This window comes from Stenotrophomonas sp. 107298_Sma (assembly GCF_056480345.1).
In genome coordinates this window covers 1338901-1569586 of record NZ_CM151094.1, presented here as the reverse complement: position 1 = coordinate 1569586, position 230686 = coordinate 1338901, and the positions used below count along the sequence as shown (strand labels likewise).

At 66.7% G+C, this 230686-nt stretch carries 200 protein-coding genes, 3 tRNA genes and 1 pseudogene (2 of these 204 running past the window's edge); 116 read left to right on the top strand and 88 right to left on the bottom strand.

The genetic code is table 11. The features are described 5' to 3' along the window. Window positions 1–235 carry the 5' portion of an MFS transporter gene (locus ACZK2G_RS07315; RefSeq protein ID WP_478475074.1) on the bottom strand. The gene continues 1067 nt to the left of window position 1, outside the view, so the window shows 235 of its 1302 coding nt (coding positions 1–235); the start codon lies at window positions 233–235; its stop codon lies beyond the left edge, outside the window. A 147-nt stretch (window positions 236–382) separates the two neighbouring features. On the opposite strand from ACZK2G_RS07315, the gene ACZK2G_RS07310 reads away from it, so the two are divergent. Continuing rightward, complete coding sequence (locus tag ACZK2G_RS07310) at window positions 383–1027, top strand: hypothetical protein (protein WP_295379796.1); 645 nt, start codon at window positions 383–385, stop codon at window positions 1025–1027. Between the two features lie 43 nt (window positions 1028–1070). Here the strand turns inward: ACZK2G_RS07310 and ACZK2G_RS07305 are convergent, their stop codons facing one another. After that, window positions 1071–2567, bottom strand: a complete 1497-nt coding sequence (locus ACZK2G_RS07305) for an aldehyde dehydrogenase (RefSeq protein WP_478475071.1) — start codon at window positions 2565–2567, stop codon at window positions 1071–1073. Between the two features lie 104 nt (window positions 2568–2671). On the opposite strand from ACZK2G_RS07305, the gene aptA reads away from it, so the two are divergent. The 7 genes from aptA to ACZK2G_RS07270 all read left to right on the top strand — a co-directional run bounded on the left by aptA (window position 2672) and on the right by ACZK2G_RS07270 (window position 11241). Continuing rightward, window positions 2672–4024, top strand: coding sequence for an omega-aminotransferase AptA (gene aptA / locus ACZK2G_RS07300; RefSeq protein ID WP_136638793.1), 1353 nt, complete (start codon window positions 2672–2674; stop codon window positions 4022–4024). Between the two features lie 63 nt (window positions 4025–4087). After that, a complete protein-coding gene (locus ACZK2G_RS07295; protein WP_478475069.1) occupies window positions 4088–4966 on the top strand; it encodes a ParB N-terminal domain-containing protein in 879 nt (292 codons plus the stop codon). 118 nt (window positions 4967–5084) lie between these two features. After that, the gene (locus ACZK2G_RS07290; protein WP_136638794.1) at window positions 5085–6371 is read left to right on the top strand and encodes a DUF445 domain-containing protein; all 1287 of its coding nucleotides are present in this window, start codon (window positions 5085–5087) and stop codon (window positions 6369–6371) included. A gap of 292 nt (window positions 6372–6663) precedes the next feature. Next, window positions 6664–8862, top strand: coding sequence for a TonB-dependent siderophore receptor (locus ACZK2G_RS07285; RefSeq protein WP_478475066.1), 2199 nt, complete (start codon window positions 6664–6666; stop codon window positions 8860–8862). A 107-nt stretch (window positions 8863–8969) separates the two neighbouring features. After that, window positions 8970–9284 carry a DUF3649 domain-containing protein gene (locus ACZK2G_RS07280; protein WP_295381634.1) on the top strand — a complete coding sequence of 105 codons (315 nt, stop codon included), beginning with the start codon at window positions 8970–8972 and terminating at the stop codon, window positions 9282–9284. Then, complete coding sequence (locus ACZK2G_RS07275; RefSeq protein WP_478475064.1) at window positions 9281–10915, top strand: PepSY-associated TM helix domain-containing protein; 1635 nt, start codon at window positions 9281–9283, stop codon at window positions 10913–10915. The genes ACZK2G_RS07280 and ACZK2G_RS07275 overlap by 4 nt, the downstream gene beginning before the upstream one ends. Next, window positions 10912–11241 (top strand): DUF3325 domain-containing protein, encoded by a 330-nt coding sequence (locus ACZK2G_RS07270; RefSeq protein WP_046984949.1) that lies wholly within the window; start codon window positions 10912–10914, stop codon window positions 11239–11241. Before ACZK2G_RS07275 ends, ACZK2G_RS07270 begins: the two co-directional genes overlap by 4 nt. A 61-nt stretch (window positions 11242–11302) precedes the next feature. Here the strand turns inward: ACZK2G_RS07270 and rlmKL are convergent, their stop codons facing one another. Together rlmKL and ACZK2G_RS07260 are read right to left on the bottom strand one after the other, a co-directional pair. Next, window positions 11303–13441, bottom strand: a complete 2139-nt coding sequence (gene rlmKL / locus ACZK2G_RS07265) for a bifunctional 23S rRNA (guanine(2069)-N(7))-methyltransferase RlmK/23S rRNA (guanine(2445)-N(2))-methyltransferase RlmL (RefSeq protein WP_046984948.1) — start codon at window positions 13439–13441, stop codon at window positions 11303–11305. 144 nt (window positions 13442–13585) lie between these two features. Next, entirely contained in the window at window positions 13586–14113 is a 528-nt protein-coding gene (locus ACZK2G_RS07260) for a hypothetical protein (protein ID WP_478475061.1), read from the bottom strand. A 72-nt stretch (window positions 14114–14185) separates the two neighbouring features. Here ACZK2G_RS07260 and ACZK2G_RS07255 point away from each other — a divergent pair, with 72 nt between their 5' ends. After that, window positions 14186–14752, top strand: coding sequence for an N-acetylmuramoyl-L-alanine amidase (locus ACZK2G_RS07255; protein ID WP_253077618.1), 567 nt, complete (start codon window positions 14186–14188; stop codon window positions 14750–14752). Window positions 14753–15078: 326 nt separating this feature from the next. Here ACZK2G_RS07255 and ACZK2G_RS07250 read toward each other — a convergent pair whose 3' ends face one another. The 3 genes from ACZK2G_RS07250 to ACZK2G_RS07240 form a co-directional block, all read right to left on the bottom strand. After that, the gene (locus tag ACZK2G_RS07250; RefSeq protein WP_253077619.1) at window positions 15079–15981 is read right to left on the bottom strand and encodes a sulfurtransferase; all 903 of its coding nucleotides are present in this window, start codon (window positions 15979–15981) and stop codon (window positions 15079–15081) included. Continuing rightward, window positions 15978–16781: a CoA pyrophosphatase gene (locus ACZK2G_RS07245; protein ID WP_478475058.1), complete on the bottom strand. Its 804-nt coding sequence runs from the start codon at window positions 16779–16781 to the stop codon at window positions 15978–15980. The genes ACZK2G_RS07250 and ACZK2G_RS07245 overlap by 4 nt, the downstream gene beginning before the upstream one ends. Window positions 16782–17026: 245 nt before the next feature. Then, entirely contained in the window at window positions 17027–17728 is a 702-nt protein-coding gene (locus ACZK2G_RS07240) for an FKBP-type peptidyl-prolyl cis-trans isomerase (RefSeq protein ID WP_004151465.1), read from the bottom strand. A 167-nt stretch (window positions 17729–17895) separates the two neighbouring features. On the opposite strand from ACZK2G_RS07240, the gene ACZK2G_RS07235 reads away from it, so the two are divergent. From ACZK2G_RS07235 to nth, 3 genes are read left to right on the top strand one after another with little or no spacing between them, the layout of a single operon-like run. Continuing rightward, window positions 17896–18678 (top strand): enoyl-CoA hydratase/isomerase family protein, encoded by a 783-nt coding sequence (locus tag ACZK2G_RS07235; protein WP_478475056.1) that lies wholly within the window; start codon window positions 17896–17898, stop codon window positions 18676–18678. Between the two features lie 4 nt (window positions 18679–18682). After that, on the top strand, window positions 18683–19036 hold the full coding sequence (locus ACZK2G_RS07230; RefSeq protein ID WP_136638636.1) for a hypothetical protein: 354 nt from the start codon (window positions 18683–18685) through the stop codon (window positions 19034–19036). Beyond that, window positions 19036–19725: an endonuclease III gene (gene nth, locus ACZK2G_RS07225; RefSeq protein WP_478475053.1), complete on the top strand. Its 690-nt coding sequence runs from the start codon at window positions 19036–19038 to the stop codon at window positions 19723–19725. Before ACZK2G_RS07230 ends, nth begins: the two co-directional genes overlap by 1 nt. Before the next feature lie 80 nt (window positions 19726–19805). On the opposite strand, the gene ACZK2G_RS07220 is transcribed toward nth, so the two are convergent. Continuing rightward, window positions 19806–21038 (bottom strand): porin, encoded by a 1233-nt coding sequence (locus ACZK2G_RS07220; RefSeq protein ID WP_004151438.1) that lies wholly within the window; start codon window positions 21036–21038, stop codon window positions 19806–19808. 552 nt (window positions 21039–21590) lie between these two features. Here ACZK2G_RS07220 and pstS (ACZK2G_RS07215) point away from each other — a divergent pair. From pstS (ACZK2G_RS07215) to rnt, 11 genes are all read left to right on the top strand, one after another. Further along, window positions 21591–22607 carry a phosphate ABC transporter substrate-binding protein PstS gene (gene pstS, locus ACZK2G_RS07215; RefSeq protein ID WP_136638637.1) on the top strand — a complete coding sequence of 339 codons (1017 nt, stop codon included), beginning with the start codon at window positions 21591–21593 and terminating at the stop codon, window positions 22605–22607. A gap of 323 nt (window positions 22608–22930) precedes the next feature. Continuing rightward, window positions 22931–24019 carry a phosphate ABC transporter substrate-binding protein PstS gene (gene pstS, locus ACZK2G_RS07210; protein WP_065722382.1) on the top strand — a complete coding sequence of 363 codons (1089 nt, stop codon included), beginning with the start codon at window positions 22931–22933 and terminating at the stop codon, window positions 24017–24019. 82 nt (window positions 24020–24101) lie between these two features. Then, entirely contained in the window at window positions 24102–25070 is a 969-nt protein-coding gene (pstC, locus tag ACZK2G_RS07205; RefSeq protein WP_012510550.1) for a phosphate ABC transporter permease subunit PstC, read from the top strand. Continuing rightward, the gene (gene pstA, locus ACZK2G_RS07200; RefSeq protein WP_004151398.1) at window positions 25070–25933 is read left to right on the top strand and encodes a phosphate ABC transporter permease PstA; all 864 of its coding nucleotides are present in this window, start codon (window positions 25070–25072) and stop codon (window positions 25931–25933) included. Before pstC ends, pstA begins: the two co-directional genes overlap by 1 nt. A gap of 19 nt (window positions 25934–25952) precedes the next feature. Then, window positions 25953–26783, top strand: coding sequence for a phosphate ABC transporter ATP-binding protein PstB (gene pstB, locus ACZK2G_RS07195; protein WP_005408788.1), 831 nt, complete (start codon window positions 25953–25955; stop codon window positions 26781–26783). A gap of 70 nt (window positions 26784–26853) precedes the next feature. Beyond that, window positions 26854–27567 (top strand): phosphate signaling complex protein PhoU, encoded by a 714-nt coding sequence (phoU, locus tag ACZK2G_RS07190; protein WP_136638638.1) that lies wholly within the window; start codon window positions 26854–26856, stop codon window positions 27565–27567. Between the two features lie 258 nt (window positions 27568–27825). Continuing rightward, window positions 27826–28185, top strand: coding sequence for an HvfA family oxazolone/thioamide-modified RiPP metallophore (locus tag ACZK2G_RS07185; protein WP_136638639.1), 360 nt, complete (start codon window positions 27826–27828; stop codon window positions 28183–28185). Further along, a complete protein-coding gene (locus tag ACZK2G_RS07180) occupies window positions 28172–29047 on the top strand; it encodes an HvfB family MNIO-type RiPP peptide maturase (protein WP_136638640.1) in 876 nt (291 codons plus the stop codon). The genes ACZK2G_RS07185 and ACZK2G_RS07180 overlap by 14 nt, the downstream gene beginning before the upstream one ends. Continuing rightward, window positions 29040–29795 (top strand): HvfC family RiPP maturation protein, encoded by a 756-nt coding sequence (locus tag ACZK2G_RS07175; protein ID WP_136638641.1) that lies wholly within the window; start codon window positions 29040–29042, stop codon window positions 29793–29795. Before ACZK2G_RS07180 ends, ACZK2G_RS07175 begins: the two co-directional genes overlap by 8 nt. A gap of 22 nt (window positions 29796–29817) precedes the next feature. Further along, window positions 29818–30339, top strand: a complete 522-nt coding sequence (locus ACZK2G_RS07170; protein ID WP_478475049.1) for an HvfX family Cu-binding RiPP maturation protein — start codon at window positions 29818–29820, stop codon at window positions 30337–30339. A 169-nt stretch (window positions 30340–30508) separates the two neighbouring features. Further along, entirely contained in the window at window positions 30509–31159 is a 651-nt protein-coding gene (gene rnt / locus ACZK2G_RS07165; protein WP_004151343.1) for a ribonuclease T, read from the top strand. A 285-nt stretch (window positions 31160–31444) separates the two neighbouring features. Here the strand turns inward: rnt and ACZK2G_RS07160 are convergent, their stop codons facing one another. From ACZK2G_RS07160 to ACZK2G_RS07150, 3 genes are all read right to left on the bottom strand, one after another. Continuing rightward, window positions 31445–34471, bottom strand: a complete 3027-nt coding sequence (locus tag ACZK2G_RS07160) for a two-component regulator propeller domain-containing protein (RefSeq protein WP_046983108.1) — start codon at window positions 34469–34471, stop codon at window positions 31445–31447. Window positions 34472–34648: 177 nt separating this feature from the next. Beyond that, window positions 34649–36058: an ATP-binding protein gene (locus ACZK2G_RS07155; RefSeq protein WP_046983109.1), complete on the bottom strand. Its 1410-nt coding sequence runs from the start codon at window positions 36056–36058 to the stop codon at window positions 34649–34651. 6 nt (window positions 36059–36064) lie between these two features. Continuing rightward, window positions 36065–36793, bottom strand: coding sequence for a response regulator (locus ACZK2G_RS07150; protein ID WP_004151313.1), 729 nt, complete (start codon window positions 36791–36793; stop codon window positions 36065–36067). A gap of 204 nt (window positions 36794–36997) precedes the next feature. On the opposite strand from ACZK2G_RS07150, the gene ACZK2G_RS07145 reads away from it, so the two are divergent. Genes ACZK2G_RS07145 through ACZK2G_RS07135 form a run of 3 tightly spaced genes read left to right on the top strand, consistent with a single transcriptional unit; the run spans window position 36998 to window position 41630 of the window. Beyond that, window positions 36998–38239 (top strand): efflux RND transporter periplasmic adaptor subunit, encoded by a 1242-nt coding sequence (locus ACZK2G_RS07145; protein WP_478475046.1) that lies wholly within the window; start codon window positions 36998–37000, stop codon window positions 38237–38239. Continuing rightward, window positions 38236–40194 (top strand): MacB family efflux pump subunit, encoded by a 1959-nt coding sequence (locus tag ACZK2G_RS07140; RefSeq protein WP_136638645.1) that lies wholly within the window; start codon window positions 38236–38238, stop codon window positions 40192–40194. The genes ACZK2G_RS07145 and ACZK2G_RS07140 overlap by 4 nt, the downstream gene beginning before the upstream one ends. Continuing rightward, complete coding sequence (locus ACZK2G_RS07135; protein ID WP_046983112.1) at window positions 40191–41630, top strand: TolC family protein; 1440 nt, start codon at window positions 40191–40193, stop codon at window positions 41628–41630. The genes ACZK2G_RS07140 and ACZK2G_RS07135 overlap by 4 nt, the downstream gene beginning before the upstream one ends. A gap of 158 nt (window positions 41631–41788) precedes the next feature. On the opposite strand, the gene rlmB is transcribed toward ACZK2G_RS07135, so the two are convergent. From rlmB to rnr, 3 genes are all read right to left on the bottom strand, one after another. Next, complete coding sequence (gene rlmB, locus ACZK2G_RS07130) at window positions 41789–42532, bottom strand: 23S rRNA (guanosine(2251)-2'-O)-methyltransferase RlmB (RefSeq protein ID WP_012510538.1); 744 nt, start codon at window positions 42530–42532, stop codon at window positions 41789–41791. Window positions 42533–42626: 94 nt separating this feature from the next. Continuing rightward, window positions 42627–43121 carry a GFA family protein gene (locus ACZK2G_RS07125; protein ID WP_046983113.1) on the bottom strand — a complete coding sequence of 165 codons (495 nt, stop codon included), beginning with the start codon at window positions 43119–43121 and terminating at the stop codon, window positions 42627–42629. An 83-nt stretch (window positions 43122–43204) separates the two neighbouring features. After that, complete coding sequence (gene rnr / locus ACZK2G_RS07120) at window positions 43205–45664, bottom strand: ribonuclease R (RefSeq protein WP_046983114.1); 2460 nt, start codon at window positions 45662–45664, stop codon at window positions 43205–43207. Window positions 45665–45792: 128 nt separating this feature from the next. Between rnr and ACZK2G_RS07115 the strand changes: the two genes are divergently transcribed. After that, window positions 45793–45877 (top strand) — tRNA-Leu (locus tag ACZK2G_RS07115). 182 nt (window positions 45878–46059) lie between these two features. Then, window positions 46060–46146 (top strand) — tRNA-Leu (locus tag ACZK2G_RS07110). A 130-nt stretch (window positions 46147–46276) separates the two neighbouring features. Here ACZK2G_RS07110 and ACZK2G_RS07105 read toward each other — a convergent pair. Continuing rightward, window positions 46277–47023 (bottom strand): sulfite exporter TauE/SafE family protein, encoded by a 747-nt coding sequence (locus tag ACZK2G_RS07105; RefSeq protein WP_065722395.1) that lies wholly within the window; start codon window positions 47021–47023, stop codon window positions 46277–46279. Window positions 47024–47122: 99 nt separating this feature from the next. On the opposite strand from ACZK2G_RS07105, the gene ACZK2G_RS07100 reads away from it, so the two are divergent. From ACZK2G_RS07100 to ACZK2G_RS07090, 3 genes are all read left to right on the top strand, one after another. Beyond that, complete coding sequence (locus ACZK2G_RS07100) at window positions 47123–48022, top strand: LysR family transcriptional regulator (protein WP_478475042.1); 900 nt, start codon at window positions 47123–47125, stop codon at window positions 48020–48022. A 50-nt stretch (window positions 48023–48072) separates the two neighbouring features. Then, window positions 48073–48159 (top strand) — tRNA-Leu (locus tag ACZK2G_RS07095). A 329-nt stretch (window positions 48160–48488) separates the two neighbouring features. Beyond that, window positions 48489–48767, top strand: coding sequence for a hypothetical protein (locus ACZK2G_RS07090; RefSeq protein ID WP_032969379.1), 279 nt, complete (start codon window positions 48489–48491; stop codon window positions 48765–48767). A gap of 132 nt (window positions 48768–48899) precedes the next feature. Here ACZK2G_RS07090 and emrB read toward each other — a convergent pair whose 3' ends face one another. Genes emrB through emrR form a run of 4 tightly spaced genes read right to left on the bottom strand, consistent with a single transcriptional unit; the run spans window position 48900 to window position 53623 of the window. Beyond that, a complete protein-coding gene (gene emrB / locus ACZK2G_RS07085) occupies window positions 48900–50489 on the bottom strand; it encodes a multidrug efflux MFS transporter permease subunit EmrB (RefSeq protein WP_046983117.1) in 1590 nt (529 codons plus the stop codon). Between the two features lie 7 nt (window positions 50490–50496). Next, window positions 50497–51675, bottom strand: a complete 1179-nt coding sequence (emrA, locus tag ACZK2G_RS07080) for a multidrug efflux MFS transporter periplasmic adaptor subunit EmrA (RefSeq protein ID WP_046983118.1) — start codon at window positions 51673–51675, stop codon at window positions 50497–50499. Between the two features lie 11 nt (window positions 51676–51686). Further along, window positions 51687–53183 (bottom strand): multidrug efflux transporter outer membrane subunit EmrC, encoded by a 1497-nt coding sequence (gene emrC, locus ACZK2G_RS07075; protein ID WP_046983119.1) that lies wholly within the window; start codon window positions 53181–53183, stop codon window positions 51687–51689. Further along, window positions 53180–53623, bottom strand: coding sequence for a multidrug efflux system transcriptional regulator EmrR (gene emrR / locus ACZK2G_RS07070; RefSeq protein ID WP_025877626.1), 444 nt, complete (start codon window positions 53621–53623; stop codon window positions 53180–53182). The genes emrC and emrR overlap by 4 nt, the downstream gene beginning before the upstream one ends. 172 nt (window positions 53624–53795) lie before the next feature. Between emrR and ACZK2G_RS07065 the strand changes: the two genes are divergently transcribed. Beyond that, the gene (locus ACZK2G_RS07065; RefSeq protein WP_478475037.1) at window positions 53796–54677 is read left to right on the top strand and encodes a helix-turn-helix domain-containing protein; all 882 of its coding nucleotides are present in this window, start codon (window positions 53796–53798) and stop codon (window positions 54675–54677) included. A 60-nt stretch (window positions 54678–54737) separates the two neighbouring features. Beyond that, on the top strand, window positions 54738–56981 hold the full coding sequence (gene parC / locus ACZK2G_RS07060) for a DNA topoisomerase IV subunit A (RefSeq protein ID WP_046983121.1): 2244 nt from the start codon (window positions 54738–54740) through the stop codon (window positions 56979–56981). Window positions 56982–57320: 339 nt separating this feature from the next. On the opposite strand, the gene bfr is transcribed toward parC, so the two are convergent. Continuing rightward, window positions 57321–57809 (bottom strand): bacterioferritin, encoded by a 489-nt coding sequence (gene bfr, locus ACZK2G_RS07055; RefSeq protein WP_004151115.1) that lies wholly within the window; start codon window positions 57807–57809, stop codon window positions 57321–57323. 123 nt (window positions 57810–57932) lie between these two features. Here bfr and ACZK2G_RS07050 point away from each other — a divergent pair, with 123 nt between their 5' ends. Continuing rightward, window positions 57933–60260 carry a penicillin acylase family protein gene (locus ACZK2G_RS07050; RefSeq protein ID WP_478475035.1) on the top strand — a complete coding sequence of 776 codons (2328 nt, stop codon included), beginning with the start codon at window positions 57933–57935 and terminating at the stop codon, window positions 60258–60260. 57 nt (window positions 60261–60317) lie between these two features. Here ACZK2G_RS07050 and asnB read toward each other — a convergent pair whose 3' ends face one another. After that, window positions 60318–62009: an asparagine synthase B gene (gene asnB, locus ACZK2G_RS07045; RefSeq protein WP_136638653.1), complete on the bottom strand. Its 1692-nt coding sequence runs from the start codon at window positions 62007–62009 to the stop codon at window positions 60318–60320. A 354-nt stretch (window positions 62010–62363) separates the two neighbouring features. Here asnB and ACZK2G_RS07040 point away from each other — a divergent pair, with 354 nt between their 5' ends. Beyond that, window positions 62364–63242, top strand: coding sequence for a tetratricopeptide repeat protein (locus ACZK2G_RS07040; RefSeq protein WP_046983125.1), 879 nt, complete (start codon window positions 62364–62366; stop codon window positions 63240–63242). Between the two features lie 142 nt (window positions 63243–63384). Here ACZK2G_RS07040 and dapE read toward each other — a convergent pair whose 3' ends face one another. The 6 genes from dapE to map (ACZK2G_RS07010) are packed head-to-tail and all read right to left on the bottom strand — an operon-like array spanning window position 63385 to window position 70260. Then, the gene (gene dapE, locus ACZK2G_RS07035; RefSeq protein WP_046983126.1) at window positions 63385–64512 is read right to left on the bottom strand and encodes a succinyl-diaminopimelate desuccinylase; all 1128 of its coding nucleotides are present in this window, start codon (window positions 64510–64512) and stop codon (window positions 63385–63387) included. Continuing rightward, complete coding sequence (locus ACZK2G_RS07030; RefSeq protein WP_136638654.1) at window positions 64509–64880, bottom strand: arsenate reductase; 372 nt, start codon at window positions 64878–64880, stop codon at window positions 64509–64511. The genes dapE and ACZK2G_RS07030 overlap by 4 nt, the downstream gene beginning before the upstream one ends. 31 nt (window positions 64881–64911) lie before the next feature. Then, window positions 64912–65778 carry a hypothetical protein gene (locus ACZK2G_RS07025; protein WP_478475032.1) on the bottom strand — a complete coding sequence of 289 codons (867 nt, stop codon included), beginning with the start codon at window positions 65776–65778 and terminating at the stop codon, window positions 64912–64914. A 2-nt stretch (window positions 65779–65780) separates the two neighbouring features. After that, window positions 65781–66845, bottom strand: a complete 1065-nt coding sequence (dapD, locus tag ACZK2G_RS07020; protein ID WP_253077639.1) for a 2,3,4,5-tetrahydropyridine-2,6-dicarboxylate N-succinyltransferase — start codon at window positions 66843–66845, stop codon at window positions 65781–65783. Next, window positions 66845–69454 carry a [protein-PII] uridylyltransferase gene (locus ACZK2G_RS07015; protein WP_478475564.1) on the bottom strand — a complete coding sequence of 870 codons (2610 nt, stop codon included), beginning with the start codon at window positions 69452–69454 and terminating at the stop codon, window positions 66845–66847. Before ACZK2G_RS07015 ends, dapD begins: the two co-directional genes overlap by 1 nt. A gap of 20 nt (window positions 69455–69474) precedes the next feature. Then, window positions 69475–70260, bottom strand: a complete 786-nt coding sequence (map, locus tag ACZK2G_RS07010; RefSeq protein WP_032969368.1) for a type I methionyl aminopeptidase — start codon at window positions 70258–70260, stop codon at window positions 69475–69477. Window positions 70261–70490: 230 nt separating this feature from the next. Between map (ACZK2G_RS07010) and ACZK2G_RS07005 the strand changes: the two genes are divergently transcribed. From ACZK2G_RS07005 to ACZK2G_RS06890, 24 genes are all read left to right on the top strand, one after another. Beyond that, the gene (locus ACZK2G_RS07005) at window positions 70491–71021 is read left to right on the top strand and encodes a Csu type fimbrial protein (RefSeq protein ID WP_046983131.1); all 531 of its coding nucleotides are present in this window, start codon (window positions 70491–70493) and stop codon (window positions 71019–71021) included. Beyond that, window positions 71021–71770, top strand: a complete 750-nt coding sequence (locus tag ACZK2G_RS07000; protein ID WP_478475030.1) for a fimbrial biogenesis chaperone — start codon at window positions 71021–71023, stop codon at window positions 71768–71770. The genes ACZK2G_RS07005 and ACZK2G_RS07000 overlap by 1 nt, the downstream gene beginning before the upstream one ends. 7 nt (window positions 71771–71777) lie before the next feature. Next, window positions 71778–74156 (top strand): fimbria/pilus outer membrane usher protein, encoded by a 2379-nt coding sequence (locus tag ACZK2G_RS06995; RefSeq protein ID WP_136638657.1) that lies wholly within the window; start codon window positions 71778–71780, stop codon window positions 74154–74156. After that, on the top strand, window positions 74153–75190 hold the full coding sequence (locus ACZK2G_RS06990) for a Csu type fimbrial protein (protein ID WP_295381695.1): 1038 nt from the start codon (window positions 74153–74155) through the stop codon (window positions 75188–75190). The genes ACZK2G_RS06995 and ACZK2G_RS06990 overlap by 4 nt, the downstream gene beginning before the upstream one ends. 260 nt (window positions 75191–75450) lie before the next feature. Beyond that, the gene (locus tag ACZK2G_RS06985) at window positions 75451–75666 is read left to right on the top strand and encodes a hypothetical protein (RefSeq protein WP_046983134.1); all 216 of its coding nucleotides are present in this window, start codon (window positions 75451–75453) and stop codon (window positions 75664–75666) included. Continuing rightward, on the top strand, window positions 75666–76364 hold the full coding sequence (locus tag ACZK2G_RS06980) for a fimbrial biogenesis chaperone (RefSeq protein WP_478475027.1): 699 nt from the start codon (window positions 75666–75668) through the stop codon (window positions 76362–76364). Before ACZK2G_RS06985 ends, ACZK2G_RS06980 begins: the two co-directional genes overlap by 1 nt. A gap of 220 nt (window positions 76365–76584) precedes the next feature. Further along, on the top strand, window positions 76585–77388 hold the full coding sequence (rpsB, locus tag ACZK2G_RS06975; RefSeq protein WP_012510514.1) for a 30S ribosomal protein S2: 804 nt from the start codon (window positions 76585–76587) through the stop codon (window positions 77386–77388). A gap of 125 nt (window positions 77389–77513) precedes the next feature. After that, window positions 77514–78389: a translation elongation factor Ts gene (gene tsf, locus ACZK2G_RS06970; RefSeq protein ID WP_046983136.1), complete on the top strand. Its 876-nt coding sequence runs from the start codon at window positions 77514–77516 to the stop codon at window positions 78387–78389. 281 nt (window positions 78390–78670) lie between these two features. After that, on the top strand, window positions 78671–80209 hold the full coding sequence (locus tag ACZK2G_RS06965) for a GGDEF domain-containing protein (protein WP_046983137.1): 1539 nt from the start codon (window positions 78671–78673) through the stop codon (window positions 80207–80209). A 120-nt stretch (window positions 80210–80329) separates the two neighbouring features. Next, window positions 80330–81058, top strand: coding sequence for a UMP kinase (gene pyrH / locus ACZK2G_RS06960; RefSeq protein ID WP_005408745.1), 729 nt, complete (start codon window positions 80330–80332; stop codon window positions 81056–81058). A 96-nt stretch (window positions 81059–81154) separates the two neighbouring features. Next, a complete protein-coding gene (gene frr, locus ACZK2G_RS06955; RefSeq protein WP_004151064.1) occupies window positions 81155–81709 on the top strand; it encodes a ribosome recycling factor in 555 nt (184 codons plus the stop codon). Window positions 81710–81714: 5 nt separating this feature from the next. Beyond that, window positions 81715–82482 carry a polyprenyl diphosphate synthase gene (gene uppS, locus ACZK2G_RS06950; RefSeq protein WP_046983138.1) on the top strand — a complete coding sequence of 256 codons (768 nt, stop codon included), beginning with the start codon at window positions 81715–81717 and terminating at the stop codon, window positions 82480–82482. Further along, complete coding sequence (locus tag ACZK2G_RS06945) at window positions 82479–83315, top strand: phosphatidate cytidylyltransferase (protein WP_046983139.1); 837 nt, start codon at window positions 82479–82481, stop codon at window positions 83313–83315. Before uppS ends, ACZK2G_RS06945 begins: the two co-directional genes overlap by 4 nt. 2 nt (window positions 83316–83317) lie before the next feature. Then, entirely contained in the window at window positions 83318–84508 is a 1191-nt protein-coding gene (locus ACZK2G_RS06940) for a 1-deoxy-D-xylulose-5-phosphate reductoisomerase (protein WP_046983140.1), read from the top strand. Window positions 84509–84563: 55 nt separating this feature from the next. Next, on the top strand, window positions 84564–85922 hold the full coding sequence (gene rseP / locus ACZK2G_RS06935) for an RIP metalloprotease RseP (protein WP_046983141.1): 1359 nt from the start codon (window positions 84564–84566) through the stop codon (window positions 85920–85922). A gap of 74 nt (window positions 85923–85996) precedes the next feature. After that, window positions 85997–88360 (top strand): outer membrane protein assembly factor BamA, encoded by a 2364-nt coding sequence (gene bamA / locus ACZK2G_RS06930; protein WP_046983142.1) that lies wholly within the window; start codon window positions 85997–85999, stop codon window positions 88358–88360. Between the two features lie 378 nt (window positions 88361–88738). Next, complete coding sequence (gene lpxD, locus ACZK2G_RS06925; RefSeq protein WP_478475024.1) at window positions 88739–89761, top strand: UDP-3-O-(3-hydroxymyristoyl)glucosamine N-acyltransferase; 1023 nt, start codon at window positions 88739–88741, stop codon at window positions 89759–89761. Beyond that, window positions 89758–90216, top strand: a complete 459-nt coding sequence (fabZ, locus tag ACZK2G_RS06920) for a 3-hydroxyacyl-ACP dehydratase FabZ (protein WP_004150978.1) — start codon at window positions 89758–89760, stop codon at window positions 90214–90216. The genes lpxD and fabZ overlap by 4 nt, the downstream gene beginning before the upstream one ends. 16 nt (window positions 90217–90232) lie before the next feature. Then, on the top strand, window positions 90233–91024 hold the full coding sequence (gene lpxA / locus ACZK2G_RS06915; RefSeq protein WP_012510508.1) for an acyl-ACP--UDP-N-acetylglucosamine O-acyltransferase: 792 nt from the start codon (window positions 90233–90235) through the stop codon (window positions 91022–91024). Then, window positions 91021–92280, top strand: coding sequence for a lipid-A-disaccharide synthase (gene lpxB / locus ACZK2G_RS06910; protein ID WP_046983144.1), 1260 nt, complete (start codon window positions 91021–91023; stop codon window positions 92278–92280). The genes lpxA and lpxB overlap by 4 nt, the downstream gene beginning before the upstream one ends. Then, window positions 92277–92951 (top strand): ribonuclease HII, encoded by a 675-nt coding sequence (locus ACZK2G_RS06905; RefSeq protein ID WP_046983145.1) that lies wholly within the window; start codon window positions 92277–92279, stop codon window positions 92949–92951. Before lpxB ends, ACZK2G_RS06905 begins: the two co-directional genes overlap by 4 nt. Window positions 92952–93211: 260 nt before the next feature. Next, the gene (gene dnaE / locus ACZK2G_RS06900; protein ID WP_046983146.1) at window positions 93212–96802 is read left to right on the top strand and encodes a DNA polymerase III subunit alpha; all 3591 of its coding nucleotides are present in this window, start codon (window positions 93212–93214) and stop codon (window positions 96800–96802) included. Between the two features lie 65 nt (window positions 96803–96867). Beyond that, complete coding sequence (locus ACZK2G_RS06895; RefSeq protein ID WP_046983147.1) at window positions 96868–97737, top strand: hypothetical protein; 870 nt, start codon at window positions 96868–96870, stop codon at window positions 97735–97737. Between the two features lie 113 nt (window positions 97738–97850). Next, complete coding sequence (locus ACZK2G_RS06890) at window positions 97851–98810, top strand: acetyl-CoA carboxylase carboxyltransferase subunit alpha (protein ID WP_012510504.1); 960 nt, start codon at window positions 97851–97853, stop codon at window positions 98808–98810. Window positions 98811–99293: 483 nt separating this feature from the next. Here the strand turns inward: ACZK2G_RS06890 and ACZK2G_RS06885 are convergent, their stop codons facing one another. Then, complete coding sequence (locus ACZK2G_RS06885; protein WP_049426663.1) at window positions 99294–99749, bottom strand: CopD family protein; 456 nt, start codon at window positions 99747–99749, stop codon at window positions 99294–99296. A 147-nt stretch (window positions 99750–99896) separates the two neighbouring features. Here ACZK2G_RS06885 and ACZK2G_RS06880 point away from each other — a divergent pair, with 147 nt between their 5' ends. Continuing rightward, on the top strand, window positions 99897–100487 hold the full coding sequence (locus tag ACZK2G_RS06880) for a class I SAM-dependent DNA methyltransferase (protein ID WP_046983149.1): 591 nt from the start codon (window positions 99897–99899) through the stop codon (window positions 100485–100487). Between the two features lie 93 nt (window positions 100488–100580). Beyond that, window positions 100581–101888 carry a polyhydroxyalkanoate depolymerase gene (locus tag ACZK2G_RS06875; protein ID WP_046983150.1) on the top strand — a complete coding sequence of 436 codons (1308 nt, stop codon included), beginning with the start codon at window positions 100581–100583 and terminating at the stop codon, window positions 101886–101888. Window positions 101889–101994: 106 nt separating this feature from the next. Here the strand turns inward: ACZK2G_RS06875 and ACZK2G_RS06870 are convergent, their stop codons facing one another. From ACZK2G_RS06870 to ACZK2G_RS06860, 3 genes are all read right to left on the bottom strand, one after another. Further along, window positions 101995–102984: a sensor domain-containing protein gene (locus tag ACZK2G_RS06870; protein WP_046983151.1), complete on the bottom strand. Its 990-nt coding sequence runs from the start codon at window positions 102982–102984 to the stop codon at window positions 101995–101997. Next, window positions 102981–103346, bottom strand: a complete 366-nt coding sequence (locus tag ACZK2G_RS06865; RefSeq protein WP_004150914.1) for a PadR family transcriptional regulator — start codon at window positions 103344–103346, stop codon at window positions 102981–102983. Before ACZK2G_RS06865 ends, ACZK2G_RS06870 begins: the two co-directional genes overlap by 4 nt. 92 nt (window positions 103347–103438) lie before the next feature. After that, entirely contained in the window at window positions 103439–104923 is a 1485-nt protein-coding gene (locus ACZK2G_RS06860) for a HEAT repeat domain-containing protein (RefSeq protein ID WP_478475020.1), read from the bottom strand. Between the two features lie 125 nt (window positions 104924–105048). Here ACZK2G_RS06860 and ACZK2G_RS06855 point away from each other — a divergent pair, with 125 nt between their 5' ends. Continuing rightward, entirely contained in the window at window positions 105049–105951 is a 903-nt protein-coding gene (locus tag ACZK2G_RS06855) for a peptidylprolyl isomerase (protein ID WP_046983153.1), read from the top strand. Window positions 105952–106514: 563 nt separating this feature from the next. Here the strand turns inward: ACZK2G_RS06855 and ACZK2G_RS06850 are convergent. Further along, window positions 106515–107387, bottom strand: coding sequence for a DMT family transporter (locus ACZK2G_RS06850; protein WP_428709188.1), 873 nt, complete (start codon window positions 107385–107387; stop codon window positions 106515–106517). Between the two features lie 116 nt (window positions 107388–107503). Between ACZK2G_RS06850 and ACZK2G_RS06845 the strand changes: the two genes are divergently transcribed. After that, window positions 107504–108448, top strand: coding sequence for a LysR substrate-binding domain-containing protein (locus ACZK2G_RS06845; RefSeq protein ID WP_004150868.1), 945 nt, complete (start codon window positions 107504–107506; stop codon window positions 108446–108448). A 69-nt stretch (window positions 108449–108517) separates the two neighbouring features. Beyond that, entirely contained in the window at window positions 108518–108811 is a 294-nt protein-coding gene (locus ACZK2G_RS06840; RefSeq protein WP_046983155.1) for a hypothetical protein, read from the top strand. Between the two features lie 112 nt (window positions 108812–108923). Here ACZK2G_RS06840 and ACZK2G_RS06835 read toward each other — a convergent pair whose 3' ends face one another. Then, window positions 108924–109691: a DUF4349 domain-containing protein gene (locus ACZK2G_RS06835; RefSeq protein ID WP_426355766.1), complete on the bottom strand. Its 768-nt coding sequence runs from the start codon at window positions 109689–109691 to the stop codon at window positions 108924–108926. Window positions 109692–109723: 32 nt separating this feature from the next. Then, window positions 109724–110080, bottom strand: coding sequence for a GFA family protein (locus ACZK2G_RS06830; protein WP_046983156.1), 357 nt, complete (start codon window positions 110078–110080; stop codon window positions 109724–109726). Between the two features lie 113 nt (window positions 110081–110193). Here ACZK2G_RS06830 and ACZK2G_RS06825 point away from each other — a divergent pair, with 113 nt between their 5' ends. Beyond that, complete coding sequence (locus ACZK2G_RS06825; protein WP_478475017.1) at window positions 110194–112002, top strand: DUF885 domain-containing protein; 1809 nt, start codon at window positions 110194–110196, stop codon at window positions 112000–112002. Between the two features lie 144 nt (window positions 112003–112146). Continuing rightward, window positions 112147–113142, top strand: a complete 996-nt coding sequence (locus ACZK2G_RS06820; protein ID WP_478475016.1) for a polysaccharide lyase — start codon at window positions 112147–112149, stop codon at window positions 113140–113142. A gap of 9 nt (window positions 113143–113151) precedes the next feature. Here the strand turns inward: ACZK2G_RS06820 and agp are convergent, their stop codons facing one another. The 3 genes from agp to ACZK2G_RS06805 all read right to left on the bottom strand — a co-directional run bounded on the left by agp (window position 113152) and on the right by ACZK2G_RS06805 (window position 117869). Beyond that, on the bottom strand, window positions 113152–114345 hold the full coding sequence (agp, locus tag ACZK2G_RS06815; protein ID WP_478475014.1) for a bifunctional glucose-1-phosphatase/inositol phosphatase: 1194 nt from the start codon (window positions 114343–114345) through the stop codon (window positions 113152–113154). Beyond that, window positions 114342–116174, bottom strand: a complete 1833-nt coding sequence (smrA, locus tag ACZK2G_RS06810) for a multidrug efflux ABC transporter SmrA (protein WP_478475012.1) — start codon at window positions 116172–116174, stop codon at window positions 114342–114344. Before smrA ends, agp begins: the two co-directional genes overlap by 4 nt. A gap of 132 nt (window positions 116175–116306) precedes the next feature. Further along, window positions 116307–117869 (bottom strand): serine hydrolase, encoded by a 1563-nt coding sequence (locus ACZK2G_RS06805; protein WP_478475011.1) that lies wholly within the window; start codon window positions 117867–117869, stop codon window positions 116307–116309. A gap of 110 nt (window positions 117870–117979) precedes the next feature. Between ACZK2G_RS06805 and ACZK2G_RS06800 the strand changes: the two genes are divergently transcribed. Genes ACZK2G_RS06800 through ACZK2G_RS06790 form a run of 3 tightly spaced genes read left to right on the top strand, consistent with a single transcriptional unit; the run spans window position 117980 to window position 120228 of the window. After that, complete coding sequence (locus tag ACZK2G_RS06800; protein WP_478475010.1) at window positions 117980–118423, top strand: VOC family protein; 444 nt, start codon at window positions 117980–117982, stop codon at window positions 118421–118423. Further along, window positions 118423–119235 (top strand): DUF72 domain-containing protein, encoded by an 813-nt coding sequence (locus tag ACZK2G_RS06795; RefSeq protein WP_478475009.1) that lies wholly within the window; start codon window positions 118423–118425, stop codon window positions 119233–119235. The genes ACZK2G_RS06800 and ACZK2G_RS06795 overlap by 1 nt, the downstream gene beginning before the upstream one ends. Window positions 119236–119280: 45 nt before the next feature. Beyond that, on the top strand, window positions 119281–120228 hold the full coding sequence (locus ACZK2G_RS06790) for a DMT family transporter (RefSeq protein WP_046983164.1): 948 nt from the start codon (window positions 119281–119283) through the stop codon (window positions 120226–120228). Between the two features lie 30 nt (window positions 120229–120258). On the opposite strand, the gene ACZK2G_RS06785 is transcribed toward ACZK2G_RS06790, so the two are convergent. The 6 genes from ACZK2G_RS06785 to ACZK2G_RS06760 form a co-directional block, all read right to left on the bottom strand. Next, window positions 120259–121419 (bottom strand): AAA family ATPase, encoded by a 1161-nt coding sequence (locus ACZK2G_RS06785; RefSeq protein ID WP_478475008.1) that lies wholly within the window; start codon window positions 121417–121419, stop codon window positions 120259–120261. Between the two features lie 121 nt (window positions 121420–121540). Further along, the gene (locus tag ACZK2G_RS06780; RefSeq protein ID WP_478475007.1) at window positions 121541–122611 is read right to left on the bottom strand and encodes a GGDEF domain-containing protein; all 1071 of its coding nucleotides are present in this window, start codon (window positions 122609–122611) and stop codon (window positions 121541–121543) included. 144 nt (window positions 122612–122755) lie between these two features. Beyond that, on the bottom strand, window positions 122756–123478 hold the full coding sequence (locus ACZK2G_RS06775; protein ID WP_012510490.1) for a pseudouridine synthase: 723 nt from the start codon (window positions 123476–123478) through the stop codon (window positions 122756–122758). 34 nt (window positions 123479–123512) lie between these two features. Then, window positions 123513–125177 carry a sensor domain-containing diguanylate cyclase gene (locus ACZK2G_RS06770; RefSeq protein WP_478475005.1) on the bottom strand — a complete coding sequence of 555 codons (1665 nt, stop codon included), beginning with the start codon at window positions 125175–125177 and terminating at the stop codon, window positions 123513–123515. Between the two features lie 109 nt (window positions 125178–125286). Further along, window positions 125287–127710, bottom strand: a complete 2424-nt coding sequence (locus ACZK2G_RS06765) for a putative bifunctional diguanylate cyclase/phosphodiesterase (RefSeq protein WP_478475004.1) — start codon at window positions 127708–127710, stop codon at window positions 125287–125289. 227 nt (window positions 127711–127937) lie between these two features. Then, window positions 127938–129875 (bottom strand): DEAD/DEAH box helicase, encoded by a 1938-nt coding sequence (locus tag ACZK2G_RS06760; RefSeq protein ID WP_046983170.1) that lies wholly within the window; start codon window positions 129873–129875, stop codon window positions 127938–127940. A 265-nt stretch (window positions 129876–130140) separates the two neighbouring features. On the opposite strand from ACZK2G_RS06760, the gene ACZK2G_RS06755 reads away from it, so the two are divergent. Then, window positions 130141–130362 carry an RNA-binding S4 domain-containing protein gene (locus ACZK2G_RS06755; RefSeq protein ID WP_004150681.1) on the top strand — a complete coding sequence of 74 codons (222 nt, stop codon included), beginning with the start codon at window positions 130141–130143 and terminating at the stop codon, window positions 130360–130362. A gap of 11 nt (window positions 130363–130373) precedes the next feature. Here ACZK2G_RS06755 and ubiM read toward each other — a convergent pair whose 3' ends face one another. From ubiM to ACZK2G_RS06735, 4 genes are all read right to left on the bottom strand, one after another. After that, window positions 130374–131552: a 5-demethoxyubiquinol-8 5-hydroxylase UbiM gene (gene ubiM, locus ACZK2G_RS06750; protein ID WP_046983171.1), complete on the bottom strand. Its 1179-nt coding sequence runs from the start codon at window positions 131550–131552 to the stop codon at window positions 130374–130376. 80 nt (window positions 131553–131632) lie between these two features. Continuing rightward, window positions 131633–132022, bottom strand: coding sequence for an MAPEG family protein (locus ACZK2G_RS06745; RefSeq protein WP_032128357.1), 390 nt, complete (start codon window positions 132020–132022; stop codon window positions 131633–131635). 11 nt (window positions 132023–132033) lie between these two features. Continuing rightward, window positions 132034–132579 (bottom strand): DUF4019 domain-containing protein, encoded by a 546-nt coding sequence (locus tag ACZK2G_RS06740; RefSeq protein ID WP_046983173.1) that lies wholly within the window; start codon window positions 132577–132579, stop codon window positions 132034–132036. Window positions 132580–132637: 58 nt separating this feature from the next. Continuing rightward, on the bottom strand, window positions 132638–133801 hold the full coding sequence (locus ACZK2G_RS06735; protein ID WP_478475001.1) for a COG3904 family protein: 1164 nt from the start codon (window positions 133799–133801) through the stop codon (window positions 132638–132640). 348 nt (window positions 133802–134149) lie between these two features. On the opposite strand from ACZK2G_RS06735, the gene ACZK2G_RS06730 reads away from it, so the two are divergent. From ACZK2G_RS06730 to ACZK2G_RS06720, 3 genes are all read left to right on the top strand, one after another. After that, window positions 134150–135628: a DNA-3-methyladenine glycosylase 2 gene (locus ACZK2G_RS06730; protein WP_136640096.1), complete on the top strand. Its 1479-nt coding sequence runs from the start codon at window positions 134150–134152 to the stop codon at window positions 135626–135628. Next, window positions 135625–136116, top strand: a complete 492-nt coding sequence (locus ACZK2G_RS06725; protein WP_012510484.1) for a methylated-DNA--[protein]-cysteine S-methyltransferase — start codon at window positions 135625–135627, stop codon at window positions 136114–136116. The genes ACZK2G_RS06730 and ACZK2G_RS06725 overlap by 4 nt, the downstream gene beginning before the upstream one ends. Window positions 136117–136524: 408 nt before the next feature. Further along, window positions 136525–137784, top strand: a complete 1260-nt coding sequence (locus ACZK2G_RS06720) for an alkaline phosphatase family protein (RefSeq protein WP_426353950.1) — start codon at window positions 136525–136527, stop codon at window positions 137782–137784. A 112-nt stretch (window positions 137785–137896) separates the two neighbouring features. On the opposite strand, the gene ACZK2G_RS06715 is transcribed toward ACZK2G_RS06720, so the two are convergent. Then, window positions 137897–138076, bottom strand: coding sequence for a 30S ribosomal protein THX (locus tag ACZK2G_RS06715; protein WP_004150462.1), 180 nt, complete (start codon window positions 138074–138076; stop codon window positions 137897–137899). A 110-nt stretch (window positions 138077–138186) separates the two neighbouring features. After that, entirely contained in the window at window positions 138187–138600 is a 414-nt protein-coding gene (locus ACZK2G_RS06710) for a MerC domain-containing protein (RefSeq protein WP_008264835.1), read from the bottom strand. A gap of 135 nt (window positions 138601–138735) precedes the next feature. Here ACZK2G_RS06710 and ACZK2G_RS06705 point away from each other — a divergent pair, with 135 nt between their 5' ends. From ACZK2G_RS06705 to ACZK2G_RS06690, 4 genes are all read left to right on the top strand, one after another. Next, complete coding sequence (locus ACZK2G_RS06705) at window positions 138736–140940, top strand: TonB-dependent receptor (protein ID WP_478474999.1); 2205 nt, start codon at window positions 138736–138738, stop codon at window positions 140938–140940. A gap of 199 nt (window positions 140941–141139) precedes the next feature. Next, a complete protein-coding gene (locus tag ACZK2G_RS06700) occupies window positions 141140–141706 on the top strand; it encodes a TetR/AcrR family transcriptional regulator (RefSeq protein ID WP_010483118.1) in 567 nt (188 codons plus the stop codon). Beyond that, complete coding sequence (locus tag ACZK2G_RS06695) at window positions 141706–143379, top strand: MFS transporter (protein ID WP_136640073.1); 1674 nt, start codon at window positions 141706–141708, stop codon at window positions 143377–143379. The genes ACZK2G_RS06700 and ACZK2G_RS06695 overlap by 1 nt, the downstream gene beginning before the upstream one ends. A 10-nt stretch (window positions 143380–143389) precedes the next feature. Continuing rightward, the gene (locus tag ACZK2G_RS06690) at window positions 143390–144550 is read left to right on the top strand and encodes an HlyD family secretion protein (RefSeq protein ID WP_478474998.1); all 1161 of its coding nucleotides are present in this window, start codon (window positions 143390–143392) and stop codon (window positions 144548–144550) included. A gap of 94 nt (window positions 144551–144644) precedes the next feature. On the opposite strand, the gene ACZK2G_RS06685 is transcribed toward ACZK2G_RS06690, so the two are convergent. The 7 genes and pseudogenes from ACZK2G_RS06685 to creB form a co-directional block, all read right to left on the bottom strand. After that, window positions 144645–145136 (bottom strand): Fur family transcriptional regulator, encoded by a 492-nt coding sequence (locus ACZK2G_RS06685; RefSeq protein WP_004150412.1) that lies wholly within the window; start codon window positions 145134–145136, stop codon window positions 144645–144647. A 34-nt stretch (window positions 145137–145170) separates the two neighbouring features. Beyond that, on the bottom strand, window positions 145171–146574 hold the full coding sequence (gltX, locus tag ACZK2G_RS06680) for a glutamate--tRNA ligase (RefSeq protein ID WP_046987667.1): 1404 nt from the start codon (window positions 146572–146574) through the stop codon (window positions 145171–145173). Window positions 146575–146731: 157 nt separating this feature from the next. Further along, window positions 146732–148315: a M28 family metallopeptidase gene (locus ACZK2G_RS06675; RefSeq protein ID WP_136640020.1), complete on the bottom strand. Its 1584-nt coding sequence runs from the start codon at window positions 148313–148315 to the stop codon at window positions 146732–146734. Window positions 148316–148499: 184 nt separating this feature from the next. Next, window positions 148500–148910, bottom strand: a complete 411-nt coding sequence (locus ACZK2G_RS06670) for a hypothetical protein (protein WP_004150406.1) — start codon at window positions 148908–148910, stop codon at window positions 148500–148502. A gap of 10 nt (window positions 148911–148920) precedes the next feature. Beyond that, a pseudogene (gene creD, locus ACZK2G_RS06665) lies at window positions 148921–150241 on the bottom strand (cell envelope integrity protein CreD). 81 nt (window positions 150242–150322) lie between these two features. After that, window positions 150323–151783 (bottom strand): two-component system sensor histidine kinase CreC, encoded by a 1461-nt coding sequence (gene creC, locus ACZK2G_RS06660; protein ID WP_046987670.1) that lies wholly within the window; start codon window positions 151781–151783, stop codon window positions 150323–150325. A gap of 2 nt (window positions 151784–151785) precedes the next feature. Then, window positions 151786–152514 (bottom strand): two-component system response regulator CreB, encoded by a 729-nt coding sequence (gene creB, locus ACZK2G_RS06655; RefSeq protein ID WP_295382006.1) that lies wholly within the window; start codon window positions 152512–152514, stop codon window positions 151786–151788. Window positions 152515–152549: 35 nt separating this feature from the next. Between creB and ACZK2G_RS06650 the strand changes: the two genes are divergently transcribed. From ACZK2G_RS06650 to ACZK2G_RS06635, 4 genes are all read left to right on the top strand, one after another. After that, on the top strand, window positions 152550–153407 hold the full coding sequence (locus tag ACZK2G_RS06650; protein WP_046987671.1) for a 23S rRNA (adenine(2030)-N(6))-methyltransferase RlmJ: 858 nt from the start codon (window positions 152550–152552) through the stop codon (window positions 153405–153407). Between the two features lie 95 nt (window positions 153408–153502). Further along, window positions 153503–154048, top strand: a complete 546-nt coding sequence (locus ACZK2G_RS06645) for a GNAT family N-acetyltransferase (protein WP_046987672.1) — start codon at window positions 153503–153505, stop codon at window positions 154046–154048. A gap of 148 nt (window positions 154049–154196) precedes the next feature. Further along, window positions 154197–157661: a transcription-repair coupling factor gene (mfd, locus tag ACZK2G_RS06640; RefSeq protein WP_478474997.1), complete on the top strand. Its 3465-nt coding sequence runs from the start codon at window positions 154197–154199 to the stop codon at window positions 157659–157661. Window positions 157662–157707: 46 nt separating this feature from the next. Further along, window positions 157708–158325, top strand: coding sequence for an HD-GYP domain-containing protein (locus tag ACZK2G_RS06635; protein ID WP_046983231.1), 618 nt, complete (start codon window positions 157708–157710; stop codon window positions 158323–158325). Window positions 158326–158416: 91 nt separating this feature from the next. Here ACZK2G_RS06635 and ACZK2G_RS06630 read toward each other — a convergent pair whose 3' ends face one another. Both ACZK2G_RS06630 and gpmA read right to left on the bottom strand, forming a co-directional pair. After that, window positions 158417–160510 carry a M13 family metallopeptidase gene (locus ACZK2G_RS06630; RefSeq protein ID WP_478474996.1) on the bottom strand — a complete coding sequence of 698 codons (2094 nt, stop codon included), beginning with the start codon at window positions 160508–160510 and terminating at the stop codon, window positions 158417–158419. Window positions 160511–160719: 209 nt separating this feature from the next. Further along, window positions 160720–161469, bottom strand: a complete 750-nt coding sequence (gene gpmA, locus ACZK2G_RS06625; RefSeq protein ID WP_136638296.1) for a 2,3-diphosphoglycerate-dependent phosphoglycerate mutase — start codon at window positions 161467–161469, stop codon at window positions 160720–160722. Between the two features lie 94 nt (window positions 161470–161563). Between gpmA and nfi the strand changes: the two genes are divergently transcribed. Beyond that, window positions 161564–162238 (top strand): deoxyribonuclease V, encoded by a 675-nt coding sequence (gene nfi, locus ACZK2G_RS06620; RefSeq protein WP_136638297.1) that lies wholly within the window; start codon window positions 161564–161566, stop codon window positions 162236–162238. A 38-nt stretch (window positions 162239–162276) separates the two neighbouring features. Here nfi and ACZK2G_RS06615 read toward each other — a convergent pair whose 3' ends face one another. Both ACZK2G_RS06615 and ACZK2G_RS06610 read right to left on the bottom strand, forming a co-directional pair. Continuing rightward, complete coding sequence (locus ACZK2G_RS06615) at window positions 162277–163257, bottom strand: cation diffusion facilitator family transporter (RefSeq protein ID WP_478474994.1); 981 nt, start codon at window positions 163255–163257, stop codon at window positions 162277–162279. A gap of 218 nt (window positions 163258–163475) precedes the next feature. Then, window positions 163476–165725 (bottom strand): TonB-dependent siderophore receptor, encoded by a 2250-nt coding sequence (locus ACZK2G_RS06610; protein WP_136638299.1) that lies wholly within the window; start codon window positions 165723–165725, stop codon window positions 163476–163478. Window positions 165726–166010: 285 nt separating this feature from the next. Here ACZK2G_RS06610 and ACZK2G_RS06605 point away from each other — a divergent pair, with 285 nt between their 5' ends. Beyond that, on the top strand, window positions 166011–167426 hold the full coding sequence (locus tag ACZK2G_RS06605; RefSeq protein ID WP_253077679.1) for a GGDEF domain-containing protein: 1416 nt from the start codon (window positions 166011–166013) through the stop codon (window positions 167424–167426). 24 nt (window positions 167427–167450) lie between these two features. Here ACZK2G_RS06605 and ACZK2G_RS06600 read toward each other — a convergent pair whose 3' ends face one another. Beyond that, complete coding sequence (locus ACZK2G_RS06600; RefSeq protein WP_136638301.1) at window positions 167451–168635, bottom strand: MFS transporter; 1185 nt, start codon at window positions 168633–168635, stop codon at window positions 167451–167453. Window positions 168636–168712: 77 nt separating this feature from the next. Between ACZK2G_RS06600 and ACZK2G_RS06595 the strand changes: the two genes are divergently transcribed. The 18 genes from ACZK2G_RS06595 to ACZK2G_RS06510 all read left to right on the top strand — a co-directional run bounded on the left by ACZK2G_RS06595 (window position 168713) and on the right by ACZK2G_RS06510 (window position 185682). Continuing rightward, window positions 168713–169162 (top strand): winged helix-turn-helix transcriptional regulator, encoded by a 450-nt coding sequence (locus ACZK2G_RS06595; RefSeq protein ID WP_136638302.1) that lies wholly within the window; start codon window positions 168713–168715, stop codon window positions 169160–169162. Between the two features lie 73 nt (window positions 169163–169235). After that, window positions 169236–170363, top strand: a complete 1128-nt coding sequence (locus tag ACZK2G_RS06590; protein WP_136638303.1) for a metallophosphoesterase — start codon at window positions 169236–169238, stop codon at window positions 170361–170363. Between the two features lie 132 nt (window positions 170364–170495). Next, entirely contained in the window at window positions 170496–171179 is a 684-nt protein-coding gene (locus ACZK2G_RS06585) for a response regulator (RefSeq protein WP_004150098.1), read from the top strand. Next, on the top strand, window positions 171176–172555 hold the full coding sequence (locus ACZK2G_RS06580) for a sensor histidine kinase (protein ID WP_046983241.1): 1380 nt from the start codon (window positions 171176–171178) through the stop codon (window positions 172553–172555). Before ACZK2G_RS06585 ends, ACZK2G_RS06580 begins: the two co-directional genes overlap by 4 nt. A gap of 80 nt (window positions 172556–172635) precedes the next feature. Then, window positions 172636–173472 (top strand): alpha/beta hydrolase, encoded by an 837-nt coding sequence (locus ACZK2G_RS06575; RefSeq protein ID WP_046983242.1) that lies wholly within the window; start codon window positions 172636–172638, stop codon window positions 173470–173472. 1 nt (window position 173473) lies between these two features. Continuing rightward, window positions 173474–173833, top strand: a complete 360-nt coding sequence (locus ACZK2G_RS06570) for an EamA family transporter (RefSeq protein ID WP_012510464.1) — start codon at window positions 173474–173476, stop codon at window positions 173831–173833. After that, complete coding sequence (locus tag ACZK2G_RS06565; RefSeq protein ID WP_041864489.1) at window positions 173830–174228, top strand: DMT family transporter; 399 nt, start codon at window positions 173830–173832, stop codon at window positions 174226–174228. Before ACZK2G_RS06570 ends, ACZK2G_RS06565 begins: the two co-directional genes overlap by 4 nt. Window positions 174229–174238: 10 nt before the next feature. Beyond that, window positions 174239–175441 (top strand): DegT/DnrJ/EryC1/StrS family aminotransferase, encoded by a 1203-nt coding sequence (locus ACZK2G_RS06560; protein ID WP_046983243.1) that lies wholly within the window; start codon window positions 174239–174241, stop codon window positions 175439–175441. A gap of 174 nt (window positions 175442–175615) precedes the next feature. Then, window positions 175616–176332 carry an MtnX-like HAD-IB family phosphatase gene (locus ACZK2G_RS06555; protein ID WP_478474992.1) on the top strand — a complete coding sequence of 239 codons (717 nt, stop codon included), beginning with the start codon at window positions 175616–175618 and terminating at the stop codon, window positions 176330–176332. A 64-nt stretch (window positions 176333–176396) separates the two neighbouring features. Beyond that, window positions 176397–177797 (top strand): aspartate aminotransferase family protein, encoded by a 1401-nt coding sequence (locus ACZK2G_RS06550; protein ID WP_046983245.1) that lies wholly within the window; start codon window positions 176397–176399, stop codon window positions 177795–177797. Between the two features lie 29 nt (window positions 177798–177826). Continuing rightward, a complete protein-coding gene (locus tag ACZK2G_RS06545) occupies window positions 177827–178891 on the top strand; it encodes a GNAT family N-acetyltransferase (protein WP_088481105.1) in 1065 nt (354 codons plus the stop codon). 3 nt (window positions 178892–178894) lie between these two features. Continuing rightward, the gene (locus tag ACZK2G_RS06540) at window positions 178895–179779 is read left to right on the top strand and encodes a hypothetical protein (protein WP_046983247.1); all 885 of its coding nucleotides are present in this window, start codon (window positions 178895–178897) and stop codon (window positions 179777–179779) included. Window positions 179780–179990: 211 nt separating this feature from the next. Continuing rightward, on the top strand, window positions 179991–180350 hold the full coding sequence (locus ACZK2G_RS06535) for a bleomycin resistance protein (RefSeq protein ID WP_046983248.1): 360 nt from the start codon (window positions 179991–179993) through the stop codon (window positions 180348–180350). A gap of 68 nt (window positions 180351–180418) precedes the next feature. Then, on the top strand, window positions 180419–180631 hold the full coding sequence (locus ACZK2G_RS06530; RefSeq protein WP_478474990.1) for a ParD-like family protein: 213 nt from the start codon (window positions 180419–180421) through the stop codon (window positions 180629–180631). Between the two features lie 10 nt (window positions 180632–180641). Continuing rightward, entirely contained in the window at window positions 180642–181433 is a 792-nt protein-coding gene (map, locus tag ACZK2G_RS06525) for a type I methionyl aminopeptidase (RefSeq protein WP_478475563.1), read from the top strand. A gap of 91 nt (window positions 181434–181524) precedes the next feature. Beyond that, the gene (locus tag ACZK2G_RS06520) at window positions 181525–181908 is read left to right on the top strand and encodes a BlaI/MecI/CopY family transcriptional regulator (protein ID WP_046983251.1); all 384 of its coding nucleotides are present in this window, start codon (window positions 181525–181527) and stop codon (window positions 181906–181908) included. Next, the gene (locus ACZK2G_RS06515) at window positions 181905–183374 is read left to right on the top strand and encodes a peptidoglycan DD-metalloendopeptidase family protein (protein ID WP_478474988.1); all 1470 of its coding nucleotides are present in this window, start codon (window positions 181905–181907) and stop codon (window positions 183372–183374) included. The genes ACZK2G_RS06520 and ACZK2G_RS06515 overlap by 4 nt, the downstream gene beginning before the upstream one ends. Before the next feature lie 253 nt (window positions 183375–183627). Then, window positions 183628–185682, top strand: coding sequence for a TonB-dependent receptor plug domain-containing protein (locus ACZK2G_RS06510; protein ID WP_478474987.1), 2055 nt, complete (start codon window positions 183628–183630; stop codon window positions 185680–185682). Window positions 185683–185778: 96 nt separating this feature from the next. On the opposite strand, the gene ACZK2G_RS06505 is transcribed toward ACZK2G_RS06510, so the two are convergent. Next, window positions 185779–186399, bottom strand: a complete 621-nt coding sequence (locus tag ACZK2G_RS06505; protein WP_478474986.1) for a LysE/ArgO family amino acid transporter — start codon at window positions 186397–186399, stop codon at window positions 185779–185781. 107 nt (window positions 186400–186506) lie between these two features. On the opposite strand from ACZK2G_RS06505, the gene ACZK2G_RS06500 reads away from it, so the two are divergent. From ACZK2G_RS06500 to ACZK2G_RS06480, 5 genes are all read left to right on the top strand, one after another. Then, the gene (locus tag ACZK2G_RS06500) at window positions 186507–187400 is read left to right on the top strand and encodes a LysR family transcriptional regulator ArgP (protein WP_046983255.1); all 894 of its coding nucleotides are present in this window, start codon (window positions 186507–186509) and stop codon (window positions 187398–187400) included. A 78-nt stretch (window positions 187401–187478) separates the two neighbouring features. Beyond that, window positions 187479–188879, top strand: coding sequence for a TolC family protein (locus tag ACZK2G_RS06495; RefSeq protein ID WP_253077689.1), 1401 nt, complete (start codon window positions 187479–187481; stop codon window positions 188877–188879). Next, window positions 188872–189885 carry an HlyD family secretion protein gene (locus ACZK2G_RS06490; protein ID WP_136638316.1) on the top strand — a complete coding sequence of 338 codons (1014 nt, stop codon included), beginning with the start codon at window positions 188872–188874 and terminating at the stop codon, window positions 189883–189885. Before ACZK2G_RS06495 ends, ACZK2G_RS06490 begins: the two co-directional genes overlap by 8 nt. Next, window positions 189870–191057 (top strand): ABC transporter permease, encoded by a 1188-nt coding sequence (locus tag ACZK2G_RS06485; protein ID WP_478474985.1) that lies wholly within the window; start codon window positions 189870–189872, stop codon window positions 191055–191057. The genes ACZK2G_RS06490 and ACZK2G_RS06485 overlap by 16 nt, the downstream gene beginning before the upstream one ends. Further along, window positions 191054–192181, top strand: coding sequence for an ABC transporter permease (locus ACZK2G_RS06480; RefSeq protein ID WP_478474983.1), 1128 nt, complete (start codon window positions 191054–191056; stop codon window positions 192179–192181). The genes ACZK2G_RS06485 and ACZK2G_RS06480 overlap by 4 nt, the downstream gene beginning before the upstream one ends. 118 nt (window positions 192182–192299) lie before the next feature. Here ACZK2G_RS06480 and ACZK2G_RS06475 read toward each other — a convergent pair whose 3' ends face one another. Together ACZK2G_RS06475 and ACZK2G_RS06470 are read right to left on the bottom strand one after the other, a co-directional pair. Next, the gene (locus tag ACZK2G_RS06475; protein WP_032127541.1) at window positions 192300–192668 is read right to left on the bottom strand and encodes a glycine zipper 2TM domain-containing protein; all 369 of its coding nucleotides are present in this window, start codon (window positions 192666–192668) and stop codon (window positions 192300–192302) included. A 167-nt stretch (window positions 192669–192835) separates the two neighbouring features. Beyond that, window positions 192836–195058 (bottom strand): methyl-accepting chemotaxis protein, encoded by a 2223-nt coding sequence (locus tag ACZK2G_RS06470; protein WP_046983260.1) that lies wholly within the window; start codon window positions 195056–195058, stop codon window positions 192836–192838. A gap of 313 nt (window positions 195059–195371) precedes the next feature. Between ACZK2G_RS06470 and ACZK2G_RS06465 the strand changes: the two genes are divergently transcribed. Then, window positions 195372–195764 (top strand): barstar family protein, encoded by a 393-nt coding sequence (locus tag ACZK2G_RS06465; protein ID WP_478474982.1) that lies wholly within the window; start codon window positions 195372–195374, stop codon window positions 195762–195764. 27 nt (window positions 195765–195791) lie between these two features. On the opposite strand, the gene ACZK2G_RS06460 is transcribed toward ACZK2G_RS06465, so the two are convergent. After that, window positions 195792–196784 (bottom strand): glycosyltransferase family protein, encoded by a 993-nt coding sequence (locus tag ACZK2G_RS06460; protein ID WP_253077694.1) that lies wholly within the window; start codon window positions 196782–196784, stop codon window positions 195792–195794. Next, complete coding sequence (locus ACZK2G_RS06455) at window positions 196784–198061, bottom strand: O-antigen ligase family protein (protein ID WP_478474980.1); 1278 nt, start codon at window positions 198059–198061, stop codon at window positions 196784–196786. The genes ACZK2G_RS06460 and ACZK2G_RS06455 overlap by 1 nt, the downstream gene beginning before the upstream one ends. Window positions 198062–198411: 350 nt before the next feature. Here ACZK2G_RS06455 and mutS point away from each other — a divergent pair, with 350 nt between their 5' ends. The 3 genes from mutS (at window position 198412) to ACZK2G_RS06440 (ending at window position 203513) form a co-directional block, all read left to right on the top strand. Next, a complete protein-coding gene (gene mutS / locus ACZK2G_RS06450) occupies window positions 198412–200967 on the top strand; it encodes a DNA mismatch repair protein MutS (RefSeq protein WP_337302036.1) in 2556 nt (851 codons plus the stop codon). Between the two features lie 194 nt (window positions 200968–201161). Then, window positions 201162–202805: a catalase gene (locus ACZK2G_RS06445; RefSeq protein ID WP_447780995.1), complete on the top strand. Its 1644-nt coding sequence runs from the start codon at window positions 201162–201164 to the stop codon at window positions 202803–202805. A gap of 108 nt (window positions 202806–202913) precedes the next feature. Further along, on the top strand, window positions 202914–203513 hold the full coding sequence (locus ACZK2G_RS06440) for a DUF937 domain-containing protein (protein WP_046983266.1): 600 nt from the start codon (window positions 202914–202916) through the stop codon (window positions 203511–203513). 72 nt (window positions 203514–203585) lie between these two features. On the opposite strand, the gene ACZK2G_RS06435 is transcribed toward ACZK2G_RS06440, so the two are convergent. From ACZK2G_RS06435 to ACZK2G_RS06425, 3 genes are all read right to left on the bottom strand, one after another. After that, window positions 203586–204773 carry a glycoside hydrolase family 5 protein gene (locus tag ACZK2G_RS06435; protein ID WP_478474977.1) on the bottom strand — a complete coding sequence of 396 codons (1188 nt, stop codon included), beginning with the start codon at window positions 204771–204773 and terminating at the stop codon, window positions 203586–203588. A 113-nt stretch (window positions 204774–204886) separates the two neighbouring features. After that, complete coding sequence (locus ACZK2G_RS06430) at window positions 204887–205294, bottom strand: RNA-binding S4 domain-containing protein (RefSeq protein ID WP_004149153.1); 408 nt, start codon at window positions 205292–205294, stop codon at window positions 204887–204889. 9 nt (window positions 205295–205303) lie between these two features. Further along, on the bottom strand, window positions 205304–205543 hold the full coding sequence (locus tag ACZK2G_RS06425; protein ID WP_012510442.1) for a hypothetical protein: 240 nt from the start codon (window positions 205541–205543) through the stop codon (window positions 205304–205306). 62 nt (window positions 205544–205605) lie between these two features. Here ACZK2G_RS06425 and ACZK2G_RS06420 point away from each other — a divergent pair, with 62 nt between their 5' ends. Continuing rightward, a complete protein-coding gene (locus ACZK2G_RS06420) occupies window positions 205606–207078 on the top strand; it encodes an MATE family efflux transporter (RefSeq protein ID WP_046983268.1) in 1473 nt (490 codons plus the stop codon). Window positions 207079–207175: 97 nt separating this feature from the next. On the opposite strand, the gene ACZK2G_RS06415 is transcribed toward ACZK2G_RS06420, so the two are convergent. From ACZK2G_RS06415 to ffh, 10 genes are all read right to left on the bottom strand, one after another. Next, window positions 207176–207583: a DUF1801 domain-containing protein gene (locus ACZK2G_RS06415; RefSeq protein WP_478474975.1), complete on the bottom strand. Its 408-nt coding sequence runs from the start codon at window positions 207581–207583 to the stop codon at window positions 207176–207178. Window positions 207584–207621: 38 nt separating this feature from the next. Continuing rightward, a complete protein-coding gene (locus tag ACZK2G_RS06410) occupies window positions 207622–208056 on the bottom strand; it encodes a DUF1801 domain-containing protein (RefSeq protein WP_136638324.1) in 435 nt (144 codons plus the stop codon). A gap of 79 nt (window positions 208057–208135) precedes the next feature. Further along, the gene (locus ACZK2G_RS06405; RefSeq protein ID WP_295377599.1) at window positions 208136–208516 is read right to left on the bottom strand and encodes a DUF6404 family protein; all 381 of its coding nucleotides are present in this window, start codon (window positions 208514–208516) and stop codon (window positions 208136–208138) included. Window positions 208517–208598: 82 nt separating this feature from the next. Continuing rightward, entirely contained in the window at window positions 208599–209000 is a 402-nt protein-coding gene (gene rplS, locus ACZK2G_RS06400) for a 50S ribosomal protein L19 (RefSeq protein WP_004149090.1), read from the bottom strand. A gap of 154 nt (window positions 209001–209154) precedes the next feature. Further along, window positions 209155–209913 carry a tRNA (guanosine(37)-N1)-methyltransferase TrmD gene (gene trmD / locus ACZK2G_RS06395; protein ID WP_046983271.1) on the bottom strand — a complete coding sequence of 253 codons (759 nt, stop codon included), beginning with the start codon at window positions 209911–209913 and terminating at the stop codon, window positions 209155–209157. An 8-nt stretch (window positions 209914–209921) separates the two neighbouring features. After that, window positions 209922–210434: a ribosome maturation factor RimM gene (gene rimM / locus ACZK2G_RS06390; protein ID WP_046983272.1), complete on the bottom strand. Its 513-nt coding sequence runs from the start codon at window positions 210432–210434 to the stop codon at window positions 209922–209924. A gap of 44 nt (window positions 210435–210478) precedes the next feature. Further along, on the bottom strand, window positions 210479–210739 hold the full coding sequence (rpsP, locus tag ACZK2G_RS06385) for a 30S ribosomal protein S16 (protein WP_004149033.1): 261 nt from the start codon (window positions 210737–210739) through the stop codon (window positions 210479–210481). 102 nt (window positions 210740–210841) lie between these two features. Continuing rightward, window positions 210842–211654 (bottom strand): aminotransferase class IV family protein, encoded by an 813-nt coding sequence (locus ACZK2G_RS06380; protein ID WP_046983273.1) that lies wholly within the window; start codon window positions 211652–211654, stop codon window positions 210842–210844. Next, window positions 211651–212727, bottom strand: a complete 1077-nt coding sequence (locus ACZK2G_RS06375) for an NAD(P)H-dependent flavin oxidoreductase (protein WP_046983274.1) — start codon at window positions 212725–212727, stop codon at window positions 211651–211653. The genes ACZK2G_RS06380 and ACZK2G_RS06375 overlap by 4 nt, the downstream gene beginning before the upstream one ends. Window positions 212728–212870: 143 nt before the next feature. Next, window positions 212871–214247 carry a signal recognition particle protein gene (gene ffh, locus ACZK2G_RS06370; RefSeq protein ID WP_004149025.1) on the bottom strand — a complete coding sequence of 459 codons (1377 nt, stop codon included), beginning with the start codon at window positions 214245–214247 and terminating at the stop codon, window positions 212871–212873. A 122-nt stretch (window positions 214248–214369) separates the two neighbouring features. Here ffh and ACZK2G_RS06365 point away from each other — a divergent pair, with 122 nt between their 5' ends. Then, window positions 214370–215164, top strand: a complete 795-nt coding sequence (locus tag ACZK2G_RS06365) for a cytochrome C assembly family protein (RefSeq protein ID WP_295377582.1) — start codon at window positions 214370–214372, stop codon at window positions 215162–215164. 71 nt (window positions 215165–215235) lie between these two features. On the opposite strand, the gene ACZK2G_RS06360 is transcribed toward ACZK2G_RS06365, so the two are convergent. From ACZK2G_RS06360 to radA, 4 genes are all read right to left on the bottom strand, one after another. Then, complete coding sequence (locus tag ACZK2G_RS06360; RefSeq protein WP_136638329.1) at window positions 215236–215700, bottom strand: YqhG/Tai3 family protein; 465 nt, start codon at window positions 215698–215700, stop codon at window positions 215236–215238. A 92-nt stretch (window positions 215701–215792) separates the two neighbouring features. Continuing rightward, window positions 215793–218099, bottom strand: coding sequence for a hypothetical protein (locus ACZK2G_RS06355; protein ID WP_478474971.1), 2307 nt, complete (start codon window positions 218097–218099; stop codon window positions 215793–215795). Between the two features lie 48 nt (window positions 218100–218147). Then, window positions 218148–220004, bottom strand: coding sequence for an ATP-binding protein (locus ACZK2G_RS06350; RefSeq protein WP_046983277.1), 1857 nt, complete (start codon window positions 220002–220004; stop codon window positions 218148–218150). Window positions 220005–220157: 153 nt separating this feature from the next. Then, complete coding sequence (radA, locus tag ACZK2G_RS06345; protein WP_046983278.1) at window positions 220158–221534, bottom strand: DNA repair protein RadA; 1377 nt, start codon at window positions 221532–221534, stop codon at window positions 220158–220160. 149 nt (window positions 221535–221683) lie between these two features. Between radA and ACZK2G_RS06340 the strand changes: the two genes are divergently transcribed. Continuing rightward, window positions 221684–223741: a putative bifunctional diguanylate cyclase/phosphodiesterase gene (locus tag ACZK2G_RS06340; protein WP_295377574.1), complete on the top strand. Its 2058-nt coding sequence runs from the start codon at window positions 221684–221686 to the stop codon at window positions 223739–223741. Window positions 223742–223950: 209 nt separating this feature from the next. On the opposite strand, the gene cyoD is transcribed toward ACZK2G_RS06340, so the two are convergent. The 4 genes from cyoD to cyoA are packed head-to-tail and all read right to left on the bottom strand — an operon-like array spanning window position 223951 to window position 227967. Beyond that, window positions 223951–224292 carry a cytochrome o ubiquinol oxidase subunit IV gene (cyoD, locus tag ACZK2G_RS06335; protein ID WP_004148769.1) on the bottom strand — a complete coding sequence of 114 codons (342 nt, stop codon included), beginning with the start codon at window positions 224290–224292 and terminating at the stop codon, window positions 223951–223953. Then, window positions 224292–224930 carry a cytochrome o ubiquinol oxidase subunit III gene (gene cyoC / locus ACZK2G_RS06330; protein ID WP_012510428.1) on the bottom strand — a complete coding sequence of 213 codons (639 nt, stop codon included), beginning with the start codon at window positions 224928–224930 and terminating at the stop codon, window positions 224292–224294. The genes cyoD and cyoC overlap by 1 nt, the downstream gene beginning before the upstream one ends. Further along, window positions 224927–226924 (bottom strand): cytochrome o ubiquinol oxidase subunit I, encoded by a 1998-nt coding sequence (gene cyoB, locus ACZK2G_RS06325; protein ID WP_012510427.1) that lies wholly within the window; start codon window positions 226922–226924, stop codon window positions 224927–224929. Before cyoB ends, cyoC begins: the two co-directional genes overlap by 4 nt. 2 nt (window positions 226925–226926) lie before the next feature. Next, window positions 226927–227967: a ubiquinol oxidase subunit II gene (cyoA, locus tag ACZK2G_RS06320; protein ID WP_046983282.1), complete on the bottom strand. Its 1041-nt coding sequence runs from the start codon at window positions 227965–227967 to the stop codon at window positions 226927–226929. 352 nt (window positions 227968–228319) lie between these two features. Between cyoA and ACZK2G_RS06315 the strand changes: the two genes are divergently transcribed. From ACZK2G_RS06315 to ACZK2G_RS06305, 3 genes are all read left to right on the top strand, one after another. Further along, window positions 228320–228952 carry a GyrI-like domain-containing protein gene (locus tag ACZK2G_RS06315; RefSeq protein ID WP_478474967.1) on the top strand — a complete coding sequence of 211 codons (633 nt, stop codon included), beginning with the start codon at window positions 228320–228322 and terminating at the stop codon, window positions 228950–228952. 13 nt (window positions 228953–228965) lie between these two features. Then, on the top strand, window positions 228966–229301 hold the full coding sequence (locus tag ACZK2G_RS06310) for a hypothetical protein (protein ID WP_478474965.1): 336 nt from the start codon (window positions 228966–228968) through the stop codon (window positions 229299–229301). Between the two features lie 654 nt (window positions 229302–229955). Continuing rightward, window positions 229956–230147: a hypothetical protein gene (locus ACZK2G_RS06305; RefSeq protein WP_478474963.1), complete on the top strand. Its 192-nt coding sequence runs from the start codon at window positions 229956–229958 to the stop codon at window positions 230145–230147. A 306-nt stretch (window positions 230148–230453) separates the two neighbouring features. Here the strand turns inward: ACZK2G_RS06305 and ACZK2G_RS06300 are convergent, their stop codons facing one another. Further along, on the bottom strand, window positions 230454–230686 hold the 3' portion of the coding sequence (locus tag ACZK2G_RS06300; protein ID WP_478474961.1) for a hypothetical protein. 307 nt of this gene lie beyond the right edge of the window; the window shows 233 of its 540 coding nt (coding positions 308–540); its start codon lies beyond the right edge, outside the window; its stop codon occupies window positions 230454–230456.

Here is a 230686-nt window from a genome sequence, read left to right as displayed (position 1 = left end):
CGAACACCGCCGAGCCCACTGGGCGCGCGATGAACGCGACCGCGAAGGTCGCCAGTGATTGCAGCAGCGCCGCCTGATCACTGCTGTCCGGGAAGAACAGGTGCGGAAACACCAGCACCGCGGCGGTGGCGTAGATGTAGAAATCGAAGAATTCGATGGTGGTGCCGATCAGGCTGGCCAGCAGGACACGGCGGGGGGAATTCACGGGCGGTGCGGCAGCGGTGATCGTCGACATCGGCAACACGGGTAACGGCGGATCGCCCGATTCTGCCACGGGCCGGTGGCCGCACGGGGCGATGGTTTCAGCCGACACCGATGCCAACGGAATTTTTCGGGCCGCCCGCTAGGCTGCGCCACCGGTCCCTGCATGGATGCTTTGCCGATGACTGCAGTCGCACTGTCGTGGTCCGATTCGCCGAAGCTGCCGCGCATGGCGGCATGGCTGGTGGTGCTGCTGGTGCATGGGTTGATGGCAGTGTGGCTGCTGGGCAGTGGCAGGATGACGCTGCGCAGCGACGAAGGCGCCAGGATGACGTTGTACTGGCTGCCACCGAAGCAGCCCGTGCCTGCGCAGCAACCGCACCCGGCGCAGCCCACCGCAGAGGCAGCGCGCCCGGCCGCATCGACAGCGCCACGCCCGCCCCCGGCGGCACCTAACGATGCCAGCACACCCGCGTTCGAGGAATCGCCTGCAATGGCGCCACTGATGCTGGACCTGCCTGCGGGCAGCATCAATGGCGGCGACGGCATCAGCGCAGCGGGCGTGGCGCCGCGCCTGATCGGTCGGCGCGGGGTCCATCCCGCGTTCGCGCCGCGCCGCAATTACTTCCGGATCCGTCGGCAGATGACCCCCGAGCAGATCGTGCATGGCGTGGCACAGCTGCTGGGTTTGTGGCCACCGGGGTACATCGTCGACCCGTGCGAGCTGGGCAAGCAGGACATGGACTATTTCCAGAACGCCGTCGAAGAAGCCGACCGCGACGTGCTGCGTGCGGCAGTGCTGCAGGTGAGCGCCCGCTGCCGGTAGCTCGGCAGCTGTATGCTTTATGTAGAGCCGAGCAGCCGCGTCGTTACAACTGGATCCAGGTAGCCTTGATCTCGCTGTACTTGTCGAACGCATGCAGAGACTTGTCACGGCCGTTGCCGGACTGCTTGTAGCCGCCGAAAGGTGCGGTCATGTCCCCGCCGTCCCAGCCATTCACCCATACACTACCGGCGCGCAGCTGGCGCGCGACCCGATGGGCGCGACCCAGGTCACGCGTCCACAGTCCGGCGGCCAGGCCGTAGCGGCTGTCATTGGCCACGCGCACCGCTTCGGCCTCGTCCTCGAAACCGAGCACGGCCAACACCGGCCCGAACACTTCCTCGCGTGCCAATGCCTGCTCCGGCCGCACCTGGTCGAACACGGTGGGCTGCACGTAGCAACCACCCGCCTCGACCTCGGCACGATGGCCTCCCAGCAACAGCCGGGCACCCTCGCCTTCGGCCCGCGCGATGTCGGCCAGCACCTTGTCCACGTGCGCGGCATCGACCAGCGCGCCCATCGGTGCATCGGGCTCCAGTGGATGACGCGGCTGCATGTGCTGGCCATAAGCGATCACCTGGTGCACGAAATCCTCGCGGATCGAGCGTTGCACCAACAGCCGCGAACCGGCGGTACAGACTTCGCCCTGGTTGAAGAAGATGCCCTGCGCCACGCCCTTCGCCGCTGCATCGAGGTCGGGCGCGTCGGCGAACACCAAGTGCGGGCTCTTGCCGCCGCATTCCAGCCAGACCCGCTTGAGATTGGACCGGCCTGAGTACTCCAGCAGCTTGGCGCCAGTGGCAGTGGAGCCGGTGAACGCCAGCACGTCCACGTCCATGTGCAGGGCCAGCGGTTCGCCGACGCGCGCACCCTGGCCCGGCAGCACGTTCAGCACACCCTCGGGCAGGCCCGCTTCGGCGGCCAGCGCCGCCAGCCGCAGCGCACTCAGCGGCGACCGCTCGGAAGGCTTGAGCACGACCGAGTTGCCCATCGCCAGTGCCGGCGCGATCTTCCAGCAGGCCATCAGCAGCGGGAAATTCCACGGCACGATGGCGGCCACCACGCCGGCAGCCTCGCGCGTGACCAGGCCCAGCTCGTGCGGGCCGGTGGGCGCGATTTCGCCATACAGCTTGTCCACGGCTTCGGCGGTCCAGGTCAGGCAGCGCACCACGCCGGGCAAGTCGATACGGCGGGCGTCACGCACCGGCTTGCCCATGTCCAGGGTTTCCAGCAGGGCCAGTTCATCGGCGTGCGTTTCCACCAATGCCGCCAGCGCCAGCAGCACACGCTTGCGATGCGCCGGGCTCGCCTGCGACCAGTGGCCCACATCGAAGCTGCGCCGCGCGGCGAGTACCGCGCGTTCGACATCCTGCGCGTCGCAGTCGGCGACCGCGCCCAGCACGCGACCGTCGATCGGGCTGATGCAGTCGAAGCGGGCGCCGCTGGCGGCATCGACATAGCGGCCGTCGATGAAGGCCTGGCCCGGCATCGACAGCTGGAGGACCAGCGCCTGCCAATGGCTGCGGTCGGGGAAATCGGCCATGGGAAGCTCCAACATTCAACGAGCCTTGGTTATACCGGGGCCGCCGCGACTCCGCCGTGACGCAGCTGCGCTACATTCATCGCATCGGACCCGATGGAGCTGGCATGAAGCGTCCCGAAAGCGACCTGCACGACCTGGCCACCCAGCGCCCCGAGTCACTGGACGCGTACTGGATGCCGTTCACCGCCAACCGCCAGTACAAGGCCGCACCGCGCATGCTGGTACGGGCCGAAGGCATGCACTACGAGGACGTCGACGGCCGCCAGGTCCTCGACGGCACCGCCGGCCTGTGGTGCTGCAATGCCGGCCACGCGCGGCCGCACATCGTCAACGCCATCGTCGAGCAGGCGCGTACCCTGGATTACTCGCCCGCGTTCCAGATGGGGTCGCCGCCGGCATTCGCGCTGGCACAGCGGCTGGCGGCATTGGCGCCGCCTCCGCTCAACCATGTGTTCTTCACCAGTTCCGGCTCCGAGGCGGTGGATACCGCGATGAAGATCGTGCTGGCCTACCACCGCCAGCGCGGCGAGGGCCAGCGCACCCGTTTCATCAGCCGCGAGAAGGCTTACCACGGGGTGGGCTTCGGCGGCATGGCGCTGGGTGGGCTGCCCAACAACCGCAAAGCGTTCGGCCTGCAGCTGGGTGGTGTGGACTACCTGCGGCACACCCTGGACCTGCCGCGCAATGCGTTCAGCAAGGGCCTGCCGCGCCAGGGCGCGGAGCTGGCCGACGACCTGGAACGGCTGATCGCCCTGCACGATGCCTCGACCATCGCGGCGGTGTTCGTTGAACCCATCGCCGGATCTGCCGGGGTGATCCTGCCCGCGCCGGGCTACCTGCAGCGCCTGCGCGAGCTCTGCGACCACCACGGCATCCTGCTGGTGTTCGACGAGGTCATCACCGGTTTCGGCCGGGTCGGCATGCCCTTCGCCGCGCAGCGCTTCGGGGTCACTCCGGACCTGCTGACCTTCGCCAAGGCGGTCAGCAACGGCGCGGTGCCACTGGGCGGCGTGCTGGTCAGCGATGCCGTGCATGCGGCCCTGATGCAGGCGCCGCCGCAGGCCATCGAGCTGTTCCATGGCTACACCAACTCTGGCCATCCACTGGCCTGCGCGGCGGCGCTGGCCACGCTGGACGTCTACGCGGAAGAACGCCTGTTCGAGCGTGCCATCGAGCTGGGCGAGTACTGGCAGGAGCGGCTGCATGCCCTGCAGGGCCTGCCCAACGTGATCGATATCCGCAACTTCGGGCTGGTCGGTGCGGTCGAACTGGCGCCGCGCCGGGATGCGCCGGGCAGCCGCGGCTACGAGGTGTTCCGGCGCTGCTTCCACGACGGCCGGCTGCTGGTGCGCTGTACCGGCGACATCATTGCGCTGTCGCCGCCGCTGATCGTGGACAAGGCGCAGATCGACCAGATCACCGGCACCCTGGGCGAGATGATCCGGGCCACCGCCTGAGCCCGGGCCGGCGGCGTCGAGCGGGTACAATGGTCGGTTCCGCTCCTGCTCGTTGCCGTGCCCATGGATATCGTCGTCAAAGAAGAACTCAAGGCCTACATCGACCCGCTGACCGCGGACGAACATGACGCGCTGGAGCGCAGCATCCTGGCCGAGGGCTGCCGCGATGCGCTGGTGCTGTGGGGTGATGTGCTGGTCGATGGCCACAACCGTTTCGGCATCTGCCAGAAGCATGGCCTGCCCTTCAATACCGTGCAGAACACCCGCTTCCAGAGCATGGAAGACGTGCACCTGTGGATGATCGAGCAGCACCTGGGCCGCCGGAGCGTGTCCGACTTCCAGCGCGGCGTGCTGGCGCTGCGCAAGCGCGACATCCTGGCCGCCCGCAAGCACGTCGAGCAGGCCCAGCTGCAGCGCGAGAGCGACGGCACCGCCGAGGCGGTCGAGGAGACCGGTGAGGACAGCCCGCCGTGGGAACCGGCGCCGAAGATCAGCCGTGCCGAGTTGGCGCGCGAGGCCAAGCTGAGCACCAGCCAGGTCGGCATGATCGAACGCATCCACGCCCAGGCCGCGGCCGAGGTAGTGGAAGCGGTGAAGGCCGGCGTGATCTCGATCAGCGCCGCCGCTGCCGTGGCGGACCTGCCCGAAGACGAACAGCGCGCCGCTGCCGCTGGTGGCAAGGACGAGCTGAAGCAGGCCGCCAAGCGCGTGCGCGAGTCCAAGCGCAAGCCGCGCGCACCGAAGCCGGAAGCAGCCGAGATGGACTTCGAGGAAGCGGACGAGGAGCAGATCACCAGCCGCGACGCCGAGGTGCTGTCGGCACTGGAGCAGCTTGGCGAGGATGCCCCGGCGCTGCGCCGCCGCGTGGTCGCGCTGACCCGCGAGAACGACACCCTCCGCGCGCAGCTGGCCGCGCTGCGCAAGCAGCTCGAAGCGCTCTGAAGCAACGGGTAGTGCCCGCCGCTGGCCGGCAACCCCATGAACGTACCGGGTGCGTTGCGGATGCCGGCCAGCGGCCGGCACTACCAGATGCTCATGCCGTGCCGGTTAGACTTCCGCCATGACGCCTGCCAACGATCCGCGCCGCGCACAGCTGCGGCGCCTGAAAGCCCTCGCGCTGGGCCTGCTGCTGTTGATGCTGGCCGGTTTCGCGGTCAGCCACTGGCAGGGCGAGCGCGGCATCTGGGCGTGGGTTTCGGCCTTCTGCGAAGCAGCAGCCGTAGGCGCACTGGCCGACTGGTTCGCGGTCGTTGCCCTGTTCCGGCGGCCGATGGGCCTGCCGATCCCGCATACGGCAATCATCCCGCGCAGCAAGGAACGCATCGGCGACAGCCTCGCCCTGTTCGTGCGCGACCAGTTCCTGGAGCCGCAGGTGCTGCTGGCCAAGCTGCAGGTGTTCGATCCGGCCAGCCGCCTCGGCAGTTGGCTGGCCGATCCGGCGCGCTCGCGGATGCTGGCCGACATGGCCCGCGGCTGGGCGCTGCAGGCGCTGGACTTCTTCGACGAAGCCGCCGTGCGCCGGCAGCTCCATGCGTTCGTGGTGCAGCAGCTGCGGCAGTGGAATGCCGCCTCAACCGCCGGTGAGCTGCTGGCCCTGCTGACCGCCGATGGCCGCCACCAGCGCGTGCTGGACGAGGGCCTGCAGCGCCTGGGCCGCTGGCTGGAGCAGCCGGAAGTGAAGGAGCGCGCCTCGCAGCTGATCGTGCGCTACATCCAGCGCGAATGGCCGACATTGTCGAGCACGGTGAACTGGGTCAAGCCGATCGACGAGATCGGCGACAGCCTGGCCGAGCGACTGGCGCGTGCGGTGCTGGAAGAACTGCAGCAGGTGCTGGCCGAGCCGCAGCATCCGTTGCGCCAGGACTACGAGAGCTGGCTGCAGAACTACGTGCAGCGCCTGCGCGAGGACCCGGCCCTGGCCGAACGCGTCGAACAGCTCAAGCAGGAAATGATCGATCACCCGGCCCTGCAGGACTACGTGCAGGGTCTGTGGGCGCGCATCCACGCCAGCCTGCGCAGCGACCTGCAGCGCGAAGACTCGGCGCTGGTCGGCCACCTGCAGCGCAGCCTCGCCTCGCTGGGCAGCAGCCTGCAGGCCGACCCGGCCCTGCGCGAGGCGCTCAACCAGCATCTGCTGGAGGGCGCACAGCGCCTCACCGGCCGCCTGCGCGAAGGCGTGACCGCGCACATCGCGCAGACCGTGAAGAGCTGGGACGAGCGGCATCTGGTCGAACAGCTGGAACTGAGCGTGGGCCGCGACCTGCAGTTCATCCGCTTCAACGGCACCCTGGTGGGCGGCCTGATCGGCCTGCTGCTGCACGCAGCGACGGTGGTGTTCAGGTTCTAGGCGCCCGTGCGGTAGTCGATCCCCGCCCTGCGCAAAGGCCGGAATTCATCACGCTTGATTAACGAAATGCGAATGCCTATCATTTGCCGATCGGTTGTACGCTTAGCCAAGCGGGGCACGGAAGCACGCACCCACCCGCCCCTTCGCCCGTGTACATCCCCCGACTACCGGGTCGCCCGCACTACACGGGTGGCGCACCGTCGATGGGACTCGCTGGGCGACGTGCGCGGAGCGCACGGCTGCTGCGTCTGCGCATTCCATCGCTTGTTTCGTCCTGCATGGAATCGCACCGATGGCAATGCCGCTGAACCACCCTCGTCCCACTCTGCTGGCCCTGGCCGTGACCGCACTGATGATCGCCCCGCTGGCCCACGCCGACGGCACTGCCGATCCTTCCGCGCGCACGCTGGATACCGTGAAGGTGACCGCCGATGGCGAGATTCCCAACAGCTATACGGTGAAGGGTGCGCGCAGTGCGACCAAGCTCGACCTGTCACTGCGCGAGACGCCGCAGTCGGTGACGGTCATCACCCGCCAGCGCCTGGATGACATGGGCCTGTTCTCGTTGTCGGACGTGATGGGCCAGGTCACCGGCGTCAGCGTATCGGTCACCGACAGCGAGCGCATCAACTATGTCTCGCGTGGCTACACCATCGAAAACTTCCAGGTCGATGGCATGCTCAATACGTTCGGTGGCTCGGTCAAGACCAACACCGACAACGTCATCTACGAGCGTATCGAAGTGATCCGCGGTGCCACCGGCCTGACCACCGGCGCCGGCGATCCATCCGGCACCATCAGCATGATCCGCAAGCGACCGACCGACACCTTCCAGATGGGTGCCAACCTGACCCTCGGCCGCTGGAGCAACCGGCGCCTGGAAGCCGACCTCGGCGGCCCCGTCGCCTGGGACGGCCGCATTCGTGCACGCATCGTGGCCGCCAAGCAGCAGAGTGATTCGTTCCGCGATGTCTACGCACTGGACAAGGACGTCTTCTACGGCATTGTCCAGGCCGACCTGAGCGACAGCACACTGTTCGAAGTGGGCTATGAACACCAGTCACCCCGCACCACCGGCGTGACCTGGGGTGTAGTGCCCTATTGGGGGGAAGACGGAACGCCGGCCAAACTGCCGCGCTCGACCAACCTGTCCGCATCGTGGAGCAGCTGGCCGATCGTGGAGAAAACCACCTTCGCGCGGCTGGAACAGCAACTGGGCAACGGCTGGTCGGTGAAGGGCAACGTCAGCCATGCGGTGCGCGATACCGACGGCAGCGTCTGGTACGGTGCGGCCGGCAATCCGCGCGCGGACGGCACCGGCATAACGGCGTACATCTCGCACTTCAACCAGCACAGCACGATGGACGTGTTCGACGTCAACGTGGACGGGCCGTTCAAGCTGTTCGGTCGCGAGCATGAGCTTGTGTTCGGCCTGGGCCAATCGGTTCGCAAGGGCGAATCGGAAGCAATGGATTTCAACTACGACACGGCCTATGCGAAGGTGCCTGACTGGCGGCACTGGACCGGCAACGTCCCGGTACTGCCGGTCACCCGTCTCGGCCACTTGTCATCACAGGATGAGCTGCGCCAGCGCGCCGCCTATCTCGCCGCGCGCCTGCGACTTGCCGATCCGCTGCTGGCCGTAGTCGGCGCACGCTACGGCAGCTGGGAAACCCGTAAGTGGGACTATTCCTACGACGCCACCGGCAACCGCACTGGCACCAGGCGCGGCGGCTACAAGCCCGACGATACGCTCACCCCATATGCCGGCCTGATCTACGACTTCAACTCGATTTTCAGCGCCTACGTCAGCTACACCGATATCTTCAAGCCGCAGAGCAACCGCGACCGCAACGGCAACTACCTGGAGCCGATAGTCGGCAACATGTACGAAGCTGGCGTCAAAGCCGAGTTCTTCGGCGGCCTGCTCAATGCCTCCGCCGCCGTATTCGAGGGCAAGCAGGACAACGTCGCCGAGGAGGATGATTCGGTACCGGTCAACTCGCTGCCCGGCGGTGAGCAGGCCTACCGCTCCACCGGCAAGGGCAACAAGGTCAAGGGCTGGGAAATCGAAACCCAGGGCAGTATCGGCGAGCAGTGGAACGTCTCGGCAGGCTTCGCCCACACCGTCATCCGCAACAAGGATGGCGTGCTGCAGCGGACCACGACCCCGCAGGATACCTTCCGCCTCAACACCAGCTGGCGCCCCGGTGGCATCGATGGCCGCTTCTGGCTGGGTGGCGGTGTGACCTGGCAGAGCCGCATCTGGAACACCAGCACCAAGGCGGATCGCAGCAAGGCCAACATCACCCAGGACGCCTTCTATCTGCTGAACCTGGCCGGCGGCTATCGCTTCAGCGAGAACTTCAGCGCGCAGTTGAACATCAACAACCTGCTGGACAAGAAGTACTTCAACAACGTCGGTTTCTACAACGGCGTGTACTGGGGCGAGCCACGCAATGTCACCGTGACACTGCGCTGGAAGCTCTGACCCTCGATGGATGGCACCGGTTCTGCGACCGGTGCCCGGCCACGGATGGCCAACCCCGACGCGCTGCGGTGCGCCGGTTCCTTTTCACTGAAACCTGCAGGAATGCCGTGGACCGCTCGCCCGCAACCGCCAGCCCCCGCACCTTCTTCTCCAGCCCGCGCTGGGGCGTGCTGTCACGCTCGCTGGCGGCGATCTTCGGCGGCTACGCGCTGGCCGCGGTGACCAGCGTGTTCTGCGCGGTGGTCCTGCCCGGCGCACGTGGCCAGACCGTGCTGACCGGCATGCTGCTGGCCATTCTGGTGGCCGCCTGTGCGGCGCTGTGGGCGTTCGCCACCCGCAGCGCGCTGCGTGCGTGGGTCGGCATCCTCGCCCCCACCCTGCTGATGGCAGCCATCGCGCGCATGCTGGGGGCCTGGGCATGAAGAATGGATTCCGCCAGTCGATGGCCTGGCTGCACACCTGGACCGGCCTGCTGGTCGGCTGGTTGCTCCTGCTGATCTTCATGGCCGGCACGGCCAGTTACTACCGCGAGGAAATCAGCCGCTGGATGCGTCCTGAGCTGCCCTCCAGCAACGTCAGCATCGACGTCGCCGCGCAGCGTGCCGTGGATTACCTGCAGGCCAATGCCGCGCAGGCCGAGAACTGGTTCGTAACGTTGCCGCAGCCGCGCAACCCCGCCATGCAGATGTTCTGGCGGCTGCCGCCGGAGCTGGCCGACCCCAGCCGTGGCCGTCGCGGTGGCTTCGGCGACGCAACACTGGACCCGAACACCGGGCAGGCACTGAAGGCCCGCGAGACCCGAGGCGGTGATTTCTTCTACCGCCTGCATTTCGACCTGCACTACATCCCGGTGCTGTGGGCGCGCTACCTGGTCGGCTTCTGCGCGATGTTCATGCTGGTGGCAATCATCACCGGCGTCATCACCCACAAGAAAATCTTCAAGGACTTCTTCACCTTCCGCAAGGACAAGGGCCTGCGGTCCTGGCTCGATTTCCACAACGTCAGCGCGGTGATGGCCCTGCCCTACCACGCGATGATCACCTACACCGGCATCGTCACCCTGATGATCATGTACCTGCCGTGGGGGGTGAAAGTCGCCTACCCACAGGACGAGGACAAGTTCTTCAGCGAAGCCTTCGGCGGCATGCCGGAGGTGACTGCACCTGCCGAAGGCCACGCCACGCCGCTGCCGATCGCGCAGCTGCTGGACAGCGCGCGTGCACACTGGCACGGCGTGGAAGTGGCCGGTTTCACTGTGTCCAATCCGGGCGCCGCCAATGCGGTGATCGACATCCGCCAGCGTGACGGCAAGCGCCTGTCCACCGACACCCCGGCCGTGCGCTACGACATGGTCAACGGCACGCTGCTGGAAGAGACGCCGCCGTCCGGCGGCGCCACCGCTACCCGTGGTGTGCTGTACGGCCTGCATCTGGCGCGCTTCGCCGACTGGGGCCTGCGTGCGCTGTTCTTCCTGTCCGGCCTGGTCGGCTGCCTGATGGTCGCCAGCGGCGTGGTGCTGTGGGCGGTGAAGGAACGACCCAAGCACGCCAAGAGTGGCCGCATCGGCTTCGGCCTGCGCCTGGTCGACGCGTTGAACATCGGCACCGTCGCCGGCCTGCCGATCGCGTTCGCCGCGTACTTCTGGGGCAATCGCCTGCTGCCGCTGGACATCGCCGAACGCTCCACTGCCGAGGCCAACACGTTCTTCTATGCCTGGGGTGCGGCATTGCTGGCCGCCTTCATCTGGCCCAAGCGGATGATGTGGGCATGGCAGCTGTACCTGGGCGCGGCCGCGTTCGCGCTGGTGCCGGTGGTCAATGCACTGACCACGCATGCGCACCTGGGCAACACCCTGCGCAACGGCGACTGGGTGCTGGCCGGCTTTGACCTGTCGATGATCGCCTTCGGTGCGATGCTGGCGTTGTGCGGTTGGCGCATGCAGCGCTGGACGCCGCCGCTGTCTGCGGCCGAGAAGAAGAAGCGTGCCGCGGCGGCGGCGGCCAAGGCCCCGGTGGACGCTGCGGAAACCGCCGAAGCGGAGGCCAGTGCATGATGCTGCTCACATTGACCCTGTCGTTCTCTGCGTTCACCGCGTTGTCGCTGGCGATGGAGAAACACCAGCATGACCTGCATGGCAAGGCCGCGGCCGCGCCGGCACGTCGCACGCAATGGCGGGTGCTGGGTTGGGTGCTACTGACGGTAGCGTTTGCACTGTGCGTGGTCGACCACGGCTGGGCAATGGGCCCGGTACTGTGGCTGGGGGTGATGACCGTGGGCGGCGTGGTGTTGTCGTTCGGGTTGTATCCGTACCGGCCGAAGTGGATCGCACCACTGGCCCTGGCACTGCCCGTGATCGGGCTGCTGGTGGCGTTGGTGTAGCAGAGCCCCCGGGGCCGGATCCCTTGCGCGCAGCGCAGGGGATCCGACCCCGGGCGTCGGCTTACCCCAACCGCTTCAGTTCCCACGCGCGGTGGATGCGCGCGTTGCGCTCGAAATCCGGGCCGATGGTGCGCGCGGTGATCTCGCGGCACTGGGCGAATTCGGCGATGGCGTTCTCTTCCAGCTTGAAGCGGCGGAAGTTGTTGGAGAAATACAGCACGCCACCCGGCGCCAGTCGCGCCACTGCTGCGCGCAGCAGTTTCAGCTGCTCGCGCTGCACGTCGAAGTCGTCGGCACGCGCGGAGTTGGAGAACGTCGGCGGGTCACAGAAGATCACGTCGTACTGCCCGCGGTCACCTTCCAGCCATGCCATCGCATCGGCCTGCACCAACAGGTGCTGGTTGCCGCCCTGCCCGTTCAACGCCAGGTTGTCGTAGCACCACTGCAGGTAAGTCGCCGACAGATCGACGCTGGTGGTGCTGGCCGCGCCGGCCACGGCGGCCTGCACGCTGGCCACGCCGGTGTAGCAGAACAGGTTGAGGAAACGCTTGCCACGCGCCTGCTCGGCCATCATTCGGCGCAGCGGGCGATGATCGAGGAACAGGCCGGTATCAAGGTAGTCGAACAGGTTCACCTGCAGCAGCGCATTGTTCTCGCGCACCACGATGAATTCATCACGCTGTTCGAAACGGCCGTACTTGCTGCCGCCCTTGCCGCGCTCGCGCGACTTCATCGACACCTGCTCCGGCGGCACGCCGAACACTTCCCGTGCAGCGGCCAGCAGTTCGTTGCGGCGACGACGCACGTCGTTCTCTGGAATCGCGGCCGGCGCGGCATATTCCTGCACGTGCAGGAAGGTGCGGCGCTGACCACCGTCTTCTTCGTAGACATCGATGGCCGCCGCATATTCGGGCAGGTCGGCATCGTAGGCACGGAAGCAGGTGATGTCCTCTCGGGCGCGCCAGCTCTTGAACTTCTTCAGGTTCTTGCGCAGGCGGTTGGCCACCATCTGCGCGCCTTCGCTCAGCTCACGCGGCTGAGCCGGGTCGCGTCCGGGCACGGCGATCGGGTCGCAGATGATCAGCGCGCATTCCAGCGCACCGTTGAACATCTGGTACTTCTTGCCCGCACGCAGGCCAGTGGCGAAGGCCAGCTCGTCGTTGCCGCACAGCAGGCTCGCACGCCACTGCGGCACCGCCTTCTGCAGCGCGTTGCCCAGCGCACGGTACAACGCCGGATCGGCGGCCAGGCGCTCGTCGTACGGCGGATTGCAGACTACCGCGCCAATTTCCTGCTCCGGCGCAGCCAGGTCGGCTACGTCTGCGCGAGTGAAACGGATGGCGTGGGCGACGCCGGCAACTTCAGCGTTCTCGCGCGCCGCCTGGATCGCGGTCGGGTCGATGTCGCTACCGTGGATGACCGGCTTCAGCGCGGCCAGGCCAGCTGCTTCGCGGTCACGTGCCTCGCTCTGGATGGTCTTCCAGGCGGCCTTGTCGAAGCCCAGCCAGCGGCTCGGCGGCAGGCTGCCGTGGCGCATCAGGCCGGGCGCAACGTCGGCGGCCATCAGCGCACCTTCGATCAGCAGCGTGCCGCTGCCGCACATCGGGTCCAGCAGGCCACCACCGGCGGCGTGCAGGCGCGGCCACTGCGCACGCAGCAGCAGCGCGGCAGCCAGGTTTTCCTTCAGCGGCGCTTCGTGGGCGGCACCTCGCCAGCCACGGCGGTGCAGCGAGCCGCCGCCGAGGTCGATCGACAGCGAGGCACGGCCCTTGCGCAGTGACAGGTTCACGCGCACGTCCGGCAGGTCGGTGTTGACCGAAGGGCGCTCGAGGCCTTCGTCACGCATGCGGTCGACAATGGCGTCCTTGATCCGCTGCGCAGCGAAGCGCGCATGGGTGATCTTGTCGCCGGACACGTGCGCATCCACCGCCAGGGTCATTTCCGGCTTGATGTGCTCGTGCCACGGCAGGGCGCGCACACCGTCGTACAGGGCCTGCTCGTCCGGGCACTCGAACGCGTCGATCGGCCACAGCACACGACTGGCCAGGCGCGACCACATCACGATCCGCAGCGCCTGCTCCAGTTCGCCCTCGGCGTTGACGCCGGCAATGGTAGCAGTGGCCTTTTCCAGGCCCAGGGCCGACAGCTCATCGGCAAGCAGGTATTCCAGGCCCTTGGCGCAGGAGACAAAAAATTTCACGGGATCGGTTCACAGGTGGTCAGGCACGGCAGGAAGCCGGGCCATTCAAGAGGGAGGGCCGTGGACACGGCCGGCAGGCCCGCGCCGGGGGCGGCGGGGCTGCCATTGTAGTCAATGCGGGCGGGCGCGCCGTGCGCCCGGGCTTCACAGCTGGCGCAACAGGCGCTCAAAGGCCTGCGCAGAGGCCTCCACATGCCGTTCCAGGCGGTGGCCGTCGTCGACCAGCAGCAGCTGCGCCGAACGCGCCTGGGCCCAGGCAATCACGCCTGCGGCCGGCACCACCTCGTCATGCCAGGCCTGCACCACCGTGGTCGGCACCGGCGCGGCGTCCAGCGCCGGCATCGGACCCATGGTGGTCGGCGGCACCATCAGGAACAGGCCGGCCACCGGCACCTGCAACGAGGCGATGGCGGAGATATAGGCGCCCAGGCTGGAGCCGGCCAGCACCACCGGGCCCTGCTGGGCGGCGATGGCGGTGCGTTCGACCAGGCGGCGCAGGCGGGTCGGCACGTCGCCCACAAGGCTGACCTCGCTCATCGCGTCCAGGTCGGTGTAGTCCGGGCGCTCATGGGTCCAGCCCAGGCGCTGCGCCACGTCGGCCAGCGCGGTGACCTTGGTCGCCTCCGGGCCGCTCTCGAAACCGTGGGACAGGATGCAATGGCCGCGGCTCATGCGCGCGCTCCAGGCGAGCGGGCCAACGAGGAAAGGAAAGGCAGGTTCATGCCGCAATGCTAGCATCGCCAGATGCCCAACCCGCTCCTGCCCGGCCTGCAGCTGCAGCCCCTGCCCTACCAAGACCGCCTGCCGCTGCGCGACCCGGCCACGCTGGAGATGGTGGTGATCCACTGCACCGAGCTGCCCGATCTGGCGATGGCCCGCGAGTACGGCGAGCGCGTGCTGTACGACAGCGGCGCCGGCAACAGCGGTCACTTCTACATCGACCGCGATGGCAGCGTGGTGCAGTACGTGGCACCGGAACGCGTGGCCCACCACGTGCGCGGCATGAACGCACACACGCTGGGCATCGAGCTGGTCAATACCGGCCGCTACCCGCACTGGTTCGACAGCCGCCAGCAGGCGATGGACGAGGCCTACACCGAGGCGCAGCTGCAGGCGCTGGAGCAGCTGCTGCTGGCGCTGGTAGCGCGCTTTCCGTCGCTGCGGCGGATTGCCGGGCACGACCAGCTGGACCTGGAGCAGGTGCCGGCCAGCGATGACCCGGCGCTGATGGTGGCGCGCAAGCGCGACCCGGGGCCGTTGTTCCCGTGGGCACGGATTCTGGCGAAGGTGCCGCTGCAGGGGTTGGAGTAAGCAGCAGGGCTGCGCCCTGCACCTGCAGAGGCAACGTCAACGTCAACGTCAACTTCAAACGCTGGCATTGCGTGGGATGGCGAGGTGGGTCCGGTTGCGAGGGACGCCGTAAACCCGTCCATGGGGGCTTGGCGGCGGCATCCATGCCGCGGACACCCTCGCAACCGGACCCACTCCGCCTTCGACAGATCTCCGCGATCTGCCGGATACCCGGGGTCGGATCCCGTTGCTACGCAACGGGCTCTGACCCCAATCTGCATTCGATGGGGTCGGTCGATGGGGGCACAGCCGTTTCCCGCTGGGAAACTGATCCGACCCCGCGCGGCTCAGGCGCCGGTCGCGACCGGGCGGCTGCTGTCGCTCACCCAGCCGCTCCAGGAATCGGCATAGATGCGTGCGCCGGACAGACCGGCCGCTTCCATCGCCAGCAACAGGTGGCAGGCGGTCACGCCGGAGCCGCACATCAGCACCACCTGCTGCGGATCGCGGTTACCAATCACGCCCTGCAGTTCGGCACGCAGTTCCTGTGCATCGCGCAGGTGGCCGTCGACTACGTTCAGCGCAAACGGACGGTTGACCGCACCGGGCACATGGCCGGCGACCGGATCCAGCGGCTCCACTTCACCACGGAAGCGTTCGCCCGCGCGTGCGTCGACCAGCCAACCCGGCGCATGCTTCAAACGGGCGGTGATTTCGTCGGCATTGGCGATCTGAGCGGTGTCGAAACGGCCCGGGTAAGCCGGCAGCGCCGTTACTTCGCCCTGGCCGGTTGCCAACGCATGACCTGCGGCCTGCCAGGCGGCGATGCCACCGTCGAGCACGGCCACCTTGTCGTGCCCGATCAGGCGCAGCAGCCACCACAGACGCGAAGCGGCCATGCTGCCGTCGCTGCCGTCGTAGACCACCACCTGTGTATCGGGACCGATACCCCATCGACCCAGCGTCGCGGCAAAGGCATCGCTGTCCGGCAACGGATGGCGGCCGTGGCCGACGCGCCCCAGATCGGACAGATCGCGGTTGAGATCGGCATACACCGCGCCCGGAACATGCCCCGCAAGGTACTGGCCGCTGCCGGCCTGCGGATCGGCCAGCGAGGAACGCGCATCGACCACGCGCACTGCCGTGCTGGCGGTGGCACGCGCGTCGACCACGCGTACGTCCTCGCCCAGGGCAGCGGCCAGGGTGGCGACATCGACCAGGGTGGTCCACGGCGGATCGATCGGCTTCATTGCACTTGCTCCAGGCGGCGACGCAGGTTGTACAGGATGGCCGCGGTCGCCCCCCAGATACGCTGGCCCGGCCAGCCGTATTCGAGGACGTGGCGGACGCGGCCGCGATGATTGATTTCGACCTGGCGCAGGTTGTCGGCGGCCATCAGGTAGTCCAGCGGCACCTCGAACACCTCGGCCACTTCGCTGGGTTGCGGCACCGGCACGAAATCCGGATCGACCACCGCCACCACCGGGGTGACCCGGTAGCCGGTGATGGTCACGAACGGATCGAGATAGCCCAATGCCTGCACCTGGCCAGGTGCCAACGCGATCTCTTCCTGGCTCTCGCGCAGTGCGGCCGCCAGTGCGTCGCGGTCATCGGGTTCGGTACGACCACCGGGGAATCCAACCTGGCCACCATGCGTGCGCAGGGTTTCGGTGCGGCGGGTGAGGATCACCTGTGCACCGTTGGCGCGCGGCACGATACCGGCCAGCACCGCCGCTTCCACTGGCGGTCCCGGCAGCAGCAGGTCGATCAGTTCGCTGCGGTTCCAGCCATCGCCCGCGGGGGGATCGGCCAGCGGATGCAGCGCGCGCATCAGACGGTGATGGTCGGCCAGTGAGCCGCGCAGGGATTGCTGGAGTTGTTCGCGCAATGGCTGCACGCGATGCAGGATGCGACTGCGTTCGTCGTTGCTCATCGACGACCACCGTGCGATTTCATCGAGATGGCGCCCGCAGCCGGTGCACTGCCGGTCTGGATCCAGCTTGCACACGCCGATGCAGGGACTTGCGACAACACGCGCCGTTTCTTCCATTGTTTGCACCCGGCAACAGTAGCGCGATTAGGCTGGATTTGCGCGGGGTGAAGATGCGGCGCTCGGCACGCTGGCTGCGAGGTGGAGCGTGAACGGTAGAGTCGACTGTCAGTCGACTATCGCGCGTAGCGCGGGGATTTCCCCAGGCTGGCCGCAGAGCAGTCAACTGACAGTCGACTCTGCGACCGCGCGCAAACAAAAACGCGCCGGTGGGATCACCGGCGCGTTGATGTTGACGCTGTTTCTTACTTGACGCTGACCAGCTTGATCTCGAACTGCACAGCCACGTTCGGCGGGAACGGGGTGCGCGGGTCGGCACCGTAGGCCTGGTCCGGCGGCAGGGTGACTTCCCACTTCGAGCCTGCCGGCATCTGCAGCAGGGTCTCGCGCATGGCCTTCATTTCGACTTCGCTGACCTTGATCGACGGGATCTGCTGGGCCGGGCGGGCTTCGGTCGGGCGCTGGCCGTACGGGAACGGACCGGCCACTTCCAGCTGCACGGTGCTGGCCTGGGTCGGCTTGGCACCCTTGCCGGCTTCGACCACGCGGTACTGGACGCCGCTCGGCAGGGACTGCACGCCGGCCTTGGCCTTGTTCGCCGCGATGAACTGGTCGCTCTTGGTCTTGTTTTCGGCAGCAGCCTTTTCGTACTCGGCCTTGGCAGCCTGGGCACGGCCCTGCTCGCGCTTCTGGAACGCTTCAACGGCCGGCTTCAGCTGCTCGGCGGTGATGGCCGGCTGCTTCTTGGCGTAGGCGTCCTGCAGGCCCTTCACCACCGAGTTGATGTCCAGCTGCTCACCGCGACCGGTCAGCTCCGCCAGGTTGTTGCCGTAGTCGTAACCGAAGTAATAACTCAGCTTGCCCTTCTCGGACGCGATGTCCTGGGCGAAGGCATTGCCCGTCAGGGCCAGGGCCGCGACGGCGACCGCGATAGAACGCAACTTCATCAAACAGTTCTCCAGGGGTGGTAACTCAGGGACGTTCTGCGCCGCCCTGAGGCGACGGGTTAGGATAACGGGCGCAACGTGTAACCGCTACTCACGATGCAGGCTATGACCCGTCTGCGTTTGCAGAGTTCAATATCACTATTTTTTAACGTTTCTGGAGTTTCCCCGTGGCAGATGCCCTGATCGCTGTCGCCGACGACGGCGCCATCCGCACCGTGACCGTCCAGCGCCCGGACAAGCTCAACGCCCTGAACGCCGCGACCCTGCAGTCCCTGGCCGAGGCGTTCAGCGCGGCCGCCGCCGACCCGGAGGTGCGCGTGGTGGTGCTGACCGGTGCCGGCCCTAAGGCCTTCGTGGCGGGCGCCGACATCGCCGAAATGAACACACTCAGTGCGGTTCAGGGACGTGATTTCTCGCTGCTGGGCCAGGCGCTGATGCGCCAGATCGAACGCATGCCCAAGCCGGTCATCGCCCGTGTGAACGGCTTTGCGCTGGGCGGCGGGCTGGAACTGGCGATGGCCTGCCACCTGCGCATCGCCGCCGATAGCGCCAAGGTCGGCCAACCGGAAATCAACCTTGGCCTGATTCCCGGCTTTGGTGGCAGCCAGCGCCTGCTGCGCCTGTGCGGCCACGCCGCCACCCTGGAACTGTGCCTGCTGGGTGCTCCGATCAACGCGGCGCGTGCGCTGGAACTGGGCATCGTCAACGAGGTGGTCCCCGCCGCCGAACTGGACAATCGCGTGCAGGACGTCGCCCGCCAGTTGGCGCGCTCGGCGCCGCTGGCCCTGCGCGGCCTGCTTGATGCCGTGCACGTGGGTGGCGAATGCAGCCTGGAAGCGGGGCTGGAGTACGAAAGCGCGCAGTTCGGCCTGCTGTTCGCCACCGAGGACATGCGCGAAGGAACCAGCGCGTTCCTGCAGCGCCGCCCGCCGGCCTTCCAGAACCGCTGACGCCATGGCATCCCGACCCAACCCCGCGCAACTGTTCGCCCGGGTCCAGGCAGACGATCTCGATGGCGCCCTGCAGGCCGGCCTGATGGACTATGTGGCCCGTACCGGCGACGAACAGCTGGTACCCGGCCACCCGGAGCTTCCACAACGCCTGCACCAGGCCCAGCAGCAGCTGCAGAACGCCTGGGCCGCACGCGAACGCTACCGCACCCGTGCCGTGCGTCTGGCGCGGCGTGAGGCCGAACGCGACGCAAGGCGCACGCCCGCCGCAGCACCGGATATGAAGCCCGCACTGCCCGCCGCAGCGGCCGCGATTCTCGCCCGGGCCAAGGCCCGCGCCACCGGCAAGGAACAGTAATGGCCGCGAAGAAGACCGCGCGCGCACCTGCGCGCCGTGGCAGCATGATGCCGCGCGCCGACGTGGTGGAAATGTTCACCCGGCTGCGCGAACTCAATCCGCACCCGAAGACCGAGCTGGAATACAGCTCGCCGTTCGAACTGCTGGTGGCGGTCGCGCTGTCGGCGCAGGCCACCGACGTGGGCGTCAACAAGGCCACGCGCCGCCTGTTCCCGGTGGCCAATACCCCGGCAAAGATCCTCGCACTTGGCGAGGACGGACTGAAGCAGTACATCGCCACCATCGGTCTGTTCAATGCCAAGGCAAAGAACGTGATCGCCACCTGCGCGATCCTGCTGGAGAAGCACGGCGGTGAAGTTCCGCGCGATCGCGATGAACTGGAAGCGCTGCCGGGCGTGGGCCGCAAGACCGCCAACGTGGTGCTCAACACTGCGTTCGGTGAGCCGGTGATGGCGGTGGACACGCATATATTCCGCGTCTCCAACCGCACCGGCCTGGCACCAGGCAGGAATGTGCGCGAAGTGGAAGACAAACTGGTGAAGGCCATTCCGGCCGAGTTCCTGCTCGACGCGCATCACTGGCTGATCCTGCACGGACGTTATGTATGCAAGGCGCGCAAGCCGGATTGCCCGGGCTGCGTGATCGCCGACCTGTGCCGGTTCAAGGAAAAGACCACGGCCGAGGCGTGACCGCGTTCGTGGTGTGACAGAACAAAGACGGCGGGCACAAGGCCCGCCGTCTTCGTTTGCAGACAAGGTGCTTCAGGTGATCAGAACGACAGGTCGCCCCAGACGCCGAATTCCTTGGTCTTGTCGTTCTTCTTGTCGCCGGCGTTGGCCAGGTGCGTGTACTTGTACACAGTCGACAGCTTGAGGTTCTTCATGACCGGGAACTCGACACCGACGTTCCAGTACTTGTCGCTCAGGGTCGGGTCCAGGGTCTTGCTGACGTCGGTGTCATCGTAACGACCGAACACGTTGATGCCGCCGTCGGTGACGCGCACGCTGCCCCACACCGACCAGCCGCTGGTCTTGTCGGTAGCAACGGTCATCACGTTGTTGAGGTTCTTGGCCTGGAAGTACTCGCCACCGACGCGGAAGTCGCTGCTGGCGTAGGCGACCATCGCATTGGCGCGGGTATAGGTGTTCTCGGCGCTCTGGATGTCGGTTTCCTTGCCCAGCTTGCCGCTGTAGCCACCGACGGCAACCACGAAGTTCTCGTTCGGGGTATAGGCCGCGCGACCTTCCACGTCCATGCCCTTGCTGCGGGTCGGGTTCTTGTAGCCGGCGCCGGACACGACCGAGACCGCGTAGTTGAAGTTGTTGCCCAGGTTGCCGAAGCCATGCAGGCCCCAGTCGGACGAGTTGCCGTACTTCAGGCGATCGGTCAGGGTGTTCTCGACATAACGCATGCCGTAGAACTTCTCGACGTACGGGATCCACGGCATGTCGGCGGCACCGACGCGCAGGTTGAAGGCCGGGTCGAAGCTGCCCTGCACGTAGGCCTTCTTGACGAACAGTTCGGTGTTGCCGATGGCCGAGCTGTACTGGAAGTCGGTGGTCAGGTTGGCCGACCAGATGTCGTTGAACTTGTGGTCGACGGTCAGGTAGAAGCGCTTGACGTCCAGACCGGTGCCGCTTGCGGCGGTGTCCTTGCCGTTGCTGGTCTTGTCGATGTTGGTCAGGTCGAAGAACATGCGACCGCCGATCTTGTTGTCATTGACCAGCTTGGCCAGCTTGTCGACGCTGGTCTGGGTCTTCTGTGCACCTTCCAGAGCCTGGGCCTGGGTGATGTTCACTTCGGACTGCGCATCGGACTGTGCCTGCAGCGCCTGCGAATCGTTCTGCAACTGCTGGACCTGGGCCTGCAGGGCAGCGATCTGCGCCTGCAGCTGCTGCAGCTGTGCCTGGGATACGCCCGTGCTGGCGGGAGCTGCGAAGGCGTCGGCGGAAACCAGACCGAGGCTTGCAACGACCGCGGCGGCGAGCAAATGGGAACGCATTTTGGATTTCTCCAGAGGGTTGGAATGGCTTGGGCAGAACGCCACGCCGGCAGGCCGGTCAAGCGTTTTGCGAACATTCCGTTAAAACCATGACAGCCGAATGACAACCTGAGCACCAACCACAGATTTCTTCGTGCGGTCATGCGCACGACTCATTTGCCGCCACATCCTTGTCGAACCCTTGCGGCATATGGCGTCACGTATCAGCGTTCATGCGCGGACCTGTCGCTGCGGGACCTTCACCGGCACCGCTGGTTTCGCGTGGATGACGCAGCATCACTGCGGAATGCCATGCCGCGACGGCATTGACGACCACTCCGGACAGGCCATCAGCGACATATAGAGCGTGATCGCAACCGGGCCACGCCCGTCTCCGGCGCATCGGTCATCACGTTGCCAGCGGTACGCAGAACCTTCACACCCCTGCTGTGCGGGCGCCGGACAACGCTGTAACGGTTGCGTCATACAACGGTCCCTGCGCTGTCATCGAACCGTTATGGAATGTGCGCCGGGCGGGTAACCCCGCATCCCAATCAACCCAGGAGCCACCCCGTGATCCACGCCTTCAAGTCGCGCGTTGCCGTTGCCGTCTTCGCAGCGTCGTCCGTGTTCGCCGCCAACGCCGCTGAAATCACCGGTGCGGGCGCCTCGTTCATCTACCCGGTGATGTCGAAGTGGTCGGCCGACTACAACGCCGCCACCAGCAACAAGGTCAACTACCAGTCGATCGGCTCCGGTGGTGGTATCGCCCAGATCAAGGCCAAGACCGTTGATTTCGGCTCCTCCGACGCCCCGCTGAAGCCGGAAGAACTGGCCGCTGCGGGCCTGGCCCAGTTCCCGTCGGTGATCGGCGGCGTGGTGCCGGTGGTCAACGTTGCCGGCATCGCTCCGGGCGCGCTGAAGCTGGACGGCACCGTGCTGGCAAACATCTTCCTGGGCAAGATCAAGACCTGGAACGACCCGGCCATCGCTGCGCTGAACCCGGGCGTGACCCTGCCGAGCGCCAAGATCACCGTCGTGCACCGTTCGGATGGTTCGGGCACCACCTTCAACTTCGTCAACTACCTGTCCAAGGTCAGCCCGGAGTGGAAGACCTCGGTCGGTGAAGGCACCTCGGTCCAGTGGCCGGCCGGCATCGGTGGCAAGGGCAACGAAGGCGTTGCTGCCTACGTGAAGCAGATCAAGGGGGGCATCGGCTATGTCGAACTGTCCTACGCACTGCAGAACAAGCTGTCGTACACCGCCATGAAGAACGCTGCCGGCAAGTTCGTGCAGCCGAGCGACGCCTCGTTCGCCGCCGCCGCTGCCAGCGCCGACTGGGCCAGCGCCAAGGACTTCTACCTGGTGATGACCAACGCGCCAGGCGCCGAGTCCTGGCCGATCACCGCCACCAACTTCATCCTGGTGCACAAGAAGCCGAAGAACCCTGCCAACGGCAAGGCCACCCAGGAGTTCTTCCGCTGGGTCTACAAGAGCGGCGACGCCCAGGCCCGCCAGCTGGACTACGTGCCGCTGCCGGACAGCCTGGTGCGCCAGATCGAGACCTACTGGACGCAGAACCTGAAGTAAGCGCGTTCCCCCGCAGGAATGGGATCGGCGGGCCCTCTCTCCCCCGCCGATCCCACCCGGGCGCGAGATCCTCGAGATCTCGCGCTCTTCTTGTTTTTTGGGGTTGGTCGTGAAAGGCGCTGCGCTGTCGCTGGTCCGTAGTTGAGTCGGTGCGCAGATCCGGGGTCTCCGGGCCCCTGCCGGGTCGGAGCCAGCCCTGTGAAACCCTTGTCGGAACGTGATCGAGGACACCTCTGTCATGGTCGTAATACGGTTGTAACAAAAACATCATTTCATAGCCGCATCCGCCGACGCCGTCGGCTCTACCCCGCTATGGAGTGACCATGAAACTGCACTCGGCCGGCCTCGCCGCCCTTTCCCTGGCCATCGCCCTGGGCCTGTCGGCCTGCGGTGGCGACAAGCAGGCCGCGCAGCAGCCAGCTGCCGACGGTGCCGCCGCCCCGGCCGCTGCCGGTGCCAAGGTGACCGCCGAAGTGTCCGGTGCCGGCGCTTCCTTCATCTTCCCGCTGGTTTCCAAGTGGTCGGCTGACTACAACGCCAGCACCGGTGCCAAGATCAACTATCAGTCGATCGGCTCCGGTGGCGGCATCGCCCAGATCAAGGCCGGCACGGTCGACTTCGGTTCCTCCGACAAGCCGCTGAGCAGCGAAGAGCTGGCCCAGGCCGGCCTGGCGCAGTTCCCGTCCGCCATCGGCGGCGTGGTCCCGGTGGTCAATATCGAAGGCCTGGAAGGCGGCAAGCTGCGCCTGAGCGGCGCCCTGCTGGCCGACATCTTCCTGGGCAAGGTCAAGACCTGGAACGACCCGGCCATCGTCGCCGCCAACCCGGGCGTGAAGCTGCCGGACGGCAAGATCACCCTGGTCCACCGTTCGGACGGTTCGGGCACCACCTTCAACTTCTCCAACTACCTGTCCAAGGTCAGCCCGGAGTGGAAGACCAAGGTCGGCGAAGGCACCTCGGTGCAGTGGCCGGACGGCGTCGGTGGCAAGGGCAATGAAGGCGTCGCCTCGTACGTGAAGCAGATCAAGGGTTCGATCGGCTACGTCGAACTGGCCTACGCGCTGCAGAACGGCATGCCGTACACCGCCATGCAGAACGCCGCCGGCAACTGGGTCGAGCCGAGCGCGGAAACCTTCGCCGCTGCGGCCGCCAGCGCCGACTGGGCCAGCGCCAAGGACTTCAACCTGGTCATCACCAACGCCCCGGGCGAGCAGGCGTGGCCGATCACCGCCACCAACTTCATGCTGATGCAGAAGCAGCCGAAGGATGCCAAGCGCAACCAGGACACCCTGGCCTTCTTCAAGTGGGCCTTCGAGAACGGCCAGGCCCAGGCCAACGAGCTGCACTACGTGCCGCTGCCGGCCGACCTGGTCAAGCAGATCGAGGCCTACTGGGCGACCGACCTGAAGTGATGGACATGACGGTGCCCGCCCTGCGCGGGCACCGCCTCTGCCACGCCGTGCCGCCCCGCCCCTTCCTGGCCCCGCCGTCCCCATGAATGCCATCGCCCAGCCTGTAGCCGCCCCGTCCACGCGTGATGCGCGTGATGCCCGCAACGACAAACTGTTCCGATGGGTGCTGGTCGGCACCGTCATCTTCGTCCTCATCGCCCTGGCCTGCGCCGCGCTGTCGATGCTGTGGGGCGGCCGCCATGCCCTGCAGATGCAGGGCCTGAGCTTCTTCTTCTCCGCCGACTGGAATCCGGTCGAAAACAAGTTCGGTGCCCTCGCACCGATCTACGGCACCCTGGTCACCGCCGCCATCGCGATGGTCATCGCCGTGCCGGTCAGCTTCGGCATCGCCTTCTTCCTCACCGAAGTCGCGCCGCGCTGGCTGCGTGGCCCGGTCGGTACCGCCATCGAACTGCTGGCCGGTATTCCCTCGATCATCTACGGCATGTGGGGCCTGTTCGTGCTGGTGCCGGTGATGACCGAGTACGTCACTCCGTTCCTCAACGAGACCCTGGGCGAATGGCCGATCATCGGTCCCATGTTCCAGGGCCCGCCGCTGGGCATCGGCATGCTCACCGCCGGTTTCGTGCTGGCCATCATGGTCATTCCGTTCATCTCCTCGGTGATGCGCGAAGTGTTCCTGACCGTGCCGACCCGCCTGAAGGAATCGGCCTATGCGCTGGGTTCCACCAAGTGGGAAGTGAGCTGGGACATCGTGCTGCCCTACACCCGCTCGGCGGTGATCGGCGGCATCTTCCTCGGCCTCGGCCGTGCCCTGGGCGAGACCATGGCGGTGGCCTTCGTGATCGGCAACAGCGTGCGCCTGTCGCCGTCGCTGCTGGAACCGGGCACCACCATCGCCGCGCTGATCGCCAATGATTTCGGCGAAGCCACTGAAACCTACCGCTCGGCCCTGCTGCTGCTCGGCTTCGTCCTCTTCATCGTCACCTTCGTGGTGCTGGCCATCGCCCGCCTGATGCTGATGCGCCTGTCCCGCAAGGAGGGCAACTGATGTCCAGCACCGCTGATTCGCTGTACCTGCGCCGCCGCATCGGCAATGTCATCGCCATTGCCGCGTCCTGCGCCACCGCCCTGTTCGGCCTGTTCTTCCTGGGCTGGATCCTGTTCACCCTGGCCTCCAAGGGCCTGGCCGGCATCAACCTGGATCTGTTCACCAAGATGACGCCACCGCCGATGCAGGAAGGCGGTCTCGCCAACGCCTTCTTCGGCAGCGCGGTGATGTGTGCGCTGGCAATCGGCATCGGCACCCCGCTGGGCGTGCTGGCTGGCACCTGGCTGGCCGAATACGGCAACGCCCGCAAGGCCGGCACCGTGGTCCGCTTCGTCAACGACATCCTGCTGTCGGCGCCGTCGATCGTACTCGGCCTGTTCGTCTACACGCTGTACGTGATGCAGACCGGCGGCAACTTCTCGGCATTCGCCGGTGCGCTGTCGCTGGCCTTCATCGTGCTGCCGGTGGTGGTGCGCACCACCGACGAGATGCTGCGCCTGGTGCCCTCGCAGATGCGTGAAGCGGCGCTGTCGCTGGGTATCCCGCAGTGGAAGGTGATCGTGCAGGTGCTGTACCGCAGTGCCTCGGCCGGCATCATCACCGGCATCCTGCTGGCACTCGCCCGCATCTCCGGCGAGACCGCACCGCTGCTGTTCACTGCCTTCGGCAACCAGTACTGGAACAACAACATCTTCCAGCCGATGGCCTCGGTGCCGGTGGTGATGAACCAGTTCGCCGGCAGCCCGTATGAATCCTGGCAGGTGCTGGCCTGGGCCGGTGCCCTGGTGCTGACTGTCTTCGTGTTGCTGGTCAGCCTTGCCGCCCGCGGCATCCTGCTGCGCAACCGTATCTCCCATGACTGACCTTTCCGTGGATAACGCCATGAACGACCTTTCCAACGCCGTGCCGATGCAGCGCATCGCCGTGCCGTCCTCGCACGAGAGCCTGCACACGCCGTCGCCGGTGAAGCTGGCTGCGCGTGGACTGGACTTCTACTACGACAAGTTCCATGCCCTGAAGGGCATCAACCTGGAGATTCCGGAAAAGCGCGTGACCGCGCTGATCGGTCCCTCCGGCTGCGGCAAGTCGACCCTGCTGCGCATCTTCAACCGCATCTACGCGCTGTACCCGAAGCTGGAAGCGCGTGGTGAAGTGCTGCTGGACGGCGAAAACATCCTGTCGCCGAAGTACCCGATGAACCGCCTGCGCAGCAAGGTGGGCATGGTGTTCCAGAAGCCGGTGCCGTTCCCGATGACCATCTTCGAGAACGTGGCCTACGGCATCCGCCACCACGAGAAACTGAGCAAGGCCGACATGGCCGACCGCGTCGAGCAGGCGCTGCGCCAGGGCGCGCTGTGGGACGAAGTGAAGGACAAGCTGGGGCAGAGCGCACTGGGCCTGTCCGGTGGCCAGCAGCAGCGTCTGTGCATCGCCCGTGCGGTGGCCCTGCGCCCGTCGGTGCTGCTGCTGGACGAGCCGACCTCGGCGCTGGACCCGATCTCCACCAGCCGCATCGAGCAGCTGGTGGAAGAACTCAAGCACGAGTACACCATCGTCATCGTCACCCACAACATGCAGCAGGCCGCGCGCGTGTCCGACTACACGGCCTTCATGTACCTGGGCGACCTGATCGAGCACGACCGCACCGAAGTGATCTTCTCGCAGCCGTCGCAGCGGCAGACCGAGGATTACATCACCGGTCGCTTCGGCTGAAACGTCAGTCGAGCATGGCTCGACTCTACAGACAACGTCAGTCGAGCAAGGCTCGACTCTACAGAGTGGAATGAACATGAATCTTCCCAACGACCACATCGTCAAGAGCTACGACGAAGAGCAGCAGCGCCTGGTGGCCGAAATCGTGCGCATGGGCGAGATGGCCGTCGCCCAGCTGGAAGCGGCGATGGACGTGATCGAGAAGCGCGACGAGAACGCTGCCCATCGCATCATCGCCAACGACGAAGCGATCGATGCCCTGGAGCAGCAGATCAGCCACGATGTGATGCGCCTGGCGCTGCGTGGCCCGATGGCGCGCGACCTGCGCGAGATCCTCGCCGGCCTGCGCATTCCGGCCGACATCGAGCGCATCGGTGACTACGCTGCCAACGTCGCCAAGCGCTCGATCGCGCTGGGCAAGGTGCCGCCGCTGCCGCAGATCCAGGGCCTGCGTGCGCTGGGCCGCCTGGCCGCGCAGCAGGTCCGCCGTGCCATTGCCGCCTACCGCGACAATGACGCCGACGCCGCGCTGGAACTGCGCGAGGACGACGCCCGCCTGGACGCGCAGTACACCGCGCTGTTCCGCGAGCTGCTGACCTACATGATGGAAGACCCGCGCAACATCACCCCGTGCACCCATCTGTTGTTCATGGCCAAGAACCTGGAGCGCGTGGGCGACCATGCCACCAACATCGCCGAGAACGTGTGGTTCCTGGTGCATGGCGAGCAGCCGCTGCCGCCGCGTGAAAAGCGCGACGAGACGTCCAGCACCGGCCAGATCTGATACTGCACTGCAACACCGGAGTTGACTCCAAGGTGGCCGCTGTCCTGCTGACAGCGGCCTTTTTGTTTTGGGCGTTCCGGCGGTTCATCCCAGCATGGCGTGGCCTACCGGGCCGCTGGTCTCCCCTTCTGTAACAAACCTCACGAAAATTTGAGTTCTTGGCGAGGATTCGTTGAGTAGGATCGCTGCACCATCGCTTCCACCGGCATCCCTGCCGGCTACCCGGGCATCCGCCCACACCACCCAGGAGCACCACCGATGAGCAGTTCCAACAAGACCCTGTCCCTGCTGACTGCTACCGCCCTGGCCGCTGGCCTGGGCATGACCGCCAGCGCCTCGGCGCTGAGCATGAGTGACCTGGCCCAGGGCTATCTGGTCGCTGGCCAGGCCGCCAAGGCCACCACCGATGCCAAGGCAGCGGACACCAAGATGGCCGCTGATGCGACCAAGCACGCCGAAGGCAAATGTGGTGCCGACGGCAAGAGCGCTGAAGGCAAGTGCGGCGCCGACAAGGGCAAGGCCGCTACCGGCGCTGCCGCGGGTGCCAAGACCAAGGCCGGCGACAAGAAGTCGGCCGAAGGCAAGTGCGGCGAAGGCAAGTGCGGTGCCAAGCACTGACGTCCGCGCCAGCGTCGTCCACCCGCGGTCGCCGCTTCGTGCGGCGGCCGCCGGGTTGGGCCTGCGCCGGGCGCTGCTGCAGGATCTGCGCGATGCGCCGGCCGGTGACTTCGACTTCCTCGAATGTGCGCCGGAGAACTGGATCCATGTCGGCGGCCCGGCCGGTGATGCACTGGCCGAATTGGCACAGCGCCATCCTCTGAGCTGCCATGGCCTGTCATTGTCACTGGGCGGCAGCGCGCCGCTGGATACGCAGCTGCTGGAGCAGGTCGGCCAGTTCCTCGACACGCACCGCGTGCCGCTGTACAGCGAACACCTGAGCTATTGCAGCGACGACGGCCACCTCTACGACCTGCTGCCGATTCCCTTCACCGACGAAGCCGTGCGCCATACCGCGGCACGCATCGCGTGCGTGCAGGACATTCTCGGCCGCCGCATCGCGGTGGAGAACGTCTCCTACTACCTGGCACCGGAACCGGCGATGGACGAACTTGCCTTCACCAACGCGGTACTTGCCGAAGCCGACTGCGACCTGCTGCTGGACGTCAACAACGTCTACGTCAACGCCTGCAACCACGGCTATGACGCCGACACCTTCATCGCCGGACTGCCCGCGCAGCGCATCGTCTGCCTGCACGTGGCGGGGCACCTGGACGAAGCCCCGGACCTGAAGATCGATACCCATGGCAGTGCTGTGATCGACCCGGTCTGGGATTTGCTGGCGCGTACCTATGCACGCATCGGCGCGCGCCCGACCCTGCTCGAACGCGATTTCAACTTCCCGCCCTATGCAGAACTGCAGGCTGAGCTGCAGACCATCCGCCGCCTGCAGGCCACGCACGCCGAGAAAGCGCATGGCTGATGCTCCCGACAGTCTGCGCGCACAACAGCACGCGTTCACCGCGCACCTGCGTGATCCGCAGGCGGTGGCCGCACCGGCCGGGCTGGAACCCCGGCGGGTGGCGGTATACCAGCGGCTGCTGTCCAACAACCTGCTCGGCCTGTTGAGCAACGGCTTCCCGGTCTGCGTGCGCCTGCTCGGAGAACCGGCCTGGAGTGCGCTGGTCCGCCAGTACTTCGCCACCCATCGCTGCCAGACGCCGCTGTTCACCGAACTGGCCGCCGAATTCGTGCAGTGGCTGCAGGCGCAGCCACAACTGCCGCACCCGGCGTTGGCCGAACTTGCTCATTACGAGTGGGTGGAGACCGCGCTGTACCAGCTGCAGGCCGAGCCGCTGCCGGCACCCGGCAACTTCGATCCGCTGAAGGTACCGCTGCAGCGCTCACCACTGGCCTGGCCGCTGCTGTACCAGTGGCCGGTGCATCGACTCGGTGCAGAGGATGCACCAACGCAGCCGCCGGCCGAACCGACCGGCCTGCTGGTGCGCCGCGAAGCTGACGGTGAAGTTCGGTTCGCCGCACTCAGTCCACTGGCGGTGTACCTGCTGTCCAGCATCGGCGAACAACCTGGCCTCGATGGACATGCCTATCTGCAGCAACTGGCAAGTGCGCATGGTCTGGCCGAAGACGTACTGGCCGGACCCGGAGCCGCATTGCTGCAGCAGTTCCTGCAGGCCGGCGTGATCGGCCCGCTCACAGCTCCTCCCTGACGCCCCTCCCACGGAGACCCTGATGAACCTTCCGACCCTGGCCGCCGCGCGCGGCCAGCTGGACCGTCTCGCCCCCTGGCTGGCCCCGCTCGGCCTGCGCCTGCTGCTGGCCTGGGAATACTTCGAATCCGGCCGCGAGAAACTGCACGGCCAGAACTGGTTCGCCGACCTGCAGGACGCCTTCCCGTTCCCGTTCGACCAGCTGCCGGCCGCGCTGAACTGGCAGCTGGCGACCTGGTCCGAACTGATCGGCGCGGCCTGCCTGCTGTTCGGGTTCGGCACCCGTTTCGCTGCCGCCAGCCTGCTGGTGCTGACCGTGGTGGCCACCTATGCGGTGCACTGGCCGATGGAATGGAACTCGCTGGCCGACCTCGCCATGGGCTATGCGATCAGCGACCAGGGCTTCGGCAACTTCAAGCTGCCGGTGCTGTTCATGGCCATGCTGCTGCCGCTGATCTTCACCGGTGCCGGCAGGCTGAGCGTGGATGCGTGGTTGGCGCGGTGGTCTCCCTCGGCCACGACGGCGCGGCCCGCAGTCCGGTAATCGCCAACCCTCGTCGGCGCACCGTGCGCCAACCAAGGTTGGCACCTACCGGGATCCCGAGCGTGTGGTGCACCGGTAGGTGTCGACCTGGGGCGACACACCCCCACCCAGGCATCCCGTGCACCACGGGCCAGCCGGGCGCTCAGGGTCGCTCTGCTAGAATTCACGCATGACTGACCCCACCCCCGCACCTGCCGCCGCTCCCGATTCCGCAGTCCCCCAGGCGCAGCGCGCGATGTCACAACGCTTCCGCGGCTTCCTGCCGGTGGTGGTGGACGTGGAAACCGGCGGCTTCGACAGCCAGCGCAACGCGCTGCTGGAAATCGCCGCCGTGCCGATCGAGATGGACGAGAACGGCCTGCTCTACCCGGGCCAGACCGCCAGTGCCCACGTGGTGCCGGCCGAGGGCCTGGAGATCGATCCGAAGTCGCTGGAAGTGACCGGCATCATCCTCGACCACCCGTTCCGGCTGGCGAAGGAAGAGAAGGCGGCACTGGACCACATCTTCACCCCGGTACGCGCGGCCATGAAGAAATACGGTTGCCAGCGCGCGATCCTGGTCGGCCACAACGCGCATTTCGACCTCGGCTTCGTCAATGCCGCCGTGGCGCGCACCGGCCACAAGCGCAATCCGTTCCATCCGTTCAGCGTGTTCGATACGGTGACGCTGGCCGGTATTGCCTACGGGCAGACGGTGCTGGCACGTGCGGCCAATGCCGCCGGATTGGGCTGGGATGCGAACGAGGCGCACAGCGCGGTGTACGACACCGAGCAGACGGCGCGGCTGTTCTGCACGATCGCCAACGCCTGGCCGCGGTGAAGCAGCCAACGGCGGAGCCCCTCGTGGCGAATCGGCATTGCGGGTGAGGCCGGGCAGGATGGATTCGCGGGGGACGCCGTAAACCCATCCTTGGGGGCTTAGCCGCGCCATCCATGGCGCGGATACCCCCGCGAACCCACCCTGCCCGGCCTTTGACAGTTTCCCGGGCGCCACGGGAAGATCAGAAAAGCGGGAGCAACAGCGGGTCGCTGCGCTCGATGGGTGCCGACTGTTGGCACGGCAATGCCAGTAGATCCACGCCATGCGTGGATGCTTTGCATTGGATCAACCGATGCTCGTGCGATCCCGGCCGTCACTCTTCGCACGGTACAACGCGCGGTCGGCGCGCTGGTACAGCAGCGCCGGGGTGCGGTCGTCGGCATCCAGCTCCACCAGGCCTGCGCTGAAGGTCACGCGCAGGCCGTCCACGCCAGCCCAGTCGGAATGGTCGTGGAACAGGCCGCGCAGGCGTGCGCACAGCTGTGCGGCTTCTTCCAGGCGGGTGTCGTTGAGCAGCAGCGCGAATTCTTCGCCGCCGGTTCGCGCCGGCAGGTCCGAGTCACGGCAGGCGGCGGCGATCACCGTTGCCACCTGCACCAGCACCGCATCGCCGATGCTGTGGCTGTGGCGGTCGTTGACGTCCTTGAAGTGGTCGATGTCGAGCACCACCAGGCACAGCGGATGGCCACTGCGCTGCGAGCGGGCGAAATCGCGCGCCAGGGTTTCATCAAAGGCACGACGGTTGGCCAGGCCGGTCAGCGCGTCTTCGCGCGCCTGGCGCTCGAAGGCCTCGGCCTGCCGCGCCAACCGTTCGGCCAATTCGGTCTTTTCCTGGTTCAGCGCCTGCAGGTGCACGGTCTTGGCCTGCAGGTCGAAAGTGGCCTCGTCCACACGCCGCGCCAGGCGCAGGTTGCTGGCCTTCAGCTGCTGCAGCAGCAACCGGTACAACGCCACCAGCGCGGCCAGCAGCAGCAGGCCTCCCAGCGCCTGCACGCTGCGTCGCTGCCACCAGAACGGCTCCACGGTGAAGCTCCACACTGCTTCCTGCTGCGCCCAGCTGCCGCCTGGATGCGCCGCCGCAACGTGCAGGGTGTAATCACCCGGCGGCAGGCCAACGAATTCGACACTGCGCTGCGGGCCGCGCTCGACCCAGCCGGCATCCAGTCCGTCCAGCCGGGTGCGGTAGCGGATGCGATCGGACATGAGGTAGCTCAGGCCGACATAGCTCACCGCCAGCCGGCGCCCGCCGGGGATGTAGTTGCGCTCGGGGCCTTCCCAGTGCACCGGCGCGCCATCCACCTGCACGCTTTCGATCGCTGCCGGTGGCGAGGGGCGTTCGCGGAAACGCTGCAGGCGCTGCGGATCCACCGTACTCAGGCCACCAGCGGTGACCACCCAGAACGTGCCGTCCTGGCGCAGGATCGCCGATGGGCTGGAGCTGCCGTTGGCCTGCGCGTTGGCCATGCCATCGATCTCGTTGTAGCGCTCCACCACCACCCGCGGCGCGCGCCCGTCGGCAACCGCATTGAGCGTGGCCATGTCGGTGCGCAGCACGCCGCGGTTGCTGCTGATCCAGACGTTGCCCAGGCGGTCCGGCACCAGCTGGAACACCGCGTCCACCGGCATGCCCTGCTCCAGCCCGACCCGCGCCAGCGTTCCGTGCTGCCAGCGGTACAGGCCGCGGTCGCTGCTGATCCACATCGCATCGCCCAGCTGGTGGAAACCGAACACGCTGCGGCCACCGCCCAACGGTGCAAGGTCGATCGACTGCACGCGATCGCCGCGCAGCACGCGGATGCCTTCGATGGTGCCGATCCACAGATTGCCCTGGTGGTCATGCTCGAGCGCGGTGATCAGGCCGCTGGGCATGCCCGGCACGCTCGATACCTGCACGCGGTCGCCGTCGATGCGTACCACCCCCTTCTGCGTGCCGGCCCAGACCACGCCCTGCGGGTCGACGCTGATCGCACGGATGTTGCCGCCAGGCATGCCGTCGGCCGCTGCGTAGGTGTGGCGCAGGCGACCATCGCGGCCCAGCCGGTAGACGCCATCGCCGAAGGTGCCGACCCACAGGTCACCGTCCGGGCCCTGCGCCAGGCTCAATACCGACGGTGCCTTGCCACCGCGGTTGTGCAGCGGCACCGCGCGAAAGCGACCGTCCGCCGCCTGCAGGTCCAGGCCGCTGGCACTGCCCACCCACAGCTGGCGGTCGCGATCCTCGAACACAGTGCGCACGTAGTCGCCACTGAGCCCGTCGCGCTCGGTGTAGCTGCTGAACAGCGTTTCGCGCAGGCGGTACAAGCCGCCGTTGGCACCCACCCAGATGCTGCCCTCGGCATCCTCGCGCAGGCTGACCACGCGTCCGCCCGGCAGGTTCAGGCCAGCCGGCAACCGCTCCAGGCCATGTGAGGAGATGCGCAGCAGCCCCTGGTTCTCGGTGCCCAGCCACAGGTCGCCATGGCGGTCCTGCAGCATCGAGGTCAGATGCAACTGGCCCGGCAGGCGATGCACCAGCACCAGTTGATCGTCCTCCACGCGGTACAGGCGCTCGCCGGCGACGATCCACAACGCGCCGTCCGGCGCCCGGTATGGCCATGACAGGCCACTGCCCGCGCCCAGTCCCCAGGCCGCCGGCGCACGCTTGAGCACACCATCGTTGTCGCGCAGCACCAGCCCGTCGAGTGTGCCGATCCAGACCCGGTCCTGTGCGTCGACCACCAGCTTGGTGAAGCTCATCGCCAACGGCAGGTCAGCCGCCGGCGCCTGATAGACAATGCCCTTGTCCGCGGCCAGGTAGCCGATGCCCTTGCCCTCGTACAGCAGCCACAGCCGCCCCTGGCTGTCCATCTGCATGGACTGGATCAGCACCTGCGGGGTACCGGCCTGATGCTCCCAGACCCGCCACTGGCCGTCGCTGCCGCGATGGCTGACGTTGCCGCGTGAATCACTGATCCACAATCCGCCCTGGCGGTCGACCAGCAGCGCGCCGATGCCGTTGTCGCGCAGTCCCGGTCGGGTACTGCGGTCGAACACGGTGAAATCCAGGCCGTTGTAACGCACCAGGCCTTCCCAGGTGGCAAACCACAGGTGGCCTTCAGGGGTCTGCGCGATGTCCCGGAGCGAGTTGTGAGGCAAGCCGTTGCGCGAGGTCCATACATCGATGGCGTAGTCGCGCAGCGGCGGTGCGCCCTCCTGCGCCACCGCCGGCAGGGACAGCATCAGCAGCAGACACAGCAGGCCCTGCCGCAATGCCCGACCGAATCCCGTGCCACAGCGCTCCACCCAGCGCTCGTTGTCCCCCTGTCCGCCCATCAGCGCAGCGGCGGTGGCCAGGTGCGGCTGCCAGGCCTGGCAGCGTGCGGGAACGGCCGGGCAACGCGGTACGGCATGCCGGCGGGTACGGGCTGGCTCATTGAAGAGGAACTGGGGAAGTACGCAGATGATAGGCGAAACCCCGCCCCCGGCGTCACCGCTCGGGGACGGCGATAGTCAGCCGCCGCGCCCCGGTGGCGTCACCTGCGCGCTGGCCGGCCACTGCACCACCGCTTCCAGCCCACCTTCGGCACGGTTGCGCAGCCACAGGCGAGCACCATCCTTTTCGGCCAAGGCGCGGGCGATGGTCAGGCCCAGCCCGGCACCGCCGGTCTCGCGCGAACGCGAGGTCTCCACCCGCACGAAGGGGTCGAATACCGCCTCCAGCTGATCTTCGGCCAGGCCGGGGCCATCATCGGCCACCACCACGGTGATGGCGCCACCACTGCGCTCGACCCGTACCCGCACCCGGTAGGCATACATCACCGCGTTGTCCACCAGGTTGGAGAACAAGCGGTGCATGGCCAGCGGACGCAGCATCAGCACCGCCCCGCTGCCGCCTTCGAAGACCACATCGCCACCGCCCTCGGCCGTGTCTTCGACGATGCTTTCCAGCAGCGAATCCAGGTCCAGCGCGGCGCGCTGCTCGGCACTCTCAGCGCTGCGGGCCAGCTCCAGGCCTTCGCGCACCAGTGCCTGCATCGCTGCCAGATCGCCAATCAGGCGTTCGCGCAGGGTCTCGTCGCTGACGTTCTCCAGGCGCAGGCGCAGCCGGGTCAGAGGCGTCTGCAGGTCATGGGTGATCGCCGCCAGCATCTGCGTGCGTTCGGCCAGGTGCCGCTGCAGGCGGTGCTGCATGGCATTGAAGGCCTCGGCAGCGCGCTGCACTTCACGCGGACCGCGCAGGGGCAGCGGATCGCGCTGCAGGTCGTCGCCAAGATCTTCGGCCGCCGCCGCCAGTTCCTGCAGCGGTGCGCTGGCCATGCGCGCGACGATGTACGCCAGTACGGCAATCGCCAGCACCAGCAGGGTCAGGAACCACGGGTCGACGGCGAGAATGCCGTTGTGCGCCACCGCCGGCGAATCCAGCGCCAGCTTCAGCAGCGTGCCGTCGTTGAGGGTCACGTCCACCGCGCGGCACTTGGGCGGGATGAACGCCGGATCACGCTCGCGCGGACGCTTGCGGTGCCCGGGCGGTGGTGGCGGCAACAGGTCCTGCAGCTTGGGAATGCAGGAGCGGAACGAGGCGAAGTGCACGTGTGCACGCGACACCGGGCCCGGCCGGTCATCCAGCACTTCCATCAACGCGGTATCGGCCCGCCCCAGGCGTGCACCCGGTTGCAGCGCACGCACGCTCGGCCCGCCAATCTCGAGCAGGCGCTCGCGCAGTTCGGGGTTGCCATCGAGCAGGTTGACGTAGCCCTGCAGGCGATCGGCGATGCGGTTCAGGTTCTGCCGCTCGAATTCCTGCTGGCGCTTGGAGGTGGCCAGCATGGTCGCGCCGATCGCGGCCACGCTCATGCCCAGCAGCAGGATCACGAACAAGCGCCCGACCATCGAGGACATGAAGTGGCGCAGGCGCTTCATCGCGGCTTATTCCAGGTTGACGGCCGAGGCCAGCACGTAGCCTTCGTTGCGCACGGTCTTGATCAGCCCGTCCGGGCCGCCGTCGTCACCGAGCTTGTTGCGCAGGCGGCTGACCTGCAGGTCGATCGCACGGTCCTGCGCCTCGTAGTTGCGGCCACTGCTGAGCGCGACCAGCTGCTCGCGCGACAGCACCTTGTTGGCATGCGCGATGAACACCCGCAGCAGGCGGAATTCGGCGCCGGACAGCACCACCACGCGGTCATCCGGGTCCACCAGGTGACGATGTTCCAGGTCGAACACCCAGCGCGAGAAGCGCGCGCGGCGCACCGCCAGCGGCTCAAGGTTGGCCGGCAGCGCCTCGGTCCGGCGCAGCACGTTGCGGATCCGCGCCAGCAGCTCGCGTGGTTCGAACGGCTTGGCCAGGTAGTCGTCGGCGCCCATTTCCAGGCCCAGCACGCGATCGATCGGCTCGGCGCGTGCGGTCAGCATGATCACCGGCGTGTTCGAACGCGCGCGCAGGTCGCGGCACAGGGTCAGGCCATCTTCGCGGGGCAGGTTGAGGTCGAGCACGATCAGGTCCACATGCTCACGGTCCAGCAGCTGCCGCATGGCGGTGCCATCGGCCGCGGTGCTCACCTGGTAGCCGGCACGGCCGAGCTGCTCGGCCAGCAGGGTGCGGATGTCGTTGTCGTCGTCGACGATCAGCAGTCGATGCATCGGGTTTTCAGTCTCCATGTCGCGATCATCCCGTGTCGGCAGCTGAACCGCATCCGGGGCAATGCGTACCAGTGTATCCAGCCATGGGCGGGATACCTGTGGTTACGCGTATTCACCGACAGTGTTACATAGAGACATACCCTGAGGATTGAGCCGTCCATCGCCCGGTCTTCACAATGCCCCCCAACGCCGCCACCGCGGCCCCGAGAGTGAAGCCACGACGTGACGTTCCGCCTGTTGCCTGCGACCCGCCGGGGTCGCCTGATACTGATCGCCCTGCTCGCCCTGATCGTCGCCGTGGCCGCCTGGCGGCTGCTGCGCAAGCCCGCCGCCCCGGCGGTCGCCGCCACCCCGGTCAGCCGTGGTGACATCGAGCAGACGGTGGAGGCCACCGGCGTGATCGACGCCTACAAGCTGGTCAGCGTCGGTGCGCAGGCGTCGGGCCAGATCAAATCGCTGAAGGTGCAGCTGGGCGATACCGTGAAGGAAGGCGACCTGATCGCCGAGATCGACGCCACCACCCAGCAGAACCAGGTGCTCAATGCGCAGGCCTCGCTGGACCAGGTCACCGCCCAGCGCGCCGTGCAGCAGGCCACCCTGCGCCAGGCCGAACTGGAATTCGCGCGCCAGCAGCAGATGCTGGCCGCCGAGGCCACCTCGCGCCAGGAATACGATGCCGCCGAAGCACAGCTGAAGACCGCACGTGCCCAGCTGCAGTCCTACGAGGCACAGATCAAGGGCCGCGAGACCGAGCTGGGCACCGCCCGCGCCAACCTGGCCTACACCCGCATCACTGCGCCGATGGATGGCACCGTGGTGGCGGTGGTGGCCGAGGAAGGCCGCACCGTGAACGCCAACCAGACCGCACCGACCATCGTCATGCTGGCGCGGCTGGACGTGGTCACCGTCAATGCCGAAATCTCCGAAGCCGACGTGGTCAAGATCAAGGCCGGCATGCCGGTGTACTTCACCACGCTGGGCGATCCGGACCGCAAGTACCACGCCACGCTGCGCCAGATCAATCCGGCGCCGGCCTCGATCGCCAACGAGAGTTCGTCCAGTTCCAGCAGCTCGTCCAGTTCCAGTTCCAGCAGCGCGGTCTACTACAACGCACTGTTCGACGTGGAGAATCCGGATGGCACCCTGCGCATCGACATGACTGCGCAGGTCTCGGTGCTGTTGAAGCAGGCCAAGGGCGTACTGATGGTGCCGGCGGTTGCACTGGGGCCGAAGCGTCGTGGCGACGAGCGCATGGTGCGGGTGCTGGATGGCAACGGCCAGCCGCAGCCGCGCAAGGTCACCGTCGGCATCAACAACGGCGCCTCGGCCGAGATCCTGTCCGGATTGAAGGAAGGCGAGCGCGTGGTGGTCGGCGAAGCCGGGGCGGCCGGTGCCAGCGCCAGCGGTGGCAACCGCGGCGGCATGCAGATGCGGGGCGGCGGCCCGGGCATGGGGCGCCGATGAGCACGATGGCGCCGCTGCTGCGCCTGCGCGACCTGCGACGCGAATTCCCGGCCGGCGACGATGTGATCGCCGTGCTGCGTGACGTCAATCTCGACATCCACGCCGGTGAGATGGTGGCCATTGTCGGCCAATCCGGCTCGGGCAAGTCGACGCTGATGAACATCCTCGGCTGCCTCGACCGCCCCACTCGTGGCAGCTACCAGGTGGCCGGCCGCGAAACCGGGAAGATGGAACCGGACGAGCTGGCCGAACTGCGCCGCGAGCATTTCGGCTTCATCTTCCAGCGCTATCACCTGCTGGGCGACCTCGATGCGCGTGGCAACGTGGAGGTTCCGGCTGTGTATGCCGGCAGCCCCGGCCCGGTGCGCAACGCGCGTGCCGAGCAGCTGCTGCAGCGGTTGGGCCTGAGTGACCGCATGCATCACAAGCCGGGCCAGCTGTCCGGTGGCCAGCAGCAGCGCGTGTCGATCGCGCGCGCCCTGATGAACGGCGGCGAGGTGATCCTGGCCGACGAACCGACCGGTGCGCTCGACACGAAATCGGGCGAGGAAGTGATGGCGATCCTCGGCGAGCTGCACGCCGAAGGCCACACCATCATCATCGTCACCCATGACATGAGCGTGGCCGAGCACGCGCAGCGCATCATCGAGATCCGCGACGGCGAGATCATTGCCGACCGCGCCAACCCGAACGCGCCGACCTACCGGGCGCAGCGCGAGGCCAGCACCGGCGTGGCCCGCGGCAACAGCTGGCGCGCCGCCCGCGACCGCTTCACCGAAGCGTTCCGCATGGCGCTGCTGGCGATGAACGCACACCGCCTGCGCACTTTCCTGACCATGCTCGGCATCATCATCGGCATCGCCTCGGTGGTCTCGGTGGTGGCGCTGGGCAACGGTTCGCAGCAGCAGATCCTGCAGAACATCAGTGCGCTGGGTACCAATACCATCGACGTCTACCCCGGCCGCGGGTTCGGCGACATGCGCTCGGCCCGCGTGCAGACGCTCAAGGCCAGTGATGCCGATGCGCTGGCCCGGCAGAGCTACGTCGACAGCTCCACGCCCAGCGTATCGACCTCGGTCACCGCGCGCTACCGCAACCAGTCCTCCACCGCCCAGGTCAGCGGCGTTGGCGAGCAGTTCTTCCGGGTCAAGGGTGTGACCCTGCTCAGTGGCAGCTTCTTCGACAGCGACGCGGTGAAGGGCCTCGGCCAGGTCGCAGTGATCGACGAGAACACCCAGACCCAGTTCTTCCCCGATGTCGACCCGATCGGCCAGGTGATCCTGCTCGGTAACGTGCCGGCGCGCGTGGTCGGCGTGGCCAAGCGCCAGAGCTTCGGGTTCGGCGGCAGCACCAGCCTGAGCGTGTGGCTGCCCTACACCACGGTGATGTCGCGCATGCTCGGCCAGAGCCACGTGTCCAGCATCACCGTGCGCGTGGACGACGCCACGCCGATGGATGCGGCGCAGGAAGCGATCACCCGCCTGTTGACGATGCGCCATGGCACCGAGGACTTCTTCCTCAGCAACAGCGCCGAGATCCGCCAGACCATCGAGCAGACCACGCGCACGATGACCCTGCTGATCGGCGCCATCGCTGCCATCGCGCTGCTGGTGGGCGGCATCGGCGTGATGAACATCATGCTGGTGTCGGTGACCGAACGTACCCGCGAGATCGGCGTGCGCATGGCCGTCGGTGCACGGCAGAGTGATATCCGCCAGCAGTTCCTGATTGAAGCGGTGCTGGTGTGCCTGCTCGGTGGCCTGCTCGGTATCGGCCTGGCCCTGCTGCTGGGCTCGATGATCGGCCGTTTCGCCAGCGACTTCCAGGTGCTGTTCTCCACCGCCTCGATCGTGGCCGCGTTCGCCTGCTCGACCCTGATCGGCGTGGCGTTCGGCTTCCTGCCCGCGCGCAATGCCGCGCAGCTCGACCCGGTGGAGGCCCTGGCCCGCGAATGAAGATGATGACCCCACTTCCCTTCCCTGCTCCCTCGCGCCTGCTGCTGGCGGGCGCCGTACTGCTCGCCCTGTCCGGCTGCGCATCGATGGGCCGCTATCCGGTGGCAGACCCCAGCGTGGCGGCTGCCTATGGGCGTGGCGATGCCAGCCTCAACGCACCGGCCGATGAGCCACGCAGCAGCCTGGATACCCCCGGCCGCGACATCCGCCAGGACACCTGGTGGACCGGCTTCGGCGATGAGCGCCTGGACCGCCTGGTGGCACAGGCGCTGGCCGCCAACAGCGACCTGGCCGCTGCCGGTCTGGCCGTCCAGCGTTCGCGCCTGCAGGCCGGCCTGGCCAGCAACGCGCTGTGGCCGCAGCCCTCGTCCTCGGGCGTAAGCGGCAGCGCCAGCCGCGCCACCGACCAGACAGACGACTGGCGCCGCAGTTATTCCACCGGCGTGTCGCTGGGCTGGGAGGTCGACCTGTGGGGCCGCCTGCGCACCCAGCGCGACATTGCCCGCTGGGAAGCCGAGGCCAGTGAGGAAGACCGCCAGAACACCGCGCTGCTGGTAATCGGCGACAGCATCACCCAGTACTGGACGCTGGCCTATCTCAACCAGTCGATCGCCACCGGCCAGGCCAACCTGGAGCGGCTGGAGCGTACCCGGGAACTGGTGCAGGCACGCTTCGACGCCGGTGCGGTGTCGCGCCTGGAAGTGCGCCAGGCGCTGCAGAACCTGCAGTCGCAGCGGGCCTCGCAGAGCGCACTGGAACAGCAGCGTGTGGAAGTGCGCAATGCGCTGACGGTCCTGCTGGACGGCACGCCGTGGCCGCAGCAGGACGAACCGCAGGACCTGCTCGGCGCTCGCAGCCCAAGCATTGCCGAGGGCCTGCCGACCGACCTGCTTGGCCGCCGTCCCGACCTGCGCGCGGCCGAACTGCGGCTGCGCAACAGCCTGAAGACCATCAAGGTCACTGCCACCCAGTACTACCCGGCGCTGAGCCTCACTGGCAGCCTTGGCTCCAGTGCGACCTCGCTGGGTGACGTGCTGCGCAACCCGGTGGCCACCCTGGGCGCCGGCCTGTCGCTGCCGTTCCTCAACCTGCAGCGCGCACAGCTGGATACCGATATCGCCGGCACCACGTACCAGATTGCTGCAACCAATTTCCGCAAGACGCTGTACACCGCGCTCTCTGAAGTGGACAACGCACTCTCGGCACGCGAGCAGCTGGTCCGCCAGGTCGCCGCCTCGCAGGCCTCGTACGACGAAGCGGTGGAAGTTGAACGCGCGCAGGAAGTGCGCTACCGCGTGGGCGCCACCGACCTGCGCACCTGGCTGGAAGCACAGCAGACCCGGCGCGACGCCGAGCTGTCGCTGGCGCGTGTGCGCCAGGGCCAGCTGAACAACGACGTGACGTTGTTCAAGGCACTGGGCGGCAGCGCGGGGTAAGGCGGCGGGAGCGCCAACCAAGGTTGGCGACTACCGGTAGGTGTCGACCTTGGTCGACACGGCCGATCCACGCATGCGTGAATCGGATCGCCGGTAGCGCCGGGCCATGCCCGGCGAAGCAATCCGCCGGGCATGGCCCGGCGCTACCGGAAAGCCGATCAACCGCGCTGGCGCACGGCCTCGAACAGGCTGACGCCGGCGGCGACGGAAACGTTCAGGCTCTCGATCTCGCCCGGCATCGGGATCTTGACCAGGCCATCGCAGTTCTCGCGGGTCAGGCGGCGCAGGCCGTCGGCTTCGCCGCCCAACACCAGGGCGATATTGCCCTTCAGGTCCAGCTGGTACAACGAGGCGGTGGCTTCACCGGCCAGGCCGTAGATCCACACACCCTGCTTCTGCAGGTCCTTCAGGCAGCGCGACAGGTTGGTCACCGCCACCACCGGAATGAGGTCGGCGGCACCGGCCGAGGTCTTGCGCACCGTGGCATTCACCGAGGCCGACTTGTCCTTGGGAATGATCACCGCGGTGGCGCCGGCCGCGGCAGCCGAACGCAGGCACGCGCCGAGATTGTGCGGGTCCTGCACCTCGTCCAGCACCAGCAGCAGGGCCTTGCCTTCGGCGGCCGTGACCAGGCCTTCCAGCTCGTTCTCACTGTAGGTGCGGGCCGCGGCATAGCGTGCGGCCACGCCCTGGTGGCGTACCGAACCGCCCACGCCGTCCAGCGCCTGGCTGTTGACCTTGCGCACGTCGATGCCCTTGCGGCGGGCGTTTTCCTCGATCTCGGTCAGCCGCGGGTTCTTTGCACCGGCCTCGACCAGCACTTCGCGGACGTTCTCGGCGTCGTTCTCGATGGAGGAGGCGACGGCGTTGACGCCGACGATCCACTGGCTGTTCTTGCTCATGCGGGGGCCGAACCGGATAGGGGGTGGCTATGGTAGAGCATCGGCGCCGACCGCGCTGCGCGCTCGCCGGGCACGGCCCGGCGCTACCCGCCGCTCAGCCTTCGGCGGAGCGGCTGCGTGGCGGCCAGTGCGGGGTGTCGTGGTCGGGGTGCTGGTGGGACACGATCGTGGCCAGGAATTCCAAGGCCGCGATGTCCTCCTCCGTGCGCCGCGCCGGCAGGCTGGACAGGCTGTCGACGAACCCCAGCTTGCGCTCCACCCCGTACTGGATCGTCGGCGGCAGGCGTTCGGGTTGGTCAAAGGCACCAGCGGCCACGGCCACGCCGTCGGGGGCTTCATAGGTCAACGGGGTACCGCAGTCGGCGCAGAAGCCACGCCGCACCACGTTGGAAGACTGGAAATAGCGCGGCTGCCCGCGGGTCCAGCTGAACTGCACGCCGCGCACCGAGACCAGCGGCGCGTAGTAGGCACCAAACGCCTTCTGGCACATCCGGCAATGGCAGATCGAACTGTCGGTCAGTTCACCGCGCGCCTGGAAGCGGATCGCGCCACACTGGCAGCCGCCGCTGTATTCGGGTTGGCCCTGCATGGTGGGTTCCTCCGTAACGTCGTGCCAACCAAGGTTGGCACCTACCAGGTGAGGTAGGTGCCGACCGTTGGTCGGCACACCTTTCAATACTTCTTTTTCGTGCGCTTGGTCGGCTTGCCACGCTCGGGCAGCGGCGGCAGGCCGTCACCTTCTTCCTCGCCCTTGTGCTCGACCAGGCGGAAGTCGATCTTGCGTTCCTCCATGCTGGCCTTCAGCACCAGAATGCGTACCTGGTCACCCAACCGGTAGCTGCTGCCACGGCGCTCACCGGTCAGCGTCTTGCGGGTCGCATCGAACTTGTAATAGTCCTGCGGCAACTGGGTCACGTGGACCAGGCCCTGCACCTTCGAATCGGCCAGCTCAACGAACAGACCGAAGCTGGTCACGCCACTGATCACGCCATCGAACTGGCCACCCACGTGCTTTTCCATCCACGCCGCGCGGTAGCGTTCGTCGACTTCGCGTTCGGCCTCGTCGGCACGACGCTCGCGCTCGGAACACTGCAGCGCCAACGCCGCCATCTCGCGCGCGTTGTAGGTGAACTTGTCCAGCGGCTTGCCGGACAACGCGTGCTTGATCGCGCGATGCACCAGCAGGTCGGGATAGCGGCGGATCGGCGAGGTGAAGTGCGCGTACGCCTCCAGTGCCAGGCCGAAATGACCGTTGTTGTCCGGGCTGTACACGGCCAGGCTCTGGCTGCGCAGCAGCACCGACTCCAGCAGCGTTGCATCGGGGCGATCGCGGATCTTCTTCAGCAGCTTGGTGTAATCGCCCGGGCGCACCTTCGACCACGGCGGAAGGCTCAGCTTGAATTCCTTCAGGAACTCCAGCAGGTCGGCGTACTTGGTCTCCGGCGGCTTCTCATGCACACGGTACGGGGCCGGCACATGGCGCGACAGCAGGTACTTCGCTGCCTCCACGTTGGCCGCGATCATGCATTCCTCGATCAGCTTGTGTGCGTCGTTGCGCACCAGCATGCCGGCCTGGGTCACTTCGCCTCGGTTGTCCAGAACGAAGCGTACTTCGCTGCTCTCGAACTCGATGGCGCCACGCTTGGCGCGCGCCTTGGCCAGCACCTTGTACAGCTGGTGCAGGCGCTGCACCTGCGGCAGCAGGTCGCCGATGAACGCCTTCGCGCCGGCATCGTCCTCGCCCACCGCCTGCCAGACCTGGGTGTAGGTCAGGCGTGCGTGCGAATTCATCACCGCTTCGTAGAAGCGCGAGTGGGAAACCACGCCATCACGGTCGATCTGCATGTCGCAGACGAAGCACATGCGATCGACCTTGGGCATCAGCGAGCAGATGCCATTGGACAGGGTCTCCGGCAGCATCGGCACCACGAAGCCCGGGAAGTACACCGAGGTCGCACGCTTCTGTGCCTCCTCGTCCAGCGGCGTGCCGGGACGCACGTAGTTGGAGACATCGGCAATGGCCACCACCAGGCGGAAGCCATCGGCGTTCGGCTCGCAGTACACCGCGTCGTCGAAATCCTTGGCGTCCTCGCCATCGATGGTGACCAGCGGCGTGCTGCGCAGGTCGACGCGGTCGCCGATCATCGCCGGTTCCACCACCAGCGGCACCGATGCGGCTTCGTCCAGCACCTCCTGCGGGAACTCGAACGGCAGTTCATGGCCGTGGATGGCGGTCTCCACCACCAGCGAGGCGGTCAGCTTGTCGCCGAGCACCGCGATGATGCGACCGATCGGCGGGCGCCGGCTGTCCGGAGCCTGGGTCAGTTCACAGACCACCAGCTGGCCGTCGCGCGCGCCACCGGTCTGGTCCGGCGGTACCTGCACGTTGCGCTGGATGCGCTTGTCATCGGGCACCACGTAATTGATGCCCATCTCGATGCTGAAGCGACCGATCAGGCGGGTCATGCCACGTTCCAGCACGCGGGCGATGCTGCCCTCGCGACGGCCACGGTGGTCGATGCCGGTGACGCGGGCGAGCACCTTGTCGCCGTGCATCACCTTGCGCATTTCATACGGCGGCAGGAACAAGTCGTCGCCGCCCTCGACCGGGCGCAGGAAGCCGAACCCTTCCGGGTTGGCGATCACCACACCAGTGACCAGGTTGAGGGTCTGGATCGGCGCGAAGCCGCCGCGGCGGTTCTGCACCAGCTGGCCGTCACGGACCATGGCGCCGAGGCGGCGCGACAGCGCCTCGGCACGGTCAGGCGCGCCCAGGCCCAGGCGTGCACCCAGCTCCTCGGCAGTCTGCGGTCCTTCGCAACGCTCGAGCAGGGCCAGGATGGCTTCGCGACTGGCGATGGGTTGTTCGTATTTCTCTGCTTCGCGGGCGGCATAGGGATCGTCGATCACTTTGCCGGTCGGCGGCAGCTTGCGGCCCGGGGCCGGGCCCGGCGCCTCAGTGCTGCGGATCCTGCGGCCACGTGGCGGAGCGCCACCATCGGCCAGTTCCGGGAGCCAGCCCGGCAGCGGCTTGCCCGGCTTGGTGGTGCGGGCTGCGCCCGCCTTGGCGCCCTTCTTCGGGGCCTGGCTGCGGGACGTGGTCCCGCCCTTGCTTGGTTTTTTGGTAGTCATCGCCCTACATGGTAGCCGTTGATGGCGTGCAGAACGGGTCAGCGCGCCTTTTGAAGAACCTGCATGAGAAATTTGAGGGAAGTCGTTGACAGGCTGCCAATTCATCTTCACAATTGCGCCTCTGGAACGCCCAGGTGGCGGAATTGGTAGACGCACTAGTTTCAGGTACTAGCGGGTAAAACCGTGGAGGTTCGAGTCCTCTCCTGGGCACCAACGAAAAAACTCCTCGCTTCGGCGGGGATTTTTTTTGCCTGGAATCCGGCTCTGACCCCGGCACCGGGGCGGATCCCTTCCTGCGAAGAAAAGGCTCTGGCCCCATCGCCAGAATCCATCGCGGGATTCATCCAGAAGTGTTGACACCCCCGTAACAACACCCCATAATTCTCCTCCTCGACGCCCAGATGGCGGAATTGGTAGACGCACTAGCTTCAGGTGCTAGCGGGGGCAACTTCGTGGAGGTTCGAGTCCTCTTCTGGGCACCATGTCGAGAAAGAAAACAACCCGCGCAAGCGGGTTTTTTCTTGTCTGTGATTCGGGGCGCGTAGAGTCAAGCTTGCTCAACTCTACAAAGGCGGATCGCGGTGTTCGCCGGGCCATGCGCGGCGACCTCCATCAAAACAACGGCCGCAGCACCAGCTCCAGCCCGAGCAGCAGCAGGAACCCGAGGAAACACGCGCGGAACACGCGTGCGCTGATCCGCTGCCGGATCACCTGCCCCAGCCACATGCCCAGCAGTGCCGGCACCACCGCCAACGCGCTCAGGCCCAGCTGCTGGATACCGAACGCGCCATGCAGCACCAGACCTGTCGTCAGTGAAATCGTCGACACAGTGAACGCCAGCCCGAGCGCCTGCACCAGCTCTTCGCGCTGCAGCCCCAGCGATTGCAGGTACGGCACCGCCGGCATCACGAACACGCCGGTCGCACCAGTCACCATGCCGGACAGTGCACCCACCAGCGGCCCCAGCCAGCGTTCGCGCCGTTCTGGCACGCGGAACACCGGTGCAAACAGCGCGTACGCGGCATAGATCACCAGCGCCATGCCCAACGCCACGCGCGACCAGGTGCGATCCACCCGTACCAGCAGCGCGGCCGAACCCAGCGTCACCACCACCACGGCCAGCATCATCGGCCACAGCCGCCGCACGATGGGCCCGAGCGACGGGCCCGACAACAACTGCCACGCGTTGGTGACAAAGGTGGGAATGAACAGCATCGAGGCCGCCGCCACCGGCGACAGCGCGCTGCCCAGCAGGCCCATCGCCACCGTCGGAAGGCCCATGCCGGTCACACCCTTGACCACGCCCGCCAGCACGAACACCGCCACCAGCAGAAAATAGAAGTACGTCGTTTCGTTCATGCCGTCATTGGATCGGGCAGGCCATCGGCGCACAATGCGGTCTTCCCGACCCTGCCTTCGGTTGAACCGAAGGCTCTGGTGTCACGAGGAGGACAACACATGCGGATGGACATCGCCGACCTGCGCCTGTTCCTGGCCATCGCCGAAGCGGGCAGCATCACGGCCGGTGCATCACAGGCAAACCTGGCACTGGGCTCTGCCAGCGAACGCCTGCGCGCCATCGAAGCCGACGCCGGCACAGCCCTGCTGACCCGGCACCCGCGCGGGGTCAGCCTCACTGAAGCCGGTGCCGCCCTCGCCCACCATGCGCGGTTGATCGTGCAGCAGCAGGCGCAGCTGCGCGGCGAAATGCAGGCGTTCGCCCATGGCGCGCGCGGCACCCTGCACCTGTACGCCAATACCGCCGCACTGACCAACTACCTGCCGTCACGGCTGGCCCCCTGGCTGGCCGAACGGCCGCGACTGCATGTAGAACTGCTGGAACGCACCAGCCCTGAGGTTGTACGCGCGATCAGTGCCGGCCAGGCCGAGGCCGGCATCATCAGCGACGCGGTCGACGCTGACGGACTGCAGCAGCACGTGGTTGCCGAAGATCCGCTGATGCTGCTGCTGCCGGCCGATCACCGCTTCGCCCCGCAGCGCACGCTGGCGTTCGCGGACGTGGCGGGCGAGACCTTCGTCGCGCTGGCCGACGGCAACGCACTGCAGACCTACATCGAAGACCAGGCCCGCGACATTGGTCGCCGCCTCGACGTCCGCATCCGCATGAAAACCTTCGAAGGCGTGTGCATCATGATCGGCCACGGCATCGGCCTCGGTATCGTACCGCGCTCCATCGCCCGCCAGCATCGGTGCAGTACGCATACCGTTGCAGTGCCGCTTGCCGATGCGTGGGCACAGCGTCGCCTGTGCGCCTGTTTCCCACACTGGAAAGCGCTTTCGCCGCCAATGCGCAGCCTGCTGCTTCACCTCGGCGTCGAAGCAGAAAAAAAAGTGTGAAACAGTGTTGACACATCCGCTGCCATGCCGCAGAATTCTTCTCCTGAGTCGCCCAGGTGGCGGAATTGGTAGACGCACTAGCTTCAGGTGCTAGCGGGGGCAACTTCGTGGAGGTTCGAGTCCTCTCCTGGGCACCATGACTCAGCAAATGATCAAACCCGCGCAAGCGGGTTTTTTCATGCCTGCGGTTTGGGATGCGCGATGCATTGCGATTGCCGCTCAGTGTGTCGTATCCGGCACCTCCCTGGCAGCCATCTGCTCGTGCGAGCTCCCACCGGCGCGTCGCTATCACGCCCTGAGCGACAACCTTTTCGGGATCCATTCCACGTTTCGTTCGAATTCGTACTTCTCCTAGAAGGAATCCACTCGCGATTCCTCGCCCCCGGCAGGCAGATTCTCGGATGCCGGGTGCAGCTACCCCACCATGCCCTGCCCCTGCGCGCCTTCCCCCAACAAAGGACGCTCCATGCAGCGCAGCATCATCTGCCCCCACTGCCACACTGCCTCCAACCACGGCGTAAGCGTCTGCGTGGGATGCCAGGCCGAAGTCCACTATGGCGCTTCCAGGGAAGCGTACGCGGTTGTTTCTGTTGCCGCCCTTGTCTGCGGCGCATTCGTCGGCAGCCACCTGCAGGCCACTGCCGGCTGGGTCAGCGGCGGCGTCGTGCTTGTGGCAGGAATGTGGGCGCTGGCCCAGCTGTTCCGCGATCGCGTGGTTTTCAAGCGCGTATATCGCACACGCTAGACTCGCACCAATGCGCTTGGCCTGGATGTCCTTCGGTACGCCACCTGACAGACATGGCCTGGCGTTGACAGCAACGCGCAAACAAAAACCCCGCCTTCCGGCGGGGTTTTGTTTTTCATCGACAATGATAGATCAGTGCCCACCGCCCGCCGAGGCCGCACCCGCACCGGCACCGAACGGCGGCTTGGCCAGCCACAGGAAGGTGATGATCGCCAGGAAGATCCAGCCCAGCAGGAAGAAGATGTCGTTGAAGCCCATCTGCGAGGCCTGGTGGTTGATCATGTTGTTCAGTACCGCCGCGCCATGCTGCAGGTCGCCCTGCCCCATCGCCGCTACCTGGTCCTGCATGCCCGGCTGGTAGGCCGAGATGTGCTCGGTCAGGTCCGCATGGTGCACCTGGGTACGGCGCGCCCACAGCCACGTCGTCAACGATGCCGCGAAGCTGCCGCCCAGCGTACGCAGGAACGTGGCCAGGCCGGAGCCCGCCGCGATCTCGCGGCCATCCAGGTCCGACAGCAGGATCTGCAACACCGGCATGAAGAACAAGGCCACGCCGATACCCATGATCAACTGCACGCCGGCCACGTGCTGGAAGTCCACCTGCAGGTTGAAGCCAGAGCGCAGGAAGCTGGTCATCGACAGGAACACGAAGGCGATGGTTGCCAGCATGCGCATGTCGAAGCGCGAGGCGTACTTGCCCACGAACGGGGTCATGATCACCGGCAGGATGCCGATCGGCGCCGTCGCCAGGCCCGCCCAGATCGCGGTGTAGCCCATGTCACGCTGCAGCCACTGCGGAATCAGCAGGGCCACGCTGAAGAACGCCGCGTAAGCCACTACCATCGCCAGCGTACCGGCGCGGAAGTTGCGATGCCGGAACAGCTTCAGGTCGACGATCGGATCCTTGTCGGTCAGTTCCCAGATCAGGAACACCGTCAGCGTGACCACTGCCACACACGCCAGCACTACGATCTTCATCGACGAGAACCAGTCCTCGTCATTGCCCAGGTCGAGTACCAGCTGCAGCGCACCGACGCCGATCACCAGCGTGACCAGGCCGACGTAGTCCATCTTCGGCTTCTCGATCTGCTCCGGGCGCCCCTTCAACTGGTTGCCTACCACCAGCGCGGCAAAGATGCCCAGCGGCACGTTGATCAGGAAGATCCATTCCCAGCTGTAGTTGTCGGTGATCCAACCACCGAGGATCGGGCCGCAGATCGGCGCCACCACCGTGATCATCGCCAGCAGCGCCAGCGCCTGTCCGCGTTTTTCGCGGGGATAGATCGAGACCAGCAGCGACTGCGTGATCGGGTACATCGGGCCGGCCACGAAGCCCTGCAGCGCGCGCGACAGCACCAGCATGCCCATGCTCTGCGCCAGGCCGCACAGCAGCGAAGTGATGACGAACGCCAGCGTGGCCCAGACGAACAGCTTGCGTTCGCCGAAGCGGCGGCTGAGCCAGCCGGTCAGGGGCAGCGCGATGGCCGTGCTGACCGCGAACGAGGTGATGACCCACGTCGCCTGCTGCGAACTGGCACCGAGATTACCGGCGATGGTGGGCAGCGAGACGTTGGCGATGGTGGTGTCGAGCACCTGCATGAACGACGCCATCGCCAGGCCCACGGTGCACAGGGCGACGCTGGGCGGCAGGAACCCGGAGGCCGCACCCGACGCCGCCGGGGCGCCCGGAGCACCGGGCGCGGCTGGAGCTTGTGCGGACATGGCGACCTCAGCCCACCTTCGCCTGCTGCGGCAGGTTGCCCTGGATGATCGTGTGGATCACCTCGTCGGCATCATGCAGCTGCTTGGCATACACGTCGGTGTCGAACACCGTGCCCTTGGCCGGGGTGCTCGGCAGCACTTCACCCTTCTGGTCGCGCAGGCTCACTTCGGCCTTCATCGACAGGCCGATGCGCAGCGGGTGCTCGGCCAGCTGCTTGGCATCGATGGCGATGCGCACCGGCACGCGCTGCACGATCTTGATCCAGTTGCCGCTGGCGTTCTGCGCCGGCAGCAGCGAGAACGCCGAACCGGTACCCAGGCCCAGGCTGTCGATGCGGCCCTTGTACTTCACGTCGCCGGCATACAGGTCCGACTTCAGCTCCACTTCCTGGCCCAGGCGCATGTGGCGCAGCTGGGTTTCCTTGAAGTTGGCCTCGACCCACATCTGCTCGGTCGGCACCACCGCCATCAGTGCGTTGCCCGGCTGCACGCGCTGGCCGACCTGCACCGAACGACGGGCGACGTAGCCGGTGACCGGCGCGACGATGCCAGCGCGGGCGTTGTTGAGGAAGGCCTGGCGCAGCTGCGCGGCGGCAGCCTGCACATCCGGCTGGGTGGCGATCACGGTGTCGTCGACCAGCGCACGGTTGCGCTCGACGGTCTCGCGCGAACCGGCCACGGCCGCTTCGGCAGCGGCCAGCTCGTCACGGGCGTGCGCCAGTTCTTCGTTGGAGATGGCACCGGTGGTGGCCAGGTCCTTGCGGCGGGCGAAGTCGTCGCGCACACGCTTCAGGGTGACCTGGCGGGCGTTCAAGTCCGCCTGCGCACCTTCCACGCTGCGGTACAGGCCACGGGTCTGGCGCACGGTCTTGGCGAGGTTGGCTTCGGCCTGCTGCAGCGCTACTGCGGTGTCGGACGGATCCAGCTGCACCAGCAGCTGGCCGCGCTCCACGCGCATGCCGTCATCAGCGTTGATGGCGACCACGGTACCGGCCACCAGCGGGGTGATCTGCACCTGGTTGCCCTGCACGTAAGCGTCGTCGGTTTCTTCGAACCAACGGCCGAACATGAAGTACCACAACGCCAGTGCGGCAAGCAGCAGCACGACGATCACGAACAGGCCGCGCAGCAGGTTGCCGCGGCGGTTGGGGGCGGCCGGGGCCGCGGTGTCTTGGGTCTGGCTCATGGCAGGGATCTTCAGGAATGCGAGGAATCGGAATGGGAGGCGAGCGGCGCGGCGTGATCGGCATCACTGGGCTGGAAACCACCGCCCAGCGCCTTGCTCAGGCGCACGGAGGTCTGCACCTGCTGCGACTGCAGGCCGGCCAGCTGCTGCTGTGACTGCAGCAGGGTGGACTGCGCGGTCAGCACGTCCAGGTAGCTGCCGATGCCAGCGCGATAGCGCTGCTGGGCCAGGTCGAAGGCCGAACGCGCGGTGTCCACCGCCTGCTGTTGCGCGTTCGACTGCTGCGCCAGTGAGCGCACCGCGTTGACCTGGTCGGCCACGTCGCGCAGTGCATCGAGCACGGTCTGGTTGTAGTTGGCAACCGCCAGGTCGTACTGCGCATCGGTGTTGGCCAGGTTGGCGCGCAGCTTGCCGCCTTCGAAGATCGGCAGGCTCAACGCCGGGCCGATGTAGGCGAAGGTGGAGCTGCTCTTCAGCAGATCGCCCACGTTCGGTGCGACGACGCCAGCCAGTGCGGTCAGGTTGAAGCTCGGGTAGAACTTGGTCCTGGCGACCTTGATCTGCTTGTCGGCCGCTTCCACCCGCCAGCGCGCGGCAACGATGTCCGGACGACGGCCGAGCAGCTCGCTGGGCAGCACGCCCGGCAGCTGGAGCGCCATCGGATTCAACGCCTGCGGACGCTGGATCGACAGGCCACGGTCCGGGCCCTTGCCGACCAGGGCGGCCAGCGCGGTGCGGGCGGCGTCGATGCGCTGCTGTGCGGCCAGCACCTGCTGCTGCGCGGCCGGCACGCGGGCCTCGGCCTGGCGCACCTGCAGATCGCTGTCGATGCCGGCACTGCGGCGCTGGCGGGTCAACTGCAGCGACTTCTGCGAGCGGGTCAGCTCTTCCTCGGCCACGTCGTTGAGCTGCCACGCGTAGGCCAGGTCGGCATAGGCCTGGGTGATGCCGGTGGACAGGTTCAGGCGCGCGGCCTGGGCTTCAACAGTGGCGGCATGCGCGCCATCCACGGCGGCTTCCCAAGCGGCGCGCTTGCCGCCCCACAGGTCCACGCCATAGCTGAAATCAAACGCGACCTGGCTGCTGCCAGCGTAATGGCCGCCCATCTCGCTGCCGGCCATCGACTCGGGCAGGCGCAGACCGGTGTAACCACCGGACACCGACAGGCTGGGCAGGCGATCGGCACGCGCGGTACCGACCTGCGACTGCGCCTGGCGCAGGCGCGCATCGGCAGCGTCCAGGCTCGGGTGGCCGGCCAGCCCCTCGGCGACCAGCGCGTCCAGCTGCGCATCGCCCAGTGCCTTCCACCAGTCCTGCGCCGGGAAGCCGGTGGCGCTCAGATCGGTGTCGGCCAGGGTGCGTTCGCTGTGCAGGCTGTCCACATCGAGCACGTGGCCCTGCGGGTTGAGGCCGCGGCTGCTGGCGCAGGCGGCCAAGGCCAGGGCCAGCGCTGATACCAACAGCGCGCGCCCGGACCGGCGGAGAGTGGAATGCGGGATCGGGTTCATGGGGTCGTCAGGGAATCGCGGATTCGGGTGAGGAGGGACAGCAGCTGCGTGCGTTCGTCGGCGGACAGGTCACGCAGGGCGTAATCCATCACCGCGTCGCCACGCAGCTTCAGCCGCGCCCACAGCGCGCGGCCTTCATCGGTCAGCACGATCTGCAGCGCACGCCGGTCCTGGGCATGCGGCTCGCGGCGTACGCAGCCCAGTGCCTCCAGCTTGTCCAGCAGACGGGTCACCGCACTGGGCACCTGGTCGATGGCCTGGGCCAGTTCATTGGCCGTGCACGGCGCCATGTTCGAAAGCACCTTCAACCCGATGTAGTGGGTGAAGCCGATGCCGAGGTCTTCTTCAGCCATGGAGGCGTCGAGTTGGCGGACCAGGCCGTCGCGCACCTGGCGCAGCAGCAGGCCGAAGCTGGGGGGAGTGGTTGCAGGACAGATCATGGGGGAGCATTCTCTTCCAAAAAAAATATTTCTCAATGGAAATATTCGATCTGGCATCGAATGCTGTGTTGCAGCAGTGGGCTGGATCAGTGAAGGCGCTCACCTTAATGGCCTGCTCAGCTGGCCCGGTAGTACAATTCAGCCAATGGATGACACATTTCAGCCAGCGGATATGATGAACAAGGCAGAAATCCCCCCTCCCAAGCGCCTGCTGCGTGATGACGCACTGGACTGGTTCGAGCGCAATGACGGCCCTTCGGTTGTCGCTTTCCGCTTCGACAGCCCGCAGGGCCTGGTCCGTGAAGTGGACTGGCATCACCATCAGCGCGCACAGCTGATCTGTGTCGAGCGCGGCCTGTTGACCACCCGAACCTCGCACGGCACGTGGTCGCTGGCGCCGGGTTCGGCCGGCTGGATGCCGCCGCTGGAGCCGCATACGGTCACCCTCGACGGGCCATTGCGTGGCTGGGGCATGGCGCTGGCCGCGCCCGCCTGCGCCACCCTGCCCTCCGACCCCTGCGTGCTGGGCCTGTCCAAGCTGGCGCAGGCGCTGGCCGACCGTATCTGCGAATGGCCGCTGGGCTATGCCACCACCCCTGAGCGCCAGCACATCATCGATGTACTGCTGGACGAGATCCGCACCGCACCGCGCCAGCGCATGCACCTGCCGATGCCGCACGACCGGCGCCTGCTGAAGATCGCCTCGCAGCTGCTGGCCGACCCGTCCGACGAGCGCAGCCTGGCCGAATGGGCGCACTGGGCGGGTCTGTCGCCGCGCAGCCTGACCCGCCACTTCCGCGACGAGACCACGCTCAGCTTCGCCCAGTGGCGGCAGCAGGCCCGCCTGTCCGAGGCGCTGCGCCAGCTGACCGACGGCCGCAGCGTGGCCGATATCGCCCACGCGCTGGGCTTCAGCAGCGCCAGCGCCTTCGTCACCGTGTTCCGCCGCCACTTCGGTTTGCCGCCCGGGCGCTACCTGGCGCGGGCCGGGCATGGCCTGGAAACCGGACTGGACCCTGCGCGCGGCTTGGCATCCCCGGCCGCATCCGGATAATCACAGGATTGCGAGCGGCGACCGCCGTCGCCGCCTCCCGACAATAGGTAACAACGCCGCATGACCGATCTTGCCCGCCCCGTGTTCCACGGATTCGAACAACTGCCGCTGCGCGAGTACGCAGAACGCGCCTACCTCGACTACTCGATGTACGTGGTCCTGGACCGTGCCCTGCCGTTCATCGGCGACGGCCTGAAGCCGGTACAGCGCCGCATCATCTATTCGATGAGCGAGCTGGGCCTGAATGCCGCGTCCAAGCCGAAGAAGTCCGCGCGCACCGTCGGTGACGTCATCGGTAAGTACCATCCGCACGGCGACAGCGCGTGCTACGAGGCGCTGGTGCTGATGGCGCAGCCGTTCTCGTACCGCTACCCGCTGATCGAGGGCCAGGGCAACTTCGGTTCCAGCGATGACCCGAAGTCGTTCGCGGCGATGCGTTACACCGAATCCAAGCTGACCCCGATCGCTGAAGTGCTTCTGGGCGAACTGGGCCAGGGCACCACCGACTGGGCGCCGAACTTCGACGGCACCCTGCAGGAACCGACCTGGATGCCGGCGCGGCTGCCGCACCTGCTGCTGAACGGCACCACCGGCATCGCCGTAGGCATGGCCACCGACGTGCCGCCGCACAATCTCAACGAGATCGTCAGCGCGCTGCTGCACCTGCTGGACAACCCCGAGGCCAGCGTGCGCGACCTGTGCGAGCACGTGCAGGGACCGGACTACCCCTCCAGCGCCGAGATCATCACCGCGGCCAATGACCTGCGGAACATGTACGAGACCGGCAACGGCAGCGTGCGTGCGCGTGCGACCTTCACCAAGGAAGCCAACAACATCGTCGTCACCGCGCTGCCGTTCCAGGTGTCGCCGTCGAAGGTGATCGAGCAGATCGCCGCGCAGATGCGCGCCAAGAAGCTGCCGTGGCTGGAGGACATCCGCGATGAGTCCGACCATGCCAACCCGGTGCGCGTGGTGCTGGTGCCGCGTTCCAACCGTGTCGACGCCGAGCAGCTGATGGGCCACCTGTTCGCCACCACGGACATGGAGCGCAGCTACCGCGTCAACCTCAACGTGATCGGGCTGGACGGCCGTCCGCAGGTGAAGAACCTGAAGATGCTGCTCAGCGAATGGCTGGCGTTCCGCAGCAGCACCGTCACCCGCCGCCTGCAGCACCGCCTGCAGAAGGTCGAGCGCCGCCTGCACCTGTTGGAAGGCCTGCTGGTCGCCTTCCTCAACCTGGACGAGGTGATCCACATCATCCGGACCGAGGACGAACCGAAGGCGGCGCTGATCGCGCGCTTCGGCCTGTCCGACGACCAGGCCGAGTACATCCTGGAAACCAAGCTGAAGCAGCTGGCGCGCCTGGAAGAGATGAAGATCCGTGGCGAGCAGGACGAGCTGGCCAAGGAGCGCGAGAAGATCCTCGGCATCCTCGACAGCAAGACCAAGCTGAAGAAGCTGATCCGCGACGAACTGACCGCCGATGCCAGGAAGTTCGGCGACGCACGCCGTTCGCCGCTGGTGCAGCGCCAGGCCGCGCAGGCCATCGACGAGACCGAACTGGTGCCGAGCGAGCCGATGACCGTCGTGCTCTCGGAGAAGGGCTGGATCCGTGCCGCCAAGGGCCACGACGTCGATGCGTCCGCCCTGTCCTATCGCGATGGTGACGCCCTGCAGGGCGCGGTGCGTGCACGCAGCACCCAGCAGGTCGCGTTCCTCGACAGCGAGGGTCGCGCCTACTCGACGCCGGTACACACCCTGCCCTCCGCGCGTGGCAACGGTGAACCGCTCACCGGACGCTTCTCGCCGGCCGCGGGCACCAGCTTCGTGACCCTGGCCAGCGCCGAGCCGGACACCCGCTTCGTGCTGGCCTCCACCCACGGCTACGGCTTCGTCACCCGCTTCGAGAACCTGATCGGCCGCAACAAGGCCGGCAAGGCGATGCTGAACCTGTCAGCCGGTTCGACCGTGCTGACCCCGTCGGTGGTGGCCAACGTCGCCACCGACCGCATCGTGGCGGTGACCAGTTCCGGCAACCTGCTGGCAATCGCCGCCAACGACCTGCCGGAACTGGACAAGGGCAAGGGCAACAAGATCATCGAGATCCCGAAGGCCAAGCTCGCCACCGAACGCGTGGTCGCCATCGTGGCGATCAGCCCGGGCCAGACCCTTCAGGTGCGCAGTGGGCAGCGCACGATGGGCCTGAAGTTCAACGAGCTCGACGCCTACCTCGGCGCCCGCGCCACCCGCGGCCACCTGCTGCCGCGCGGCTGGCAGAAGGTGGAAGGGCTGTCGGTGGAATGAGGGCCGCGGCCCTGCTCATGGTGGGTGTCAACCTTGGTTGACACGCCTTGCCCCGGTAGACGCCAACCTCGGTTGGCGTTTTCCATCCCAATGGGGTCAGAGCCGTTTTCGTCGAAAACGGATCTGACCCCGGACACGAAAAAGCCGGGGCATTCCCCGGCTTTTTCGTTGTCGGCTGGCGGGCGGTGGAGCAGCTGGCGGGCGAAAGCTGGCTGGCGGTGCTCCGGTGCTGGCGGGCGACAGAACGCTGTGCTTCTGGTAGACCCGACCGCTGGTCGGCTGCCCTGCAAAAGCGGCCGACTAACAGTCGGCCCTACCGGGTCGGCGCGAGGCGCCGGCTCAGTGCGCCGGGGCGCCGTTGCCGTCGATCTTGCTCAGCTGGTACAGCTCCAGGCCGATGCGCTTGATCAGGCCCAACTGCTGTTCCAGCCACCAGGCATGGTCTTCCTCGGTGTCCTTCAGCTGCGCCAGCAGCATGTCGCGGCTCACGTAGTCACCCTTCTCCTCGCACAGCTTCATGCCGGCGGCGAGATTGTTCCGAACCGCGTATTCAGTATCCAGATCCTTCTGCAGCATCTCCTCCACGGTCTTGCCCGGCTCGGTGGCATGCGGGCGCATGTCCGGGTCGCCTCCGAGGAACAGGATCCGGCGCAGCAGCGCGTCGGCGTGCTGGGTTTCCTCTTCCATCTCGTGGTTCAGGCGTTCGTACAGCGCGAACAGGCCCTGGTCCTCGTAGCGGCGGGAATGGATGAAGTACTGGTCGCGGGCAGCGAGTTCGCCGCGCAGCAGTTCCTTCAGGCAGGCGATGACGTCCGGGTTGCCTTTCATGGGGGGCTCCTGTGAATCGATGTGACATAGGGTGCCGCATTTCAAAATACGGTGATCTAATCGGAATCAGTCGCAGTTGCGCCTGCGGCTACAATCGGCCCACGAGTTCGGAAAGGACGTGCGATGCGACGTACATGGCGTTGGGTGCTGGGCGTGCTGATCGCCATCGTGCTGGTTACCGTACTGGGCCTGTGGCTGCTGCTGCGCGGCAGCCTGGCCGACCTCGATGGCGAACATGCACTGCCTGGGCTGGCCAGGCCGGTCACCGTCGAACGCGATGCGCTGGGCGTGGTCACCATCACTGCCGGCAGCCAGGCCGACGCGATGCGAGCACTCGGCCACGTGCATGCGCAGGAGCGCTATTTCGAGATGGACCTGATGCGCCGCAGTGCCGCCGGCGAGCTGTCGGCGCTGTTCGGGCCGAAAGCCATCGACGCCGACAAGCGCATGCGCGTGCATCGCCTGCGCGCCCGCACCGAGGCGCATCTGGATACCGCGCTGGGCGACAACGGCGCGGCCGTGCGTGCCTATGTGGACGGCGTCAATGAAGGCCTGGCTGATCTCTCCGTGCGGCCATGGGCCTACCTGCTGCTGCGGCAGTCACCGCACCCGTGGCAGGCCAGCGACAGCGTGCTGGCCGGACTGGCCATGTACGCCGACCTGCAGGACCCAGGCAACCAGACCGAGCTTGCCCTGAGCCGCATCCGCGCGGTGGTGCCGCCGGCGCTGTACGCGCTGATCGCCCACGAAGGCACCGAATGGGATGCACCGCTGTTTGGCGAAGCCACCGGCAACGCGGCCCTGCCCGATGCAAGCCAGCTCGATCTGCGCACATTGAAGGGAAAGCCGGGCACCGAGCAGGAGGAGGCGGACGTCATCGGCAGCAACAACTTCGCGGTGGCCGGCGCGCTCACCGCCGACGGCCGCGCGATCGTGGCTGACGACATGCACCTGGGCCTGCGCGCGCCTGGCCTGTGGTTCCGGGTGCGCCTGCGTTACCCCGACCCGCAGGCTGCAGGCGGCCAGGTCGACGTCACTGGCTTCTCGCTGCCTGGCCTGCCGGCGGTGATCGTCGGCAGCAATGGACACGTCGCTTGGGGCTTCACCAACAGCTACATCGATACTGCCGACTACCGGACTGAACCGGCCAGCGCCGCTGTGACCGTGCACGACGAACGCATTGCGGTGGCCGGCCAGGCCGACGTGGTGTTCCCGGTGCGCGAAACCGACTGGGGTCCGATCCTGCATACCCATGCCGATGGCAGCGGCGACGCCCTGCGCTGGGTCGCACACCTGCCCGGCGCGGTGCGCCTGGACTTCGGTGACCTGGCCCGCGCCGGCGATCTGGATGGCGCCCTGCACTTCGCCGACCGCGCCGGCATCCCCGCGCAGAACCTGGTGGTCGGCGACCGCAGCGGACGCATCGCCTGGCGCCTGATCGGCGCCCGCCCCGACCGAGGCCCCGGCTGTGCACCGGCCGGCTTCACTGCGGCCAGCAACCAGGATTGCGCGCCGTGGCCGATCCGCAGCGATGCCTCGCCGGCACTGATCGATCCCCCCAACCATCGCCTGTGGACCGCCAACGGCCGCGTCCTCGACGGCGAAGCACTGGCCAGCGTCGGCAATGGCGGCTATGACCTTGGTGCCCGGGCGCGGCAGATCCGCGATCTGCTGGCAATCCAGGAGCGCTTCGACGAGCACGACCTGCTGGCGATCCAGCTCGATGATCGTGCCGTATTCCTGCAGCGCTGGTGGGCCCTGCTGCACGATGTCATCGAACGCAGTGACGACCCCGCCCTGAAGCGTTTGAAGGAGGTCAGCCATCAATGGGGCGGCCGCGCTTCGGCCAGCTCGGTCAGCTACCGGGTGGTGCGTGAATTCCGTACACAGGTAATGGAGACGTTGTCCGATGCACTGCTGGCACCGGCCAACGCGGCACTGGGCGATGACTATCTGGACCCGCGCCTGGCGCAGCTGGAAGGCGTGGCCTGGCCGATGCTGCAAGAGCGTCCGGCCAATCTGCTGCCTCCCGCCTTCGACAGCTGGGACGCGCTGCTGCTTGATGCAGCTCGCCGCACCGAGAGCGAGCTGGCCAAGCGAGGCCCACTGGCCCAGCGCACCTGGGGCGAGCGCAACACCGCGGCGATCTGCCATCCCATCGCGCGTGCATTGCCGGACATCGCCAAACGCTGGCTGTGCATGCCCACCGATCCCCTGCCCGGTGACCGCGACATGCCACGCGTGCAGACGCCGAACTTCGGTGCCTCCGAACGCATGGTGGTTTCGCCCGGCCACGAGGCCGACGGCATCGTGCACATGCCCGGCGGCCAGAGCGGCCATCCGCTGTCGCCGTACTGGGCGGCCGGCCACGAAGACTGGGTGCATGGCCGACCGACCCCGTTCCTGCCAGGCAAGGCGCAGCACGTGATGACGCTGGTCCCTGCGCGTTGACGACCAGGGTCAGATCCCTTTTCCAAAGAAAAGGGATCTGACCCCATCATTGCAGCGTCAGGCCAGCGCCTGCTCATGCACGCCGGCAATCGCGCGGCCGGAAGGATCGGCTGCTGCCGCGAAGCTGGCATCCCACGCAATCGCCGCCGGCGACGAACAGGCAATCGACTTGCCGCCCGGCACGGTCTCGGCCGCCGCGCGGCTGGGGAAGAACTGTTCGAACAGGTGGCGGTAGTAGTACGCCTCCTTGGTCTGCGGCGGGTTGTGCGGGAAGCGCTTGTCGGCCGCCGACAGCACGCGGTCGCTCACCTGCGCTTCGGCATGCGCTTTCAGCCCGTCGATCCAGCCATAGCCGACGCCGTCGCTGAACTGCTCCTTCTGCCGCCACAGGATGCTGTCCGGCAGGTAGCCCTCGAACGCTTCGCGCAGCACCGCCTTCTCGATGCGGCGGCCACCGAAGCCGGCACCGACCATCTTGTGCGCGGCATCGAAGCGCATCGCCACATCGAGGAATTCGCGGTCGAGGAACGGGACACGCGGCTCCACGCCCCAGGCCATCATCGACTTGTTGGCGCGCAGGCAATCGTAGTTGTGCAGGGCATCAAGCTTGCGTACCAGCTCATCGTGGAATTCGCGCGCATCCGGCGCCTTGTGGAAGTACAGGTAGCCGCCGAAGATCTCGTCGCTGCCTTCGCCGGAGAGCACCATCTTCACGCCCATCGCCTTGATCCGCCGTGCCAGCAGGAACATCGGCGTCGAGGCACGGATGGTGGTGACGTCGTAGGTCTCGATGTGGCGGATCACTTCCGGCAGCGCATCGAGGCCTTCCTCGAAGGTGTATTCGAAGCCGTGATGCACGGTGCCGAGTGCCTCGGCAGCGATCGCCGCAGCCGCCAGATCGGGCGAGCCCTTCAGGCCGATCGCGAACGAATGCAAGCGCGGCCACCAGGCTTCGGTCTGTCCACCATCCTCGATGCGGCGACGCGCGTAGCGTGCGGCCACCGCCGCCACCAGCGACGAGTCCAGGCCACCGGACAACAGCACGCCGTACGGAACGTCGCTCATCAGCTGGCGTTCCACCGCATGCTCGAACGCCTGGCGCAGTTCGGCCAGGTCGGCCTGGCGGCCCTGCACGTCGGCATAGTCGCGCCACGGTTGCTGGTAGTAGCGCACCAGCTCACCGCTGGCGCTGTCGAAGTAATGGCCCGGCGGGAACTGCGCGACGTCGGCACAGGTATCGACCAGTGCCTTCATTTCCGAGGCCACGCGCAGCCGGCCCTGTGCATCGTGGCCCCAGTACAGCGGCACCACGCCCACCGGGTCACGTGCCACCAGCACCCGTCCGGCCTCGCGATCCCACAGGGCGAAGGCGAAGATGCCATTGAGCTGTTCCAGCCACTGTGCTGGCGTACCGCCCTGACGGTACAGCGCGTTGATCACCTCACAGTCCGAACCGGTCTGGAAGTCGTAGGCGGTGGTCAGCGTGGCCTTCAGCTGCTGGTGGTTGTAGATCTCGCCGTTGACCGCCAGCGCCAGCTGCCCATCGGCCGACAACAACGGCTGCGAGCCACCGGCCGGATCGACGATGGCCAGCCGTTCGTGAACCAGCAGCGCGCCTTCATCGAGGTACACGCCGCTCCAGTCCGGACCGCGGTGACGCTGGCGTTGCGACAGCTCCAGCGCGTGGCGGCGCAGGGCGGGAAGATCGTCACCGGCCTGCAGGCCGAAGATTCCGAAGATCGAACACATGGCAGAGCTCCTGTTGTGGGGATTTCACGGGGAAGGTGTTCGACCGGCAACCAGGCCCGGGGGGACTGCGCCCGGGCACAAAAAAACCCGCATCGGCTGATGCGGGTTTTCTGGTGTCCGGGCGTGTGTTGCTGTCTATCTACCCAGGGCGCAGTCCCGCATCGGCCGCGCACGATTATTCGCGCGCAGATTATTGCGGTTGTTGTTATTGACGGCGGTGGCCAGGCGGATCGACATGGCATCGACCCTACCCCGGTTTTCGGCGCCGCGCAACAGTTGCGTCGGCAACCACGCGGAAGGACCGCCACCGCGCCAGCCAGCGCATAATGGCCCACCCTGAACCGTGTAACAGGAATGCAACACCGCAATGGACGCACCGGGGCGCTGGCCGCCCTGCTCTGCCTGGGCCTGGCCGCCTGCCAGAGCCTACCCCCACCTTCCACACTGCAGCTGGACCAGCAACAGGTACTGGAGCAACGCGGAACCGACGGCAGCTTCGACGGCGCCTGGGAAACCGCGCGGACCTTCGAGCGCTTCAACGATCTGCGCGCCGTCACCTACTACGAGCGTGCCGCAGCGATCACACCCTGGACCTTCCACAACACCAAGGCGGAAGAAGCACTGGGCCGGATCTGGATCTCCGGCACGCTGCAGCATGCCGACAGCCCCCACATCAACCCGGCACCGGTGCTGCGCGCGTCCTGGCGACGTGGCGAACGCTGGTCTATGGCCGCCGCCAACCACGGCAATCCGTATGCGTTCTTTGACCTGGCCAAGGCCTATCGCGAGCGCGGCGATGCCCAGCGAGCGCTGCGCTGGGACCTTCGCGCGATGGTCTACCAGCGCTATGCGTCGTCGTCATCGGGACTGCCCGGCGCAGTAGCGGCCACAGGCGATACCGTGCATCCGCTGGTGGCGAGGATCCAACGCCGTGCCGCTGCAGGTGACGCCGACGCACAGGTCGATCTGGGCGCACTGCTGGAAAAAGGCGTCGGCCTGCCACGCGATCCAGCGCGTGCACTGCAGCTGTACCAGCGCGCAGGTGAGCGGGGCAATGTGTTCGGCCAGTACTTCGCCGGGCTGCTGCTGGGCCGCAGTGCGCCGGGCGTGGAGAAGGACACCGATGCTGCCGCGCGCTGGTTCGCGCGCGCCGAGGCGCAGCGCTTCTACATGGCCGCGCCCAGCTACTGGAAGAAAGCAATCGAGCCGCCGTTCTTCATTTTTTCAGAGTAGAGCCGAGCCATGCTCGGCCGCTTCTGGTGGAATAAACAGCCGAGCATGGCTCGGCCCTACTGGGAAGCGGCCCCGGCGGGAGGCGTGCCGACCAACGGTCGGCACCCACCTCGGCAGGATCGGGGTATCCCCACCACAGGGCTCACACCAGCAACCGTTCCACCAGCCGCTGGTACAACCCCGGCAGTGCTTCCAGATCGTCAACGCGCACGTTCTCGTCCACCTGGTGGATGCTGGCGTTGACCGGTCCTACTTCGATGCACTGCGCGCCCAGCGGCGCGATGAAACGTGCATCCGAGGTGCCGCCGCCGGTGCTTTCTTCCGGGGCACGGCCGATGTGCTCGGCCAGTACCGCGCGCGCAGTCGCACGCAGCGTGCCTTCCGGGGTGTAGAACGGCTCACCGCTGCGATGCCACTTGAGCGTGTACTGCAGGCCATGCCGGTCAAGCAGTGCAATGATCTCTGCCTCCAGCTTCGGCGCATCCCAGTGCGGGTTGTAGCGGATGTTGAAATCCACCTCCAGCTCGCCGGGAATCACGTTGTTGGCACCGGTACCCGCGTGGATGTTGGATATCTGCAGGCTGGTCGGCGGGAAGCTCTCATAACCGTCGTCCCAGCGCCGTGCGCTCAGTTCGGACAGTGCCGGTGCCGCCTGATGGATCGGATTGCGCGCTTTTTCCGGGTACGCCACATGCCCCTGCACGCCCTGCACGCGCAGCTTGGCAGACAGGCTGCCACGACGGCCTACGCGCAGCAGGTCACCCAGCGTCGAAGTAGACGATGGCTCTCCGGTAATGCACCAGTCGATGCGCTGGCCGCGTTCGGCGAACAGCCGCGCCACGTGGCGCACGCCGTCGATCGCATCACCCTCCTCGTCACTGGTCAGCAGTACTGCCAGCGTGCCGGGATGATCGGGATGTGCGGCGACGAACTGCTCGGCGGCGACCACGAATGCAGCCACGCTGCCCTTCATGTCGGCGGTGCCACGGCCGTACAGCACACCATCACGGATCTGCGGCGTGAACGGATCGCTGGCCCAGGCCTCACGCGGGCCAGGCGGTACCACGTCGGTGTGGCCCAGCAGCACCAGTACCGGCGCACCCTGGCCGTGGGTCGCCCACAGGTTGTCGACCTCGCCCAGGCGCAGGTGGTCGCAATGGAACCCGGCCTGCTTCAGCCGCGCCGCCAGCAATGCCTGGCAGCCGGCATCGTCCGGCGTCACCGAAGGCCGCGAGATCAGCTCGCAGGTCAGGTCGAGCACCGCGCTCATGCGTCGCCCACGCTGAAGCGCGCCTTGAAGCCGTTGTCACTGAACCCCTGGGTGACCTTGCCATCGGTGGTGACCACCACCGGGCGCTTGATCAGCTGCGGGTACTCGCGCAGCAACAGCTTCCACTCGGCCTCGGAATCGGCGGACTTGCGGTTGTCCGGCAACTGCCGCCAGGTGGTGGACGACTTGTTGACCATCGCGCCCAGGCCGCCCAGCTGCGCCGCCCACGCCAGCAGCGTTTCCGGGCTGGGCGTGTTGTCGCGGTAGTCGACGAAGGTGTACGGCACGCCGAAGCGGTCCAGCCACTTGGTCGCCTTCTTGCAGGTATCGCAGTTCTTCAAACCGTAGACAGTGGTGCTCATGGCCATCTGTGATGCTGGAAAACAGAGGGCCAGAATCTCACAACAGGCGCTCGGACACGACCCGGAACGGCACCCGGGGCAGCCGGAAGGCCAGTCCCCCATGCAACGCCACGTCCATCGCCTGCAGACGAGGGCAATGCAACTCCCCGAGCAGGCGCAGCGGCAGCAGGCTGTCGACGTCCACCGGCAACGCAATGCGCGTGCTGGCCCAGCGGTGGTCACAGGTACGGGCGATGGCCTCGTCCTGGCAGGTCAGGAAGCTCAGCACGGCGCGGTGACCACCGAAAGCGGCCGACCATGCCGCATCCTCCCAGGCGCCTGCGGCCCGCCACTGCAGGCGCAGGTCCGGTGCACTGCCCTCCCCACCCTCGATCCCCGTACAGCCGCCGCCTTCGGCGTCCAGCACATGCGCGAAGCGTGCCGGCAGATGCGGCTGCATGGCATCGCTGAAGGCGCGTGCGCCGGCCACGAAGGCCAGCTGGTCCATCACGTTGCGATCGAACAGCACCACCGGCGTTCCGTCCGGATCGTCGTCGCGGCGCAGGTACCAGCGCCAGTTGCTCTGCCTGGGAGACGGCAGCAGAGAACGCAGCGGCCCAGCCAGCGCCGGCCCGAAGTGCCCATGCCGGTAGCTGAGGATGGTGTAAGGCGTATGTCCGGCATGGACCACGTAATGATGGCCCGGCGGTGGCGTTGGTGCGTGGCGCACGTCGACCCACCAGCTCACGTACACCACGTCGCGCACATCGCTGACCAGGGCCGGCATCGGCCAGCGCCGCGACAGCCCGCGGCGCAGACGGGTCCAGCGCAGGGCGTGCAGCAGGCGCGGCAGCATCCGCCCGAACAGGGTGTCGGACGGATGCCGGTAGATCGCGGACTGCGCCAGATCCTCCGGCGCAGTCACCGTCAGTCGGCCAGGCCGCGCAGCAGGTCGTTGACGCTGGTCTTGCTGCGGGTCTTGGCATCGACCTGCTTGACGATCACCGCGCAGTACAGCGAATGGGTACCGTCCTTGCTCGGCAGCGAGCCGGACACCACCACGCTGTACGGCGGGATGTAGCCATAGCTGATCTCGCCGGTGGCACGGTTGTAGATGCGGGTGCTCTGGCTGAGGAACACGCCCATGCCGATCACGCTGTGGTGGCCGACCACCACGCCTTCCACCACTTCCGAACGCGCACCGATGAAGCAGTGGTCCTCGATGATGGTCGGGCTGGCCTGCAGCGGTTCCAGCACACCACCGATACCGGCGCCGCCGGACAGGTGGCAATGCTGGCCGATCTGCGCGCACGAACCGACGGTGGCCCAGGTGTCGACCATGGTGCCCTCGCCGACGTAAGCGCCGATGTTGGTGAAGCTCGGCATCAGCACCACATCCTTGCCGAAGTACGTGCCGCGACGGGCAATCGCGCCCGGCACCACGCGCACGCCGCCACGGCGGAATTTGGCTTCGTCGTAGCCGGCGAAGCGCGATTCGACCTTGTCCCAGAACGGCGCCGGACGCGCATCGACCACCGCCATGTCGTTGACTCGGAAGTACAGCAGCACGGCCTTCTTCAGCCACTCGTTGACCTTCCAGCCACCGTGGCCGTCCGGCTCGGCAACGCGGAATTCGCCGCTCTCCAGGCCATCGATCACGCGGTTGACCAGCGGCTTGGTCGAACCTTCCAGTTCGTGCAGGGTCAGCGTGGCGCGCCGCTCGAACGCGCTCTCGATGCCGAACTTCAGCTCTTCCACGCCCGGCGCGGCCGGCTTGCGCAACGACTTGCGGGCGATGGTCTCGGCGCGCGTGGTTTCAGCGCTCTTGGCCGGAGCCTTTTTCGCTGCTGCGGCCTTTTTCACCGGGGCCTTCACTGCAGCGGCCTTCTTCGGCGCAACGGCCTTCTTCGCGGCCGGCGTGGCGGCAGCAGTTTTCCGGGCCGCTGCGCTCTTGGTGGTCGCGGCGGTCTTCTTGGCGGGCTTGGTGGCCATCAGGCGGGGTCTCCGGCGTTTCGATCAGGGTCCAGGCAGGCCAGCATTGCGTCATGCAGCTGCTGCCGGGCGGGTTCAGTCAGGGGGAGGTCGTGTTCGTCACTGATCACGAAGGTATCTTCGGCGCGTTCGCCAAAGGTGGCAATGCGCGCGTCCTGCACGCGCAGGCCCTGGTTGCGCAGCACGAACGCCACATCGGCCAGCAGGCCGGGACGGTCGGGGGCGACCAGGGCAAAACGGGTCGCGCCGGGCTCATCGCGGAACTCGATGCGCGGCGCAAAACGGAAGTGGCGCAGCTGCCGTGGCACCACGCGGCGTGACGGCCGCAGGCGGGTCAGGTCGCCGCTGAGCGCTTCACGCAGGGCGGCCTCCAGGTTGGCGCTGCTGCCATCGGCAAAGGTATCGGCCGGGCTCACTTCAAACGTATCGAAAATGGTATCGGCCGGGCCATCCAGCACGCGTGCGCGATGGATGCCGTAGCCCTTGCGGTCCAGCGTCATGACGATCGCGGCGAACAGGCCGTCGCGGTCAGGCGAGTGCACGAACACTTCCAGTGCGGGATCGTCGACGCTGATCCGGCGCACCTTCACCAGCGCCTGCCCCTGCTTCACCGGCACCAGGGCAGCGGCCTGCCAGGCCAGCTGCTCCGGGCGCAGGCGGATGAAGCCTTCGTCGGGCATCACCGCGAACTGGCGATCGATGGTGGCGTCGTCGTAACCCTGCTCGCGCACCAGTGCACGCACGCTGTCGCGCGCTTCGGCCACGCGCTCGGCGGCCGGTACCGGATGCTCCAGGCCCTCGCGCAGCGCACGCCGTGTGGCGAAGTAGAGGTCGGCCAGCAACCGGTCCTTCCATGCGTTCCACAGCTTCGGGCTGGTGCCGGCGATGTCGGCGCAGGTCAGCAGGTACAGATAGTCCAGACGGTCGCGGCTGCCGACCAGGGTCGCAAAGCGATGGATCACCACCGGATCGGCGATGTCCTGCTTCTGTGCCGTCATCGACATGCGCAGGTGCTGTTCGACCAGCCACGCGACCAGCTCGGTATCGGAAGCACTCAGCCCGTGCGCCTGGCAGAACGCACGCGCATCGACCGCTCCCAGTTCCGAGTGATCACCGCCACGGCCCTTGGCGATGTCATGGAACAGGCCGGCAAGCAACAGCAGCTCCGGCTTGCGCAGGCGCGGCCACACTTCATGCGCGATCGAGAAGCGCTCGTCGGCACGGCTGCTGGCGAACAGGCCGATGTTGCGCAGGACCATCAGCGTGTGCTGATCGACGGTATAGACATGGAACAGGTCGAACTGCATGCGCCCGCTGACCTGGGCGAAGGCGGGAATCCACTGCCCGAGCACGCCCAGCCGCGCCATGCGCGAGAGCGTATCGACCGGGCGCTGGCCGCGCAGCAGCGCCAGGAAATGTTCGCGTGCATCGGTATCGGCCTGGTCGTAGGCCGGCAGCTGCGGCAACGATTCGGCCAACGCGCGTGCGGTCAATGAATGCAGGCCCCGCACCTGCGGGTTGTTGGCCCAGCCGGCGAACAGCGCGAATACCTGGCCGATGTCGCCACGCGGCCATTCGGCCTCGTTGGCGGCCAGATAGCCACGACGCAGGGAAAAACCAACGGTCAGCGGTTCCGGCTGTGCCTCGCCATCGAACTGCTCCTCGAAGCGCTGCAGCAGGCGGTCGCTGATCCGGCGCACCACCAGTGCGGCGCGGTAGAAGCCCTGCATCATCTTCTCGACACCGAGGTTCTCGGCGTCGTCTTCGAAGCCCAGGCGCGCGGCCAGGGTCTTCTGGTAATCGAAGCGCAGGCGCTCTTCCGGGCGACGTGCCACCAGGTGCAGGCCAAAGCGCAGGCGTGCCAGCACCGCGCGCTCGCGCTTCAGTGCTGCCGCTTCGTCGGCGCCCAGATGGCCGAGCCCGACCAGCGCCTCCAGGTCACGCACGCCGAACGCACGCAGCGCCATCCATCCCAGCGTGTTGAGGTCGCGCAGTCCGCCGGGACCATCTTTCAGGTCGGGTTCCAAATTATCGGCGGTGTCGCCAAAACGCTGGTGGCGGTTGCGCAGTTCTTCCAGCTTGGCCAGGAAGAACGCACGCGCCGGCCACAGCTCACGGTCGTCGATGGCCTCGCGCAACGCGCGACGGGTCGCATCCTCGGCGAGGATCGGTCGCGCCTCGATCAGTGCGGTCATCACCGTCTGGTCGGCAGCGGCCTCACGGCACTGCGCGGCCGAGCGCACGGCGTGGCTGACCGCCAGCCCGCAATCCCACAACAGCGCGAACAGGCGCGCCAGCGCGGCCTCGTGGGCCAACTGCGCCGCCGGCTCTCCGAACACCAGCAGGTCGATGTCCGAACACGGGAACAGTTCCCCACGCCCGTAGCCGCCCACCGCGAACAGCGACAGGCCGCTGTCGGTGGGCAGGCATCGCTGCCAGGCAAGGCGGATCAGGTGGTCGGCAGCGCGCGCGCGCAGCGCCAGCAGTCGCTCGATGTTGTCGCCCTGGTCGAATCGGCGGTACAGGCGCGCGTCGGCCTGCTGCAGCGCCTGGCGCGCGGCAGCAGCCCAGTCCGTGTCATTGAGCGACGCGGCCGGCGTGTCCAGCAGCGAACTCGCCGGCAACATGCTCAGGAGACCTGCGACTCGCCCGGCGACAGGGTCAGCACGTCGACGCCGGTTTCGGTGACCGCGATCATGTGCTCCCACTGCGCCGACAGCTTGCGGTCCTTGGTCACCACGGTCCAGCCATCCGGCAGCACCTTGTTGTAGCGGGTGCCCTCATTGATCATCGGCTCGATGGTGAAGGTCATGCCCGGCTGCAGCACCAGGCCCTGGCCGGGACGGCCGTAGTGCACCACCTGCGGTTCGTCGTGGTAGACCTTGCCGATGCCGTGGCCGCAGTACTCGCGCACCACGCTGAAACGCTCGCCTTCGGCGTAGCTCTGGATGGCATGGCCGATGTCGCCCAGCGTAGCGCCCGGACGCACCGCGCGGATGCCGCGCCACATGGCTTCGTAGGTGGCTTCCACCAGACGCCGCGCCATCACCGAGGGGGTGCCGACGAAGAACATGCGGCTGGTGTCGCCGTGCCAGCCATCCTTGATGACGGTGACGTCGATATTGATGATGTCGCCATCCTTCAGGACCTTCCCTTCACTGGGAATGCCGTGGCAGATGACGTTGTTGACCGAGGTGCACACGGTCTTCGGGAAGCCGCGGTAGCCGACGTTGGCCGGAATGGTGCCCTGCACGTTCACGATGTGGTCGTGGCAGATGCGGTCCAGTTCCTCGGTGGTGACACCGGGCTTGACGTGGGGGGTGACGATGTCGAGCACTTCGCTGGCCAGGCGGCCGGCGACACGCATCATCTCGATTTCCTGCGGGGTTTTCAGATTCACGCTCATGGCGCCCATTATCGCCGATCCGGCCGCAATCTGAACGAACGCCACCCAACTGGCGATCCGGGCCATGCACGGTTCCGGCAAGGAAAGTGAAAGCGTGATGGAGTCCGCCCTTTCGCCTGCCTATTTATCACGGATTACAGACACTTACGGCACCTAAGCTGGGGCCACTGTCGTCAAAGCGGCGCCGAACATGCCGCCTTCGCCTTGTTCAACGGACCTTCGGGTCAGGGAGGTTGTCCATGCGATTCCCGCTTCGTTCGCCGCTTGCCTGGGCCTTGGCCGGGGTCCTGCTGTCCAGCCCGGCCCTGGCCGCCGACACCACCACTTTCAACGTCACCCTGGTGGTTACCAAGGCCTGCACCATCACGGCGGCGGCCGCCACCAACGTCGACTTCGGTACCGCCGCCTCGACCACCGCTACTCCCACCCTGGGCCAGGGTACGGTGACCGCACAGTGCTCGGCCCTGACCCCGTACACGATTTCACTGAATGCGGGTGCCAACGCCAGCACCGCCAATGACGTCACCACCCGCCGGATGAAGAACACCAACGCCGCGGTGACCGCCAACAACTTCGTGGGCTACCAGCTGTACCAGGATGCCGCGCACACCCTGGTCTGGGGTTCCACCTCCGGCACCAACACGCAGGCCGGCATCGGCACTGGCCTGGCCGTGCCTTACATCGTCTACGGCCAGATCCTCAACCTGAGCACCAACAACCCGGCCACCGGTAACTACCTGGATACGGTCACCGCCACGATCACCTATTGATGGAGCACGCCCGCATGGCCGGACCCCGCCCGTGGCGCGCCACCGGCGTGGCGTTGCTCGCCCTGTGCCTGCTGGCGACCTCCATGGCAGGTGCCACCAGCCTGCAGGTCGCCCCCACCAGCCTGCAGCTGGAAGCCCGCCAGCGTGCCGGCGAGCTGTGGCTGACCAACAGTGGTACCTCGCCGGTGAAGCTGCAGGTACGCGTCTTCCGCTGGGTGCAGCAGGGCGGCCAGGAGCAACTGCTGCCCACCGATGAACTGATGGCCTCCCCGCCGATGCAGGAGCTGGGCGCCGGCCAGCAGCAGCTGGTGCGGGTGATGCGCCCGACCCGGGAGCCCCCCTCGGTGCAACAGTATTTCCGCCTGATCGTGGACGAGGTGCCGGACCTGGCCACCCGTGCCGAGGGCATGCAGTTCGTCCTGCGCTACTCGATCCCGGTGTTCGTACAACCCGCGTCCGGCAAACTCGCCCCCCAACTGCAGGCGCGCCTGGTAACGCTGGACGATGGCCGCAACGGCGTCGAGGTAACCAATTCGGGCAACAGCTACGCACAGATTGCCGATCTCGCACTCGGCAGCCTCAAGCGCCCGCGCATCGTGCACCCTGGCCTGCTGGGCTATGTACTCCCCGGCCAGGTGATGCGCTGGCCGATCGAGCGCGTGGCGATCGACCGCGACAACGACCAGATCACGGCCAAGCTCAATGGCGAGTCGGAACAGACGCCGCTGTCGCCCCCATCGGCTCGCTGAGGCGTTGATGGGCGCGCTGCTTGCTGCCCTGGCTCCTGCGGCGACCGAAGCCGCCGATGTGTCCGGCGTAACGGCCACCGGGGCCGCCGACGTATCAGGCATCTCCGCCGATGCGATCCTGCCGCCCCCCACCCCGCTGACCGCCAGCCAGACGCTGTACCTGGACGTGTCGCTCAACAGCACGCCGCGCGGGCTGCTTCCCTTCATCGAGAACCGCGGCCGCCTGCAGGCCAGCCCCGAGGTTCTGCGCCAGCTCGGCTTCAATGCCAGTGGCGATGCACCGGTGTACCTGGACCAGATCAGCGGCGCGGTGGTTCGCTATGACGCCCACCTGCAGACCCTGGCGCTGGACGTGCCGCTGGACCAGCTGACCCTGCCGACCACCGTGCTCAGCCGCCCTCAGACGCGTGCGCCCGCCGGCAGCGCCTCGCCCGGCGTGCTGCTCAACTACGACATCTACGGCAGCCGGGTGGACACGCTCGGCAACCTCAGCCTGAGCTCGGAGCTGCGCCTGTTCGGCGTCGGCGACGGCACCTTCGAGAACACCGCGATCAGCCGTCGCTACCAGCAGCCCGGCGACCGTCGCTGGCGCGGCGAAAGCGTGCGCCTGGATACACGCTGGCGCCTGGATTTCCCCGACAAGGCGATGACACTGGAGGTCGGCGATTTCTATAGCGGCTTCGTCGATTGGACCCGACCGGTGCGCCTGGGCGGCCTGCAGATCGGCCGCAACTACGGGCTGCAGCCCTATCGCGTCCTGACCCCCACGCCCAGCTTCCTCGGCCAGGCGGTGGTGCCGTCCACGGTCGAGCTGTACGTTGATGGCCTGCGTCAGTACAGCGGTCAGGTGCCGGTTGGCCCGTTCCAGCTGGCCGCGCAGCCGGGCATCAGTGGCACCGGCAGCGCGCAGGTGGTGGTCACCGATGCGTTCGGCCGCATGCAGACGCTGGACTTCAGTTTCTACGGTACCCAGCAACTGCTGGCCAAGGGCCTGTCGGACTGGTCGGTCGGCGTCGGCCGCCTGCGCGAGGACTTCGGCCAGCGCTCCTTCGCCTACGATGATCGCACTGTGGCCAACGCCAGCTGGCGCGGCGGCATCAGCGACTCGTTCACCGGCGAGGCCCATGCCGAAGGCGGCGGCGGCCTGACCCAGGCCGGCGTCGGCGGCTGGTGGCTGCTCGGCGGTGCCGGCGTGTTCAACGCGGCTTACGCGCACAGCGATTACCACGGCCTGCAGGGCGGGCAGTGGGCGCTGGGTTATAGCTGGAACAACCGGCGCGTCAACTTCAACCTGCGTAGCGTGCGCAGCCACGGCGACTACCGCGACCTGGGCGCATTACAGGGCAACCTGCCGCCCAGCATCAGCGAGCAGGCCACGGTCGGCATGGATCTGCTGCGGCTGGGTACGCTCAGCGCCAGCTACCTGCGCCTGCGCTACCCGGATGGCGAGGACAACCGCTACGCCAGCCTGTTCTGGTCGCGCACCTGGAGCCAGCGCTGGTCAGCCTACCTGTCGGTGAACCAGAACCTGGACCAGAGCGACGACCGCAGCATCTATCTGTCGGTGACCGCCAGCCTGGGCAACAACCGCCAGGCCAGCCTGTCCAGCCAGCGCAACGGCGACAGCCAGAGCTGGGTGGCCGACGTGACCCAGCCGGTGCCCGGCGACGGCAGCGCTGGCGGTGTCGGCTGGCGTGCACAGGTACGCCATGGCGAAGACGGCAATGGTGGCCTGGCCGAGGTCGGCATTCTCAATGACATCGGCCGCTATTCGTTCGGCGCCTCGCGCCAGGGCGGGCTCAACTATGCCTACGGCAGCGCCAGTGGCAGCCTGGTCTGGATGGGCGGGCACGCGTTCGCCACCCGCGAGGTCTCGGACGCGTTCGCGGTGATCAGCACCAACGGCGTCGGCGGCGTGCCGGTGCGGCTGGAGAACCGCCTGATCGGCGTCACCGATGATCGTGGCCTGTTGCTGGTCAGCCCGCTGCTGTCCTGGCAGCGCAACCGGGTCTCGATCGACACTCTGGACCTGCCCGAAGACATGCGTGCCGACCGCATCGAGGACTGGGTGACGCCGCGCCAGCGCGCAGGTGCGCGCGTGACCTTCCAGCTGCGCTCGCGGCCCTCTCTGAGCCTGACCCTGCTGGCGATGGACGGACAGCCACTGGAAGTGGGCAGCGAAGTACAACTGCCCGATGGCCGCCAGACGACGGTGGGCTATGATGGCCTGCTGTATCTGGAAGACGTCGCCGCCGGCAGCGTGCTGTACATCACCACCAGCCGCGGACAGTGCCGCGTGAAGGTGCCAGATCTGCCCAAGGTGGTGGCAGCCGGCGCGCGGCCGAAGCCGGCACCGCTGCAGTGCATCCCGGAGGTGGCGCCGTGAGGGTGCTGCTGCTCGGCCTGTTGCTGTTGGCTGGCCTGCTGGCGAGCGCACCGGCGGGCGCCACCGCGGCCTGTACGGCCGTCGCCAACCCCACCCTGCCGTTCGGCAACATCAACAGCAATGCCCCCGGCCCCACTACAGCCACGTTGAACATCACGGTCACCTGCACCACCGCCGCCCTCAGCCTGCTGGCCACTACCGGTGTGCGCGTCTGCGTGGGCATCGGTGCCGGCAGTGGCGGCGGTAGTGCCACTACATCACGGACGATGGCCACCGGCAGTGGCGACACCATGAATTTCCAGTTGTACAACAACGCCAGCTTCGGCCAGGTCACCGGCCTGCTCCCACACGGCACGCCACCGGCACAGGAACTGGCCATGTCCTACAACGTACCGCTGCTGACAGGCGGCAGCGGCGCGCAGACCACGCAATTGTTCGCGCAGATCCCCGCCAACCAGGTTCTGGCTTCCGGCGCGTACAGCAGCTCGTTCAATGGTGCCAACGTGGTATTGACCTGGGCCTGGAATGAAGTGCTGCTCGGCACCGCCACCGTGCCCGCCACCTGCAACGGCGGCGCCACCGGTACCAACAGCGCCAGCGCCGCCTTCAGCTTCACCGCCACCGCCAACGTGCTGCCGCAATGCGGCAGCTACGTCACCACCAACATGAACTTCGGCAATGTCACCGGCGGCATTCCGGCCAACATCGACCAGACTGCCACACTGACGCTGACCTGCCTGAAGAACACCGCCTTCCAGGTCGGCCTCAACAACGGCCAGAACAACCCCGCTGCCACTACCACCCGGCGCATGGCCACCACCATCGGCACCGGTACCTACTTCCTCAATTACGAGTTGTACCGGGACTCGGCACGGACCCAGCGCTGGGGCAATACGCTGACCGTTGATACCGCCAGCGGAACCGGCACCGGAAGTGCGCAGCAGCTGACCATCTACGGCCGGGTACCACCGGTGACCGGCCAGCCCCCTGCCGGTACCTACAACGACCTGGTGCAGGTGACGATCACTTACTGACCTGTGTGCCGACCAACGGTCGGCACACACCGGGGCAGGTTTCGGTAGATCCACTTCATGCGTGGATGCGCGCATCACCCTTGCCCCGGGAGCAGTCGACTGCCTGAGTGATCTGTAGCAACTGTCTTGTCAGGCGGAGGCCATCTGGGCCTCCGCCTGACAAGACAGTTGCTACAGTTCCAGCGCATCCGGCCGATACCGCGCAGCGAGTCCTAAAGCACGGTGGATGGCAGGTGGTTCGCGCACTTCTGATCGGGGCGATGCTGGTCGCCAGTACGCCCGCGTGGGCCGATCCCAGCAACACGTTGCAGATCCGCCTTACCGTGGTCGAAGCCTGCAGCGCTGACACAGGCAATGCCGGCTGCCCGGTACCCCACCAGCGCAGCGACGCAGCTCAGCTGCCGCCACAGATCCGCGAGCTCGTGCCGCCTGCAACCGATGACGACGAAACACCCACCGTGACCGTCATCTACTGATGCGCCTGTTGCTGCCCCTGCTTGGGTTGCTGCTGGCACTGCCTGCCGCAGCGCTGGAGCTAATGCCGACCACGTTGCAGCTGCCGGCCGAAGGTGGTCATGCCGAATTGTGGCTGCACAACCCGGGCCCAAGCCGCTGGCAGGGCCAGGTGCACATACTGGCGTGGGAACAGCACCCCGATGCCGAAGTGTTGCGGCCCAGCGACCAGATCCTGGCCAGCCCCACGCAGCTGGACCTCGCCCCCGGGGCACGCCAACGCATCTGGCTGCTGCCACGTCAGCCCGCGCCAAGTGTTGGCGAGCAGGCCTACCGGATCGTGCTGGCTCCAGATGTACCTGACCTGCCTCGTTACTCGCTGCCGCTTTTCCGTGGCCAGGCCGCACCCGTGGCGCAGCCGCGACTGCATGCCCGCGTCGAACCGGGCATGTCGCAACCCGTGCTGCGACTGAACAACACGGGCGCCTTGCACGCCCGCCTCCACGATCTCTCGTTCATCACCGATGGCGGTCGCCGCAACCTCCTGCTGCCGGGGCTGGCCGGCTACATCCTGCCCGGCCAAGTCCGCCGCTGGGCCCTGCCCCAGCGCGCCCAGGGCTACACTGGTGGCCGGTTCCTGGCCCGGCTGCAGGACGGGCGCGAGGTCGAGTTGGCCGTGCCAGACCCTGCGATTGCAGCCAGCGCATCGAGCGGGCTATAATCGTCCGGATTCCTGCCGCCTGCGTGCGCGGGAAACCCGTCCACACCGGACGTCACCGGTGAATCCACACCTGCTGCCCCCATCCGTGCCGGGGTGCTCCGCAAGGAGTTCGGCCACGGAGGCAACAGGGAAGCCCAACCCCGGAACCATCCGCGCTTCCACGCGTCCCGCATACCTATCCCGCGGGCGGAATCGCCGGTTCCATATCAGGAGTATTGCAATGCCCCAGGTCACCATGCGTCAGATGCTGGAAGCCGGCGTCCACTTCGGCCACCAGACCCGCTACTGGAACCCGAAGATGGCTCCGTACATCTTCGGCGCCCGCGGCAAGATCCACATCATCAACCTGGAAAAGACCGTCCCGCTGTTCAACGATGCGATGAACTTCATCTCGTCGGTTGCCCAGAAGCGCGGCACCGTCCTGTTCCTGGGCACCAAGCGCAGCGCCCGCGAAACCATCAAGGAAGAAGCCGAGCGTTGCGGCATGCCGTTCATGAACCAGCGTTGGCTGGGCGGCACCCTGACCAACTTCCGTACCGTCAAGCAGTCGGTTGCCCGCCTGAAGGAACTGGAAGCCGGTGAAACCGACGGCACCTTCGAGAAGCTGGTCAAGCACGAAGTGCTGGGCCTGCGTCGCGAGCGCGACAAGCTGGAAGCCTCGCTGGGCGGCATCAAGGACATGAACCGCCTGCCGGACGCCATCTTCGTGATCGATATCGGCCACGAAGACATCGCGATCAAGGAAGCCAAGAAGCTGGGCATCCCGGTCATCGCCGTGGTTGATACCAACTACAACCCGGAACTGGTGGATTACGCGATCCCGGGCAACGACGACGCCATCCGTGCCGTGCAGCTGTACTCGCGCGCCGCCGCCGACGCCGTGCTGGAAGGCAAGGCTGCTGCTCCGCACGCCGCCACCGTCCGTGAAGAAGAGTTCGCCGACGCTCCGGCCGAAGACGCCAAGCCGGCCCGCCGCGCTCCGGCCAAGAAGGCTGCTGCCGACAAGGGCGAAGCCCAGGCCTGATCCAGGCCCCGGTGGGCGCCACGCGCCCACCTGTCCTGTCCGCTGCCGATGGCGCGACGACAGGACACTGTCACACGGGCCGGCCACCATGCCGGCCCAACCCCTTTCTTTCGTGAGGTAATCCCGTGGAAATCACTGCTTCCCTGGTCAAGGAACTGCGCGAGCGCACCGGCGCCGGCATGATGGAATGCAAGAAGGCTCTCACCGAAGCCAACGGCGACATCGACGCTGCTGCTGAAGCCATGCGCAAGTCCGGCGCTGCCAAGGCCGACAAGAAGGCTGACCGCGTGGCCGCCGAAGGCCGTCTGGGCCTGGCCCAGGATGGCGGCAAGGCCGTGCTGGTCGAAGTCAACTCGGAAACCGACTTCGTCGCCAACGACGTCAACTTCAAGAACTTCGTCGATTCCGTCGCCGCTGCCGCCCTGGCATCGGGCGCCAACGACGTCGAAGCCGTGAAGGCTGCCAAGCTGGCCGATGGCCGCACCGTTGAAGAAGCCCGCGCCACCGCCGTGCAGACCCTGGGTGAGAACATCCAGATCCGTCGCATGGTGAAGGTTGATGGCAACAACACCATCGGCGCCTACGTCCACACCAACGGCAAGGTTGGCGTGCTGGTCGACCTGGTCGGCGGCGACGTCGAGCTGGCCCGTGGCCTGGCCATGCACGTGGCTGCCCTGAAGCCGCCGCACAACAAGGCTGCGGACGTCCCGGCCGAGTTCGTCGAGAAGGAAAAGGAAATCGAGCTGGCCAAGATGTCCGAAAAGGACAAGGCCAAGCCGGCCGAGATCCTGGAAAAGATCATCAGCGGCAAGATCAACAAGATCGTCAGCGACGTGACCCTGTACGGCCAGACCTACGTGCTGGGCGACACCACCGTCGAGCAGGTGGTCAAGGCCGCTGGCGCCGACGTGGCAGGCTTCAAGCTGCTGGTCGTCGGCGAAGGCATCGAGAAGGTGGTGGAAGACTACGCCGCCGAAGTTGCCAAGGCGATGCAGGTCTGATTCCAGCCTCCCGGCTGTGATGCGACCAGAAGGAGCCGCGGGGAACCGCGGCTCTTTTTTTATGCCCGCCCCGGTGACAGGTGCGCACCGCTGGTGCCATCTCTGCCATATCTGTGGGTGCGCACCGTTGGTGCGCATACCGGCACCCAGGGTCTTTGCGTTGCGCGCGAATCAGGCCGATACTCGGCGCAGGGAATCCACAGTCACATAGCAGGAACGAAAGTCGCGGACTGTGATGTATTCCTAGGTATTCTTGTCCTAATGGAATTGAACGATCCGACATGCCTCCCGAGCTGACAGCTGCCCTGGCGCTCTGCCGCAACCTGCCTTCGCCGCCCGGTATTGCCCTGCGCATCATCGAACTGGCCCAGGACCCGGAAGCGGACATCGCCACCGCCGCCGACATCATCGCCATCGACATGGCGCTGAGCGCTCGCATGCTGCGCATCGCCAATTCGCCGCTGTATGCCAGCCGCCGCCGGATCGAGAACCTCGGCCAGGCACTGACCATGCTCGGCCTGAACGCCACGATCAGCCTCGCGCTCGGCTTCACCGTCACACAGGGCCTGACCGGTGGCGCCGGGGCCGATCATGACCTGCGCCAGCGGGCGTGGAAGCGCAGCATCCTCAGCGCACTGGCCGCCAGCCAGCTGGGCCAGGCCCGCGGCCTGCGCCGGCTGGAGGAGCTCATGCTGGCCGGCCTGCTACAGGACCTCGGCGTACTCTGCCTGGCCCAGGCCGAATCGGAACGCTACCTGCCGCTGCTGCGCGAGGCCGGCGACAACACCGACCTGGTGGCGCGCGAGCGCAGCGAACTGGGTTGCAGCCACGCCGATGTCGGCGCCTGGGTGGCCGAACAATGGGGCCTGCCGCGCTACCTGGTGGAAAGCATCAGCCACAGCGAGGATGAAGGCGCTGCCGAATCGCCGTTCCAGGCGTGCGTGCAGCTGTCCGGCGCGGTGGCCGACATCTGGCTGGATACCGATGCCGACGCCGCCCGCGAACGCGCCCTGCAGCAGGTACACGACCGCCTGGAGCTGGACAGCGCCCGCTTCGACCAGGTGCTGGCCCGCATCAGTGCCGCCCTGCCGGACATCGCCAGCCTGTTCGAGGCCGGACTGAACTCGCCGTCGCGGGTGCGCGAACTGATCGACCACGCCCAGGAACTGGCGACCCTGCGCAACCTGCGCGAACTGCAGGATGCCGACCAGGCACGCCGCCGCGCCGACGAATTCGAGGCCCGGGCCAAGCGCCTGGCCGACCAGGCGCACCGCGACGCACTGACTGGCGTGCTCAACCGCCGCCAGCTGGAAGCAGTGCTGGAACAGGAATTCCTGCGCGCCGGCCGCCAGGGCTGGCCACTGTCGGTGGCCTTCATCGACCTCGACGACTTCAAGAAGATCAACGACGCGCACGGCCACCTGACCGGCGACGAAGTGCTGCGGGCCTTCGCCGGCAAGCTGCAGGGCCAGCTGCGCAACAGCGACACCGTGGCCCGCTTTGGCGGTGAGGAGTTCGTCGCACTGCTGCCCAACACCAGCGAGTCGGTGGCACTGGACGTAATCCGCCGGGTATTGGCCAACATCGTTGCCACGCCGATGGCCGAGATCGAGGGTGGCCCGCTGTTCGTCACCTTCTCCGCCGGCGTGGCCACCCAGGGCGGCTACGAGCGCTTCGCTGACGTGCAGGACCTGCTGCGCGCCGCCGACGACGTGCTGTACCGCTCGAAGAACCTGGGCCGCAACCGGGTGATCGCCCGCTCGCCCGGCGCCCTCGGCCACGACGAGCTGTCAGCCACCGCCGGCGCCGAACTGGGCTGAACGAACGCCCCGGATGACCGGGGTGAACGCCGGTATTTTGCGCCGCAGTGCACAAAACACTTTGGCGCAACGCTGCATGCGCGTAGAATCGCCCGCGATTTCCACGCACCCGAGGTCCCTATGTCCAAGCTCGCCTATCGCCGCATCCTTCTGAAACTGTCCGGGGAGGCGCTGATGGGAGATGAGGACTACGGCATCGACCCGAAGATCATCAACCGCCTGGCCCGCGAGGTCATCGAAGCCCAGCAGGCCGGTGCCGAAGTGGCACTGGTGATCGGCGGCGGCAACATCTTCCGCGGTGCCGGCCTGGCCGCTGGCGGCATGGACCGGGTCACCGGCGACCAGATGGGCATGCTGGCCACGGTCATCAATGCGCTGGCCATGCAGGATGCCCTTGAAAAGCTGGGCGCCAAGGCCCGCGTGATGAGCGCGATCAAGATCAACGACGTGTGCGAGGACTACATCCGCCGCCGCGCCATCCGCCACCTGGAAAAGGGCCGCCTGGTGATCTTCGCCGCCGGCGTTGGCAGCCCGTTCTTCACCACCGATTCGGGCGCCGCCCTGCGCGCCATCGAAATCGGCGCCGACCTGCTGCTGAAGGCGACCAAGGTCGATGGCGTCTACGACAAGGACCCGAACAAGCACAGTGACGCGGTCCGCTTCGACAGCCTGAGCTACGACGAAGTGATCCGCCGCGGCCTGGAAGTGATGGATACCGCCGCCTTCGCGCTGGCCCGCGACAGCGACCTGCCGATGCGCGTGTTCGACATGGGCCAGCCGGGCGAGCTGCTGAAGATCCTCAACGGCGAGAACATCGGCACCCTGGTCCAGGGCCGCGATCCGGCCTGAGCCTGAGCGCCAGGCGAGCTGCGGGTCGATTCAGGCCCGGCAGCGTCCCGTATTCGCCTATAATCGCCCGATTCCAGTTACACCCAGGACCGGGCGATGCTCAACGACATCAAGAACAACGCGCAGACGCGCATGGCCAAGAGCATCGACGCTCTGAAGCACACCCTCACCTCGATCCGCACTGGCCGCGCCACGCCGGCCCTGCTGGACCGGGTTACGGTCAATGCCTACGGCAATGCCAGCACCCCGCTGAACCAGGTTGCGTCGATCTCCAACGCCGACGCCCACTCGCTGCTGGTCACGCCGTTCGACAAGAGCATGATCAAGGAGATCGAGAAGGGTCTCTACAACGCCGAGTTCACCCCGAACACCCTGGGCACCGCGATCCGCATCAACATGCCGCCGCCGACCGAAGAGCGCCGCAAGGAGCTGGCCAAGCAGGTGCAGAAGGAAGGTGAAGGCGCCAAGATCGCGATCCGCAACATCCGCCAGGACGCGAACAAGGAAATCGCCAAGCTGGACAAGGACAAGGCGATCAGCGAAGACGAGAAGAAGCGCGGCGAAGACGACATCCAGAAGTTGACCGACGCCAATATCAAGGACGTCGACAAGGTCGTCGCCGACAAGGAAAAAGAACTGCTGTCGGTCTGAAGTCGATGCCTTCAGTCCCGCCTCCGTTGCCGGCTGCCCTGCCCCGCCACATTGCCATCATCATGGATGGCAATGGACGCTGGGCACAGCAGCGCCGTCGCCCGCGCGTGATCGGCCACCGTGCCGGCGCGCGCGCGGTCAACCGCACCATCGAGCGCTGCCTTGAACTGGGCATCCCGGCGCTGACCCTGTTCGCGTTTTCCAGCGAGAACTGGGGCCGGCCGCAGGAAGAAGTCGACGCGTTGATGAAGCTGTTCCTCGGCGCGCTCGACCGCGAAGTGGACGAGCTGCATCGGCGTGGCGTGCGCGTACGCTTCATCGGCGAGCGCGAACGCTTCGGCGCCGGGCTGGTCAGCCGCATGCAGCTGGCCGAGCAGCGCACCGCCGACAACACCGCACTGACCCTGTCGATCGCCGCCAGTTACGGTGGCCGCCAGGACATCGCGCGTGCCGCGCGCGAACTGGCCGCCGAAGTCGCGGCAGGCCGCCTGCTGCCGGAGCAGATCGACGAATCGCTGCTGGGCCGTCAGGTCGCGCTGGCCGATCTGCCGCCGCCGGACCTGTTCATCCGCACCGGTGGCGACACCCGCATCAGCAACTTCCTGCTGTGGCAGCTGGCCTACACCGAGCTGTGGTTCACCGAGGCGCTGTGGCCGGACTTCGATGCGGCCCTGCTGCAACAGGCGCTGGACGCCTATGGCAGCCGCGAGCGGCGCTTCGGCCTGACCAGCGCCCAGATCGCCGCACTGGCCACCGAGACCACCAGCCCATGACCAAGACCCGAGTCCTCGCCGCGCTGATCATGGCGCCGGTCGCCATTGCCGCGATCCTGCTGCTGCCGACGCAATGGCTGGCCGCCGCCGCCGCCGCCGTGCTGCTGATCGGCCTGTGGGAGTGGCTGAAGCTGGCCGGGATCGAAGACACCCTGGCGCGTACCGTGCTGCTGGTGCTGAACCTGCTGCTGATGGTGCTGCTGGTCTGGGCCGATGGCAGCACGCTGGTGCTGTTCCAGATCACCACCCTGGCCGGCGTTGCCTGGTGGCTGGCGGCGCTGGTCTGGCTGCGCTTCTTCAATTTCGGTGCCCAGCCTTCGGCACCCTCGCGGATCGTGAAGATGCTGGCCGGCTCCCTGGCCATCGTCCCGGCCTGGGCCGCGCTGGTACTGATCCACGCCGGCGGCGATCCGCCCGGCAAGCAGGGCCACCTGTGGCTGCTGGCCGCACTGGCGCTGGTCTGGGCCGCCGATTCAGGCGCCTATTTCGCTGGTCGTCACTTCGGCAAGCACAAGCTGGCCCCGCGCATCAGCCCGAACAAGACCTGGGAAGGCCTGTTCGGTGGCCTGCTGGCCGGTGTCGCCGTGGCCGTCGGCCTGGGCTGGCTGGCCGGCATCGACATCGCACACCTGCCGGGCCTGCTGATCACCTCGGTGGTGGCGGTGTTCGCCTCGGTGCTGGGCGATCTGTTCGAGAGCCTGATCAAGCGCCATGCCGGTGCCAAGGACTCAGGGCACCTGATCCCGGGCCATGGTGGCGTGCTCGACCGTGTCGACGGTGTTCTTGCCGCCGTGCCGGTGTTCGCGCTGGGCAAGGAAATCTTCGGGTTCTGACCATGAATGCTGTCGCAGACCTGCGCCGGGTCGCCGTGTTCGGCGCCACCGGCTCGATCGGTGCCTCCACGCTCGACGTGATCGCCCGCCACCCGCAGCGCTATCAGGCCACCGTGCTCGCCGCCGGCCGCCAGGTGCAGGCGCTGCTGGCATTGTGCCGGCAGCACCGTCCGGCGCATGCGGTGATCGCCGACGAATCGCTGTTCGCCGAGCTGCGCGACGGCCTGCGCGAGGCAGGCCTGTCCACCGAGGCCCACGCCGGCCATGCCGCGCTGGACCAGTTGGCCGCCAGCGACGCCTGCGACACCGTGGTCGCGGCGATTGTCGGCGCTGCCGGCCTGTCCTCGACCCTGGCCGCGGCCGCCGCCGGCAAGCGCATCCTGCTGGCCAACAAGGAATCACTGGTACTGGCCGGCGAACTGCTGACCCGTACCGCCCAGCAGGCAGGCGCCGAGATCATTCCGATCGACAGCGAGCACAGCGCGATCTTCCAGTGCCTGCGCTCGCGCGACGCCAGTGTCGATGGCGCCGGCGTACGCCGCATCCTGCTCACTGCGTCTGGCGGCCCGTTCCGCGGCCGCAGCCGCGCCGAGCTTGCCGCGGTCACCCCGGCGCAGGCCGTGGCCCACCCGAAGTGGTCGATGGGCCCGAAGATCTCGGTCGATTCGGCGACGTTGATGAACAAGGGCCTGGAAGTGATCGAGGCCCACCACCTGTTCGGCATCCCTGGCGAGCGCATCGAAGTGCTGGTGCACCCGCAGAGCCTGGTCCATTCGCTGGTCGAGTTCGTTGACGGCTCGACCCTGGCCCAGATGGGCCTGCCGGACATGCGCACCACCCTGGCCGTTGGCCTCGGCTGGCCGCAGCGCATCGAATCGGGCGTGGCCGGGCTGGACCTGCTGGCGCAGGGCCGGCTCGATTTCGAGGCCCCGGATACCAAAGCCTTCCCGTGCCTGGCGCTGGCCTGGCAGGCCATGCAGGCCGGCGGCACTGCCCCGGCCGTGCTGAACGCCGCCAATGAAGAGGCGGTTTCAGCGTTTCTTCAGGGCCGGATCGGTTTCCTGACCATTCCGGAACTGGTTGCTAACGCTCTTTCAACACTGCCGACCCAAGCAGCCGATACACTTGAGGTTCTGTTGTCCGCCGACCAGCGGGCACGCCAGCTCACCCTGAACACCATCGCCGCCGCCTGAACGAACGCCTCGCCCAGCATGACGACGCCGCCCCTGCCCGCCAATGTGAGCCTGCATGACTGATTTCATCGGATCGGTCTGGTGGATGATTGTCAGCCTCGGGCTGCTGGTCACCTTCCACGAATTCGGGCATTACTGGATAGGCCGCCTGTGCGGGGTCAAGGTGCTGCGCTTCTCGGTCGGCTTCGGGCGCCCGCTGTGGTCGCGCCGTGACAAGCACGGCACCGAGTTCGCCATTGCCGCCATCCCTCTGGGTGGCTACGTGAAGTTCCTCGACGAACGCGAGGTGGAGGTCCATCCGCACGAACGCGGCCAGGCTTTCAACCACAAGACGGTCTGGCAGCGCATCGCCATTGTCGCCGCCGGACCGATCGCCAACCTGCTGCTGTGCATCCTGCTGCTGTGGGCGATGTTCGTGATCGGCAAGCAGGACTATTCGCCGACCATAGGCCGCGTCAGCGGCATCGCCGCCACAGCCGGCCTCGGCAGCGGTGACCGCGTGCTGCGCGTGGACGAGCGCCAGGTGGTGACCCTGGGCGAGGCCAGCATGGCGCTGACCGCCGCGGCAATGGACCGCCGTGACGTGAAGCTGGAAGTGCTGGACCCGGCCGAACAGGTGCGCGTGCGTACCCTCCCCCTGTCGCAGCTGCCAGCCGGTTTCGATGAACGACGGGTGCCGATCCTGGCGGGCCTGTACTGGCAGTCGTGGCTGCAGCCGGCGCTGGTGGAATCGCTGACCCCGGATTCGGTCGTCAGCGGGCAACTGCAGCCGGGCGACCTGATCGTGGCCATCGACGGCCAGCGCATCGACGGCGCCGACCAGGTGATCGGTGAGATCCAGGCGCTGGGGCGTGCCGGCGGCCCGGGCATGATCGAGGTCCTGCGTGGCGGCGAGCGCCTGGCGCTGGAAGTCACGCCACGCAAGGGCCAGGACGCCAAGGGCGACCCCACCTGGCAGATCGGCGTTCAGTTCCCGACCAAATTCAGCCCACCCTACGACACCCTGCTGCGCTACGGCCCATTGGACTCGGTCACCGTCGCGGTACGTGAAACCGGCCGCCTGGCGGCCGATTCGCTCGGCATGATGGGCCGCATCGTCACCGGCAAAGCCTCGCTGCAGAACGTTTCCGGGCCGGTCACCATCGCCCGCGTGGCCAATGTCTCGGCCAAGCGCGGCCTCGACTGGTTCCTGCAGTTCCTTGCCCTGTTGTCGCTCAGCCTGTGCATCATCAACCTGCTGCCGATCCCGATCTTGGACGGCGGCCACCTGCTGTATTACCTTATCGAGTTGGTCAAGGGCAGCCCGCTGAGCGAGCGTGCCATCGCCGCCGGCCAATACATCGGCCTGGCGTTGTTGGCCGGGCTGATGGGGTTGGCGTTCTACAACGACATCCTCGGCCTGGTCCCGCGATGAACTTTTCCACGTTGTTGCCGTCTACAGCGTCGGCATCCCGCACCAATGAAATCGACCTTCCTACCGGACGTGACATGACGCGACTCCCCAATCGCCGCCTGCTGGCCCTCGCCCTCGCCGCCGTCACCGGCGCCCCCGGCCTTGCCCAGGCAGCCGAGCCCTTCACTGTCAGCGACATCCGCGTCGATGGCCTGCAGCGCATCAGCTCGGGCACGGTGTTCACCTACCTGCCGGTGGAACGTGGCGAGACGGTCACTGACAGCAAGGTCGGCGAGACCATCCGCGCCCTGTACAAGACCGGCTTCTTCGAAGACGTGCAGCTGGACCGCCAGGGCAGCATCCTGGTGGTGACCGTCAAGGAACGCCCGGCGATCAACAAGCTGACCGTGACCGGCAACAAGGACATCAAGTCCGAGCAGCTGCTCAAGGGCCTGTCCGACATCGGCCTGACCGAGGGTGGCACTTTCGACCGCCTGAGCCTGGACCGCGTGACCCAGGAACTGCGCCGCCAGTACAACGACCGTGGCAAGTACACCGTCGAGATCACCCCGACGGTGAGCCCGCTGGACCGCAACCGCGTGGACATCGCGATCGCCATCAAGGAAGGCAAGGCGGCCAAGATCCGCCACGTCAACCTGGTCGGCACCGAGAAGTTCGAGAGCAAGGACATCCTGGAAACCTGGGAGTCCAAGGAGCACAACTGGGCGTCGTGGTACCGCCGTGACGACCAGTACTCCAAGGAAAAGCTGTCCGGCGACCTGGAAAAGCTCAACTCCTGGTACCTGGACCGCGGCTACGTCGACTTCAGCATCGACTCCACCCAGGTGTCGATCAGCCCCGACAAGCGCGACATGTTCCTCACCGCCGGCGTGACCGAAGGCGCGCAGTACAAGATCTCCGAGATCAAGGTCAGCGGCGACACCATCCTCCCGCAGGAGGACGTCGAGCGCATGGTGATCCAGAAATCCGGCGACACGTTCTCGCGTGCGCTGCTGGAATTCAGCTCGGATACCATCACCAATTCGCTGTCCAACATCGGCTACGCCTTCGCCAAGGTGAACCCGATTCCGACCACCAACCGCCCCGAGCAGACCGTTGCCATCAACATGCAGGTCGTTCCCGGCCCGCGCGTGTCGGTGCGCCGCATCCTGTTCCGCGGCAATACCCGTACGTCCGACGAAGTGATGCGTCGCGAAATGCGCCAGTTCGAGAACAGCTGGTACTCGCAGGCCGCGATCGACCGCTCCAAGATCCGCCTGCAGCGCCTGGGCTACTTCGAGTCGGTGGAAGTGGAAACCCCGGCCGTCAGCGGCAGCAACGACCAGGTCGACGTCGTCTACAACGTCAAGGAAACCACCTCGGGCAGCTTCGTGTTCGGCCTGGGCTATTCGCAGTCCTACGGCATGACCACCTCGGTGCAGCTGTCGCAGAACAACTTCCTCGGCGGCGGCAACCGCGTGTCGGTCGAAGCCTCGCGCAGCAGCTACCTGCAGCGTTACGGCTTCAGCTACACCAACCCGTACTTCACCGATGACGGCGTGTCGCTGGGCTACAACCTGTCCTGGCGCGAGCTGGACTACTCCGACTTCAACACCGCGCAGTACAACAGCACCAATGGTTCGGCGCAGGTGGTGTTCGGCGTGCCGATCACCGAGACCGATACCGTCTCGCTGATGTTCGGCATCGACAGCAACCAGATCACCACCTACCAGGGCTCGACACCGCAGTCGATCATCGACTACATCAACGTACTGGGCAGCAAGACCTTCCATGCCTGGCGCACGGAGCTGGGCTGGGCACGCGACTCGCGCAACGACTACTTCATGCCGACCCGCGGTACCTACCAGCGCGTTGGCCTGGAAACGACGCTGCCGGGCTCGACCATCGAGTACTACAAGCTGAACTACCAGATCAGCAAGTACTGGCCGATCATGCCGTCGCTGGTCATCAACACCCGCGCCGAAGTTGGTTACGGTGACAGCTATGGCAGCGACAAGACCGCAATGGTGCCGGACAAGGATGGCAACCTGCGTTCGGTCACCGCATCGGGCCTGCCTTTCTACGAGAACTTCTACGCCGGTGGTACCAACTCGGTGCGCGGTTTCGAGGACAACACCCTCGGCCCGCGTGAAGCCACCGCCGGTTATCCGGAAGGCCAGCCGCTGGGTGGTTCGCTGAAGACCGTCGGTTCGGTCGAAGCCTATTTCCCGCGCCTGTTCGACAGCCCGTCGGCGCGCGTGTCGGCCTTCGTCGACTTCGGCAACGTCTACACCGGCGTGGACAACTTCAAGGCAAACGAACTGCGCGTGTCCACCGGTGTGGCCCTGCTGTGGCGCGCCCCGGTCGGCCCGATCTCGATCAGCTACGCCTTCCCGCTGAAGAAGGAAGACGGCGACAAGGTCGAGCGGCTGCAATTCACGTTCGGTGGCCAGTTCTGAGGAACGTCGTTCCTCAGAACTGATCCACCTCCGGTGAATTGCCCCCGCATTTCACCTATCCCCCGCGCCGCTGGCGCGCCCCCCCCTTAACAAAGGGGGGCTCTCCACCAGTCGGGGTGCGAAGCGCCGGGCATTGCCCGGCGTTTTCGTTCTACTTGCTCGCCGCCGCCGTTACTTCCCGCGCTCGCGTGAAATCATCTGGTGATGGCGCAGGGGGCTGACCAGGACCGTTGGCGCCATGGATGGCGCCATCGAGCCCCCAGGGATGGGTTTACGGCGTGTCCTGGGCAGCCCCCTGCGCCATCACCCCGGGACATCAGGCAGGCGCCGCTTTTGACCCTGCATGACCGAAATGGCGTCACACGTTAAACTCCCGCCGTGAATACTCCCACCTACACCGCCCAGCAACTCGCCGAGCAGTTCGGCCTGCAGGTCCATGGCGAACCCGCCACCGCCATCCATGGCGTGGCCACCCTCGCCCATGCCGGCCCAGGCCAGCTGACCTTCCTCGCCAACCCGCGCTACCGTGCGCAGCTGGCCGACAGCCACGCCTCGCTGGTGGTGCTGCGTGCCGAAGACGCCGAGGCCGCCCCCGGCGCCGCGCTCGTGGCCAAGGACCCGTACACCACCTTCGCCAAGATTGCTGCACTGTTCGACATCGCGCCGACGCGCCCGCCGGGCATCCATCCCAGCGCCGTCATCGATCCCAGCGCCCAGGTCGCGGCCAGCGCGCATATCGGTCCGTTCGTCTCCATCGGCGCACGCAGCGTGGTCGGTGAGAACTGCATCATCGGCACCGGCAGCGTGATCGGCGAAGACTGCAGCCTGGACTCCGGCTGTGAACTGATTGCCCGGGTTACCCTGGTGACCCGGGTCAAGCTCGGCAAGCGCGTCCGCGTGCACCCCGGTGCCGTGCTCGGCGCCGATGGCTTCGGCCTGGCGATGGACGCCGGCAAGTGGATCAAGGTGCCGCAGCTCGGTGGTGTCCGCATCGGCGACGACTGCGAGATCGGAGCCAATACCTGCGTCGACCGCGGAGCGCTGGAAGACACGGTGCTGGATGAGGACGTTCGTCTGGACAACCTGGTGCAGATCGCGCACAACGTGCAGATCGGCGCGCACTCGGCCATCGCCGGCTGCACCGGCATCGCCGGCAGCGCCAAGATCGGCCGCTACTGCCTGCTCGGCGGCCACGTCGGCGTAGTCGGCCACCTCGAGATCTGCGACAAGGTCGTGATCACCGGCAAGTCCGTGGTCCGCAACTCCATCCATGAGCCGGGCGAATACTCGTCCGGTACCCCGTTGACCGATAACCGCACGTGGCGCAAGAACGCCGCGCGCTTCAAGCAGCTGGACGTATTGGCTCGCCGCGTCCTGGCTGCTGGCAAGGAGAAAGAATGAACGACACGCTGCAGCTTCCGATCGACGTCTGCCAGATCCAGGAACTGCTCCCGCACCGTTACCCGTTCCTGCTGGTCGACCGGGTGCTTGAGCTCGACATCGAGGCCAAGCGCATCCTGGCGCAGAAGAACGTGAGCATCAACGAGCCCTTCTTCCAGGGTCATTTCCCGGGCCGCCCGATCATGCCCGGCGTGCTGATCATCGAAGCGCTGGCCCAGGCCGGTGGCGTGATGACCCAGCTCACGCTCGGCCGCGACTCGCAGTCCAAGCTGTTCTACATGGTCAAGGTGGAAAACGCCCGCTTCAACAAGCAGGTCGTCCCCGGCGACGTACTGCTGCTGGATGTGCAGATGAAGCGCTTGATCCGCAACATGGGCTGGTACTACGGCGAAGCCAAGGTCAACGGTGAAGTCGTTGCCTCGGCCGAAGTCATGTGCGCCGGCGCCAAGGGCTGATCCACTGGAGGCAGGAATGACTGACAACGCACCCCGGATCCACCCGACCGCCGTCATCGATCCGGCCGCGCGCCTGGCCGATGACGTCCAGGTGGGCGCCTTCACCCTGATCGGTGCCGATGTGGAAATCGGCGCCGGCACGGTGGTCGGCCCTCATTGCAGCATCCACGGTCCGACCCGGATCGGCCGCGACAACCGCTTCGTCGGCCACGCCGCGATCGGTGGCGAACCGCAGGACAAGAAGTTTGCTGGTGAGCGCACCGAGCTGGTGATCGGCGACCGCAACGTGTTCCGTGAATTCGTGACCGTGAACCGCGGCACCGGCGGTGGCGGTGGCATCACCACCATCGGCAACGACAACTGGATGCTGGCCTACACGCATGTGGCGCACGACTGCCATGTCGGCAACTTCTGCGTGTTCTCCAACAACACCACCCTGGCGGGCCACGTGACCGTGGGCGACTACGTGATCATCAGCGGCTTCGCCGGTGCCCACCAGTTCTGCCGCATCGGCGCGCATGCCTTCCTCGGCATGGGCGCGCTGACCAACGGTGACGTGCCGCCGTTCACCATGGTCGGCACCGACTCTCTGGGGCGCCCGCGAGGCATCAACAGCGAAGGCCTGAAGCGCCGTGGCTTCGATGCCGAGCGCATCTCCGCCATCAAGCGTGCCTACCGCACGCTGTACGTGGCCGGCCTGCCGCTGGCCGAGGCCAAGCAGCAGCTGACCGAACAGGCGCGCGGCAGCGATGACGTGAAGGCCATGCTGGACTTCATCGAGCACGCCGAGAGGCCGTTGCTGCGATGAGCAACGCGACCGGCCAGGCGCCGGCCAGCGCCGCCGTGATCCCGCTGGCCTCGATGGCCGGCAGCGTCCCTGCGCAGCGGGTGCTCAGCGAGCGCCCACTGCGTATCGCCCTCGTCGCCGGTGAAGCCTCCGGCGACCTGCTCGGTGCAGGCCTGGTGCGTGAACTGAAGGCGCGCTTCCCGAATGCCGAATTCGCCGGCATCGGCGGCGATGCGATGCGCAGCGCCGGCTGCCAGACCTGGCACGATGCCAGCGAACTGGCGGTGATGGGCCTGACCGAAGTACTGCGCCACCTGCCACGCCTGCTGAAGCTGCGCTCGGCGTTCCGCCAGCGTGCGCTGGATTGGCAGCCGGATGTGTTCATCGGTATCGACGCCCCCGACTTCAACCTCGGTATCGAGCGCTGGCTGAAGCAGCGTGGTGTGCGCACCGTGCATTACGTCAGCCCCTCGGTCTGGGCCTGGCGCGAGAAGCGCGCCGAGAAGATCGGCAGCAGTGCCGACCTGGTGCTGTGCCTGTTCCCGATGGAACCGCCGATCTATGCCAAGCACGGCGTCGACGCGCGCTTCGTCGGTCATCCGATGGCCGATGACATTCCGCTGCACGGCAACCGTGAGGAAGCCCGTGCCGCACTGGGTTTGCCGACCTCGGCCAAGGTGCTGGCGGTGCTGCCGGGCAGCCGCCTGGGTGAAATCTCGCGGCTGGGTGAGCCGTTCTTCGAGGCCGCCTGGCAGGTCTCCGAGCGCATCCCCGGCCTGCATGTGGTGGTGCCTGCCGCCAACCCAGCCTGCAAGCGCCTGATCGAAGAGCAGCTGTCGCGCTCGGCGTTGCCGGTGGCGTACTCGCATGTGCTCGACGGCCAGGCCCGCAACGCGATGATCGCCGCCGACGTGGTGGTGCTGGCTTCCGGCACCGCGACCCTGGAAGCAATGCTGGTGAAACGGCCGATGGTGGTCGGCTACCGCGTCAACGAGCTGACCTACCGGCTGGTCAAGGCGCTGGGTCTGATCAAGGTGGACCGTTTCGCACTGCCCAACATCCTGGCTGGCCAGGACCTGGCGCCGGAACTGATGCAGCACGACTGCACGCCGGACAAACTGGCGGCTGCGGTCCAGCAATGGTTCGACCACCCGCAGCGGGTGACCGATCTGCAGGGCACCTATGCCCGCCTGCATGAGCGCCTGCGCCGCAATGCCTCGGCCCGCGCCGCCGACGCCGTCGGCGAACTGCTGATGCGCGAACAGGACCAGGCATGAGCCGCCGCCACGCCGCAGCGGCCAGCCTGGCGCTGTTCGACGGCGGCGCGGTGATCGAACCGGAGCGCCTGGTCGCCGGCGTCGACGAAGCCGGCCGTGGCCCGCTGGCCGGGCCGGTAGCGGTGGCGGCGGTGGTATTCGATCCATCGCGGCCACGCATCAATGGCCTGGACGATTCCAAGCAGCTGACCGCGGCCCGTCGCGAGCAACTGCATGATCGCATCATCGAACGGGCGCTGGCCTGGCACGTAGTGCTGGTGGACGTGGACACCATCGACCGCCTGAACATCTACCAGGCGACCCTGCAGGGTATGCGCGACGTGGTTGCGGCCGTGGCCCATGTGGCGGGCTTCGCCCGCATCGATGGCAACGTGGTGCCGAAGGGCCTGGTGCTGCCGGCACAGGCGCTGGTCGGAGGCGACGGCATCGACCGCGCCATCATGGCGGCCTCGATCCTGGCCAAGGTTTCGCGCGACCGTTACATGCTGGACGTGCATGCCCTCCACCCGCAATACGGCTTCGAGCAGCACAAGGGCTACGGCACCCCCGCCCACCTGGCCGCCCTGCGCGAGCACGGGCCCTGCCTGGAGCACCGGCGCAGCTTCGCCCCGGTGCGCGAGTGCCTGGAAACGCCGCCCGCGGCGGCTGACATCGCCATCGCGATCGCCTGAACAACGGCCGCCGGGCATGGCCCGGCGCTACCACGGCAGCGTGGACGCACCCGGCGACCGGGAAATCCACGTACACGGCAATATGAACGCATCCGGTAGCGCCGGGCCATGCCCGGCGGCATGCGCGCAATCGCCGTACCGTCAAGCCTTGTCGCCACCCCCTGCCCTCGCTACCCTGACCAGGCACTCCAGCGCTTCCCGACCCCGGCGACGATTCCCCCGTCAGCACCCGGGGCCCGCGCGCTCCAACCTGGTCCGGCATGTCCAACTCCCGCTTCGTACATCTCCACGTCCACACCGAGTTCTCGCTGGCGGACTCGACCATCCGCGTGCCGGCCAAACCCGATCAGGCCGACCCGAAGAAGGCCAAGCAGGCCAACCTGCTGTCGCGCTCGGTCGAGCTTGGCCTGCCCGCACTGGCGGTGACCGACCTCAACAACCTGTTCGCCCTGGTCAAGTTCTACAAGGCGGCCGAAGGCGTGGGCATCAAGCCGATCGCCGGCGCCGATGTGCTGATCGCCGAGGACGGGCAGGACCCGTGGCGGATGACGCTGCTGTGCCGCGACCGCGAGGGCTACCTGAGCCTGTCGCGCCTGCTGACCCGCGCCTGGATGGAAGGCCATCGCCCCGAAGGCGGCGTTGCAATCCACCCGGACTGGCTGAAGGCCGGCAACGCCAACCTGTTCGCACTCGCTGGCCGGCAGAGCCTGGCCGGGCGCCTGGCGCTGGACGGCAAGCATGAACTGGCCGAGCAGCAGCTGGCCGACTGGCAACGCGTGTTCGGCGACGGCCTGCACCTGGAGCTGACCCGCACCGGCCGCGAAGGCGAAGAAACCTTCAACCAGTTCGCACTGATGGCGGCCGGCCAGCGTGGCCTGCCGGTGGTGGCCAGCAACGACGTGCGCTTCCTGTCGCCGACGGATTTCAGCGCGCACGAAGCGCGCGTATGCATTTCCACCGGTCGCGTGCTGGACGATCCCAAGCGCCCGCGCGAGTACAGCGACCAGCAGTACCTGAAGTCGGCCGAGGAGATGTGCGCGCTGTTCGCCGACATCCCCGATGCGATCGACAACACGCTGGCGCTGGCCGAACGCTGCAACATCGAGATGCGGCTGGGCACCTACTTCCTGCCCAACTACCCGGTGCCCGACGACGAGACCCTGGACACCTGGATCCAGAAGATGTCGCGCGACGGCCTGGAAGAGCGCCTGGAGAAGAATCCTCTGGCGCCGGGCAAGACCCGCGAGGAGTACTTCGAACGCCTGGAGTTCGAGCTCAACACCATCATCAAGATGGGCTTCCCGGGTTACTTCCTGATCGTTGCCGACTTCATCCAGTGGGGCAAGAACCAGGGCATCCCGATCGGCCCGGGCCGTGGTTCGGGTGCCGGCTCGCTGGTGGCGTGGGCGCTGAAGATCACCGACCTGGACCCGCTGCCGTACAACCTGCTGTTCGAGCGATTCCTCAATCCGGAACGCGTGTCGATGCCCGACTTCGACATCGACTTCTGCATGGACCGCCGCGACGAGGTGATCGACTACGTCGCGCGCAAGTACGGGCGCGAGCGCGTCAGCCAGATCATCACCTACGGCACCATGGCCGCAAAGGCAGTGGTGCGTGACTCCGGTCGCGTGCTCGGTTTCCCGTACGGCCTGGTCGACGGCGTCTCCAAGCTGATCCCGAACATCCTCGGCATCCACCTGAAGGATGCGCTGGGCAAGGGCAAGGAAGGCCCCAGCTCGGAAATGGCCTCGGCCGAACTGATCCAGCGCTACGAAACCGAGGACGATGTCCGCGACCTGATCGACCTGGCGCTGCAGTTGGAAGACCTGACCCGCAACGCCGGCAAGCATGCCGGTGGCGTAGTGATCGGTCCCGAGCCGCTGAGCGAGTTCTGCCCGCTGTACGCCGAACACGACGAGAACGGGCTCGGCAAGAACCCGGTCACCCAGTTCGACAAGAACGACGTGGAAGAAGTGGGCCTGGTGAAGTTCGACTTCCTCGGCCTGCGCACGCTGACCATCATCGATTGGGCGGTGAAGGCGATCAACAAGCGCCATGAGCGCGCCGGCATTCCGCCGGTGGACATCGCCGCGATTCCGCTGGACGACACGCCCACCTACAAGGACATCTTCGCCAACGGCAATACCGGCGCGGTGTTCCAGTTCGAATCCTCGGGCATGCGGCGCCTGCTGAAGGACGCGCGCCCTGACCGGTTCGAAGACCTGATCGCGCTGGTGTCGCTGTACCGCCCCGGCCCGATGGACCTGATTCCTTCCTTCAACGCGCGTAAGCACGGCCAGGAAGAAATCATCTATCCCGATCCGCGCACCGAAGCCATCCTGAAGGACACCTACGGCATCATGGTGTACCAGGAGCAGGTGATGCAGATGGCGCAGATCGTCGGCGGCTACTCGCTGGGCGGCGCCGACCTGCTGCGCCGTGCGATGGGCAAGAAGGTGCCGGCCGAAATGGCCAAGCACCGCGAGATCTTCCGCGAAGGTGCGGCCAAGGACGGCGTGGACGAAGCCAAGGCCGACGCGATCTTCGACCTGATGGAGAAGTTCGCCGGCTACGGCTTCAACAAGTCGCACGCCGCCGCCTACGCGCTGGTCAGTTACCAGACCGCCTGGCTCAAGCGCCATTACCCGGCCGAGTTCATGGCGGCCACGCTGTCCTCGGACCTGGACAACACCGAGAAGGTGGTGGGCTTCCTGGACGAGGTGCGCAACCTGGGCCTGACCGTGCTGCCGCCGAAGGTGAACCACTCGGCCTTCATGTTCGAAGCGGTCACCCCGGACACCATCCAGTACGGCCTGGGCGCGATCAAGGGCGTCGGCCAGGGTGCCTGCGAGGCGGTGGTGGACGAACGCCTGAAGGGCGGCGACTACAAGGACCTGCTCGACTTCTGCACCCGCGTCGGTTCGGCCAAGCTCAACCGGCGCACGCTGGAGGCAATGATCAACTGCGGCGCGCTGGACGAGCTGGGCCACAATCGCGCCTCGTTGATGCTGCAGCTGCCGGAAGTGATCAAGGCCACCGAGCAGATGGCGCGCGAGCGTGCCTCCGGCCAGAACTCGCTGTTCGGTGGCCCCGACCCGAGCACGGTGACCATCCAGCTGGACCTTCCCGAAGCCGAGGAATGGCCGCTGCTGCAGCGCCTCAATGGCGAGCGCGACACGCTGGGCTTCTACCTCAGCGGCCACCCCTTCGACCCCTGGCGCGACGATGTGCGCGACCTGGTCGGTACTGACCTGGGTTCAGTGGAAAAGATCTGGAGCGCCAACAGCGGTGGCGGTGGCGGCGGCGAGAAGCGCTGGCGCCCGGAAGTGCAGACGGTGCTGGCCGGCCAGGTGGTCGGCGTGCGCCGCAAGGGTGAAAGCCAGATCTTCATCCAGCTCGAAGATGGTCGCGGTCGCGTCGAGTGCAGCGCGTTCTCCGACGCGATGGCCGAGTTCGGCCACCTGATGACCAAGGACCGCATCCTGGTGGTCAAGGGCGGCCTGCGCGAGGACGAATTCAACGGCGGTTTCGCATTGCGCATCCGCCAGTGCTGGGACTTCGACGAAGTCTGCGCCAACTACGCCACGCGGCTGTCGCTGCGCCTGGACCTGCGCCAGCAGCGCCCGGTATGGGAGCGCATCGACGCCCTGCTCGACCGCCACCGCCCCGGCCGCACGCCGCTGCGCCTGGACCTGCTGCTGAAAGGGCCGCACGGCGGCGTCGCCGGCATGCTCGATGTGTCCGGGCAGAGCGCGGTACGCATCGATTCCAAGCTGATGGAGGCGCTGCGCGCCGACCCGGCCGTGCGCACGCTGAAGGTGCGCTACAGCCCGCCATGGGCCAGCTGAGGCTGGCTCCCTGGTTTTCCTGAAACTTCTGTTTTCCCCGTTCCAAGTATCAAGGACGATTACCGATGAAGACCCTGTTGTTCCCGTTCGCCGCTGCGCTCGCACTGGCCGCCTGCTCCCCGTCGAAGATCGAGTTCCAGATCGACAACCCGACCGACACGCCGCTGGCGTTGAGCATCGACGGCCAGGACCTGCCGGTGGCCGCACAGGGCTCGCGCCCGATTTCGCTGGCCGTGGGCGAGCATCGCCTGCACACCGACAAGCTCGGTGATGTGCGCTTCATCGTCTACGTCGACGGTCGTGGCGGGCTGATCAACCCGACCCTGAGCGAGTACGTGGTCGCCCGCGAGATCTATGTCACCGACGAGAGCAAGCTGAAGAACTTCGGCACCGGCAAGGCCGGCATCGAGCTGGGCGGTGTCGACTTCGAAGGCCCGTTCGAGAAGAGCCACGAACTGTTCATCGACAAGACCTGGACCTACGGCGTGCGCGAACCGTTCCCCGAGGAAAAGGTGGTCGCCCACGTCGATTCCAGCGGCGGCCAGATCGTGGCCAAGGTGTTCACCGCGCCGGATTTCATCACCTACGTGGAAGAAGGCATGGGCGAGCCCGGCGCGTTCAAGCGCGAGCAGCCGGCCGGCTACGTGGCCCCGACGTTCGGCCTGGAACCGGCCCCGGCCAGCCTGCCGGCGCTGGTGCCGGCCTTCGAGGCGCATGCCGCGCCGCTGCGCGAGGTCTATGCGCGCTGGCTGAAGGCGACCACCGCCGATGAACAGAAGGCCCTGCGCAAGCAGGACTTCGCCGCACAGATGGCCTTCACCTCGGCCACCGCCACTCTGGGCAGTGGGCTGGGCCGTGAGGCCAACGAGGCCTACAACGACTTCGTTTCCCAGCGCAGCCAGCTGATGGGCCGCAGCGCGCTGGTGGTGCCTTGAGCTGACTGGCGCGCCCTGCCCGGCTGCGCTACCGTCGCCTTCCAGACGAAGGCGTACGGGTGCTTTGCACGCATTCGGCTAGAATTCCCCCCTTCTTTACACGACGGCTTCCGATGAATCCGAACTACCTCGACTTCGAGCAACCCATCGCCGACCTGGAAGCCAAGATCCAGGAACTGCGCAACGCCAGCGCCGGGCCGGCGGTCAATGTCGAGGCGGAAGTGCACGCGCTGCAGGACAAGCTGCGCCTGCGCACCGCGCAGATCTTCCGCAACCTGACCTCGTGGCAGGTACTGCAGCTGGCCCGTCACCCGTCGCGCCCGTACACCGCCGACTACCTCCGCGTGATGTTCGATGAGTTCCAGGAGCTGGCCGGCGACCGTGCCTTCGCCGACGACAAGGCCATCATGGGTGGCCTGGCCCGCATCAACGGCCGTTCGGTGATGGTGATCGGCCACCAGAAGGGCCGCGACACCAAGGAAAAGATCAAGCGCAACTTCGGCATGCCCAAGCCGGAGGGCTACCGCAAGGCGCTGCGCCTGATGAAGATGGCCGAGCGCTTCGGCCTACCGGTGCTGACCCTGATCGATACCGCCGGCGCCTGGCCGGGCATCGACGCCGAATCGCGCGGCCAGTCCGAAGCGATCGCGCGCAACCTGATCGAGATGGCTGAGCTGAAGGTGCCGATCATCTGCACCGTGATCGGCGAAGGCGGCTCCGGCGGCGCGCTGGCGCTGGGCGTGGGTGACCGCACCGTGATGCTGGAATATGCGGTCTACTCGACCATCACCCCGGAAGGTTGCGCCTCGATCCTGTGGAAGGACGCCGGCAAGGCGAAGGACGCGGCCGAGCAGCTGGGCCTGACTGCCCCGCGCCTGAAGAGCCTGGGCCTGGTCGACAAGGTCGTGCGCGAGCCGACCGGTGGCGCCCACCGCAACCCGACGCAGATGGCCAAGCGCCTGAAGGCGGTACTGCTGAACGAGCTGGATGCGCTGGAAAAGCTGTCCACCGAGCAGCTGCTGGAACAGCGCTATACCCGCCTGCGCAGCTACGGTACTTACGAAGCGGCCTGAGCCTCTGCTCGAGGCGTTACTTTTCTTTTCGCGAAAAGAAAAGTAACCAAAAGAAACGCTCCGCCAGCCGCGAGCCGGTGTGCTCTGCACACCGGTTCCCTGCGCTCCTCAGTCCGCCAAGGGACGGCGCGGAACTCGCTACGCTCAAACATCCGCGCCTCTACGCCCTTGCCGGACCTCCGGTGCTCGGCCCGCTTGAAGGCGGATTGGGAAAGCAGAGCGAAAAGCATCCATGCATGGCGTGGATCTACTGGGTGCAGGTGTGGCGTTTGACGTTGGGTCCGCCTTTTAGCGAGCCGAGCATCGCAGGGGAATCAGGCGCGAAGAGTCGCCGGTGTCTGAGCGCAGCGAGTTCGGCACCGTCCACTGATTCACCGAGAAGCGCAGGGAACCGGTGCGCAGCACCGGCCCACGTTCGGCGGCGAGTTCTTTGGTTACTTTCTTGCACGAGCAAGAAAGTGACATGTTCGAACGCGCGGGACTTCAGAACGGCTTGGCCAGCACCAGCCACACGATCGGAATGAACGCCAGCAGCGGGATCTCGTTGATCCAGCGCAGCGCGCGCGACGACGGCAGCGCCCTGCCCTTGGCCACGCCCTTCAGCAGCCGCCCGATCCAGATGAAGTACGCCAGCAGCACGACTACCAGGCCCAGCTTGGCGTGCAGCCAACCAGCGCCACCGGGGGCGACCATGGTCGGGAAATCCGGGATGACCCTGTAGCCCAGCCACAGCACCAGACCCAGCAGGAACGCCAGGCCGAACATCGAGTGGCCGAAGCGGTACAGGCGCAGGCCCATCAGCTGCAGGCGCTCGGTCACCGCCGGCTGGCCAGCGGTCTCGGCCAGATTCACCAGAATGCGCGGCAGGTAGAACACCGTCGCCATCCACGCCACCACGAACACGATGTGGAAGGTCTTGACCCAGTAGTAGCTCTGCATGCGCTCGCTCCGGCGGCTGGCGTAGGTTGGCGGCCATTCTCGCATGCCGTGGCCGGGCCACCCCTCGCGCCAGCGCCGCGACACATCGACGCATGGCACGCCGCAACGCCGTACGATAAGCGCCGTTTTCACCACTGCGACCGACCCATGGACAAGACCTACGACGCCGCCTACTTCCAACGCTGGTACCGCAGCGCCGACATCGGCGGCAGCGCTCGACTGGCGCGCAAGGTCGCTCTGGCCGTGGCCAGCGCCGAGTACTACCTGGAACGGCCGATCCGCAGCGTGCTGGATATCGGCTGTGGCGAAGGCGCCTGGCGCGCACCGCTGCTGAAGCTGCGTCCGAAGGTCGAATACCTCGGCTTCGACAGCAGCGAGTACGCTGTGCGCCGCTACGGTCGGACCCGCAACCTGCACCTGGCCAGCTTCGGTGATTTCGCTTGGCTGCGGCCCTGTGCCCCGGTCGACCTGCTGATCTGCTCGGACGTGATGCACTACGTACCCAATCGCGAACTGCGCGCAGGCCTGGCCGGCGTGGCTGAACTGACCGCGGGGGTGGCCTTCCTGGAGACCTTCGCCGCCGAGGATGCGTTCGAAGGCGACCACGATGGCTTCCAGGCCCGCCCGGCGCGCTGGTACCGGCGTGAACTGGCCCGGCAGGGCATGCAGCCGGCAGGGTCGCATTGCTGGCTCGGCCCCGCTCTGGCAGGCGATGCGGCGGCGTTGGAGCGGATGTGAATCCGGATTCATTATTTTCAGCCAACTTAACCTGCGGGACACCCGGATGGGATATGCTGCGCGGCAACATATGACCATACATATTCGGTCGGCATGCTCTATCAACTGCACGAACTGACCCGCAACCTGCTCGCCCCCTGGGTGCACCAGGCCCAGGCCAACGCCAAGTTCTTCGCCAACCAGGGCCACTGGTGGTCGCAGATGCCCGGCGCCGATCGACTGGCGGCCGTCAATGAGCTGTTCCATCGCATCGGCAAGGATTACGAGAAGCCCGAATGGGGCATCAACGAAATCGATGTCGAAGGCGAGCGCGTGCCGATCGTCGTGCACGAGGAAGTGAGCAAGCCGTTCTGCAAGCTGCTGCGCTTCAAGCGCCACAGCAATGAAGCCGACCAGCTGCACACCATGCTCAACCAGCCGTTCGTGCTGGTGGTGGCGCCGCTGTCCGGCCACCACGCCACGCTGCTGCGCGACACCGTGCGCACCCTGCTGCGCGACCACCGCGTGTATGTGACCGACTGGGTCGACGCACGCATGGTGCCGGCCAGCGAAGGCGAGTTCGGCCTCGACGACTACATCGCCTACATCCAGGAGTTCATTCGCCATCTCGGCGTCGAGCGCCTGCACGTGGTGAGCGTGTGCCAGCCGACCGTGCCGGTGCTGGCGGCGGTTTCGCTGATGGCCAGCCGTGGTGAACCTACGCCGCGCACGCTGGTGATGATGGGTGGTCCGATCGATGCGCGCTGCAGTCCGACCGCCGTCAACAACCTGGCCACGCAGAACCCGCTGTCGTGGTTCGAGAACAACGTCATCCACACCGTGCCGGCCAGCTATCCCGGCGCCGGCCGTCGCGTGTACCCGGGCTTCCTGCAGCACGCCGGCTTCCTGTCGATGAATCCCAGCCGCCACTTCAGCTCGCACTGGGATTTCTACACCGACCTGGTCAAGGGCGATCTGGAAGACGCCGACGCTCATCGCAACTTCTATGATGAGTACAACGCCGTGCTGGACATGCCGGCCAAGTACTACCTGGATACCATCCGCGTGGTGTTCCAGGACTTCCTGCTGCCGCGTGGCGAGTGGGTGGTCAACGGCGAGAAGGTCGATCCGTCGGCGATCCGCGATACCGCACTGTTGAGCATCGAAGGCGAGCTGGACGACATCGCCGGCCTCGGCCAGACCGAAGCGGCGCAGGCGCTGTGCACTGGCATCGGCGCGGACCGTCGCGAGCATTTCATCGTTGAAGGCGCCGGCCACTACGGCATCTTCAGCGGCCGTCGCTGGCGCGAAGTGGTGTACCCGAAGGTGCGCGATTTCTTCGCCGCGCATGCCGAAGCACCGGCAGCGAAGGCCTCAAAGAAGAAGAGCAACGTCACCCCGTTGCGCCGCAAGGCGGGGTAACTCGCCCCTGGTAGATGCCAACCTTGGTTGGCGCTCTACCATGAATCCCGATATCCGATGGATCGTGCCAACCAAGGTTGGCACCTGCCAAAGCGTGGATTCACGCTTACAGCCGCACCAGCAGGTTCTTGGCGATCAAGCCATGCAGCTTGCCGATGCCGCGTGCCAGATGCAGGGTCAGCACCAGCAGCAGCGCACCCACTGCGGCAACCGCGATCGCCACCAGCGGCGAGGCCGCCATCGGCAACACGTTCACGTCGTTGATGTACACGCCGGGGATGTCGCCACTGAAGACCGCCGCGACCGGTGCCCAGATCAGGCTCAGCGACAGCGACAGCAGCGTCACCGCGATGGTGAAGTAGATGATGCCCAGCGGCAGCATCAGCACGAAGTACAGCAGCGTCAGCCAGGTGCGACCATCGGTGAACATGTCGCCGATGCGCTGCAGCCATGTGCGGCTGCGGTCGGTGTAGCGCGGACGACGCGGCATGCGCTCGCCCAGCAGCGCTTCCACCAGCCGCCCTTCCAGCAACGCCAGCCCGCGCACCGAGCCGAAGAACAGCACCGTCAGCGGGATGCCGATGATCAGGATCAGCAGGCCCAGCGACAGCGACAGACCAGTCACCACCCAAGTGAAGAAGAAGATGCCGGTGGCCAGTGACAGCAGCATGTAGAACAGCGCGCCATAGGTATGCGGATCGGCCACCACGCCGAAGAAACGCGCCAGCAGCGAGCGCTGCACCGGCGTCGGCGGCGGCGCGGCAGGCTCCACGCCGCTCGCTTGCGCGGCCGCACGCAGCATCGGCGCGGTATCCGCACGCGGCGAGCGCAACGCACGATTCACCGTCACTTCGGTCTCGCGGTAGATCTCGGCCACTTCATCCGGTGCGCCATAGCTGCCGGCGACGTCGGCGATCACTTCGGTCTCGCTGCGCCCGGGCTGCGCCGCCAGCTCCGAGCGCAGATACTCCTCGGCGTCGTACAGTGCGTCCTGCACCATCGCCGGGTCGGCGCCTTCCAGTGCCGCGCGCAGCTGCGCCAGATACTGCGGAATGGTGGTCGGCAGGGCACTGCCTGCCAGGCTCGGGTCGTTCATTGTGGTACCCCCTCCAACACGGAATCGACGGAATCGCGGGTGGCCTGCCACGCCTGGCGCCATTGCGCCAACACCTCGCGGCCACGTTCATTGATGCGGTAGTAGCGCCGCGGCGGCCCGCTGCTGGACGGCTCCACATGACTTTCCAGCAGGCCCGCGCCCTCCAGGTTCCGCAGCACCGGGTACAGCGCGCTCTGCTTGCCGCTCAGCACGCCCTCGCCCACCCGCTCCAGCTCCTTGGCAATCAGGTAGCCGTACAGCGGCTCGCCGGCCCGGGCCAGCACTGCCAGCAGGGCCAGCGACACGGTTCCGGCGCTGAGCTCCTTCTGGAACTTCTTCAGGTGGACATCGTCCTCGGACATGACCGGCCCTCCACTACGTTGAAGTCCACAGTAGTGCGAAGTTCGGTATAGCGAATGTGTCGTTAGTCACTCTGACGGCTGGCGAGGCACATTCAGGCCCGACGTATCGCCTCCAGCACCTGCGCGGTGGCCGCCTCCGGCAGCGTGTGCCTGCCCTCTTCTAGCCGGCTGACCAGTGCCTGACGGCGCGCGGCCCCCAGTGGTGAGTAATGCTGGCTCGCCCGAAGCCAGTTCTCCACCAGTCGCAGGTGCCAAGCCCGCTCATCCTCGCGCTGCGGCACCGCGTCCAGCAGCAGATCGAGGTGCTGCCAAAGGGGCAGTCTGCGCAACTGGCTCAGCAGGCCGACCTGTGCCACGTGCGAAGGACCATCGTGGCAGAACGCCACCAGCCGGACCGGATCCAGCTCGCCGGCCCACAGGGGCGTCGCACGGGCCAGCAGCTCGTTCACTGTCCGCCCAGGCTCTTCCAGTGCGGCACGCAACCATTCCAGACTGGCGCCGTCCCCAGCCCTCAGCCAACCGCGCAGGCAGCTGCGTCGATGGCGCGCCGACACCTGGGGCAACAACGCGCGCAGCGCGGTCGCATCTGCAGCCTCGGCGTGGTCGCCCAACGCTTCCAATGCCTCGCGCCAGCGCCCGCGGGTACGCTGCTGAAGTTCATCGCGCCACAACGTGATCGCGGGGGGAGCATGGCGCTGCTGAAGCAGCCACGCCGCCAATCTGCGCACGCTGCGCGAACGGTCAAATGCGGCAGCTTCGATGTGTGCATCGAGACCCGGCACGTTACGTTCGACCAGTGCCCGCAACGCGCCGGCACGCACCCCGCTGGAGGGCGCGGCCAACGCCACGACACATTTCTCTTCGATCTCCCCAGGCACGCCGTTCGCCAAGAGATGTGTAAGTGCCAGGTGCGAGACTTGCGGACTGTTGTCCAGCAGCGCGAGCGAGCGCAGTTCCTCCGGGTCTGGATGGATCTGCAGGGCGATGGTGAAGGCGGCCAGCCGGGTTCTTGCCTCGGGGTGGCCCAGCAGCCCTTCAAGAACGGGGAGAGCGGCTGGCGACGACAGCCAGGCGAACAGGCCGCCGTCGAGCCACTCCCGTTGCACGCGCTGTGCATCGCGCAAGCGGACAGCGATCGGCCAAGCCTTCAGCACGTGGTGCACAGCACACTGTTCGAGCAGGGACATCACAACATCCCGCGCTACCGCGCGCACTTCGGCCACCCAATCATTGCAGCGGAGCAAGGCACAGGACAACGTCAGATGGCTGGGCACCGAGCGCATCTTCTGCAACGCGGCCTCGCGCGTGTGACCATTGCCATCCGAGCCCGCAAGGAACAGTGCCGCCGTCTGCACATCGACCGGCGGCGCTGCGCAGGCCTTCAGGCAGTCGAGCAGGCCATCGCCGTTGGGGGCCCACCAGCTGCGTCGACGCTCATCAAGATCGAACAACCCTCGTGGCGACAGCGTCTGCAACCAATGCAGACGATCCACCCCCTCATCGACGAACCCCTTCAGGATCTGGTCGATCATCGCGCGCAGTGCGGCTTCGGGCGCTTCCGGATGCGGTATCACCATCATCTGCTTCCATCAAAGACAATGGCCATCGTGCCGCACCTGCATGGACAGGGCCAGCACGCCACCGTGGCGCAGGCGCGTACTCTCGCGCAGAATCAGACCCTCGTTCATGTTCCGGGGATCCCATGCCGCACCGTCGACGCCTTGCCCTGACCGCCCTCGCCCTGACCTGCCTGCTGCCCGCAATGGCCAGCGCGGCCTCGCCCTACAGAAGCCCGCAGCAGATCCTCGACGCCTCGGCGGCCAGCGACTGGCGCACGCCGGACCCGGCCAACCTGCTGTACATGGACCTGCCGGCCGGACGGGTGATCATCGAGCTGGCTCCGCAATTCGCCCCGCGCCATGTCGCCAACATCCAGACCTTCGCCCACGAACACTTCTGGGACGGCACCAGCATCTACCGTTCGCAGGACAACTTCGTGGTGCAGTTCGGTGATGCCGACGCCGATGACGCGGCCAAGGCCAAGCCGTTCGGCAGTGCCGCGCGCAAGCTGCCGGCCGAGTTCGAGCGCGCCAGCGCTGGCCTGAAGGTCAGCGTGCTGCCGGATCGCGATGGCTGGGCCGCGCAGACCGGTTTCTTCGACGGCTTCCCGGTCGGCCAGGACCCGCAGGCCGGCAAGGCCTGGCTGGCGCATTGTTACGGCATGCTGGGCGCGGGCCGCAGCAACGAAGAGGACAGCAGCATCGGTGCCGAACTCTATGTGGTGACCGGCCAGTCGCCGCGTCAGCTGGACCGCAACATCACTCTGGTCGGTCGCGTGCTGAAGGGCATGGAGCTACTCAGCGCGACCCCGCGCGGACCGGCGCCGATGGGTTTCTATGCCGACCCGAAGCTGCGCACGCCGATCGTGTCGATCCGCCGCGCCAGCGACGTGCCGGCGGCCGAGCGCACACCGATCCAGGTACTGCGTACCGACTCGAAGACCTTCGCCGATACGGTGGAGGCGCGACGCAATCGCGTGGATGATTTCTACAAGCGCCCGGCGGGGCATATCGATCTTTGCAATATTCCGGTGCCGGTGAAGTAACGCCGTCGCGGGTTCTGCGCGTGGCGCGTGCTGAAGGTGCGTCACTGTTCATGGGCGTTACTTTTCTTTGTACGCAAAGAAAAGTAACCAAAAGAAACGTTCCGCCAGCCGCGAGCCGATGCTGCGCACCGGTGCCCTGTGCTCCTCGGCCCGTCGAGGGACGGCGCGGGAACTCGCTACGCTCAGACACCCGCGCCTCTTCGCCCTCGCCGGACCTGCGGTGCTCGGCTCGCTCAAGGCGGACTGGAAGGTCAAGATCAACCGCAAAAGCATCCACGCATGGCGTGGATCTACTGGGTGCAGCTGTGGCCTTTGATCTGGATCCGCCTTGAGCGAGCCGAGCATCGCAGGGGAATCAGGGGCGAAGAGGTGCCGATGTCTGAGCGTAGCGAGTTCGGCACTGTCCCCTGATTCACCGAGAAGCGCAGGGGACCGACGTGCGAAGCACGGTGGCTCGCGACCTGGCGGCGCGTTTCTTTTGGTTACTTTTCTTTTCGCGCGAAAAGAAAAGTGACGCCCATGAACAATGAAGCGCCTTCAGCACGCACCACGTGCAAAACACCTCAGCCCTTCTGACTCACCGCCACACTCCCCAGAATCAACGCACCGGCAATCAACATCTGCACCGTGACCGCTTCACCCAGGAACAGCCACGCGAACGCTGCGCCGAACAACGGCACCAGATAGGTCACCGTCGATGCACGCGACGGGCCGATGCGGCCGATCAGACGATAGAACATCAGGAAGGCGAATCCAGTACAGACCACGCCCAGCGCGATTGCCGCGCCCCAGGCCTTGCCCGGGATCGGGCCCTGCGGCAGATGGGTGAGCGCCATCGGCAACAACCACAATGAGGCGCACGACAGCGTGGCGGCGGCCGCAGCAGCCGAAGGCAATCCGGTCATGTGCCGCTTCACCAGGTTCACGCCCAGACCGTACAACAGCGAAGCGGCCGCACCGGCCAGCACGGCCGTACCGACGCTCAGGCCCGAGATCTTGGCCGTGGCCAACACCACTACGCCGGCAAAACCAACCAGCAGCGCACCCGCACGCCGCGCACCGATCTTCTCGCCAAAGAACAGGAAGGCGATCAACGCAGCGAACAGCACCGTCATCGCATTGCAGATCGCGCCGATCGCTGCCGGTGCACGCTCGGCCGCGTAGGCGAACAGCACGAACGGCAATGCCGAATTGACCAGGCCGATCGGTGCCAGCCACAGCCAGCGCCGCGGCGGAAACTGCGCCCGCGCTTGCCACAGGAATGGCAGCAGCACCAGTGCGCCCAGCACCAGCCGCACCTCGACCAGCGCGAACGGGCCGAACGATGGCACCGCCACCCGCATGAACAGGAACGAGCAGCCCCAGATGGCGCCCAGCAGGGTCAATTCCAGCGGCGTGCGCCAGTCGCGCTCGGCCGCCTGTGGCACCGCATTCATATCCGTTCTCCAACCATCACTGCATTCCTCGTCCGGCCTCACAGGATCGGCCGCAGACGACCGCCACACAAGCGCGTAGTATCGCTGCCAGCCACAAATATCGTTTGAGGCTCGACATGCTGCTACGTCCTTCCCTGCTGCCGGCACTAGCCGTGTTCGCGGTCGCCGCGCGCCACCAGAACTTCGCCCAGGCCGCGCAGGAGCTGCACCTGACCGCCAGTGCGGTCAGCCACCACGTGCGCCGTCTGGAAGAGGTGCTGGAGACCCGGCTGTTCCTGCGTCATGCGCGAGGCGTTCGCCTCACCGCCGAGGGACGGCAGCTGGCCGATGCCGCCAGTGCGGCCTTCGCTGATGTGGCTGCGGTCGCCCATCATCTGCAGCCTGACGCCGACAGCGTGCCACTGCGGATCACCACGCTGCGCTCGTTGTCCTACTGCTGGTTGCTGCCACGGCTGCCGCGCTTCACCCAGGCCCATCCGCACATACGCATCGAGCTGCACACCGGCAGCGGCCTGGACCGCTACGACGACAACGGGCCAGAGGTCGGCATCCGCTACGGCCTGGGCCAATGGCCCGGCCTGCATGCGCAGCATCTGATGGACGACAACCTGTTCCCGGTCGCCTCACCGGCGCTGGCCGGGGTCGAAACGCTGCAGGACCCGGCACGCATCGCCGAGCTGCCGCTGCTCAGTGATCTGTCACCGCAGGGTTGGCGCGACTGGTTCCGCCACGCCGGTGTACGTCCGCCCTCGCCCATGCCGCCGATGCACACCTTCGCCGACAGCACCGATGCGATGCGTGCGGCGGTGTACGGCATGGGCGCGGTACTGGCCCGCACGCATGTCGCCCAGCCCTATCTGCAACGCTATGAGCTGCTGCGCCTGCCTGGCCCAGCGTTGAAGGCACGCTATGCCTACTACGTGGTGCATGCCGAAGGACAAGCGCCGAGCCCGGCCGCGCGCCTGTTCATCGACTGGTTGCTGGAACAGGCCCAGGACGAACGCACGCCGATCCCGGCGCTGCCGGACAGCCTGCTGGGGCGCATGCCCACAGCCGGCTGACCGTGCCCTCACCCGGTCTTTGCCCGCGGCTGGCTAGTCTGCAGGCGAACTCCCCTACGTGCTTCTGCCATGGCCCTGCTACGACTGCGTATTACCGGAACCGAAGACGACGCCCGTGCGATCAGCGATCTGCTGCTTGGCCTGGACGGCATCGAGCATGTCGAGGAAACCGACGACCTGATGCCGCACATGGACGACGACGATTCCAGTTCGGCCGGTTTGTCCGATGACATCGGCCCGGGCACCCACGAACTGGAGGTGGAAGTGGGCAACGAGAGCACCGCGCAGAAGGTGCGCGATGCAGTACAGGAGCTTGCGCTGGAGCTTGATGTGTTCGTCGAGTACGAGACCGACGAAGGTTGATATTCCGCCGGGCATGGCCCGGCGCTACCCGATGCTCGAAGCACCCCGGTAGCGCCGGGCCATGTGCCGTCTGTTCCGGTAGCGCCAGGCCATGCCCGGCGAACACATGCGATTACGGCTTGCGACGACGGCGACGCCACCACGCCCGCACACCCCAGGTCGCGATCAACGCCAGCACCGCTACCGGCAACAACGCGGCGGCAGCGCGGATCAGGAACGCAATGCTGGTGCTGAGGATGCTGCCCGATTCGCTCAGCGCCTCACCGATCTCGCTGCGGCTGCGCTGGCCCGAGGTGGTATCGAAGTGCATCGTGACCAGCTGGGTATCGATGCGCCGGCGTTGCTGCGCCGAATCCTTGTTGGCCTGTTCGACGCCCGCTTCGATCTCCGACAGGCGCGTAGTGATCGCCATCAGGTCCTCGATCTTCAGGTCCTTGCGGTCCTGGTAGGACAGCAGCCGCGCGTGTTCCTTCTCCAGCCGCGCCTTGGTCAGTGCGGTGTCGGCGACCTGCTGCGCGAGATCTTCGGCGCGCGTGTTACGCGACTGCAGCTTGCCGCCCTCACCGGCCAACGCGATCAACGGCTCAGTGCCCTTCGGCGCAATGCGTACCTTGACCTCGCCGCTGGGCTGCTCGCCACTGCGCTGATCGACCTGCAGCACCGCGCAGTCACCGAACTTCGCGCTCTGGCAGGCCTGCGCCACCTGCTGGATGCGCGGTGCGATCTGCGCCGCTTCCAGCTGCACCTGCACGTCGTGTTCGTAGGCGAGGAATGCGCCTTCCGGTGAAGCAACGGCAGCTTCGGCGGCGGTGGCGCCTGCATCGGCCGCCACATCGCCGTGTTTGGCACAGGCCACCAGCACCAGCAGCAGCACCGGCATCGTCACCACGCGCATCCACACGTGCAGCGGCCTCACAGTGCCGCTCCGTCGTAGGACATCACCGCCAACGTGGCCAGATCCACCTGCGGTACGCAGCGCACGTTCACCGCCACCATCGGCGTGCCGGTGCGCGGGTCCACCGCTTCGCTGTAGGGGGCAACGCCGCACTCGCGGCAGTGGTGATGATCGATGTGGGCCTTGTTGAAATGATAGGTGGCCACGTCCGCGGGATTGGTGCTCAGCTGGAACGCCTCGCGCGGGGCAAACCACAGCAGGCTGCCGCGGCGACGGCACATCGAGCAGTTGCAGTCGATGACGTCGCTGATCGGCGCCTCGGCCTGTACGGTGAATGCGATCCTGCCGCAATGGCAGCTTCCCTGGTATTCCATGTCCTGCGCTCCGCTGGAGGGTCCTTGTCAGTGCCCATGGTAATCCTATGGCACGGGGACAAAGCAGCTCCGGGGGCCTATGCTCGGGAATTGACCCCAGTACAGGAACGCCGATGCGCCCGCATCTTCTTGCCCTCGCCCTGGTCGCCGCCCTGGCCGGTTGCCAGCCGGCCGACGCCCCGACCAACGGTTCCACCCCGGCCGCCAGCCAGCAGGCCGGTGACGCAGCGGTTGATGCCGCCTTCGCCGACCTGTCCAAGCGCGCCCTGGACACCTGGATGCAGCTCTCGCCGGTCAGCGCCACCCAGATCGGCGACCACCGCTATGACAGCGATATCGACGATCTGAGTGCCGCCGGCCAGCAGAAGACCGTGGCCGCCTACAAGGCGCTGCTGGGCGAGCTGGACAAGATCGAGGTGGCCAAGCTGGGCCGCGAGAACCAGGTGGACGCGGCGATCCTGCGCAACCAGCTGCAGTCGGAGATCTGGAATGCCGAGGTCATGCAGTCCGGCAAGTGGGACCCGCAGCTGTACAACGGCGTGGCCGGCAGCGCGATCTACGGGCTGATGGCCCGTGAATTCGCACCGCTGCCCGAGCGCCTGAAGGCGGCCACCGCGCGCATGGAGAAGCTGCCGGCGATCTTCGCCCAGGCCCGCGAGAACCTGGATCCGGCCCGCGTGCCAAAGATCCATGCCGAGACGGTGGCCAAGCAGAACAAGGGCATTCTCAGCATCGTCGATACCTTCATCACCCCGCACATCGGCGAACTGCCGCAGGCCGACCAGCAGCGCCTGCAGGCCGCCATCGATGGCCTGAAGAAGGCCGTGGACGAGCAGCAGACCTGGCTGGACAAGACCCTGGTGCCCAACGCCAAGGGCGACTTCCGCATCGGTGCGGAGAAGTACGACCAGAAGCTGAAGTTCGCGCTGAATTCCTCGCTGTCGCGGCAGGAGATCGGCGAGCGGGCACGCGCCGAACTCAAGCGCGTGCGCGAAGACATGTACGGCATCGCGCAGACCGTGCTGAAGGACAAGCCCGGCGCACCGGAAATGCCGGCGCAGCCGACCGACGAGCAGCAGCAGAAGGCGATCGAGGCCGCGCTGGAGCTGGCCTACGCTGACAAGCCGGCGCGCGACAAGGTGGTCGACGACGCCAAGGCCGCACTGGAGCAGTCCACTGCGTTCGTCCGCGAGCACGACCTGATGACCCTGCCCGACGCGCCGGTGGACATCATCCTGATGCCGGAATTCCAGCGTGGCGTGGCCGTGGCCTATTGCGATTCGCCGGGCCCGCTGGACAAGAACCTGAAGACCTTCTACGCCGTCTCGCCGATTCCGGGCGACTGGAACGACAAGCAGGTTGATTCGTTCCTGCGTGAGTACAACTCGCGCATGATCCACCTGCTGAGCATCCACGAAGGCACGCCGGGCCATTACCTGGAAGGCTGGCATTCGGCCAAGTTCCCCTCCACCCTGCGTGCGGTGCTGCGCTCGGGCCTGTTCGCCGAAGGCTGGGCGGTCTACACCGAGCGCATGATGCAGGAGCAGGGGTATCTCAACAACGACCCGTTGTTCCACCTGGTGCAGCTGAAGTTCTACCTGCGCACGATCTCCAACGCGATCCTCGACCAGGGCGTGCACGTGGACAACTGGGATCGCGAGAAGGCGATGCACCTGATGACCCACGACGCCTTCCAGCAGGAAAGCGAAGCCTCGGGCAAGTGGGTGCGTGCGCAGCTGACCTCGGCTCAGCTGCCGACCTACTTCGTCGGTGCGCAGGAACACTTCGACACCCGCAAGGCGATGCAGGACAAGCTGGGTGACAAGTTCAACCTCAAGGCCTACCACGACCAGATGCTGTCCTACGGCGCCCCGCCGGTGCGTTTCGCACGCCAGCTGATGCTGGACCAGCCGATCGAGTGATGGATCGGGTGTGAGTTGAACGAGAGCGGCCCGGGCAAACCCGGGCCGTTCTGTTCGTGCAGGATCGCCACGCCATCGCCGCATCACATGCCGGCAACATGGCCAGGCGCATCGTTCGCCGGGCTCCCCCTTCCGCCGGTTTCCATGTCGCTTCCCTTGCTTCGCCTCGCCCTGCTACCCGCACTGCTGGCCAGCGTCTCTGCCTTCGCCACCTGCCCGCCGCCGCCCGGCCAGCCCGACATCCGTGCCCTGGGCTACTACACCAACAAGGCCGGCTCGGTGATCGACCCGGCGCTGCACCAGCAGAATCATGACGCCACCGCGCCACTGGACCGCTATGCCGCCGACGTGGCACGCATGAGCGACGACTATCTGCGTGACGGTGATCGTGCCGCTGCGCAGTGCACGTTGGCCTGGCTCGGCGCCTGGGCGAAGGACGGCGCGATGCTCGGGCAGATGATCCGGGTCAACAACGACCAGTCGTTCTACATGCGGCAGTGGATGCTGGATGCGGTGGCCATGGCCTACCTGAAGGTGCATGACCAGGCCGACCCGCAGCAGCGCGCGCGTATCGATCCGTGGCTGAAGCAGCTGGCACGCGCCAACCTGGCCTACTGGGACAACCCGAAACGGCGCCGCAACAACCACTATTACTGGGGCGGCCTGGGCGTACTGGCCACCGGCCTGGCCACCGAGGACGATGCTCTCTGGCAGGCCGGCCACGCCGCCTTCCAGAAGGGCATCGATGACATCCAGGACGATGGCAGCCTGCCGCTGGAAATGGCGCGCGGGCAGCGTGCCCTGCACTACCACGACTACGCGCTGGCGCCACTGGTGATGATGGCCGAACTGGCACGGCTGCGCGGACAGGACTGGTATGCCAGCCGGGATCACGCCATCGACCGCCTGGCACGCCGAGTGATCGAAGGCAGCAACGATCCCGCGTGGTTCAACCAACACACCGGCATCACACAGCTGCCACTGAAGGCCAGCGGCTGGGTCGAGTTCTACCGGTTGCGCTCACCGGATGGCGGCCTGTTCGATGCCGCACATGCACACGGACCGTTCCACTCACCGCGATTGGGCGGCGACCTTACGCTGATGGCCGCGCACGGCCTCGTGCGTACACCGCTGCGATAGACCTCTGTTTCAGTGGCGGGCCTGCTGCAGCAGCTGCTGGAACTGGGCACTGCTGCAGCCCTGCCGGTCACAGCCCGGCAGGGACAGCGCGACGAGGCCCGGCGGCTGTGCCTCGGTCAGCGGCTGTGCATCACGCAGCTGCGCGGTGGTCGGATAGACATAGGCCAGGCGGATCCGCTCCACGCCGCTGTGGCGGTCACGCCAGCGCTCGAACTGCAGCAGGCCACCGATCGGCGTCTTTTCGTACTGGCCGGGCAGCGCGTAGTCCGAGATGCCCAGCGCCGCCAGCACCGAACCGATGTTGGAATCGTGACCGACCAGCAGGGTCACCTTCGGCGACGCCGGATCTTCGAACAATGCACTCACCCGTGCCAGCAGCGGCGCGGCCACGTCATGGGCGACCTCGGGGGTGCCGAACAGGATGTCCTGGTAGCGGTTGCGGATCTGCGCCAGCGCCTGCCATTGCGCCTCGTTGTTCAAGCGGCCCCAACCCTCGCGTGGAATGCCACGTCCCTGGTAGTGCTCCATCAGCAGCGCATCCACCAGCCCGCTGGCCAGCGCCAGTGAACCCAAAGCGCGAGGCTCACTGCCCGGCTCCGCACTGAAAGTGGTATCAGCCAGCGCCAGATGGCAGTCGCTGCGGCCCGTACACGCCGCCGACTGCGGATAGCGGGTGATCGCCTCCACGACGGACAGTGCCGGTGCCAGATCGGATGCGGACAGCGCCTGCTGCATCGCCGGCACCGCACGTGTGCGGAACGCCGCGTCATCGCGGTGGATCACCGGATTGAACAGCGGGTCCATCGTACCCAGCGGCATGCGCTGTTCGACCGCGACATGGCAGCCCGGGAAAGCGCCGGCAACGAAGAACTGTGCGGTGGCCTGGGTGCGCTGCAGGCTGTTGGCGTGCGCGTGGAAGTCATCCCGCTGCGGGCAGCCCGTTGCCGGCAGCAGCTGTGCCTGGCGCAGCCACTGGCCCATGTAACGGCCCATGTAGACCTCGAGCACACCGCCCTTGGTGGTCAGCTCGCCTGCGCCCACGTCCCAGCGCGCCCAGGTCTCGGGCGTCGCGCTGGCGAGCGCGCCGGACGCCACCACGGGCGCGCGCAGGTTGTGGCGGCTGAGCAGGATGACCTGCTCGAGGGCTTCGCCTTGCATGGATGCCGTGGTCGCCAGGCTGAGCGCCAACAGCAGAGCAATCACCGATCGGCAGCCACAAAACCACCGGTCTGTCGCGCCCACAACCGCGCGTACAGTCCACCGGCCTCGATCAGCTCGGCGTGGCTACCGGTCTCGACGATGCGGCCCTGGTCCATCACCACCAGCCGGTCCATGCGCGCGATGGTCGACAAGCGGTGCGCGATCGCGATCACCGTCTTGTTGCCCATCAACTGGTCCAGGCTGTCCTGGATCGCTGCTTCCACTTCCGAGTCCAATGCCGAGGTCGCCTCATCCAGCACCAGGATCGGTGCGTCCTTCAGCAGCACGCGGGCAATGGCGATGCGCTGGCGCTGGCCACCGGACAGCTTCACGCCGCGCTCGCCCACGTGCGCGTCGTAGCCACGCCGGCCTTGCCCGTCCACCAGCGTATCGATGAAGGCTGCGGCGCGCGCCTTGGCCACGGCGGCATGCAACTGCTCGTCAGTGGCATCGGGGCGGCCATACAGCAGGTTGTCGCGGATCGAGCGATGCAGCAGCGAGGTGTCCTGGGTGACCACGCCGATCTGCTGGCGCAGGCTTTCCTGCGTAACGTAGGCAATGTCCTGATCGTCGATCAGGATTCGCCCGCTTTCCAGGTCGTAGAGCCGCAGCAGCACGTTGACCAGGGTCGACTTGCCGGCACCGGAAGGGCCGACCAGGCCGATCTTCTCGCCCGGCTTCACCACCAGGTCCAGTCCGGCGATCACGCCGCCCTTCTTGCCGTAGTGGAAGTGGATGTCCTGGAAGTGCACGCCACCACGGGTCACCTGCAGCGGCACCGCATCCTCGCGGTCCTGCACGGTCAGCGGCTGGGCGATGGTGGTGATGCCATCCTGTACCGTGCCGATGTCCTCGAAGATGCCGTTGATGGTCCACATGATCCAGCCGGACATGTTGTGGATGCGGATCACCAGGCCGGTCGCCAGCGTGATCGCGCCAACGGTGATGTGGCCGCCGTTCCACAACCACAGCGCCAGGCCGCAGGTACCGGCGATCAGGAAACCGTTGACGATGGCGATGGCCAGGTCCATGCCGGTGGTGACCCGGGTCTGCGCGCGGTGCTTCACCGCCAGTTCCTGGAGCGACTCGGCCACATAGGCCTGCTCGCGGCCACCATGGGCGAACAGCTTCAGCGTAGGGATGTTGGTGTAGCCGTCGACGATGCGGCCCATCGCCTTGGAACGTGCTTCGGAAGCGATCCACGCCCGTTCCTTCGCGCGCGGCACGAAGTACATCAGGATCACTGCATAGGTCAGCAGCCACAGGATCAACGGCACCATCAGGCGCCAGTCGGCCTGTGCGAACAGGTACAGCGCAGTGCCGGTATAGACCACGATGTACCACAGCGAATCGACCATCTGCACAGCCGATTCGCGCAGCGAGGTACCGGTCTGCATCACCCGGTTGGCCACGCTTCCAGCGAAGTCGTTCTGGAAGAAGTTCAGGCTCTGCCGCACCACGTAGTTGTGCATCAGCCAGCGCGAGCGGTTGCTCAGGCCTGGCACGATCGCCTGGTTGACCAGCAGGTTGTGCAGGCCGACCAGGATCGGCCGAGCGATGACCGTGATGAACAGCATCCAGCCCAGCTCGTTGGCATGGCGCTGGAAGAAGCCGGCACCGGGCTGCTCGGCGACCATGTCGACGATGCGGCCCAGGTAATCGAACATCGCCACTTCCACCAGCGCCAGCAGCAGGCCGGCAATCAGCGTGGCCAGCAGCACCGGCCACACCGGGCGCAGGTAGTGCAGGTAGAACGGCACCACCTTGCGCGGCGGCATGCGCCCGTCCACGGGCGGAAACACCGGAATCAGGGATTCAAACCAACGGAACATCGCATTCCCTCGCCTCTTGCAAGCGGCGAAGTATCCCACGCCGGATGTGTACGCCAGCCGATGATCGCCTGAGCCCCCCGGTAGTCGCCCACCTTGGTGGGCGCCCTACCGCAGGCCAACCAAGGTTGGCACCTACCGGGCCACCGGGGTGAACAGCAGGTCCTGGAAATCGAAGCTGAAATCGGTCAGGTCGGAGATCGACTGCATGCGCACCTCGCGCACCCTGCCGTCCGGGTCCAGGCTGAAGTTCACGAACGCATCGGCGTTGAGCGAACGGTCGTCCCAGCGCACGATGAAGGTGTCGTGCTGCCAATGCTCCAGCCGGCCGCTCAGCTGCGCGGTCTTCATGAAGCGCAGGCGCAGCCCCTTGCCCTCGGCGCTGACCTGCATGTCGCCGTACCAGCGGTCGCGGAAGGTGCCGCTGTAGCCGGCCATTGCCAGCGACGGCTTGCTGCCCTTGTCGCGCGCCGCCTGGTGCTTGGCCCAGGCCTCGTCGGCCTTGTCCTGGCCCTTGGCCACGGCCTTGGCATAGGCATCCACCCAGTCGTGCTTCTCGCCGCCCAGATAGGCATCAAGCACGCTCAGGGTGATCGCGTTGAACGCCGCACCCACTTCCTGGTTGGTCAGCACCACCACGCCCAGCTTCTCGCCCGGCACCAGGGTCAGCCGCGAAACCATGCCCGGCCAGCCACCGGTGTGCCAGACCAGTTTCTGCCCGCGGTAGTCACTCAGGCTCCAGCCCTCGCCATAGCCGGCGAAGTTGGCCCGCGCCAGTGCCAGCTCCGGCACGCTCGGCGCCGGGATCGACTGTGGCGTGATCATCCGCCACATCTGCTGCTGGCTCTTGTCGGTGAACAGCGGCGTGCCATTGGCCAGCTTGCCCTCGGCCAGCTGTACCTGCATCCAGCGCGCCATGTCGTGCGCGCTGGAATAGATTCCACCGGCGCCGGCGTTGTTCGACCAGGTCAGCGGCGCGACGGTGCGCAGGTCCTTGAAATCGAACTTGGCGTGGCCGACCGCCGCCTTGTCGCCCGGCTTCAGGTGATCGGCGTTGTAGCGCGTGCCGGCCATGCCCACCTTGTCGAAGATGCGGGTCTGCAGGAACTGCTGGTAGCTCATGCCGGAGACATGTTCGATCACCTGCTGGGCGACCGCGTACAGGATGTTGTCGTAGGCGTAGCTTTCGCGGAACCCACCCTTCAGTGGCACCTTGCCCAGACGCTCCACCACTTCGGCGTTGCTGTAGGAGGTTGTCGGCCAGAACAGCAGGTCACCGGCACCCAGGCTCAGGCCGCTGCGGTGCGATAGCAGGTCGCGGATCGTCATCTGGCCGGTCACGAACGGGTCGGACATGCGGAACGACGGCAGGTGGTCGATCACCTTGTCGTCCATCTTCAGCTTGCCGTCCTCAGCCAGCAGGTTCAGCGAGGTGGCGGTGAATGCCTTGGTGTTGGAAGCGATGGCGAACAGCGTATCGGCCTGCACCGGCTCCGGCTTGCCCTGCTCGCGCACGCCCCAGCCGCGTTCCAGCACCACCTGGCCGTCCTTGACCACGGCTACGGCAATGCCGGGCACGTCGAACTGTGCACGCACGCGCTCGACGGTGGCATCCAGGTCCTGCAGCTGCTCCGGGGTCGCAGCGTTCGCCATGGTCGTGCACGCCAGCAGCACGGCTCCTCCAATCCAGGTTTTCATCCAGCACGATCTCCGAACAGGGGTGGCGGCCATGTGCAGGCCGTCACCGGGGTTTCGCGCGATGGTAACGGCCCCGGGCGCAGCCTGCCCTGTGCCATAGGAGGGGTGTCATGGGCGAGAACGGACAACCGAGCAACGGGTCGACCATCATTCCGTGCCTGCGCTACCGTGACGCGCAGGCCGCCATCGAGTGGTTGCAACGCGCCTTCGGTTTTCACGTCCAGGCGGTGTATGCCGACGGCGATACCGTGTTCCATGCGCAGCTCACATATGGCAGCGGCATGATCATGCTCGGCTCGAGCAGCAGTAGCGGCGAATGGTCCAAGCTGGCGGTGATGCCGGACGAGGTCGGCGGCCGCCAGACCCAGAGCGCCTGCGTGATCGTTACCGATGCCGACGCGCACTACGCGCGGGCCAAGGCCGCCGGCGCTCGCATCGTCATCGACATTGCCGACCAGGACTACGGTGGCCGTGGCTACGCCTGTACCGACCCAGAAGGTTACCTGTGGTGGTTCGGCAGCTACGATCCGTGGCGCGTGGACCACGGCCAGTGATGGCCGCAACGACGCAGGCCGCGATCCGCTGCGGCATCGGTGGCTGGGTGTTTCCCGAATGGCGCGGCGGCATGTTCTATCCGCCGGGCCTGCCGCAACGCGAGGAACTGGCCCATGCCAGCCGCGCGCTACGCTGCATCGAGATCAACGGCACCTTCTACCGCACGCCCACTGCCGCCCAGTGCGCGCAATGGGCCGCGCAGACGCCGGAGGGCTTTCGTTTCTCGATGAAGGCGCCGCGCTACCTGGTGCAACGTCGCGACCTGTCCAGCACCGTGGAAGCTGCAGCGCCGTTCCTGCAGGCGGCGCTCGCGCTGGGTGACCGGCTTGGCCCCTTGCTGTGGCAGTTCGACCCACGCCATCCGGCCGATGCCGAAGCGCTGGGCGCAATGATGGAACAGCTGCCGAGGCAGTTGGACGGCGTGCCGCTGCAGCACGCGCTGGAGGTTCGCAACGCCGAAGCACATGGCCCGGCACTGGTCGCCGCCGCGCGCCGCCATGGCGTGGCGCTGGTGATCGAGGACAGCGACGAGGCGCCATTGCATGGAGATGTCAGTACCGGCTTCGTCTACGCGCGGATCAAGCGCAGCCAGGCACGCTTGAACGAGGGCCTGCCGGCCCCGGTGCAGCAGCGCTGGGCGGAGCGCGCAGGACGCTGGTCACGCGGCGAGCCGGTGGCCGACCTGCCCTGCCTCGCCACGGCAGCCACGGAAACACCGCGCGAGGTCTACCTGCTGTGCATAGGCGCTGCCAAAGCGCGCAATCCTGCGGCGGCAATGGCGCTGCAGCGGCACGTAGACGGCGGCGCATAGCACGACCGATGCGCGACGGGCGCCGCCTTGCCTCACAATAGGCCGATGAGCACACCCGACACCCGCAAAGCGCTGTGGCAGATCCACTTCTGTGTCCTGCTGTGGGGCGTCACCGCCATCCTCGGCAAACTGATCACCCTGCCCGCGCTGCCGCTGGTGTGGTGGCGCATGCTGCTGGTGACAGCGATGCTGGCCCTGCTGCCGCGGGTCTGGCGCGGGCTGCGTACCCTGCCACTGCGACTGGTGGCAGGTTATGCCGGCATCGGCGCGCTGGTCGCCCTGCACTGGTTGACCTTCTACGGTGCGGTGAAACTGGCCAACGCTTCGGTGGCCGCCACCTGCATCGCGCTGGCACCGGTGTTCACCTCGATCATCGAACCCTGGGTTGCCAAACGGCCGTTCCAGCTGCGTGAACTGGCCTTCGGCCTGGCCGTGCTGCCGGGCGTGGCACTGGTGGTCGGTGGCGTGCCCGACGGCATGCGCCTGGGTGTGTTGATCGGCGCGATATCGGCGCTGCTGGTGGCGGTGTTCGGCTCGCTCAACAAGCGCATGGTCAGCCACGCCGATCCGCTTACGGTCACGGCACTGGAACTGGGTGCAGGTACCCTCACCCTGACCCTGCTGGCGCCGCTGATGCCCTACCTGCTGCCGGCGCTGGCCAGCCCGCTTTGGGTGGTACCGGACCTGCACGACGGCATCCTGCTGCTGGTGCTGGCCGGGTTCTGCACGCTGCTGCCGTTCGCCCTGGCGCTGGTCGCGCTGCGCCACCTGAGCGCCTACACCGTGCAGCTGGTGACCAACCTGGAGCCGGTCTATGCCGTGCTGCTGGCGGTGGTGCTACTGCGTGAACAGCACGAGGTCACCCCGTGGTTCTACCTGGGCGTGGCGATCATCGTCGGCGCGGTATTCCTGCATCCGTTGTTGAACCGCCGCAGGCCGGTGCAGCACCCGGAGATTCTCGGTACCGCCGAAGCACGCAACATCGCCGACTGAGCGCATTCACGCCGGGCGTGGATGGCCGTGTCAACGCTGCGGCCAATGCCATGCCGGTGCATCCAGCAGGCCCTGCCCGCTCAACAGCGTGCGGCCATGTTCCTTCTGCAGGTGCAGCGAGTGGCATCCGGGCGCCTGTTCCAGCGCCGCGATCAGGCGGCTGGCATGTGAAACCACCCATACCTGGCTGCGTGCGCTGGCGGCGATGATCAGCCGCGCCAGCGCCGGCAGGAGATCGGGGTGCAGGCTGGTCTCCGGCTCGTTGAGCACCAGCAACGGTGGCGGACGCGGCGTATGCAGCGCAGCGGCCAGCAGCAGGAAGCGCAGCGTGCCGTCGGACAGCTCGGCCATCGACAACAGCCGCAGCAGGCCGGGTTGGTGGAAGCGCAGGGCCAGCCGGCCATCCAGCGGCTCGAAGCTGACCGTGGCACCCGGGAAAGCATCGTCCACGCTGCGCGCCAGTGCGCCCGGATCCCCGATCTCGAGAATGGTCACCCACGCTGCGGCCAGATCGCGGCCGTCGTGATGCAGCACCGGCGTACGCGTGGCCATCGCCGGCTGCCGCGCCGGTGCGTCGGCATCACTGCGGAAATGATCGTAGAAGCGCCAGCGACGGATGTACTCGCGCAGGGCGATGGTCTCCGGCATGCGCTGCGGATCGCCGACCTGGGTGAACAGGCTGTCGAACAGTGACACGTGGTCGTCAACCAGATCCCAGCCATGCGCATGGCGTTGCCGCACCATTGCACCACGGCGGTCGACCAGCAGGTTGGCACTGCGCAGGAAGGGCCCAGCCCAGATCGCCTCGGCCTTGATCTGCGGGTCCAGTGCGAATGCGGAACGGCTCGGTGGCGGGTAGCCCAGATCGATGGCATAGCCGAATTCGTCAGTGGTGAAGCCCAGCTTCAGTCCCACCGATTCCTGGCGTGGGCCGCCCTGCAATGGAATCTCGCCGGCAGTGACCCGTCGATCTGGTTTTTCCGGACCCGCCCACAATGCCGAAGCGAGGCCGCCTTCACGGGCCAGCACCGCCGCGACGCCGCCCTGCGCGGTCTCCGCCAGCAAGCGCAGCGCGCGGTACAGGCTGGATTTGCCGCTGCCGTTGTCGCCGGTGACCACGTTCAGCTGCTGCAGCGGCAGCACCAACCCGTGCAACGAACGGTAGTGGGCGATGGCCAGGGTCTGCAGCATGGTCGGCGTCCGTGGGAAAAGTAGCGCCATGGTGCAGCGCGTGGATCGCAGGGAATGCGACGCGCACGGCATTCGAATGGATTCTTCACCCACGCGTGGCGTTGATCTACCTGAGGGTGCTTCAGCCCGCCCGTTCCACCCGGTTGCGGCCATTGCCCTTGGCCCGGTACAGCGCCTTGTCGGCGCGAGCCAGCGTGTCATCCACACTTTCACCTGGCTGGTGCTGGGCAACACCGATGCTGACCGTGACCGGGAATCCAAGCGGCAGGTCGGCCACCGCCAGGCGCAGGAACTCGCACTGGAGTTCGGCCGTGTGCAGGTCGGTCGACGGCATCACCGCCACGAACTCCTCGCCGCCGTAGCGCGCAGCCATGCCGCGGCCGGTGAAGTGCGAGCGCAGCAGCACACCCAGCTCGGCCAGCACCCGGTCACCGGTGGCGTGGCCCTGGAAATCGTTGATGTGCTTGAAATGGTCGATGTCGAGCAGCGCAACGCAGGCGACGCCCGGTTGACCATCCGCCACCGCAACCGCCTCTTCCAGCGCCGCCGCCATCGCGCGGCGGTTGGGCAGGCCGGTCAGCGCATCGGTACGGCTCTGCTCGGCCAGGTCGGCATTCTGCGCAAGCAGCACGTCCTGGTATTCCGACAGCAGGCGCTCGTAATCATCACGTTCCAGCATGTGCTTCTGGATGTCGAGCGCAAAGCGGCGCAGCTCCATCACCAGCATCACCTGCCGCGACAACGCCGCCAGCGCCTCGGCCTTGTCGCTGGGCAGGTGCTGAGGATGCGCGTCGAACACGCACAGCGTGCCCAGCGGCAGGCCATCTGAGCTGATCAGTGGCGCGCCCGCATAGAAGCGGATGTGCGGGTCGCCCACCACCACCGGGTTGTCATGGAAGCGGATGTCCTGCAGCGCATCCTCGACCACCATGATCTGCTGCGGTTGCAGGATCGCGTGGCCGCACATCGAATCGCTGCGCAGGTTCTCCGCCGCGTCGATGCCCTGGATCGATTTGAACCACTGCCGTTCCACATCGATCAGGGTCACCGCCGCCATCGACGTGCCACAGACCGCCTTGGCGATCGCGACCAGGTCGTCGAAGGAATTCTCACGCTGCGAATCCAGGATCCGGTAGCGGTACAGCGCCTCGAGCCGAAGGGCTTCGTTGGCAGGCTTGTCGGGCTTGATCATGCAGCGTCACGTTCCGGCAGGTCACTGCGGAGTCTAGCCGATGCCGGTCCGCAATCCGCGCAACGGGTAGTGCCGGCCGCTGGCCGGCATCCCGCGCTCATCCGATGCCTGGTGCAGCCGGCCAGCGGCCGGCACTACCTCGCGTTACCAGTCCAGCTGCTTCGGCAGCAGGCCCTGGAGTTCCTGCTCGGTCAGGTTGCGCCACTGGCCCGGCTTCAGCGCGCCGATCTTGATGTTGTCGATGCGCACGCGGCGCAGCTGGGTCACGCGATAGCCGAACTCGGCAGCCATCAGGCGGATCTGCCGGTTCAGGCCCTGCTGCAGGGTGATGCGGAAACCGAACTTGGCGATGCGCGAGGTCTTGCACGGCAGCGTCATCTGGTCGTGGATGCGCACGCCGCGGGCCATGCCACGCAGGAATTCGTCGGTGACCGGCTTGTTCACCGCCACCAGGTATTCCTTCTGATGGCCGTTCTCGGCACGCAGGATCTGATTGACGATGTCACCGTTGCTGGTCATCAGGATCAGCCCTTCAGACTCCTTGTCGAGACGGCCGATCGGGAAGATGCGCTGTTCATGGCCAACGAAGTCGACGATGTTGCCCTTGACCGAGGTTTCGGTGGTGCATGTCACGCCCACCGGCTTGTTCAGCGCGATGTAGACGTGGCGGCGGGTACCGGGTTTGCGTGCAACGCGCGCGCGCAGCGGCTGGCCGTCGACCAGCACCTGGTCTTCCTCGCCCACCACCGCGCCGGTACCGGCCGGGTGGCCGTTGACGGTGACCCGGCGGGCGGCGATCAGGCGATCGGCCTCGCGGCGGGAGCAGAAGCCGGTGTCGGCGATATGTTTGTTGAGTCGGGTGGTCATCGGCCCATTATCCGGCATCGCCGCCCGCTGCGCTTCATTCCGGCACGGGTGGATCGAGTTCTTCGCCGTCGAAGACGCGGTTGCGGCCCGCCCGCTTGGCCACGTACATGGCATGGTCGGCCCGGCGCAGCAGCGCGGCCAGGTCATCCTCGCCCGGACGCCACTGTGCCAGGCCGATGCTGGCCGTGACCTCCAGCCCAGGGACCTGCAATGCCTGGCCAGCCTCGATGATGCGCTGGCGCAGCCGATCCAGCCGCGCCGACGCCGCTTCGCGCGGCATGCCCGGCATCAGCAGCAGGAATTCCTCGCCGCCCATCCGCACCACCTCATCCTCGCTGCGCACCGCAGTCCGCAGCGCGCGCGCCACCGCCACCAGCACCTGGTCCCCCACCGCATGGCCGTGGCGGTCGTTGATGTCCTTGAACAGATCGATGTCCAGGAAGCCGATCACCAGCGGGCCACGCTCACGATCGACCCGCTCCAGGTGCCGGGCCAGCTGCTGCAGGCCGGCGCGGCGGTTGGGCAATCCGGTCAGGCCGTCGGTCTCGGCCAGCTGGCGCAGCTCATCACGCTGCTGGCGCAGCCGCCCCAGCCGCTGGTTCAGGGCATAGGCCGCCATCATCAGCAGCCAGGTCACCGACAGTTGCAGTGCTTCCACCCGGTACTCCAGCAGCCACTCCGCACTGCTGGCATCGGCGGCGATCATCACCAGCAGCGGCACCAGCGCCGCCAGGCCTGCCAGCGCCCAGCAGTCACCACGCAACCACGCCCGCATGCCGGCGGCCAGTGACAGCAGGCAACCGAGGATGAAGCTCAGCTGCAGGCCCTGCGCGACCAGCGCCAGGGTTTCCCAGCGCAGCCACGGTACCAGCGCGGCCAATCCCATCAGGCCCCACAGCACGCCCTGCTGTGCCGGCCGTGAGCGTGGCAGCAGGCGGTCCCCGCCGTTGAGGCGCCACAGAGCGGGCAGTACCAGCGCCTGGGTCGCAGCGGTCAGCGCCAGCAGCCACCATGCGCCACGCTCCCCCACCGGCAGCCAGGGTTCGGGGTAGCCGCTCAAGCCGCCAAGAATCGCCTGCCACACCACCACCACGAACGTCGCGCCGATGTAGACCAGGAAGCTGCGGTCACGGGTGGTCAGGTAGGCCATCAATGCCGACAGCGCCAGCGCGATCGCCACCGCGATGCAGGCCGCGCGCACCAGCAGGCGGGCGGTATCGTTCTGCTGGACCGGACTGGGCGCACCCAGCCGCAAGGTCGGCACCCAGCGCGCTTTCAGCGGCGCCTGCCACGACACCAGGAACGGCTCATGGCTGCCAGCTGCCGGCACCGCCACCAGGCCGATGCCGGCACGGAAGCGTGAATCACGGGTGCGTGCATCGTGCATGTTGCCGCAGATCTCGCGGTCGCCATGCTGTACGCGGACTTCGCCAGCGAACACGTTGAACACATCCAGGGCCTGGGGTTGCCCCGACCAGCCCCCGGGTGGCGCCGGTACCTCTACCTGCTCGCGTGGCCCGGCCAGCATCGCGGGCGTGCAGCCACGATGCGGCGTCGGTTCATCCGTAGGTGCGCCAACCAGCAGGAAATCCCGGCCGGCCTCGGCCATGCGCGCGCGCGCCGGATCGGGAAACAGCACTCCCATCAGCAGGACGACCAGCAGCGTCCCTGTTTCGTACCGCCACTGCCTGACGCCCACGCCACATCCTGTTCCTGCTTACGTCCGCGCCCACTGCGCGTCGCCCCTGGCGCGCATTATCGCAGCCGGGCGCGCAGCGCATGTGTAGACCAAAGTCGCCACCGGCCGTTCAGCCAGCTGCCGGAGGCCCCTTCACCGCCACCAGGCGCACCGGCCTCAGGTCACTGAGGGTCATCCGTTCCAGCGGCTGCGGTCGCTCGATCGCATACCCTTGCAACCCCTGCACGCCGAGCCGGGTCAGCGCGGCGGCCACCTCGGCGGTCTCCACCCATTCGGCCACCACCTCCATCTGCAGTTCACGCCCTAGCTCGCTGATCGCACGCACGGTGGCGTGGCTGATCGGGTCGGTATCCATGTCACGCACGAATGCACCGTCGATCTTGAGGATGTCGGCCGGCAACTGGCGCAGGTAGCCGAACGAGGACAGGCCGGAGCCGAAATCGTCCAATGCCATCCGGCAGCCGCGTGCCTTCACCGCATCGATGAAAGCGCGGGCCTGGCTGAGGTTGCTGATCGCCGCGGTCTCGGTGATCTCGAAACACAGCTTCGAGGCCAGCGCGCGGTTGCGCTCGAGCAGATCGCAGACGAAGGCCAGGAAGCCGGGCTCGGCGATCGACTGCGCGGACACATTGACGTTGCACAGCCCCAGCTGGCGCACGTGTGCCGGGCAGACCTGCAGGTGGCGGAACAGCAGCCCCAGCACGTGCCGGTCCAGCGCCACGGCCATGCCATAACGCTCCACGGCCGGCATGAACTGGCCGGGCAGGTGCAGGCTGCCATCGCTACCGCGCATGCGCACCAGCACTTCGTAGTGCAGGTAGGACGGATCCCCCACCCGGGCGATGCGCTGTGCATACAACAGCATGCGGTTCTCGGCCATCGCCAGGCTGACGCCCTGCAGGCGCTCGGCTTCCTGGCGCCGCTCCTCCAGCGCCATGCGGTTCTCGTTGAAGCAGTGCACACGGTTGCGCCCGGCCTGCTTGGCCGCATAGCAGGCGCTGTCGGCGGCGCTCATCAACCAGTTCGCGTCCGGCGCCTCGGCACTGACCTCGACCACGCCGATGCTGCAGCTCAACTGCGGGCTGCCCTCGCTGATCGGGAACGTGGCCTGGCCCAGGTTGCGGATCACCCGTTGCAGTACCCGCTTGGCCTCGTCCTGCCCGGCATGGGCGAGGAACACCGCAAATTCATCTGCACCGAGCCGGCCCACCCAGTCGCCATCACGCACTGCGGCCACCAGGTAGTCGGCGAAACTGCGCAGCATCTGGTCACCGGCAGCATGGCCGAAGCTGTCGTTGACCAGCTTGAAGTGATCCAGGTTGATGTAGCACAGCGAATGCGTGCCGCCCTCGCTGCGCACCTGCAGCAGCGAGCGTTCCAGCAGCCGCTCGATCTCTCGACGATTGATCAGGCCGGTCAACGGATCGTGGCTGGCGTGATGCTCGATCTCGCGCGCCAGTGCATGGTTCTGGCTGACGTCCTCGATGATCGCAAACACCGACAGCCCACCCCCGGCACTGCGCACGCCGGTACCACTCCAGCGCCCCCAGACCAGGCTGCCATCGCGGCGGCAGAAGCGCAGCTCGCTCGGTCGCAGCTGCCGGTCCCAGTCGATGCGGCCCACGCCATCGATGACCAGTTCGCCTTCCATCAGCAGGTCACCCAGTGACATCTGCAGCAGCACGTCACGGCGATAGTCCAGGATATCGGCCATCGCCTGGTTGGCTTCCATCACCTTGCCATCGGTGTCGAGCTTGAGCATGCCGACGTTGGCCTGGTAGAACGCGGCACGGAAGCGGCTCTCATGCTCGGTCAGGTCCTTGCCGACGCGACGCGCCAGGGCCACCGCCATCAGGCTGATCGCCAGTACCGACAGGCCGCCGACCATCAGCGTCGCCACCCGCACCATCGTGGCCATCCGCAGCAGCGCCTGCGAGAACGCCTGCGCCTGTACCTGCAAGCGTCGATCAAGATCCCGCAGCTGCTCCAGGTAGCGATCACGATCGGTCAATGGCAAGCTGCCTCCGCCGTGCCGCCGCTGCAGCTCCGCCACCAGGCCCTGCACCGCCATCAGGTCGCCATCGGTCTGCCGCCACAGCGCGGTCGCTTCGCGGAACGCACCCAGGTCCCGCGCATAGCGGAACGAGAACACCAACCGCGGAATATCGGCGCGGGCATTGCCGCCCTGCAGGAAGCCCTGCCGCGCCCGAGACTCATCGGGCTCGGCCTGTTCAAGCGCCAGCCTTGCCTGCAGATCGCCCAGGGGCACCTGCAGCGCCTGCCGCGCGTCGTTCAGATCCTGGGCATGGCCACGCGCCAGATAACGGCTCAACGCTGCAGTCGCATCCTGCTGCCCCCGTGACCAGTAGCCCTGCCCGGCAATCCAGGCCGTGGACGCCGCCTGCAGCTCCTGGATAAGGGCGGACAAGGCGACCAATCCGATCGCCATGCCCGTCAGCAACGCAAATCGCAGTCCCAGCCCACGGGTCATCGGCACCCGCCGGCTATGTTGGTCCGTGCCACTCCTACCCATCCCGGATCCCCCCGAATGTGCTGCGGTGACAACCTCCCTTGGAACCGAGCCAGCCTATGACCGCCAATGTGTTTGCCATGCGAAAAGGGGACGGAGGGGATTAAGTCGTTTTCGGCATAAGCGCACTGCCGGGCATAAGCGACTTAATCCCCTCCGTCCCCTTTTCCGGGCCCACAACGGACAACGCCAGCCCGGAGGCTGGCGTTGTTCAGGACCGCAGGTGTGGCTTAGTAGCTGCGCGGGCCGCGCGGCTTGAAGCCGTCACGGCGCGGCGGGCGGCTGTCGCGGTCACCACCGCGGTCGCCACCATGGCCACCCGGGCCACTGCGGCGCGGACCACCCGGGCCGCCCGGGCCGCCCGGACCACGCTTGTCGAAGCGCGGCTTGAACGGACGCGGCGCCGGATTGATCTCTTCACCGGCCGCCAGCGGACGCATCTGCAGCTGCTGGCCGGAGACCCACACCTTCTGCAGGTGGGTCAGCACGTCCGACGGCATCTGCGCCGGCAGGTCCAGCAGCGAGAAGTCGTCGTGAATGTCGATGCGGCCGATGAAACGGCTCTCCAGGCCAGCTTCGTTGGCGATGGCGCCGACGATGTTGGCCGGCTTCACGCCATGCTGGTGACCGACCGAAATGCGGTAGGTTTCCATGCCCTGCTCCGGTGCACCGCGCGGCGGCACGTCACGGCGCGGGCGCTGCTCGAAGCCGCCCTCGGCATCGTCACGACGCGGGCCACGCTCGAAGCGCGGGCCACGTTCGTTGCGGTCGCCACGTTCCGGGCGCTCGCTGCGCTCGAAACGCTCACGCGGCGCACGCTCTTCGCGCGGTGCACGCACCGGCGGCTGCAGCAGGAACGGGGTATCGCCCTGCATCATCTTCGCCAGTGCAGCAGCCACTTCGATGGCCGGCACGTTCTGCTCGGTCTCGAAGCGTTCCAGCAGCTGGCGGTAGAAGTCCAGGCCGCCCTGGCCGAGGGTCTCGGTGATGCGTGAGGTGAACTTGTTGATGCGGTTGTCGTTGACCGCTTCCACGCTCGGCAGCTGCATTTCTTCGATCGGCTGGCGGGTAGCGCGCTCGATCTGGCGCAGCATGCCCTTCTCGCGCGGGGTGGCGAACAGGATCGCCTCGCCGCTGCGGCCGGCACGGCCGGTACGGCCGATGCGGTGCACGTAGCTTTCGGTGTCGTACGGGATGTCGTAGTTCAGCACATGGCTGATGCGTTCCACGTCCAGGCCGCGGGCCGCCACGTCGGTGGCGACCAGGATGTCCAGCTTGCCTTCCTTCAGCATGGCGATGGTGCGCTCACGCTGCGCCTGCTGCATGTCGCCGTTGATGGCGGCAGCGGCCAGGCCACGGGCCTGCAGCTTGCTGGCCAGTTCCTCGGTGCCGGCCTTGGTGCGCGCGAAGATGATCATCGCGTCGAACGGCTCGACTTCCAGGATGCGGGTCAGCGCGTCCAGCTTGTGCATGCCGCTCACCCACCAGTAGCGCTGGCGGATGTTGGCCGAGGTGGTGGTCTTGGCCGCGATGGTCACTTCCACCGGATCCTGCAGGTAGGTCTGCGCGATGCGGCGGATCTGCGGCGGCATGGTGGCCGAGAACAGCGCCACCTGGCGCTTGGCCGGCAGCTTCTTCAGCACGGCTTCGACGTCGTCGATGAAGCCCATGCGCAGCATTTCGTCGGCTTCGTCCAGCACCAGCGTCTTCAGCTCGGACAGGTCCAGCGTGCTGCGATCCAGGTGATCGATGACGCGGCCGGGGGTACCGACCACGATGTGCACGCCGCGACGCAGCGCCGACAGCTGCTGGCCGTACGGCTGGCCGCCGTACACCGGCAGCACGCGGAAGCCGGGGATCTTCGAGGAATAGGACTGGAACGCCTCGGCGACCTGGATGGCCAGCTCGCGGGTCGGGGCCAGCACCAGCGCCTGCGGCTTGATCTGCTGCAGGTCGATGTTGGACAGTACCGGCAGCGCAAAGGCGGCGGTCTTGCCGGTGCCGGTCTGGGCCTGGCCCAGCACGTCACGGCCTTCCAGCATCGCCGGGATGGTGGCAGCCTGGATCGGCGACGGGGTTTCGTAGCCGATGGCGGTGACCGCCTGCATGACAGACTCGGACAGGCCGAGCTGCGCGAACTGCAGCTGCGCTTGGGATTCTTGGGACATGGGGAACTCCGAAGACACTGCCGTCTTCCTGGCAGTGCGATAAAAAAGGTGATGGTCCGCGCTTTGGGCGCCCTTCTTATCGCGTGCCCTGGCGCTGCTCGGTTGGAGGAGATTTCACTCGCTCAGAGCGGAATCATACCGCATTGATCCTGAACCATGCATACAGGTTGCCGTGCGTGTGCCGTCATGCCCTGTGCTGGCGCACAATACGCGCCCTCTCCCGGCCCGGCCAGAATCCGGCGCCCCTTCCCAGGAAACCCGTTCCATGCAGATTCTCGAATTCGACCTCGACGGCGACTACGTCGAGCTCAAGCAGCTGCTCAAGCTGGCCGACCTGGTCACCAGCGGCGGCGAGGCCAAGATGGTCATCAGCGACGGCCAGGTGCTGGTCGACGGCGAGGTCGAACTGCGCAAGGCCTGCAAGATCCGCGCAGGCCAGGTGGTTGAATTCGCCGACAGCCAGATCCGCGTGCTGGCCGCCGGCTGATCTGAATCCGTTCAGGCCACGCGCTGGGTCAGGTGCGAGGCGATCAGCTGCCTGAACGGCGCAACGCCCTGCGCCAGACGCAGGCCGGCCGCGCGCAGCAGCCGCGCCGGGCGGCGATCGTCGGTATACAGGCTGGTGATCGCGTTGGTGGCCTCGTACAGCGGCCTCGATGCCAGCCGATGACCGCGCTGGTAGCTGGCCAGCATGCCGGCGGCGGCGATGTCGGCACCGCGACGCTGCTGTTCGACGATGCCCTGTGCCAGCCGCTGCGCGCTGGCCAGGCCCAGATTGAAGCCATGTGCGGTGACCGGATGCATGCCCACCGCAGCATCGCCGATCAGCGCCGAACGCTCGCCGACAAAACGGTGCGCATAGACGCCGACCAGCGGATACGCCTGCGGTGTGGCCACCGGCTGCATCCGGCCCAGGCGGTGCTCGAAGCAGTCACTGATGGCGTCTCCGAAGGCCACCTCATCCATCGCCAGCAGCTCCTCGATCTGCCGCGGCGGCAGCGTGATCACCGCCGATGCCTGGCCTTCGTTGAGCGGCAGCAGCGCCATCGTGCGGCCGTAGCCGAACCACTCCCATGCAGCGTGGTGATGATCACGCTCGACCTGCATGCGGCACACCAGCATCGACTTGCCGAAGTCGCGCATCTGCGCGCCGATGCCTAGCATGCGGCGGGTTGCCGAGAAGCGGCTGTCGGCGGCCACCAGCAGGCGCGCGTGCAGCGTGCTGCCGTCATCCAGCGTGACCACATGGCCCTGCGCATCGGCCTGCACGCTCTGCACCTTGCGCCCGTCAAACAGTTCCAGTCCGTCCTGGTCCTGCACGGCATCCCATGCAGCGCGGCGGATCAGATGGTTGGGCACCAGCCAGCCCAACGGCTGGCCATCGACCTGGCTGCTGGCAAAGGTCAACGCAAACGGCGAACTGCCGTTCATCACCTTGGCATCGCGTAATTCGGCGACTTCGGCGTCCGGCAGTCGCTGCCACAGGCCCAGCTGTTCCATGCTCTGCCGCGAGGCATGGGTCAACGCGATCTCACGGCCATCGAAGGCAGCCTCGGCCAGCGCCTGGCGCGGCTGTACTTCGACCATGCCGACCTGCAGGCCACTGCCGGCCAGCGCGCGCGCGAAGCACAGACCCGCCGGTCCGGCGCCGACCACCACCACGTCCATCCTGCGCATGCGCGCCTCCTGCCGTTGATTCAGTCGCCGCCAGCATAGCGCTGCGGACCTGAGCGGCCTTGATCTGGATCAGGCCACGATCACAGCAGCGCGAACACCAGCGCCAGGATCGACAGCAGCGATACCGCCCAGACCAGGCTGCGCACGTAGGGCACGCCTGCGGCATACAGCGGCAGGTAGACCACCCGTGCCCAGAAGTAGGCCTGCGCCGCCAATGCGGTGGTGTCGTTGCCGCGCCCGGCCACCACCACCGCGATCGCAGCAGCGGCGAAGAACGGGAAGGTCTCCAGGAAGTTGGCCTGGGCCCGCTGCAGGCGACCGGCCAGCGGGCTGAGTGGCCTGGCTTCGCCATCACGCGCCGAGGCATTCCACTTCATCCCGCGCTCGCGGGTGACTACGGTGGAGGTGGCGAAGATGTAGACGAAGCCCAGCAGCACCGACCAGGCCAGCATCGTCAGTTCAGTTGCCATCGTTCATCTCCTCAGGGTGCCGACGCACGCAGGCTGTAACCGGCCAGGCGCCACACATGGTCCTCGTCGAAACGGAACGACACCAGTTCGCGTACTGGTTGTGCGCTGTTGGCGAAACGGGTCGGGAAGCTGACGTTGATGTACAGGCCTTCGGGTACCGCCGCACCGGCGTTGTACTTGACCCGGGTGATGGTCGGCTGGCCGCGGCCAGCCAGGGCGCCCAGCCGCGCACGCTCGCTGGCCAACTGGCTGACGAAGGCCGCCTTCGGTACAGCACGGCGTGCGACGGCCGAAGCGCCATCCCACAATTCGCCGGCGCGGTTGGCATCGACCAGCTGCGCCGCCTTCACTGCGGCCGCGCCCATTTCCGCGTCCTGTTTCTGTACCTGCGCCTGCTGCGCGGCGGTCAGCGCCGGTGCGCCGGCCGTGGCCGGTTTTGCTGCTGCTGGCGAAGCAGGTGCCGGGCGGGCGGGCGCCGGTGCAGGCGTGGCGGGCGCAGGCGCCTGCGCCAATGCAGTCAGGGGCAGCAAGGACAGCAGCAGGAGCACGCGCTTCATGGACACCGCCGGTTCTCGGGAAAGAACCGCAGTCTACGCCAGCGCAGTGACTACGCCGTCAGCGTGCCGGGGCGCTGCCTTCCACCACTGCTGCATCGGCCTGTGCAGCGGGCGCGGTAGTGTTCACCGGTGCCTGTTCGGCCACCGGCGGTGGCTCCGAAGGCGTGGGCGGCAGCGTTGCTACATCGATCTCCGACAGTGGGCTTTCTTCCGGGCACACCGCATCGGGGAATCCGAAGCGCTGCTTCAACGCCTGGCCGCAGCTGTTGATCGATTCCATGTCGGCGCCTTCGTGCTTGCACTGCTGGTCGAAGGCGATCAGGAACGCGTCCTTGCGCTGCACGAAGTCGTCACCACAGGCACGCATCTGCTTGATCCGCTCCAGGTCGTCCTGCACCGCGTTGGTGCCGTCCAGGCCGTACTGGCGCAGTTCGTCCGGCGTCAGCAGGCGCAGGCTGCGATTGGGCACCGTCATCATCAGGTCGGCCACGCCTACCGCCACGCCGTTGCGCTGCAGGTAATCCTTCACGTTGTCGTAGACCTCGTGCAGCTCGCGGTTGAGCTCAGCGCGCGAGGTGGCCCTGGAACTGATGCGCATCATGCGGTGGATGCCGACCTTGCCTGACAGCAGGCGGTTGTCACCGGCGGCCAGCACGAACACGCAGGCGCTGTGGCAGATCGAGCCTTCGCGCACCCAGATGGTCCAGCCCGATTCACCGATGCTGTCGCCGGCGACGATCGCCGATTCCACCTGGCCACCACTGGAGTCCAGGTCAAGGATGCGCTTGTGGATCTTCTGTTCGTCGGCGACCACGGCCAAACGCCACATCATCTCGGCAAAGCCGGGATTGATCTTGCCGGCGTAGCGCACGCGTAACAGGCCTCGCTCGGCGCACGGCGCCAGCGCCTGACTGATCTGGTCGCGTTGCAGCCCTTCCAGCTCGGTGCCGTCGCCGGCATCGCCGGCATACTCGGTGCTGCAGCTGACCCAGGCGCGGCCATTCTCCAGCTGCGCCTGCGGCCACGGCCGATCCGCCTGGCTGCGCGGCGGTGCCGGCGGCGGCGGTGCATCGGCGGCATTGATCGACACCATGTTCTCGCCATCACTGGCCGGCGCCCGCGCCGCCTTGTCGGCAGCGGTCACATTGCCCGGATTCTCCAACTGACTGCAGCCCGCCAGGGCCAGGCACAACAGGGGCAACCAGCGGAATTTGGCGGACATCGGGCAACCGGTCTTCATGTAAACAAGAGCCACAGTCTACCCGTCCACGACGCGCATTCAGCGCGTGGCACTGAACCCCTTCTGACCCTTGGGAAAGCGTGTCGACCAAGGTCGACACCCACCAACAGCAGTGCAGAACGCCGTCCCGACAGGTCGCAGGAACCTGTCGAAGGCGGGGTGGGTCTTGCAGCGCCCCCTGCAACCGGACCCACCCCGCCCTCCCGGAAGTCCGCTGTTGCTGTTGCTCAGGCCTCGACGGGTGCAGGGCGCGGCCCTGCCAGAACCCCCTCCAGCATCCATGTCCGAATCCGGCGAGTATCCCCGCCCGCACGCGCCTAGACTGGCGCCATGGACACCGCCCTCGCCCTCGACACCGCCGCCTGCGACCGCGCCCGCCTGGCCCGCGACGCACGCTTCGACGGCGTGTTCTTTACCGCCGTGCGCAGCACCGGCATCTATTGCCGCCCTGTGTGCCCGGCACCGCCACCGAAGCCGCGCAACATCACCTACTACCCGACGGCGGCCGCTGCTGCGGCAGCCGGTTACCGCCCGTGCCTGCGCTGTCGCCCCGAGCTGGCACCGCAGGCGCAGCAGGCATTGGCCGGGCAGACCGTGCAGCGCGCACTGGCCCTGATCCATGGCGGCTTTCTGCAGGAGCAGCCAGTAGCCGACCTCGCAGAGAAGATCGGACTCAGCGCGCGCCAGCTGCAGCGCCTGTTCGTCGAACATCTGGGCGCAACGCCAGGGCAGATCCACGCCACCCATCGACTGCTGCTGGCCAAGCAGCTGCTGACCGAAACCACGCTTCCGGTGACCGATGTCGCACTGGCCGCCGGCTACAACAGCCTGCGCCGTTTCAATACCGCGTTCCTGCAAGGCTGCGGCATGGCGCCGACCGCACTGCGTCGCCAGCACCAGCCGCTGGCCACCGACGATGGCTGCCTGGTGCTGCGTCTGGCATACCGGCCACCACTGGATTTCCCGCGCATGCTGGCTTTCCTGCGCAAGCGCAGCCTGCCCGGCATCGAGCTGATCGGCGAAGACAACTACCAGCGCGTGCTCGGCACACCGGAGCGCCCCACCCTGCTGCGCGTCACCGCCGACCCGAAACGCCCGGAACTGCGGCTGCAGCTGGGCGCGGTCGATCCGCGACTGATCCCGGACATCGTGCGCCGCGTACGTCGCGTGTTCGATCTGGACGCCGACCTGCAGCAGGTACACACCGCGCTCGGCGAAGAGCCGCTGCTGGCGCGCGGCATTGCCGAACGCCCCGGGCTGCGCGTGCCCGGCGGCTGGGATGGTTTCGAAGTAGGCGTGCGCGCAGTGCTCGGCCAACAGGTCAGCGTGGCTGCGGCCACTACCTTCGCGCGGCGGCTGGTGGATGCCTATGGCGCGCACCTGCCGGGCATGCCGCCGGAATTCGATCGCCAGTTCCCGGCCCCCGAGCTTCTGGCCGAAGCGCCGCTGGAATCGATCGGCCTGCCACGCAGCCGCGCCGCCACCGTACGTGCGCTTGCCGCCGCCTGTGCCAGTGGCGCGCTCGACTTCGGCCCGGGCCAGGCGCTGGAAGAGTTCGTTTCCCGCTGTGTGGCACTGCCTGGCATCGGACCGTGGACTGCGCAGTACATCGCCCTGCGCGGGCTCGGCCAGCCCGATGCCTTCCCCGCCGGCGACCTCGTACTGCAGCAGGTGCTCGGCCATGCGCAGGGCCAGCGCCTGAGCGAACGTGCCACCGAAGCACGCTCGCAACCGTGGCGCCCTTGGCGCGCCTATGCCGTGCTGCATCTTTGGCACCTGTCCGGCACATTCGTTGGAGAACCGACATGACCCTGTTGTTCGACCGTTTCGACAGCCCGATCGGCGTGCTGACCATCGCCGGTGACGAGCGTGGTCTGTCGCACGTGCTGTTCCCGGAAAACCGTCACCCGGCACGCGGCCGCGACGACTGGCACTACGCGCCGGATGCGCTACCGGAAGCACGCGAGCAGCTGCTGCAGTTCCTGCACGGCGAACGCAGCAGCTTCGACCTTGAACTGGCGCCACGCGGTACGCCGTTCCAGCTGCGCGTGTGGCAGGCGCTGGCGCTGATCCCGTTCGGCCAGACCTGGAGCTACCTGCAGTTGGCGCAGCATCTGGGGCAGCCCAGCGCGACCCGTGCCGTCGGCGCCGCCAATGGACGCAACCCGCTGCCGATCATCCTGCCCTGCCATCGTGTGATAGGCAGCAACGGCGCGCTGACCGGCTTCGGTGGCGGACTGGAAACCAAGGCCGCACTGCTGCGACTGGAACAACGCCAGGCTCCACTGTTCGCCTGAGAGGGCTGGCAGGGCTGCGCCCGGCACCCGCAGAGGCAAGGGCAAGGTCAATAGCCAATACAGCTCCGATTTTCTACGCGTTGGGCGGGGCGGTATGGGTGGGCAGGACACGCCGTAAACCCGTCCATGGGGGCTCGATGGCGCCATCCATGGCGCCAACGGTCCTGCCTCCCCATACCGCCCCACCTTCGACAGATTCCCGCGGCTGTGGGTAGGTGTCGACCTTGGTCGACACGACAGATCCACGCCATGCGTGGATGGAAGCATCAGGAACATGTCTGAGGAAAAGCCCCTTCTTGTTGAGGACGGCGCGCAGACAGGCGCGGGGACAAGGAAAAATGCGCGGACACGGCGCGCGATAGCGCGCCGTGTCTTGGGCGCGTCATTGCACCGGCTTATCATGGGCGGATGACTTCCGTACGCCTGACCTGCGCGCTGGCGCTGCTGCTGCCATTGGCCGCCTGCACCACCACCGCGCCCGCCCCTTCCGCCTCCGCCTCCGCTTCCACTTCCGTCGCTGCGGCTGTGCCGCCGAAGCTGCTGCTGATCTCCATCGACGGCCTGCGCGCCGATGCGCTGGACCGCGGCCTGACCCCGAACCTGCAGCGACTGATCGATGGCGGTGTGCGTGCTCGCTGGATGACCCCGTCCTATCCGTCGCTGACCTTCCCCAACCACTACACCATCGTCACCGGCCTGCGCCCGGACCACCACGGCATCGTCAACAACAGCATGGACGATGCAACGCTGGGCAGGTTCGAGCTGAGCAACCGTGAGGCGGTCACCACCAGCGGCTGGTGGGGCGGTGAACCGATCTGGGTCGGCGCCGAAAACGCCGGCGTACGTTCGGCCACCACCTCGTGGCCGGGCAGCGAATCGGAAATCCGTGGCGTGCGCCCGAGCCAGTGGCGCGTGTACGACGGCAAGGAACCGCTGGAACAACGCGCGGGCACCGTGCTGGACTGGCTTGCACAGACCGATGCCGACGCACCGCGCCTGACCACGCTGTACATGGAGCACGTGGACAAGGCCGGCCACAATCACGGCCCCGAATCGAAGCAGTACGCCGACGCCATCGTGCGCGCCGACCAGATCATCGGGCAGGTACTCGACGGCCTGCTGCAACGAGGCCTGGCCGCGACCACCAACGTCATCGTGGTCTCCGACCATGGCATGGCCAGCGTCCCGGTCGGCCAGGTGATCTCCACCGAATCAATGGTCGACCCGGCCATCGCGCGCAATGTCAGCCAGGGCCAGTCGGTGGGTTTTGCGCCGTTGGCCGGTCACGAAGCCGCCGCCGAGCGCGCCCTGCTCGGTCGTCACGACCGGTACGAGTGCTGGAAGAAAGAGAACCTGCCGGCGCGCCTGCACTACGGCACTCACCCGCGCATTCCGGCCATCGTCTGCGTGATGGATGAAGGCTGGGATGCCCTGCATCAGGAGAAGATCGCCAAGCGCGACCATCAGGATCGTGGCTCGCACGGCTATGACAATGCCCTGCCGTCGATGCGTGCAGTGTTCGTGGCCAGCGGCCCGTCGTTCCGCCAGGGCCTGGTGATCGACGGCTTCGACAATGTCGACGTCTACCCGCTGCTGGCCCACCTGCTGCAGGTACCGACGGCGCCGAACGACGGCAATGCGGAAACGCTGAAGAAGACGCTGCGCTGATCGAGCGTCATCCGCCGGGCATGGCCCGGCGAACGCAGCAACCGGAACGACGGGCATAAAAAAACGCGGCGCCAAGCGTCGCGTTTTTCTTCGAAGCAGTCGACCGGCCGGATCAGGCCTTGGCGACGGCCTTCTTCGCCACAGCCTTCTTCGCCGGAGCCTTGGCCACGGTCTTCTTGGCAACCGGAGCGGCGGCGCCTACGGCGACCTTGCTCGCGGTGTGCGAACGGGCGTTGCCGTAGCTGGCGTTGTAGCGCTTGCCCTTGGCGGTCTTGCGGTCACCCTTACCCATGTCTTCAACTCCTCAAATGTGAAATCTGGTTACCCCGTACTGACACGGGTTCGGCGGGGCCGCCTTGCTGGGCGCCCCCGCGCACGATCAGAAAGCCTATCACGGAGCGCCTAGTGCGCGCAGCTGGCGTCGTGCACGTGGCCGTGGTTGAGGCGCAGGTTGACCAGATGCGCGACACCGACCAGCAGGCCGCCGATGGTCATCACCACCGCATGCGGCACCGCGTTGTGGTGCAGCGGGTCGTACAGCACGCCAGCCCACAACGCGACCAGGCCGGGAATCAGGAAGCCCAGCGCACGCAGTGCGCCATGCCGGCGATAACCCCAGACCAGGCTGAACAGCCCCAGCAGGGTCACGAACACCACCAGTGCCTGTTCCACCCCATCGCTCAGCCAGAACGACAGGCCCAGCGACGGCGCCGCCGCCAGCAGCACGGGGATCACTGCGCAGTGCACCGCGCACAGCATCGAACCAGTGGCGCCGAAACGGTCAAGCAGGTGGCGCAGGCGTGAGGACAGGGACATGACTTCCAGCAGGGTCGGCGAATCGTTATGGAATAATATAACATCTGTTCCCGACCCGCACGGTTTCCCTCCCCCTGTCCCGCTGACGGGATTCGTGCGCCCAGCGATTGATATACAGTAACAAAGGACTCTTTCATGCCCGCCCACACCCCGCGGCTCAAGCCGCATTCCCTGGCCCTGGCCCTCGCCGCCCTGCTGCCGTCCGCCGCTTTTGCAGCCGGCCAGGACTCCTCGCATCGTGACCGCCACCTGACCGAACTGTCGTCGGTGCAGGTGACTGCCTCGCCGCTGCAGGGCGATGCCGAATCGCTGGCGCGCCCGGTCGATGTGCTGGCCGGTGAACGACTGGACGAGCAGAAGGCCGGCACCCTCGGCGATACCGTAGCCAAGCTGCCCGGCGTGCAGAGCACCTTCTTCGGCCCTGGCGTCGGCCGCCCGATCATCCGCGGCCAGGAAGGCCCGCGCGTGGCCGTGCTGTCCAATGGCATGGGCAACATGGATGCCTCCACCGTCAGCGCCGACCATGCCACCAGCATCGAGCCGTTCCTGGCCGACCAGATCGAAGTGCTGAAGGGCCCGGCCACGCTGCTGTTCGGCAGTGGTGCCATCGGTGGCGCGGTCAATGTGGTGGATGGCCGCATCGCACGCGAGCTGCCGGAGCGCCCGCTCAGCGGCCGCGCCGAACTGCGCGGCAATTCGGTGAACAACGAGCGCAGCGGCATGTTCCGCCTCGATGGCGTCAGCGGCAATGTCGTGCTGCATGTGGACGGCCTGGTGCGCAATGGCGACGACTACCGCATTCCCGGCTATGCAGTGATCGACAGCCTTGAAGACCATCACGATCACGACCATGACCACGCGGGCGAGGAAGGCGAAGAGCCGCGTCGCGGCCGCCTCGACAACAGCTCGATCCGTACCCGCGCCGGTGGCGTCGGCGCAACGTGGCTGGGCGAAGGCGGCTACTTCGGTGCGTCGGCCAGCACCTACCGCACCAATTACGGCATTCCCAACGGCGCGCACGTGCACGCCGATGGTGATGATCATGGCCATGACCACGGTCACGACCATGGCGATGAAGAGGAAGGCGGCGACGAGCATGACGTGCGCATCGACATGGTGCAGAACCGCTTCGAGACCAAGGCCGGCATCTACAACCCGGTCGCGTTCCTGAAGAACATCAATGCACGCGTGGCCTACACCGACTACGAGCACGTGGAGCTGGAGGCCGGCACGCCGTCCACCCGCTTCACCAACCGCGGCATCGAGGCGCGCCTGGAAGCCGTGCAGCAGCAGATCGGCGGCTGGGACGGCGCCTTCGGCCTGCAGTTCGGCAACAGTGATTTCGGTGCCAAGGGCGAAGAGGCGTTCGTTCCGGATACCGGCACGAAGAACATCGGCCTGTTCGTGCTGCAGGAAAAGCAGTTCGGCCCGTTCAAGCTGGAACTGGGCGGCCGCCACGACCAGGTCAAGCTGGACCCGACCGGTGACTATCGCCGCCGCACCTTCGGCGCCACCAACCTGTCTGCCGCCGGCATCTGGAAGCTCAACGATGCCGTTGACCTGCGCATCGGCGTGGACAGCTCCGAGCGTGCACCGACCAACGAAGAGCTGTATGCCGCCGGCGCGCACATTGCCACCCGCTCGCTGGAAATCGGCGACGCCAACCTGAAGACCGAGCGCGGCCAGCGCGTGGAACTGGGCATCCACACCCACAGCGAGCGCCTGGACTTCTCCGCCTCGGTCTACCAGACGAAGTTCAAGGACTTCATCTACCTGGCCGACACCGGCGTTACCGAGGGGCTGCCGGTTCGCGCCTGGACCCAGCAGGACGCGGTGTTCCGCGGTGCCGAGGCCGAAGCGCTGGTGCACCTGTTCGAGGGTGGCGCCGGTGACTGGGATCTGCGCCTGTTCGGCGACTACGTGAAGGCCAAGCTGGATGGCAGCGGCAGCCGCAACCTCGACATTGCCGTGCCGCATGGCGACCACAGCCACAACTACTCGGTGGAGCTGGCCAACACCGGCTACCTGCCACGCATCGCCCCGGCCCGCGTCGGCGCCGACCTGCGCTGGTCGAAGGACGGCTGGCGCGCCTCGGTCGGTGCGGTGCGCTACAGCCGCCAGAAGGATGTCGCCCAGAACGAAGCCCCGAGCGACGGCTACACCCTGGTCGACGCGCACCTGGCCTACCGCTGGGATCGCAACGCCAGCAACAGCTACGAGGTGTTCCTGGATGGCAGCAACCTGACCAACCGCGAAGTGCGCCCGCATACCTCGCTGCTGCGCGACTACTCGCCGCTGCCGGGCCGTGGCGTCGCATTCGGCATCCGCGCGTTCTTCTGATCGCGCACGGCGGGGTCGGATCCCTTTCCGAAGGAAAGGGCTCTGACCCCACGCCATCCCACGGGGGCCTTCGGGCCCCCGTTTTCGTTTCGGCCGACTCCATCACGCACCCGTCACAAAGATGTGCGTACCACAACAAGCGGACAATCCCGTCACTCAAAGTCTCGCCAATCGGACACTTTTGTCCGAAAATAATTCCATGACTGCCCAACGTGCCGATGCTGCTGCCCGCCGTGCCCTCATCCTCGACGCCGCCGATCATGTGTTCGGCCAACACGGTGTCACCGCCCCGCTGGACCTGGTGGTCGAACGCGCCCAGGTGGGCCGCGCCACCCTGTACCGCAACTTCCCCGACCGAACCGCGCTGATCCAGGCGCTGCTGCAGCGTACGGTCGACCGCATCCGGCGCCAGGTCGAACAGCTCGGCGACCGCGACGATGCCCTGTTCGAAGTGTTCGAGGGTATGGCCCAGCGCATCATCGATTCGCCGGCACTGGCCGATTACTGGCGTGCAGTCGATTCGGATGTGCCAGCCATGCGCACCGCGCGCGAGACCGTGCGCGATCTGCTGGAAGCACCGATCGCCCGCGCCAAGGCCGCCGGCCTGTGCCGTGCCGACCTGGAGAAGACGGACATTTCACTGATCTCGGGCATGCTGGGCGCAGCCCTGCGCGGCAAGACCCGCGACGAGCGCGCCCACCTGGCCGGGCGTGCCCTGCAGCTGCTGCGCGGGGGTCTCCAGGGAGCAACCAGCGAGGCCCGCTGATGGTCCAGCCGTATCTGAAGCCGGTTCCGGATTGGGAGGAGCACGAGAAGCCGACCATGCCGGGCTCGGCTTCAATGCCCTGGCACCCACCGTATCGACGTGTGGCCTATGCACTGGTGTCGCTGCTGGTGGCGATCACCGGTGGCCTCGGCAATGCGCTGGTCACCGCCAACCTGCCATTCCTGCAGGGCCAGCTGGCACTGACCCCGACCCAGGGCAGCTGGCTGGTGGCTGCCTATGCAATGGTCAACGTCACGGCCAACCTGCTGGCCTTCAAGTTCCGCCAGCAGTACGGCATCCGCCTGTTCGCCGAGATCGGGCTGGGCCTGTACGCAGCCCTGGCCGTCCTGCATCTGTTCGTCGGCAGCTTCGAGACCACGATGCTGACCCGTGCTGCCAGTGGCTTCGCCGGCGCTGCCTGTTCGACACTGGGCACGCTGTACATGCTGCAGGCGCTGCCGCGCCGCTTCACCGGCAACCTGCTGGTGGTTGGCGTGGGCCTGTCGCAGCTGGCGGTGCCGATTGCCTGGATCGTCTCGCCAGGCCTGGTCGATACCGGCCAGTGGCACCAGCTGTACTCGTTCGAAGCCGGGCTCGCCCTGTGCGCGTTCGCGGCAGTTGTGGTGCTGAAGCTGCCGCCCGGCATCCAGGTGAAGGCCTTCGAGCCGCTGGACTTCCTCACCTTCGCCCTGCTCGCCCCCGCCGTCGCCCTGCTGGTGATCGTGCTGGCGCAGGGCTACACCCGCTGGTGGCTCAACACACCGTGGCTGGGCTGGGCGCTGGTCGCCTCGATCGCGCTGTCCACCACCGCCTTCATCATCGAACATTACCGGCGCAATCCGCTGCTGCAGATCCGCTGGTTATCGAAGTTGCCGGTGCTGCACTTCATCGTCGGCGCGTTCCTGATCCGCTTCCTGACCACCGAACAGTCCTATGGCGTGGTCAACCTGATGCGCACGCTGGGCATGGGCCCGGACCAGATGCGCCCGCTGTTCGTGGTGATCCTCGCGGGCGTGGTCACGGGCATCGCCGGTGCATCGCTGACCTTCGGCCCGAAGCGGCTGATCGCCCAGCTGCTGATGGCGATCCTGCTGCTGGGCGCTGCCGCCTTCTTCGATCAGCACCGCACCAGCATGGATCGACCGCACGATTTCTACGTCAGCCAGTTCCTGGCTTCGGTGGGCGCTGGCATGTTCATGGGTCCGCTGATCATGCTCGGCATTTCCGCTGCGCTGAAGCAGGGTGTGGATCACATGATCACCTTCCTGGTGACGCTGTCGATCACCCAGACCCTGGGCGGCTTGGCCGGTTCAGCGGTGCTGGGCACCTTCCAGCTGCACCGCGAGCAGCTGTACTCCAGCGCGTTGACCAGCCAACTCGACCCGGCCGACCCGGTGGTGGCGCAGCGCCTGCGCATCCAGCAACAGCTGTACAGCGCACAGATCACCGACCCGGTGCTGCGCAGTGCGCAGGGCAGCGCGCAGCTGGCGCAGACCACGCGCCGCGAAGCCAACGTGCGCGGCTTCAACGACGTGTTCACCCTCAGCGGCTGGCTGGCGATCGGCTTCCTGTGCTGGTTGCTGCTGCTGTCACTGCGCACCGCCGTGCTCAAGCAATGGCGCAAGCGCCACCCCACCTCCCTCGCTGCGGCCACGCCGGCCGCGCCCCGCTGAGTCCTCCTCCATGCCTCCCGTCCCCCCCCGCCCCGACGACATCGACGCCGACAACGTCACTCCACCGCCGCCGACCGATGCGGCGCCTGCGCCCACGCCGGCGGCACCGGCTGCCGCGCCGAAATATCTCAAGCCCAGCGCGCGCAGCGTGGTGGTGATGGTGGTAGTGGCGCTGCTGGGCATCGCGTTGATCCTGCGCGCCTGGCACCTGTGGCCGTTCACCAGCAGCGTGATGGTGACCGACAACGCTTATGTACGCGGACAGATCACGGTGATGGCGCCACAGGTGAACGGTTACGTGACCAAAGTGCTGGTGAAGGACTTCCAGCACGTGAGGGAGGGCGAGCCGCTGCTGCGCATCGATGACCGCATCTACACGCAACGTGTCGCCCAGGCGCAGGCGACGCTGGACAGCGCACGCGCAGCATTGGCCAACTCGGACCAGTCGCAGGCGCAGAACCGTGCGCAGATCGCCTCCGCGCAGGCCACGTTGTCAGCCGGCCAGGCGGAGCTGCAACGCTCGCGCAACGAGCTGAAGCGCTACGAGGAGCTGGCCGCGCAGCAGCTCGTATCGATCAACGACCGCGACAAGTTCCGCACCACCCAGGCCTCGGCACAAGCCAGCGTGCAGCAGTCGCAGGCGCAGATCCGCATCGCCGAGGAAACGCTGGTATCGACCCAGGTGGCGCGCAAGAGCCTGGAGGCCCAGGTGGAAAGCGCGCAGGCGCAGCTGGAACTGGCGCGCATCGATCTGGCCAACACGGTGATCCACGCGCCGCGCGACGGCCAGATCAGCGAAGCCAGCGTGCGCGTGGGCCAGTACGTCGCAGCCGGTTCGCAGCTGCTGTTCCTGGTGCCTGACACGCTGTGGGTGGTGGCCAACTACAAGGAAGGCCAGACCTGGGGGATGGCGATCGGCCAGCCTGCCTCGTTCTCGGTGGACGCGTTCCAGGGCCAGGTGCTGCGCGGCCGCGTGCAGGAGATCGCGCCAGCCACCGGCTCGGAATTCAGCGTGCTGCGCCCGGACAACGCCAGCGGCAACTTCACCAAGGTGGTGCAACGGCTACCGGTGCGCATTTCAATCGACGGGGAGCAGAAGCTGGCAGCACAGCTGCGGCCTGGCATGTCGGTGATCGTGCGGGTGGATACGGCGAGCAAGCCGATGGACTAGCCTTGTCATGAAACGGGGTCAGATCCCTTTGCCAATGGCAAAGGGATCTGACCCCCGCTCCTCATGCCGGCCAGCGGCCGGCACTACCGTTGCGTCACCCGGCGCAGCGCGCGCAGAGGCCGTGCACTTCCAACGTCTGCGCCTGCGGCTGGAAGCCCAGCTCCTTGGCGCGCTTTTCCAGCTGGGTGACGATCTCGCGGTCTTCCAGTTCCACCGCGCTGTGGCAGCTGTTGCAGATCAGGAACGGCACCGAGTGCGCGGCACTGCTGGGGTGGTGGCAAGCCACGAAGGCATTCACTGATTCCAGCTTGTGCACGAAGCCATTGGCCATCAGGAAGTCCAGCGCGCGGTACACGGTAGGCGGGGCATCAGCGCCCACGCCCTTGCCGTTGCGCACCCATTCCAGCAGCTCGTAGGCCTTGACCGGCTTGCCGGCCTCGGCAATCAGCTTCAGCACATTGGCGCGGATCGGGGTCAGGCGCAGCCCGCGTTCGCGCGAGACACGCTCGACCACCGCCACGAAATCCGATGCGTCGTGGACGTGATGGTGCGGGGCGGTACAAGCAGTGGCGGTCTTGGCGGGCATGCGTGTTCTCCGGTTCGGGCCTGGCAAGGATGCCTCAGGCCGTTGCTACCTTGGTGATGGCCACATCAATGCGTTTCAAGGCCTGATCGCGTCCGGCCAGATACACAGTATGGGAAATGTCAGGGCTGACCTGGGTGCCGGTGATGGCCACGCGCAACGGCTGAGCGACCTTGCCCATGCCCATCTCCAGCGCGGCGGCGGTGTCGTGCAGGGCCACGCCCACCGCCTCGGCGGTCCATTCCGGCAGGGCCGCCAGCAGCTCGCGGGCCTTGCCCAGCGCCACCTCGGCACCGGCCTTGAAGTGCTTGGCCACCGCTGCTTCGTCGTACTCGTTCAGCGGCTGGTACCAGACCACGGCCTTCTCGGCCATTTCCTTCAGGGTCTGTACGCGTTCACGCAGGGCGATCACCACGTCCACCGGTGCCGGTCCAGCGGCCACGTCCAGGCCCAGCTTCTGCAGCTGGTAGACCAGGTGCGGCGCGATGCTGGCCGGCTCCTCGGTCTTCAGGAAGTGCTGGTTGACCCAGCCCAGCTTGGCCATGTCCAGGCGCGAGGCCTTGGAATTGCAGTCCTTCACGTCGAACAGCTCGATCAGCTCCTGGCGGCTGAACAGCTCCTGGTCACCGTGCGACCAGCCCAGGCGGGCCAGGTAGCTCAGCAGCGCATCAGGCAGGTAGCCGGCGTCCTTGTACTGCATCACGTCGGCCGCGCCGGTGCGCTTGGACAGCTTGGCGCCCTGCTCGTCCAGGATCATCGGCATGTGGCCGAACTTCGGCACCGGCGCGCCGATGCCTTCGTACAGGTTGATCTGGCGCGGGGTGTTGTTGATGTGGTCGTCGCCGCGGATGACCTCGGTGATGCCCATGTCCCAGTCATCCACCACCACCGCGAAGTTGTAGGTGGGGTAGCCGTCCGGGCGGAAGATGACCATGTCGTCCAGCTCGCTGTTGGCGATCTCGATGCGGCCCTTGATCAGGTCGTCGAACACCACGGTGCCTTGCAGCGGGTTCTTGAAGCGGATGACGCGGTTCGGGTCGTCCTTGCGCGGCAGGCCCAGCTCGCGCGCGGCGCCGTTGTAGCGCGGTTTTTCCTGCTTGGCCATGGCCGCCTCGCGCATCGCGTCCAGCTCTTCGCGGGTCTCGTAGGCGTAGTAGGCCTTGCCGTCGGCCACCAGCTGCTCGGCAACTTCCAGGTAACGGGCAACACGGTCGGTCTGGTAGATCGGGCCTTCGTCATAGTCCAGGCCCAGCCATTCCATCGCCTCCAGGATGGCGTCGATCGCGCCCTGGGTGCTGCGTTCACGGTCGGTGTCCTCGATGCGCAGCACGAACTCGCCGCCACGGTGGCGGGCCTCCAGCCAGCAGTACAGCGCAGTGCGGGCACCACCGATGTGCAGGTAGCCGGTGGGACTGGGGGCGAAGCGGGTGCGGCAGGTCATGGACGGCTCGAGGAACGGGAATTCCCCGATTTTACCAGCCCACCGCCGCCTACGGAAAAAGGGGACGGAGGGGATTAAGTCGCGACTGCCCAGTTCCTGGGGCTGCGGCCGGGAAACGGAGGGGAGAAACGACTTAATCCCCTCCGTCCCCTTTTTGTCACGGCTGCGGTTCGGGCTTGCGTGGGAAGGACTGCTCGCGCGTCGCGGCGTTGTAGGCGAACGAGGCGACGATGGCGGCGGCCTGCTTCAGGTCTTCCGGCTCGGCGTGATCCCAGGTGTCCAAGTGGCTGTGGTGGACGTTGGTGAAGTAGTCCAGCCGGTCCTGGATGAACTGGAAGCCCGGCAGGCCGATGCGGTCGAAGCTGATGTGGTCGGTGCTGCCGGTGTTGCGAGTGGCCACGGTGGTGGCGCCGACGTCATGGAACGGCGCCAGCCACGCTTCGAAGATCGGCATCGCTGCCAGGTTTTCCTGCGCATAGATGCCACGGAAGCGACCCGAGCCGTTGTCCATGTTGAAGTAGACCTGGAACCTGCTGTAGTCGCGGGTCTTCTGCAGCGCGCCGGTCGGTTCGCGCAGCGAGGCCGGCAGCGCCTTCTGTGCCGGGTCGGTGGGTTCCGGGAACCGGCCGAAGTGCTTGGCCACATAGGCCTGCGAGCCGATCAGGCCCTGTTCCTCACCGCTCCACAGCGCCACCCGGATGGTGCGCTTGGGCTTGGCGCCGGTGGCCTTGAGGATGCGCATCGCCTCCATCATCACCGCCACACCGGCCGCGTTGTCGGCCGCACCGGTACCGCTGTGCCAGGAATCCAGGTGCGCACCGATCATCACCACCTCATCGGGTTTGCTGCTGCCACGGATCTCGGCCAGCGTGTTGTAGCCGGGCTGGTCGGCCTCATCGGTGAAGCGCGCGGCCACGTCCACGCGCAGGCGCACGGTCTGCTTGGCCTCCAGTGCGCGCACCAGCGGATTGAAGTGCTCGGCGATCATCGCCAGCTCGGGGATGCCCACCGACTCATTGGCCTTTCGCGAACCACCACCGGCGACACGGATGATGCCATTGTCCCAGCTGCTGATGCTGATCGAGGCCAGCGCGCCCTCTTCCACGAAGAACGCATTGACCTTGGTCGCCAGCTGCTGGCGCTCCTGGTACTCCTTGACCCGCTTCGCACGCTCGGCGGTGGCGTCCTTGTCCTTGGGCAGGGTGAACTCCTGCAGGCCCTCCAGCGAGGTGGCATCGTGGCGATGCGAATCCGCCTCGGTTCCACGCTTGTACTCGCGCGCCTCGCCCAGCAGCAGGATCTTGCCGCGCAGCTTGCCGCGGTACTTCTCGATGTCTTCGGGTTTCTTGATTTCGACCTGCACCAGCTCGCCTTCGACCGGGCCCTTGGTACCGGGGGTCCAGGCCTTGGGCAGCGCATGCAGCGGCTGCACGCGGTCACCGAGCATCTCTACGCTGGCTGAAGTGAACTCCCAGCCACGGCCGAAGTCATCGAAGGCTTCGTCGTGGACGTTGTCCAGCTTCCATTCGTTGAACTTGCCGCGGGTCCAGGCGTTGGCGCGCCCCATCGCCGGCGAGTTGGTCAGGCGCGGGCCGATGCGTTCGGTGAGGTAGCTGAAGGTGTCCATCACCTGCGAACGATGGAAGGCCTCCTGGCGGATGCGGCTGACCATGTCCAGGTCCACCGTCTCGCGCTGCTGCGCGCCTGCATTGCCACCCATTGCCAGCGCTGCGGCCAGCATGCCCCACTTCAGCCCGCTCCACTTCAACACGCCACACCCCTGCCCTTCGGCTCGATCATCAACCCATCGAGTCTAGCCAGCAGGGGCGCGGCGATACCGTCCCATCGGTCATGGGCGGCATGGAAGCGTGCAAACCAAGGCTCGCACCCACGGGAGAGTGGTTGGTTCGCACCTGCCAGCCACCTCATCCACTCCATCCCAGCCACAACTGCGCCCGTTCCGGCAGCAGCAGCAACCAGTGCCGCCGGTCGATGCTGCTGCAGCCATACACCGCCGCATGTGCGGGCCAGTCACCTGGCAGGCCACCGATACCGATCTCGGCCAGCGCCTGTGCCCCGGCCTTCCATGGCCGGTAGCGCGGCACCCTGCCTGCCAGCGCGCCGCGTCCCTGCCGCGCGCCCTGCAGCCAGGCCAGTCCCTGGCCCTGCAATCCCTCGCAGGTCACCGCTGCCAGCTGGAAGCGGACCAGGCCAGGGGCGATCCGTGCCCCCGGCAGGGCCGCCAGCACGCCATGTGCCTGCAGCAGCGCATCCACTTCCAGCAGGGCCGGAATGCCCTGCCGTGCCCGTTGCCGCAATCCCTGGCGCCAGCTCATGGCCTGCTCCTTACTTCAGGTCCGCGCCAAGCGCGTACCAGTCGACCCGGCGGGTCACCCACATCGCCAGCGCCAGGATCACGAACAGCAGCAGCGAGCCCATCAGCAGCGCGTTGTTTTCCGATACCAGCAGGCCATACAGCGCGCCATACAACACGGTCAGCAGCGCAGCGAAGCCAAGGCCGCGCTTCCAGTGACCCAGCACGTTGGCCAGGTACACCGCCTGCAGGCCGATACAGGCCACCGCCGATACCAGGTACGCCTTCCAGAACGCAATGTGCTCGGACAGACTGATCAGCAGCAGGAAGAAGATCGCCAGTGCGAGGCCGACCATCAGGTACTGCAGCGGATGGATGCGCAGCGACTTGATCAGCTCGAAAAGGATGAAGCCGACGAAGGTCAGCACCACGAACAGCACGCCGTACTTCGAAGCACGATCAGCCTGGGTATAGGCATCGACCGGATCAACCAGCGACACCGTCACCGCCTGCGAATCGATCGCACCGTCGCTGCGCAGCTGCCGCTGGGCATCGGAGGCCAGCGAGGACACCGCCCAGCGTGCATCGAAGCCCTGTGCATCGACACGACGCTCGTTGGGCAGGAAGGCACCGCTGAATGACGGGTGCGGCCAGCTGGAGCGCAATGCGATCTTGGTGTCATCACCCACCGGCACCACCGACAGCATGCGGCTGCCGTCCAGGCGCAGCTCCAGTTCAACCTCACTGCCGGCCAGGGTACCGCCGTGATCCTCGGCGAAACCGGCTACCGCTGCATGCAGGCCACGACCCACCTCACTGGCCGCGCCCACACCCGGCAACAGGCGCAGCTGCTTGCCATCCACGCGCAGGTTCGGTGTGCCAACCAGGCCACGCACATCGGAAATGCCCAGCGCCACGTACGGCTGGCCATAACTGCGGCCGGCCTTCACCGGATAGTCGTCAGCGGCGAAGGTGGCCTTCATCTGGCCGTTCCAGCTGTATACCGGCACCTTGAACAGGCCCACCTCGCGCTGGCTCGGCAGCATCTCGCCGCCGACCTCCAGCGACGCCGGCATCTGCAGCCAATGGCCCTCGGTGACCTGCACCTCGGTCTTCTTGACTCCCAGCGGGTCGACCCAGTTCAACTTCCTTGCGTTCCACCCACGGCACCACACGCACCGGACCCACCAGGCGCTGCACGCCGGCGCGGCTGTCGGCCACCCGCGCAAACGCCTCATCGCGGTACTGGCTGCGCTCGTTGATGACCCCGCGGATCATCATCAGCGGGATCAGCAGCAGCAGGATCAGCCCGCCGACAATGGCAAACCTCAGCAGCATCTTCAGGGATTTCATGGTCCATCCTCGTTGGAGAGGGCTGCAGGATGGACCGCTGCGGTGAGCAGGGTTTGTGGCGAATTTGAAGCGAGTGTGAAGTCAGCGCCGCGGGCGCTGGCCCGGCACGGCCAGCGGCAACCACAGGCTGGCCACAGTACCGCCACCCTCGCGGTCGTCGACGCTCGCGCGGCCGTCATGCAGGCGCGCAACCTCCTGCACGAACGGCAGCCCCAGCCCGGAGCTGCGCCGGCCACTGCCGGGGCGGGCCAGCGAGTAGAAGCGTTCGAATACGCGTTCGCGCGCATAGTCGGGAATGCCGGCACCGCGGTCCGCCACCTGCAGGCGCACGCCCTGCCCGTCCACCTCGGCCTGCAGCGCGATCTCCGCGCCGGCCGGAGAAAACGCAATTGCGTTGTCGATCAGGTTGTGCAGCGCCTGCCGCAGCAGATAGGTATCGCCCTGCACGCGCAGGTCGGGCACGCTGCCGATGCGGACCTGCACCCCGGCCGCCTGTGCGCGCACCTGCGCCGCCGCAGCAGCGTCGGCCAGCAGCACCGGCACGGCGATCGGGTCGCGGGTCTGCAGCCAGCCGTGCTGCTCTACCTCGGCCAGCGCCAGCAGCTTGTCGATGGTCTCGGTCAGGCGTTCCTGCTGGTCGACGATGCTGCGTGCGAAGTGCATGCGGTCGGCCTCGGGCAGCGGCTCCTGCAGCAGCTCGGCGGCACCACGGATCGCTGCCAGCGGGCTCTTCATCTCGTGCGTCAGTGACTGCACGTACTGCTCGACGTAGGCCTTGCCTTCCAGCTTGCGGCGCATGGTTTCCAGCGCCTGGCCGAGATCGCCGATCTCGTCGCGGCGGCGGCGTGGCGGTGGCACCGGTTCACCGGCAGTGACCGCGCGCGCATAGCGGCTGAGCTGGCCGAGACCGGTGGTCAGCCACATCGTCACCAGCACACCGACCAGCGCCGACAACCCGATCAGCCACGCACCACGCTCGATGATGGCGCGCTGGCTGGCGGCGATGAACGGATCGATGCTGCGGTTGGGCTGGGCCAGGCTGAGCACGCCGATCAGCGTACGGCCATCCACCGGGTCGTATACCGGTGCAGCCACGTGCATCACCGTATCGCCCTCTTCACCGGCAATCTCGGGGCTGGAACGGGCGCCGTACTCGCCACGCAGGGTGCGGTAGACATCGTTCCAGCGCGAGTTGTCGCGGCCCAGGTCACGGCCCAGCGAGTCGTAGATGACGATGCCCTTGGCATCGGTGATGGTCACCCGGTAGTCGAGCGAGCGCTTCGGGAAGCGCCAGACCATCGCCTTCAGGTCGCGCTGCCGCGCCTTGGCCAGATTGCGGGTGAAGCTGCCGCTGCGGATGGTGCCGTCCTTGACGTCGGCGGCAGCCATCTCGGCCAGCACGTTGGCCGCGTCGACCAGGGTCGATTCCATCGCCTGGCGCACACCGGGCTTCACTTCGTTGACGAACACGCGCATCACGAAGAACGCGGCGATGCCGGTGATCAGGAAGAAGCCGAGGAACAGCTTCAGCACCAGGCGCATCGCTAGACCTCCAGCGCGTAGCCGAGGCCACGGTGGGTACGGATCGGATCGTCGCTGGCACCGGCCGCACGCAGCTTGGCGCGCAGCGTCTTGACATGGGTATCGACGGTGCGGTCGGCACTGTCGGCGCTGCTGTCCCAGCCCCGGTCCATCAGCTGGGCGCGGCTGAGGATGGCGCCGGGACGCTGCAGCAGCGCCTCCAGCAGCGCATATTCGTAGCGGGTCAGGTCCAATGCCTGGCCACGGAAGCGGATACGCCGGCCCTCGCGGTCGATGGCGAAGGTGCCCCGCTCCTGCCAGCCACCTTCGGTGCTGGCTGTGGCCGATGCCGCTGGCAGCGCACGGCGCAGGCGCGCGCGCACCCGCGCCACCAGCTCGCGCGGCGAGAACGGCTTGGTCATGTAGTCATCGGCGCCCAGCTCCAGGCCGAGTACGCGATCCACCTCGTCGTTGCGGGCAGTCAGGAAGATCACCGGCAGCTGCGCCACGGGGCCCGGCAAGGCGCGCAGCCGGCGGCAGACCTCGAAACCGCCGAGGTCGGGCAGGCCGACATCCAGCACCACCACGTCGATGCCGCCGGCCTGCAGCCGCAGCAGAGCCTCACCGCCGAGCAGGCAGTGGCTGGCAGCATAGCCTTCGCTGCGCAGCGCATAGAGCACGGTTTCGGCAATGGCGGCTTCGTCCTCGACCAGCAGGACATGGGCAACGGGAGCTGTCATGGCGCGCAGCATAGCCGCTGCGGCCGCCGCCCCGTACACTGCCGCCCATGAACTATCGCCACGCCTTCCATGCCGGCAACCACGCCGATGTGCTCAAGCACATCGTGCAGCTGGCCCTGATCGACAGCTTCAAGCGCAAGGACAGCCCGTTCTTCGTGCTCGACACCCACGGCGGTGCCGGCCGCTACCTGCTGGCCAGCGAAGAGAGCCGCAAGACCCTGGAGGCCGAGTCCGGGATCATGCGGTTGATGGCCCAGCCCAAGCTGCCGGAGGTGGTCGAGCGCTACCTGAAGGCGGTACAGGCCGGCAATCCGGTCGGCGCGATGACCACCTATCCGGGCTCGCCGCTGCTGAGCGCGCAGGCGATGCGCGCACAGGACCGCATGGCGGTCTGTGAGCTGCAGGAAGCCGAAACGGCCACGCTGAAAGCGCTGTTCGCCCATGACAGCCGGGTCGGTGTGCATCCGGGCGACGGTTACGCGCTGCTGCGCTCGCTGTTGCCGCCGAAGTTCAACGGCAGCAAGATCGGCCGCGGCCTGGTGCTGATCGATCCGCCCTACGAGGCCCAGGATGCCGAATACCAGGCGGTCCTGGCCGCCCTGGCCGAGACCCTGGCGCGCTGGCCGCAGGCCACCTGTGCGGTCTGGTTCCCGATCAAGCAGCGCCGCACCATCCTGCATTTCCTGCGCAAGGCCAGCGCGCTGCCGGTGAAATCGGCGATGACGATCGAATTCCTGGTGCGCCCGGACGACTCACCGCTGCGCCTCAACGGCAGTGGCATGCTGCTGCTCAACCCACCCTGGCAGTTCGACCGGGTGGTCGGCCCGGCCCTGCCGGCCTTGCGCCAGCACCTGGGCGAGCCCGGCGCCAGCACCCGCCTGGATTGGCTCAAAGCACCCGAATAACGGCCTTCACGAGGCTGTACCGCCGTGAGCCTTTCGTTCACGGAATGCAGCCCCGGTGATGCCACAATCGATGGACCACCAAGGAATCACCCGGTATGGCCACTCGCAACCGCATGCCGCCCTGGCATGAGATCTTCAAGGCTCCCAGCGGCCACGAGCTGCTGATCCGCCCCATCCGCCCGGAAGATGGCGCGCCGCTGCAAGCAGCGTTCAGCCTGTTCGGGCCGGAAGAAATCCGTGATCGTTTCCTGCAGGCGGTGACCGAGCTCTCGCCGGAAACCACCCAGCGCCTGACCCACCCGAATCCGAAGACCGAGATCACCCTGGTCGCTGCCGAATCCCTGCCCGCCGGTGAGGCGGTAGTCGGCGCGGTCGCCCGGGCCTCGATCATCCCCGGTACCCGTGAAGCCGAGTACGCGATCCTGATCAGTCGCTTCCTGATCGGCCAAGGCCTGGGCCGGCAGCTGATGCGCAAGCTGGTGAAATGGGCCCGTGGCAAGTATCTGGACCGCCTGTACGGCGACGTTGCCGCCGAGAACGAGCCGATGAAGCAGCTGGCCGCCTCGCTGGGCTTCAAGCCGGTCCCGCACCCGACCGGCGCCGAGGGCCTGGTGCGGATGGTGCTGGAACTGGACAACTGAAGGATGCGCCGGGCGTGCCCGGCGATGCATTCCGGTAGTGCCGGCCGCTGGCCGGCATTGCGTTCCCCCAACGGCACATGAGGCTGCCGGCCATCGGCCGGCGCGACCCACCGGGCTTCGATCGGGCTTCTGCTAAAATCCGGGGTCCATGTCGCGTACCTCATACCCCGCCCCGCCGCTGCCGCGCGCCGGCCAGCTCCGCGCCTGGTGGCGCGCCCCCGCCTCGCCGACCGCCCTGGCCTGGTATCTGGCCCAGGCCGCGCGTGCGCACGACGCCCCGCTGCTGGTGATCGCCCGTGACAACCACGGCGCCAACCAGCTGGAAGCCGACCTGCACACCCTGCTCGGCGGCGACCCTGCCCTGCCGGTGGTTGCCTTCCCGGACTGGGAAACCCTGCCCTACGACCGCTTCAGCCCGCATCCGGACATCATCTCGCAGCGCCTGTCCGCCCTGCACCGCCTGCCCGCGCTGAAGCGCGGCCTGGTGATCGTGCCGGTGCAGACCCTGCTGCAGCAGCTGGCCCCGCGCAGCTACGTGATCGGTGGCAGCTTCGACCTGAAGGTCGGCCAGCGCCTGGACCTGGAAGCCGAGAAGCGCCGCCTGGAAAGCGCCGGCTACCGCAACGTGCCGCAGGTGATGGATCCGGGTGACTTCGCCGTGCGCGGCGGCCTGCTCGACGTGTACCCGATGGGTGCCGACGAGCCGCTGCGCGTGGAGCTGCTGGACGAGGACATCGACTCGATCCGTGCCTTCGATCCGGAAAGCCAGCGCTCGCTGGACAGGGTCGAGGCGGTGCACATGCTGCCGGGCCGCGAAGTGCCGATGGACGAAGCCAGCATCGCCCGCGTGCTGGCCACGCTGCGCGAGCGTTTCGATGTCGATACCCGGCGCAGTTCGCTGTATCAGGACCTGAAATCCGGGCTGGCCCCGGCCGGCGTCGAGTACTACCTGCCGCTGTTCTTCGAGCGCACCGCGACCCTGTTCGACTACCTGCCCGACGGCAGCCTGCCGGTGGTCTGCGCCGGGGCCGGCGAAGCTGCCGAGGTGTTCTGGGCGCAGACTGGCGAGCGCTACGAGCAGCGCCGCCACGATGTGGAACGGCCGCTGCTGCCGCCATCGGCGCTGTACCTGTCGCCGGAGCTGCTGCGCGAGCGACTGAACGACACTCCTCGCATCGAGGTATGGTCGGCTGACCACGCGCGCATCGCAGATGCCCATGCGCTGGGCGACCAGCCGCTGCCGCCGCTGCCGGTGGCCGCACGCGAAGCACCGGCCGGCGATGCGCTGAAGTCCTTCCTCGGCCACTACCCGGGCCGCGTGCTGATCGCCGCCGATTCACCCGGCCGCCGCGAGGCATTGCTGGAAGTGCTGCAGGCCGCCGAGCTGAAGCCACCGGTGGTGGCCGACCTGCCCAGCTTCCTTGCCGACGACGCGCGCTTCGCGATCGCGGTGGCGCCGCTGGAGGATGGCTTTGCGCTGGACGATCCGCGCATCGCGGTACTGACCGAGCGCCAGCTGTTCCCTGAGCGCGCCGGCAGCACCCGCCGCACGCGCCGTGCCGGCCGCGAACCGGAAGCGATCATCCGCGACCTCGGTGAACTGACCGAGGGTGCGCCGATCGTGCACGAGGACCATGGCGTCGGCCGCTACCGTGGCCTGATCGCGATGGACGTCGGCGGCATGCCCGGCGAATTCCTGGAAATCGAATACGCCAAGGGCGACCGCTTGTATGTGCCGGTGGCCCAGCTGCACCTGATCAGCCGCTACTCCGGCGCTTCAGCGGAAACCGCGCCACTGCATTCGCTCGGTGGCGAGCAGTGGAGCAAGGCCAAGCGCAAGGCCGCCGAGAAGGTGCGCGATGTGGCTGCGGAGCTGCTGGAGATCCAGGCCCGTCGCCAGGCGCGTGCCGGCCTCGCACTGCAGGTGGACCGCGCGATGTACGAGCCGTTCGCCGCCGGTTTCCCGTTCGAAGAAACCCCGGACCAGTTGGCTGCGATCGACGCCACCCTGCGCGACCTGTCCAGCAGCCAGCCGATGGACCGCGTGGTCTGCGGCGATGTCGGCTTCGGCAAGACCGAGGTCGCAGTGCGCGCCGCGTTCGCCGCCGCCAGCGCCGGCAAGCAGGTCGCCGTGCTGGTGCCGACCACGCTGCTGGCCGAACAGCATTATCGCAACTTCCGCGACCGCTTCGCCGATTACCCGATGAAGGTCGAGGTACTGTCACGCTTCAAGAGCACCAAGGAAATCAAAGCGGAGCTGGAGAAGGTTGCCGCCGGCACCATCGACGTCATTGTCGGCACCCATCGCCTGCTGCAGCCGGACGTGAAGTTCAAGGACCTGGGCATGGTCATCGTCGACGAGGAGCAGCGTTTCGGCGTGCGCCAGAAGGAAGCCCTGAAGGCGCTACGCGCCAACGTGCACCTGCTGACCCTGACCGCTACGCCGATCCCGCGCACCCTCAACATGGCCATGGCCGGCCTGCGCGACCTGTCGATCATCGCCACGCCGCCGCCGAACCGGCTGGCGGTGCAGACCTTCATCACCCAGTGGGACAACGCGCTGCTGCGCGAAGCCTTCCAGCGCGAGCTGGCGCGTGGCGGCCAGCTGTACTTCCTGCACAACGACGTGGAAAGCATCGGCCGCATGCAGCGCGAGCTGTCCGAGCTGGTGCCGGAGGCGCGCATCGGCATTGCCCACGGACAGATGCCGGAGCGCGAACTGGAAAAGGTGATGCTGGATTTCCAGAAGCAGCGCTTCAACGTGCTGCTGTCGACCACGATCATCGAATCGGGCATCGACATCCCCAACGCCAACACCATCATCATCAACCGCGCCGACCGCTTCGGCCTGGCCCAGCTGCACCAGCTGCGCGGCCGCGTCGGTCGTTCGCACCACCGTGCCTACGCCTACCTGGTCGCCCCCGACCGTCGTTCGATCACCCCTGACGCGGAAAAGCGCCTGGAAGCGATCGCCTCGATGGACGAACTCGGCGCCGGCTTCACCCTGGCCACGCACGATCTGGAAATCCGCGGTGCCGGTGAACTGCTGGGCGAAGACCAGAGCGGGCAGATGGCCGAGGTCGGTTTCAGCCTCTACACCGAGCTGCTGGAACGCGCGGTACGCAGCATCAAGCAGGGCAAGCTCCCCGACCTGGATGCCGGCGAGGAAGTGCGCGGTGCCGAGGTCGAACTGCACGTGCCGGCACTGATTCCGGAAGACTACCTACCGGACGTGCACACTCGCCTGACCCTGTACAAGCGCATCTCCAGCGCGCGCGACAGTGATGCGCTGCGCGAACTGCAGGTGGAGATGATCGACCGCTTCGGCCTGCTGCCGGATGCGGCCAAGCACCTGTTCGCCATTGCCGAGCTGAAGCTGAAAGCCAACACGCTGGGCATCCGCAAGCTGGATCTGGGCGAGAACGGTGGCCGCATCGTGTTCGAGTCCAAGCCGAACATCGATCCGATGGCGGTGATCCAGCTGATCCAGAAACAACCGAACCTCTACGCCATGGAAGGGCCTGACAAGCTGCGCATCAAGCACCCGCTGCCGTTGCCGGAAGACCGCTTCAATGCGGCCCGCGCCCTTCTGACCACCCTCGCCCCGGGTTGATCGCCCCCCCGAACACCCCGCACCGGCCCCCACCCGGTGCGGGCGGATGACCATGTTCCCTGACGCCGTACCCGCCCCCGACCTGCTGCATGCGCAGGCCTGCCTGATCGATGCCCTCTCGATGTCGCTGCAGATGCGCGACGCCTACACCCGCCACCACTGCGACCGCGTCGGCCTGCTCGCACAGCGCCTGGCCGCACGCTGCGACCTCGACGATGAAGCCTGCGCGCAGATCGGCTTGGCCGCCCGTTTCCACGACATCGGCAAGATCGGCATTCCCGACGATGTGTTGCTGGCCCCGCGCCGGCATACCGACGAGGAGCGCGCGATCATGCGCGAGCATCCGGTGCGTGGTGAGCATATTTTCATGGCCACCGGCCGCAGCGATGCCGTACCGGTGGCACGGCTGATCCGTACCCATCACGAGGCCTTCGATGGCAGTGGCTATCCCGACGGCCTGCGCGGCGAGGACATTCCACTCGGTGCACGCATCGTCACCATCGCCGATGCCTACGACGCGATGACAAGCGTGCGCCCCTATCGCACCGCGATGGAGCACGAAAAGGTGCTGCGGATCATCGACGAGCAATCCGGCGGCCTGATCGATCCCTACGTGCTGCAGCGCTTCCATCGCATGCTGGCGCAGGAACCGGCGCTGGCCTGAGATCCGCCGGGCATGGCCCGACGCTACCGATCAGACAAAAAAAGGCCCGGCGTTCGCCGGGCCTTCTGCTTCACGCATCACCTGCGATCGGTTACCAGATCACCACGCGCTTGTCGTCGGCACGCACCATCGCGTCACCGGCCTTGCACTGGAATGCAGCGGCGTACGACGGCATGTTCGACGGCGCGCCGTTGGCACGGAAGTTGGCCGGGGCATGCGGGTCGGTGTTCAGGCGCACACGCAGCTCACCATCGGTGAAGTTGCGGCGCCACACGGTGGCCCAGTTCATGAAGAAGCGCTGGTCCTGGCTGTGGCCGTCGACTTCCACGTTCGCCTTCGGGTCTTCCTTCAGCGCCATCTGCAGCGCGTCATACGCCACGGTCAGGCCACCGAGGTCACCGATGTTTTCGCCCAGGGTCAGCTTGCCCTTGACGAACACGCCCGGCACCGACTCGTAGCCATCGAACTGCGCGACCAGCTGGTCGGTACGCTCGGTGAAGGCCTTGCGATCAGCGTCGGTCCACCAGTTGTCGAAGTTGCCGTTGGCGGCGAACTGGCTGCCCGAGTCATCGTAGCCGTGCATCATTTCGTGGCCGATGACCGCACCGATGCCGCCATAGTTCAATGCCGGATCCGCCTTGGCGTCGAAGAACGGCGCCTGCAGGATCGCTGCCGGGAACACGATCTCGTTCTTGGTGGCGTTGTAGTAGGCGTTGACGGTCTGCGGGGTCATGCCCCACTCGGTCTTGTCCACCGGCTTGCCGATCTTGTCCAGCATGTATCGGTAGTTGAACGCACGCGCTGCCTGCATGTTGCCCAGGTAGCTGTCACCGCTGGTCTGCAGGCCCGTCCACTCACGCCACTTGTCCGGGTAACCGATCTTCGGGGTGAAGCTGGCCCACTTTTCCAGCGCCTTCTTCTTGGTTTCCTCGCCCATCCACGGCAGCTGCTCCAGGCGCGCCTTCAGCGCCTGCGACAGGTTTTCCACCAGGTGCTGCATGGCGACCTTCGACTCGGCCGGGAACACGGCGTCGACGTACAGCTGGCCCAGGGCTTCACCCATGCCGCCGTTGACCGACTCCAGCACGCGCTTCCAGCGCGGCTGCATTTCCTTCTGGCCACGCAGGGTGGTGCCATAGAAATCGAAGTTGGCCTTCTCGAACTGACTGCTCAGGTACGGCGAGGCGTCGTCGATGGTGTGGAAGCGCAGGTACGCCTGCCAGGTGCTGGCCGGCACGTCGGCGAGCATCTTGTCCATTTCACCGAAGAAGCCCGGCTGGGCCAGCGAGAACTTCTGCGCGGCCGGCACCTTCAGGGTGTCGAACAGCGCGGTCCAGCTGAAGTTCGGGGTCAGCTTGTCGGCGTCGGCGGCGCTGAGCGGGTTGTAGCGCTTGGCCGGATCACGCATTTCGATGCGCGACATCGAGGCCTTGGCCAGGCGCGTTTCAAAGGCCATCACGGCCTTGGCCTGCTCGGCAGCCTGCGCCGCGTCCACGCCGGACAGCGTCAGCACCTGCGCGATGTAGGCCACGTAGGCGTCTCGGATCTTGGCTTGCGCATCGTCGAAGTAGTAACCCTTCTCCGGCAGGCCCAGGCCGCCCTGGCCCACGTAGGCGATGACGTTGGCCGAATCCTTGTAATCGGCATTGGCGAACAGCGAGAACAGCACGCCCTTGCCCTCGGCCTGGCTGTCGCGCAGGTACTGGGTGATGGCGGCGGTGTCGTTCAGCGCGGTGATCTTGTCCAGCTGCGGCTGCAGAGGAGTGAGGCCGGCGGCTTCGATCTTGGCTTCATCGTTGCCGGTCTTCCAGATGTCACCGATCTTGGCTTCCACCGAGCCGGCCTTGGCCTGGCTGGCGGCGGCCTGCTGCACCAGTGCGTGCTGCACTTCCAGCGAGCGCTCGCGCAGGATCTCGAAGCTGCCCCAGGTCGTCTGGTCGCCCGGCACCGGGTTGGCCTTCAGCCACTTGCTGTTGACGAAGCCATTGAGGTCGGTACAGGCCGAAATGGCCGGATCGAGGTCGGCGCTGTTGAGCGAGATCAGCGGCGTCTTGATCTGCGACTGGTCGAAGGCCGGCTTGGCGTCGACGTTGGCGGCCGGCGCGGTTTCATTCTTGCCACAGGCAGCCAGCGAGGCGGCGATGGCGATGGTCAGGCCCAACGGGGCCAGGTTGCGGAAGTTCATGAGGCTCTCCTGCGGGTAATTTCACAGGGTAGCCGGGCAGGCCCGCGGCGGGGACCGCCAAAGGTCACAGGGCACCGCTTCTGTAGAGTCGAGCCGTGCTCGACTGCTGCTGGTCTCTTGCCGCAGGGGTCATGAACCCGGAACGGAGAGCAATCGAGCATGGCCTGACTCTACAAATCGAAAGGCCGGCTTGCGCCGGCCCTTCGTTGTTATTTCGCCTTGCCCTGGTTGGCCACGGCTTCAGCGGCCTTGCGGGCCGCTTCCGGGTCGCCCAGGTAGCGGAACGACTTCACCGTCAGGTCGTCGTTCAACTCGAACAGCAGCGGAATGCCGGTCGGGATGTTCAGCTCGAGGATTTCCTCGCGCGACACGTTGTTGAGGTACTTGTACAGCGCGCGCAGCGAATTGCCATGGGCGGTGACCAGCACGGTCTTGCCGTCCTTCAGCTGCGGCGCGATGGCGTCGTGCCAGTACGGCAGCACGCGATCCAGGGTGGTCGCCAGCGATTCGGTGCCCGGCAGCGCGTTGCGATCCAGGCCGGCGTAGCGGCGGTCATGGATCGGGTGGCCCGGATCTTCCAGGTCCATGGCCGGCGGCGGGATGTCGTACGAACGACGCCACACCTTGACCTGATCCTCGCCGTGCTTGGCGGCGGTCTCGGCCTTGTCCAGGCCCTGCAGGCCACCGTAATGGCGTTCGTTGAGGCGCCAGGACTTGTTCACCGGCAGCCAGTCCTGTTCCAGCTCGGCCAGTGCACCCTGCAGGGTGTGGATGGCGCGCTTCAGCACGGAGGTGTGGGCGACGTCGAACTGCAGGCCTTCCTCGCGCATCAGGCGACCAGCGGCGGCCGCTTCCCCGCGCCCCTGTTCGGTCAGGTCGACATCGACCCAGCCGGTGAAGCGGTTGTCCAGGTTCCACTGGCTCTGGCCATGGCGCAACAGTACGAGTTTACGGGTCACTGCAGGGTCTCCAACGCGAGGAAAGGCAGGCCGCCATTGTAGCCCCGGGCGCCGCTCACCGCGCCGTGGCCCCACACATGCGATGCTGCAACCAATGAATACGGTGATCGACCCCGGACGCTGGGAAGGCAGCGTCGCCGCCGCCCGCGAGCAGCAGATCCAGCTGGCCGGTCGCGTGGAACGCCAGGACCGGCTGTCACGCACGGTGCGCTGGCTGGCCGGGCTGGATGTTGGCTTCGAGGATGACGGCGCCACCACCCGTGCTGCGGCGGTACTTCTGGATGCGAAGACGCTGCTGCCTGTGGCGCAGGAAATCGCGCGCATCCCTACTGTGATGCCCTACATCCCCGGCCTGCTCAGCTTCCGCGAGTTGCCGGCGCTGCTGGCCGCGCTGGCGCTGCTGCCGCGCACGCCGGACCTGGTGTTCGTCGATGGCCATGGCATCAGCCACCCGCGCCGGCTGGGGGTGGCCGCTCACCTCGGTGTGGTCACCGACCTGCCAAGCATCGGCGTCGCCAAGTCGAAACTGGTGGGCCGCTTCGTCGAACCGGGCACAGACGCCGGCGCGCATACGCCGCTGCTGGACGGTAACGAGCAGCTCGGCTGGGTGCTGCGCAGCAAGGTGAAATGCAAGCCGCTGTTCGTGGCCGGTGGCCATCGGGTCAGCGCCGATACTGCGCTGGACTGGGTGCAGCGCACGCTGCGCGGTTACCGGCTGCCGGAGCCGACCCGGCTGGCGGATCGGCTGGCCTCACGGCGGGGCGAATGACCGCACCGGGCATCATCCAGCGCGGTCGCCATCCTCGATCAGCGATGCACGTGGCCGCGGTGGCCCTGCGCGTCCTCGCCGTGGTCGTGGCCTTCATGGCCCTCGTGCTCACCGCCCTTGGCCGGCGCCGGCTCGCCACAGGCTTCACCGCAATGATCCGCCTCGATCTGCAGCGTCACGTGCTCGATACCGAAGTCATCGTGCAGGCGGCCGCCCAGCTCTCGACGCAGTGAATCAGCGTCGGTTCCATCACGCATCACGATGTGCGCGGTCAGCGCCGGGGTGCTGGAGGCCAACGCCCACACATGCAGGTCATGCACGTCCAGCACGGCGGCATGATCTGACAGGCTGTCGCGCACCTTGGCCACGTCCATGCCCTTGGGCACGCCTTCCAGCAGCACGTTGATCGCCTCGCGCATCAGCACATAGGTACGTGGCAGCACCCACAGGCCGATCAGTACCGCCAGGATCGGGTCGATCGGCTTCCAGCCGGTCCACTTGATCAACAACGCGCCGGCAATCACCGCCACCGAGCCAAGCATGTCCGCCCACACTTCCAGGTAGGCGCCCTTCACGTTGAGGCTCTCGCCACTACCGGCCTGCAGCAGGCGCATCGAGATCAGATTGATGACCAGGCCCGCGGCGGCGATCACCAGCATGCCGGAGGAGGCAATCTCCTGCGGTTCGCGGAAGCGCCCGACCGCCTCCCACAGGATGTAACCAGCGACTACGAACAGCATCGCGCCGTTGATCATCGCGCCCAGCGCTTCCAGGCGTGCATAGCCGTAGGTGCGACGCGCATCCGGCGGGCGCCGGCTCAGCCTCACCGCAACCAGCGCGATCATCAGCGCCAAAGCGTCGGTGGCCATGTGCGCGGCGTCGGACAGCAGCGCCAGGCTGTTGGTCCAGAACGCACCCACCACTTCGACAACGAGGAAGGTGGAGGTCAGGCCGAGTGCCCACCACAAGGGTTTCTCGTGGCGGATCTCGGACGGCAGGTGATCGTGGTCGTGGCCCATGGCAACAGCTCCTTTGCGATGGGAGGCAGGCTACGCCGGAGGGCGTTGGGAAACTATCACGGTGTTTATAACATTGCAGGCCACCGATACCTTCGCCGGGCATGGCCCGGCGCTACCGGGGCGCGGATTGCTGGGCGATACCATCGTGCACGGCCCGGCGCTACCCCGTAGCGCCAGGCCATGCCTGACGAACGCAGCGGGCCGTTACCCGCGTGTGCTCAGAACCCGAAACGCAGGCTGGCCCAGTAGGCGCGGCCCGGTTCGTTGTAGGTGGCCGCGCCGGCATCGCTGCTGTTGGCCTCGCGGAACAGGCGCTTGTCGGCCAGGTTGTTGACGCCGAAGCCGAAGCTGACCGTCTCGGTCACCTTGTAGCGTGCGCTCACGCCCCAGATGTTGTACGCACCGCGATCCTGCAGTGCGATCGACGGATCGCAGGTGCCGGTGCAACGCGGATCATTGTTGATGTTGGTGGTAGCCGGCTTCTGCTTGCCATAGAACGTGCCGGTCAGCAGCAGCGACAGCTTGTCGGTGGCCTGCCAGTCCAGCATCGTGTTGATCGTGTACTTCGGAATCACCGACAGCGGCTGGCCGGTGCTCTTGTTCTCGTTCTCCACCATGTAGGTGAAGTTGTTGCTCCACTTCAGGCGGTTGCCCTGCTCGCCCAGCAGCGGAATCACCAGGTTGCCTTCCAGCCCCTGCACGATCGCCTTCGGTGCATTCTCCCAGCGGAAGATGCGGCCCTTTGTATCGGCAGTCAGCCCGATCTGGGTGTAGCCGGCCTGGATCTTGTCCTTGTAGTCGTTGTGGAAGTACGTCAAGGACGCCTGCCAGCCGCTCTGCGGTGCCCACTCGATGCCTAGTTCCTTGTTCAGGCTGGTTTCCGCCTTCAGGTCCGCATTGCCGCGCATGTAGCAGCCGGCACCCAGGCTCGGCAGTGCGTTCGGGCAGCCATTGCCACGGGTGTAGTACAGATAGTCCGGATTCGACTGGTACAGGTTCGGCGCCTTGAACGCACGCGCGATGCCGCCCTTCACCACCCAGTCGCCGTTGATACGGAACTGCGCGTTGAAGCTGGGGCTGGTGTTGTTGCCGAACTGGCTGTGATGGTCGAAGCGCAGGCCCGGGGTAACGATCCAGCGCTCGCCCAGATAGATGTTGTCTTCCACGAATACAGCGGTGGTCTGCGCATCGGCCTTGCCGCGCGCACGGTCGGCCGACAGCCCCGGGAAGCCGCCGCCGCTGCTGCTGGACTGGCTCATCGAATACGGGTCGGTCAGACGGCTGTCCAGGTACTCGAAACCCAGCGTCCAGATGTTCTCGGCACCGCCCAGCGTGGTCGGGAAGCTCACTTCGCCGTCCAGCTGGTAATTGCGCAGGCGCGAGGTCGACCAGTCGGTGCCGTTGAAGCTGCCTTCCGGGCCACCGGCCAAGCCTTCATTGATGCGCGAGTTGTTCACCGCTTCCACTGCCGCCGTTACCCGCGAGGTCACGTCTCCCCAGCGGCCGCGATGGGTGATCGCGCCGGTATTGCGGTACATGCGGTTGGTCTCGGCCTGCTGCTCGGCCAAAGCCCCCAGATCGATCGGTGTCGAGGTGCCGGTGGTACTGACGGCGCGGTCGCCGGCATAGATGTTGCCCTGGCGGCTGGTGCCGGCTTCGAACTCGACCACCTGGTTGGCGGTTACGTCCCAGCGCAGCAGCGCGTTGACGTCGCGGTTCTTGACGCCCTCGCGGCCGGCTGGCGGCACTGCGTTGGGGTTGGTGGCGTACTGGCGGTTGAGGTCCAGTGAGTCGGCATCGGTTTTGTTGAGATTGCCGTACAAGCGGAACGACAGGGTGTCGGTCATCGGCCCACTCAGCTGCAGGCCGACGCGCTCGCTGCCGCCTTCGGCGCTGTGCTCGGGCACCAGGCCATACAGGTCGACCGCACCGGTCAGATCGCCGGTCGGGCGCTTGGTGATGATGTTGACCACGCCACCGGAAGCACCGGAGCCATAGCGCGCCGCTGCAGGGCCGCGCAGCACTTCGATGCGCTCGATCATTTCCGCCGGCACCCAGTTGGTATCACCGCGGGTATTGCGCTCACCGCTGCGGCCCATGCGCACAGCATCACGCGCGCCGATGCGCTTGCCGTCGACCAGGATCAGGGTGTTTTCCGGGCCCATGCCACGCAGATCGATCTGGCGGTTGTTGCCGTACTGGCCCGACGCGCTGTTGCCGGTCAGGTTGACACCTGGCATGGTCCGCAACAGTTCGGCGATGTCGTTGGCCGGCGGCCGCTTGGCGATGTCCTCGGCGGTGATGGTCGAGGTGCCCAGCGCCTGCCGTGCGATCTGTGAAGCGGTGACATGCACCGTGTCGATATCGGTGGCGTCGGTTTCAGCGTGGGCGGTCAGCGCGCTGCCGGCCAGCAGGGCGGCAACGGCGAGCGCCAGCGGGCGCGGCGAAGGGACAACGGCTCGGGACATGATCTGGACCTTCTGGCAGGGCAACGGGGCCTCTGGCAAAGGGCTTGAGGCAACGACGAGGGGAGGCGGAGCGCCGCTGCAGGTAGCCACAGCCCGATCCGTGCGCGCATTCTCCCATCAATGCGAGTGATTCTCAAATGCGTTCACGCATTGCCGCAGCCGTGCCGATGTGCTTTGCGCACCGCGCAAGCCTGCATCGCGCTTAAACTGGTCGGCTAGCCCGCCATCAACCGCACGCCGCCACGGCCGATACCCGTGGTTTGCCGTACGCAATCAGAGATCGACGTGGAACCACCCCAGTTGGACGACGCCAGCCAGCCGCTGGCCGAGGCCTGGCAGCAGTGCCTGCTGCAGGCCGGCCCTGCCGCCACCGCGCTGCTGCATGCCGCGGCCGCCGATGCCCCACCGGCCCTGGCCCAACGCTTCTACGAAGTGCTGCTGCAGGACACCCGTGCGCGCCGTTTCCTTTCCCACGACCAGGTCAAGCAGCGCCTGCAGCCGGCCATGCAGCGCTGGCTGGCGCAGCTGCTGACCACCGATGCCAGCGGCATCGCCAACACGGTGGCCTCGCAACGGATCATCGGCGACGTGCACGCCCGCGTCGGCATTCCGGTCGACCTGGTCACCCGTGGCGCACGCGTGCTCAAACATGAACTGTTCGTGCGCCTGCGCGACGATGCGCCGGACAGCGACACTGCGTTCGCCGCCATCGACTGCCTCAGCGCGATCATGGATATCGCCATGGAAGGCATGACCCTGGCCTACACCCATGCCCGCGAACGCTCCACCCGCGCCGATGCTGCGTACCGGCTGTTCTCGCTGGTGCAGAACGTCAGCACCGAGCGCGAGCGCCAGCGCGCGCTGCTGCTGGACTGGGAAAACGCGCTGCTCTACGCCCTGGCCGGCCATGTGCAGGGCAGCGACGGCGCCAGCCTGGCCACTTCCGAATTTGGCCTGTGGTTCACCCACAAGGGCATTCCCAGCTTCGGCGAGAGCAGCGAGACACAGCAGGTCGACCAGCTGATGGCGCGTATCGACGGCTGCCTGCAGCGGGCCGCCGCCGATGATCCTGCGCAGCGGCTTACAGTGCTGCCAGCGATCCGCGAGGACCTGGCCGCAATCCGCACGTTGATGACCCTGCTGTTCGAGCGCATCGGCGAACTCGATGCCGGCAGCGACGCGCTGACCAACCTGCTCAACCGCCGCTTCCTGCCGACCGTGCTGCGCCGGGAAATCGAGCTGGCTACACGCAACCGTACGCCGTTCTCGCTGTTGCTGCTCGACCTGGATCATTTCAAGGCGATCAACGACGGCCACGGCCACGATGCGGGTGACCGCGCACTGCAGCATGTGGCTGGGGTGCTCGGCCAGCTCACCCGTGGCAGCGATTATCTGTTCCGCTACGGTGGCGAGGAATTCGTGGTGGTGCTGGTCGCCGCCAGCGAATCACAGGCGGCAGTGATTGCCGAAAGCCTGCGCCGGCAGATCGCACAATCGCCGGTACCGCTGGCCAACGGCCAGGTATTGAGCCTGACCGCCAGCATCGGTGTCGCCGGCCATGATGGTCATCCGGACTACGAGCGGCTGATGGCCCGTGCCGACGCGGCGATGTACGAGGCCAAACGCAGTGGCCGCAACCGAGTGGTGGTGGCCAGCGATGCACTGCAGGAAGCCCCCGGGCGGCGGGCATTGCAGCGGTAGCGGCAACCCCGGGCGCGCGCGTCGCTACATTGCGGTACGGCGCGGTATCCGCCACGCCGCCCACCACAGCAGCGCCAGCAACGCGATGCCGGCGCCCAGCAGGCATACCGCCGGCCAGCCATGGCGCGCCTGCATCCAGGGCCCGGCCGCTGCACCAGCACCACTGCCCAGCGCATAGAACAGCATGTACAGCGCCACCAGGCGCCCATGCTGTTCGCCCGGCGCGCGCAGCAACAGGGCCTGGTTCGATACATGCAGCGCCTGCCCGCCCAGATCGAGCACGACCACGCCCAGCAACAGCATGCCCACCGAATGCGGCAACCCCAGCAGCGGCCACCACGCGACCAGCATCAGCAGCAGCGCGCCGAGGCTGACCCGATGCGCGAATCCACGGTCCATCCAGTGCCCGACCCGCGCCGCAAGCAGCGCACCGATCACCCCAGCCAGGCCCAGCGCACCGATGGCGGCAGTCGACCAGTGCAGCGGTGGCGCCGACAACGGCAGTGGCGCTGCCGCCCAGAACACATTGAGGCCGGCAAACAGCAACAGTGCCAACGGACCGCGCTCACGCAGCGTCCGGTCATCGCGCAGCATGCCCAGCATCGACCCCATCAAGGCACGCCAGCCCGGCGGCACCACCGGTACCGGCACCGCCGGCAGACGCCGCCACAGCAGCACTGCCAACGCCGCCATCAGCGCCGCCGACAGCAGATAGACCGCGCGCCAGCCAACAGCGGCCGCCACCACGCCGGACACTACACGCGCCAGCAGCAGGCCAATGAACACACCGCCCTGCACCATGCCGACCACGCGCCCGCGCTGCTGAGCCGGTGCCAGCGATGCGGTGTAGGCGATCAACCCCTGGGTCAGCGCGGTGCCCAGCAGGCCGGCCAGAAGCATGCCCGACAACAGCCACACGGCCGTTCGCGCGGCCGCCAACCACAGCAATGCGACCACCAGCGCCATCAACTGCAGGCGTAGCAGGCGCCGGCGATCGCCCCTGTCGGCCAATGGCAGCAGGCCCAGCAAGGCCAGCACGCTGCCCGCCTGGGTCGCTGCCAGTACCGCCCCGGCCAGCGCGGGGTCCAGCGCAAAGGCCTGTGCCAGGCGTTCCAGCAATGGCTGTGCGTAATAGACGTTGGCAACGCTGGCACCTGCGGCAACCGCGAGCAGGACCAGCAGGGGGCGTGGGATGGGTGCTGCAGTCATGATGTAGTTGCAATTTGAAACTTGATGCAGGCTACTGCCATTGGTTTTAAACTGCAACCACATCAGAGAGGTCCACCATGCACGCCGACAGCCCCTGCCCCGTTGCCCGCAGCGCCGATCTGCTCGGTGACCGTTGGGCGCTGCTGGTCATCCGTGATGCCTTCGATGGCGTCACCCGCTTTGGCGATTTCCAGCGCAGCCTCGGTGCGGCCCGTAATATCCTCAGCGACCGCCTGCGCCGGCTGGTCGAAGCAGGCATCCTGCGGCTGCAGCCCGCCTCCGACGGCTCGGCCTATCAGGAATACGTGCTCACCGCCGCTGGCCTGGAACTGTTCCCGCTGCTGGTCGCCCTGCGCCAGTGGGGCGAGCGCCACCGCTTCGGCGCCGGTGAAGCGCACTCCCAGCTGATCGAGTCGAGCACACGGCGACCGCTGCCCTACATGCAGCCACGCGGTCGCGATGGCGAACCGCTGCCAGCCTCTGCCACCCGTGTGCGCAAGCTCAAGGACGGGAGCGGCAGCAGCTGACCCGCCCGTTCGCGCACACCGCCGCCCGGCCACGCCGGTTAGGATCAGGCCTTTCCGCTGCCGGATGCTGCCGATGTCGCGCTATCGCCCTTCCCTGTTGACCGCCCTGCTGCTGCCGGTGCTGGCCTGCGCCGCAGCAACCACGCAGGCACGCGAGGTCGCGGCCCCCGCCGCCCATGTGGACGCCGATGGCCCCTATGTGTTCCGCCAGGGCGAGCAACTGCAAGCCAAGTGGATCTGCGCCGACAAGGTCGAGTCGCGCACACTTGCCATGGGCACTGCAGGCACCGATATCGCAGCGCGCTGTGGCTACGGGCACACCGTGCATGTGGCGGCACCGAACGCGCCTTCGGCCTCCGTGCTTCCGGCTGCGCCGCGCATCGTCGCGCTGTCCGACATCCATGGCCAGTACGGGCTGCTGGTGCGCCTGCTGCGCGCCCACCAGGTCATCGATGCGCAGGACCGTTGGGCACTGGGCAAGGACACGCTGGTGGTCGCCGGCGATGTGTTCGACCGCGGCCCGCAGGTAACCGAGGCGTTCTGGCTGCTGTACGGCCTGCAGCAGCAGGCGGCCGCCGCCGGCGGCGCGGTGCATTTCGTGCTGGGCAACCACGAAACCATGGTGCTGTACGACGACCTCCGCTACGTCAATCCGAAGTACCTGCGCAGCGCGCAGCTGCTCGGCCGCAGCTACCCGCAGCTGTACGGTGCCGATTCGGTGATCGGGCAGTGGCTGCGCACCCGCCCGGTACTGCTGAAGATCGGCGACACTCTGTTCCTGCATGGCGGCATCTCGCCCGAGGCGGTGGAGCTGGCGCTGGAACCGGCTCGCACCAATGCGGCCTACCAGGCGTCGCTGGGCCTGCCCAAGGCCGAAGTGAAGGCCGACCCGGCCACCGCGCCGCTGTATGACGGCAAGACCAGCCCGATCTGGTACCGCGGCTACTTCGATGGCCGCCTCGATACGCAGGGCGTACAGGCGGTGCTGGATCGCCTGCAGCTCAAGCGCATCGTGGTCGGCCACACCTCGATGCCGCACGTCAGCAGTTTCCATGGCGACCGCGTGATCGCCATCGACAGCAGCATCAAGAACGGTGAAAACGGCGAACTGCTGTTCATCGAGAACGGCACGCTCAGCCGGGGCCTGCTGGATGGCTCGCGGGTGCCGCTGGCGCAGGGCGAGCCCGGCCTGCAGGACTGAATGGAAGGACAGCGCGGCGGCGCCTGCAAGCGCCAGCGCGCTCCCCCTTCACCCGGTTTGCGGCTACCCTCGGCAGCCGAGAGGCCCACCGCGATCATCCGGCCGGCCTGACTGCTACTGGAGCCCACGCGCATGCGCGTTCTGATTGCTGAAGACGACCCGGACATCGCCTCCGGCCTGTGCGCCTCGTTGCGCCGGCAGGGCCATGTGGTCGACCACGTCGACAACGGCGCGCACGCCGATGCCGCGCTGGGCTCGACCCAGTACGCGCTGCTGGTGCTGGACCTGGGCCTGCCGCAGCTGGACGGCCGTGACGTGCTGCAGCGCCTGCGCCAGCGCGGTGATGGCCTGGCAGTGCTGGTGGTGACCGCCCGTGACGGCCTGGCCGAACGCGTGCGGGTGCTCGACCTTGGCGCCGATGACTACCTGGTCAAGCCGTTCGCGCTGGACGAATTCGAGGCGCGCGTGCGTGCGCAGCTGCGCCGGGTCACCAGCAATGGCAACCCGGACCTGCGCATCGGCCGCCTGCGGCTGGATCTGGCCGGACACCGCGTGTGGATCGACGAGCAGTCGCTGGAGCTGACCGCACGCGAATTCGGCCTGCTGTCCGCACTGGCGGTGCGTGCCGAACGCATCGTCTCGCGCGCACAGCTGGTCGAAGCGCTGTGCGACTGGGGCCAGGACCTGACCGACAACGGCCTGGACATCGCCCTGCATCGCCTGCGCCGCAAGCTGCAACCCGGCGGCATCGGCATCCGCACCGTACGCGGGCTGGGCTACATGCTGGAAGACGCGCAGGACGACAGCACGCCGTGATCAGTGGCCCGCCCAGCCTGCGCCGGCGCCTGCTCGCCTTCCTGGCGCTGCCGATGCTGGGCCTGTTGATCTTCAACACGGTCCTTGCCTATTACGTTGCGCTGGACTATTCCAATCGCATCCATGACCGCAACCTGATCGACGACACGCATTCGTTCGCACAGATGCTGAGCACCATGCCGGTGACCAGCGACCTGTCTCCGCAGGCGCGCTTCCTGATCGAGTACGACCCCGACGGCCATCGCTACTTCAACGTCGACAGCAGCCGCATGGGTACGCTCAGCGGCAATGCGGACTTCAGCCCGTACGCTCCTTCGCAGGACTGCACCGGTGTGCATCCTGCGCTCTACGACGGTACCCTCAACGGCCAGCAGGTGCGCATGGCCACCGTCTGCACGCAGGCGATGAACGACCCGCAGGACCAGCTGGCGGTGACCGTGGCCGAGAGCATGGCCGACCGCCGACAGCGTGCGCGCGAGATCCTGATGATCATCATCCCGCTGATGACCATGCTGGCGCTGGGTACCGCGGCGCTGGTCTGGTTCGGCGTGACCTATGGCCTGCGCATCCTGACCCCGTTGACCACCCGCCTGGCACAGCGCCGTGGCGAGCTGGCGCCGATCTCCGATGCCGACGTGCCGGAAGAAATCCAACCGCTGATCAGCACCATCGATGGCCTGTTCGCCCGCCAGGCGGAGATGATCACGCTGCAGAACCGCTTCATCGCCGATGCCGCGCATCAGCTGCGCTCGCCCTTGGCCGGCATGGCCCTGCACGTGGACCAGGCGCTGGCACATGGCGACCCGGACACCGTGCGCGAGGCGCTGCAGCACATCCGCCGGCTCAACCAGCGCACCGCGCGGGTCAGCACCCAGCTGCTGGCGCTGAGCCGCGCGCAGACCGTGCCGGAAACCGTCGAAGCGCTGGATCTTGGCACCCTGCTGCCGCAATGGGTGGGCACCCGCGTGCCGGAAGCGATCCGCGATGGCATCGACCTCGGCTACCGCGGCAGCAGCCAGCCGCTGCGTGTGCTCGGCAACGGCGCCCTGCTGCAGGATGCGCTGGACAACCTTATCGACAATGCCCTGCGCTATGCAGGCCGCGGCGCCACCGTCACGGTCGGCGTGCAGGCGCTGGACGACAATGATGTGGAGCTGTACGTGGAGGACAACGGCCCCGGCGTGCCCGAGGACGTGATGCCACGGCTGGGCGAGCGTTTCTTCCGCGCCCCGGGCACCACGTCCAGCGGCACCGGCCTGGGCCTGGCCATCGCCCACGAGGCCGTGGAGCACTTCGGTGGACGACTGGGCTTCCTCAACCGTGCCGGCGGCGGACTGAAGGTCACCATCACGCTGCCGCTGCTGAAGGCCCCCTGACCCGGTCCGGGGCGCTGAAAGGCTGGTGAAAATCGCGCTTGCGATCCTGACCATCCCCACTGCCGCCCCGGAGCCGCCAGGTGACCGAAACGCACGACTTCTTCCTCCCCGGTGGCCCGCAGGGCGTGCTGCTGGTTCACGGCCTGACCGGCACGCCAGCGGAAATGCGCATGCTGGGCAAGGGCCTGAACAATGCCGGTTTCACCGTGCACGGCGTGCAGCTGCCCGGCCATTGCGGCAGCGTCGACGACCTGCTGGCGACCACCTGGGAACAGTGGTACCAGGGCGTGGAAGATGCGGCAGCGACCCTGCGCGGCAAGGTTGACCAGCTGTTCGTCGGCGGCCTGTCGATGGGCGCGGTACTGTCGCTGGCATTAGCTGCGCGCCGCCCGGAATGGGTTTCCGGCGTGGGCGTATACGGCGCCACGTTCCGCTACGATGGTTGGAACATTCCGGCCGTGGCCCGCTTCTCGTTCCTGCTGCCGTGGTTCAAGCGCTTCAACATCGGCCGCGATCGCATGTTCATGGAAGAGCCGCCCTACGGCCTGCGTGACGAGCGCCTGCGCGCGCAGGTCAGCGCAGCCATGCTGTCCGGCGACAGCGCCGCCGCCGGCCTGCCTGGCAACCCCTGGCATGCCCTGGCCGAAATGCGCGCCCTTAGCAACTGGACCCGCCGCCACCTGCACCAGGTCACCGCTCCCTGTCTGGTGATGCACGCCCGCGAGGACGACGTGGCCAGCATGAGCAACGCCGAGCTGGTGATGGCGCGGGTCAGCGGCCCGAAGGAACTGGTGGTGCTGGAAGACAGCTACCACATGATCACCATCGATCGCGAACGGCGCGACGTGATCCGTCGCAGCGCGCGCTTCTTCAGCGAGATCGGTGAACGCAGCGGCGTCCTCAAGGCGGTGGCCTGAAATGGGGTCACTCGCCACGCTGTTGTGGCTGGTCAACGTGGTGCTCGATACCGGTGGCCAGCTTGCGTTCAAGGCCGCCGCCAGCGACCCGAATGAAGCAGAGGGCCTGCAGCGCTGGAAGCACATGCTGAGCCGGCCCTGGTTGTGGTTGGGAATCGCCTGCTATGTACTCGAATTCGTCGCCTGGATCGCGTTCCTGTCACTGGTGCCGTTGTCCAAGGGCGTGCTGCTCGGCTCGATCAACATCGTCGCGCTGATGATCGCCGGCCGCATACTGTTCCGCGAGAAACTGACACCGCTGCGGGTGACCGGCATGCTGCTGGTCACTGCCGGCGTGGCGGTGGTGGGGGCCGGCTCGTGAGGCGCCTGTATGTGATCGGTTTCCCGCTGCTGATGGCCTTCGATACGCTGGCCCAGCTGTGCTTCAAGTACGCCGGCGATGCCGCGCTGCCGGTCGAAGCCAATACCGCCTGGCTGTTGCGCGTGCTGTCGCAGCCTTGGGTGTACGGCGCGATCCTCGGCTACGTGGGCGCGTTCTTCACCTGGATGAGCCTGCTGCGCCACGCGCCGATCGGACCTGCCTTCGCGGCCTCGCACCTGGAGGTGATCAGCGTGCTGCTGCTGTCGGCGTGGCTGTTGAATGAACCACTGACGCTGCATCATCTGCTCGGTGCGGTACTGATCGTGGCCGGCATCGTCTGCCTCGGCCGTGCCGAGGCGGACGACCCGCACAGCCCTGCCGAAGCCACGACGTGAGCGCGTTGCGATGAGCCTGTTCGCGCGCGAACTGCCGCCCACTGCTGGCCTGCCAATGCAGGCCAGCGACTTCCTTCCCGGCGGTGGCGACCTGCGCGAGATCCTGGCCAGCCAACTGGGTACCCCTCCGCTGCAGCTGACCTGCTCCGGTACCCACGCGCTGCTGATCGCGCTGCGTACGCTGCGCAGGCGCGCGCCCAGGCGCGATACCGTGATCATGCCGGCCTATACCTGCCCACTGGTACCGATCGCGGTGCACAGCCTGGGCCTGCGTGTACAGCTGTGCGACACCCGTCGCGGTCATTTCGACTTCGATCCGGGCCAGCTCAAGCGGCTGGCCGATGCGCGCACGCTTGCGATCCTGCCTACCCACCTGGGAGGACGCATTGCCGATGTGGATCTGGCCAATGAAGTGGCGCGCGCCGCAGGCGCCTGGGTGATCGAAGATGCCGCACAGGCGCTGGGTGCACGGGTCGGCAACAGCAGTGTCGGCCTGCGTGGCGATATCGGATTCTTCAGCCTCGCCGCTGGCAAGGGCCTGAGCCTGCATGAAGGCGGCCTGCTGGTCAGTCGTGACGATGCGTTGCGCGCGGCACTGGCCGAGCATGCCGCCGAGCAGACGCGTTTCAACCTTCGGTGGGAGCTGCTGCGCAGCGTTCAGCTGTTCGGCCTGGCCGCCTGCTACCGCCCGCCGTTGCTGTCGCTGGTGTATGGCAATCCGCTACGCCGTGCGCTGCAGCGTGGCGATCTCGAAGAAGCGGTGGGTGACATCTTCGCGCTGGATATCCCGCAGCACCGGGTCAGCCGATGGCGGCAGAACATCGGAGCCAATGCCGCGCGGCGCCTGCCTGCCTTCCTGCAGGCCGGACGCCTGCGCGCCCTGCAACTGCGGGTGCAGTTGGCGCAACTTCCGGCGGTGGAAGTGGTCGATGGACTGGCCGGTACCGGCGGCACCTGGCCGATGCTGATGCTGCTGCTGCCCAGCCAGCAGGCCCGCGATGGCGTGCTGAAAGAGCTGTGGCCGCGCGGGCTCGGAGTCAGCCGCATGTTCATCCATGCCCTGCCCGACTACACCTACCTGCGCGGCATCGTGCCGGGTGACCCGATGCCCAACGCGCGCGACTTCGCCGCACGCATGCTGACGCTCGGCAACAGCGCCTGGCAGACCCGTAAAGACACCGCCGAAATCCTGCAGGCACTCGCCCGGGCCTGACCTTCAGGCGCAGGCATGACCTGCGCCACACGCATTCATCCCTGCACCTTCCTGAACGCTTTCCCCGACCGGAAATGCGGGCTTTCAACAGGAAAGGAACGAGAAAGGCTGCCTGCCTACATTGAGCCTGCCCCGGCATCGCGCCGGACGTTTCTTTCATCGACGGACCTGCCCATGCGCTGGAGCATCCTGTGTGACTTCGATGGCACCATCAGCCTCGAAGATGTCATCGACTCGCTGCTGGAGAAGTACGGCCAGCCGGGCTGGCAGGACCTGGAAGAACAGTGGAAAGCCGGCCGGATCGGTTCGCGTGAATGCATGCAGGGCCAGGTGCAGCTGTTGAAGCTCGACCCGGCCACGCTCGATGCCCACCTGGACCAGGTGCAGATCGATCCGGGATTCGCCGCCTTCGTCACCCGTGCCGACCAGCTCGGCCTGCCGCTGCGCATCGTCAGTGATGGTCTGGACTATGCGATCCACCGCATCCTCGCCAACCATGGCCTGCCGCCGCTGCCGGTGGTGGCCAACCACCTGCGCTGGTGCGATGACCATTGGGAACTGGAATCGCCCTACCAGGCCGAAGGTTGCCGCAGCGGCACCTGCAAATGCACCTGCGCCGCACAGGCACGCGCCAAAGAAGCACCGCGCGTGCTGATGATCGGCGATGGCAGCTCGGACTTCTGCGTGTCCGAAGACGCCGACTTCGTGTTCGCCAAGCGTCGCCTGATCACCCATTGCAGCAATGCCGGCATCGAGCATGCCGCCATCGACACCTTCCACGATGCAATCGCACTGTTGCCGCGCCTGCTTGATGGCAGCCTGCTGCAGCCACGTCGCATCGACGCCAGCCCGCAGCCTGCCGCACTGCCGCTGCTGCTGGCCACCGCCTGAGCACTCCCTTCCAAGCACGCCCCCTGTTGTCCTCTTTCGAACGTCCTTCACGGAACCGAACTGCATGAACATTTTTGACAAGAACGCCGACGCAGCCGCCTCCGACGCGCAGCTGCTGGCCGACGAAGCCCGTTACAGCTCCTTCGGCGACACCGTCCACTACGTCGACCCGCCGAAGATCTTCCAGCGCGGTGAAGGCAGCTACATGTTCGACGGTGCGGGCGTGCCCTACCTCGACCTGCAGATGTGGTACTCGGCCTGCAACTTCGGCTACAGCAACAAGCGCCTGAACGACGCGCTGAAGGACCAGATCGACACCCTGCCGCAGGTGGCCAGCCAGTACCTGCACCCGACCCGCGTGCAGCTGGCCAAGACCATTGCAGTGGACATGCACGAGAAGTTCGGCCTCGACGGCCGCGTGCATTTCAACGTCGGCGGCGCGCAGGCCATTGAAGACTCGCTGAAGATCGTGCGCAACGCGCGTGGCGGCAAGAGCCTGATGTTCGCCTTCGAAGGTGGTTACCACGGCCGCACCCTGGGTGCGTCGTCGATCACCTCCAGCTACCGCTACCGCCGCCGCTACGGCCACTTCGGCGAGCGCGCGATGTTCATCCCGTTCCCGTACCCGTTCCGTCGCCCGAAGGGCATGACCCCGGACGAGTATTCCGACCACTGCGTGTGGCAGTTCGAGCGTCTGTTCGAAAGCGAGTACAACGGCGTGTGGGATCCCAAGGTCGGCCAGGCCGAGTACGCCGCGTTCTATGTCGAGCCGATCCAGGGCACCGGCGGCTACGTCATCCCGCCGCGCAACTTCTTCACCGGCCTCAAGCGCGTGCTGGACAAGTACGGCATCCTGATGGTCGTCGATGAAATCCAGATGGGCTTCTGGCGCACCGGCAAGCTGTGGGCGATCGAGCACTTCGGCGTGACCCCGGACGTGCTGGTGTTCGGCAAGGCGCTGACCAACGGCCTGAACCCGCTGTCGGGCCTGTGGGCGCGCGAAGAGCTGATCAACCCGACCGTGTTCCCGCCGGGCTCCACCCACTCCACCTTCAACTCCAACCCGCTGGGCACCCGCCTGGGCCTGGAAGTGCTGAAGCTGGGCAAGGAAATGGATTACGAGCGCACCGTGCCGGAAAAGGGCGCGTACTTCCTCGACGGCCTGCGTGGCCTGCAGAAGCGCCACCCGGAAATCGGCGATGTCGACGGCCTGGGCCTGGCCCTGCGTGCGGAAATCTGCCAGACCGACGGCTACACCCCGAACAAGGAACTGCTGGACCGCATGGTCGACATCGGCCTGGCCGGTGACCTGCTGCACGACGGCAAGCGCATGGGCCTCGTGCTCGACGTGGGTGGCTGGTACAAGAACGTGATCACCTTCGCGCCGTCGCTGGACATCAGCTACGAAGAGATCGACCTGGCGATCACCCTGCTCGACCAGGCGCTGACCAAGGCCAAGGGCTGAGGTCGGGTGCGCTGCCGGTTCCCGTGCCGATGGAGATGACGTCACGTGCATCCAGCACTGCGCTGGAACCGGCCGCGCTGTTGGAAGGCTTCCTGGCCCACCCGCCGCTCGGTTTCGAGGCAGGCCGCCTGCCCAGTGGCCTGCCGACCTTCCGTGCGCCGCTGGACCTGACCACCACGATGGACGACGCACTCCGCGGCAAGCTGCTCGGCCTGCCGCTGTCGCGCCTGTGGCGGCCGTGGATCACCTGGCAGACCCGCTTCATCGGTGCCACCAGCACCGAGTACACCCCGCTGCCGGCGCACGTCGCGCCGCAGGCACTGGCCGAGGACGTGACGCGTCACGCGACCGGCGATACGCGCCTGCTGGTGGTCAAGGACCTGGCCATCGATTCACCGCTGCTGGACGACGCCGCCAACGCACACAGCGGCGCGTTCCTGCAGGCATTGCTGGAACGCGGCTTCGTTGAACTGGAAGGCATGCCGCTGGCCTGGGTGGCGATCGATTTCGATTCGCTCGACGGCTATCTCGGCCGCCTGTCGTCCTCGCGCCGCAAGAACATCCGGCGCAAGCTGCGCTCGCGTGATGACCTGCAGATCGACTGCGTCGCCACTGGTGATCCGGCGCTGGCCGACCCGCAGCTGCAGGCCGAACTGTACGCGCTGTACCTGGGCGTGTTCGCGCAGAGCGCGGTGCATTTCGACCAGCTCGACCTGCCCTATTTCCAGTACCTTCTGGCCGACAGCCAGGGCCAGGGACGGATGTTCCTGTACCGCCACCAGGGCCAGCTGATCGGCTGGAACCTGTGCTACGTGCATGCCGGCAAGCTGGTGGACAAGTACATCGGCCTGGCCTATCCGCAATCGCGCGAGCACAACCTGTACGCGGTGAGCTGGATGCACAACCTCGAGTACGCGCTGCAGCACGGCCTGAGCCACTACGTGGCCGGCTGGACCGATTCGCGGATCAAGGCCGAACTGGGTGCCAGCTTCACCTCCACCCGGCATGCGATCCACGCCCGTTCCCCGCTGCTGCGTGCTGCCCTGCGCAGGCTGGCACCGTACCTGCAGGGCGAACCTGATGGAGGCGGTTGAACGATGCCGTTGCGTTCCCCGCTGATCCTGGACCTGGACGGTGGCGTGCTGCCGCTGCCACAAGCGCAGACCCTGGCCCTGTCGCAGTGGCACGATCCACTGCGCTTCGCCTGCAGCAATGCGACCCTGGAGCGTTTCGCCACTGAAGTGCTGGCACCGCTGCCCGCGCAGCTCGGCACGGTGATGCTCGGCAGTGGCGACTTCCATCACCTCAGCCTGCCGCTGCTGCAGCGCATGCGCATGCAGGCGCCGTTCCAGCTGGTGGTGCTGGACAACCATCCGGACAACATGCGTTTCCCGTTCGGCATGCACTGCGGTTCGTGGGTGAACGCCGCCAGCAAGCTGCCACAGATCTCGCACATCCACGTGCTCGGCATCACCTCCAGCGACATCGGCCTCGGCCATGCCTGGGAGAACCACTGGCGCCCGCTGATGAGCGGCCGGCTGACGTACTGGTGCATGGACGTGGACGTGGGCTGGGGTCACCGCCTGGGCATGGGCCATGCATTCCGCCGCTTCGAGCATCCGGAGGCGCTGGTCGCCGCATTCGCCGCCGAGCAGGCCAAGTCGCCGCAGCCGACCTACCTGTCGATCGACAAGGACGTGTTCGCCGAGGACGTCGCCCGCAGCAACTGGGACCAGGGCCGCTTCCAGCTGGAACACGCACTGGTGGTGATCGAAGCGCTGCGCGCCGGTGGCCTGGCCGGCAGTGACATCACCGGCGAAGTGTCGCTGGCCCACTACCAGAGCCGCTTCAAGCGCTGGCTGTCGTCGCTGGATGGCCAGCCTGACGTCAGCGCCGGGGATCTGCCGGTGTGGCAGGCGCGGCACCAGCAGGTGAACCGGGAGCTGCTGGCGGCGATGGCCTCGGTGCCGACGGCCTGCTGACCGCGTTGATCGTGCCGGCCGCTGGCCGACGTGGCTTCGGTTCGGTAGTGCCGGCCGCTGGCCGGCAATGCCAACCAAGGTTGGCAACTACCAGACCCAGGCAGAGTCGGTAGTGCCGGCCGCTGGCCGGCAACCTCATTGTTCCGGGGCTCACGAGGATGCCGGCCAGCGGCCGACACTACACTGGGTTCCCACCCCAGGAGCCGCCGCCATGCCCCAGACCGTCATCCCCCAGCTGCGCATGCGCCACGCCGATACCACCGTGCCGTTCTACGTACAGGGGCTCGGTTTCGTGGTTGACTGGGAACACCGCTTCGAACCCGGCTTCCCGCTGTTCGCCCAGCTCACCCGCGACGGCCAGACGATCTTCCTCACCGAACACAGCGGTGACTGCGAGGTCGGCGGCGCGGTGTACTTCATCGTCGACGACGTCGACAGCCTGCACCGCGCCTTCAGTGCCGCCAACGTGCCGATCGAGCAACCGCCACACGACACCGAATGGGGCAGCCGGGAGATGCTGCTACACGACCCGGACGGCAACCGCCTGCGCTTTGCCACCGACGCCAGCTGAACCGCCTGGCCTTGAGGTGGATATACGAAACGTATACGATTCGTATATCAACTCCTCCAGGACCGCCCATGGGCATCGTCAACATCGATGACACCCTGCACGACCAACTGCGCCGTGCCTGCACCGTTTCCAGCCGCTCGATCAATGCCCAGGCCAATTTCTGGATCAGGGTCGGCATGCTGTGCGAGCTGAACCCCACGCTCAGCTTCCAGGACATCGTCGCCAACGAACTGCGGGCGGCGGGCGTGCAGCCGCCGCTGTTGCCGCCGGGCCAGGCCTGAGCCAATGGCGATCATCAAGCGTCCCGACGAGATCGCGCTGATGGCCGAATCCGGCCGCCTGCTGGCGCAGGTGTTCGCAGCACTCGACCGGCTGCCGCTGCAGGGCCGTAGCACCATGGAGATCAACGATTTCGTCGAACGCATGATCATCGATGAACTGCAGGCGCGGCCGGCCAGCAAGGGCCAGTACGGCTTCCCCTACGTGCTCAACACCTCGATCGACAACGTGATCTGCCACGGCGTGCCCAGCACCACCGACGTGCTGCGCAACGGCCAGATCGTCAACCTCGACATCACCCTGGAAAAGAACGGGTACATTGCCGACTCCAGCACCACCTATCTGGTCGGTGAGGTCGACTACGCCGCGCGCAGGCTGGTGCAGACCACCTACCAGGCGATGTGGAAAGGCATTGCCGCCGTGCGTCCTGGTGCGCGGCTGGGCGACATCGGCCACGCCATCGCCCGCCATGCGCGCAGCCACGGCTACAGCGTAGTGAAGGAATACTGCGGCCACGGCATCGGCCAGGAGATGCATGAGGAACCGCAGATCCTGCACTACGGCCATCCCAATACCGGCATGGTGCTGGAAGAAGGCATGGTGTTCACCATCGAACCGATGCTCAACCAGGGAAAGCCGGCCATCCGCCAACAGCCTGACGAATGGCCGGTTTACACCCGCGACGGCAAGCTGTCGGCGCAGTTCGAGCACACCGTGGCGGTCACCCGCAGCGGCGTGCGCGTATTGACCCTGCGCCCCGGCGAAACGCCGTTGTGCGACATCGACCGGATGGCGATCGACTGACCTCAGCACTTCCGCGCTTCGATGCCCCTCTTGCATGGCATGCGACAGATGTCGCACACTCGCGACATCAATCGCACGCACAGGTCTGGCCATGCCCCGCCCCCCAACACCTTCGAACGCCGAACTGGAGTTGCTGAAGTGCCTGTGGCGCGATGGCGCCTGCAGTGCGCGTGAACTGCACAACGCGGCAGCTGCTGCACTGGACTGGTCGTATTCGTCCACGCGCAAGACGCTGGAAAGGATGGTCGACAAGGGGCTGGTGAAAGAGGGCAGCCAGCACGGCCTGAATGTCTACAGCGCCCAGGTCGGCAAGGTGGCCACCCTGGCCGCACTCAGTGCCGACTTCGCTCGCCGCGTACTGGAGATCGACGGGCCGCTGCCGACCCAGGCCTTCGCCGAAAGCCGCCTGCTGAGCGACAAGGAAATCGAGCAACTGCAGGCGCTGCTGCTCCAGGGCGACGAGGACCAGCCATGAGCCTGTCATCAACCGGCCTGTGGATGATCAGCCTCACTGCAAGCCTGTTCGGGGCTGGCCTGGTCTGGTACGGCGCGCAACTGTTGCAGCGCCAGCTCGGGCTCTCGCATGCGTCGGCGCGTTTCTGGCTGGGGGCGTGGTTGTGCGCTGTGCTGCCCCCCTTGCTGGCGCTGATGCTGCCGATGCAGGCCGCGCCGCTGCAGGAGCTGTCCAGCACATTGCCGGTTGCGCTGGACAGCGGCACCGGCGCACTGCTGTCCGTGCAGCTGCCTGCACTCGCGGCGACCGAACCCTTGATGGCCTGGCTGACGCCACTGCTGCTGACCGTCCATATCGCAGGGGCCCTGCTGGCCCTCGCTCGGTGGGCGTTGGCCAGCCTCCGGCTGCGCGCCCTGTTGCGCGAGAGTCAGCCGCTGCAGTCAATGCAACTGCCGGGACCGCAATCGCGCCAGATCATGCGGGAGCTGCAGCAGAAAGGGGTCGCGCTGCGTTTTGTAGCCGGCAACGGCACGCCGTTTGCCCTGTGCAGGCCGCAACCACAGATCATCCTGCCGGCGGCCAGCCTGGCCCTGCCGGATCGAACGCTACGCCTGGTCATTGGCCATGAGGCGGCCCATCTGCAGCGCCGCGATCCCCAGCGCGCTGCATTGATGCGACTGGTCGGTGCGCTGTACTGGTTCAATCCGTTCGTACGACGCATTGCCGCGCGCGTGCAGCTGGCCGCCGAGTTGCAATGCGATGCGCGTGCACTGGCCGAGGGGGGCGCCAGCAACGATGGCCGCCTGTTGGCCCACGCCTATATCCAGACACTTCGCCATGCTACAGGAGAGCAGCCAGCCAGTGCCCTGACCCATCGCGATTTCGGCGGCCACCAGCTACGCCTGCAGCATATGCTGCAGGGCGATGCGGGTCGCCGCCCCGGTATCACCAGCGTCCTGCTGCTGGTCGCGCTGGGCGCCGCCTGCACGGTCGGTCTGGCCACCGTCCATGCCGCCGCGATGGCAGGGCCGCCGTCTCTTCCGCTGCCATTGCCGGTCACATCAGTAACAGTTCTGGAAGCCGCGCTGCCGCCAGCCCCTTCATTCGCTGCGCCGCTGTCCAATGCGCGGGTTACCAGCGTGTTCGGTCATGTTTCCGACTTCCGCCAGCGCGCCCATCGCGGCACCGACTTCGCCGCGCGCCGAGGCACCGCCGTGCTCGCCCCCGCCGACGGCACTGTGATCGCTGCCACCCACGCCTATCCCGATGGCGCCAACTACGGCACGGTTGTCGTGATTGATCATGGCGCTGGCTGGCAGTCGCTGTTTGCGCACCTGCAGGACTTCGCGGTACAGCCAGGCCAGCGCGTGCGCAGGGGCGATCCCATCGCCCGCAGCGGCAACACGGGGCGTACCACCGGGCCACACCTGCACATGGAACTGCTGCGCAACGGAACACGAGTGGACCCGCAGGACTGGCTGCAGTAATGCACTGATCGGCGCTCTGCCGCCGCCCTCCATGCATCGTTTCGATACCCGGCCGCGGGAGGACCTGCTGCGGCCCGCTGTCCCGCCGTGACAAAGGAACTGCACGACCATGCGACGATCATCACCTTCCCCGACAACGCTGCGGCCACACACTGGCATGTGGCTCACTATTGGCTGCCTGATGGCGCCAGCGAATGCTGCGGCCCTTCCACCAACGACACCCGCCCCTTCAAACACGACCGATCTGGATGCAGTGCACGTCCAGGCCGAGCGTTACGATGCTCGCCGTGACGACACCGCGAGTCGCATCGTGGTGGACCGCGAGGCACTGCAACGGCATGGCGACACCGACCTGCTGGAGGCACTCAAGCGCTTGCCCGGCATCAGCGTTTCCAGTGGTGCTCCGGGCCGCCCAGGCAGCGTATCACTACGCGGCCTGGGCGCCGGCTACACGCAGATCCTGCTGGACGGCCAGCGTACGCCCGCTGGCTTCAGCCTGGACTCGCTGGCCACCGATCTGATCGAGCGCATCGAAATCCTGCGCGCGCCTACTGCTGACCAGGGCATGGGTGCCGTCGCCGGTACACTCAACATCGTCACCCGCGCGCCGATTGCAAAAGACAGCCAGCGACTGACACTTTCATGGGCCGAAAATCAGGGTCGCAGCACCCCATCGGCAAGCTGGCGGCAGACCCATGCCGGCCTGGACCGAGATCTTGCACTGACCGCCACAGCTACTGCCCGTGGCTTCCTGGTGGAGGAACGCAGCAGAGAAGATGCTTGGGATGGTGTTGGCGCGCCGTTGCTGCATCGACAATCCCGCCTGCGCGCCACCGGGCATCGTGACAGCGTCTCGCTCGCCCCCTCACTGACGCTCAGAACCAGCGAGGACACCACTCTTTCACTGCAGGCCCTGGTGGATGCATCCGACTTCCGTCGCGACATGTACATCGATTGGGAAACGGCGCTGGGTACGGAACTGCGTACTCCACATTACCAGCAGCGCACGCGCCTGCGCCTTGACCAGGGCCAGGCCAGCGCGGAGTGGGAGAAGGAGCTACCGGACGGCGGCAGCCTGAACCTGCGTCTGGCACTGGATGGCAACCGCGAAAACTACCGCTTCCGCGAGCAGGGACAGGATGCGGGGCAGCAGGACAACCTTCTCGATCGCACCGATGCGCAGCTGCATGTGCTGGGCGGCACTACCCGCGTGCAGTGGACTCTGCCGGCGCGGGGTCGCCATACATTGCAGGTCGGTGCCGAAAGCAGCATGGATTCGCGCCGCGAATCACGCCTGCAGCAACTCCGCTATTCCCCGGATGAGCCATCGACGATCAGCGACCTTTCCTTTGATGCGCGCCTGCACCGCATCGCCGTCTATGCGCAGGACGAGTTCCCACTGGGAACGCGCAGCGCCTTCTATGTCGGCGGTCGCTGGGAACAACTGCAGACCCGCAGCGAAGGGCGTGGCTTCGCTGCGATGCGTCACCGGGCCAGCGTTTTCACGCCAGTCCTGCAGGGTCTCTGGAAGCGCGCAAAGGGCAAGGACCAGCTACGGGTATCACTGAGCCGCAGTTTCCGCGCACCGGCACTGCGCTCACTGGTCCCGCGGCCGTATACCTCCACCAACAACCGCCCACTGAACCCCGACGAGATCGGGAATCCAGCGCTGCGTCCGGAACTGGCATGGGGTCTGGATGCGGCCTGGGAAATGCACGGCCGTGAAGGTACACAGGGGAGCATCGGCGGTTACCTGCGCCGCATCGACGCGCCGATCCGCAATGAAACCATCCTGCGTGAAGGGCGTTGGGTATCGACGCCGGTCAACGGTACCCGCGCCACGGCCTGGGGCATCGAAATGGATGGCAGGATGCCGCTGGCACGTCTGTACCGCAGAGCGCCGGATATCGAGCTGCGCGGCAACGCCACCTGGAACCACTCCCGAGTCAGGGATCTTCCCGGGCCTGACAATCGGATTGAAGACCAGGTGCCATTCACCGCCAGTGCGTCGCTCGATTACCGCATTTCATCGCGCTGGAGCAGTGGCCTGGCGTACACCCATCGCAGCGGAGGCAGAATACGCTACAGCCTGAGCGAGCTGGACATCACGTCCTATCGACGCGAGCTGGAGGCTTGGGCGCAGTACGCAAGCGAACGGCGCGGCAAGCTGCGCTTGACCGCCTCGAACCTGTTGGCGCAGGACCTCGAGACCGGCCAGTGGCGTTTCGACGAAGGCGGATCGCAGGTACTTCGCAACACCCGACGTTCCGTGCCCGGTCTTCGCCTGCAATGGGAGCTCCCGCTGTGATCAGCATATGCACGGGGTACAACTCAAACGCGCAGCACCCGGCCGCGTGAACCGTGTCGGTGGAACATACACGCAACACCGGCGTGCGTCATGCACTCATGGCGAGAGCGGACGCAACAGCAGCAGCGTGGCGAGGCAGAACATGAAGACCGCCACGCCTGCGTCCAGCACACGCCACGCAGCCGGCCTGTGGAACACCGGCTGCAGGATGCGCGCGCCATAGCCCAACGTGCAGAACCAGGCCACGCTTGCAACGCAGGCACCGGCGGCGAAGGCCCAGCGCAGATCGCCGGGGTAACGCGTGGACAGGCTGCCCAGCAGCACGACGGTATCCAGATAGACGTGCGGGTTGAGCAGGGTGAAGGCCAGGCAGGTCATCAGCACCTGCCGTCCACTGCCGCCCTGCGCCTTGGCGGCGGCCAGCGCACCGCCACCCTGCCACGCACGCAGCCCCGCCTGCAGGCCGTACCAGAGCAGGAATGCCGCGCCACCGAAGCGCAGCACCTGCAGCAGCAGCGGCCACTGCAGCACCAGCGCGCCCATCCCGCCCACGCCGGCCAGGATCAGCACGATGTCTGCGCCGGCGCAGGCCAGTACCACTGTTCCCACATGATGCCGCTGCAGGCCCTGGCGCAGCACGAAGGCGTTCTGCGCACCGATGGCGATGATCAGGCCGGCACCTGCGAACAGGCCGGCGGCGGTAGCGGCAATCCACATCAGGGACGGGGCAGGCAGTGAAGGGACGCGCAGGGTGCGGCCAACGGTCCTGTTAAGACAATCTGTTTTTTCTTTATCCTGTGCAGAAAAACTGAAGAGGCTTCCGCGTGGACCTGGTACATCCGCAACTTGCCGCCTTCGCTGCGGTGCTGGAAGAAGGCAGCTTCGAGGCTGCGGCACGCCGCCTGTCGATCAGCCCGTCGGCACTTTCGCAGCGGATCAAGGCACTGGAGGATCGGCTCGGCCAGGTGCTGGTCGTGCGCCAGGCACCGTGCCGGCCCACCGCCGCAGGTGAAGCGCTGCTGCGCCGGGTACGGCCGATGCAGGCGCTGGAGGCCGAGGCACTGGCCGAGCTGTTGCCCGAACGCGGCAGCGATGCCGCGCGCACACCGATCCCCTTGGCGGTCAATGACGACTCGCTTGATACCTGGTTCGTGCCAGCCATCGCCGAACTGCACCAGCGCCATGGCTACCTGTTCGACCTGCGCATGGACGACCAGGATCACACCCTGCAGCTGCTGCGCGATGGCAGCGTGCTCGGCGCGGTCACCGCCGAAAGCCAGCCGGTGAAAGGCTGCAACGTGCACCCGCTCGGCGCGATGCGCTACCACGCTGTCGCCTCGCCCGGCTTCGCCCGCCAGTACTTCAGCGACGGCATGCAGGCTGCGGCACTGGCGCGCGCACCGATGCTGGTGTTCAACCGCAAGGATGAACTGCAATGGCGCTTCGTGCGGCGCCTGACCCGCGCCCGCCTGCAGCCACCGCTACACTACCTGCCCTCCTCCACCGGTTTCGTCGAAGCCGCTGCGTGCGGACTCGGCTGGGGCATGGCCCCGGAAACCCTGGTCGCGCCCGCCGTGCGCGCGGGCCGCGTGGTGGTACTGGAACCCCGCCGCTGGCTCGATGTGCCGTTGTACTGGCAGCATGCCGCCGTACGCTCAAGCACGCTGCAGCACATCACCCAGGCGCTGCGCACTGCGGCCAGCGGCACCCTACGATGAGGACAATCCAATGACCGCAGACCCGGGCTTCACGCCGCGCGCACTACCGTTTGCGCACTTCTTCACCATTGGGACGGCATGGGCGTGATCGGCCGACGTACAAGGATGCACTGCGCGAAGGCCGCGCTGGCACTGGCAGCCTGCCTGCCACTGGCTGCAGCGGCGCAGACTCTCACCGATGCACCCGCATTGGACTGGGAACAGGCTCGGCAGCGGCTGGAGCAGGTCTCCGACGCACTGGCCGCCTCCGATGCCGCCGTACGCAACAAGCAGGACCTGCAGGAAGCCACGCGCCTGCTGCGCCTGCCGGAGATCACCGGCGAGGTACGCCGCCTGCAGTTCCAGAAGACCCTCACCCTGCCACTGGGTTCGCTGGCGCCGGTGGCCGAGGCCTATGGCATCGACTCGCCGCTGTCATTCACCGAACGCGACTGGCGTACCCGGCCCGTGGTCACTGCGGTGCTGCCGTTGTACACCGGCGGCGTGATTCCGGCCGCGCAACGTGCCGCCAGCGCTGCCCACGAGCAGGCCAGCGCCGAGCGCGAGGCTCAACGCCAATCGCTGACCGTGCAGCTGGCCCAGGCCTATTTCGGCCAGCGCCTGGCCGAGCAGGCGGTGGATGTGCGGCGCGACGTGCGCGATGGCCTCAACCGCCACCTGTCCGACGCGGAGAAGCTGGAACGTGAGGGCTTCGCCACCCGTGCACAGCGCCTGCAGGCCACCGTGGCCCGCGACAAGGCCGAGCGCGAGTACCAGAAGACAATGAACGACCTGGCCACGCTGAAGGCGGCGCTGGCCACACTGCTGCGCAGTGGTGGCGAAGTACAGCCGGTATCACCGTTGTTCGTGCAGCGCGTGCCGCTGGATCCGGTCACCAGCTTCGAGCGCACCGCGCAGGCACGCCAGCCGCAGATCGCACGCCTGCGGGCGATGGTGGCGCAGGCCGAACAGGGCGTGCGCGTGCAGCAGGCCAAGCTGAAACCGCAGATCTTCGCCTTCGGCCAGTACGACTTCCGTCGCCGCGACGAGATGCTGACCGATCCGGACTGGGCGTTCGGCATCGGCCTGAAGTACACCTTCCTGTCGCCAAACTCGCGACCGGCGCAGATCAGCGCCGCGCGTGCGCAGCAGGACCAGGCCGAAGCGGGCCTGCGTGAGGCCGAGAACCAGGTCGCGCTGGGCGTGCGCAAGGCCTGGAACGAGCTGGAAACCGCGCGTCAGCAGTACGTGCTGCTCGACAGCAGCATTGCCCAGGCACAGGAAAACCTGCGCCTGCAGGAGTTGGCGTTCCGCGAGGGCCAGGCCACCTCGCTGGATGTGATCGATGCACGGCTCGGCCTCGGCGGCGCCCGCGTCGAGCGCGCGCAGGCCGCCTATCAATACGATATTGCGCTGGCACAGTTGCTGGAGATAAGTGGACAGATGGACCGTTTCGAAGAATTCCGGCGCCGTGCGGACGAGGTGATCGACCATGAGTGATGTGCTGCACGACGATGCGACGACGCCCCCGGGCAAGCGCCGGTTGGGACCGATCCTGATAGTGGTGCTGCTGGTCGTGGTGGTGCTCGGCCTGTGGCTGGCCTGGCGCAGCCCAGGCGACCAGATCCAGGGCATGGCCGATGCGGACACCATCAACGTGGCCGCCAAGATCACCGCGCGCGTGGCCGAGCTGAAGGTGCGCGAGGGCGACCGCGTGCAGCCCGGGCAGGTGCTGTTCCTGCTCGACAGCCCCGAAGTGGCCGCCAAGGAACAGCAGGCGCACGGTGCATTGGCCGCCGCACAGGCGGTGGCCGACAAGGCCGACGAAGGCGCGCGCAGCGAAGACATCCGCGCCGCCGAAGCGAACTGGAAGCGGGCCGAAGCCGGTGCGACGCTGGCTGAAGCCACCTACCGGCGCGTGCAGAACCTGTTCAACGAAGGAGTGATGACCCGGCAGAAGCGCGATGAGGCGCATGCCCAGGCCACCAGTTCCCGGGAACTGGCGCGTGCCGCCCGTGCGCAGTACGACATGGCACTGGCCGGCGCACGCGAGCAGGACAAGCGTGCCGCGCAGGGCCAGGTGCAGCAGGCACAGGGCGCGGTGGCCGAAGTCAACGCTGCGCGTGTCGAGGTCGAAGGGCGCGCACCGGTGGCCGGCGAGATCAACAAGCGCATGGCCGACCCGGGCGAACTGGTGCCGGCCGGCTACCCGGTGTTCACACTGGTCGACATCGACCGCATGTGGGTGGCGATGAACCTGCGCGAATCGCAGATGCAGGGCCTGAAGGTCGGCAGCAAGCTGCGCGGCAGCGTGCCGGCGCTCGGCCAGGACGGCGAATTCGAGGTCTACTTCATCAACCCGGCCGGCGACTATGCAACCTGGCGCACCACCCGCCAGTCGTCCGGCTACGACGTCCGCAGCTTCGAGGTGCGGGTGCGCCCGGTACGCCGCATCGAGGGCTTCCGCCCGGGCATGAGCGTGCTGTTCGCATGGCCCCAGCACTGAGCCCAGACCGCGGCGGCTTCGCCGGCTCCTGGCGGCGCGAACTGCGTGCGCTGCGCGGCAGCCGCGCCGATCTGATGCTGGTCACCTTGCTGCCGCTGTTGATGCTGGCCCTGATGGCGTGGATGTTCACGCCCTCGGTGATGCGCGACATACCCATCGCCGTGGTCGACCTCGACCACAGCGGTGACAGCCGCCTGCTGCTGCGCATGCTCGATGCCAGTCCCGGCGTGCGCATCGCCAGCCAGCCGGCGGACCTGGGAGACGCACGCTCGCAGCTGCGCAGCCTGGACGTATTCGCCATCGTGCTGGTGCCGCGCGACGTCACCCGGCAGGCGCTGCGTGGCCGCCAGGGCACGGTGTTCGCCTATTACAACGCTACCTACATGACCACTGGACAATCCGCTGCGCGCGATATCGGCGACGCGGTCTCGGCCTGGAACGCGCGCCTGCTGCGCGAGCGCATCGGCCTGCAGGTCGGCCCGGGCAAGCTGCGTGCGGCGCCGATCGCGGTGCAGTCGGACATCCTCTACAACCCTGCACGCAGCTACGAACTGTTCCTGCTGCCGCTGATCTTCCCGGCGGTACTGTCACTGGTACTGGCGCTTGCCGTGGCCGGCAGCCTCGGCCGCGAGATCCGCGACGGCACCCTGCGCGCCTGGCTGGGCCGCACGCCGTGGCCGGCGATCGCCGGCAAGGTCGCGCCATACATCCTGCTGTTCTCGGTGTATGGCGCACTCGGCATCGGCTACCTCGCCTGGCTGCGCGGCGATGGCGTGGCGGGCAGCGTGCTCCTGCTGCTGCTCGCACAACCCTTGTTCTATCTGGCTACCGCCGCCTACGCGCTGTTCTTCGTCGGCGTCACCCGCGACATGGGCACCGCGCTGTCCGCGGTCGGCCTCAGCATCGGCACCGCGCTGGCGTTCTCCAGCGCGACCTTCCCGGTGCTGGACGGCCCGTTGTTCACCCGCATCTGGCACCAGCTGCTGCCACTGAGCGCCTACATCAAGCTGCAGACCCAGCAGCAGTTCATCGGTTCGCCGCTGCTGGTCTCGTCGTGGCCGCTGGCCACGCTGCTGCTGATGTCAGTCGTAGCCGGCGGCATCGGTGGGCTGCGCCTGATCGCCTTCGCGCGTGCGCCCGAGGCCGCACAACCGGCAGGGGCCGACGCATGAGCGCACTGTGGCGCAGCCTGCGGCAGACCCTGATGGCGGTGCTGTGCGACCGCTATGCGATCGTGGTGATGGTCGGCGCGGTGATCCTGTATTCGTTCTTCTACCCGGCCGCATACCGCCACCAGGTGGCCGGCAACCTGCCGGTGCTGGTGGTGGATGAAGACCACAGCGCGACCAGCCGCGAACTGCTGCGCAAGCTCGATGCACTGCGGGTCGCGCGCGTGGTCGGGCAACCGGCGGACATCGACAGCGCACGCCAACAGCTGGAAGCCGGCCACGCCGAAGGCGTCGTGCTGATCCCGGCCAACCTGGAGCGCGACATCCTGCGCGGCCATCCTGCCAAGCTGGTGCTGCTCGGCAACGGTGCCTACCTGGGCCGCGCCAGCTGGGTGCTGGGCAGCGTGGCCGATGCACTGGGTGCCTTCGGGCGTGACGCCGTGGTCGGCCAGGCCGCCTTCATGGGCGCGCCGCACGCACCACCGATCACCCTGGTGCAGCGCCCGCTGTACAACACCCAGGAAGGCTACGGCAGCGCCATCGTGCCCGGCGTGGCCGAGCTGATCGTGCACCAGACGCTGCTGATGGGCATCGGCGTCCTGCTCGGCGGCCGCCGCCTCGCACTCGGTCGGCGACTGCGCTTCGACCTCCCGACTTTGGGGGGCATGGCATTGGGCTTCGGCCTGATCGGACTGTTCGGCCTGTTCTACTACGCCGGTTTCACCGCCTGGGTGCAGGACTATCCGCGCGGCGGCAACCCGCTGGGCCAGCTGCTGGGCGGCACCCTGTTCATCGCCGCCACGGTGGCGTTCGGCCTGTTCGTCGGCAGCTTCTTCCGCACCCGCGAGCGTGCGTTCCAGTACATCATTGCCACCTCGATCCCGCTGTTCTTCCTGGCCAACCTGTCGTGGCCGGCGGTGATGACGCCGCAACCGCTGGTCTGGCTGGCGCAGTTGCTGCCGACCACCTCGGGCATCAACCTGATGGTGCGCCTGAACCAGATGGATGCCAGTCTTGCGGAAGTCAGCCACGAGCTGATCACCCTCAGCACCCTGCTGCTGCTCTACGGTGCCCTCGCCGCCTGGCGCCTCCTCGCAAAAAAGGGGACGGAGGGGATTGAGTCGTAAGCGGCCGGTTGGGGGATTGCGACTTAATCCCCTCCGTCCCCTTTTCGCATAACGACGAACGCCGGCGTGGGGCCGGCGTCCGAGTACTGCAGTGTGGAAGGGGTGACGGGTCGATCAATCAGCGGTAGACGCGCTCACAGCGGCGTTCAACCACGCGATCACCATTCTTCTGCTGGCTGTTGCCCTGGATCTGGCGGCCCGCCGCACCACCGGCGACGGCACCCGCCACGGTGGCCAGCTTCTTGCCGTTGCCGCCGCCGACCTGGTTGCCGAGCAGGCCACCGATCACGGCGCCAGTCGCGGTACCCGTGATGCGGTTCGGGTCGCGCGAGTTGCGCTGCACTTCCACGTTCTTGCAGACCACGCGGCTGCCGTCATTGAACTTGCGTCCTTCATCACGTGGTCCGTAGGTCTGTGCGCCGGCAACGGACGATGCCGCCAGCAGCGTGCCCAGCACAAGCAATCGGGTCGAAGTCTTCATGGCCATCTCCTGAGGTCCGGTATGGCACAAGTTTCCTCCCGCGGTTGGCAACCGGAAGTGAAATGCATGTGTCCGCCACTTCATCGGCCATCAGCCGTTCAGGAAGAAAATTCGCGCCCATCGCGATCAGCCATCGCGATGGGCGCCGTCTCCCTGCCGGCATTTCAACCCTGCTAGAACTCTTCCCAGCCGCCCGCATTGGCCGCCAGCGTCGGTTCGATGCGTGGCGACAGCGGTGCAGAACGGCGCACCGGGCTAACAGTGGCAGCCACTGCAGCCAAGGCCGGGCGTACCGCAGCTGCGGCCGTCATTGCGCCGGTGCGGAATACCGATACCGCCTCGGCCAGCAGGTTGGACTGCTCCTCCATCGAGCGTGCGGCGGCGCTCGCTTCTTCCACCAGGGCCGCGTTCTGCTGGGTGGTCTCGTCCATCTGCACCACCGCCTGGTTGACCTGCTCGATACCCGAGCTCTGCTCCTGCGAGGCGGCGGAGATGTCGGCCATGATGTCGGTCACCCGCTGCACGGAGGCCACGATCTCACCCATCGTGGTGCCGGCCTGGCGGACCAGGGCCGATCCGTCGGCGACCTTGCCGACCGAGTCTTCGATCAGGCCCTTGATCTCCTTGGCCGCGCCTGCCGAACGCTGCGCCAGTGTGCGTACCTCGCTGGCAACCACCGCAAACCCCCTGCCCTGCTCGCCGGCACGCGCGGCTTCCACCGCGGCGTTCAACGCCAGGATATTGGTCTGGAACGCGATACCGTCGATGACCGAGATGATCTCAGCGATCTTCTTCGACGACGCCTCGATGGCCGTCATCGTGGTGACCACCTGGCCGACCACCTCGCCGCCCTGCGAGGCGACACCATGCGCGCCGATGGCGAGCTGGTTGGCCTGGCGTGCATGCTCGGCATTCTGCTTCACGGTGGAGGTCAGCTCCTCCATCGATGCCGCCGTCTCTTCCAGGTTAGCCGCCTGCTGCTCGGTACGCCGCGACAGGTCGGTGTTGCCCGAGGCGATCTCACCTGCCGCAAGGTTGATGCTGGATGCACTGGCCTGGATGCGACCGACGATCTGCTTGAGCTGATCGACCGTGGCATTGCAGTCATCACGCATGCGCGCGAACACACCATGGAAATCGCCCTGCATGCGCACGGTCAGGTCACCGCGCGAGATGGCCTGCAGCAGGGTCGAGACCTGTACCAGGTTCTCGTCGGTGGTCTGCATCAGGCGATTGAGCCCCGCCACCATGTCGCGGAAATCGTAGGCGAAGCGATCCTCGTCACCACGCAGGCTGAAGTCACCTGCCGCAGCGGCGGTTGCCAAGCGGCGGATCTCGCTGTTGATCGCCGACAGGCTGCTCTTGGTCTCATCCATCGCCTGGGTGATCGCCGCCTTCTCGCCGGGCAATGGATCCATGTCCACCGACAGGTCGCCACGCGCGTAGTGCTTCATCACCTCGATCAAGCGGTTCTGCACCTGCACGTGCGAGCCGACCAGCGCATTGGTCTCGTGCACCATGCGCCCGTAGTCGCCGGGGAACGCGCTTTCATCCATGCGGTAGCTGAGGCTGCCGGCATCGTGCTGGCGGGCCAGCTCGCCCTGTGCCGCCATCACCGACTGCAACTGTGCCTGCATGCGCTGCATCGACTTCAGCAGCTGGGTCACCTCGTCATTGCCGGTGGCGTCGATGCTGCTGTCCAGACGGCCATTGGCGATGCCATCGGCCAGCTTCACCGCTCCTTCCAGCGGGCGGGTCAGGCTGCGGGTGATCGCCCAGGCCGCCAACGTGCCCAGCAACAGGCTCAGTGCCCCGAACGCGATCGATAGCGTGCCGGTCCACGATTCTGTTGCGCGGTACTCTTCGCGGCTGCGTTCGGTCAGCGTTTCCTGATGGCGCAGCAGGGCCGAAATGGATTCATTCCAGGCCGTTGCCAATCCGTGCTCGGCCAGCAGCTCCTTCGCTGCGCCATCAAAATCCCCGGACTTCATGCGCTCATGCAGTTGCTGGGTTGACGCATCGGTGGCCTTGCGGGCGGCCTCGATGCGTGCAACCAGGGTGTCGCCGGTAGCATCACGCGGAATCTTGATGTACTTGGCCCAGATACCGTCATAGGTCCGCGACAACTCCTGGGCACGCTGGTAATCCTTGTCGAACTCGTCACCACGCTTGATCACCATCAGGCGGCGATGCATCAGCACTGCGTTGTTGGTATCAAGCATGTCATTCAACAAACGCATCTTCACCATGTTGACGTCCACCACTTTCTCGAACTGGGCGGACTTCAGGTGATTTCCATACAGCACGAGGCCGACGATGGCCATGATGAACAGCAGCAGCAGACCGAAGCCGGCGCCAAGCCGGGATCCCACACGGAGATTACGTAAGGCAAGCATCTCAATTCCCTTGATCGTGGCCGTACGTTCGATGGCGGCGCAGCGACGGGAAACTTTACGGGACTTTATATATGGACCGATCCAAATACATGAAACTGTGCAGGTAGTCAGAAAATAAACAAGCGGATAATGGCGCCATATCATTTATCGAATACCGCTGACACGCCAGCGCCCGATGAAAATCACATGGATTTAACGCCATAATCACGCCAGGCCCTGTGCACGATGATCCTGGATTATCTGCACATGACAGAACTGTCCCGGACCGGGCATGTCATGACATGGCGACGCCCGGGACGGCTACAGTCGGCAGATGACCCGGATCCTGCACATCGAAGGCGCGTCCATCAACGACATCGCCAGTCTCTACGTGGAAATCAATCGCGTGTTCATGGCCGACGAAGACTGGCAGCTGGGACCCAGCCTGGACGCGTTGAATGATCTGCTGTGGGGTGGCTACGGCGCTCTCGCTGGTCATGCCTCCACCACGGTTGTGTGGCGCGACATCGAGCACAGCCGCGAAGCACTGGGCCGCAGGACCACCCAGGCCTGGCCGCAGTCAAAACTCGATCAGGCCGGCACCTTCAACACCGCGGTGATCGCCGACCAGCTGGCGGCGCTGCAACAGGGCCAGGGACAGACCTACTTCGAGATCGTGATGGAGATCTTCAACGGCCACCCGCAGGTCACGCTGGTCCCCGCCTGAGCACGCACCAACCACAGCGTGTTCGCCTCAGAGCTTGGCCAGGGCCTCACCCAGCCGCTTCGGGAACGCGACCTCGCTGGCCAGATGCCACGCGCGCGCATCCGCGCCCAAACGGCTCCACTCCAGCGCATCCATCGCCAAGGCACGCTCGATGGCCTGTTCCAGCGCCGCCTCGTCCACGTGCCAGGTCCTGGACAAGTGGCAGGGCTGGCCCTCATGGGCAGCAACGAGGATGCCACGACTGTCGTCGATCATCTGGTTCATCGGCGCGCCATCGCAGGTGATCACCACCGCCGCACAGCTCATCGCCTCCACCAGGTAGTGGCCCCAGCCTTCCGTCTGCGACAGGCACAGGTGGAACGCATGTTCGTTCTGCAGGCGCTGCACTTCCTCATCGGGCAGGCGCTCGCGGACGATCCGCAGGTTCGCGGCACCGCCCTCGTCCTCGTCCGAAGGACCACTCCGCAGGACGGTCAGCAACGGCCACTCCGGATGGCGCTTCCAGACCTCGACCAGCGTTGCCGTGCCCTTCATGCGACTGGTACCAGCTGCATGCAGGAAGCTGCGCGGCTTGCGCGGTACCGAAGGGTCGTGACGGTCACGACTGCAGAAGCCGACCTCCAGCGCGCGCAGGCCAAGCGCATTGAAGATGCGCGTGGCTTCTTCGGTCTTGGTCAGCAGTGCATCGAACCGCGGCAGGATGCGCAGGCTGCGTGCAGACACCCATTCCGGATTCGGAATCAGCAGGTTGACCTTCGCCAGGCCGAAGCTTGCCGGCCGGACATGCTCCAGCGAGATGTTGATGTCGAACCGTGCCGGCTTCCGGCCCAGGCTCAGCCACGAGGCCAGCAGCCTGCGCAGGCGCATCCCGCGCAGCTTCCAGGCGCCGCCATTGCGTACCGCATCCAGACGGCTGACGGTCACCTCGTGCCCGAGCTGCTGCAGCGAGCGCTCGATCACCTGGATGTCATGGGACAGGCCACGCTGGTTGTCGGCGGCCAGCAGATGGATATGTGCCATCAGCGGGCACTCCCTTCCCGGTGCAGGTTGCGCGCAGGCAATGCGGTCGCCAGCATGAAGCCCAGCACCAGGTAGAAATAGAACGAATGCGGCATCGCCCGGTAGAACACGTTGTCCGTGAACGCCGAGAGTGCGTAGACAATGACCACGGCAAGTCCTGCGGTGGCGATCATCGCGGTCGTCTCATCGGCATGGCCGAGACGTCGCGCGAAGTGGATGCCGGGCAGGATGAAGATCAGCAGCATGATCACCAACAGCGGCACACCTCCGGTCGCCGCCGCTTCCAGGTATTCGTTGTGCGGGTGGTTGTAACGTACGATCGAGTCGGAGACCTCGCCGCGGGCGATACCTTCGCGTGCATAGGTGCCGAACTGGTTCAGGCCAACACCGGCCAACGGGTGCTCCGCGAAGGCGTCGACCGCCACGCCCCACATGGCAATGCGCTCGCGGACCGAGCCAACCTCGTTCTCCTGGCTGAAACCGGAGATTTCGCCACTGACCTCACCGAAGCGCTGGATGACCTGATGGTTCAGCATGGTGGTGGCACCGGCCACGCCGATGACCAGCGCCCCGACAAAGGCCAACGCGCCGCGCCAGCGCCGGGTGCGCCGGACGTGCACGGCGATCACCATCAGCATTGCGGGAATGAACGCCAGGATCGGCCCCCGGCTCTGCGCCAGGATCGAACCGTAGACGCCCACCGCGATGGCGATGCTGTGCAGCCAGCGCTCGGCCGGATGGACGGTCGGCTGGATCAGCCGGATGACCGAAAACAGCGCCATGCACAGCGTGACCATGGTGAACTCGATGGCCGTCCACTCACCACCGCTGAAACCATGTGCGCGTTCCAGCCCCATCATGTGGTGCTGCACGATGCACGAGCCACCGAAGATCAGGGTCGACAAAGCGAAGATCTTCCAGATCAGTCGCCAGTCCAGGGCGGTGGCGAACACCGCGGCCGTGCCCAGGTAGATCAGTGTCTGTGCCGGAAGGTCCAGTTCGTTCCAGCGCAGGCCGTGCCAGCCGATGCTGTAAAAGGCGTAGGCCAGGCGCAGCAAGCAGACGATCACGATGAACCGGGCGATGTGGTAGCGCAGTCGGACATCGGGCTGGCGGCGGATCAGGACCACGCCGGTGACCAGCAGGGCCAGCAGCAGCACCGCCTTCAGCAGGTTGTAGGGTGCGGATCCGGCAAGCGGGACAAGGGCGACCAGAATGCTGAGCAGGACGGTACGCCAGGTGTAACGAGGTTCGGCGGCCGTGCTGGCTGCAGTCATGCTTGTTCTTTCCATCAACGCCCGCCCGGGGATGAGTTGCCCCGGTTTCCATGGAGGCCGTTTGGCGGAAATCGCCGGGGCTGACACTACCGTGGGGGCCTACGGAAATCAACCAAACCACAGGTGTATGGGCGTGTGGCGTTGGCCTGCAGACAGCCCGGCCAACGGCCCTGCCCGGAGCACCGACGCTGCGGATCACCGACCGCCCCAGGTCGCTACACTAACGGCCCTGCCGGCCGTGGTCGCATGGCCACGCCCCGACGCCCTGCCCAAGACGCGAAACGCCCCAAGTGACTGATACAAAAGACAACACCAGCAACGCCAAGGCGTCCAAGGACCACACCCCGCTGATGAAGCAGTTCTTCGCGGCCAAGTCCGACCATCCGGACCTGCTGCTGTTCTTCCGCATGGGTGACTTCTACGAGCTGTTCTACGATGACGCCCGCAAGGCGGCACGGCTGCTGGACATCACCCTGACCCAGCGCGGCAGCTCCGGCGGCGCGCCGATCCCGATGGCCGGCGTACCCGTGCATGCCTACGAAGGCTACCTGGCACGGCTGGTGGCACTGGGCGAATCGGTGGCGATCTGTGAACAGATCGGCGACCCGGCCCTGGCCAAGGGCCTGGTCGAACGCAAGGTGGTGCGCATCGTCACCCCCGGCACGGTCACCGACGAGGCCCTGCTGGATGAACGCCGCGACACCCTGCTGATGGCGCTGTCGCGCAGCAAGCAGGGTTACGGCCTGGCGTGGGCCGACCTGGCCGGTGGCCGCTTCCTGGTCAACGAGGTGGAAACCGACGACGCACTGGAAGCCGAGCTGGCACGGCTGGAACCGGCCGAACTGCTGGTGCCCGACGAGGAAAACTGGCCGGAATTCCTGCGCCAGCGTACCGGCGTGCGCCGCCGCGCACCGTGGCTGTTCGACGCCGACAGCGGGCGCCGCCAGCTGCTGGCCTTCTTCAAGCTTCATGATCTGAGCGGCTTCGGCATCGATGACAAGCCGCGCGCCACTGCAGCAGCCAGCGCCCTGCTCGGCTATGTGGAGGAGACCCAGAAGCAGCGCCTGCCGCACCTGACCTCCATCGCGATGGAAACCGCCGGCGAAGCGATCGCGATGAATGCAGCAACACGCCGCCATCTGGAACTGGACACGCGCGTCGACGGCGATACCCGCAATACCCTGCTGGGCGTGCTCGACAGCACGGTGACGCCGATGGGCGGACGCCTGCTGCGGCGCTGGCTGCATCGCCCGCTGCGCCTGCGCGAGGTACTGGTACAGCGCCACCACGCAGTGGAAACGCTGATCGACCGCGGCAGCGATGCTGACATCCGCGAGCAGTTCCGTCGCCTCGGCGATCTCGAACGCATCCTCACCCGCGTCGCCCTGCGCTCGGCGCGCCCGCGCGACTTCTCTACCCTGCGTGATGGCCTCGGCCTGCTGCCAGCCGTGCGCGACGTGCTGGCACCGCTGGATTCGCCGCGCCTGCAGGCCCTGCACGCCGCACTCGGCGAGCACGACGAATGCGCGCACCTGCTGGCCAGCGCCATCGCCGAGATGCCGCCGCTGAAGCTGAGCGATGGTGGCGTGCTGGCCGACGGCTTCGATGCCGAGCTGGATGAACTGCGCCGCCTGTCCACCCATGCCGACCAGTTCCTGGTCGACCTGGAAGCACGTGAGCGCGAAAGCAGCGGTATTGCCACCCTGAAGGTGGGCTACAACCGCGTGCACGGCTACTACATCGAAATCAGCAAGGGCCAGTCCGATCGTGCCCCGGTGCACTATACCCGCCGGCAGACGCTGACCAATGCCGAGCGCTACATCACCGAAGAGCTGAAGGCTTTCGAGGACAAGGTGCTGTCCGCGCGCGACCGTTCGCTGTCGCGCGAGAAGTACCTGTACGAGCAGCTGCTGGATACCCTCGGCGGGCAGCTGGAACCGCTGAAGCAGTGTGCTGCCGCGCTGAGCGAACTGGACGTGCTGGCCGGCTTCGCCGAACGCGCGCAGGCGCTGGACTGGGCACGCCCGGAACTGCAGGCCGAGCCCTGCCTGAAGATCGAGCGTGGCCGCCACCCGGTGGTCGAGGCGGTGCGCGAGCAGCCGTTCGAACCGAACGACCTGGACCTGCATCCGGACCGTCGCATGCTGGTCATCACCGGCCCGAACATGGGTGGTAAATCGACCTACATGCGGCAGAACGCGCTGATCGTGCTGCTGGCCCACATCGGCAGCTTCGTGCCGGCCAGCCGTGCGCTGATCGGCCCCATCGACCGTATCCTCACCCGCATCGGCGCCGGTGATGATCTGGCACGCGGGCAGTCGACCTTCATGGTCGAGATGGCCGAGACCAGCTACATCCTGCATCACGCCACCGCGCATTCGCTGGTGCTGATGGACGAGATCGGTCGTGGCACCTCCACCTACGACGGGCTGGCCCTGGCCGATGCCGTGGCGCGCCACCTCGCCTATGAGAACCGCTGCTACACGCTGTTCGCGACCCACTACTTCGAACTGACCGCATTGGCCGACGAGCAGCACGAAGGCGGCCGCAGCGGCATCGCCAACGTGCACCTGGATGCGGTCGAGCACGGTGAGGCGCTGGTGTTCATGCATGCGGTGAAGGATGGCCCGGCCAACCGCAGCTTCGGCCTGCAGGTGGCCGCGCTGGCCGGTCTGCCGCGCGCCACCGTGGCGCAGGCACGGCGCCGCCTGGCCGAGCTGGAGCAGCGCGGCGGTGAAAGCCATGCCGCCGAGCTGGCGCCGCAGGCGCTGGATGCACCGCAGCAATTTGGCCTGTTCGCGGCACCGTCGAGCAAGGCACAGGAAGCACTGGCCGCGATCGACCCCGACGAACTGACCCCGAAGCAGGCGCTGGAAGCGTTGTACCGGTTGAAGGCGCTGCTGTAACCGCAGCGCACGCCCATGGCCTCCCGCCGCCTTGCGGGAGGCCCATCGAAAGGTTGCGCAAATCTGATTCTGCGTTCCAATTGACAGAATCTATCAACCTGAATGAATCATTCGATTATTCATTTCATCTGGCCATAGCTAAAGTCGAGTGAAGATGTTTCTCCCACGTCTTCACCGCCACCAGGAGCCAGCCGATGAGCCAGTCCGACAACAACAACGCCAAGTGCCCTTACCACAGCGCCCCGTCGCCTGAGGAAGGCGCCCAGCAGCAGCGCGAGCTGAGCACCACGCCGAAGCAGAAGCATGGTGACGATCCGGTCACGCCGATGACCACGGCCTTCGGCGCACCGGTGGTGGACAACCAGAACAGCAAGACCGCCGGCCCGCGCGGCCCGCTGCTGATGGAAGACGTCTGGCTGCTGGAAAAGCTGGCCAACCTCAACCGCGAGATCATTCCCGAGCGCCGCATGCACGCCAAGGGCTCGGGCGCGTTCGGCACCTTCACTGTCACCCACGACATCAGCAAGTACACCCGCGCCAGGCTGTTCGAGAAGGTCGGCAAGCAGACCGAGATGTTCGCCCGCTTCACCACGGTAGCCGGCGAGCGCGGTGCCGCCGACGCCGAGCGCGACATCCGCGGCTTCGCGCTGAAGTTCTACACCGAAGAAGGCAACTGGGACCTGGTCGGCAACAACACCCCGGTGTTCTTCCTGCGCGACCCGCGCAAGTTCGCCGACCTCAACAAGGCGGTCAAGCGCGACCCGCACACCAACCTGCGCAGCGCGCGCAACAACTGGGATTTCTGGACGCTGCTGCCCGAAGCCCTGCTGCAGGTGACCGTGGTGATGAGCGACCGCGGCATCCCGCGCAGCTTCCGCCACATGCACGGCTTCGGCTCGCATACCTACAGCTTCACCAATGCCGACAGCGAACGCTTCTGGGTCAAGTTCCATTTCGTCAGCCAACAGGGCATCGAATCGCTGACCGACGCGCAGGCGCAGATCCTGGTCGGCCATGACCGCGAAAGCCACGGCCGCGACCTGTTCGCCGCCATCGAGAAGGGCGACTTCCCGAAGTGGAAGCTGTTCATCCAGGTCATGCCTGAGCTGGACGCGGAAACCTACCGCGTGCATCCGTTCGACCTGACCAAGGTGTGGCCGAAGAGCGACTACCCGCTGATCGAAGTGGGCCAGTTCGAACTGAACCGCAACCCGGTCAACTGGTACCAGGACGTGGAGCAGTCGGCGTTCGCACCGAGCAACCTGGTGCCGGGCATCGGCCCGTCGCCGGACAAGATGCTGCAGGCACGCCTGTTCGCCTATTCCGATGCGCAGCGTTACCGTCTGGGCGTGAACCACCACCAGATTCCGGTGAACGCGGCGCGCTGCCCGGTGCACAGCAACCACCGCGATGGTGCGATGCGCGTGGATGGCAACTACGGTGGCCTGCCGCACTACGAGCCGAACAGCTACGGCCAGTGGCAGGAGCAGCCGGCATACCGCGAGCCGCCGATGAAGATCCGGGGCGACGCCGACTTCTGGAACTTCCGTGAGGACGACGCCGACTACTTCAGCCAGCCCGGTGCATTGTTCCGCAGCTACAACCAGGCGCAGAAGGAACGCCTGTTCGCCAACACCGCCCGCGCCCTCGGCGATGCGCCAGATTTCATCAAGCAGCGCCACATCGACAACTGCAACAAGGCCGACCCGGCCTATGGTGCCGGCATCGCTGCGGCCCTGAAGGCGCTGGCCGGCCAACCGTCCGACCCGTTCAAGCCTGCACAGCCGGACGCGGACTTCCCCGCTGCGACCCCGGGTGCGGAAGACATCGAGCTCTGATCGCCCTCCCCTGCGTACGGCACGCCGCCTCCCCGTGAGGCGGCGTCGCCGTTTTAACGGTCCGCGTCGTACCTTCTGCACGCCCAACCCCAATCGAGGATTCCCCAGATGAGCCTGACCGATGAACTTCTGACCAAGTTGCAGGGCGCCCCGCTGCAACAGGTGTCGCAGCAGCTTGGCATCAGCGATACCCAGGCTTCCGGCGCGATCAGTGCCGCACTGCCGGTGCTGATGGGCGCGCTGGGCAACAACGCCTCGCAGCCACAGGGCGCACAGGCGCTGCTCGGCGCATTGCAGAACAATCACAGCGGCCTGGACCTGGGCAGCGTGCTCGGTTCGGTGCTGGGCGGCGGCGGCGGTGCGGCCAGCGATGGCGCCGGTATCCTCGGCCACATCTTCGGCGGCAGCCAGCAGAAGGTGGAAACCGGCCTGGCCCAGGCCACCCAACTCGACAGCGGCCGCACCAGCCAGCTGCTGCAGATCCTTGCTCCCATCGTGATGGCCTTCCTGGCACAGCGCCTGGGCGGCGGCCAGGCCGATGCCGGCTCGCTCAGCCAGGCCCTGGGCCAGGAAAAGCAGCAGGTGCAGCAGCAGGGTGGCCTGGCCGGTGGCCTGCTCGGCAGCCTGCTGGACCAGGACGGTGATGGTCAGCTGGGCGTGGGCGATCTGTTCAAGCTGGGCGGCAATCTGCTCGGCGGCAAGCGCTGACGGAAAGCCTCGCCGGGCATGGGCCGGCGCTATCGGCATCTCCATGGGTAGCGCCGGGCCATGCCCGGCGGCTTACTGGTTGCCCGCCTTCAAACGCTGCAGGATCGGTGCGAACAAGGGCGCCTGCATCAAGCGCGGCGGCTCGACATGGCGGCCCTTTTCCTGCGCCTGCCAGTACGACCACGGCAGCGGCTTGTCGCCCAGTTCGTAGTCCATGCCGTCCCAGCCATCCTCGCGGAAGGCGTAGAAGGCCCAGTGCACCTTGTCCTGTTCCAGCACCTGCAGCACATCCTGCAGGTAGCGGCTGCAGTCCGGCCATCGCCGCATGCAGCCGAATTCGGCCACCACCATGCGGTTGGCACCGACACCATGCGAGGCGGCCCACGTCATCGGCTGCTGCAGGTAACGGCGTACACGCGCCGCATCCCAACGCTCGCTGCCTCCACCGAACGGCACCTGTGCCGGATAACGCCAGGGCTTGGCGCGCGTCTGGTTCGACGCACTGGTTGCCGCGTACGGCTCGTACATGTGCACGCTGTACAGCAGCTTCGAATCCGCCAACGGTGCCGGCCAGTAGTTGAAACCGTCGGCGGCGGCGTACCAGCCCGCATCCAGCATCAGCGGCATCGTGGCGTCGACCTCGCGGATGCTGGCAATCAACCCGGAATAAAAGCGGCGCAGGTCGCGTGGGCCGTCCTGCACACCGGCATACCACTGCTTCATCGCCTCGCTGGACGCATGCTCGGCCAGGCCTGCACCGTACTCGGGCACCGGTTCATTGATGAGATTGTAGGCGGCCAAGGCAGGATGATCCTTCAGCGCCGTGGCCAGATCGTGCCAGAAACGCCGGGCGGGCTCCTGGTTGTCGAAGGACTGCCACAGGCGCTGGTCGACCACATCGCCGTTGTGCTGCTTCCAGCGCAGTAACGGCAGCGACAGGGGCGTCAGCACCACTTTCAGCCCGGCCGCATCGGCGTCATCCAGCACCCGCCGCAGCGTGGCCAGGTCGGCCGGAACCAGTCCACGATAGTCATCGGCGTTGCCGATCAGAAAGTCACGACCGCCCTGCCCCTTCCACTTGTCCGGCACCAGCCGCACCCAGGTCGCACCGGTCGCACGCAGCGCCTCGAAGTATTTCCGGTCCGGAGGCGACATGTTCATGCTGTTGCCACCGCGTTGCGGTACGTCCCAGAAGGTGATGTCGGCAGCGTGCAGTTGCGCAGCAGCAAGCAGGGACAGGCATAACAGCAGACGACGCATGGGCAGGCCTCCGATAGGTGAAAAACCAGCCTGCCCAGCGCAATCCGAACGCACCGTGACCGGCGCCCTCTTTCGCACCGCGATAGGAACAATCCGTTGGAATCAGGATTTCGCTACAGCGCGTCGATGTCGCCCAACGCCCGGATCAAACGCCGCGCGCGCTTGTCCGGCTTGTGTTCCGGCGGCTGGAAACCATCGCGTGCCGCGATGCGCAGTGCACGCTGTTCGGCACGGCGCGCCTTCGAAGCCTCGCTCTCGGCATACAGCTGCTGTGCCGTTGGCGCCGGCCCGCGCTGGTCGCTCAGGCCCAGCACCTGGATCTCGAAATGCTCCTCGCCACGATCCACCTGCAGCTGTTCACCCACGCGTACCGCGCGCGAGGACTTCGGGCGCTGCCCGGCCACGCTGACCTTGCCGGTCTCGATGGCCTGCTTGGCCAGGCTGCGGGTCTTGAAGAAACGGGCCGCCCACAACCAGATGTCCAGGCGGACACTGGGCGACAACGGGGAAAGCTCAGGCATCGGTGCGGACTACTCCGGTGGCTTGTTCAGAGGGCGCGGATGGTCGGGGTCGGTGCGGCAGCCGCTGCCCCCGATCAACGTGGGTACACCGGCGGACAGGTCCTGGCGCTGGCTGCCGACCAGGCACTCGGGACGGTCGGTCGGCCGCACCTGGGTATCGCCCAGCCGGTCACCTGTCGAACATGCGGCCAGTACAACGCCGATCAAGGCCAAGGCCATGCTCCGCTTCACCCGCAGTCGTTGATGCATTGCCACATCCCGCAAACCGGCTTGGTGCTAGTGTGCGCCTCCCGGGATTCGATCACCACTCCATGGCCAAAGCGCCGCTTGACCTGACCTCCGGCCCGATCGGCCGCAATCTCCTGCTGTTCTCCCTGCCGATCCTGGCCGGCAACATCGCGCAGTCGCTGAACGGTTCGGTGAATGCGGTATGGGTGGGGCGCTTCCTCGGCGAGGCGGCACTGACCGCCACCGCGAACGCCAACAACATCATGTTCTTCCTGATCGGCTCGGTGTTCGGCTTCGGCATGGCCTCGACCATCCTGATCGGCCAGGCCATCGGTGCGCGCGACATCGCGCAGGCGCGGCGCGTGGTCGGTACCAGCGCCACCTTCTTCATCGGCCTGTCGGTGATCATCGCCATCGCCGGCTGGTTCATGGCGCATCCGCTGCTGGCAGCGATGGGCACGCCGGCTGCCTCGCTGCCGCTGGCCGAGGCTTACCTGCAGATCATCTTCCTGGCGATGCCGACGCTGTACGCGTTCGCCTTCCTCACCGCCGCGCTGCGCGGTGCCGGTGATTCACGCACGCCGTTCCGTTTCCTGATGGTGTCGGTGGCGCTGGACATCGTGCTGAATCCGGTGCTGATCTTCGGCATGGGACCATTCCCCGCGCTGGGTATCGCCGGATCGGCCTGGGCCACGCTGGTCGCGCAGACGCTGTCGCTGGCCGGCCTGCTGCTGTACATGCGGCACAAGCGCCACACGTTGTGGCTGGGCCGTGCCGACATGCGCCTGCTCAAGCTCGACCTGACCATCCTCAAGGCGCTGGTGATCAAGGGCGTCCCGATGGGCCTGCAGATGGTGCTGATCTCACTGTCGGTGATCCTGTTGATGACCATGGTCAACCAGTACGGCACCGACACCGGGGCCGGTTACGGCGCCGCGCTGCAATTGTGGAACTACCTGCAGATGCCCGCGATGGCAATCGGTGCGGCATGCTCGACGATGGCCGCGCAGAACGTCGGCGCACAGCGCTGGGACCGCGTGCGCGGCACCGCGCGGCAGGGCGTGCTGTTCAACTTCCTGCTGACCGGCGCGCTGATCCTGCCGCTGGTGCTGTTCGATCGGCAGCTGCTGGCGCTGTTCCTGCCGCCGGCCAGCGAGGCGCTGGACATCGCCCGCCACCTCAACCATGTGGTGATCGGTTCGTTCCTGTTCTTCGGCGTCAGCTTCGTGATCTCCGGCGTGGTGCGCTCCACCGGCGCGGTGATTCCGCCGCTGCTGATCCTGGCCGGCTCGCTGTGGGGCGTGCGCGTACCGTTCGCCGAGCTGCTGCAGCCGTACTGGGGCGCCGATGCGATCTGGTGGAGTTTCCCGGTCAGCTCGCTGGTGTCGATGCTGCTGTCGCTGGCGTATTACCGCTGGGGTGGCTGGCGCAAGGCCACGATGATCGGCAAGCCGTCGCATGCCGAGGAACTGGCCACGCCGTCGGAGATCCCGGCCTGCCCACCCTCGCCGGTGGCCGACCCGGATGCCGCACTGGAGTCAGCGCCGCCACGTTAGTACTGACCGCCGGTGATTACCACGGTAGTGCCGGCCGCTGGCCGGCAGCTTCATGCCTCTCCGGAAGCATCACGCAACAGCCGGCCAGCGGCCGGCTCTACCGCTTCTTTTTCGCCGCGTTGAACTTAGCCGCTTCGCGCAGCAGCGCCTTCAATGCCGCGGCATCGGGCATCGCGCCTTCATGGATGTCGATCGCACGTCGCGTGTTGCCTTCCAGGCTGGCATTGAACAGGCCTTTCGGGTCGGCCAGCGCCGCACCATGGGCGAAGGTCAGCTTCACCGCCTGTTTGTAGGTTTCGCCAGTGCACAGGATGCCGTCGTGCTCCCACACCGGCGTGCCGCGCCACTTCCAGGTTTCCTGCACGTCGGGCAGCGCTTCATGGATCAACGCGCGCACGCGCGTCAGCGTTTCGCCACGCCAGTCGCCCAGCTCGGCGATGCGTGCATCGATCAGTTCGGCAGCCGGGGTTCCGGCATCATCAGGGTTCGGCGCGTGCGTGGCCATCAGCGGTTCTCGTCGGCAAGCAGATCGGAACGGTGGGCTTACATGCGCTCGCCGGGCAATGCCGCGGCCTGGCGCACCCAGTCAAGGAATTGGGCTTCATCCAGCACGCCGTCCTGTGCAATGTGCAGGTAGCGCGTGTCTGCGCTCCTGGACGGCTCGGGCGGTATCGGCTTCAGTGCGGCGCCCCGGAAAAATGCCACCTTGATGTAGCGGGTGAAGCAATGGAAGCTGAGGAACCAGCCCTCGCCCTTGGCAACCGCATACATCGGCGAATTCCACTTCACCGCCTTGTGCACGCCGGGCACGGCCTGCTCGATCAGCGCATCCAACCGCGCGCCGAGCGGTCGCTTCCAGTCCGGCATCGCCGCGATATAGGCCTGCACCGTAGCATCGCCCTCGCCCTTGGCGATCTGCGGGTTACCACCGGACAGCAGCTTGGGCGCGGTGGAGGGTGCGGTTCGCTTGGCAGGCATCGCACGGCACGTCCATCAGGATGAAGCGGCAGCCTAGCGCGACGGGTGCCTGTCGGTCACGGCGCGGTGCGCCATCGGCTCAGTCCGCCTGACGGGCCAGGAACTGCCGCCAGTCCGGTAGCTTGCGGTGGCGTCGCAGCGAGCGCATCAGGGCCGCCATCACGATACCAAACAGGGCACCGGCCAACAGACCGGCCAACAACAGCAGCACCAGTGGGCGCTCGCTGCCCTGCCACAACATCAGCCACATCAGGCCGGTCCAGAACAGCCCGAACAGCAGGCCCTGCACCAGCGCGTTGGTGGCGAAGCCGGCCAGGATCGGCGGCGGCAGTGCGATGCCCATGCGCCACAACAACCGGTGCAGCAACGGTGCCGACTGCACCCGCGCCAGCCCCTTGCCGTCGAGGAAGCGCAGCGCGGCCTGGATCACGGCGGGATAGCGTGGGTTGATCTCGTTCATCGCCTGATCGTGGCCGATGCGATGCCGAAAACGCAAACGGCCACCCGAAGGTGGCCGTCGCGGCAACAACCGAAGTTGTTTATCAGGCCTTTTCGGCCAGACGGGCAGCCTTGGCGGCAGCAGCGGCAGCCAGGTCTTCCTTGATGCGGGCAGCCTTGCCTTCCAGGCCACGCAGGTAGTACAGCTTGCCGGCGCGGACCTTACCACGACGCTTCACCTCGACCGAGTCGATGATGGCGCTGTGGGTCTGGAAGACGCGCTCGACGCCGTAGCCGTGCGAGATCTTGCGGACGGTGAACGAGGAGTTCAGGCCGCCGTTCTTGGTCGCGATCACAACGCCTTCATAGGCCTGCACGCGCTCGCGGGCACCTTCCTTCACCTTCACGTTGACGACAACGGTGTCGCCCTGGCTGAACTTCGGCAGTTCGCGGGTGATCTGGGCGGATTCGAATTCCGCGACGATGGACTTGTTCAGCTTGCTCATGGGTTACACCGATTCTTGTTCGGGTGGGCGTGTCGTTTCGACAACGTAGGCTGATGCAGTCACTGGACTGTGCTGCACGTTTGTTGTGGGTACTGCGCGCGCCGGCCGAAGCTGGCGGTAATTGGCCATGATAGCCGAAAAAGCCAGCCCTGCGCTAGGGGCTGGCCTTCTGTTTCCGGGCCTGGCGGGCCTGGTCGAGCAGTTTTCGGTCGGTCTTGCCCAGTGCCTGTTCATCCAGCAGGTCCGGGCGCCGCTGCGCGGTCCGGACCAGCGACTGCTGGCGGCGCCAAGCGGCGATGGCCGCATGGTTGCCCGAGCGCAGCACCTCCGGCACGTCACCCAGCGGATGCTGGGCCGGCTGGCTGTAATGCGGGCAGTCGAGCAGGCCCAGGTCACCTTCGAAGCTGTCCTGGGCGGCCGATTCAGCATCGTTCAGGGCACCGTCCTGCAGACGGGCCACGGCGTCGATGATCACCGCCGCGCCCAGCTCACCGCCGGACAGCACGTAATCGCCAAGGGAAATCTCCTCGTCGACATTGGCTTCCAGGAAGCGCTCGTCGATGCCCTCGTAGCGGCCGCAGAGCAGGACCATGCGCGGCAACGCCGCCAGTTCCCGCACTTTGGCCTGGGTCAACGGCGCACCCTGCGGGCTGAGATGGATCACCCGCGCCGGGGTCGGATCAGCATCGCGGATCGCCTGCAGGCAGGCCTGCAGCGGCTCGATCAGCATCACCATGCCCGGGCCACCGCCGAACGGACGGTCGTCCACCCGGCGGTAGTTGCCTTCAGCGTAATCACGGGGGTTCCAGCCGTGCAGGCTGAACAGGCCCTTCTCCTGCGCACGCCCGACCACGCCCAGTCCGGCGGACTGGGCGAGGAACTCGGGGAACAGGGTGATGACGTCGAAACGCATGCTCACACTCAGAACTCGGGGTCCCAGTCGACCACGACCAGGTTGGCCTCGAAGTCGACCGACTTGACGAACTCCGGCAACACGAACGGAATCATCCGCTCACGATCGCCGCGCACGACCACCACATCGTTGGCGCCGGTGCTGAACAGGTGCGAGACCTGGCCCAGGGCAACGCCCTCGGTGGTCTTCACATCCAGGCCTTCAAGGTCGACCCAGTAATACTCATCGGCATTCGGCGGTGGCAGTGCACTGCGGGCCACGTAGACCTCGGTGCCATGCATCGCCTCGACCGCATCGCGATCTTCGATGCCCGGAAAACGGGCCACCAGATGCTTGCCGCTGTCGCGGCCACGGGCGCCTTCAAGCGTCGATTCCTGCCCGTTGGGGCTGCGCAGGATCCACGGCTGGTAACGGAAAATAGCGGAACGCGGCTCGGTCCAGGACTCGAGCTTTATTTCGCCGCGCACACCAAAAGCGCCGACAATCCTGCCCAGCAGGATGCGGCGCTCATTATCTTTCATCTGCGTTCAACCAGACGGGCCGCGCCAGGCGCGGCCCTTCGGGATCAGGCCGCAGCGGCCTGGGACTTGGCCGCTTCCTTGATCAGGTTGCGGACCTTTTCAGTCGGCTGGGCGCCGTTCTTGACCCAATGGTCAACACGGGCCAGATCCAGCTCGATGCGCTTCTCGCCACCCTGTGCAACCGGGTTGTAGAAGCCGACGCGCTCGATGTTGCGGCCATCACGGGCGCTGCGAACGTCGGTCACGATGATGTGGTAGAACGGACGCTTCTTGGCGCCGCCGCGGGTCAGTCGAATCTTGACCATGGTCTTTTTTTTCCTATTGCCCAGTCGCCAGGATGGCGCGGTAAGCCGGCGATTATAGCGGCAGTGTCGGCCGGAGCCAACCCCGGGGTTGGCCAGCCGGGGTCAGATCCCTTTTGCAGGGGACAAGGGATCTGACCCCAATCCCCGCCAGGGCACCGCCGCCAGCACCGCCCTGCCCTGTTCCGCCAGCGCCTGCGAACCCGGCAGGGCATGCCCGTCGATGGCGTCCAGCGCCCACAGGCCGCTGGCGTTGCAGGCAAAGGCCGCCTTCACACCCCCCAGTTCAGCCAGCGCCAGCGGTCGCGTGGCCTGTGGGCCGGGCCAGTGCTGCTTCAGCAAGGCCTCGGCGGTACCGCGCAGGGCTGGCGCCTGCGGCCAGAGCAGCCGCTCACCATCGTGCAAGGCCAGGTTCCAGGTGCTGCCTTCACCCATTTCGCCATCGGCGGTCACGAACAGCACATCGTCGAAACCGTCAGCCATTGCCGCGCGGCGCTCGGCGAACAGGCCGAAGGTGCCGACATGCTTGATGTGCGGCAGTTCGCGCTGCCAGGCCACGCTGCACACACGCTTGGGTGCGGCCAGCGTCACCGGCAAGGACACCGCCACCAGTACGTCCACCGGTACCACGGCCAGCGGATTGCGGAAATCGAAGTGGCGCGAGTACACCGTCACCCGCAGCGAGGCATCAGCCAGCCCAGCCAGCTGCAGGGCCTGCGCCATCCAGGCCTGCAGCTGCACCACAACCAGTTCGCTGCCGAACAGTTCACGGGTAGCGTGCGACAACCGCGCCAGATGCAGGTCCAGTCCCTGCACCGCCCCACCCCGCACCTGCAGCGAGGTGAAGTGGCCGTAGTTGACCAGCGCTGGCAGCAGATCCTCGACCTGTGCTGGCCGGCCGTTGCAGGTCACCGTCATTTCAGCAATGCCTGCGTCTGGCTCCACATGTCGTGCAGCACATCGGCGGCCGGTCGTGCCGGTGCCATCCATGCCGATTGGCCGGCCCAGGCCTGCATTGCGGCCAGCCGGTTTTCCTGCGCTGCCTGCTTGCGCATCGGCGCGGTCAGGCCGCGCTGCACCGGGTACGGGCGCGGCGCCGGCGCACCCTCGGCGGCGGCAGCGCGCACGTAGGCCGTGGCAAGGCCGCGACCCAGGCGGCCACTGAAAGCACGGGTCGGCCAGGTGTCTTCTGGTTCGCTGGCCGCCAATCCATCGGCCCACGCCGAAGCGATCGCCGCTTCGGGCGTGCGCAGGAATGCAGTGCCGATCTGCACCGCGCTGGCACCCAGGGTGAGCGCGGCGGCAATGCCACGGCCATCGGCAATGCCACCGGCGGCGATCACCGGAATCTGCAGGTGGTCGGCCAGGCGTGGCAGCAGCGCGAACAGTCCAACCAGCTGACGCTCGGCCATCGCCGGATCAAATGAACCGCGATGACCACCGGCCTCCACGCCCTGCGCCACCACCGCGTCGGCGCCAGCATCCTGTGCAGCACGCGCTTCAGACAGCGTGGTCGCACAGGCAATCCAGGCAATGCCCGCATCCTTCAGTTGCTGCACGTGGCGCGGCGAAAGCACGCCCATGATGGTCGAGGCCACCTCCGGGCAGGCGGCCAGCAGCGCTGCGAACTGTTCTTCGAAACCGGCGGGCGTGGCGTCGGCAGCACTGGCCGGTACATCCGGTCCCCATTGCGCGAGGAAAGCACGACTGGCTGCCTCGGCGGCGACGTCACGGGTCGCTGCCGGGTCCGGCAACCACAGGTTCACCTGCGCCGGGCCGGTGGAGACGGCGCGGAAGTCATCCATCCAGCGGCCGATATCGGCTGGCGACGACAACACCGCGCCCATCGCGCCCATGCTGCCCGCATTGGCCAGCGCGGCCGACAACGGCACCGGGCAGGCACCGGCCATCGGTGCCAGCAGGATCGGAACGGAAACGTCGAAGCGCTGGCAGAACGCCTCGGCGCGGGAAGTAACAGCGGACATCTGCATGGCGGCCCATCGTTTCGGACAGGCCTCCATGGTGCGCGCAGGACGGGGGTAGAGTCGAGCTTGCTCGACTGTGTGATGCGGCGCCTCGGCGCCGCCCGGAGCATGGGCTCGGGCGCTACATCAGAGTGCGGACGGGGCCCGTATCAACGGAACGGCATGCCGCGGCCGCCCATGGCACCCATCATGCCCTTCATGCTTCGCATCATGCCTTTCATGCCGCCGCCGGCCATCTTGCTCATCATCTTTTCCATCTGCATGTACTGCTTCATGAGCTTGTTGACGTCAGCCGGGGTCACGCCCGAGCCCTTGGCGATGCGCGCGCGGCGCGAGCCATTGAGCAGGTTCGGGTTGCGCCGCTCCTTCTTGGTCATCGAGCTGATGATGGCGATCATGCGCGGCACTTCCTTGCCCTGGCTGACCTGCTGCTTCAGGTGGTCGGGGATGTTGCCCAGGCCCGGCAGCTTGTCCATCAGGCCGCCGATGCCGCCCATGTTCTGCATCTGCTCAAGCTGGTCACGCATGTCGTTCAGGTCGAACTTCTTGCCCTTGGCGACCTTCTCGGCCAGCTTGGCGGCCTTGTCCTTGTCGACCTGCTGCTCGACCTGCTCGACCAGCGACAGCACGTCGCCCATGTCGAGGATGCGGCTGGCGATACGGTCCGGATGGAACACGTCCAGGCCTTCCGGCTTTTCGCTGACACCGACGAACTTGATCGGCTTGCCGGTGATGTAGCGCACGCTCAGCGCGGCACCGCCACGCGCGTCACCGTCGGTCTTGGTCAGCACCACGCCGGTCAGCGGCAGCGCATCGCCGAAGGCCTTGGCGGTGTTGGCCGCGTCCTGACCGGTCATTGCATCGACCACGAACAGCGTTTCAGCCGGGTTGACCGCCGCGTGCAGGGCCTTGATCTCGGCCATCATCGCTTCGTCGATGGCCAGGCGGCCGGCGGTATCGACCAGCAGCACGTCGACGAACGACTTGCGCGCATCGTCAATGGCGGCGCGGACGATGGCTTCCGGCTTCTGGTCGGCGCTGGACGGGAAGAACAGCACGCCGACCTGCTCGGCCAGGGTCTTCAGCTGTTCGATCGCGGCCGGACGGTAGACGTCGGCCGAGACCACCATCACCTTCTTTTTGCGCTTTTCCTTCAGGTGCTTGGCCAGCTTGCCCACGGTAGTGGTCTTGCCGGCGCCCTGCAGGCCCGCCATCAGGATGATCGCCGGGGCCGGGACATTCAGGTTCAGGTCGCTGGCTTCGGCGCCCATCACCGCGGTCAGCTCGTCGCGCACGACCTTGATCAGGGCCTGGCCCGGGGTCAGCGACTTCAGCACTTCCTGGCCGACCGCACGCACCTTGATGCGCTCGATCAGGGCCTGCACCACGGGCAGCGCGACGTCGGCTTCGAGCAGCGCGATGCGGACCTCGCGGGTCGCCTCGCGGATGTTCTCTTCGGTCAGGCGGCCGCGGCCACGCAGGCGCTCGATGGTGCCGGAAAGGCGCTGGGTCAGGGACTCGAACATGCGGTACGACCTGTCTGAAAACGGGGGACAATAAGGCACACAGTATAGCGGGTCCGCCCTGCCCGCCGGACTGCGACGCTACGGCCGTCGCCACCACCGCGGGGGTATGCGAAACTGCAACGATGACAATCGTTCTCATCGCCGTCCTGCTCTACCTGGCTGCCAGTGTCCTGCTGGTGCGCGCGCTCGGCCGCGATGAAACCACCGGCTCCCCGGTCTGGCTGTGGCCGGCCCTGCCAGCGATGCTGCTGCATGGCGGCTACCACGTGATGGTGGCGATGCGCACCAACGGCGGGCCGGACATGCACTTCTTCGCCGCACTGTCGCTGGTCGGCCTGGGCATGGCCTGGCTGACCTCGCTGGTCGGCGCGCGCGGGCGCATGTCGGCACTGGGCGTGGTGGTGTTCCCGCTGGCCGCGGTACTGCTGCTGGCCTACCACGGCTACGGCCACGAACCGAGCAAGGTGCTGGGCTGGCGCCTGGCCAGCCACGCCTGGCTGGCGCTTCTGGCCTACGCCACGCTGAGCATCGCCGCGCTGCTGGCAATCATGCTGTGGCTGCAGGAGCGCGCCCTGCGTCGCCGCGAGTTCCGCCCGTGGCTGCGGGCGCTGCCGCCGCTGGCCGACCTGGAATCGCTGCTGTTCCGGGTGATCACCGTCGGCTTCGCGCTGCTGACCCTGACCCTGGTCACCGGCGTGCTGTTCGTCGACGACCTGCTGGCGCAGAAGCTGGTGCACAAGACCGTGCTGAGCGTGCTGTCGTGGATCGTATTCGGTGTGCTGCTGATCGGCCGCCGACGCTACGGCTGGCGCGGCATGAAAGCGGTGCACTGGACGCTGGCGGCGATGCTGTTGCTGTTGCTGGCGTTCTTCGGCAGCCAGTTCGTGATCGAACTGGTGTTCGGGCATTCGCGATAAAGGCGTGCCGGCCGCTGGCCGGCAATCGCACATGGAGTAGCTCCACGCCATGCGTGGATGCCGTCGGCAGTTCAGGGCACCGGCTGGGCCAGGATCCTGCGTACCGAACGACCGCTGTTGGTGAGGATGTCGTCCACCTGCCAGCAGCCCTGGCCTTCGCGCACCATCGGCAGGCGGGTCAGGTAGGCCGTATTCCATACCGAATAGCGCATTTCAACCTGGCCCGTAGTGGCCGAGATCTCTTTCCAGCTGTATCGCACCGGGCTGTCGATGTCACCATCCTGGGCGTCCAGCCACGGATCGGAATCGATGGTACAGATGCCTTCCTCACGCGTCTGGCAGGCGCGCTCGCCACGCAGGGCCTTGACGAAGGCCGGGCTGACCAGCGCCGGCGGCGGTTCCAGCAGATCGCCATTGCCGGTGGTTGCCTCGTAGAAGGCACGGGCCACAGCCACTGGTTCCTGGCAGGCCGGCGCGGCCTGCACGGCGGGGGCCAGCAGCAGCCCGGCGATCACGAACATCCCTGTCTTTCGCATGTGTATCTCCTTGAGGTAGTGCCGGCCGCTGGCCGGCAACACAGGATCTCATGGCGTTGCCGGCCAGCGGCCGGCACTGCCCGATATCACGCTTACAACCCGTAACGCTCGATCACGTCCAGGTGCGGCTGGCGATCCTGGTCACAGGCCTCGGCCAGGCGCAGCCAGCAGTGCGGGTGCGGCCACTTCGCGGTCTCCTGCTGCAGGAGGCGGTGCAGCGCCAGCGGCGCATGATCCTGCGGCTGGGCGACGGTGAACAGCACGCCTGGCAGGGTGCCCTCCTCCATGTCCGGATCGGTCACGGTGTAGTCCGCACGGCTGTGCGACCACACCTTCCAGCCCTGCGCCTCGGCGGCTTCGACGAAGGCATTCCACGCGTCTTCGCCCGGGTGCGCGCCGTCGACCAGCCAGCTGCGGGCAAAGCCGCCGCGCTCCAGCACATGCACCTGCGCATAGGTCGGGATGAAATGCTCGCGCGCTTCCTCTTCCTCCGGCGCCGGATGCACCAGCGCAGCGTCGAACACCACCCAGTCGCCCACCTGCTGCGCACGATTGGCCGGCGCGTTCTCGACGATGCGTGCGGTCACCGGGCCACTACGGCGTGCGTAGTACTCCATCGGCTCGCCGTTCTCTTCGCTGCGGATGATCACCCAGCCCCACGGCTCCTCGACCACGCCGTCCTGGCTGGACAGCTCCATGCCGATCGCCGCCGCCGAGCGACGTACCGCGTCCCAGTCGCGTGCCGCGCTGGCCGCACTCATGTGGTCCCAGTGCGCGGCGTTGGGCTCTTCCAGCAACTCCACCAGCTGCGCATAGCTGGCCTGCGCCTCGCTGAAGCGACCGGTTTCCATGTACATCCGCGCCAGCGTGCCGCGTGCGCCATGCGAGCCCGGCGAGGCCGCCAGCAGCGCCTGCGCGGCCTGCTCCAGCGCCGGCCAGTCCGACACGCGGCGGGCGCGCTGCACCTCGCACCAGTGTGCGAACACCGGCACGCTGCCGCGATAGGTATCCGCCAGCTGGCGCAGGCCATCGTCGTCGCCCTGCTCGGTCAGCCAGCGCATCAGGGTGTAGGCGGCCGGGCCATCATCCTGCGCGTGCGCGCGCACGAAGCGCCACAGCAATGCGCGCGCTTCCGTCTGTGCACCACAGGCGCTCAGCGCAGAGGCGGCCATCTCGGCCAGCGCCTCATCATCTGGCAGCTGCGCCTGTGCCTGCAGCAGCCACTGCGCCTCACGCTCGGGATCGCGCGACTGATTCTGCTCCCCCTGCTCGTTCAGCCAAGCCAGCAATTCAGCGGCCGGCACCGGCAGCGGTGCGACCTCCGGCAAGGCATCGATGCGCGCAGCCAGGCCCGCCACCAGCGCAGCCGCACCGCGGTCCTGGCGCAACTGCGCCAGATGGCTACGGGCAAGCTCCAGCTGGCGCTGCGCGACCCAGCGCGCGCCACGCTGCAGGGCCAGCTCCAGGCTCAGCGCGGCCACCTCGATCAGCAGCCGATGCGAACCGACGCGGGCGAAGTGTTCGATGATGGTGTTGAAGCGCGTGCCCAGGTCCCAGGTATTGCGCGCCGGATCACGCTGGCACAGCGCTGCGGCGGTGTTCGCCCACAGTCGCCAGTAGGTAGGCGTCAGTTCGCTCCATGGCACCAGCTGCTGCAGCGCCTCTTCGTCGCGACCCAACTGAGCCAGCGCCCAGGCTTTGGACAAGCGGCGGGGCACCGTGCAGTTGGCCGGCTCGTACTCGCCGGACGCGGCCACTTCGGCCTCGCGCTTCTCGATCAGTACCAGCGCTTCTTCGGCGCGGCCCATGCCCAGCAGGATCTTGATCTGCATCTCCGGGAAGCTGTCGAACACTTCCTTGCCGCAGGCTTCGATCGCATCCGACTGCACCTGCAGGTAGTCCAGCGCGTCCTGGCCGCGACCATCGTCAAGCAGTGCATCGGCCTTCTCGCAGCTCAGGCACTGGAAGCAGGCCCAGCTCGGGTCGATGCGACCCAGTGTTTCATCGCACACCTCGATACGTTCCGGCACCCAGCCGGGGCCATCGATGTTGCCGTAGCAGGCAGCCAGGTCCTGGGTCACGCAGATCGACTGCGGGCATTCCAGGGTGTCCTCGCGGTGCGCACGCTCGAACAGCGCCACGGCTTCGCCCAGCGCGCTTTCACCTTCGACGCGGTTGCCGACGCGGTTGCGCAGTGCCCAGTGGCCGACGTAGACATCGACCCAAGGGTTGTCCAGCGCCTTGCCCAGCGCACGCGCTTCGGGCAGCAGTGCGTCAACGCGGTCGACCTGCAGTTCGCTGACCTCGTCGGCGAGACGGTTCAGCAGGTGCGCGTTCTGCGCCTGGCCGGCCTGGCGCAGGTCACCCTGCAGTTTTTCGACCCAGTTCCAGATGTCCATGGGGTAAATGCTCCTGTCTAGCGAAGGCTGGATGAGAAGGGGTGGTGCTCAACGCAGCATCTGCTGCAGGGCACCGGCAATATCGGCGAAGGCGCCATTGAGATCCGGGCCCGGCGTGGCAGCCGTGCGGGCCAGCGGACGGCCCTGCGCGGCGACGATGATCTTCAGCGAACGCAACAGGCGTGCAGCGGCTTCGGCCTGCGGATGTCCGTCGCGCTGGGCGCGCAGCAGGGCCTGCACCGCCGGGTTGTCGAGATTGAGGTACAGCCGCGACGGCGCGCGCGATTCGATGCGCGCGGTGAACTGCCGGGCCAGGCGCAGCGCCGCCATTGAAACGCGCTTGTCGTTCTCGTCGTCTTCCAGGCGCTGCTTCAGCTCGGCCTCGCGGTCGGGCACCACCACTACCGGCAGCGCCTCCGGGCTGAAGCGTGCCGGCAGCAGCTGTTCACCATCGCCCAGCTGCTCGCGCAGCCACGCCAGCTGCGTCTCATCAAGGCTGTCATCGGTACGGAACAGCGCGCGATTGCCCTGCTCGGTGCCGAGTTCGACCAGACGCAGGCCCTTGGCCTGGGCCCAGCGCCGCAGGAACGGCACCACCGCATAGCGATGGCCGTGCGCCACCGGTACGCCCATCGCGCGGAACAGCATTTCCTCGAAGCCGCCGCCGTTGTCGAGGATGACGTGCACCGCGCCACGTGCCGGCAACGCGCTGGCCGGCAGGTCGCCCTGCGAGGTCGGCACGCGAACATGCTCCAGCAGCAGTTCGAACAGGCGGTCATCACACAGCGCCGCGCCCAGCAGTGCCTCGTTGTGGCGGCTCAGCACGCGCCGCCAGGCTTCCGGCTGTTGCCGTGCGACGTCGGCCAGGCCATCGATCAGCGCTTCCAGCAATGCATGCTGCACGGCGCGGTACTGGTCGTCACGCTGCAGGTCCTCGCGACTGGCAGTGGGCGTCAGCCGCGAGGATTCGATCACACCGCCGATGAAGCCGGCCCACGGCGGCAGCAGGTCGCGCGCATCGTCGTCCAGCAGCATCCCGCGCACGAACACCGACAGGTTGCGGTTGTCACTGGTGCCGTAAGTGGCACCGTCCTGTACCCACAACATGCCTGTGGCATCGCTGTCGCCATCGGCACGCAACGGCACAGTCACGATGGGCTCGAAATCATGCTCGAAGCGCGCCGCAAACTGCAGCGCCTGGCGCCGCGCCTGCACCGGATGCACGGCGACCTCTCCCTGGCCGCGCCAGGGCGGCGGCTCAGGGTTGAGCGCCTCGGCCCCGGCACCGATGAAAATCGGCTCGGACAGCAGCGCGCAATAGCGGCCCAGCACCTCGTGCAAGCGCGCTTCGTTGGCCAGTGGCAGGAAATCCGGATGCAGCTCCAGCTCCACCTCGGTGCCAACCGCACGCGCAGGCATTTCACTGACGGTGTACTGCTCGGCGTTGCTGGACACGTATAGGTGCCCCAGCTCCGGCGTCTGGTACGAGGTGGTGCGCACGCTGACCCGGCGTGCCAGCACGAACGCCGACAGGAAGCCGAGGCCGAACATGCCGATCAGGCCTTCATCGTCCTCGCCGCCTTGGCGCAGGCCACGGGTGTAGCCAACGCCGACGGTGGCCAGGTAATCATGGATCTCCTGGCGGGTCAGGCCGGCGCCGGTATCGCTGATGCGCAGCACGCCAGCGGCGGCATCGACCTGCACCGAAATGCGCGAGGGCACCTCGACGCCAGGCTGTTCAATGCGACGGCGGATGATCGAGTCGTGCGCGTTCTGCACCAGCTCGCGCAGCGCCACCACCGGGGTGGAATACAGGTGCTTGCCCAGCACCGTCATCAGTCCATTGAGATCGACCCCGGCGCGACGGATTTCGGCGTTGGGGGCGGTGAGTGCGGTGTCCTGCATGTAATCGGTTACTCCTGGGCACGGAAAGACGCCAGAGGGCGCCTTCGTCGAGCGGGAAAAACTAGCACAGGGAGGCTGACCGTTGCCGTGTTTGAGGTCGTATTCCAGATCCGCGCCGGTAGCGCCGGGCATGGTCCGGCGCTACCGGCGCGGTCACGCCGCGTCGATGGCCTCGGACAGGCGCTCCACTGCGATCACTTCCATGCCCTTCACCGAACCACCCTTCGGCGCATTGGCCTTGGGCACGATGGCGCGCTTGAAACCATGGGTGGCGGCTTCGCGCAGGCGGTCCTCGCCGTTGGGCACCGGGCGGATCTCGCCGGACAGGCCGACTTCGCCAAAAGCAATCGTCTTTTCCGCCAGCGGGCGGTCCTGCAGCGAGGACAGAACCGCCAGCAGCACCGGCAGATCGGCCGCGGTTTCCTGCACGCGGATGCCACCCACGACATTCACGAACACGTCCTGGTCGCCGACCAGCACGCCGCCGTGGCGATGCAGTACCGCCAGCAGCATCGCCAGGCGGTTCTGCTCCAGGCCGACCGCGACACGGCGCGGGTTCGACAGCGGCGAGGCATCGACCAGCGCCTGTACTTCCACCAGCAGCGGCCGCGTGCCCTCGCGGGTGACCATGACGCAACTGCCCGGCTGGTGGGTACTGCCACCAGACAGGAAGATCGCCGACGGGTTGGAGACCTCCTTCAGGCCCTTGTCGCCCATCGCGAACACGCCCAGCTCGTTGACCGCACCGAAGCGGTTCTTGAACGCGCGCAGCAGGCGGAAGCGGCTGCCGCTCTCGCCTTCGAAGTACAGCACGGCATCGACCATGTGCTCGAGCACGCGCGGGCCGGCGATGCCGCCCTCCTTGGTCACGTGGCCGACCAGGAACACGGCGGTGCCGGTCTCCTTGGCGAAGCGCACCAGACGCGCCGCGCTCTCGCGGACCTGGCTGACCGAACCCGGCGCGGCGGTCAGGCTCTCGGTCCACAGGGTCTGCACCGAGTCGGCCACGATCAGCCGCGGGCCGGCCTTGGACGCATGCTGCAGGATCGATTCGACCCCGGTCTCGGCCAGCGCGTTGACGCCGTCCAGCGGCAGTTCCAGGCGATGCGCGCGGCCGGCTACCTGGGCCAGCGATTCCTCGCCGGTGACGTACAGCACCGGCAGCACGGCCGCCATCTTAGCCACCGCCTGCAGCAGCAGGGTCGATTTGCCGATGCCCGGGTCGCCACCGACCAGCACCACCGCGCCCTCGACCAGGCCACCACCCAGCACGCGATCGAACTCGCCGATGCCGGTCGAGACCCGGCGATGCTCGGTCTGCTCGACGTCCTTCAGCGCGGTGATCTTCGGTGGGTCGATCTTGCCGGCCCAGCCGGCCCGGCGCGAGGCCGGCGCCTTGGCCGCCGCCGCGCTTTCCAGCACGATTTCCGACAGCGAGTTCCAGGCGTTGCACTCGGTGCACTGGCCCTGCCACTTGCTGAATTCGGCGCCGCATTCATTGCAGACGTAGGCGGTGCGGGCTTTAGCCATCGGATGATTTCCAGCAACGGGAACAGGCGTGGCAGGATAGCCGAGCCGGGTCGCAGCTGCTGCGACCGCTCAAGTCCCGCCCACCTGCGCCGATAGGGGTCGCGGGCGTGCGCCTTGCGGGCGCCCCTCCCTCCCCCACTGGATCCGACATGACTGGCAGTTACAGTCAGAGCCTGGTCACCATCTCCCTGCTGGTGGCCATTCTTGCTTCGTACACGGCGCTGGACATGGCCGGCCGGCTGGCCACGGCCGAAGGCCGCGTGGCGCGCTGGTGGCTGGCCGGTGGCGCGGCGGCGATGGGCCTGGGCATCTGGTCGATGCACTTCATCGGCATGCTCGCCTTCGACCTGCCGATCCCGGTCGGCTACGACCTCGGCATCACCCTGTACTCGCTGGCAGTGTCGATCGGTGCTTCGGCCTATGCACTATGGCTGGTGTCGCGGCCCAGCCTGCCCTGGCGACGGTTGCTGGCCGGGGCGGTGCTGATGGGGCTGGGCATCGCCACCATGCACTACCTGGGCATGGCCGCCATGCGCATGCAGCCGGGTATCGAATATCACCCAGGCTGGTTCGCCGCCTCCATTGCGGTGGCCATCGGTGCCGCAGGTGCGGCGCTGTGGATCGCGTTCCGGCTGCGGGCCGAGCAGCGCAACACGCTGCGCCTGCGCGCCCTGGCCTCGCTGGTGATGGGGCTGGCCATCGTTGGCATGCATTACACCGGCATGGCCGCCGCACGTTTCCCTGAAGGCAGCATCTGCGGCGCGGTCGGCAGTGGCGGCATCGACACCCGCTGGCTGGCGGTGCTGGTGATCGTCACCACCGTGGCCACGCTGGGCATCGCTCTGGTCGCCTCGCTGTTCGACCGGCAGATGCGCGTGCGCACCGGCCTGCTGGCCGATTCGCTGGCGCACGCCAACAACAAGCTGATCCAGGCCGCCCTGCATGACCCGTTGACCCAGCTGCCGAACCGCATGCTGCTGCAGGACCGCATCGAGCAGGCCATCGAGAAGGCGCACCGTCGTGGCCGCGCGGTGGCGGTGATGTTCTGCGACCTGGACGGCTTCAAGGCGGTCAACGATGCCTACGGCCACCAATTGGGCGACCGCCTGCTGGTGGCGGTGGCACAGCGCATCGGCGGCCTGCTGCGGCCGCAGGACACCTTCGCCCGCCTCGGCGGCGACGAGTTCGTGATCGTGCTGGCCATCGATATCCCGGACGACGCGGTGGTGGTGGCCGAACGCATCATTGCCGCCGCCGGCGAGCCGTTCACGCTGGATGCGGCCGAACTGCAGGTCAGCGCCAGTCTCGGCATCGCCCTGTACCCGGACGATGCCAGCAACGAGCGCGAGCTGATGGCGCATGCCGATGCGGCGATGTACCACACCAAGGAAACCGGCCGTAACGGCTATACCTTCTTCACCCCGTCGATGCAGCTCAGTGCCAACCGCCAGCTGCGCCTGCTGCAGGACCTGCGCAAGGCGATCGCGCGTGACGAGCTGCTGCTGCACTACCAGCCGAAGTTCCCGGCCGCTGGCGCACCGGCTACCGGCGCCGAGGCCCTGCTGCGCTGGCAGCACCCGGAACTGGGCCTGCTGGCGCCCGATGTGTTCATTCCCATCGCCGAGCGCAGCGGCCTGATCCTGCCGATCGGCGACTGGGTACTGGACCGCGCCTGTGCGCAGCTGCGTGCATGGCACGAGGCCGGGCATACGGAATGGTCGATGGCGGTGAACCTGTCGCCGCTGCAGTTCGCCTCGCCGGCGCTGCTGGACAGCGTGCGCGAGGTGCTGCAACGGCACCGGATCGAACCGGCGCGGCTGACCCTGGAAATTACCGAGACCACGGCGATGAAGGATGTCGACGCCAGCCTGGCGATCCTCAACGATCTGACCGCGATGGGCGTGCATATCGCCATCGACGATTTCGGCACCGGCTACTCCAGCCTGCTGTACCTGAAGCGGATGCCGGCCACCGAACTCAAGATCGACCGTGCGTTCGTGCACGACCTGGAGCGCAACGACGAAGACGCCGCCATCGTGTCGTCGATCATCGCGCTGGGCCGCACCCTGCAGTTGCAGGTGGTGGCCGAAGGCGTGGAGACGCAGGCACAGCGTGAGTACCTGAGCGAACTGGGCTGCGACCAGTTGCAGGGCTACCACCTGGGGCGGCCGATGGAAGCGGACGAGTTCCTGCGCCGGGTGGGTTGAGCCGGCGGTTCATCCACGCATGCCGTGGATCTACGGGTAGTGCCGGCCGCTGGCCGGCTTCCCGCAATTGCCGGCCAGCGGCCGGCACTACCACCACACACCTGCCATGCCCGGCGGCATTGATGCGTCGCCGGGCATCACCCGGCGCTACCAGTAAACAAAAAGGCCGCCCGAGGGCGGCCTTTCTGCGTGGCAACGTCGCGAAGACGTCAGTGCATCATGTGCACGTTCATGTTGTGCATGACCCACAGGGTACCGACCACGATGATGCCGATCACCACCACGGTGAAGGCCGCAGCGTTGACGTTCCAGCGGCTTTCCGAAGAGCGGTCCAGGTGCAGGAAGAACACCAGGTGGACCAGCATCTGCAGTACCGCGGTGATCGCGATCACCACACCGTTGACGGTGCGCGAGAAGTCGCCCGACATCACCATCCAGAACGGGATGACGGTCAGCACCACCGCCAGCACGAAGCCGATCAGGTACGACTTCACGCTGCCATGGCTTTCGCCGCCGGCGGCATGGTCGTGTGCATGGTTGTCATGTGCCATTACAGCGCTCCATTGAGGTAGACGACGGAGAACACGCCGATCCAGATCAGGTCCAGGAAGTGCCAGAACAGGCTCAGGCACGCCATGCGGGTCTTGTTGGTCGGGGTCAGGCCGTACTTCTTCAGCTGCACGAACATCACCAGCAGCCACAGCAGGCCGGCGCTGACGTGCAGACCGTGGGTACCGACCAGGGCGAAGAACGCCGACAGGAAGGCACTACGGTCCGGACCATAGCCCTGATGGATCAGGTGCTGGAATTCCCACACTTCCATGCACATGAAGCCGAAGCCCAGCAGCCAGGTGATGCCCAGCCACAGGTACATCTGCCCCATCTGCTTGCGGTGCATGGCAATCATGCCCAGGCCGAAGGTCAGCGAGGAGGTCAGCAGCAGCGCGGTTTCCCATGCCACGAACGGCAGTTCGAACAGGTCCTTCGCGGTGGGGCCGCCATCGGTGCCGCCGGCCAGCACCACGTAGGTGGCGAACAGCGAGGCGAAGATGAGGCAGTCGCTCATCAGGTACACCCAGAAACCGAAGACGGTGTTGCCGCCGGTGTCGTGGTGCTCGTGGTCGTCATGGCCATGGGCCGCCGCTTGCGCGGCGTGCCCGTGGCTCAGGGTCGAGGTATTGGTGCTCATGCCTTCAGCTCCGACTTCACCAGGCCCTGGGATTCCAGGTGCTTGCGGTGTTCGTTCTCGATGCGTTCCACCTCGGCGGCCGGGACCCAGTAGTCCACGTCCTGGTCGAAGGTGCGGTAGATGAACGTGGCGATCATGCCGACGAAGCCGACGATGGCCAGCCACCAGATGTGCCAGATCATCGCGAAGCCGAACACCAGGCTGAAGGCACCGATGACAACGCCCGTGCCGGTGTTGCGCGGCATGTGGATGTCGGTGTACTTGGCCGGCTTCGGCCAGGCTTCACCACGCTGCTTGCGCTCCCAGAAATCGTCCAGCTCGGTGACTTCCGGCAGGCTGCCGAAGTTGTAGAAGGCCGGCGGCGAAGAGGTTTCCCACTCCAGCGTACGGGCATCCCACGGGTCGCCGGTCAGGTCGGCGGTCTTCTTGCGGTCGCGGATCGACACGGCCACCTGGATGATCTGGCACAGGATGCCGGCACCCACGATGAAGGCACCTGCGGCAGCCACCAGCAGCAGCGGCTCGTAGGCCGGGTTGACCGTGCTCTGCAGACGACGGGTCATGCCCATGAAGCCCAGCACGTACATCGGCATGAAGGTCACGTAGAAGCCGATGAACCAGCACCAGAACGCGCACTTGCCCCAGAACTCATTGAGGCGGAAGCCGAACATCTTCGGCCACCAGTAGGTGATGCCGGCGAACATGCCGAACACCACGCCGCCGATGATGACGTTGTGGAAGTGGGCGATCAGGAACAGGCTGTTGTGCAGCACGAAGTCGATGGCCGGGATCGCCAGCATCACGCCGGTCATGCCGCCGATGGTGAAGGTGACCATGAAGCCGATGGTCCACAGCACGGGCGTGGTGAACTGCACGCGACCGCGGAACATGGTGAACAGCCAGTTGAAGATCTTCACGCCGGTCGGAATCGAAATGATCATCGTCGTGATGCCGAAGAAGGCATTGACGTTGGCACCCGAACCCATGGTGAAGAAGTGGTGCAGCCACACGATGAACGACAGCACGCCGATGCAGGCGGTGGCGTAGACCATGCCCTTGTAGCCGAACAGCGCCTTGCGCGAGAAGGTCGCGATGACTTCGGAGAACACACCGAACGCCGGCAGCACCAGGATATAGACTTCCGGGTGACCCCAGATCCAGATCAGGTTGATGTACAGCATGGCGTTGCCGCCACCGTCATTGGTGAAGAAGTGCGTACCCAGGTAACGGTCCAGGGTCAGCAGCACCAGGGTGATGGTCAGCACCGGGAAAGCCGCGACGATCAGCACGTTGGTCACCAGGGCGGTCCAGGTGAACACCGGCATCTGCATCAGCTTCATGCTGGGGGTACGCATCTTCAGGATGGTGATGAAGAAGTTGATACCGCTCAGCGTGGTACCCAGGCCTGCGACCTGTAGACCCCAGATGTAGTAGTCCATGCCGACGCTTGGACTGTATTCGATGCCCGACAGTGGTGGGAACGCCAGCCAGCCGGTGGCGGCGAACTCACCGATCCACAGCGACAGCATGATCAGCACCGCGCCGGACACGAACAGCCAGAAGCTGAGCGAGTTGACGAACGGGAACGCGACGTCGCGCGCACCGATCTGCAGCGGCACGGCCAGGTTCATCAGGCCGGTGATCAGCGGCATCGCCACGAAGAAGATCATGATCACGCCGTGGGCGGTGAAGATCTGATCGTAGTGGTGCGGCGGCAGGTAACCCTCGGACCCGCCGACGGCAAGGGCCTGCTGGGTACGCATCATGATCGCGTCGGAGAAACCGCGCAGCAGCATGACGAAGGCGACGATGAGGTACATCACGCCGATCTTCTTGTGATCCACCGAGGTGAACCACTCCTTCCACAGATAGCCCCACAGCTTGAACTTGGTGATCAGGGCCATCACGCCCAGGCCACCCAGTACTGCGCCGATCAACGTCGTCAGGACGATCGGATCGTGGGGGATCGACTCAATAGAGAGTTTTCCCAACATGTTCATTCTCCCGAGCCCGCGTGGCCGGCATGGCCTGCGTGTTCGTGTTCGTTGGCATCCAGGTTTTCACCCGATTCCTTGGAATCATGTGCATCACTGGGGGCATGGCCCTCGTGCGCTTCATGGCTGGCGGCATCGGCAGCGGCGGCACCGGCGTGCGAGTGCTTCATGCCGTAATGCTTGTTGTCGCCCATGTGCTTGGCGAGGACCCAGTCGAACAGGCCTTCTTCGGTCTTGCCGAAGTAGGTGACCGGATACCACTCGGCGTTGCGCGCATCACCCAGGGCCTTGAACGAAGCCTTGTCCAGGGTCTGATCGCCGGCGCGGACCTGGTCCAGCCACTGGCGGTATTCGGCATCGGTAACCGAGTAGGCGGTGAAGTGCATCTTGGCGAAGCCCGCGCCACTGTAGTGCGAGGACATGCCCGGGAATTCACCGGTCTCATTGGCGATCAGATGGAGCTTGGTCTCCATCGCAGCCATCGAGTAGATCATGCTGCCCAGGTGCGGGATGAAGAAGGCATTCATCACCGTATCGGACGTGATCTTGAAGTTCAGCGGCGTGTTGACCGGGAACTTGATTTCGTTGACGACCGCCACCTTCTCTTCCGGATAGATGAACAGCCACTTCCAGTCCAGCGAGATCGCCTCGATGGTGACCGGCTTGACGTCCGATTCCAGCGGCTTGTACGGGTCCAGCGCGTGCGACGAACGCCAGGTCAGGACCGCCAGCACCAGCACGATCATGCAGGGAATGGACCACACCACCACCTCGATCGCCGTCGAGTGGGACCACTTCGGCTCGTAGCGGGCCTTGGTGTTGGAGGCGCGATACTTCCACGCGAAGGTCAGGGTCATGATGATGACCGGGATGACGACCAGCAGCATGAGCACGGTAGCCGTGATCAGCAGGGTCTTCTCATCCTGGCCGATCTGGCCCTTCGGACTGAGGATGGCCACGGCATCGCAGCCGGTGAGCATCACCAGCAACGACAGCAGCAGGCCCGGGCGCAACCAGCGCCCAAGGGTTTTCAACGGAATCATCGGTCGATCCAATTGCGAGGGAATGCCGTTCCCCGTCCTGCCTGTTCCGGCCAAAGCCGGTCCCACCTGTCCGGAAGACAGGCAGGGAGGTGGGGTCGAGTCAGCCTTTCAATTTTAGGCCGTCACGCACCATTTAAGAAAGGCATTGACAATGATCGAGCGCAGGAAAGGCCTGATTCTGACTGCGACACGTTGTCGCACTGCGTGGCATGGCGGGCAGAACGCCCGAGCGCAGCATCCTGGCACCGGGCGATGGCGGGGGCTCCGACCGGGTTCGGCAAAGTCGACTGAACCTGTTCAGGCATGTTTGCCGGGGCATGGACATGGGATGCTCCACGCAGGAGGAAGGCCCATGGACAAGATCGACTTCAAGCGACGCGATCGCGCGCTGTACCAGCCCCCGGCGGGCCGCTTCGTGACGGTGAACGTACCGCCGCTGCCCTACCTGATGGTCGACGGCCACGGCGACCCGAACACCGCCCCGGCCTACCTGCAGGCGGTGCAGTGGCTGTACGCGGTGAGCTATGCGCTGAAGTTCGCGTTGAAAGCCGACGGACAGGACTACGTGGTGCCGCCCTTGGAAGCGCTGTGGACGGCCGAGGATCCCGCCAGCTTCGTGGCACGCCGCAAGGATGAGTGGGTGTGGACGGTAATGATCCGTACGCCGGAGGGGATCAGTCCAGAGCAGCTGGAGGCTGTCCTCGGCAAGGCGCGGAAGAAGCTGGGTGAGGCGCCGGCCAGCCTTCGCCATGAAACGCTCGAGGAAGGTCTCTGCCTGCAGACCCTGCATGTGGGTGCCTACGATGACGAAGGGCCGATCCTGGCGCATCTTCATGACGAGCTGATGCCTGCTCTGGGATATGCCTTTGCCGGCCCCCATCACGAGATCTACCTGAGCGACCCGCGCAGGACCGAAGCCGCTCGGCTGAAGACCGTGCTGCGGCAGCCGGTGCGCTTGCGCCCTGGTGAGGGCTCACGCCCATGACACAAGGAACGCCATGCGCCTGATTGCCAGACTGCTGCACTGGACCACCCTGCCCGCTGGGCGCCGCGTGATGGCCGTGCTCGGTACGGTGCTGGTGATCGTGCTGGCCTGCAATCCGGATCTGCTGCCGTTGTTGCCGGTGGTGGATGCGCTGGGGCTGGATGTGCTGGCGCTGTTGCTGGGTGCACAGGTGATGGCGATGCTGCCTTGGCTGCGGGAGGCTGGCGTGCGATCGGCGCGCGTGTTGCGTCGGTTGCTGCTGGGTGTGCTGGCCGGTGCAGCGGGCGGGTATCTGCGGCAGCTCGCGTGGTGGTTGGCGCGGGATGCGGTGATTGTGGGGCGTGGATAAGGTCGCCCCGCTACCGGTGCCGCGGCCACCGACGATCTCCCAGACGCACAAACGAAAAGCCCCGACCAGGGTCGGGGCTTTTCATACAACTGGTGCCGGAAACAGGAGTCGAACCTGCATTTCATCTCAGTCCCGGGTCTGTCGGTCCAGCGATATTTCCGGTTCCGACCATCCTGTCCAGACTCTCCTCAAATACCTCACCATCTTCAATGTAGAGCTGAACTTCGTGGTCGGATGATAGCCGGATGTCCAGTACCCATACTTGCGGCGCGCCAGCAAGCGCATCGCACAGATCACCTGTAGACACCTCTAACGGCCTGTTCACCATCCGCTCTCGAAGATGACCCAAGGTCGCTTTTGACTTCGCTCCCGAAGGGACATCCAAATGCGATAGCAGCCAAATATCACTCGTGCTGAAGCTCTCTCTTAACGCCTCAACTACCCTGTCTCCCGTGATTGGAAAGTCCCAAGCGTTTACGGTCATGACTATCCGCCTCCGTTAAGCGGCCGCGCGGGTCCGCGTGAAGGAGTGCCCCCGGTAGCACTCGGCTCGTAAGGATGTTCGTGCGGGTTCGTATGACTGCCCGGCCGGCCGTGGTCAGTAAAATCAATAGTCTTTACCCATTGAGGGGTGCCTCCGCAATCAGGGACGCAGTGAAGGTCGCGACCGGCGATATTTTTCTCAGCGAGTCCGAAGTGTCCAGCCTCTCAACCGAACAGAGAAAGACGCTAAGCGGACTCTGGCACAGGATGAATTCCCTGGCGGACAAGGCCATCAAAGTGGACAACCTCGTTCAGCTCACTGGGCGCGTTGCGACCTTTCTTGAGAACCTTGCGAACGATTGATCGTCATAGGCGGGGCCAGCACTGAATGGTTCGCCTAAGTCGCAACGAAGCCGGATCATCAGCACTAGCGAAGCAAAGGTACGGACACGAACCATCCGCAACCAGCGACAATGAAGCCGGGCCAGCCCCCCGCTCGGCGCAAACCTCTCTCCAATCAACGGGTTCCAACGCCCCCCAACAAAAAAAGCCCCGACCAAGACCGGGGCTTTTCTACAACTGGCGCCGGAAACAGGAGTCGAACCTGCGACCTACGCATTGTCGGGCGGCAGACATGACTGAGACGATTGGGCATACCCAGTGAAAGAGTCAGCCCACCTCTTCAATCGATACGTAGACGTAGTCATTTGCCGGAAATTGCCACGAACAGGGGGCTACATCTCCCGGCAAAGTCAAGAGCAGTGCACCCGGCACGTCCACCGCAACGACTGAGAGGATACGGTCATCAGAGAAGCGCAGGCGAATACCAGAGTCAACGATCAATCCAGCACGTTGCCAACGAACGACTTCAACACACGTAACGTCAAGTGCTTCCGAAAGCT

Excerpts from the sequence above, each read along its gene's own strand:
- ACZK2G_RS07310 (WP_295379796.1), top strand. The coding sequence starts at position 383 with ATGACTGCAGTCGCACTGTCGTGGTCCGATTCGCCGAAGCTGCCGCGC.
- ACZK2G_RS07305 (WP_478475071.1), bottom strand. The coding sequence starts at position 2,567 with ATGGCCGATTTCCCCGACCGCAGCCATTGGCAGGCGCTGGTCCTCCAG.
- aptA (WP_136638793.1), top strand. The coding sequence starts at position 2,672 with ATGAAGCGTCCCGAAAGCGACCTGCACGACCTGGCCACCCAGCGCCCC.
- ACZK2G_RS07295 (WP_478475069.1), top strand. The coding sequence starts at position 4,088 with ATGGATATCGTCGTCAAAGAAGAACTCAAGGCCTACATCGACCCGCTG.
- ACZK2G_RS07290 (WP_136638794.1), top strand. The coding sequence starts at position 5,085 with ATGACGCCTGCCAACGATCCGCGCCGCGCACAGCTGCGGCGCCTGAAA.
- ACZK2G_RS07285 (WP_478475066.1), top strand. The coding sequence starts at position 6,664 with ATGGCAATGCCGCTGAACCACCCTCGTCCCACTCTGCTGGCCCTGGCC.
- ACZK2G_RS07275 (WP_478475064.1), top strand. The coding sequence starts at position 9,281 with ATGAAGAATGGATTCCGCCAGTCGATGGCCTGGCTGCACACCTGGACC.
- ACZK2G_RS07270 (WP_046984949.1), top strand. The coding sequence starts at position 10,912 with ATGATGCTGCTCACATTGACCCTGTCGTTCTCTGCGTTCACCGCGTTG.
- ACZK2G_RS07260 (WP_478475061.1), bottom strand. The coding sequence starts at position 14,113 with ATGAGCCGCGGCCATTGCATCCTGTCCCACGGTTTCGAGAGCGGCCCG.
- ACZK2G_RS07255 (WP_253077618.1), top strand. The coding sequence starts at position 14,186 with ATGCCCAACCCGCTCCTGCCCGGCCTGCAGCTGCAGCCCCTGCCCTAC.
- ACZK2G_RS07250 (WP_253077619.1), bottom strand. The coding sequence starts at position 15,981 with ATGAAGCCGATCGATCCGCCGTGGACCACCCTGGTCGATGTCGCCACC.
- ACZK2G_RS07245 (WP_478475058.1), bottom strand. The coding sequence starts at position 16,781 with ATGGAAGAAACGGCGCGTGTTGTCGCAAGTCCCTGCATCGGCGTGTGC.
- ACZK2G_RS07240 (WP_004151465.1), bottom strand. The coding sequence starts at position 17,728 with ATGAAGTTGCGTTCTATCGCGGTCGCCGTCGCGGCCCTGGCCCTGACG.
- ACZK2G_RS07230 (WP_136638636.1), top strand. The coding sequence starts at position 18,683 with ATGGCATCCCGACCCAACCCCGCGCAACTGTTCGCCCGGGTCCAGGCA.
- nth (WP_478475053.1), top strand. The coding sequence starts at position 19,036 with ATGGCCGCGAAGAAGACCGCGCGCGCACCTGCGCGCCGTGGCAGCATG.
- ACZK2G_RS07220 (WP_004151438.1), bottom strand. The coding sequence starts at position 21,038 with ATGCGTTCCCATTTGCTCGCCGCCGCGGTCGTTGCAAGCCTCGGTCTG.
- pstS (WP_065722382.1), top strand. The coding sequence starts at position 22,931 with ATGAAACTGCACTCGGCCGGCCTCGCCGCCCTTTCCCTGGCCATCGCC.
- pstC (WP_012510550.1), top strand. The coding sequence starts at position 24,102 with ATGAATGCCATCGCCCAGCCTGTAGCCGCCCCGTCCACGCGTGATGCG.
- pstA (WP_004151398.1), top strand. The coding sequence starts at position 25,070 with ATGTCCAGCACCGCTGATTCGCTGTACCTGCGCCGCCGCATCGGCAAT.
- pstB (WP_005408788.1), top strand. The coding sequence starts at position 25,953 with ATGAACGACCTTTCCAACGCCGTGCCGATGCAGCGCATCGCCGTGCCG.
- phoU (WP_136638638.1), top strand. The coding sequence starts at position 26,854 with ATGAACATGAATCTTCCCAACGACCACATCGTCAAGAGCTACGACGAA.
- ACZK2G_RS07185 (WP_136638639.1), top strand. The coding sequence starts at position 27,826 with ATGAGCAGTTCCAACAAGACCCTGTCCCTGCTGACTGCTACCGCCCTG.
- ACZK2G_RS07175 (WP_136638641.1), top strand. The coding sequence starts at position 29,040 with ATGGCTGATGCTCCCGACAGTCTGCGCGCACAACAGCACGCGTTCACC.
- ACZK2G_RS07170 (WP_478475049.1), top strand. The coding sequence starts at position 29,818 with ATGAACCTTCCGACCCTGGCCGCCGCGCGCGGCCAGCTGGACCGTCTC.
- rnt (WP_004151343.1), top strand. The coding sequence starts at position 30,509 with ATGACTGACCCCACCCCCGCACCTGCCGCCGCTCCCGATTCCGCAGTC.
- ACZK2G_RS07160 (WP_046983108.1), bottom strand. The coding sequence starts at position 34,471 with ATGGGCGGACAGGGGGACAACGAGCGCTGGGTGGAGCGCTGTGGCACG.
- ACZK2G_RS07155 (WP_046983109.1), bottom strand. The coding sequence starts at position 36,058 with ATGAAGCGCCTGCGCCACTTCATGTCCTCGATGGTCGGGCGCTTGTTC.
- ACZK2G_RS07150 (WP_004151313.1), bottom strand. The coding sequence starts at position 36,793 with ATGGAGACTGAAAACCCGATGCATCGACTGCTGATCGTCGACGACGAC.
- ACZK2G_RS07140 (WP_136638645.1), top strand. The coding sequence starts at position 38,236 with ATGAGCACGATGGCGCCGCTGCTGCGCCTGCGCGACCTGCGACGCGAA.
- ACZK2G_RS07135 (WP_046983112.1), top strand. The coding sequence starts at position 40,191 with ATGAAGATGATGACCCCACTTCCCTTCCCTGCTCCCTCGCGCCTGCTG.
- rlmB (WP_012510538.1), bottom strand. The coding sequence starts at position 42,532 with ATGAGCAAGAACAGCCAGTGGATCGTCGGCGTCAACGCCGTCGCCTCC.
- ACZK2G_RS07125 (WP_046983113.1), bottom strand. The coding sequence starts at position 43,121 with ATGCAGGGCCAACCCGAATACAGCGGCGGCTGCCAGTGTGGCGCGATC.
- rnr (WP_046983114.1), bottom strand. The coding sequence starts at position 45,664 with ATGACTACCAAAAAACCAAGCAAGGGCGGGACCACGTCCCGCAGCCAG.
- ACZK2G_RS07105 (WP_065722395.1), bottom strand. The coding sequence starts at position 47,023 with ATGAACGAAACGACGTACTTCTATTTTCTGCTGGTGGCGGTGTTCGTG.
- ACZK2G_RS07100 (WP_478475042.1), top strand. The coding sequence starts at position 47,123 with ATGCGGATGGACATCGCCGACCTGCGCCTGTTCCTGGCCATCGCCGAA.
- ACZK2G_RS07090 (WP_032969379.1), top strand. The coding sequence starts at position 48,489 with ATGCAGCGCAGCATCATCTGCCCCCACTGCCACACTGCCTCCAACCAC.
- emrB (WP_046983117.1), bottom strand. The coding sequence starts at position 50,489 with ATGTCCGCACAAGCTCCAGCCGCGCCCGGTGCTCCGGGCGCCCCGGCG.
- emrA (WP_046983118.1), bottom strand. The coding sequence starts at position 51,675 with ATGAGCCAGACCCAAGACACCGCGGCCCCGGCCGCCCCCAACCGCCGC.
- emrC (WP_046983119.1), bottom strand. The coding sequence starts at position 53,183 with ATGAACCCGATCCCGCATTCCACTCTCCGCCGGTCCGGGCGCGCGCTG.
- emrR (WP_025877626.1), bottom strand. The coding sequence starts at position 53,623 with ATGATCTGTCCTGCAACCACTCCCCCCAGCTTCGGCCTGCTGCTGCGC.
- ACZK2G_RS07065 (WP_478475037.1), top strand. The coding sequence starts at position 53,796 with ATGATGAACAAGGCAGAAATCCCCCCTCCCAAGCGCCTGCTGCGTGAT.
- parC (WP_046983121.1), top strand. The coding sequence starts at position 54,738 with ATGACCGATCTTGCCCGCCCCGTGTTCCACGGATTCGAACAACTGCCG.
- bfr (WP_004151115.1), bottom strand. The coding sequence starts at position 57,809 with ATGAAAGGCAACCCGGACGTCATCGCCTGCCTGAAGGAACTGCTGCGC.
- ACZK2G_RS07050 (WP_478475035.1), top strand. The coding sequence starts at position 57,933 with ATGCGACGTACATGGCGTTGGGTGCTGGGCGTGCTGATCGCCATCGTG.
- asnB (WP_136638653.1), bottom strand. The coding sequence starts at position 62,009 with ATGTGTTCGATCTTCGGAATCTTCGGCCTGCAGGCCGGTGACGATCTT.
- ACZK2G_RS07040 (WP_046983125.1), top strand. The coding sequence starts at position 62,364 with ATGCAACACCGCAATGGACGCACCGGGGCGCTGGCCGCCCTGCTCTGC.
- dapE (WP_046983126.1), bottom strand. The coding sequence starts at position 64,512 with ATGAGCGCGGTGCTCGACCTGACCTGCGAGCTGATCTCGCGGCCTTCG.
- ACZK2G_RS07030 (WP_136638654.1), bottom strand. The coding sequence starts at position 64,880 with ATGGCCATGAGCACCACTGTCTACGGTTTGAAGAACTGCGATACCTGC.
- dapD (WP_253077639.1), bottom strand. The coding sequence starts at position 66,845 with ATGGCCACCAAGCCCGCCAAGAAGACCGCCGCGACCACCAAGAGCGCA.
- map (WP_032969368.1), bottom strand. The coding sequence starts at position 70,260 with ATGGGCGCCATGAGCGTGAATCTGAAAACCCCGCAGGAAATCGAGATG.
- ACZK2G_RS07005 (WP_046983131.1), top strand. The coding sequence starts at position 70,491 with ATGCGATTCCCGCTTCGTTCGCCGCTTGCCTGGGCCTTGGCCGGGGTC.
- ACZK2G_RS07000 (WP_478475030.1), top strand. The coding sequence starts at position 71,021 with ATGGAGCACGCCCGCATGGCCGGACCCCGCCCGTGGCGCGCCACCGGC.
- ACZK2G_RS06995 (WP_136638657.1), top strand. The coding sequence starts at position 71,778 with ATGGGCGCGCTGCTTGCTGCCCTGGCTCCTGCGGCGACCGAAGCCGCC.
- ACZK2G_RS06985 (WP_046983134.1), top strand. The coding sequence starts at position 75,451 with ATGCTGGTCGCCAGTACGCCCGCGTGGGCCGATCCCAGCAACACGTTG.
- ACZK2G_RS06980 (WP_478475027.1), top strand. The coding sequence starts at position 75,666 with ATGCGCCTGTTGCTGCCCCTGCTTGGGTTGCTGCTGGCACTGCCTGCC.
- rpsB (WP_012510514.1), top strand. The coding sequence starts at position 76,585 with ATGCCCCAGGTCACCATGCGTCAGATGCTGGAAGCCGGCGTCCACTTC.
- ACZK2G_RS06965 (WP_046983137.1), top strand. The coding sequence starts at position 78,671 with ATGCCTCCCGAGCTGACAGCTGCCCTGGCGCTCTGCCGCAACCTGCCT.
- pyrH (WP_005408745.1), top strand. The coding sequence starts at position 80,330 with ATGTCCAAGCTCGCCTATCGCCGCATCCTTCTGAAACTGTCCGGGGAG.
- frr (WP_004151064.1), top strand. The coding sequence starts at position 81,155 with ATGCTCAACGACATCAAGAACAACGCGCAGACGCGCATGGCCAAGAGC.
- uppS (WP_046983138.1), top strand. The coding sequence starts at position 81,715 with ATGCCTTCAGTCCCGCCTCCGTTGCCGGCTGCCCTGCCCCGCCACATT.
- ACZK2G_RS06945 (WP_046983139.1), top strand. The coding sequence starts at position 82,479 with ATGACCAAGACCCGAGTCCTCGCCGCGCTGATCATGGCGCCGGTCGCC.
- ACZK2G_RS06940 (WP_046983140.1), top strand. The coding sequence starts at position 83,318 with ATGAATGCTGTCGCAGACCTGCGCCGGGTCGCCGTGTTCGGCGCCACC.
- rseP (WP_046983141.1), top strand. The coding sequence starts at position 84,564 with ATGACTGATTTCATCGGATCGGTCTGGTGGATGATTGTCAGCCTCGGG.
- bamA (WP_046983142.1), top strand. The coding sequence starts at position 85,997 with ATGACGCGACTCCCCAATCGCCGCCTGCTGGCCCTCGCCCTCGCCGCC.
- fabZ (WP_004150978.1), top strand. The coding sequence starts at position 89,758 with ATGAACGACACGCTGCAGCTTCCGATCGACGTCTGCCAGATCCAGGAA.
- lpxA (WP_012510508.1), top strand. The coding sequence starts at position 90,233 with ATGACTGACAACGCACCCCGGATCCACCCGACCGCCGTCATCGATCCG.
- lpxB (WP_046983144.1), top strand. The coding sequence starts at position 91,021 with ATGAGCAACGCGACCGGCCAGGCGCCGGCCAGCGCCGCCGTGATCCCG.
- ACZK2G_RS06905 (WP_046983145.1), top strand. The coding sequence starts at position 92,277 with ATGAGCCGCCGCCACGCCGCAGCGGCCAGCCTGGCGCTGTTCGACGGC.
- dnaE (WP_046983146.1), top strand. The coding sequence starts at position 93,212 with ATGTCCAACTCCCGCTTCGTACATCTCCACGTCCACACCGAGTTCTCG.
- ACZK2G_RS06895 (WP_046983147.1), top strand. The coding sequence starts at position 96,868 with ATGAAGACCCTGTTGTTCCCGTTCGCCGCTGCGCTCGCACTGGCCGCC.
- ACZK2G_RS06890 (WP_012510504.1), top strand. The coding sequence starts at position 97,851 with ATGAATCCGAACTACCTCGACTTCGAGCAACCCATCGCCGACCTGGAA.
- ACZK2G_RS06885 (WP_049426663.1), bottom strand. The coding sequence starts at position 99,749 with ATGCAGAGCTACTACTGGGTCAAGACCTTCCACATCGTGTTCGTGGTG.
- ACZK2G_RS06880 (WP_046983149.1), top strand. The coding sequence starts at position 99,897 with ATGGACAAGACCTACGACGCCGCCTACTTCCAACGCTGGTACCGCAGC.
- ACZK2G_RS06875 (WP_046983150.1), top strand. The coding sequence starts at position 100,581 with ATGCTCTATCAACTGCACGAACTGACCCGCAACCTGCTCGCCCCCTGG.
- ACZK2G_RS06870 (WP_046983151.1), bottom strand. The coding sequence starts at position 102,984 with ATGAACGACCCGAGCCTGGCAGGCAGTGCCCTGCCGACCACCATTCCG.
- ACZK2G_RS06865 (WP_004150914.1), bottom strand. The coding sequence starts at position 103,346 with ATGTCCGAGGACGATGTCCACCTGAAGAAGTTCCAGAAGGAGCTCAGC.
- ACZK2G_RS06860 (WP_478475020.1), bottom strand. The coding sequence starts at position 104,923 with ATGGTGATACCGCATCCGGAAGCGCCCGAAGCCGCACTGCGCGCGATG.
- ACZK2G_RS06855 (WP_046983153.1), top strand. The coding sequence starts at position 105,049 with ATGCCGCACCGTCGACGCCTTGCCCTGACCGCCCTCGCCCTGACCTGC.
- ACZK2G_RS06850 (WP_428709188.1), bottom strand. The coding sequence starts at position 107,387 with ATGAATGCGGTGCCACAGGCGGCCGAGCGCGACTGGCGCACGCCGCTG.
- ACZK2G_RS06845 (WP_004150868.1), top strand. The coding sequence starts at position 107,504 with ATGCTGCTACGTCCTTCCCTGCTGCCGGCACTAGCCGTGTTCGCGGTC.
- ACZK2G_RS06840 (WP_046983155.1), top strand. The coding sequence starts at position 108,518 with ATGGCCCTGCTACGACTGCGTATTACCGGAACCGAAGACGACGCCCGT.
- ACZK2G_RS06835 (WP_426355766.1), bottom strand. The coding sequence starts at position 109,691 with ATGCCGGTGCTGCTGCTGGTGCTGGTGGCCTGTGCCAAACACGGCGAT.
- ACZK2G_RS06830 (WP_046983156.1), bottom strand. The coding sequence starts at position 110,080 with ATGGAATACCAGGGAAGCTGCCATTGCGGCAGGATCGCATTCACCGTA.
- ACZK2G_RS06825 (WP_478475017.1), top strand. The coding sequence starts at position 110,194 with ATGCGCCCGCATCTTCTTGCCCTCGCCCTGGTCGCCGCCCTGGCCGGT.
- ACZK2G_RS06820 (WP_478475016.1), top strand. The coding sequence starts at position 112,147 with ATGTCGCTTCCCTTGCTTCGCCTCGCCCTGCTACCCGCACTGCTGGCC.
- smrA (WP_478475012.1), bottom strand. The coding sequence starts at position 116,174 with ATGTTCCGTTGGTTTGAATCCCTGATTCCGGTGTTTCCGCCCGTGGAC.
- ACZK2G_RS06805 (WP_478475011.1), bottom strand. The coding sequence starts at position 117,869 with ATGAAAACCTGGATTGGAGGAGCCGTGCTGCTGGCGTGCACGACCATG.
- ACZK2G_RS06800 (WP_478475010.1), top strand. The coding sequence starts at position 117,980 with ATGGGCGAGAACGGACAACCGAGCAACGGGTCGACCATCATTCCGTGC.
- ACZK2G_RS06795 (WP_478475009.1), top strand. The coding sequence starts at position 118,423 with ATGGCCGCAACGACGCAGGCCGCGATCCGCTGCGGCATCGGTGGCTGG.
- ACZK2G_RS06790 (WP_046983164.1), top strand. The coding sequence starts at position 119,281 with ATGAGCACACCCGACACCCGCAAAGCGCTGTGGCAGATCCACTTCTGT.
- ACZK2G_RS06785 (WP_478475008.1), bottom strand. The coding sequence starts at position 121,419 with ATGCTGCAGACCCTGGCCATCGCCCACTACCGTTCGTTGCACGGGTTG.
- ACZK2G_RS06780 (WP_478475007.1), bottom strand. The coding sequence starts at position 122,611 with ATGATCAAGCCCGACAAGCCTGCCAACGAAGCCCTTCGGCTCGAGGCG.
- ACZK2G_RS06775 (WP_012510490.1), bottom strand. The coding sequence starts at position 123,478 with ATGACCACCCGACTCAACAAACATATCGCCGACACCGGCTTCTGCTCC.
- ACZK2G_RS06765 (WP_478475004.1), bottom strand. The coding sequence starts at position 127,710 with ATGGGTAGGAGTGGCACGGACCAACATAGCCGGCGGGTGCCGATGACC.
- ACZK2G_RS06760 (WP_046983170.1), bottom strand. The coding sequence starts at position 129,875 with ATGTCCCAAGAATCCCAAGCGCAGCTGCAGTTCGCGCAGCTCGGCCTG.
- ACZK2G_RS06755 (WP_004150681.1), top strand. The coding sequence starts at position 130,141 with ATGCAGATTCTCGAATTCGACCTCGACGGCGACTACGTCGAGCTCAAG.
- ubiM (WP_046983171.1), bottom strand. The coding sequence starts at position 131,552 with ATGCGCAGGATGGACGTGGTGGTGGTCGGCGCCGGACCGGCGGGTCTG.
- ACZK2G_RS06745 (WP_032128357.1), bottom strand. The coding sequence starts at position 132,022 with ATGGCAACTGAACTGACGATGCTGGCCTGGTCGGTGCTGCTGGGCTTC.
- ACZK2G_RS06740 (WP_046983173.1), bottom strand. The coding sequence starts at position 132,579 with ATGAAGCGCGTGCTCCTGCTGCTGTCCTTGCTGCCCCTGACTGCATTG.
- ACZK2G_RS06735 (WP_478475001.1), bottom strand. The coding sequence starts at position 133,801 with ATGTCCGCCAAATTCCGCTGGTTGCCCCTGTTGTGCCTGGCCCTGGCG.
- ACZK2G_RS06730 (WP_136640096.1), top strand. The coding sequence starts at position 134,150 with ATGGACACCGCCCTCGCCCTCGACACCGCCGCCTGCGACCGCGCCCGC.
- ACZK2G_RS06725 (WP_012510484.1), top strand. The coding sequence starts at position 135,625 with ATGACCCTGTTGTTCGACCGTTTCGACAGCCCGATCGGCGTGCTGACC.
- ACZK2G_RS06720 (WP_426353950.1), top strand. The coding sequence starts at position 136,525 with ATGACTTCCGTACGCCTGACCTGCGCGCTGGCGCTGCTGCTGCCATTG.
- ACZK2G_RS06715 (WP_004150462.1), bottom strand. The coding sequence starts at position 138,076 with ATGGGTAAGGGTGACCGCAAGACCGCCAAGGGCAAGCGCTACAACGCC.
- ACZK2G_RS06710 (WP_008264835.1), bottom strand. The coding sequence starts at position 138,600 with ATGTCCCTGTCCTCACGCCTGCGCCACCTGCTTGACCGTTTCGGCGCC.
- ACZK2G_RS06705 (WP_478474999.1), top strand. The coding sequence starts at position 138,736 with ATGCCCGCCCACACCCCGCGGCTCAAGCCGCATTCCCTGGCCCTGGCC.
- ACZK2G_RS06700 (WP_010483118.1), top strand. The coding sequence starts at position 141,140 with ATGACTGCCCAACGTGCCGATGCTGCTGCCCGCCGTGCCCTCATCCTC.
- ACZK2G_RS06695 (WP_136640073.1), top strand. The coding sequence starts at position 141,706 with ATGGTCCAGCCGTATCTGAAGCCGGTTCCGGATTGGGAGGAGCACGAG.
- ACZK2G_RS06690 (WP_478474998.1), top strand. The coding sequence starts at position 143,390 with ATGCCTCCCGTCCCCCCCCGCCCCGACGACATCGACGCCGACAACGTC.
- ACZK2G_RS06685 (WP_004150412.1), bottom strand. The coding sequence starts at position 145,136 with ATGCCCGCCAAGACCGCCACTGCTTGTACCGCCCCGCACCATCACGTC.
- gltX (WP_046987667.1), bottom strand. The coding sequence starts at position 146,574 with ATGACCTGCCGCACCCGCTTCGCCCCCAGTCCCACCGGCTACCTGCAC.
- ACZK2G_RS06675 (WP_136640020.1), bottom strand. The coding sequence starts at position 148,315 with ATGCTGGCCGCAGCGCTGGCAATGGGTGGCAATGCAGGCGCGCAGCAG.
- ACZK2G_RS06670 (WP_004150406.1), bottom strand. The coding sequence starts at position 148,910 with ATGAGCTGGCGCCAGGGATTGCGGCAACGGGCACGGCAGGGCATTCCG.
- creC (WP_046987670.1), bottom strand. The coding sequence starts at position 151,783 with ATGCGCCTGGTGCTGAAGCTGTTCCTCGGCTTCTTCCTGATCACCGGC.
- creB (WP_295382006.1), bottom strand. The coding sequence starts at position 152,514 with ATGCTGCGCGCCATGACAGCTCCCGTTGCCCATGTCCTGCTGGTCGAG.
- ACZK2G_RS06650 (WP_046987671.1), top strand. The coding sequence starts at position 152,550 with ATGAACTATCGCCACGCCTTCCATGCCGGCAACCACGCCGATGTGCTC.
- ACZK2G_RS06645 (WP_046987672.1), top strand. The coding sequence starts at position 153,503 with ATGGCCACTCGCAACCGCATGCCGCCCTGGCATGAGATCTTCAAGGCT.
- mfd (WP_478474997.1), top strand. The coding sequence starts at position 154,197 with ATGTCGCGTACCTCATACCCCGCCCCGCCGCTGCCGCGCGCCGGCCAG.
- ACZK2G_RS06635 (WP_046983231.1), top strand. The coding sequence starts at position 157,708 with ATGACCATGTTCCCTGACGCCGTACCCGCCCCCGACCTGCTGCATGCG.
- ACZK2G_RS06630 (WP_478474996.1), bottom strand. The coding sequence starts at position 160,510 with ATGAACTTCCGCAACCTGGCCCCGTTGGGCCTGACCATCGCCATCGCC.
- nfi (WP_136638297.1), top strand. The coding sequence starts at position 161,564 with ATGAATACGGTGATCGACCCCGGACGCTGGGAAGGCAGCGTCGCCGCC.
- ACZK2G_RS06615 (WP_478474994.1), bottom strand. The coding sequence starts at position 163,257 with ATGGGCCACGACCACGATCACCTGCCGTCCGAGATCCGCCACGAGAAA.
- ACZK2G_RS06610 (WP_136638299.1), bottom strand. The coding sequence starts at position 165,725 with ATGTCCCGAGCCGTTGTCCCTTCGCCGCGCCCGCTGGCGCTCGCCGTT.
- ACZK2G_RS06600 (WP_136638301.1), bottom strand. The coding sequence starts at position 168,635 with ATGACTGCAGCACCCATCCCACGCCCCCTGCTGGTCCTGCTCGCGGTT.
- ACZK2G_RS06595 (WP_136638302.1), top strand. The coding sequence starts at position 168,713 with ATGCACGCCGACAGCCCCTGCCCCGTTGCCCGCAGCGCCGATCTGCTC.
- ACZK2G_RS06590 (WP_136638303.1), top strand. The coding sequence starts at position 169,236 with ATGTCGCGCTATCGCCCTTCCCTGTTGACCGCCCTGCTGCTGCCGGTG.
- ACZK2G_RS06585 (WP_004150098.1), top strand. The coding sequence starts at position 170,496 with ATGCGCGTTCTGATTGCTGAAGACGACCCGGACATCGCCTCCGGCCTG.
- ACZK2G_RS06570 (WP_012510464.1), top strand. The coding sequence starts at position 173,474 with ATGGGGTCACTCGCCACGCTGTTGTGGCTGGTCAACGTGGTGCTCGAT.
- ACZK2G_RS06560 (WP_046983243.1), top strand. The coding sequence starts at position 174,239 with ATGAGCCTGTTCGCGCGCGAACTGCCGCCCACTGCTGGCCTGCCAATG.
- ACZK2G_RS06555 (WP_478474992.1), top strand. The coding sequence starts at position 175,616 with ATGCGCTGGAGCATCCTGTGTGACTTCGATGGCACCATCAGCCTCGAA.
- ACZK2G_RS06550 (WP_046983245.1), top strand. The coding sequence starts at position 176,397 with ATGAACATTTTTGACAAGAACGCCGACGCAGCCGCCTCCGACGCGCAG.
- ACZK2G_RS06545 (WP_088481105.1), top strand. The coding sequence starts at position 177,827 with ATGGAGATGACGTCACGTGCATCCAGCACTGCGCTGGAACCGGCCGCG.
- ACZK2G_RS06540 (WP_046983247.1), top strand. The coding sequence starts at position 178,895 with ATGCCGTTGCGTTCCCCGCTGATCCTGGACCTGGACGGTGGCGTGCTG.
- ACZK2G_RS06535 (WP_046983248.1), top strand. The coding sequence starts at position 179,991 with ATGCCCCAGACCGTCATCCCCCAGCTGCGCATGCGCCACGCCGATACC.
- ACZK2G_RS06530 (WP_478474990.1), top strand. The coding sequence starts at position 180,419 with ATGGGCATCGTCAACATCGATGACACCCTGCACGACCAACTGCGCCGT.
- ACZK2G_RS06520 (WP_046983251.1), top strand. The coding sequence starts at position 181,525 with ATGCCCCGCCCCCCAACACCTTCGAACGCCGAACTGGAGTTGCTGAAG.
- ACZK2G_RS06515 (WP_478474988.1), top strand. The coding sequence starts at position 181,905 with ATGAGCCTGTCATCAACCGGCCTGTGGATGATCAGCCTCACTGCAAGC.
- ACZK2G_RS06505 (WP_478474986.1), bottom strand. The coding sequence starts at position 186,399 with ATGTGGATTGCCGCTACCGCCGCCGGCCTGTTCGCAGGTGCCGGCCTG.
- ACZK2G_RS06495 (WP_253077689.1), top strand. The coding sequence starts at position 187,479 with ATGGGCGTGATCGGCCGACGTACAAGGATGCACTGCGCGAAGGCCGCG.
- ACZK2G_RS06490 (WP_136638316.1), top strand. The coding sequence starts at position 188,872 with ATGAGTGATGTGCTGCACGACGATGCGACGACGCCCCCGGGCAAGCGC.
- ACZK2G_RS06485 (WP_478474985.1), top strand. The coding sequence starts at position 189,870 with ATGGCCCCAGCACTGAGCCCAGACCGCGGCGGCTTCGCCGGCTCCTGG.
- ACZK2G_RS06480 (WP_478474983.1), top strand. The coding sequence starts at position 191,054 with ATGAGCGCACTGTGGCGCAGCCTGCGGCAGACCCTGATGGCGGTGCTG.
- ACZK2G_RS06475 (WP_032127541.1), bottom strand. The coding sequence starts at position 192,668 with ATGGCCATGAAGACTTCGACCCGATTGCTTGTGCTGGGCACGCTGCTG.
- ACZK2G_RS06470 (WP_046983260.1), bottom strand. The coding sequence starts at position 195,058 with ATGCTTGCCTTACGTAATCTCCGTGTGGGATCCCGGCTTGGCGCCGGC.
- ACZK2G_RS06465 (WP_478474982.1), top strand. The coding sequence starts at position 195,372 with ATGACCCGGATCCTGCACATCGAAGGCGCGTCCATCAACGACATCGCC.
- ACZK2G_RS06460 (WP_253077694.1), bottom strand. The coding sequence starts at position 196,784 with ATGGCACATATCCATCTGCTGGCCGCCGACAACCAGCGTGGCCTGTCC.
- ACZK2G_RS06455 (WP_478474980.1), bottom strand. The coding sequence starts at position 198,061 with ATGACTGCAGCCAGCACGGCCGCCGAACCTCGTTACACCTGGCGTACC.
- mutS (WP_337302036.1), top strand. The coding sequence starts at position 198,412 with ATGAAGCAGTTCTTCGCGGCCAAGTCCGACCATCCGGACCTGCTGCTG.
- ACZK2G_RS06445 (WP_447780995.1), top strand. The coding sequence starts at position 201,162 with ATGAGCCAGTCCGACAACAACAACGCCAAGTGCCCTTACCACAGCGCC.
- ACZK2G_RS06440 (WP_046983266.1), top strand. The coding sequence starts at position 202,914 with ATGAGCCTGACCGATGAACTTCTGACCAAGTTGCAGGGCGCCCCGCTG.
- ACZK2G_RS06435 (WP_478474977.1), bottom strand. The coding sequence starts at position 204,773 with ATGCGTCGTCTGCTGTTATGCCTGTCCCTGCTTGCTGCTGCGCAACTG.
- ACZK2G_RS06430 (WP_004149153.1), bottom strand. The coding sequence starts at position 205,294 with ATGCCTGAGCTTTCCCCGTTGTCGCCCAGTGTCCGCCTGGACATCTGG.
- ACZK2G_RS06425 (WP_012510442.1), bottom strand. The coding sequence starts at position 205,543 with ATGCATCAACGACTGCGGGTGAAGCGGAGCATGGCCTTGGCCTTGATC.
- ACZK2G_RS06420 (WP_046983268.1), top strand. The coding sequence starts at position 205,606 with ATGGCCAAAGCGCCGCTTGACCTGACCTCCGGCCCGATCGGCCGCAAT.
- ACZK2G_RS06415 (WP_478474975.1), bottom strand. The coding sequence starts at position 207,583 with ATGGCCACGCACGCGCCGAACCCTGATGATGCCGGAACCCCGGCTGCC.
- ACZK2G_RS06410 (WP_136638324.1), bottom strand. The coding sequence starts at position 208,056 with ATGCCTGCCAAGCGAACCGCACCCTCCACCGCGCCCAAGCTGCTGTCC.
- ACZK2G_RS06405 (WP_295377599.1), bottom strand. The coding sequence starts at position 208,516 with ATGAACGAGATCAACCCACGCTATCCCGCCGTGATCCAGGCCGCGCTG.
- rplS (WP_004149090.1), bottom strand. The coding sequence starts at position 209,000 with ATGAGCAAGCTGAACAAGTCCATCGTCGCGGAATTCGAATCCGCCCAG.
- trmD (WP_046983271.1), bottom strand. The coding sequence starts at position 209,913 with ATGCGTTTCGACGTCATCACCCTGTTCCCCGAGTTCCTCGCCCAGTCC.
- rimM (WP_046983272.1), bottom strand. The coding sequence starts at position 210,434 with ATGAAAGATAATGAGCGCCGCATCCTGCTGGGCAGGATTGTCGGCGCT.
- rpsP (WP_004149033.1), bottom strand. The coding sequence starts at position 210,739 with ATGGTCAAGATTCGACTGACCCGCGGCGGCGCCAAGAAGCGTCCGTTC.
- ACZK2G_RS06380 (WP_046983273.1), bottom strand. The coding sequence starts at position 211,654 with ATGACGGTGACCTGCAACGGCCGGCCAGCACAGGTCGAGGATCTGCTG.
- ACZK2G_RS06375 (WP_046983274.1), bottom strand. The coding sequence starts at position 212,727 with ATGCAGATGTCCGCTGTTACTTCCCGCGCCGAGGCGTTCTGCCAGCGC.
- ffh (WP_004149025.1), bottom strand. The coding sequence starts at position 214,247 with ATGTTCGAGTCCCTGACCCAGCGCCTTTCCGGCACCATCGAGCGCCTG.
- ACZK2G_RS06365 (WP_295377582.1), top strand. The coding sequence starts at position 214,370 with ATGACAATCGTTCTCATCGCCGTCCTGCTCTACCTGGCTGCCAGTGTC.
- ACZK2G_RS06360 (WP_136638329.1), bottom strand. The coding sequence starts at position 215,700 with ATGCGAAAGACAGGGATGTTCGTGATCGCCGGGCTGCTGCTGGCCCCC.
- ACZK2G_RS06355 (WP_478474971.1), bottom strand. The coding sequence starts at position 218,099 with ATGGACATCTGGAACTGGGTCGAAAAACTGCAGGGTGACCTGCGCCAG.
- ACZK2G_RS06350 (WP_046983277.1), bottom strand. The coding sequence starts at position 220,004 with ATGCAGGACACCGCACTCACCGCCCCCAACGCCGAAATCCGTCGCGCC.
- radA (WP_046983278.1), bottom strand. The coding sequence starts at position 221,534 with ATGGCTAAAGCCCGCACCGCCTACGTCTGCAATGAATGCGGCGCCGAA.
- ACZK2G_RS06340 (WP_295377574.1), top strand. The coding sequence starts at position 221,684 with ATGACTGGCAGTTACAGTCAGAGCCTGGTCACCATCTCCCTGCTGGTG.
- cyoD (WP_004148769.1), bottom strand. The coding sequence starts at position 224,292 with ATGGCACATGACAACCATGCACACGACCATGCCGCCGGCGGCGAAAGC.
- cyoC (WP_012510428.1), bottom strand. The coding sequence starts at position 224,930 with ATGAGCACCAATACCTCGACCCTGAGCCACGGGCACGCCGCGCAAGCG.
- cyoB (WP_012510427.1), bottom strand. The coding sequence starts at position 226,924 with ATGTTGGGAAAACTCTCTATTGAGTCGATCCCCCACGATCCGATCGTC.
- cyoA (WP_046983282.1), bottom strand. The coding sequence starts at position 227,967 with ATGATTCCGTTGAAAACCCTTGGGCGCTGGTTGCGCCCGGGCCTGCTG.
- ACZK2G_RS06315 (WP_478474967.1), top strand. The coding sequence starts at position 228,320 with ATGGACAAGATCGACTTCAAGCGACGCGATCGCGCGCTGTACCAGCCC.
- ACZK2G_RS06310 (WP_478474965.1), top strand. The coding sequence starts at position 228,966 with ATGCGCCTGATTGCCAGACTGCTGCACTGGACCACCCTGCCCGCTGGG.